Origin of the sequence: Bacillus crepusculi, assembly GCF_014764715.1 — a bacterium.
In the GTDB taxonomy this organism is placed as follows: Bacteria; Bacillota; Bacilli; order Bacillales; family Bacillaceae; genus Bacillus.
Genome location: NZ_JACXXE010000004.1, coordinates 1 through 230,686 on the forward strand (window position 1 = coordinate 1; position 230,686 = coordinate 230,686).

Annotated in this window: 181 protein-coding genes, 7 tRNA genes, 3 pseudogenes and 3 riboswitches (1 of these 194 cut by a window edge); of the genes and pseudogenes, 50 read left to right on the forward strand and 141 right to left on the reverse strand. The window is 43.3% G+C overall.

Going from position 1 to position 230,686, the window contains the following annotated elements; all coding sequences use genetic code 11:
* Nucleotides 1–46 precede the first annotated feature (46 nt).
* The 3 genes from IEE86_RS09085 to IEE86_RS09095 all read right to left on the reverse strand — a co-directional run bounded on the left by IEE86_RS09085 (nt 47) and on the right by IEE86_RS09095 (nt 3,227).
* Nucleotides 47–940: an alpha/beta hydrolase gene (locus tag IEE86_RS09085; protein ID WP_191096933.1), complete on the reverse strand. Its 894-nt coding sequence runs from the start codon at nt 938–940 to the stop codon at nt 47–49.
* 195 nt (nt 941–1,135) lie between these two features.
* Nucleotides 1,136–2,575 (reverse strand): DHA2 family efflux MFS transporter permease subunit, encoded by a 1,440-nt coding sequence (locus IEE86_RS09090; protein ID WP_191096934.1) that lies wholly within the window; start codon nt 2,573–2,575, stop codon nt 1,136–1,138.
* A gap of 73 nt (nt 2,576–2,648) precedes the next feature.
* Nucleotides 2,649–3,227, reverse strand: a complete 579-nt coding sequence (locus IEE86_RS09095; RefSeq protein ID WP_191096935.1) for a TetR/AcrR family transcriptional regulator — start codon at nt 3,225–3,227, stop codon at nt 2,649–2,651.
* 223 nt (nt 3,228–3,450) lie between these two features.
* On the opposite strand from IEE86_RS09095, the gene IEE86_RS09100 reads away from it, so the two are divergent.
* Nucleotides 3,451–4,164 (forward strand): alpha/beta fold hydrolase, encoded by a 714-nt coding sequence (locus tag IEE86_RS09100; protein WP_191096936.1) that lies wholly within the window; start codon nt 3,451–3,453, stop codon nt 4,162–4,164.
* A gap of 238 nt (nt 4,165–4,402) precedes the next feature.
* On the forward strand, nt 4,403–5,134 hold the full coding sequence (bglS, locus tag IEE86_RS09105; RefSeq protein ID WP_191096937.1) for a beta-glucanase: 732 nt from the start codon (nt 4,403–4,405) through the stop codon (nt 5,132–5,134).
* Nucleotides 5,135–5,215: 81 nt separating this feature from the next.
* On the opposite strand, the gene IEE86_RS09110 is transcribed toward bglS, so the two are convergent.
* A complete protein-coding gene (locus IEE86_RS09110; RefSeq protein WP_191096938.1) occupies nt 5,216–5,617 on the reverse strand; it encodes a MerR family transcriptional regulator in 402 nt (133 codons plus the stop codon).
* Nucleotides 5,618–5,881: 264 nt separating this feature from the next.
* Between IEE86_RS09110 and IEE86_RS09115 the strand changes: the two genes are divergently transcribed.
* Nucleotides 5,882–6,931, forward strand: coding sequence for an NAD(P)-dependent alcohol dehydrogenase (locus IEE86_RS09115; RefSeq protein WP_191096939.1), 1,050 nt, complete (start codon nt 5,882–5,884; stop codon nt 6,929–6,931).
* Between the two features lie 392 nt (nt 6,932–7,323).
* Nucleotides 7,324–7,785 (forward strand): CarD family transcriptional regulator, encoded by a 462-nt coding sequence (locus tag IEE86_RS09120; protein ID WP_191096940.1) that lies wholly within the window; start codon nt 7,324–7,326, stop codon nt 7,783–7,785.
* 296 nt (nt 7,786–8,081) lie between these two features.
* Here the strand turns inward: IEE86_RS09120 and IEE86_RS09125 are convergent, their stop codons facing one another.
* From IEE86_RS09125 to IEE86_RS09200, 16 genes and pseudogenes are all read right to left on the reverse strand, one after another.
* Nucleotides 8,082–8,285 carry a cold-shock protein gene (locus tag IEE86_RS09125; RefSeq protein WP_003214229.1) on the reverse strand — a complete coding sequence of 68 codons (204 nt, stop codon included), beginning with the start codon at nt 8,283–8,285 and terminating at the stop codon, nt 8,082–8,084.
* A gap of 286 nt (nt 8,286–8,571) precedes the next feature.
* Nucleotides 8,572–9,078: pseudogene (locus IEE86_RS09130) on the reverse strand (GrpB family protein).
* Nucleotides 9,079–9,302: 224 nt separating this feature from the next.
* Nucleotides 9,303–10,097: an alpha/beta fold hydrolase gene (locus IEE86_RS09135; RefSeq protein WP_191096941.1), complete on the reverse strand. Its 795-nt coding sequence runs from the start codon at nt 10,095–10,097 to the stop codon at nt 9,303–9,305.
* A 184-nt stretch (nt 10,098–10,281) separates the two neighbouring features.
* Nucleotides 10,282–10,365 (reverse strand) — tRNA-Leu (locus tag IEE86_RS09140).
* A 47-nt stretch (nt 10,366–10,412) separates the two neighbouring features.
* Nucleotides 10,413–10,495 (reverse strand) — tRNA-Leu (locus IEE86_RS09145).
* A 7-nt stretch (nt 10,496–10,502) separates the two neighbouring features.
* Nucleotides 10,503–10,578: transfer RNA gene (locus tag IEE86_RS09150), tRNA-Lys, on the reverse strand.
* 31 nt (nt 10,579–10,609) lie between these two features.
* A tRNA-Gln gene (locus tag IEE86_RS09155) sits at nt 10,610–10,684 on the reverse strand.
* Nucleotides 10,685–10,700: 16 nt separating this feature from the next.
* Nucleotides 10,701–10,772 (reverse strand) — tRNA-Glu (locus IEE86_RS09160).
* A gap of 9 nt (nt 10,773–10,781) precedes the next feature.
* Nucleotides 10,782–10,872: transfer RNA gene (locus IEE86_RS09165), tRNA-Ser, on the reverse strand.
* 4 nt (nt 10,873–10,876) lie between these two features.
* Nucleotides 10,877–10,951: transfer RNA gene (locus IEE86_RS09170), tRNA-Asn, on the reverse strand.
* A gap of 221 nt (nt 10,952–11,172) precedes the next feature.
* A complete protein-coding gene (locus IEE86_RS09175; RefSeq protein ID WP_191096942.1) occupies nt 11,173–13,020 on the reverse strand; it encodes a sigma-54-dependent Fis family transcriptional regulator in 1,848 nt (615 codons plus the stop codon).
* A 117-nt stretch (nt 13,021–13,137) separates the two neighbouring features.
* Nucleotides 13,138–14,517 carry a dihydrolipoyl dehydrogenase gene (gene lpdA / locus IEE86_RS09180; RefSeq protein ID WP_191096943.1) on the reverse strand — a complete coding sequence of 460 codons (1,380 nt, stop codon included), beginning with the start codon at nt 14,515–14,517 and terminating at the stop codon, nt 13,138–13,140.
* An 18-nt stretch (nt 14,518–14,535) separates the two neighbouring features.
* Nucleotides 14,536–15,675: pseudogene (locus IEE86_RS09185) on the reverse strand (dihydrolipoamide acetyltransferase family protein).
* Between the two features lie 17 nt (nt 15,676–15,692).
* A complete protein-coding gene (locus IEE86_RS09190) occupies nt 15,693–16,730 on the reverse strand; it encodes an alpha-ketoacid dehydrogenase subunit beta (protein WP_191096944.1) in 1,038 nt (345 codons plus the stop codon).
* Nucleotides 16,731–16,750: 20 nt separating this feature from the next.
* Nucleotides 16,751–17,728 (reverse strand): thiamine pyrophosphate-dependent dehydrogenase E1 component subunit alpha, encoded by a 978-nt coding sequence (locus IEE86_RS09195; protein WP_191096945.1) that lies wholly within the window; start codon nt 17,726–17,728, stop codon nt 16,751–16,753.
* Nucleotides 17,729–17,954: 226 nt separating this feature from the next.
* Nucleotides 17,955–18,428: a SprT family protein gene (locus tag IEE86_RS09200; protein ID WP_191096946.1), complete on the reverse strand. Its 474-nt coding sequence runs from the start codon at nt 18,426–18,428 to the stop codon at nt 17,955–17,957.
* A 98-nt stretch (nt 18,429–18,526) separates the two neighbouring features.
* Between IEE86_RS09200 and cmpA the strand changes: the two genes are divergently transcribed.
* Entirely contained in the window at nt 18,527–18,661 is a 135-nt protein-coding gene (cmpA, locus tag IEE86_RS09205) for a cortex morphogenetic protein CmpA (protein ID WP_008346893.1), read from the forward strand.
* 19 nt (nt 18,662–18,680) lie between these two features.
* On the opposite strand, the gene IEE86_RS09210 is transcribed toward cmpA, so the two are convergent.
* The 14 genes from IEE86_RS09210 to acpS all read right to left on the reverse strand — a co-directional run bounded on the left by IEE86_RS09210 (nt 18,681) and on the right by acpS (nt 29,675).
* Nucleotides 18,681–20,840: a Tex family protein gene (locus tag IEE86_RS09210; RefSeq protein WP_191096947.1), complete on the reverse strand. Its 2,160-nt coding sequence runs from the start codon at nt 20,838–20,840 to the stop codon at nt 18,681–18,683.
* A gap of 76 nt (nt 20,841–20,916) precedes the next feature.
* Nucleotides 20,917–21,516: a PP2C family serine/threonine-protein phosphatase gene (locus IEE86_RS09215; RefSeq protein WP_191096948.1), complete on the reverse strand. Its 600-nt coding sequence runs from the start codon at nt 21,514–21,516 to the stop codon at nt 20,917–20,919.
* Entirely contained in the window at nt 21,516–22,304 is a 789-nt protein-coding gene (sigB, locus tag IEE86_RS09220) for an RNA polymerase sigma factor SigB (RefSeq protein ID WP_191096949.1), read from the reverse strand. The genes IEE86_RS09215 and sigB overlap by 1 nt, the downstream gene beginning before the upstream one ends.
* The gene (gene rsbW / locus IEE86_RS09225; RefSeq protein WP_191096950.1) at nt 22,270–22,758 is read right to left on the reverse strand and encodes an anti-sigma B factor RsbW; all 489 of its coding nucleotides are present in this window, start codon (nt 22,756–22,758) and stop codon (nt 22,270–22,272) included. Before rsbW ends, sigB begins: the two co-directional genes overlap by 35 nt.
* The gene (locus IEE86_RS09230) at nt 22,755–23,084 is read right to left on the reverse strand and encodes an anti-sigma factor antagonist (RefSeq protein ID WP_191096951.1); all 330 of its coding nucleotides are present in this window, start codon (nt 23,082–23,084) and stop codon (nt 22,755–22,757) included. Before IEE86_RS09230 ends, rsbW begins: the two co-directional genes overlap by 4 nt.
* A 59-nt stretch (nt 23,085–23,143) precedes the next feature.
* Nucleotides 23,144–24,151 carry a PP2C family protein-serine/threonine phosphatase gene (locus IEE86_RS09235; protein WP_191096952.1) on the reverse strand — a complete coding sequence of 336 codons (1,008 nt, stop codon included), beginning with the start codon at nt 24,149–24,151 and terminating at the stop codon, nt 23,144–23,146.
* A gap of 10 nt (nt 24,152–24,161) precedes the next feature.
* Entirely contained in the window at nt 24,162–24,563 is a 402-nt protein-coding gene (locus tag IEE86_RS09240; RefSeq protein WP_191096953.1) for an anti-sigma regulatory factor, read from the reverse strand.
* A gap of 2 nt (nt 24,564–24,565) precedes the next feature.
* Nucleotides 24,566–24,934 carry an RsbT antagonist protein RsbS gene (rsbS, locus tag IEE86_RS09245; RefSeq protein WP_003214235.1) on the reverse strand — a complete coding sequence of 123 codons (369 nt, stop codon included), beginning with the start codon at nt 24,932–24,934 and terminating at the stop codon, nt 24,566–24,568.
* Nucleotides 24,935–24,939: 5 nt separating this feature from the next.
* Entirely contained in the window at nt 24,940–25,770 is an 831-nt protein-coding gene (locus tag IEE86_RS09250) for an RsbT co-antagonist protein RsbRA (RefSeq protein ID WP_191096954.1), read from the reverse strand.
* Nucleotides 25,771–25,884: 114 nt separating this feature from the next.
* A complete protein-coding gene (ndoA, locus tag IEE86_RS09255; protein WP_003214169.1) occupies nt 25,885–26,235 on the reverse strand; it encodes a type II toxin-antitoxin system endoribonuclease NdoA in 351 nt (116 codons plus the stop codon).
* 4 nt (nt 26,236–26,239) lie between these two features.
* Nucleotides 26,240–26,521: a hypothetical protein gene (locus IEE86_RS09260; RefSeq protein ID WP_003214273.1), complete on the reverse strand. Its 282-nt coding sequence runs from the start codon at nt 26,519–26,521 to the stop codon at nt 26,240–26,242.
* A gap of 290 nt (nt 26,522–26,811) precedes the next feature.
* Nucleotides 26,812–27,993, reverse strand: coding sequence for an alanine racemase (gene alr, locus IEE86_RS09265; RefSeq protein WP_191096955.1), 1,182 nt, complete (start codon nt 27,991–27,993; stop codon nt 26,812–26,814).
* A 139-nt stretch (nt 27,994–28,132) separates the two neighbouring features.
* On the reverse strand, nt 28,133–29,149 hold the full coding sequence (locus IEE86_RS09270; RefSeq protein WP_191096956.1) for an outer membrane lipoprotein-sorting protein: 1,017 nt from the start codon (nt 29,147–29,149) through the stop codon (nt 28,133–28,135).
* A 160-nt stretch (nt 29,150–29,309) separates the two neighbouring features.
* Nucleotides 29,310–29,675: a holo-ACP synthase gene (gene acpS / locus IEE86_RS09275; protein WP_191096957.1), complete on the reverse strand. Its 366-nt coding sequence runs from the start codon at nt 29,673–29,675 to the stop codon at nt 29,310–29,312.
* Between the two features lie 94 nt (nt 29,676–29,769).
* Here acpS and IEE86_RS09280 point away from each other — a divergent pair, with 94 nt between their 5' ends.
* Nucleotides 29,770–30,375: a rhomboid family intramembrane serine protease gene (locus IEE86_RS09280; RefSeq protein WP_191096958.1), complete on the forward strand. Its 606-nt coding sequence runs from the start codon at nt 29,770–29,772 to the stop codon at nt 30,373–30,375.
* A gap of 57 nt (nt 30,376–30,432) precedes the next feature.
* On the opposite strand, the gene IEE86_RS09285 is transcribed toward IEE86_RS09280, so the two are convergent.
* From IEE86_RS09285 to IEE86_RS09315, 7 genes are all read right to left on the reverse strand, one after another.
* A complete protein-coding gene (locus tag IEE86_RS09285; protein WP_191096959.1) occupies nt 30,433–31,932 on the reverse strand; it encodes a PH domain-containing protein in 1,500 nt (499 codons plus the stop codon).
* Nucleotides 31,922–32,401: a PH domain-containing protein gene (locus tag IEE86_RS09290; RefSeq protein ID WP_191096960.1), complete on the reverse strand. Its 480-nt coding sequence runs from the start codon at nt 32,399–32,401 to the stop codon at nt 31,922–31,924. Before IEE86_RS09290 ends, IEE86_RS09285 begins: the two co-directional genes overlap by 11 nt.
* Before the next feature lie 113 nt (nt 32,402–32,514).
* Complete coding sequence (gene cshA, locus IEE86_RS09295; RefSeq protein WP_191096961.1) at nt 32,515–34,005, reverse strand: degradosome RNA helicase CshA; 1,491 nt, start codon at nt 34,003–34,005, stop codon at nt 32,515–32,517.
* Between the two features lie 165 nt (nt 34,006–34,170).
* Nucleotides 34,171–34,509, reverse strand: a complete 339-nt coding sequence (locus IEE86_RS09300; protein ID WP_191096962.1) for an avidin-fold protein — start codon at nt 34,507–34,509, stop codon at nt 34,171–34,173.
* A 127-nt stretch (nt 34,510–34,636) separates the two neighbouring features.
* Nucleotides 34,637–35,329 (reverse strand): alpha/beta hydrolase, encoded by a 693-nt coding sequence (locus IEE86_RS09305; protein ID WP_191096963.1) that lies wholly within the window; start codon nt 35,327–35,329, stop codon nt 34,637–34,639.
* 27 nt (nt 35,330–35,356) lie between these two features.
* Complete coding sequence (locus IEE86_RS09310) at nt 35,357–36,721, reverse strand: UDP-N-acetylmuramoyl-tripeptide--D-alanyl-D-alanine ligase (protein ID WP_191096964.1); 1,365 nt, start codon at nt 36,719–36,721, stop codon at nt 35,357–35,359.
* Nucleotides 36,722–36,802: 81 nt separating this feature from the next.
* Nucleotides 36,803–37,885 (reverse strand): D-alanine--D-alanine ligase, encoded by a 1,083-nt coding sequence (locus IEE86_RS09315; protein ID WP_191096965.1) that lies wholly within the window; start codon nt 37,883–37,885, stop codon nt 36,803–36,805.
* Between the two features lie 185 nt (nt 37,886–38,070).
* Between IEE86_RS09315 and IEE86_RS09320 the strand changes: the two genes are divergently transcribed.
* Together IEE86_RS09320 and fbpB are read left to right on the forward strand one after the other, a co-directional pair.
* Nucleotides 38,071–38,391 (forward strand): thioredoxin family protein, encoded by a 321-nt coding sequence (locus IEE86_RS09320; protein WP_191096966.1) that lies wholly within the window; start codon nt 38,071–38,073, stop codon nt 38,389–38,391.
* Between the two features lie 343 nt (nt 38,392–38,734).
* Nucleotides 38,735–38,884 (forward strand): Fur-regulated basic protein FbpB, encoded by a 150-nt coding sequence (gene fbpB / locus IEE86_RS09325; RefSeq protein WP_191096967.1) that lies wholly within the window; start codon nt 38,735–38,737, stop codon nt 38,882–38,884.
* A 99-nt stretch (nt 38,885–38,983) separates the two neighbouring features.
* Here fbpB and IEE86_RS09330 read toward each other — a convergent pair whose 3' ends face one another.
* The 8 genes from IEE86_RS09330 to IEE86_RS09365 form a co-directional block, all read right to left on the reverse strand.
* Nucleotides 38,984–39,319, reverse strand: a complete 336-nt coding sequence (locus IEE86_RS09330; RefSeq protein ID WP_191096968.1) for a hypothetical protein — start codon at nt 39,317–39,319, stop codon at nt 38,984–38,986.
* A 117-nt stretch (nt 39,320–39,436) separates the two neighbouring features.
* Nucleotides 39,437–40,204: an ABC transporter permease gene (locus IEE86_RS09335; protein ID WP_191096969.1), complete on the reverse strand. Its 768-nt coding sequence runs from the start codon at nt 40,202–40,204 to the stop codon at nt 39,437–39,439.
* Nucleotides 40,182–41,108, reverse strand: a complete 927-nt coding sequence (locus IEE86_RS09340; RefSeq protein WP_191096970.1) for an ABC transporter ATP-binding protein — start codon at nt 41,106–41,108, stop codon at nt 40,182–40,184. The genes IEE86_RS09335 and IEE86_RS09340 overlap by 23 nt, the downstream gene beginning before the upstream one ends.
* A gap of 127 nt (nt 41,109–41,235) precedes the next feature.
* Nucleotides 41,236–42,477, reverse strand: coding sequence for a dicarboxylate/amino acid:cation symporter (locus IEE86_RS09345; protein WP_191096971.1), 1,242 nt, complete (start codon nt 42,475–42,477; stop codon nt 41,236–41,238).
* A gap of 77 nt (nt 42,478–42,554) precedes the next feature.
* A riboswitch (cyclic di-AMP (ydaO/yuaA leader) is annotated at nt 42,555–42,687 on the reverse strand.
* A gap of 64 nt (nt 42,688–42,751) precedes the next feature.
* The gene (locus IEE86_RS09350; protein WP_191096972.1) at nt 42,752–43,774 is read right to left on the reverse strand and encodes an AI-2E family transporter; all 1,023 of its coding nucleotides are present in this window, start codon (nt 43,772–43,774) and stop codon (nt 42,752–42,754) included.
* Nucleotides 43,775–43,984: 210 nt separating this feature from the next.
* Nucleotides 43,985–45,253 (reverse strand): C4-dicarboxylate transporter DctP, encoded by a 1,269-nt coding sequence (dctP, locus tag IEE86_RS09355; protein ID WP_191096973.1) that lies wholly within the window; start codon nt 45,251–45,253, stop codon nt 43,985–43,987.
* 124 nt (nt 45,254–45,377) lie between these two features.
* Entirely contained in the window at nt 45,378–46,061 is a 684-nt protein-coding gene (locus IEE86_RS09360; protein ID WP_191096974.1) for a response regulator, read from the reverse strand.
* Nucleotides 46,058–47,677 (reverse strand): ATP-binding protein, encoded by a 1,620-nt coding sequence (locus IEE86_RS09365; RefSeq protein WP_411955690.1) that lies wholly within the window; start codon nt 47,675–47,677, stop codon nt 46,058–46,060. Before IEE86_RS09365 ends, IEE86_RS09360 begins: the two co-directional genes overlap by 4 nt.
* 68 nt (nt 47,678–47,745) lie before the next feature.
* Between IEE86_RS09365 and IEE86_RS09370 the strand changes: the two genes are divergently transcribed.
* Nucleotides 47,746–48,834: a TRAP transporter substrate-binding protein gene (locus IEE86_RS09370; RefSeq protein ID WP_191096975.1), complete on the forward strand. Its 1,089-nt coding sequence runs from the start codon at nt 47,746–47,748 to the stop codon at nt 48,832–48,834.
* A 38-nt stretch (nt 48,835–48,872) separates the two neighbouring features.
* Here the strand turns inward: IEE86_RS09370 and IEE86_RS09375 are convergent, their stop codons facing one another.
* Nucleotides 48,873–49,703, reverse strand: a complete 831-nt coding sequence (locus IEE86_RS09375) for an EcsC family protein (protein WP_191096976.1) — start codon at nt 49,701–49,703, stop codon at nt 48,873–48,875.
* A 155-nt stretch (nt 49,704–49,858) separates the two neighbouring features.
* Between IEE86_RS09375 and IEE86_RS09380 the strand changes: the two genes are divergently transcribed.
* The 4 genes from IEE86_RS09380 (at nt 49,859) to IEE86_RS09395 (ending at nt 52,623) form a co-directional block, all read left to right on the forward strand.
* Nucleotides 49,859–50,119 (forward strand): GlsB/YeaQ/YmgE family stress response membrane protein, encoded by a 261-nt coding sequence (locus tag IEE86_RS09380; protein WP_003214275.1) that lies wholly within the window; start codon nt 49,859–49,861, stop codon nt 50,117–50,119.
* 222 nt (nt 50,120–50,341) lie between these two features.
* Nucleotides 50,342–51,619, forward strand: a complete 1,278-nt coding sequence (locus IEE86_RS09385; protein WP_191096977.1) for an Nramp family divalent metal transporter — start codon at nt 50,342–50,344, stop codon at nt 51,617–51,619.
* 72 nt (nt 51,620–51,691) lie between these two features.
* Entirely contained in the window at nt 51,692–52,261 is a 570-nt protein-coding gene (locus tag IEE86_RS09390; RefSeq protein WP_191096978.1) for a GNAT family N-acetyltransferase, read from the forward strand.
* 98 nt (nt 52,262–52,359) lie between these two features.
* Nucleotides 52,360–52,623 carry a response regulator gene (locus tag IEE86_RS09395; protein WP_191096979.1) on the forward strand — a complete coding sequence of 88 codons (264 nt, stop codon included), beginning with the start codon at nt 52,360–52,362 and terminating at the stop codon, nt 52,621–52,623.
* A gap of 39 nt (nt 52,624–52,662) precedes the next feature.
* Here the strand turns inward: IEE86_RS09395 and IEE86_RS09400 are convergent, their stop codons facing one another.
* From IEE86_RS09400 to IEE86_RS09475, 15 genes and pseudogenes are all read right to left on the reverse strand, one after another.
* Nucleotides 52,663–52,884 (reverse strand): hypothetical protein, encoded by a 222-nt coding sequence (locus IEE86_RS09400; protein WP_191096980.1) that lies wholly within the window; start codon nt 52,882–52,884, stop codon nt 52,663–52,665.
* Between the two features lie 3 nt (nt 52,885–52,887).
* Entirely contained in the window at nt 52,888–53,595 is a 708-nt protein-coding gene (locus tag IEE86_RS09405) for an endonuclease V (RefSeq protein ID WP_191096981.1), read from the reverse strand.
* Between the two features lie 13 nt (nt 53,596–53,608).
* Nucleotides 53,609–54,055: a toxin-antitoxin system YwqK family antitoxin gene (locus tag IEE86_RS09410; protein WP_191096982.1), complete on the reverse strand. Its 447-nt coding sequence runs from the start codon at nt 54,053–54,055 to the stop codon at nt 53,609–53,611.
* Complete coding sequence (locus IEE86_RS09420; protein WP_411955691.1) at nt 54,045–55,751, reverse strand: T7SS effector LXG polymorphic toxin; 1,707 nt, start codon at nt 55,749–55,751, stop codon at nt 54,045–54,047. Before IEE86_RS09420 ends, IEE86_RS09410 begins: the two co-directional genes overlap by 11 nt.
* Nucleotides 55,752–55,986: 235 nt before the next feature.
* Nucleotides 55,987–57,708: a pyruvate oxidase gene (locus IEE86_RS09425; protein WP_191096983.1), complete on the reverse strand. Its 1,722-nt coding sequence runs from the start codon at nt 57,706–57,708 to the stop codon at nt 55,987–55,989.
* A gap of 67 nt (nt 57,709–57,775) precedes the next feature.
* On the reverse strand, nt 57,776–59,602 hold the full coding sequence (locus IEE86_RS09430) for an APC family permease (protein WP_191096984.1): 1,827 nt from the start codon (nt 59,600–59,602) through the stop codon (nt 57,776–57,778).
* A 112-nt stretch (nt 59,603–59,714) separates the two neighbouring features.
* Nucleotides 59,715–59,859: riboswitch (cyclic di-AMP (ydaO/yuaA leader) on the reverse strand.
* A 66-nt stretch (nt 59,860–59,925) separates the two neighbouring features.
* On the reverse strand, nt 59,926–62,016 hold the full coding sequence (locus tag IEE86_RS09435; protein ID WP_191096985.1) for a cellulose biosynthesis cyclic di-GMP-binding regulatory protein BcsB: 2,091 nt from the start codon (nt 62,014–62,016) through the stop codon (nt 59,926–59,928).
* Between the two features lie 4 nt (nt 62,017–62,020).
* Nucleotides 62,021–63,244: a glycosyltransferase family 2 protein gene (locus tag IEE86_RS09440; RefSeq protein ID WP_224740918.1), complete on the reverse strand. Its 1,224-nt coding sequence runs from the start codon at nt 63,242–63,244 to the stop codon at nt 62,021–62,023.
* A gap of 37 nt (nt 63,245–63,281) precedes the next feature.
* Nucleotides 63,282–64,997: a DUF2334 domain-containing protein gene (locus IEE86_RS09445; RefSeq protein WP_191096987.1), complete on the reverse strand. Its 1,716-nt coding sequence runs from the start codon at nt 64,995–64,997 to the stop codon at nt 63,282–63,284.
* Entirely contained in the window at nt 64,987–65,838 is an 852-nt protein-coding gene (locus tag IEE86_RS09450; protein WP_191096988.1) for a GGDEF domain-containing protein, read from the reverse strand. The genes IEE86_RS09445 and IEE86_RS09450 overlap by 11 nt, the downstream gene beginning before the upstream one ends.
* Nucleotides 65,819–66,901 (reverse strand): glycosyl hydrolase family 8, encoded by a 1,083-nt coding sequence (locus IEE86_RS09455; protein WP_191096989.1) that lies wholly within the window; start codon nt 66,899–66,901, stop codon nt 65,819–65,821. Before IEE86_RS09455 ends, IEE86_RS09450 begins: the two co-directional genes overlap by 20 nt.
* A 196-nt stretch (nt 66,902–67,097) precedes the next feature.
* Entirely contained in the window at nt 67,098–69,284 is a 2,187-nt protein-coding gene (locus IEE86_RS09460; protein WP_191096990.1) for a DNA topoisomerase III, read from the reverse strand.
* A gap of 72 nt (nt 69,285–69,356) precedes the next feature.
* Nucleotides 69,357–70,412, reverse strand: a complete 1,056-nt coding sequence (locus IEE86_RS09465) for a tartrate dehydrogenase (RefSeq protein ID WP_191096991.1) — start codon at nt 70,410–70,412, stop codon at nt 69,357–69,359.
* Nucleotides 70,413–70,511: 99 nt separating this feature from the next.
* On the reverse strand, nt 70,512–70,931 hold the full coding sequence (locus tag IEE86_RS09470) for a DMT family transporter (protein WP_224740907.1): 420 nt from the start codon (nt 70,929–70,931) through the stop codon (nt 70,512–70,514).
* A gap of 7 nt (nt 70,932–70,938) precedes the next feature.
* Nucleotides 70,939–71,250: pseudogene (locus IEE86_RS09475) on the reverse strand (AraC family ligand binding domain-containing protein); the annotation flags it as partial.
* A gap of 153 nt (nt 71,251–71,403) precedes the next feature.
* Between IEE86_RS09475 and IEE86_RS09480 the strand changes: the two are divergent.
* Both IEE86_RS09480 and IEE86_RS09485 read left to right on the forward strand, forming a co-directional pair.
* Nucleotides 71,404–72,081 (forward strand): GntR family transcriptional regulator, encoded by a 678-nt coding sequence (locus IEE86_RS09480; RefSeq protein ID WP_191096992.1) that lies wholly within the window; start codon nt 71,404–71,406, stop codon nt 72,079–72,081.
* 129 nt (nt 72,082–72,210) lie between these two features.
* On the forward strand, nt 72,211–72,507 hold the full coding sequence (locus IEE86_RS09485) for a DUF3817 domain-containing protein (RefSeq protein WP_191096993.1): 297 nt from the start codon (nt 72,211–72,213) through the stop codon (nt 72,505–72,507).
* A gap of 195 nt (nt 72,508–72,702) precedes the next feature.
* Here the strand turns inward: IEE86_RS09485 and IEE86_RS09490 are convergent, their stop codons facing one another.
* Complete coding sequence (locus IEE86_RS09490) at nt 72,703–74,952, reverse strand: hypothetical protein (RefSeq protein WP_318010276.1); 2,250 nt, start codon at nt 74,950–74,952, stop codon at nt 72,703–72,705.
* A 158-nt stretch (nt 74,953–75,110) separates the two neighbouring features.
* Between IEE86_RS09490 and IEE86_RS09495 the strand changes: the two genes are divergently transcribed.
* Both IEE86_RS09495 and IEE86_RS09500 read left to right on the forward strand, forming a co-directional pair.
* Nucleotides 75,111–75,329 carry a hypothetical protein gene (locus IEE86_RS09495; protein WP_191096995.1) on the forward strand — a complete coding sequence of 73 codons (219 nt, stop codon included), beginning with the start codon at nt 75,111–75,113 and terminating at the stop codon, nt 75,327–75,329.
* A 192-nt stretch (nt 75,330–75,521) separates the two neighbouring features.
* Nucleotides 75,522–75,701 carry a hypothetical protein gene (locus tag IEE86_RS09500; protein WP_191096996.1) on the forward strand — a complete coding sequence of 60 codons (180 nt, stop codon included), beginning with the start codon at nt 75,522–75,524 and terminating at the stop codon, nt 75,699–75,701.
* Between the two features lie 443 nt (nt 75,702–76,144).
* Here the strand turns inward: IEE86_RS09500 and IEE86_RS09505 are convergent, their stop codons facing one another.
* Together IEE86_RS09505 and IEE86_RS09510 are read right to left on the reverse strand one after the other, a co-directional pair.
* Nucleotides 76,145–76,567, reverse strand: coding sequence for a pyridoxamine 5'-phosphate oxidase family protein (locus IEE86_RS09505; protein WP_191096997.1), 423 nt, complete (start codon nt 76,565–76,567; stop codon nt 76,145–76,147).
* 294 nt (nt 76,568–76,861) lie between these two features.
* Nucleotides 76,862–77,731, reverse strand: a complete 870-nt coding sequence (locus IEE86_RS09510; RefSeq protein ID WP_191096998.1) for an SDR family oxidoreductase — start codon at nt 77,729–77,731, stop codon at nt 76,862–76,864.
* A gap of 127 nt (nt 77,732–77,858) precedes the next feature.
* Here IEE86_RS09510 and IEE86_RS09515 point away from each other — a divergent pair, with 127 nt between their 5' ends.
* Nucleotides 77,859–78,497 carry a class I SAM-dependent methyltransferase gene (locus tag IEE86_RS09515; RefSeq protein WP_224740908.1) on the forward strand — a complete coding sequence of 213 codons (639 nt, stop codon included), beginning with the start codon at nt 77,859–77,861 and terminating at the stop codon, nt 78,495–78,497.
* Between the two features lie 219 nt (nt 78,498–78,716).
* Here the strand turns inward: IEE86_RS09515 and IEE86_RS09520 are convergent, their stop codons facing one another.
* The 3 genes from IEE86_RS09520 to IEE86_RS09530 form a co-directional block, all read right to left on the reverse strand.
* Nucleotides 78,717–80,804 carry a BglG family transcription antiterminator gene (locus IEE86_RS09520; protein WP_191096999.1) on the reverse strand — a complete coding sequence of 696 codons (2,088 nt, stop codon included), beginning with the start codon at nt 80,802–80,804 and terminating at the stop codon, nt 78,717–78,719.
* Nucleotides 80,805–80,934: 130 nt separating this feature from the next.
* Nucleotides 80,935–82,017, reverse strand: coding sequence for a C45 family autoproteolytic acyltransferase/hydrolase (locus tag IEE86_RS09525; protein ID WP_191097000.1), 1,083 nt, complete (start codon nt 82,015–82,017; stop codon nt 80,935–80,937).
* An 86-nt stretch (nt 82,018–82,103) separates the two neighbouring features.
* Nucleotides 82,104–82,736 (reverse strand): GDSL-type esterase/lipase family protein, encoded by a 633-nt coding sequence (locus IEE86_RS09530; protein ID WP_191097001.1) that lies wholly within the window; start codon nt 82,734–82,736, stop codon nt 82,104–82,106.
* A gap of 414 nt (nt 82,737–83,150) precedes the next feature.
* Between IEE86_RS09530 and IEE86_RS09535 the strand changes: the two genes are divergently transcribed.
* Nucleotides 83,151–83,786, forward strand: a complete 636-nt coding sequence (locus IEE86_RS09535; protein WP_191097002.1) for an FMN-dependent NADH-azoreductase — start codon at nt 83,151–83,153, stop codon at nt 83,784–83,786.
* 32 nt (nt 83,787–83,818) lie between these two features.
* Here the strand turns inward: IEE86_RS09535 and IEE86_RS09540 are convergent, their stop codons facing one another.
* The 8 genes from IEE86_RS09540 to IEE86_RS09575 all read right to left on the reverse strand — a co-directional run bounded on the left by IEE86_RS09540 (nt 83,819) and on the right by IEE86_RS09575 (nt 90,497).
* Nucleotides 83,819–84,592, reverse strand: coding sequence for an IclR family transcriptional regulator (locus IEE86_RS09540; protein ID WP_191097003.1), 774 nt, complete (start codon nt 84,590–84,592; stop codon nt 83,819–83,821).
* 14 nt (nt 84,593–84,606) lie between these two features.
* Entirely contained in the window at nt 84,607–85,611 is a 1,005-nt protein-coding gene (locus tag IEE86_RS09545; protein WP_191097004.1) for a 5-oxoprolinase subunit C family protein, read from the reverse strand.
* Nucleotides 85,608–86,354 carry a 5-oxoprolinase subunit PxpB gene (gene pxpB / locus IEE86_RS09550; RefSeq protein ID WP_191097005.1) on the reverse strand — a complete coding sequence of 249 codons (747 nt, stop codon included), beginning with the start codon at nt 86,352–86,354 and terminating at the stop codon, nt 85,608–85,610. Before pxpB ends, IEE86_RS09545 begins: the two co-directional genes overlap by 4 nt.
* Nucleotides 86,355–86,373: 19 nt before the next feature.
* Complete coding sequence (locus IEE86_RS09555; protein ID WP_191097006.1) at nt 86,374–87,165, reverse strand: putative hydro-lyase; 792 nt, start codon at nt 87,163–87,165, stop codon at nt 86,374–86,376.
* 5 nt (nt 87,166–87,170) lie between these two features.
* Complete coding sequence (locus tag IEE86_RS09560; protein ID WP_191097007.1) at nt 87,171–88,388, reverse strand: NRAMP family divalent metal transporter; 1,218 nt, start codon at nt 88,386–88,388, stop codon at nt 87,171–87,173.
* A gap of 26 nt (nt 88,389–88,414) precedes the next feature.
* Nucleotides 88,415–89,173 (reverse strand): LamB/YcsF family protein, encoded by a 759-nt coding sequence (locus tag IEE86_RS09565; RefSeq protein WP_191097008.1) that lies wholly within the window; start codon nt 89,171–89,173, stop codon nt 88,415–88,417.
* Between the two features lie 174 nt (nt 89,174–89,347).
* A complete protein-coding gene (locus tag IEE86_RS09570; protein ID WP_411955692.1) occupies nt 89,348–90,127 on the reverse strand; it encodes a Cof-type HAD-IIB family hydrolase in 780 nt (259 codons plus the stop codon).
* A gap of 103 nt (nt 90,128–90,230) precedes the next feature.
* Nucleotides 90,231–90,497, reverse strand: coding sequence for an excalibur calcium-binding domain-containing protein (locus IEE86_RS09575; protein ID WP_099726034.1), 267 nt, complete (start codon nt 90,495–90,497; stop codon nt 90,231–90,233).
* Nucleotides 90,498–90,681: 184 nt separating this feature from the next.
* Between IEE86_RS09575 and IEE86_RS09580 the strand changes: the two genes are divergently transcribed.
* Genes IEE86_RS09580 through IEE86_RS09590 form a run of 3 tightly spaced genes read left to right on the forward strand, consistent with a single transcriptional unit; the run spans nt 90,682 to nt 91,651 of the window.
* Entirely contained in the window at nt 90,682–91,059 is a 378-nt protein-coding gene (locus IEE86_RS09580; protein WP_191097010.1) for a VOC family protein, read from the forward strand.
* A gap of 25 nt (nt 91,060–91,084) precedes the next feature.
* The gene (locus IEE86_RS09585) at nt 91,085–91,378 is read left to right on the forward strand and encodes a DUF5316 family protein (protein ID WP_191097011.1); all 294 of its coding nucleotides are present in this window, start codon (nt 91,085–91,087) and stop codon (nt 91,376–91,378) included.
* Between the two features lie 30 nt (nt 91,379–91,408).
* Entirely contained in the window at nt 91,409–91,651 is a 243-nt protein-coding gene (locus IEE86_RS09590) for a DUF2651 family protein (RefSeq protein ID WP_191097012.1), read from the forward strand.
* A 43-nt stretch (nt 91,652–91,694) separates the two neighbouring features.
* Here the strand turns inward: IEE86_RS09590 and IEE86_RS09595 are convergent, their stop codons facing one another.
* The 5 genes from IEE86_RS09595 to IEE86_RS09615 form a co-directional block, all read right to left on the reverse strand.
* Nucleotides 91,695–92,087: a RidA family protein gene (locus IEE86_RS09595; RefSeq protein ID WP_191097013.1), complete on the reverse strand. Its 393-nt coding sequence runs from the start codon at nt 92,085–92,087 to the stop codon at nt 91,695–91,697.
* Between the two features lie 225 nt (nt 92,088–92,312).
* Nucleotides 92,313–94,061 (reverse strand): methyl-accepting chemotaxis protein, encoded by a 1,749-nt coding sequence (locus tag IEE86_RS09600; RefSeq protein ID WP_191097014.1) that lies wholly within the window; start codon nt 94,059–94,061, stop codon nt 92,313–92,315.
* Between the two features lie 100 nt (nt 94,062–94,161).
* Complete coding sequence (locus IEE86_RS09605) at nt 94,162–95,283, reverse strand: mannitol-1-phosphate 5-dehydrogenase (RefSeq protein ID WP_191097015.1); 1,122 nt, start codon at nt 95,281–95,283, stop codon at nt 94,162–94,164.
* A 1-nt stretch (nt 95,284) separates the two neighbouring features.
* Nucleotides 95,285–95,719 carry a PTS mannitol transporter subunit IIA gene (locus IEE86_RS09610; RefSeq protein WP_191097016.1) on the reverse strand — a complete coding sequence of 145 codons (435 nt, stop codon included), beginning with the start codon at nt 95,717–95,719 and terminating at the stop codon, nt 95,285–95,287.
* 97 nt (nt 95,720–95,816) lie between these two features.
* The gene (locus tag IEE86_RS09615; protein ID WP_191097017.1) at nt 95,817–97,259 is read right to left on the reverse strand and encodes a PTS mannitol transporter subunit IIBC; all 1,443 of its coding nucleotides are present in this window, start codon (nt 97,257–97,259) and stop codon (nt 95,817–95,819) included.
* 501 nt (nt 97,260–97,760) lie between these two features.
* On the opposite strand from IEE86_RS09615, the gene IEE86_RS09620 reads away from it, so the two are divergent.
* The 3 genes from IEE86_RS09620 to IEE86_RS09630 all read left to right on the forward strand — a co-directional run bounded on the left by IEE86_RS09620 (nt 97,761) and on the right by IEE86_RS09630 (nt 100,756).
* Entirely contained in the window at nt 97,761–99,395 is a 1,635-nt protein-coding gene (locus IEE86_RS09620) for a copper resistance CopC/CopD family protein (protein ID WP_191097018.1), read from the forward strand.
* Nucleotides 99,396–99,412: 17 nt separating this feature from the next.
* Nucleotides 99,413–100,027 (forward strand): YcnI family copper-binding membrane protein, encoded by a 615-nt coding sequence (locus IEE86_RS09625; RefSeq protein WP_191097019.1) that lies wholly within the window; start codon nt 99,413–99,415, stop codon nt 100,025–100,027.
* 132 nt (nt 100,028–100,159) lie between these two features.
* Nucleotides 100,160–100,756 carry an NAD(P)H-dependent oxidoreductase gene (locus IEE86_RS09630; protein ID WP_191097020.1) on the forward strand — a complete coding sequence of 199 codons (597 nt, stop codon included), beginning with the start codon at nt 100,160–100,162 and terminating at the stop codon, nt 100,754–100,756.
* Between the two features lie 39 nt (nt 100,757–100,795).
* Here the strand turns inward: IEE86_RS09630 and IEE86_RS09635 are convergent, their stop codons facing one another.
* From IEE86_RS09635 to gabT, 3 genes are read right to left on the reverse strand one after another with little or no spacing between them, the layout of a single operon-like run.
* Nucleotides 100,796–102,190, reverse strand: a complete 1,395-nt coding sequence (locus IEE86_RS09635; protein ID WP_191097021.1) for an NAD-dependent succinate-semialdehyde dehydrogenase — start codon at nt 102,188–102,190, stop codon at nt 100,796–100,798.
* The gene (locus tag IEE86_RS09640) at nt 102,165–103,553 is read right to left on the reverse strand and encodes an APC family permease (RefSeq protein ID WP_191097022.1); all 1,389 of its coding nucleotides are present in this window, start codon (nt 103,551–103,553) and stop codon (nt 102,165–102,167) included. Before IEE86_RS09640 ends, IEE86_RS09635 begins: the two co-directional genes overlap by 26 nt.
* A 21-nt stretch (nt 103,554–103,574) precedes the next feature.
* A complete protein-coding gene (gene gabT / locus IEE86_RS09645; RefSeq protein WP_191097023.1) occupies nt 103,575–104,891 on the reverse strand; it encodes a 4-aminobutyrate--2-oxoglutarate transaminase in 1,317 nt (438 codons plus the stop codon).
* A gap of 108 nt (nt 104,892–104,999) precedes the next feature.
* Between gabT and gabR the strand changes: the two genes are divergently transcribed.
* Nucleotides 105,000–106,424 carry a MocR-like transcriptional regulator GabR gene (gene gabR, locus IEE86_RS09650; RefSeq protein ID WP_191097024.1) on the forward strand — a complete coding sequence of 475 codons (1,425 nt, stop codon included), beginning with the start codon at nt 105,000–105,002 and terminating at the stop codon, nt 106,422–106,424.
* Nucleotides 106,425–106,454: 30 nt separating this feature from the next.
* Here the strand turns inward: gabR and IEE86_RS09655 are convergent, their stop codons facing one another.
* Nucleotides 106,455–106,766, reverse strand: a complete 312-nt coding sequence (locus IEE86_RS09655) for an ArsR/SmtB family transcription factor (protein ID WP_191097025.1) — start codon at nt 106,764–106,766, stop codon at nt 106,455–106,457.
* 200 nt (nt 106,767–106,966) lie between these two features.
* Between IEE86_RS09655 and IEE86_RS09660 the strand changes: the two genes are divergently transcribed.
* Together IEE86_RS09660 and IEE86_RS09665 are read left to right on the forward strand one after the other, a co-directional pair.
* Nucleotides 106,967–107,833, forward strand: coding sequence for a TetR/AcrR family transcriptional regulator (locus IEE86_RS09660; protein ID WP_224740909.1), 867 nt, complete (start codon nt 106,967–106,969; stop codon nt 107,831–107,833).
* A 16-nt stretch (nt 107,834–107,849) separates the two neighbouring features.
* Complete coding sequence (locus IEE86_RS09665; RefSeq protein ID WP_191097027.1) at nt 107,850–109,280, forward strand: MDR family MFS transporter; 1,431 nt, start codon at nt 107,850–107,852, stop codon at nt 109,278–109,280.
* 52 nt (nt 109,281–109,332) lie between these two features.
* Here IEE86_RS09665 and IEE86_RS09670 read toward each other — a convergent pair.
* Nucleotides 109,333–110,684, reverse strand: a protein-coding gene (locus tag IEE86_RS09670; protein WP_191097028.1) for an IS3 family transposase whose coding sequence is annotated in 2 segments (ribosomal slippage) — nt 109,333–110,240 and nt 110,240–110,684 — 1,353 coding nt in all. Because the reading frame shifts where the segments join, the coding sequence is not laid out codon by codon here.
* Nucleotides 110,685–110,893: 209 nt separating this feature from the next.
* On the opposite strand from IEE86_RS09670, the gene IEE86_RS09675 reads away from it, so the two are divergent.
* Together IEE86_RS09675 and IEE86_RS09680 are read left to right on the forward strand one after the other, a co-directional pair.
* A complete protein-coding gene (locus IEE86_RS09675) occupies nt 110,894–112,270 on the forward strand; it encodes an aspartate kinase (RefSeq protein WP_191097029.1) in 1,377 nt (458 codons plus the stop codon).
* A 164-nt stretch (nt 112,271–112,434) separates the two neighbouring features.
* On the forward strand, nt 112,435–113,280 hold the full coding sequence (locus IEE86_RS09680; RefSeq protein ID WP_191097030.1) for a GAF domain-containing protein: 846 nt from the start codon (nt 112,435–112,437) through the stop codon (nt 113,278–113,280).
* 38 nt (nt 113,281–113,318) lie between these two features.
* On the opposite strand, the gene IEE86_RS09685 is transcribed toward IEE86_RS09680, so the two are convergent.
* The 10 genes from IEE86_RS09685 to IEE86_RS09730 form a co-directional block, all read right to left on the reverse strand.
* Nucleotides 113,319–114,746: a sensor histidine kinase gene (locus tag IEE86_RS09685; protein ID WP_191097031.1), complete on the reverse strand. Its 1,428-nt coding sequence runs from the start codon at nt 114,744–114,746 to the stop codon at nt 113,319–113,321.
* Nucleotides 114,736–115,428, reverse strand: coding sequence for a response regulator transcription factor (locus IEE86_RS09690; RefSeq protein WP_191097032.1), 693 nt, complete (start codon nt 115,426–115,428; stop codon nt 114,736–114,738). The genes IEE86_RS09685 and IEE86_RS09690 overlap by 11 nt, the downstream gene beginning before the upstream one ends.
* A gap of 209 nt (nt 115,429–115,637) precedes the next feature.
* On the reverse strand, nt 115,638–116,975 hold the full coding sequence (locus IEE86_RS09695; protein WP_191097033.1) for an MmgE/PrpD family protein: 1,338 nt from the start codon (nt 116,973–116,975) through the stop codon (nt 115,638–115,640).
* Nucleotides 116,966–118,123: an amidohydrolase gene (locus tag IEE86_RS09700; protein WP_318010277.1), complete on the reverse strand. Its 1,158-nt coding sequence runs from the start codon at nt 118,121–118,123 to the stop codon at nt 116,966–116,968. The genes IEE86_RS09695 and IEE86_RS09700 overlap by 10 nt, the downstream gene beginning before the upstream one ends.
* A 34-nt stretch (nt 118,124–118,157) precedes the next feature.
* Nucleotides 118,158–118,904: an amino acid ABC transporter ATP-binding protein gene (locus IEE86_RS09705; protein ID WP_191097034.1), complete on the reverse strand. Its 747-nt coding sequence runs from the start codon at nt 118,902–118,904 to the stop codon at nt 118,158–118,160.
* A gap of 12 nt (nt 118,905–118,916) precedes the next feature.
* Complete coding sequence (locus IEE86_RS09710; protein ID WP_191097035.1) at nt 118,917–119,591, reverse strand: amino acid ABC transporter permease; 675 nt, start codon at nt 119,589–119,591, stop codon at nt 118,917–118,919.
* A 24-nt stretch (nt 119,592–119,615) separates the two neighbouring features.
* Entirely contained in the window at nt 119,616–120,410 is a 795-nt protein-coding gene (locus tag IEE86_RS09715) for an amino acid ABC transporter substrate-binding protein (protein WP_191097036.1), read from the reverse strand.
* Between the two features lie 22 nt (nt 120,411–120,432).
* Nucleotides 120,433–120,936, reverse strand: a complete 504-nt coding sequence (locus IEE86_RS09720) for a GNAT family N-acetyltransferase (protein WP_191097037.1) — start codon at nt 120,934–120,936, stop codon at nt 120,433–120,435.
* A 17-nt stretch (nt 120,937–120,953) separates the two neighbouring features.
* Nucleotides 120,954–122,279 carry an LLM class flavin-dependent oxidoreductase gene (locus IEE86_RS09725; protein ID WP_191097038.1) on the reverse strand — a complete coding sequence of 442 codons (1,326 nt, stop codon included), beginning with the start codon at nt 122,277–122,279 and terminating at the stop codon, nt 120,954–120,956.
* A 207-nt stretch (nt 122,280–122,486) separates the two neighbouring features.
* The gene (locus IEE86_RS09730; RefSeq protein WP_191097039.1) at nt 122,487–124,271 is read right to left on the reverse strand and encodes a right-handed parallel beta-helix repeat-containing protein; all 1,785 of its coding nucleotides are present in this window, start codon (nt 124,269–124,271) and stop codon (nt 122,487–122,489) included.
* A gap of 261 nt (nt 124,272–124,532) precedes the next feature.
* On the opposite strand from IEE86_RS09730, the gene IEE86_RS09735 reads away from it, so the two are divergent.
* Nucleotides 124,533–126,026, forward strand: a complete 1,494-nt coding sequence (locus IEE86_RS09735) for a peptide MFS transporter (RefSeq protein WP_191097040.1) — start codon at nt 124,533–124,535, stop codon at nt 126,024–126,026.
* A 47-nt stretch (nt 126,027–126,073) separates the two neighbouring features.
* Here the strand turns inward: IEE86_RS09735 and IEE86_RS09740 are convergent, their stop codons facing one another.
* Nucleotides 126,074–127,507: an amino acid permease gene (locus IEE86_RS09740; RefSeq protein ID WP_191097041.1), complete on the reverse strand. Its 1,434-nt coding sequence runs from the start codon at nt 127,505–127,507 to the stop codon at nt 126,074–126,076.
* 325 nt (nt 127,508–127,832) lie between these two features.
* On the opposite strand from IEE86_RS09740, the gene tcyA reads away from it, so the two are divergent.
* The 5 genes from tcyA to IEE86_RS09765 all read left to right on the forward strand — a co-directional run bounded on the left by tcyA (nt 127,833) and on the right by IEE86_RS09765 (nt 131,783).
* Entirely contained in the window at nt 127,833–128,648 is an 816-nt protein-coding gene (gene tcyA, locus IEE86_RS09745) for a cystine ABC transporter substrate-binding lipoprotein TcyA (RefSeq protein WP_191097042.1), read from the forward strand.
* Nucleotides 128,635–129,327 (forward strand): amino acid ABC transporter permease, encoded by a 693-nt coding sequence (locus IEE86_RS09750; protein ID WP_191097153.1) that lies wholly within the window; start codon nt 128,635–128,637, stop codon nt 129,325–129,327. Before tcyA ends, IEE86_RS09750 begins: the two co-directional genes overlap by 14 nt.
* A gap of 11 nt (nt 129,328–129,338) precedes the next feature.
* Nucleotides 129,339–130,082, forward strand: coding sequence for an amino acid ABC transporter ATP-binding protein (locus tag IEE86_RS09755; protein ID WP_191097043.1), 744 nt, complete (start codon nt 129,339–129,341; stop codon nt 130,080–130,082).
* 144 nt (nt 130,083–130,226) lie between these two features.
* Nucleotides 130,227–130,871, forward strand: coding sequence for a YczE/YyaS/YitT family protein (locus IEE86_RS09760; RefSeq protein ID WP_191097044.1), 645 nt, complete (start codon nt 130,227–130,229; stop codon nt 130,869–130,871).
* 216 nt (nt 130,872–131,087) lie between these two features.
* Nucleotides 131,088–131,783, forward strand: a complete 696-nt coding sequence (locus tag IEE86_RS09765; RefSeq protein WP_191097045.1) for a 4'-phosphopantetheinyl transferase family protein — start codon at nt 131,088–131,090, stop codon at nt 131,781–131,783.
* Here IEE86_RS09765 and IEE86_RS09770 read toward each other — a convergent pair.
* Nucleotides 131,777–133,114 (reverse strand): aminotransferase-like domain-containing protein, encoded by a 1,338-nt coding sequence (locus IEE86_RS09770; RefSeq protein WP_191097046.1) that lies wholly within the window; start codon nt 133,112–133,114, stop codon nt 131,777–131,779. The two genes, IEE86_RS09765 and IEE86_RS09770, sit on opposite strands and share 7 nt — an antisense overlap.
* Before the next feature lie 130 nt (nt 133,115–133,244).
* On the opposite strand from IEE86_RS09770, the gene IEE86_RS09775 reads away from it, so the two are divergent.
* Nucleotides 133,245–134,171 carry a DMT family transporter gene (locus IEE86_RS09775; protein ID WP_191097047.1) on the forward strand — a complete coding sequence of 309 codons (927 nt, stop codon included), beginning with the start codon at nt 133,245–133,247 and terminating at the stop codon, nt 134,169–134,171.
* Nucleotides 134,172–135,703: 1,532 nt separating this feature from the next.
* Nucleotides 135,704–136,396: an ABC transporter ATP-binding protein gene (locus IEE86_RS09780; protein WP_191097048.1), complete on the forward strand. Its 693-nt coding sequence runs from the start codon at nt 135,704–135,706 to the stop codon at nt 136,394–136,396.
* Nucleotides 136,397–136,472: 76 nt separating this feature from the next.
* Here IEE86_RS09780 and IEE86_RS09785 read toward each other — a convergent pair whose 3' ends face one another.
* The 12 genes from IEE86_RS09785 to IEE86_RS09840 all read right to left on the reverse strand — a co-directional run bounded on the left by IEE86_RS09785 (nt 136,473) and on the right by IEE86_RS09840 (nt 189,423).
* On the reverse strand, nt 136,473–137,216 hold the full coding sequence (locus tag IEE86_RS09785) for a thioesterase II family protein (protein ID WP_191097049.1): 744 nt from the start codon (nt 137,214–137,216) through the stop codon (nt 136,473–136,475).
* Between the two features lie 6 nt (nt 137,217–137,222).
* A complete protein-coding gene (locus tag IEE86_RS09790; RefSeq protein ID WP_191097050.1) occupies nt 137,223–145,421 on the reverse strand; it encodes a non-ribosomal peptide synthetase in 8,199 nt (2,732 codons plus the stop codon).
* Between the two features lie 13 nt (nt 145,422–145,434).
* Complete coding sequence (locus IEE86_RS09795; RefSeq protein WP_191097051.1) at nt 145,435–155,568, reverse strand: non-ribosomal peptide synthetase; 10,134 nt, start codon at nt 155,566–155,568, stop codon at nt 145,435–145,437.
* A 63-nt stretch (nt 155,569–155,631) separates the two neighbouring features.
* On the reverse strand, nt 155,632–159,465 hold the full coding sequence (locus tag IEE86_RS09800) for a non-ribosomal peptide synthetase (protein WP_191097052.1): 3,834 nt from the start codon (nt 159,463–159,465) through the stop codon (nt 155,632–155,634).
* 45 nt (nt 159,466–159,510) lie between these two features.
* The gene (locus tag IEE86_RS09805) at nt 159,511–170,202 is read right to left on the reverse strand and encodes a non-ribosomal peptide synthetase (RefSeq protein ID WP_191097053.1); all 10,692 of its coding nucleotides are present in this window, start codon (nt 170,200–170,202) and stop codon (nt 159,511–159,513) included.
* A gap of 19 nt (nt 170,203–170,221) precedes the next feature.
* The gene (locus IEE86_RS09810; protein WP_191097054.1) at nt 170,222–180,928 is read right to left on the reverse strand and encodes a non-ribosomal peptide synthetase; all 10,707 of its coding nucleotides are present in this window, start codon (nt 180,926–180,928) and stop codon (nt 170,222–170,224) included.
* Between the two features lie 146 nt (nt 180,929–181,074).
* A riboswitch (cyclic di-GMP riboswitch) is annotated at nt 181,075–181,167 on the reverse strand.
* Nucleotides 181,168–181,534: 367 nt separating this feature from the next.
* Nucleotides 181,535–182,338 (reverse strand): ABC transporter permease, encoded by an 804-nt coding sequence (locus IEE86_RS09815; protein WP_191097055.1) that lies wholly within the window; start codon nt 182,336–182,338, stop codon nt 181,535–181,537.
* A complete protein-coding gene (locus IEE86_RS09820) occupies nt 182,331–183,200 on the reverse strand; it encodes an ABC transporter permease (RefSeq protein WP_191097056.1) in 870 nt (289 codons plus the stop codon). The genes IEE86_RS09815 and IEE86_RS09820 overlap by 8 nt, the downstream gene beginning before the upstream one ends.
* Complete coding sequence (locus IEE86_RS09825; protein WP_191097057.1) at nt 183,200–184,291, reverse strand: ABC transporter ATP-binding protein; 1,092 nt, start codon at nt 184,289–184,291, stop codon at nt 183,200–183,202. The genes IEE86_RS09820 and IEE86_RS09825 overlap by 1 nt, the downstream gene beginning before the upstream one ends.
* An 8-nt stretch (nt 184,292–184,299) precedes the next feature.
* Complete coding sequence (locus IEE86_RS09830; protein WP_191097058.1) at nt 184,300–185,385, reverse strand: ABC transporter substrate-binding protein; 1,086 nt, start codon at nt 185,383–185,385, stop codon at nt 184,300–184,302.
* Complete coding sequence (locus IEE86_RS09835; RefSeq protein ID WP_191097059.1) at nt 185,382–187,364, reverse strand: hydantoinase B/oxoprolinase family protein; 1,983 nt, start codon at nt 187,362–187,364, stop codon at nt 185,382–185,384. The genes IEE86_RS09830 and IEE86_RS09835 overlap by 4 nt, the downstream gene beginning before the upstream one ends.
* Nucleotides 187,339–189,423 (reverse strand): hydantoinase/oxoprolinase family protein, encoded by a 2,085-nt coding sequence (locus tag IEE86_RS09840; RefSeq protein ID WP_191097060.1) that lies wholly within the window; start codon nt 189,421–189,423, stop codon nt 187,339–187,341. Before IEE86_RS09840 ends, IEE86_RS09835 begins: the two co-directional genes overlap by 26 nt.
* Before the next feature lie 367 nt (nt 189,424–189,790).
* Here IEE86_RS09840 and IEE86_RS09845 point away from each other — a divergent pair, with 367 nt between their 5' ends.
* The 3 genes from IEE86_RS09845 (at nt 189,791) to IEE86_RS09855 (ending at nt 192,551) form a co-directional block, all read left to right on the forward strand.
* Nucleotides 189,791–190,219: a NucA/NucB deoxyribonuclease domain-containing protein gene (locus tag IEE86_RS09845; protein ID WP_191097061.1), complete on the forward strand. Its 429-nt coding sequence runs from the start codon at nt 189,791–189,793 to the stop codon at nt 190,217–190,219.
* A gap of 127 nt (nt 190,220–190,346) precedes the next feature.
* On the forward strand, nt 190,347–192,044 hold the full coding sequence (locus IEE86_RS09850; protein ID WP_191097062.1) for a methyl-accepting chemotaxis protein: 1,698 nt from the start codon (nt 190,347–190,349) through the stop codon (nt 192,042–192,044).
* A gap of 120 nt (nt 192,045–192,164) precedes the next feature.
* Nucleotides 192,165–192,551 (forward strand): competence protein ComJ, encoded by a 387-nt coding sequence (locus IEE86_RS09855; protein ID WP_191097063.1) that lies wholly within the window; start codon nt 192,165–192,167, stop codon nt 192,549–192,551.
* Between the two features lies 1 nt (nt 192,552).
* On the opposite strand, the gene IEE86_RS09860 is transcribed toward IEE86_RS09855, so the two are convergent.
* Both IEE86_RS09860 and IEE86_RS09865 read right to left on the reverse strand, forming a co-directional pair.
* A complete protein-coding gene (locus tag IEE86_RS09860; RefSeq protein WP_191097064.1) occupies nt 192,553–193,359 on the reverse strand; it encodes an AAC(3) family N-acetyltransferase in 807 nt (268 codons plus the stop codon).
* A 32-nt stretch (nt 193,360–193,391) separates the two neighbouring features.
* A complete protein-coding gene (locus IEE86_RS09865; protein ID WP_224740921.1) occupies nt 193,392–193,853 on the reverse strand; it encodes an Lrp/AsnC family transcriptional regulator in 462 nt (153 codons plus the stop codon).
* A gap of 67 nt (nt 193,854–193,920) precedes the next feature.
* Here IEE86_RS09865 and IEE86_RS09870 point away from each other — a divergent pair, with 67 nt between their 5' ends.
* On the forward strand, nt 193,921–194,697 hold the full coding sequence (locus IEE86_RS09870; RefSeq protein WP_191097065.1) for an MBL fold metallo-hydrolase: 777 nt from the start codon (nt 193,921–193,923) through the stop codon (nt 194,695–194,697).
* Between the two features lie 36 nt (nt 194,698–194,733).
* On the opposite strand, the gene IEE86_RS09875 is transcribed toward IEE86_RS09870, so the two are convergent.
* On the reverse strand, nt 194,734–195,063 hold the full coding sequence (locus IEE86_RS09875) for a YckD family protein (RefSeq protein ID WP_191097066.1): 330 nt from the start codon (nt 195,061–195,063) through the stop codon (nt 194,734–194,736).
* Between the two features lie 182 nt (nt 195,064–195,245).
* On the opposite strand from IEE86_RS09875, the gene IEE86_RS09880 reads away from it, so the two are divergent.
* On the forward strand, nt 195,246–196,121 hold the full coding sequence (locus IEE86_RS09880; protein WP_191097067.1) for a transporter substrate-binding domain-containing protein: 876 nt from the start codon (nt 195,246–195,248) through the stop codon (nt 196,119–196,121).
* A gap of 12 nt (nt 196,122–196,133) precedes the next feature.
* Nucleotides 196,134–196,811 carry an amino acid ABC transporter permease gene (locus tag IEE86_RS09885; RefSeq protein ID WP_191097068.1) on the forward strand — a complete coding sequence of 226 codons (678 nt, stop codon included), beginning with the start codon at nt 196,134–196,136 and terminating at the stop codon, nt 196,809–196,811.
* A 185-nt stretch (nt 196,812–196,996) separates the two neighbouring features.
* Here IEE86_RS09885 and IEE86_RS09890 read toward each other — a convergent pair whose 3' ends face one another.
* From IEE86_RS09890 to IEE86_RS09910, 5 genes are all read right to left on the reverse strand, one after another.
* On the reverse strand, nt 196,997–198,295 hold the full coding sequence (locus IEE86_RS09890; RefSeq protein ID WP_318010278.1) for an arsenic transporter: 1,299 nt from the start codon (nt 198,293–198,295) through the stop codon (nt 196,997–196,999).
* 129 nt (nt 198,296–198,424) lie between these two features.
* Complete coding sequence (locus IEE86_RS09895) at nt 198,425–199,657, reverse strand: PucR family transcriptional regulator (RefSeq protein ID WP_191097069.1); 1,233 nt, start codon at nt 199,655–199,657, stop codon at nt 198,425–198,427.
* 125 nt (nt 199,658–199,782) lie between these two features.
* Nucleotides 199,783–201,330, reverse strand: coding sequence for an L-glutamate gamma-semialdehyde dehydrogenase (pruA, locus tag IEE86_RS09900; protein WP_191097070.1), 1,548 nt, complete (start codon nt 201,328–201,330; stop codon nt 199,783–199,785).
* Nucleotides 201,331–201,353: 23 nt separating this feature from the next.
* Entirely contained in the window at nt 201,354–202,271 is a 918-nt protein-coding gene (locus IEE86_RS09905; RefSeq protein ID WP_191097071.1) for a proline dehydrogenase family protein, read from the reverse strand.
* A gap of 161 nt (nt 202,272–202,432) precedes the next feature.
* Nucleotides 202,433–203,236 (reverse strand): nucleotidyltransferase domain-containing protein, encoded by an 804-nt coding sequence (locus IEE86_RS09910; RefSeq protein WP_191097072.1) that lies wholly within the window; start codon nt 203,234–203,236, stop codon nt 202,433–202,435.
* Nucleotides 203,237–203,296: 60 nt separating this feature from the next.
* On the opposite strand from IEE86_RS09910, the gene IEE86_RS09915 reads away from it, so the two are divergent.
* Nucleotides 203,297–203,611, forward strand: a complete 315-nt coding sequence (locus tag IEE86_RS09915; RefSeq protein ID WP_003213913.1) for a hypothetical protein — start codon at nt 203,297–203,299, stop codon at nt 203,609–203,611.
* 35 nt (nt 203,612–203,646) lie between these two features.
* Here the strand turns inward: IEE86_RS09915 and IEE86_RS09920 are convergent, their stop codons facing one another.
* The gene (locus tag IEE86_RS09920) at nt 203,647–204,603 is read right to left on the reverse strand and encodes an acetylxylan esterase (protein ID WP_191097073.1); all 957 of its coding nucleotides are present in this window, start codon (nt 204,601–204,603) and stop codon (nt 203,647–203,649) included.
* 211 nt (nt 204,604–204,814) lie between these two features.
* Between IEE86_RS09920 and IEE86_RS09925 the strand changes: the two genes are divergently transcribed.
* On the forward strand, nt 204,815–205,600 hold the full coding sequence (locus IEE86_RS09925) for a carbon-nitrogen family hydrolase (protein WP_191097074.1): 786 nt from the start codon (nt 204,815–204,817) through the stop codon (nt 205,598–205,600).
* 244 nt (nt 205,601–205,844) lie between these two features.
* Here the strand turns inward: IEE86_RS09925 and IEE86_RS09930 are convergent, their stop codons facing one another.
* Nucleotides 205,845–206,762 (reverse strand): LysR family transcriptional regulator, encoded by a 918-nt coding sequence (locus IEE86_RS09930; protein ID WP_191097156.1) that lies wholly within the window; start codon nt 206,760–206,762, stop codon nt 205,845–205,847.
* A 118-nt stretch (nt 206,763–206,880) separates the two neighbouring features.
* Here IEE86_RS09930 and IEE86_RS09935 point away from each other — a divergent pair, with 118 nt between their 5' ends.
* Nucleotides 206,881–207,654: a class I SAM-dependent methyltransferase gene (locus IEE86_RS09935; RefSeq protein ID WP_191097075.1), complete on the forward strand. Its 774-nt coding sequence runs from the start codon at nt 206,881–206,883 to the stop codon at nt 207,652–207,654.
* Between the two features lie 217 nt (nt 207,655–207,871).
* Here IEE86_RS09935 and IEE86_RS09940 read toward each other — a convergent pair whose 3' ends face one another.
* Nucleotides 207,872–208,429, reverse strand: coding sequence for a shikimate kinase (locus IEE86_RS09940; RefSeq protein ID WP_191097076.1), 558 nt, complete (start codon nt 208,427–208,429; stop codon nt 207,872–207,874).
* 85 nt (nt 208,430–208,514) lie between these two features.
* The gene (locus IEE86_RS09945) at nt 208,515–209,288 is read right to left on the reverse strand and encodes an IclR family transcriptional regulator (RefSeq protein ID WP_191097077.1); all 774 of its coding nucleotides are present in this window, start codon (nt 209,286–209,288) and stop codon (nt 208,515–208,517) included.
* A gap of 147 nt (nt 209,289–209,435) precedes the next feature.
* On the opposite strand from IEE86_RS09945, the gene IEE86_RS09950 reads away from it, so the two are divergent.
* Complete coding sequence (locus tag IEE86_RS09950) at nt 209,436–210,794, forward strand: hypothetical protein (protein ID WP_224740911.1); 1,359 nt, start codon at nt 209,436–209,438, stop codon at nt 210,792–210,794.
* A gap of 238 nt (nt 210,795–211,032) precedes the next feature.
* Here IEE86_RS09950 and IEE86_RS09955 read toward each other — a convergent pair whose 3' ends face one another.
* The 9 genes from IEE86_RS09955 to IEE86_RS09995 all read right to left on the reverse strand — a co-directional run bounded on the left by IEE86_RS09955 (nt 211,033) and on the right by IEE86_RS09995 (nt 220,936).
* Nucleotides 211,033–212,346 (reverse strand): MFS transporter, encoded by a 1,314-nt coding sequence (locus IEE86_RS09955; protein ID WP_191097078.1) that lies wholly within the window; start codon nt 212,344–212,346, stop codon nt 211,033–211,035.
* Nucleotides 212,347–212,392: 46 nt separating this feature from the next.
* Nucleotides 212,393–213,595, reverse strand: coding sequence for a CaiB/BaiF CoA transferase family protein (locus IEE86_RS09960; RefSeq protein ID WP_191097079.1), 1,203 nt, complete (start codon nt 213,593–213,595; stop codon nt 212,393–212,395).
* Nucleotides 213,596–213,721: 126 nt separating this feature from the next.
* Nucleotides 213,722–214,102 carry a cupin domain-containing protein gene (locus IEE86_RS09965; RefSeq protein ID WP_191097080.1) on the reverse strand — a complete coding sequence of 127 codons (381 nt, stop codon included), beginning with the start codon at nt 214,100–214,102 and terminating at the stop codon, nt 213,722–213,724.
* A gap of 20 nt (nt 214,103–214,122) precedes the next feature.
* A complete protein-coding gene (locus IEE86_RS09970; RefSeq protein ID WP_191097081.1) occupies nt 214,123–215,883 on the reverse strand; it encodes a thiamine pyrophosphate-binding protein in 1,761 nt (586 codons plus the stop codon).
* Nucleotides 215,884–215,909: 26 nt separating this feature from the next.
* Nucleotides 215,910–216,698, reverse strand: a complete 789-nt coding sequence (aroD, locus tag IEE86_RS09975; RefSeq protein ID WP_191097082.1) for a type I 3-dehydroquinate dehydratase — start codon at nt 216,696–216,698, stop codon at nt 215,910–215,912.
* A gap of 13 nt (nt 216,699–216,711) precedes the next feature.
* The gene (locus IEE86_RS09980) at nt 216,712–218,145 is read right to left on the reverse strand and encodes an aldehyde dehydrogenase family protein (protein ID WP_191097083.1); all 1,434 of its coding nucleotides are present in this window, start codon (nt 218,143–218,145) and stop codon (nt 216,712–216,714) included.
* Entirely contained in the window at nt 218,142–218,999 is an 858-nt protein-coding gene (locus IEE86_RS09985; protein ID WP_191097084.1) for a citryl-CoA lyase, read from the reverse strand. Before IEE86_RS09985 ends, IEE86_RS09980 begins: the two co-directional genes overlap by 4 nt.
* A 319-nt stretch (nt 219,000–219,318) precedes the next feature.
* A complete protein-coding gene (gene nadE / locus IEE86_RS09990) occupies nt 219,319–220,140 on the reverse strand; it encodes an ammonia-dependent NAD(+) synthetase (protein WP_191097085.1) in 822 nt (273 codons plus the stop codon).
* 199 nt (nt 220,141–220,339) lie between these two features.
* Entirely contained in the window at nt 220,340–220,936 is a 597-nt protein-coding gene (locus IEE86_RS09995; protein WP_191097086.1) for a DUF1989 domain-containing protein, read from the reverse strand.
* Between the two features lie 79 nt (nt 220,937–221,015).
* On the opposite strand from IEE86_RS09995, the gene IEE86_RS10000 reads away from it, so the two are divergent.
* On the forward strand, nt 221,016–222,362 hold the full coding sequence (locus IEE86_RS10000; protein ID WP_191097087.1) for an amino acid permease: 1,347 nt from the start codon (nt 221,016–221,018) through the stop codon (nt 222,360–222,362).
* Here IEE86_RS10000 and IEE86_RS10005 read toward each other — a convergent pair.
* The 6 genes from IEE86_RS10005 to IEE86_RS10035 form a co-directional block, all read right to left on the reverse strand.
* A complete protein-coding gene (locus IEE86_RS10005) occupies nt 222,357–223,115 on the reverse strand; it encodes a YqcI/YcgG family protein (RefSeq protein ID WP_191097088.1) in 759 nt (252 codons plus the stop codon). The genes IEE86_RS10000 and IEE86_RS10005 overlap by 6 nt on opposite strands.
* A 414-nt stretch (nt 223,116–223,529) precedes the next feature.
* Nucleotides 223,530–224,159 (reverse strand): LysE family translocator, encoded by a 630-nt coding sequence (locus IEE86_RS10015; RefSeq protein WP_191097089.1) that lies wholly within the window; start codon nt 224,157–224,159, stop codon nt 223,530–223,532.
* A gap of 103 nt (nt 224,160–224,262) precedes the next feature.
* Entirely contained in the window at nt 224,263–225,450 is a 1,188-nt protein-coding gene (locus IEE86_RS10020) for an MFS transporter (RefSeq protein WP_191097090.1), read from the reverse strand.
* Between the two features lie 54 nt (nt 225,451–225,504).
* On the reverse strand, nt 225,505–226,551 hold the full coding sequence (locus IEE86_RS10025; protein ID WP_191097091.1) for a Gfo/Idh/MocA family protein: 1,047 nt from the start codon (nt 226,549–226,551) through the stop codon (nt 225,505–225,507).
* Nucleotides 226,548–227,414 carry an HAD-IIB family hydrolase gene (locus tag IEE86_RS10030; RefSeq protein WP_191097092.1) on the reverse strand — a complete coding sequence of 289 codons (867 nt, stop codon included), beginning with the start codon at nt 227,412–227,414 and terminating at the stop codon, nt 226,548–226,550. Before IEE86_RS10030 ends, IEE86_RS10025 begins: the two co-directional genes overlap by 4 nt.
* Complete coding sequence (locus tag IEE86_RS10035; RefSeq protein ID WP_191097093.1) at nt 227,389–228,714, reverse strand: DegT/DnrJ/EryC1/StrS family aminotransferase; 1,326 nt, start codon at nt 228,712–228,714, stop codon at nt 227,389–227,391. The genes IEE86_RS10030 and IEE86_RS10035 overlap by 26 nt, the downstream gene beginning before the upstream one ends.
* A gap of 109 nt (nt 228,715–228,823) precedes the next feature.
* Between IEE86_RS10035 and IEE86_RS10040 the strand changes: the two genes are divergently transcribed.
* On the forward strand, nt 228,824–229,813 hold the full coding sequence (locus IEE86_RS10040; RefSeq protein ID WP_191097094.1) for a LacI family DNA-binding transcriptional regulator: 990 nt from the start codon (nt 228,824–228,826) through the stop codon (nt 229,811–229,813).
* Nucleotides 229,814–229,865: 52 nt separating this feature from the next.
* On the opposite strand, the gene IEE86_RS10045 is transcribed toward IEE86_RS10040, so the two are convergent.
* Nucleotides 229,866–230,686: the 3' portion of an L-lactate permease gene (locus tag IEE86_RS10045; protein WP_191097095.1), read on the reverse strand. It continues 802 nt past the right edge of the window; the window shows 821 of its 1,623 coding nt (coding positions 803–1,623); its start codon lies off the right edge, out of view; its stop codon occupies nt 229,866–229,868.

Below are 230,686 nucleotides of genomic sequence, written 5' to 3' on the forward strand. Positions count from 1 at the left end.
AGCACAGACCCGCTGGGTTCTGTGCTTTTATCTCAATGTTTCTTTCTTATTCAAACGCCTTTTTCAATTGATCACTCATGAGATGCCAAGCTTCTTCAGCTATTTCTAAATCTCCGGCATGCGTGAAGGCGTGAGGGACTCCTTTAAACTGTCTGTACGTGACGTCTACCCCTGCTTCTTTTAACTTCTCCGCATATTGTTCGGCTTCTTGAGCTAGCGAATCTCTTTCAGCTGTGATAACGAGAGCTGGTGGCAATTGTGCCAAGGATGAACGATCGGCGAAGATTGGAGAAACGAGCGGATTGTGCGGATCTTGGCCTTGCAGATAGAAGGCATTAAAGAGTCTTGCCATTTCAACAGGGATCGCTTCTTCAAATGCTGGCTTTTGCGCTGGATCAGTGGCTAAATCAAGTGGCGGATAATCAAGCACTTGATAGACAATCGGGAGTGGATTCTCTTTTTGAATATTTAAGAGACAAGCAGCTGTTGCCAAGTTTCCTCCTGCGCTATGCCCGCCAATGGCTATTGCTTTGGGATCTATTTGAAGCTCATCAGGGTGTTCATACAGCCACTTCAGGACATCGTAGCATTCATGAAGAGCGGCTGGAAAAGGGTGCTCTGGCGCAAGTTGATACTCGACATTGACGACGATACATTGCGCTCGGTCTGCAATGACCGGACACCAGTGGTTATCCATTTCAGCACTGCCTAGGATAAATCCCCCACCATGTAAATTCACAAAAACGGGAAGCGTCTGCTTTGATGTGTTGACCGGCTTAAATACCCATACCTTTGTTTCGCCAGCACTAGTTGGAATGTCATATTCCATTTTGTTCACTTCGGGAGGATGGACTGGTTTTAGTTCCGATTGACTCGGTAATGAACCTTCAGCTGGTTGACGTAATGACGCTGCGATTTTGATTTGCTCTTGTAAGTTCATGATCTCAGTCTCCTATCTTATTCATTTCTTCTTAACTCATTCGTTACCTCTTCCTCTTTTCCTTCAACTTGATGAGAGACACATTATATTCAGTTCACTTTTTATCTATCTCCCCACTTTCATCCTCTTTGAAACAAGCATACAGCAAATAAAAAAAGCACTGCGGCGCTAAGTCCTCAGTGCTTTTCATCTATTTTATGAAACTTGCTGTTCTACCTTCACTCGTTTAATGAAGAAAGCGATAATCAAACCAATGACGGTCATGATCACAGCAAAGATAAATGCATGTTGGACGCCATTTGTAAAGGCGAGCAGCTGATTCATCGGATTTGCAGGATCAGCCACATTTTCCATAAAGCTGCGGGTTCCTGATGAAAGGATCGAAATACCGACCGCAGTACCAATGGCTCCTGACACCTGCTGCAATGTATTCATAATCGCTGTACCATGCGGATATAGCTCTGGCGGCAGCTGATTTAATCCATTTGTTTGTGCAGGCATCATGATCATCGCGATGCCGACCATTAATGTAATATGAAGGGTCACAATGTATCCAATCGATGTATTCACACTTAGATTGGTGAAACCTAACATCGTCGCTGCGACGATCGCAAGACCTGGAATCACAAGCCATTTCGGCCCAAACTTATCAAATAAACCACCCATGATTGGAGATAGCAGACCGTTGATAATTCCACCTGGCAATAGCATTAAACCTGCTGTAAAGGTCGTTAGTGCCAAGGATGTTTGCAAATACAATGGCAAGATCATCATAGCAGACAACATCACCATCATGCACACTAAGATCAGTAGTAACCCAATGACAAACATCGGATATTTAAACGGGCTTAAGTTCAGCATCGGTTCCTTCATATTCAACTGTCTGAGAGAGAATACAAGAATCCCAATGACACCTACTACAATTGCAACGATCACATGCATACTGCTCCAGCCGCCGCCTTCACCGGCACTACTAAAGCCATACACAATTCCTCCGAAACCAATGGTTGAAAGCACAATCGATAAGATGTCGATTTTCGGTCTTGTTGGTTCTGTAATATTTTGCATGAAAATAAAACCAAAGACAAGTGCAGCAATTAATAGCGGAAGTGAAATCCAGAAAATCCAATGCCAAGTCAGCGATTTCAAAATAAGACCAGAGACTGTTGGACCAACAGCTGGTGCAAACATGATCACAAGACCTATAATCCCCATAGATCTGCCTCGTTTATGAGGCGGGATGATCACCAAAATCGTATTGAACATCAATGGAAGAAGCAATGCTGTTCCGATTGCCTGTACGACACGTGCCACCATTAAAATACTAAAGACTGGTGCAACCGCGGCAATAAATGTTCCGATGATCGAAAATATCAAGGAAGTCATGAAAAGCTGTCTTGTTGTAAACCACTGAAGAATGAGTCCTGAAATTGGTACGAGAATACCAAGTGTTAATAAATATCCTGTTGTCAGCCACTGAGCGGTCGTCGCTTCAATTCCAAAGTCTAACGTTAAGCTTCTCAGTGCCATGTTTAGTGCCGTTTCACTAAAAAGACCAATAAATCCAGCTGTGATAAATGAAATAATAATGGGCAGTGTCCTAATATCAGACGCTGCTGTTTGCTGTTTGTTCATATTAAGTTGGCTCCTTTTCTTTTTTCAGTTTAGATGAACCATAGGAAGTCAGTCTGGACAGAAATGAGCCACTTCAATGTCTATTGAAAACAGATAAAATCTGTTTTTCTGCAGCGAATTGAGCGATTTTTTCGATTGAATAACCAGATTCATGAATATAAAACATGAGTTCAGGCGTCATCGGCGAGGACATACAAAGTGTGGTCAGCTCAATATCCTGTATGTTCGCTTCCCCTTTTTCATCTGCTTCTTCCAGCAAATCACGAATCATTTGCCTAAGCGATTGACTATAATGACAATCATACACTTTACTCGTCTGCTCTAAATTCCCAGAAATCGTGAGCATCCGAATCCAGTCTAAGTGATGACCGACGATGAGATGGATCTCCTCAAGAACATAACGCAAACGATCACGAACAGGTTGATCACTTATTTTGCTTAAGTAAAGATGCAAAGCAGGGATCAGTCGTTCAAACCTCTCTCCAAGTATAGAAAGACACAAATCACTTTTATTTGCATAGCGGCGGTAAAGTGTTCCTTGCCCAATACCCGCAGTTTTCGCAATTTTATGCATGCTGACATTTTCTACGCCAAACTCCTGAAACAAGGAAAAAGCGATCTCTTCAATTTCCTTCCCAATATCCCTTTCCATGATGCCTCACCTTCTTTACCTTCATCCACATTGCACTCATCTCTATGTGTTAAATCAAAACTCTTTAGGGTTTCATTAGGACAATTGTCCCGATATTATCTTACGGACAACTGTCCGCTTTGTCAATCATTCTTTTTGCGTAGATGTCTTTTATTTAGAATTGTTTGACGAACCTCCATCGTGTAACTATAATAGTTACATCAAATAAGTAGAGGTGATGGAATTGAATACATTCATATTTGTTCATGGTGCCTTCCAAGGTAGCTGGTGCTGGGATGATATAAAGGCTTCTCTCCAAGAAAAAGGTCATTCCGTGGTTGCCATTGATTTACCAGGCAGCGGTGAAGATGTCACACCCCCGCAAAACATCTCTCTGAAAAGCTATGTAGAAAAAGTCGTTTCCACGATTGAAAAAATAGACCACCCTGTCATTTTAGTTGGACACAGCATGAGCGGAATGGTCATATCACAAGTAGCAGAGGACATACCAGAGAAGATCAAAAAACTTGTATACGTCTGCGCATTTGTTCCCGAGAACGGTCAGGCCATCAGTGATATCGCATCAGGTGGTCCTAAAGCAACCTTTGATGAAAAGGATCAGACCATCACATTAATTGAAGAATTTATTGCGGAGGATATGCTCAACGAAAGTTCAGAGGAAGACCTGCAAGTGTTTAAAAAGAACATCCGGCCTCAGCCTGTTAAGCCTTTTGAAGATCAAGTCACACTGACAGATGAACGCTTTGGAAGCGTTCCTAGTGTCTATATTGAGACAACAAATGATCACTCCATTCCGGTTGACTTGCAGAGACGCATGTATGCGACTAGACCTTTTGAGCGCATCTATACCCTTGACGCTGATCATTTCCCTTTTTACTCACGAAAGAAAGAGCTTGTGGACTGTTTAGTAGATATTGCCATCACAGCCTCAAAGTAAATGCATGTTAAAGAAGAGTCAATAAAAAAGATCAAAAACTCAACCATCATGGCATGAGCTTTTGAGCTTTTGATCTTTTATCTGTTTATCCCTCTCTCTAGTAAATTTCCATAAAATAAGAGAAGAATATAGTAAAACATCCTTTTTAATATCATAAATTAGACCGATTTTCCATTATGAAAGAATCATGTATCATCAATAAAGAAAACGCTTTCAAAAAGGAGAGGAGATTGCCTTCATGTCTTACCGTGTGAAACGAATGTTGCTGCTTCTTGTCACTGGATTATTCATGAGTTTGTCCACATTTACTGCGGGTGCCTCGGCACAAACCGGTGGATCGTTTTATGACCCCTTTAACAACTATAATACCGGGCTATGGCAAAAAGCCGATGGGTACTCGAATGGAAACATGTTTAACTGTACGTGGCGTGCAAATAATGTGTCCATGACATCATTAGGTGAAATGCGTTTATCGCTTACAAGTCCCTCCTATAACAAGTTTGACTGCGGGGAAAATCGCTCCGTTCAAACATACGGCTACGGGCTTTATGAAGTCAGCATGAAACCAGCAAAAAATGTAGGGATCGTTTCTTCGTTCTTTACTTATACGGGTCCAACTGATGGAACACCTTGGGATGAGATTGACATCGAATTTCTAGGAAAAGATACCACAAAGGTACAATTCAACTACTATACCAATGGTGTAGGAAATCATGAAAAAATCGTCAACCTTGGTTTTGATGCAGCAAATTCTTATCACACATATGCGTTCGACTGGCAGCCTAACTCGATTAAATGGTATGTCGATGGACAATTAAAGCATACGGCCACCACTCAAATTCCTCAAACGCCAGGAAAAATTATGATGAACCTGTGGAATGGTGCAGGTGTCGATGAATGGCTCGGCTCCTACAATGGTGTTACACCGCTCTATGCACATTATAACTGGGTGCGTTACACAAAAAAATAACCTCATCATAAAACCTGTGACATGTCACAGGTTTTTCTTTATCTCTTTCCAGGCGTGAATGGAATAAAGATGGCTATGCATTTAAATAGAACTGGTTTTGAGCTGATGAGCCAGTTTTTTCTCATGACTGTGGATAATATCTTCATAACTTTCTATTTTGAAATCTAATCGTTTAATCGTCTCTTCAATTTCCTTTTGTTTGTCTAAAAGTCTTTCTCGTTCATTGACCAAAATACTTTTCCGTGAAGACAATGTATGATCATCGCCCTCAATAAATAAAGCTGTATATTCTCTAAGCGCATCGATTGAGAGACCTGCACTTCTCATACATTTGATAAATTCAATCCATTGAATATCATCCTCTGTATAATCACGGATACCGTTTTCGTCACGTCTGATTGGCCTAATTAAACCGATTTTTTCGTAGTATCTAAGCGTCGCAGCAGATAAATCGAGCTGCCTGGCGGCTTGTGCTATTTTCATCGTTTTCACCCTTCTCCTCTTTCCTTCACCTGACCATGTCATGTGAATATGAAGTCAATCTTTTCGAAAGCGATCCCCCTTTTCTCATCATCTTCATTTTAAGAGAGAAGACAAGATGCTTTTGGCACAATTTGATTTTTTCTTTTCCTAACTAAGGTGATACAAAAGGCTGAATTTGCTGGAGCCCACCTTGACTTAGAGTTCACTTTAAGACGTACAGTAGAGGGGAAGAAATGAATTTCACTTTTGAAAGGATGATCATGAATGTGCCAGACACACCACACTCACGTTTTAAGTGTTTCACATGCAAAAGCAAACTTTGAACGGACAACCATTAAACGAAGAGCGCTTCGTCCACATGATATTTTAATTGATATTCAATTTAGCGGGATCTGTCATTCAGATATCCACAGTGCCTTCGACGAATGGGGAGGCGGCATTTTCCCAATGGTTCCAGGTCATGAGATTACTGGGGTTGTTGAAGCTGTAGGTGATGCTGTCACGAAGTTTAAGATAGGAGATCGTGTCGGAGTCGGCTGTTTTGTGGATTCCTGCGGCACCTGTGAATATTGCCAAAATGGAGACGAGCAATATTGCGTGAAAGGAGTCGTCCAAACCTATAATAACCTCGACTATGACGGAAATCCGACATATGGCGGCTACAGTCAAAAGATTGTTGTGACAGAACGATTTGTCGTCAGCATTCCTGACCAACTTCCCCTTGATGTCGCAAGCCCTCTTCTTTGCGCCGGGATCACTACTTATTCTCCGTTAAAGCACTGGAATGTAGGGCCTGGCAAAAAGGTCGCCATTGTCGGGATGGGCGGACTAGGCCATGTGGGAATTCAATTCGCACGCGCACTTGGCGCTGAGGTCACTGTGTTAAGCCGCTCTTTGAATAAAAAAGAAGAGGCACTGTCATTTGGTGCAAAAGACTATTTTGCCACAAGTGATCCTGATACATTTAAAACACTATCCGGTCAATATGATCTCATTCTAAATACAGTCTCTGCCAATATCAACGTGGACGCTTATTTGTCCTTACTTCGCGTGGACGGAACCTTGGTGAATGTCGGTGCACCACCTAAGCCAGATCAATTCCACGTCTTTTCATTAATCACCGGCCGGCGCAGCATCGCAGGATCACTCGTTGGAGGCATTCAGGAAACACAAGAAATGCTTCATTTCGCAGCTGCTCATAGCATTGCGCCACAAATTGAAGTGATCAACGCAAATCAAGTCGATGAAGCCTACGAACGCGTACTCAAAAGTGATGTGCGCTACCGCTTTGTCATAGATATTTCAACTTTATGATTGAATTTCATTTTGAAAGGCTAGCCCCATTGGCTAGTCTTATTATATGTCGCTATTTTCACGATGTCCTATGAACTGATTCAGGGATGATATACAGTTTACGTACGAGCTGAAGTGTAGAGGTAAGATGGTGGATATCCTGTTTAAAAGTTTATTAATTTTAGTTACCCTATTTTTCTTATTGCGTTGATTCTCAAGGGGTATGTTCAAAACTTGCGCAATAAAATTAAAAAGCTGCATTTAAATTGTAAATTTTTACAAAATAATCCCCTCTCGATTTGACTAAAATTTGTTGACAAAAAATAAATAAACATGTTATTATTAAAAATTTGATTATTTCATCTATATATGTGGTATCCTTAAAGTAGATACAATATATGGAGGTGGATGATATGTTTCAAATTGGTGATAACATTGTTTATCCAATGCACGGAACAGGTATAATTGAAGCCATAGAAGAAAAAGAATTCTCTAATGAGAAACAACAGTATTATGTGATTAAAATGTCAATCAGTCATATGAAAGTAATGATTCCAACCCGGAAAATATCGGGTTCACGTATAAGACCTGTTACAGATATACTCGCATTAAAGAATGTGATGCACATCTTCCAGCATGGCGAATCAGACAAATTACTGACGTGGAAAGAGCGGCATACCATTAACACGAACAAAATAAAAACAGGTAACATCCAGGACGGTGCTGAAGTTGTACGTGACCTTATGCGTATGAAGAAAGAAAAAGCACTAAATGCAAGTGAAAAGAAAATGCTGGATCATGCCTATGAATTTTTGCTTAGTGAACTGGAAGTCATCAAAGGGATTACAGAAAAACAAATCAAAAGTTTCTGTTAAGGATCTCTACCCCTCTTTTTTCTTATGGCATTCCTCACCATCTTTGAATACATGTTTTCTAAGAACATATTTCCACTCTTCATCTAACGAAAGAAAAAGAATTTATTTAAGCAAATTCCGCATTTTGTAAACCCGATGTGCTATACTGTTGATAAACCTTTGAAGCATGAATTTTTTTACGATTACCTTGTAACATCTCCCTACTTGCACGTTGAGTAGGGTTTTTTATTGAAAAAATAAGTGAACGCATAAAAAAACAGGCCCTCTATAGAGAACCTGTTTTTAGAAAATGAAGATTAAGCAGTTTTTTGAACGTTAGCAGCTTGAGCTCCACGAGAACCTTGCTCAACGTCAAATGTTACTTTTTGACCTTCGTCTAAAGATTTGAATCCGTCACCTTGGATAGCTGAGAAATGTACGAATACATCGTCGCCTTCTTCACGTTCGATAAATCCAAAACCTTTTTCTGCGTTAAACCATTTTACTGTACCTTGTTCCATGTTTGTTGCCTCCTAGTGCGTTACCACACAATGTATTATACTATCCTTGCCCAAAGTATCCTCAAGACGAAAAGTCTTTCTTCATGCTATCCTTTACGCCGAACAAAAATAATTAATCTTATTATAGCATGATTCGGAAATAATTGCAATTTAGGATTTAAAAGAGCACCAAATGTGCTATGGTAACACTAATAAGACAGAGATTTAATGATGAAACGTTCATTTAGCTATGTTAAATCATTTGTGCATAAAAGCAGTTTTTTTCAGCATGAAAAGAAATCTTTATCTAAATTCTCTCTAAAATCGACTGAACAAAGTTAGTTTTTCCCTCGGCATATTTGTGTTTGTCATTTTTATTTAAACTAGATAGGTTCAGTTTGAGCTGCTCGTACTCATTTCTTACTAATTCGTTACTTCTTAAGTAATCCCTGAAATTTAACTGTTCAAGTAAATATCTATTGCCTGTTTGATACATATGGATTTGGTGAGTACGTGGTTCTCCTTTGTTGAAATAGTGTCTTTCAGGTAAAACATTGGTTCCTCTATATGAATAACCAAGCTCTCGCAAAGCTGTTACACCCTGTTTCCCGTAAAGAAAACAATCTATTTATACCGCAATATCAATAATGGGTTTCGCACTCAAACCATTAACTGCTGTACTTCCAATATGATACACATTCACTGTATACTGACCAATGACCTCTTCTATTCGTTTCTTTTCCCTTTCAAATTCTTTGCTCCATTCAGCAGACCAAGGAAGTAAAAAAACTTCCCCTCTTGGCAATCCAAGCATAAGCTCAATCCCACCTTATCATTTCATTGTTTAGTTGGAAATTTCATCCCAACCTAATAGTTTGAAACCTTTCGATCGATTAGAACGACATTTATTATAAGATAACTCAAACAAAAAGCCCACTCACATAAGATGAGTGGACTTTCTTGTTTAGAAACTATAAAAATCATTAATACAGCACGAACCCGAATCAAGAAAACTTCTATTTATACAAAGGTGTACAACTACATATTTTCCGACTCAAATCTGTTTAACCAGTTATGGACTAATGAGTTAAATACATCGGGTTGTTCGATTTGCAGGTTGTGGCCAGCCATATCAAGCACTGCAAAAGTTGCCCTTGGATAGTCTTCGATCAGCCGCCACGCATCTTGATATCCGACGACATTGTCCTGACGCCCTGTAATAATGAGCGTAGGATACTGAAATTCAGAAGAAATATCGAAGGTATAGCCATACCCATTTTGAAGAATGGTATTGATGAATTCATGATTTGTTTGTTTAGAAGGAAGGTAAATTTCATCGCGAAATCTTTCCCATTCCGTTTTTCCTTGCACAACTGCCATGGAGCAAAATTCATCCGTCTCCTCGGGAGAGAGCTGTGATATCAAGCTACTGTCACTTTTTAGAACGATCTTCTCTGGCACGACTCTTTTATCGAATACAGGTATAGTCATTGGGGCCACAAGCAGTAAGCCACGAACGATTTCCCGGCGTGAATGAACAATACCTCTAGCTATGTATCCTCCATATGAATAACCACAAACAATAAACTGTTCATTAGGGATTATCTCGTCCAAAAGATGCAATACCGCTTCTAACATATCATCAGAATTCTGAATGGACGGATGCGGCTTGGAACGTCCCATCCCCGGTAAGTCTATGTATATTCTTTTCAAACCGCTTTGTTTTTCAAATACCGGTTCCAATGCATGTAACATCACTTGATGGTCAAGTGTCCAACCATGCAATATCACGATCGGAAATCCCTCTCCAATGACTTTATGGTAAATTGACAAATTTATTCCCTCTTTCCCAGCAATCTCAATATTTTAGCACAATTTTAGCAAAATTCCTGTTCATCTGAGCTTGGTCAGTTAAATAAGAGTTGATTTTGACAATCGCAAACTGTCAGATATGTCCGCCATATCGCTTCGAAAGCACAAAAAAACCAAAGGTTCATAGACCTTTGGTTTCCTCAGATGCGGCCGAGAGGACTTGAACCTCCACGGGTTATTCACCCACTAGGCCCTCAACCTAGCGCGTCTGCCATTCCGCCACGACCGCGTGTATGAAGTGCTCATCATTCATAAGTGCACTGTTTGAAAAAACAATGCGGGTGAAGGGACTTGAACCCCCACGTCATAAAGACACTAGATCCTAAGTCTAGCGCGTCTGCCAATTCCGCCACACCCGCGTGACAATGGTGAGCCATGAAGGACTCGAACCTTCGACCCTCTGATTAAAAGTCAGATGCTCTACCAACTGAGCTAATGGCTCATCTGCTATGCAGAAAAACAAATATAAAAAATGGCTGGGCTAGCTGGATTCGAACCAACGCATGACGGAGTCAAAGTCCGTTGCCTTACCGCTTGGCTATAGCCCAACGAATCGAAAAAACATGACCCGTACGGGATTCGAACCCGTGTTACCGCCGTGAAAGGGCGGTGTCTTAACCGCTTGACCAACGGGCCATAAAATGATGGCGGAGAAGGAGGGATTTGAACCCTCGCGCCGCTTGCGCGACCTACACCCTTAGCAGGGGCGCCTCTTCAGCCACTTGAGTACTTCTCCATTTTGGCTCCGCAGGTAGGACTCGAACCTACGACCGATCGGTTAACAGCCGATAGCTCTACCACTGAGCTACTGCGGAATAATAAGACATGTTTCATTATATCTATGCCAGAAAAATGTGTCAAGAATTTTTAGTGTTTCATCCCTGTCTCATTTGCGACGGCTTTTACAATTTAACATATACTAATATAACAGTCAAGCCTTTTTCCCTTCCTTTTTGTTTTCTGTTGATACATGGCAGAAAGACCCCGATCTCTCGAAGGAAACCAGAGCCTTCTTGATGTTGACACCCTTATGGATTTACGATAGATTAAATTTTTGCATCCACTTATAAAAAGTGCTTCTAGGCACCCCCGCTAACCTTGCTGCTTCTGACACATGACCTTTCGTTTTTTGCAGTGCTTCTATCATCATCTGCTTTCGAATCTGTTCCCTATATGTTAGTTCTTTTGAAATCTCTTGACCCTCTGCTGGATACTGCTTCTTTTTTTTCTGGTCAAGTGCATCTAATACCTCAGCATATTGAGAGGAACCAATCCTTCCTCCTTCAGGAAACAACACCCTGATATGTTCAAAAAGATTAAAAAGCTCTCGTATGTTTCCGGGCCAATGATACTCCTGCAACTTCTGAAAAAATGATTCAGGGAACTTCGCTTTCCATTGGTGTTTCTTTTGATAATAACAGTATAAATCAGGGATGTCTTCCTTTCTCTCCCTGAGTGGCGGGATGTTGATTGGATAGACATGAAGACGGTAATATAAGTCTTCTCGTATTTTCCCTTCCTTCAGCAGTTCGTTCATATTACGGTGTGTCGCTGTAATGATTCGAATATCCAAAGGGATTTCATGCGTCCCGCCGAGCGGCACGACTTTCCTTTCTTCTATCACCCTAAGAAGCGCTACTTGCATCGTATATGGGATTTCGCCAATTTCGTCTAAAAAGAGTGTTCCTTTATGAGCTTGTTCAAATTTCCCTTTTGCCCCATGGCGTTTCGCCCCTGTAAAAGCTCCTTCAACATAGCCAAATAATTCGCTTTCTAATAGGCTCTCAGGTATGGCACCACAATTAACAGCAACAAATGGTCCTTTATGCCTTTCACTTGCTAAGTGAATCGCTCTAGCAGCCAGTTCTTTCCCTGTACCTGTTTCTCCCCAAATAGATACATTTGCATCTGTTTGTGCCGCTCGCTTCATTTCGCTGAGCGTCTGTTGAAATACCTGACTTGTTCCAGATTCCCCGGGAAATTGAGCAAAAGAAACGGTGATGTTGCTTTTTGCTGCTTCTTCAAGCGAAAAAGACATGCCCAGCATCTTTCCGTCTTGCTCCGACTGAATGATCTGCTTGTCCCTTATCGCAAATGATTCCCCCATAAGCCGCTCGACATCCATTCCGTACCAATCTGAATATCGTTCTCTAATCGGCCTGCTCGCAAAAACAATCTGCTTTTTTTCATTACAGACAACATACGGTTCATCCGCTTCCACCTGCTGGAGACTACGGCTGATCAGTTCCATCTCTTTCCGTTTTTGTTGAACTTGAATTTCTCTTTCTATAGCATAAGCAACTGTTGAAGCCATTCCAAGCATAAAAGGGTGCCTGTTATCCGCCATACAGGAGATATCAATCACCCCTATGATCGTACCGTCTGCATCACGGATAGGGGCAGCTGAACAACTCCAATGGTGGGAAGCGACAGAAAAATGCTCCGTTCCGTTTATCGTCACAGCCTCCCCGATGACCAGTGCCGTTCCAATAGCATTCGTCCCTACATCTGTTTCGGTCCAGCGTGCGCCCTCCATAAAATTAATTTTTCTTGCTTCTACCATCGTCCTTTGGCTACCTGTCAGACTGAGCACATAACCGTCTGCATCAATGAGTAAGGCCATCATGTCAGATTCTTTTAATTGCTGACTGATTTTATTTAAGTAGGGAAGAGCGGTATTTAGAAATAATGAATATTTCTTTTTTTGGGCACTGAATAATTCATTTTCTAACAACGACTGACCTTTATCTAAATACGGATTTACATTTGCCTGTTTACATCTGTGCCATGACTCCATCACTCTCTTATTCAGACGTGACCTATCTAGCAAACCTTCACGAACAAAACGTTTCCATGTATTTAAATAGCAAGGCGTCGGATTCATTCCATCCTCTCCTCTGGGGGCTTTTTATTCATTATAGTTAATTATAAAAGCGCTTTCAATTCACATTGGCTAACCCAAGAAGTCATCAGGATAGATGTTAAGATGTATGTTTCTTTTTTAGCAGTGCACCGCTCGTTCATTTATTTGCAGCAAGGCTTCGTGAATCGCCTCTGAAAGTGTCGGATGTGCTGCCATATATTGCTCTAATGTATCAACGGTCAACTCTGTATGCATCATGACTGCTGCTTGTCCAATCAATTCTGTTGCATTCGGCCCGATAATGGATACTCCTAAAATCTCTTGGTAATGCGGTTCTACAATGACTTTCACCTGACCGACCGGTTGATTTAAAATCAATGCTTTTCCATTTGCAGAAAATGAAAATTTCCCTATTTGAATATCCCCATATTGATTTCTAGCTTTCTCTTCATTTAAACCAACACTGGCGATTTCTGGGGACGTATAGATACATCTTGGAATCACTTGTTCATTCACCTTTACATCTTCGCCTGATGCATGTGATGCAGCAATTGTTCCTTCATGAAAAGCAACGTGAGCAAGCTGTACGCCTCCTGTGACATCCCCGCATGCATATATATGGGGGAGATTGGTTTGCATATGGTCATTGACCTTGATCCCGTTCCTGTCATATTCAATGCCAATCTGGTCTAGATTCAACTCTCCAAGCCGCGGCTGTCTGCCAATTGCTACTAAACAAAGATCAGACTTGATTTCACACCGCTCACCATGTTTTCTCTCAATCATCACTTTCCTTGCGTTTGAATCAAGCTGCTTGACGACAGCCGATGTCAAAATGTCCACACCTGCTTCTTCAAGTTGATCGTGAAGACATTGTGCAATATCGTCATCTTCTTCAGGTAAAATGTGTACTGACTGTTCAATCATGACAACCTTTGTCCCCATTCTGCTAAAGATGCTTGCGAACTCGCAACCGATCACCCCTCCCCCAATGATACAAAGCGAATCTGGTATCGAAGACAGCGACATGGCATCCTTGCTGTGAATCATCCATTCCCCGTCAAAAGGTGCAAAAGGTAAAGCAGCAGGTGCTGCCCCTGATGCAATGATGATTTGTTTTGCTTGAATGATTTCAGATCTCCCTTCACGTTCTATCAATAGCTCATGCGCCGATAGAAATGATGCCTTCCCATTCAACACGCTGATTTTGTTTTTATTCATCAAGTAACGAACGCCATCTGTCAGCTGCTTGACGACTGACTGCTTCCGTTTTTGAACGCTATCCCATTGGATAAAGGGCTTCTTCCCTGGAAGTTCAATTCCAAAATGTGCAGCTGACTTCACATGCTCGTACATATCGGCGCTTTGCAAAAGCGATTTGGTTGGGATACAGCCTTCATTGAGGCAGGTACCCCCTAGCTGACCTTGATCAATTAACACAACCTCCCTGCCTAAACGGGCGGCTGTTATTGCCGCCACATATCCTGCAGGCCCGCCTCCTATAATGACCAGTGACATGGTACTTTCACCTTCTTTCTATAAAAGAATGGATATTGGTTCTTCTAAATATGCTTTTACAGTTGATAAAAATGCGGATGCTGGTGCGCCGTCCAGCGCGCGGTGATCAAACGTCAAACTAAGCGGAAGGATACTACCTTTGCACAATTCATCATCTCGATAAACAGGGGTTTCATCCATTTTTCCGACGCCTAGGATACCGGCTTCCGGAGGGTTCAAAATCGGAGTGAAATGCTCTACACCATAGGCACCAAGGTTAGTGATCGTAAAGGTAGAGCCTTCGATTTCATCGTGAAGCAGTTTGCCTTCACGTGCTTTTTTGCCATACAATTTGATGGTTTTCGCTAGCTCAATGAACGATAGGCGCTCCGCATGCCGAATAACTGGAACAGCCAAACCGTTTTCTAAAGCAGCTGCTATCCCAAGATGAACATACTCAAAGGTTTCCAATCTTTCATTTTGATATTGACTGTTCATCACAGGATGGTCTAGTAATGAAAGGATCGCAGCTTTGGCTACAAAATCGGTCATGGTCAATTTTGTATCATGACGTGCTATGGCTGTTTCGTTCAACTGAGGTTGTAATTTTGTCAGTTTTGTCACGTCCGCTTTCATTGTAATTGTTAGTTGGGCACTTGTTTGCAGGCTTTCCATCATCCTTGAGGCAATTGTTTTTCGCATCATATTGACCGGTTGATGGTCTGGCTTATTGTTTTGTGTTTGTTTTTCTTTCTGCTCAGGAAGTGCCTGAAGCACATCCGCTTTTGTAATTCTACCGCCTGGTCCGGTTCCCACCAACGTGTCAATGTCCAGGTTTGCATTGTTAGCTATTTTACGAGCAACAGGGGAGATTTTCTTTCTCTCTTTCTTTGGTTTTGCCGGCAGGCCTCTTTCTTCTTTCTATTCATCCACCTGTTCATTCCCTTCACCGATATAGCAAATGACCGTGCCAGGAGGGACACCTTCTCCCTCAGACACTTTGATTTCCAATATGGTGCCTTCAGCAGGTGATTCGATTTCCATCTCAATTTTTTCAGAATTGATGCTTGCAATGCTTTCCCCTTTGTTTACGCTCTCTCCGACCTCTTTATTCCAGACAGATACTATCCCTTCTTTCATCGACATGCCCAGCTTCGGCATCACAACCTCGACAGCCATTTTTCTCTCTCCTTTCTTTAGTTCAATATCTTGGCTTGATTCTCACCAATCATTTCTAATACGGTGCTCACAACCTTATCAGGTGTTGGCAGATAGATATCTTCAAGAGGTGGTGAAAACGGAACGGGTGTATGAGGAGCCGTCACTTTTTTGATTGGAGCATCGAGTAAATCAAATCCTTTATCAGCAACCAAAGAAGCGATATCTGCCGCAATTCCGCATCTTGGATTTGCTTCATCCACAATGACAAGGCGGTTTGTTTTTTCTACCGAAGTCAGAATAGCCTCTTCATCAAGCGGCGACAGACTTCTTGGATCAATGACCTCTGCCTCAATTCCGCGTGCAGCTAACTGCTCTGCCGCTTCAAGTGCTGTATGAACTTGTTTACCTACTGCGAAGATGGTCACATCTGAGCCTTCTCTCTTCACATCTGCTTTGCCAATTGGCAGTGTGTAATATCTCTCTGGAACGTCTCCTGTGAGATTGTATAGCGTCTTATCTTCAAAAAAGATGACAGGATCCTGGTCCTCGATTGAGGCAAGCAGTAAACCTTTGGCGTCATATGGCGAGGACGGCACAACCACTTTCAATCCAGGAATGCTCGTAAATAGCGCATATAAACTTTGAGAATGCTGAGCGGCTGCTCTAAAACCTGCACCGTGTGTTGTTCTAATTGTGACGGGCACCTCTGCCTTTCCACCAAACATGTATCGAAATTTTGCCCCTTGATTCAGCACTTGGTCCAGACAGGTGCCTATAAAATCATTAAACATGAGTTCCGCAATTGGTCTTAGCCCTGTTGAAGCAGCTGCCATCGCAGCACCGACATAGCCAGCTTCACTAATTGGCGTGTCAAGGACTCGCTCACGTCCAAACTCCTGAACGATTCCTTTTGTGACACCGAGAACACCACCCCATGCTTCATCATCCTGCAAGTGATCCACCTGAGCGCCTCCTGCTACATCTTCCCCCATTAAAATGACATCCTCGTCTCTTCTCATCGCAAGTTTAATCGCTTCGTTCAATGCACTAGAAATGCTGATTTCTCTTGTCATTTTCCTTTCCCCTTTCTGATTTATTGATACGAAACATACACATCGGTCAATAATTCAGTATGATCTGGATATTTACTTTCTTCACTGAATCTAACGGCTTCATCTATCGCTTCCGCTACAGCCGCTTCAACACTTGAAATCTCCGCATTCGTAAGCAGCTGCTTATTTAATAATTCATTTTTAAAAAGATTGATGGCATCTTTCTCTTCTTGGTGTTCTGTTCTTTCCTGATCTATTTTGTAGCGCTGAGCATCTCCTTCAAAATGACCATAATTTCGATATGTCATGCATTCAATCAATGTCGGACCTTCTCCATTTTTTGCTCGTTCAATTGCCTGTTCTGCGGCTTGATAAACAGCCATCACATCTTTTCCGTCTACTTGAATCCCAGGAATGTTATAACACGCGGCTCGATCCACGATTGATTTACAGCTAGAAGCATAGGAAAACGGTGTCGCTTCCCCGTAGCCATTGTTTTCTGCGATGAAAATGACAGGCAATTTCCAAATGGCTGCAAGATTAATTCCTTCGTGAAATGTTCCTTGATTGTTTGCACCATCCCCAAAAAAGCAAACGCTTACATTTTTTGTCTTCTTATATTTGGCTGTTAGGGCTGCCCCGCACGCCAGCGGAAATCCGCCTCCAACAATTCCGTTGGCACCAAGCATTCCTTTATCAAAATCTGCGATGTGCATTGACCCTCCCTTTCCTTTACACAGACCTGTGGCTTTTCCGTAAATTTCTGCCATCATTCCTTTTAAATCACAGCCTTTAGCTATACAATGCCCGTGGCCACGATGTGTACTTGTAATGGTATCTTTTTCATTCAGGTGGGCACAGACTCCTACAGCGACAGCTTCTTCGCCAGCATAAAGGTGGACAAAGCCTGGCAAAATCCCTTTTGTAAAAAGCGTGTGTACTTGATCTTCAAATTGGCGGATTTCCTGCATTTTTTGATACATCCATACCGCTTTTTCTTTTGTGAGTGCCATTTCCATATGGTAAAACCCCCTATCTTTTTTGCTTGCACTTATATACAAGCAAAAAACGTGCCAACATCATGGCGCTTGAAAACTTAGGTTCTTGAGCAATTCACACTGATCAAAAAAGAGACAAAATGAGACTTGCGTCTCTATTTGTCTCAAAGTGTCTACTTCACCTCCTACTTATCCCGATGATCAGTTCCATTGGACACAAAAAAAGCATCCCATAAAGGAATGCTTATCACTCTGAACCAATTGTACGCTGCCATTTTAATTTCCCTTTGCAGACGCCGCACACATAACGAGAGGTATCAAATCGCCTTTTCCTGATAAAAAATTGACCGCATCCTGTGCAGACATATTCTTGCCGTTTCTGTACACGTCGTTTATTTTGTACGGTTTTTAGCGGTGTACAAAAGCGCGGAGCTCCTACCTGGTTCAATAACTCCTTAAACTCACGGTCACGATGCTGATACCCTTTCCCCTCAAGATGCAGGTGATAATGACACAGCTCATGCTTGATGATTCCGATCAGTTCATCTCTTCCATGCTCCTCTAAATATCGGCGGTTCAATTCAATATTATGTGTGCCAAGTAAATATCTCCCGCCAGTTGTTTTTAAGCGGTCATTAAAAACAGCCTTGTGGCGGAATGCCTTCCCAAAGAACTGCTCGGAAATGTGCTCAGTTAACTGCTGCAACTCTCTCTCGTTCAATCAAAATCGTTCCTTTCTATAAAAACCTTGAACGGGACAATTTCCCCTTTGCATACATTGAAGGTACATCCACTGTTTCGATCAAAGGAGGAAGGGCGATGCCCAACTGGCTGAAAAATCAGATGCAGAAGGCATTTTATGAAAAAAATCATTACCAAATCAAATTGCTGAATCAATGCTGGTACTTCTATAGAAAAAAACATTCAGTCACATCAAGGCACACCCCATCCTAAGGTGCGCCTCGTTTTTTGTTTACTCTGGTTTCAGCATGGAGAGGGCAACGCGGCCTTTTGCCTGATCAACAGAGTCTACCCACACGGTTACAATGTCACCGACTGACACAACGTCAAGCGGATGCTTGACAAAGCGGTTGCTTAGCTTTGAAATATGGACAAGTCCATCCTGCTTCACACCAATATCGACGAATGCGCCGAAGTCCACGACATTTCTCACCGTTCCTTGAAGCTCCATTCCTTGCTTCAAGTCCTCCAATTTCAATACATCTGTTTTTAGTAGCGGGGTTGGTACTTCATCCCGCGGATCACGCTCAGGTCTTGTCAGCTGATCGATGATATCCTGAAGTGTAATTGGACCAATTTCAAGCTGCTCCGCTGCTTCTTCCAGCTTCACTTCAGCGATTTTCTCTTTTAATTGCTCTGTTCCAAGGTCTTCTGGCGTCATCTTGATCATACGTAAGAATTGTTTTGTTTCTTTATAGCTTTCAGGGTGAATACCTGTACGGTCAAGCGGATCTTGTCCGTCTGCGATGCGCAGGAAACCGATACACTGCTCATAAGTCTTTGCCCCAAGTCTTGGAATATCCTTTAGCTCTTTTCTGCTTGTAAATCTCCCAATCTCTTCGCGTCGCTTGACGATATTTCCTGCGACGGCTTTTGAAAGGCCTGATACATATTGCAGAAGTGCCTGTGAGGCTGTATTGACGTTCACACCGACTTGGTTGACGACCGTCTCCACCACGAAGGTTAACGAGCTGTTTAATTGCTTTTGACTCACATCGTGCTGATATTGGCCCACACCGACAGATTTCGGATCAATTTTGACGAGTTCTGCTAAAGGGTCCTGTAATCTTCTTGCGATTGAAATGGCGCTTCTTTCTTCCACTTGCAGGTCTGGAAACTCTTCTCTCGCTAAAGCAGACGCAGAGTAAACACTTGCCCCTGCTTCATTCACGATTAAATAGGAAACCGGCTGATCCAGCTCTTGAATCAGGTCTGCGATAAATTGCTCTGTCTCCCTTGAGGCTGTTCCGTTTCCAATCGCAATGACTTCAATGTTTGATGATTGAATGATCTCTTTTACTTTTTGTTTGGCTTCCGCTTTTTTCTGTACGGGTGGATGCGGGTAAATAACGCCAATATGATGGACTTTGCCCGTATCATCAACGACTGCTAGTTTACAGCCTGTACGAAATGCGGGGTCCACTCCAAGTACACGCTTCCCTTTCATCGGCGGCTGAAGCAGTAGTTTTCTTAAGTTTTCAGCAAAAATGTGAATCGCTTGTTCCTCTGCTTTTTCTGTCAGCTCTTTTCGTATTTCACGTTCAATCGAAGGCTGAATGAGGCGTTTGTAAGCATCGTCAATTGCCGCTTCAATATACGGTCTCGCCGTCGTTTGCTTGCCCTTTATGACTTGTTTGTCGAGATAGAAACGGATATTTTCAGCAGGTGGTTCGATCGCTGCTTTCAAGATGCCTTCTTTCTCTCCTCTGTTGACCGCAAGTACACGGTGGGGCACAATCTTTTTGATCGGCTCTTGATAATCGTAATACATTTCATAAACGTTTTTCTCATCGCTTTCGGTGTCTTTTCCTGATGTGACAAGACTGCCCTTTTGGTACGTTTCACTACGAATCCATTTCCGCATATCAGGATCATCTGCCACCTGTTCAGCAATAATATGCTGAGCACCCTCAAGTGCTTCTTCTACACTGGTCACTTCTTTTTCTTCGTTAATAAAAGCAGAAGCCTTCTTTTCGATCTCATCGCTTGGTAGCGTGAGTAAATATTCCGCCAGCGGCTCCAGCCCTTTTGCTTTGGCTACATTCGCCTTTGTTTTTCGTTTTTGTTTGAATGGCCGGTATAAATCTTCGACCTCTTGCAGTTTATGCGCTTGTTCAATTTTCTGTTTTAATTCATCCGTCAGTTTGTCTTGTTCAGCAATTAAGCGAATGACTTCTTCTTTTCGATGCATGACATTTTGAATATATGTATAGCGCTCTGATATGGTTTGAATTTGCACCTCGTCCAGTGAGCCAGTCTGCTCTTTCCGGTAACGAGCAATAAACGGGACGGTGTTGCCATCCTCTAATAGCTGGATCACACTTTCAATTTGTTTCGTTGAAAGCTTTAATTCTGTTGCAATTTGTTTCAATAAAACGTCAGATGTCTTCATACTTTGCATCCTCTCACTGTGTCTTCTCTTTTAGTGTATCAAAAAAACCGGCAAAACAGAAAAAAGGTCAGCTATTTCACGTAAGCTGACCAAGTACATAGGTGAGATCGTCCTTCTTGTCTTGTGTGTATGTTTCAAGTTGTTTTGCGATATCTGCAACTGAATGGCTATGCTTTAAACACATTCGCATGTTTGGCACATTCAGTCCGTCTGAATACATAATGAATGTCGATCCTTTTTCGTAGGAATAGGTGTATGTTTTATATTTTCTAGGTTTCCCTGATAAGTATCCTGATATCGGAAGTGGATAAATATAGTCGCCAGAAGGTGCATTCAAGATAAATCGGATATTGCCAACCGAACAATAGGTAAATTGCTGCTGGGAAAAATTCACCTTTAATAGGCCAACCGTGGCCCCACGTTTATTTTTCATGGCCTGATTGCATCTGTCTATGAGGGTCGTCACATCCTCATGTCCATATTCTTCGACAATTTCACTAACTAAAGAAGATGATTCATTGGCGAACTGGCCGCTGCCTAATCCGTCTGCTACAGCACAAATTAGTTCTTCATCATCTGCTTTAATAAAAAAACTGTCCCCGCAGCATGATTTCCCTTCTTTATTCGATTGATAGATAATGGCGTTCACATGTTCGTGCTGTTCGATCTGCTTCATTACCCTAGCTCCATAGACGCATCTTCTGATAATGCATCTCGCAACTTTTTCACTGCCTTCCGCTGCAGTCTCGATACATGCATTTGGGATATGCCGAGTAAATCGCCTGTTTCTTTCTGACTCTTATTTTGCAAATAAGTAAGATTGATAATCTCTTTTTCTCTATCCGTCAGAACATGAAGCACACTCTCAAGCATCATTTTTTGGTTCACTCGTTCGTAGCCTTCTTCTTGTGAGCCGACGACGTCTAAAATGGTGACGGTGCTTCCTTCAGAATCAGCCTCTACACCTTGGTCGACAGACAACGCTTGATAGCTTTTGCCCATCTCCATTGTTTCAAGTACTTCTTCTTCTGTCACATCTAGATATTCTGCAATCTCTTGGACTTTAGGTGACTTTTGCGTCTCCGTTGTCAGATGATCAACTGCCATCTTGATTCTTGGACCAAGCTCCTTAATCCGCCTTGGTACATGGACACTCCATGTTTTATCACGTAAAAAGCGTTTGATTTCCCCGATAATCGTTGGAATTGCAAAGGCTTCAAATGATTTACCGACAAGCGGGTCATAACGCTTTATTGCACCGAGTAAACCAATCATTCCAACTTGTCTTAAATCCTCATGAAAGCTTTTCCCTTTGGAATATTTTTTCGCCAGCATATCGACCAGGTTTGTATAGCATTCAACAAGTGTGAGCTGCGCCTGCTCGTCTTGATTGGTTTGATAGCTTTGGATGAGGCGATCCACTTCATCTTTAGTTAGTTTCATAGTTTTGGATGGTCGTGTCATGGTCAACTCGCTCCCTGTTTAAAAACTTTGTCATCGCCACGGTAACTCCGGAGTTTGCTTGCACCTCGACTTCATCCATCAATGTTTGCATCAAATATAAACCAAGACCTCCTTCTGCCAATTGATCCACCGTATGAGCAGATGTATAAGGCCCTAGTCCTTCCTGCTTTTGCTTAAAGTCAAAGCTACCGCCTTTGTCAGCGACAATGATTTCTAGGCGATCCTCATAGACAAGAAAGCGAACAGCTACCTCTCCATCTCCACCATCTTCACCTTTGTAGGCATGCTGAACTGCATTTGTACAGGCCTCACTGACCGCAATTTTCAAGTCCTCAATCTCTTCGTAAACATAGCCCATTCTGCTTGCAACGCCTGAAAGCGTCAGACGAATGATGCCTACGTATTCTGGTTTCGCCGGTATTTTCATCTCGATTTGATCTACTGATTCGTTCATTGTACCCCACCCTCTGACTTTGCAGAAATGTCAATGATGTCCTTTAATCCAGTGATTTCAAACAACCTTACAAGCCGATCTGACAAGTTCTCAAGTTTTAATGTTCCACCTGCTTTTTGAGCCGCTTTAAACAGCCCAACAAATACACCTAAACCTGTGCTATCCATATAAGAAACATCCTTTAGACAGATTTCTAGATGCTCTCCTTGCTCTGCTTTAGGCATGAGCTTTTCTCTTAGCTGAGGAGCGGAGTACACATCGATTTCTCCGCTGACACTCACTTTCGTTTTTTGATCTATTTGATGCTCTTTTACAGACATATTCATTATGCATTCACCTCGAAATTCTTATTTCCTTGAATTTTATATACCCGCGTATTCACTTTCTAAACCTTTCTCTTAAGCACAAGTAGTGTAAAGTCATCGTGCAGCTGAAAATCTTGCAGCTTGAGTAAGCTGGCATAGATGGCATCGACCATGTCCTGAGCTGAGTAAGATAGGTGCTCTCTTATAAGTGCTTTGATATCCTCACGCTCTAAGAAACCGTCCTCTGATTTGGATTCTGTTACGCCATCAGAGAATAAGATCACCATATCTCCTACGTCCAAGTACTTCTCGTACTGCCTGTAGTCAAAGTCTGGTGCGATTCCAAGGACAAGTCCTTTGGCGTCTAAATCGTAAAATTGATTGTCTTTTTTGCAATAGAAAAAGCCCGGCTCATGACCAGCCGATGCATATTTAAATTCATGCGTTTCTGTATTATAGCTGCCATAGAACATGGTGATAAACATACTTGGGTCTACGTTTTGCTCGACAACACGATTAAGGGTTTTCAGCACCTTTGTGGGGCCGCTTCCTGACTCCGGTAAGGAATCCATCGCATACTTAATCATTGACATACAGAGCGCAGCTGGGATGCCTTTCCCAATGACATCTGCGATCGCGATATTGATTGTATCGTGATCGGTGACAAAGTGATAATAATCTCCACTCATCTGTTTTGCCGGCACACTAATGGCACCAATATCAAAGGTATCACCCTCTGGAATCTTCGTTTCCAGAAGGGTTTGCTGAACATTTGCAGCAATTTCAATCTCTGATTTAATTTCTTGCTGGATGCCTCTAAGTGTTAAATGTTCCTGGTAGGCAAGTCCGTACCCAATCATGACTTCAATTAAGAAGTCTAGTGAATGAAAGACATCTTCCGGCAAATCAGGGTAAAGCTCCTGAATCACTTTTCGGTGAACACTCACTATTTCTTCAGGAGGTATTTGATGCTCAATGGTTTTTCGGCTAAACTTTTGAGCTTGATAAAGCGATGTTTCAGTTAAATCACTGATATAACGGCTGAGCAGCTGATGATACCGCTGCTCCATTACCTCCTTAAAATCCATGGTTTACCTCCTAGCGAAGCCACTTGACAGCTTGTATCTCCGTTCCTTCTTCTGGTGTAGAATCTAATTCAAAATCATCCATCAGTCTTCTCACTCCCGGAAGACCTGCTCCGAGTCCGCCTGATGTAGAAAATCCGTCTTCCATCACTTTACGTATATCCATGATGCCAGGCCCTTCATCGGCTGCGATGACTTTGAGCCCACGCTTTCCGCGCTCTATCACTTCTTCTATACAAATCTGACCTTTACCAGCGTATAAATAGATGTTTCGAGCTAATTCTGAAATGGCCGTCGTAATTCTTGCTTGGTCAACAGTTCCAAAGCCTAATTCTTTAGCAACATTTCGTCCAAGTTGTCTTGCCGCGACTATGTCCCATTCCGTCAATATTTTCACACAGGATTGGTCTTTCATATCTATTCCCCCAATTCCCGCTTCAGTGTCTCAAGCCCTTGTTCAAGATCTAGTGCTGTCTGAATTTCTTCAAGCGATATTCCAAGTTCAATGAGCGTCACAGCGACTGCCGGTTGGATTCCTGTTAATACAACCTTTGCTCCCATGAGCTTGGACATGGTGATAACATCACCTAATACCTTTGCGATAAATGAATCAATCATATCGACGGATGTGAGGTCAATGACAACACCGTTTGCTCCTGTCTCATGAATTTTATTCAGCAAGTCTTCTTGAAAGTGTAGAGCTGTTTGGTCATCAAGCTCCCACTGGATCGAAATGAGAAGACAATTATATAGCTTTAAGATTGGAATCTTCGGGTGATTTCTCACTGGGTTTATCCCTCCAATGAAACAATTTTTCGATTTGTCATTTCCAAAGCAGTTTGAATTCCTTTTTGAAGGGTATTCTTTGTTGTAACCTGAGATAAATCAATGCCAAGGTTCACAATGGTTTGGGCAATTTCTGGGCGAATACCGACAAGCAAGCACTTCGCGCCTACTAATCTCACAGCCTCTGACGCTTGAATAATATGGTGCGCAACCATTGTATCAACGACAGGTACACCCGTGATGTCAATCAAGACCACCTGTGAACGATGCTTCACGACACCATTGAGCAGATTCTCCATAATTTTTTTCGCACGATCTGTATCAATTGTTCCGACAAGCGGCATGACGGTGATTTGCTCAAATACTGGAATCAGCGGGGCAGAAAGCTCCTGCAGCGCAATTTTTTGAAGGCTGACGGTTTTTTCCCATGAGATCGAATACTGATTTAATATTTCGTTATGAATCGGTGTGATGAATCGATCGATTTGCCAGATGAGGTCATGGCTTTCCTCTGTTGTATCTTTGTCATCATTCATTTTTTCATATAAATGTGTACGGATTTCCGTTAGGCCGTTTGCCAGTAACTTAAGTGATATACCCATTTGAACAATTTTTAAAGCAAAATTTTGCACTTGTTCTTCAAAATCCTCATGATCTCCCTCTGAAAGAGATGTAATGATTAGTTGAACATATTCTGAACAGATGGTTTCATACATTTTGTCGTTCAGCATCATGTCCGTTTCTTTTTCTCCGAGTCGTTTTAAAATGTCCGTCCACTCTTTTTCTAATTCCTTTTGATGCTTTCTTGCGAATGCTAACACGATATGATTCGACATGTTTTACCCCCTAGTACATAAACAGCACTTCTTTAGTCTTTCTTCATTATAACGTTAATAAAAATTGAACACAAAAAAAAGTTGCTCACAAGAGAGCAACCAAATCTCACCATATTAAAAATCAATAAGAGCCAAACTAACTTGTAAGGCTTCGTCAACCTTCTCCATCATCTCATCATCAAGATGTGTGATTTTATCTGTCAATCTTTGTTTATCGATTGTACGAATCTGTTCCAAGAGAATGACAGAATCTCGTTCAAAGCCGTAGCGCTTTGCATTAATTTCGACGTGAGTCGGTAATTTCGCTTTTTGTATTTGGGCTGTTATGGCTGCAACGATAGCAGTCGGGCTGAAGCGATTTCCAATGTCATTTTGAATCACCAATACCGGGCGAACTCCGCCCTGCTCGGAGCCAACAACAGGAGATAAATCAGCAAAGTAAACATCACCGCGTTTAACAATCAAATGTTTAACCCCCGCTGACTAATCGCTCAACTGTATTCTCAGCCTCAAATTCTGCGTATTGTGCCTCTGAAGAGATATTCAGATTAATTTTCGCCATCTCCATGTAGCCGCGTCTCATCGATTCACGATTTTGTCGAATATTACGTTCACGAATATACGTTTTTGTCGCTCGGTAGATCAATTCATTTCTTGTTACCTTATCCTGCTCTGCTACTCGTTCGATCTCAGACATTAAAGCCTCCGGCAGTCGAATCTTCATTTCGTTTGTTGCGCTGGATTCAGACAAAAAACATACACCTCCACAAAACTTACGGATACCGTATCGATCCATTCCAAGACTAATCATACCATTATTCAATGCACAAGCAAAGCTGTTTCATGATTTATTTTTAGATCATGATGCGTTCGGCTACCCGTAAATCAAGATGATAATGGAGTTCCTCTTTCCCATTATACGCTTTTTTCCGAAAATCATACGGTATTTCCAAAATCTCTAAAAAAGGGAGAATGTTTATTCCTTCATTGTAGAATAAAAGAGAACGATGTCGGTTTGTACATCGTTCCCGTAAAATGTGCTTATAAAAAGCTTGGCCCACCTTGAAGCAGCGGATTACGCACATGAACCCTTTTGCCGTCCTCTTTATATACTCTTGGGACCCGGTGGCCAATCGAGCAAGTGACTTCATAGTTAATGGTTTCAAGCCTTTTAGCGATTTCATCAACTGATACCTTTTCTTCACCTTGTGAACCAATCAAAACGACTGGTTCGCCTGCTGAAATATGCTCTTTCAATTCGACCATAAATTGATCCATACATACCCTTCCAGCAATCTTGCGGCGCTTTCCGCCAACGAGCACTTCCGTTCCCGCCAGCTTCCTGATCCACCCGTCTGCATAGCCGACTGGAACCGTGCCGATCCATGTATCTTGATTGGCTGTATAGGTCGCTCCGTAGCTGACACTCTCACCCTTTTGTATGAGCTTTACATGTGCAAGCTTTGTATGAAGAGACATGGCTTCTTCCAGCTTGAAAGGCAATTCATCTTTGATTTCCTCTGACGGTGACAGCCCGTACATACTGATACCGAAACGAACCATATTAAACAAAACGTCTTTAAACCTTAGACCTGCTGCACTGTTGGCGCAATGAACGAGCAGTTTGTCCGCACGGAGTGGCTGAAGCAGTGTTTGAAAGGTGCTGACCTGCATATCAAAGTAGTCCTCATCCTTTTCATCAGCTGTCGCAAAGTGAGTAAATACCCCTTCCAGCTGTAAATAAGAATGATCGCGGGCAAGCTCTTTCACTTCGCTTACTTGCTCTAATGTTTTCACACCTAAACGATTCATTCCGCTGTCAATTTTCAAATGAAAACGAATGGGTTGTCCCGTCAATCCTTTCACTGCTTTGACTACATCTTTCAGCCACTCGATGGAGTACGCGGTCATGATGACGTTGTATCTAACGGCGACTTTGACATACTCTGGCGGTACTGCGCCGAGTACAAGAATCGGTGCTTTGATGCCTTGATTTCTTAAAGAAATAGCCTCATCTAAAAAGGCTACAGCTAACAAGTCTGCTCCAGCTTTGAGGGCTGCCCTTGCCACTTCAATATCTCCATGTCCATATGCATTGGCTTTCACAACAGCCATTAATTGAACGTTTTGACCAATATGATCTTTCATATGTGAAACATTATGCTTGATTGCTGTTAAATCAATTTCTGCCCATGTGTCTCTATAAAAGGCATTTGTGTCCATCAGTCACACTTCCCTATTGAATGATTCAATACCTTCATTATGATACTAAAGATCAAGAATAATGTGAAACAAATCAAAAAAATCAGCCCTTACGCAGGGCTGATGTATCATTTTCAAGGCTCTCGCCTGAGATATTCATTTATTTGGCTGATTGGCCTTCTACGCTTTTTGCAACCATTAAGAGCTCTTCCTTCGATAAATCACTTGAAGAAATTAAGTAGTCGACTCCGTCAGATGTCCACGAGAGAGATTGATCCGTTAAGACACCGACAGTCATGCCAAGGTCAACCGGCTCACCGTTCATTGTCACAGGTGTCGATGCTTCTGCCACTCTCGCTTTTTCCTGAATGAGTGTGAAAGATTTCTTCCCGCCATACGTGATCACATAACGTTTCCCCGCATCTGTTGTCATTTCTTTCTCTTCCATCTTCTTCACACCCTCTGGCATATCAACTGGCGTTTTCACTGCGAAGCTGTCAGATGGGTCTGCACTTGTGGTGACATCCATTTGGGAGAGTGTCATGTTTTTCTTCTCATCAAATGCATCTTTGTCAAAGGTTTTATTGAATTCAAAGTGAGAGAATTCTACTTTCACCATTGGCTTTTTGTCGCTATCCAGCACTTTCACACTGGCAGGTGCCATTGTTTTTTTATGAAAGGTAATCTCTTGGGTAGGCAGCATTTGGTTGTGCTGATAATTGGTTTTGGTTTCGAACACATACTTTGAATCCTTCGCTTTGAACTGAGCTGCACTGTCATTTTTAATGTCTTTCACAAGTGACTCAAATAAATAGACCTGACTGCTATTATTCGGCCAATCACTGTGAAAACGGAAGCTCTTGTTCAATGAAGGCGTCAGCACAAACACACCATTGCCATTTCTTAAAATGACTTGACTCTGATCCTTTTTCGGATTTTCTAAATAAACACGGTAAAGCTCCGGCTTCTTGTACCAAATTTCTACTTGATACTCCTGCGGATCATTTCCTGTCTCAATGGTCATTTTTGCTTTGGCTTTGTATGATGTCATTTCCTCTGCCTTTTTGTTTAAATCCCCAACGATATCCTGCTGAGATTTTTGACCGCATGCGGAGAGAATCAGTACAAAAAGGATCCCCGTTACAAGCAAAACAAAGCTTTTTCTCACCCTTTTCAACCCCTTCGTTAATTGTGTTAAAAGGAAGAAACCGCTTGTTTGACTTTAACAGTACGCCTCAAGAGTTAACTGCGTACCGCGAACCATCAAAGCCTGTTAGCAACTCGCCCTTCCTTATCGCACTACCCAATATATGAAGGGGGGACAAACAATATGCAGACTAGCTTGACAACCTTTCGATTAAAACTTGTGCAGCAGCATATTCTTTCGTGTGGGTAATGGACACATGCACCTGGTCTCCCTTCGCTTTGTTGCTTTTGATGAAAGGTTTTCCATTATCATCTTTTTGTATCTCGATGTCCTGAAAGCTTAAATGCTGACCGATTCCCGTGCCATATGCTTTAGCAAAAGCTTCCTTTGCCGCGAAGCGCCCTGCCAAAAATTCCAGCTGCCTATTTTCACTTAGTGCGTAAAAGACGGTCTGTTCACTTAAAGTCAACATTCGTTCTGGTAAACGGGGCTGTCTACTGAGCACCTTTGACAGCCGGTCGATTTCTACAATATCAATACCAATTCCTTTGATCATGAGGTACCTCCTATGATACTCGTACTAATTTGGATGTTCGCTTCATAAACGTGTTACTATAAACTTACCATTATCTAGTTAAAAGGGGTTTGTTATGTTTATTCGAACGGAGAGCTTTCAACAATTTATTAGATCGTATCCTATCGTAACAGCGATCCTTGCATTACAAATAGGTCTGTGGCTTATATTTGCAATTCCTATCCCTATTATACAGCTTGGACAGGACCATCTCGTCGGTTTCAATTATGGTGTAGCAGCAGGGGAATGGTGGCGGCTCGTCACACCTATTTTTCTTCACGGGAGTCTGACGCACATTTTATTTAATTCTATGTCACTCTTTTTATTTGCTCCAGCGCTTGAGTTTATGCTTGGGAAGATACGGTTTCTCATCATTTATCTTGGTGCAGGGTTCATTGGCAATCTCGGAACCTATTGGGTAGAGCCTTTAGAGTATGTACATGTCGGCGCTTCTGGAGCCCTCTTTGGTTTGTTTGGTGTTTATCTATATCTTGTCCTGTTTAAACCGCACATGATGGACCGCGGCAATTCTCAGGTGATCTTAACGATTCTTGCAGTCTCTGTGATCATGACGTTCGTCAACTCAAACATCAATATCATGGCTCACTTATTTGGATTGATAGGCGGTATGCTCCTAGCACCGATCACCCTCATCTTCCATTCCAAAAAAAGACGCTATTAATCTCATAAAAAATGTCGATCCTTCCTTTTGACAAGGAGGTGATCGACATTTTTTCGTTTAAGACGATTTGTTTTTTTCATAGGAATACCAATCAAATACACGTGCAGCCTCTTCCTCTTCTAGATGATGCACACCAAAGGAATCAAGGAGGGCAGAGGATTTCACAAAGGTGTGGATACTCGCCACGCGGCCTTTCTTTTGGAAATAAGATTGGGTCATCGTATAGTTTTGCATTCGTTTTCTCAAGACAATTCCAGTGGTTTTGCTGATGCCTCTTGTCGTCAGCTGAATCAAAGGATCTTTGATCGTATAACCTGATTGTTTATAGGCTAAGTACCCAAATAGCAAAGCAATCGGCAACGGAATGAGTGCCAAATAACCCCATGGCGGAAAACGGACAGATAGGATCACCCCTACGAGTAATGGAACAAATCCGTAAGAGATCAGGTATCGTTTGAGTGAACGCTTTGGCACCTTTTTCAGTTCAGCTTCCGGTGTCAAATGATAATGATCTGTAAATTGTGACAGCAATTCATTGATTTTTTTCTTTCGAATCAGTGGAAATAAGACGGAAGAGGTTTCTTTGTCTGTAATAGAACCTCCTGCACTAACGAGCATCACCGTCGCAAATCCAAAAGGCTCACGGAGAATGTTTTCTTTGATTTTCACTGCTTGAATTCTCGCAAGCGGAATGGTCATTTGATGTCTCTCAATGAGTCCTCTTGTGATGATGATGTCATTCCCTCTTCGTTTTGCAGCAAAATTCGCATATTGGAGCGCTGTCACTCCAACACTAAGCATCCAAGCAATCAATACAGCAATAAAAATGAGGATCGCATAGATTTCAACACTCGCATGACTTAAGAAGGAAAACTGCTTGACGAACCCATCTAAAGGAAGTATTTCATCTATTTGTGTGTAAATGGCTAGACAACCCGATATAATCACACCAATGCCGCTTGAAGTCGTCGCCGTTAAAAGCAGCTCTGGTACCCCCATACGATAGGAGACACTGATTTCTTCCTTTACAGGCTTTTGTGCAGGGAGATGATCATGCGTCGCATCACCGGTTTCATCCGCCATTTCTTCTTGCTGCAAGCTTTCCTTCCGGTTGAAAATCGACTGTTTCAATTGTTCTGCTTCTGCTTTTGTAATCGCCGTCAGGCTCACCTCTGGACCATCCGTCCCGCCTGCCGTTTCAATTTGAACTCGCACCAAACCGAAAATCCGCTGGAAGATGCCTTCACTTGTATTGACTGTTTGAATTCGTTCTAACGAGATATATTTTTTCTTTTTCGTGATGACACCCGATTCCACACGAAATTCATCGTCTTCCATCCGGTAGGTGAATCGTCTCCATGCTAATATGGTTAAAACAGCATTCCATAAAAGAAGCACACCGAGAATGATGAACGCATAAAAGCGAATACTTGAATTCGAGTTCACAAAAATAAGCACAAAAAAAGGGATAATGAAGTTTTTGATCATGGATACGGCATCTGATATAAAATCAATGAACATCGAGATTGGATGTACACGTTTTGGTTCAGACATCATCTTCTGTCACCCTTGCTAAACGAGATATGTAATCACGAAGCTCATCTGCCTCTTCTAATTCTAACGCTGGAATATCATGAACCGTAGCAGCAGTCGAAATTTGAACAGATGCCAAGCGGTAGCGCCTTAAAAGTGGTCCTTGGGATGTATCGACATGCTGGACACGCACCATCGGCACAATCACGCGTGTAACGCGAATCAGCCCATGCTGTATTTCAATTTCATTTTCGAATACTTCGTAGCGCCAGATGTGATGTCGAATTTTTGGTATGAGCCAAATGCCAAAAATGACCTGTAAGATCCATAAACCGGCGAGGATGGCTCCAATCCAATATGGCCATTTAAAATAATAGCTAGCAATCACTACACCCATGATGATGAGTAAGAAAATCAATGAGATAATTCCATTTTGAAGACGCCATACTTTTAATCCATTTAAACTAATTTGACGTTGCGGCTGTTTTCTCACATTCTTCCCCCATTCTCTTACTTTTCTATCAATATATTACGAAACAGGGCCTAAAAAGTTTCAATAAGCCTGTTAAAAAAAAGCGAACCCTGCAAAGGATTCGCTCTTGTATGTTAGTTGTTATAAGATTTCTTTTGACGACGATCGCTAGAAGAACGATTGCGGTCATTTGATGAACGCTTTTTATCACCGTAAGATGAACGGCTTTTCCCGCGATAGCCGCCTCCGCCCGCGCCTTCTCTACGTTTAGAAGAGCTGCGGTTGTTACGATTGCGTTTTGAAATCATTGGTGCTTCATCTGTCAAACGAACAGGCGTTGCATCTGGCTCTTTTGTCATCATTTTGATGGCAGCCGCAACCACTGTGACAGAATCATGATCTTCTAGCAATTCAGCAGCAGCTGTCATGTAGAAGTTTAAGTTGTTTTCACTGATGATCGTGCGTAGACGGTCAACTGTTACTTGCTGTTGTCCTTCAATAGCCTCATCTAGAGTTGGCTCTTTCATACGATCCATTTTACGTTTTGTCGTTTGCTCAATCGCACGAAGCATATCTTTTTCACGTGGTGTGATAAATGTAATCGCCATACCTGTACGCCCAGCACGGCCAGTACGTCCAATACGGTGAACATAGCTTTCTGGATCTTGCGGCACGTCGAAGTTATACACGTGTGTCACGCCAGAGATATCAAGTCCACGTGCTGCAACGTCTGTTGCCACAAGCACATCGATTGAACCTTCTTTGAATTTGCGAAGCGCAACCATACGTTTCGCTTGAGTGAGGTCACCATGAATTCCTTCAGCTGTATAACCTCTAAGGTTAAGCGCTTCTGTCAATTCGTCAACACGGCGTTTCGTACGACCGAAGACAATTGAAAGCTCAGGTGATTGAATGTCAAGAAGACGTGTCAAAGTATCAAACTTCTTACGTTCGTGAATATCCAAATAGAACTGTTGAATATTAGATACTGTCATTTCTTTTGCTTTTACTTTTACATGCTCTGGGTTTGTCATGAAACGTTCTGCAATACGCTTAATTGGTGCAGGCATTGTCGCAGAGAATAAAAGTGTTTGGTGTTCACTTGGTACATTTGAAAGGATCGATTCAATGTCTTCAATGAAACCCATGTTTAGCATTTCGTCTGCTTCATCAAGCACAACTGTTTCAACATTTTGAAGACGCATTGTACGACGGTTAATGTGATCGAGTAAACGTCCTGGAGTCCCTACGATGATATGAGGATTCTTTTTGAGCGAACGGATTTGGCGGCCGATATCTTGTCCACCGTAAATCGGAAGAACGCGCGCACGCTTGTCTTGGCCAATTTTGTATAGCTCTTCAGATACTTGAATGGCTAATTCTCTTGTTGGCGCAATAATAATCGCTTGGATATTAGGAGACGCTGGGTCGATTTTTTCAACCAGAGGAATACCAAATGCTGCTGTTTTTCCTGTTCCTGTTTGTGCTTGTCCGATGACATCTTTATTCTGAAGACCGAGAGGAATCGTTTCTGCTTGAATCGGTGTTGCTTCTTCAAATCCCATGCGGTTAATAGCTTTCATGAGACTTTCGCTTAATTGAAAATCTTGAAACGTTATAGTCAAATTATTCAAACTCCTTCTAATTGCTGTTTCAGTAATCTCGTGAATGATCATTAAAAACTGCCCTTTCCTGAAAGGACAGGTCCATTATATACAAAGCCCGAATTACCCTACATTATATCTTACCATTACACTATTTGTTTTTCAACAAGACAGAAATGGATATATCTACTGCTCCACAATGACAGATTCACCTTCACTTTGATCTCCGTCCATCCATTTCCACTTTTCAAACAGTTGAATTTTTCCGTTATCCAGCTGCTTCGGTGTGGAATCACAGGACCCGCTTCTCATGCTACCGTCCTTGCTCACATGGTGGTATCTAAAATGAAGTGTTCCATCCTCTTTCACTGTTCCTACAAGTACGCCAGATACAATACTGCCGCCTTGATATGTGCCCGTTAAAATATTCCCGTCCTGACGATATTGAAATATGGTTCCTGCCGATACTTCCCCATTACTCGAATTAGACTGCGGGATAAAGGTTTTTCCGTCATATTGAAACAAACGAATCAACCACCTTTTCTTTCCTATTATAACATAGGCTTGTCACTGATTCGACAAAAATGTTGTAGATTTTAACAAGTGGGATTCATTTTATATTAGTTTAGCCACATTTTCGCTTTTCTATATATTAAATTGTTTTTTTTAGAAATTGTTCGACTTTCTCAAACAATTGCTGTGCACATGGCTCATGACAAACATGATGTTTACAGTCGGGTAAATAAAACATTTCTTTCTGGCGAGACGGAATTTTATGATAAATAAATTCTGCGCTAGAAGCGGGAACAATCCCATCACTTTCCCCTTGAACAATTAAGACGGGCAGATGAAGCTTCTCAAGGGAGCTCTTCGTTTGCTTTACCAGCTTCATAAATTCTAAAGCAGCTGATAGCGGCGTGCTCGTTAGCTTATGACGATACCGATCATATAAAGGATTGGAATCAATCAATCCAGACAAAGATTCCTTCACCATCTGCCTTGTGTCTTGAATCATCTGTTTTGGGTTCACATATTTTGCTGCAGCACTTAAAAGAACAAGGCGAGCAACCGGATACTTCGCAGCTAAGTATGAGGCAATCATGCCGCCCATTGAAAAGCCGACCAAATAAATGGTGTCACATGTTCGGTAGAGGGATAGGAGTTCTAGTTCAGCTGTCGCGATCCATTCTTGATAAAGAATGCCTTTTAACTGAAGCTCTTCCCCATGCCCTGGAAGCGTGATAGACTGCACATTCCAATCTGTCGTCTGCTTTAAGTGCTGCGCCAGCGGTTCTACCTCATAAGGGGCCCCAGTAAAACCGTGTATACATAGACAGCCAATCATTCTGTCACCTTCTTTGCCGCTCACTTTTTATAGTGCAGTAATGACCTCTTCTAATCTCATGCCGCGTGAGGCTTTGACAAGAACAACATCGTCAGGCCCTGCCACTTCAGCTAATTTTTTCTTCAGTTCCTCTTTGTCCATATATGAGAATACGCGCGCGTCTCCAAATGCTTTCTTCGCTCCTTCAGCAATGAATGCACCTAGACGTCCATACGTCATGACATGGTCGATAAACTCAGGCTTAATGTATTCGCCTAGTTCATAATGATACGTTTCTTCTTCGCTGCCCATCTCAAGCATATCACCAAGCACTAGAATGCGATTAGCGAAGCCGTCCATATCTCCCACAAGATCGATCGCTGCTTTCATTGAAGTAGGACTTGCATTATACGCATCGTTTATGACCGTAATTCCTTTATCTGTTGTAAACAGCTCAAGACGCATCCCCGTCAATTTCGTTTGCATCAATCCTTGGGCGATTTGTCTTTCATTCAGCCCAAAATGCTGACCAATAGCAATAGCAGCAAGCGCATTCTTCACATTATGTTTCCCTAATACAGGAATAAGAAACGCCTGAGCGTATCCTTCGACTTGAAATTCAGTTCCTTCTGCAAGCTGATTGATGTGATTCACTCTGATATCACAGTCCTCTGCTTCTCCAAAGGTTTTCATGTTGTGAGTCAGTGCATTCGCTCTTTCACGAAGTAAGGGCTCATCTCCTAAATAAAAAAAGACACCATCCTCTTTTAACCCTTTTGTAATCTCACATTTTGCATCGGCAATGGCTTCTCTTGAGCCTAAATCTTGCATATGAGATTCTCCGACATTGGTAATAACTGCTGCATCAGGCTCAGCGAGATTTGATAAAAACTCGATCTCTCCTTTTGCACTCATGCCCATCTCCAAAACAGCGATCTCCGTTCCTTCTGGCATCGCAAGAATGGTAAGCGGAAGACCGATATGATTATTAAAATTGCCATTTGTTTTATGGACTTGATACGCCGTTTGTAAGACAGAATGAATCATGTCTTTCGTTGTTGTTTTCCCATTACTTCCTGTAATACCGACAACACGAGGATTTTCTTCTTTCAAGTATGCTTTCGCCAGCTGTTGGAGTGCACCCAGTGTATCCTCTACGAAAATGACTGGAACGTCTTCTGGTGGATTGCCTTCTTTTTGATTCCAAAGAACAGCCGCAGCTCCAAGCTCCACGGCTTTTGAAGCAAATGTGTGACCATTAAAATGTTCTCCAATAAGCGGGATAAACAATGCGCCTTTTGATACGTTTCGTGTATCTGTTGTCACTCCGTGAATTTGCTCTTCGCCAAAAGCTTGATTAGATAGTGTTCCACCAGCCATTTGGGCGATTTGTTTCACTGTACGTTTGATCATGATTTTTCGCCTCTCTTTCTCATTTCACGTTTGAAGGAAAAGAGACACTACCTGTAGGATAGTGTCTACTTGTTGCTCACATTAAAAAGTTGTTTTAATGGTTTGTTTTTCTTGATGACGTTCTATTGCAAGTGACACTAGCTTTTCAATCAACTCAGGATACTCTACACCAGTATGTTTCCAAAGCAGCGGGAACATACTGAATGGTGTGAATCCAGGCATTGTATTCACTTCATTGATCAGCACTTTGCCATCCTCGGTTAGGAAGAAGTCTGCACGTACGAGACCAGATCCATCAATGGCTTTAAATGCTTTAATCGCCATATCGTGAATCGTCTTGTATTCATCCTCTGAAACACTCGCAGGAATGATCAAGTCTGTATCGCCATCTTCATATTTTGCTTTGTAGTCATAAAAATCTGTTTTAGGTGCAATTTCACCAACGACAGAGCATTTTGGCTCGTCATTTCCCAATACACCAATTTCGATTTCTCTTCCAATGACCCCTTCTTCGACGACAACACGACGATCATATTGGAAAGCCAAATCAAATGCTGCTTGAAGCTCTTCTTTGCTACGGCATTTACTAATTCCAACACTTGACCCCATGTTGGCAGGTTTCACAAAGCAAGGATATCCTAGTACTTGCTCCACCTGTTCTAAGCTTCCTGATGTGGTTTTCTCATAGTCTTTTTTATTGAAGGAAAGGTGTTTTGCTTGTGCAAGTCCTGCTTGAGCAAAAACATCTTTCATCATGACTTTATCCATACCCGCAGCAGAAGCGAGAACGCCGTTACCGACATACGGGATATTTAACAGTTCAAGTAAACCTTGCATCGTTCCATCTTCACCATTTGGTCCGTGCAACAATGGAAAGACGACATCAATCTTTTCATCAGCTGATGCAGGTTGCGGAAACATGCTCTCATTTAAAGAAGTTGGTAAAAACGTCTTTGCATTTTGTTCAAATTGAAGCATTTTGACGTTTGACACTGGTTCAGTGAGTTTTTCTCCTCTTAGCCATTCGCCCTCTTCTGTAATATAAATTGGATGTATATCGAACTTCTCAGTGTTAAGTGCCTTTGTAACTGCAAGGGCTGTTTGCAGTGATACATTATGTTCGGCTGACTTTCCGCCGTAAACCAATCCTAAACTTATTTTCAATGGATACTCCCCCCACTAAAATTCATCTTTACTATCTTATCACTTTCAAGCGAAAATGCTCTAATTTATTTTTCTTGTTACGGAAATGAAATGATTTGTAAAAGGTTGTAAGCGCCCCCCGAGCATTTGTATGTCATTCGCCTTAATTTTATATTAAAATGACATTGAAAAGGAGTTGTGACAAATTGAAGAAAATCACAAGTACTGAACAATTCAATGAAATCATTCAATCAGACAAAGAAGTCATCGTTAAATTCTTTGCGACATGGTGTCCTGATTGCACTAGAATGGACATGTTCATTCCAGACATTTTAGAGGCTTATGCTCACATTGAATGGTTTGAAATAAACAAGGATGACTTCCCTGAATTAGCGGAAACGTATCAGGTCATGGGTATTCCAAGCCTGTTAATTTTCAAAAATGGCGAAAAAACAGGTCATTTACACAGTGCAAATGCAAAATCACCTGAAGAAGTGACAGAGTTTCTTCAAGAACACGTTTCATAATTGATGATCATGAAGGACATCAGCAAACTCTTGCTGGTGTCTTTTTCATTTCTTCCATATTAAATCTCTACATAAGACGAGAGGTAGAGCCAAAACGTTTCAACGAAGAAAAGAATGTAGTGAATGGTGTCACGACAAGAATTGACAGCGAATTATTTCCTGGGAAAGAATTCTGCGTCGATATGGATGGGAATATGTCGGTTACGTGAATTTTCTGAATTGAATCTTTACTTCTGCTATTTGAGTTTGTATAATGAAGTTGCTAGCTAATTGAAAATGATTATCAATTTCATCTTTGTGAAATCTTATAAACGTCCATTCTTATAAAGGAGCGATGAGTCACATGTCTAAGAAGAAGATCAAAACGTACCAGCAATTGATTGAAGAAAACAAGGAAGCGATCATGCGCGATCCTAAGATGATGGAAAGTATATACGAAACAATCGACAAAAAGCATCAGAAACAGCTGGCAGTTGCTGGACGTGAATCATAAATACAAGATGAGCAGTCAATTGCTGGCCGCTCTTTTATTTGCCTCAACCGAAAGGAAAAAGCCGATAAAATCGTCTAACAGATTTTATCGGCTTTTGTTTTAATGTGATTTCGCTACATGGTCCTGCTTCATGCCTAAGTAAATGAGCATATATGTGAGATAACCCATTGTCATTGTTAAACCGCCGAAAAAGAATTGAGAAAATACAGGTTCTTCAAATGTCGTGACGGCAGCTAAAATGATCCAGCTCGCATATAAATAAACCATGAACCATTTCATGTTTCTTTTAAGTGTATACAGAAAGAAAAGACCCGCTAACGAAAAGATCCCCAGCGCTAGTCTGAAATAAACAAGGTGATCAAACTGGAAGGCAAAAGACACAAACGAAAACGACAGCAACAACAAAATTGGTAAAGCCGTAATGAAATTTTTCACGATAGTGCCACCTCCATGACTCCCTCTTATTATAAGACAAAATCAACCGGATATCGTGAAATACAGACTCGTTTTCACAAAGATGTCACGAATTTTTCTTGTTATTTGACACAATTTTTACACATTTACATCACGTTTCCAAAACAGGAACCAAGCCGTTCCAACAAAGAAAACAAAATGCGCCCCTACAATGAATAATGAAAACAAAGGACTCATTCCATCAAAGGGCGGCGGTCCTTGAAAGCTGTACTGAGTAAAATCCGTATTGGCGAAAAGCAGAATTTTCCCCCACTGATTTTCTAAGAGAGACATGATGGGCACAAGTGATTTGGCCGCATATAAAACAAAAAACGAGGTCACAAGCGCGATCAAGCTATTCCTAAATAAACTGGAACACATAAAAGCGAAGCTTGCCATCATGACCACTTCCACCCACTGTGATCCAATGACAGCAAACGTATGCTGAAATAATCGCCTTGTACTTTCATCAAATTCAGTACCGAAGAAAATAAGACCAAATAGAAAAGCTAGCACGTAATAAAAAACAAACAGGTAGATGACCGCGAGCACAAGTGTCATATATTTTGACAGAAAAATATGCAGTCTTGTCTTTGGCCGGATGAATAAGAACTTGATCGTCTTTTTTTGAAACTCTGTTGAGATCAGTGTCGCACCAATGACGACAGCGAGCACCTGTAAAATAAACACGACGTTTGTGGAATAGGCAAAATAGTTCGCGACCGTATCTTGCCCGCCAAAACTTGATATGACACGTTTCATCGCTAAAGCCATCGTCATTTGAAAGACGACGATCAATCCAAGTGCAATGAAGGTGATCTTTTGCCGCATGATTTTTTTATGCTCATTCTTGATGAGTTGAAGCATCTGCTGTCCCGCCTTCCGTCCATTTCATAAAGGCCTCTTCAATGGATTGTTTTTGAGGTGTCATTTCTAACACATCAAATCCTGCCAACACGAGCTGTTTGTTAAGCTCTGGCACACGATCGTTGTTCAGTTGGAGCAGCACTCTCTCTCCATTTCGCTCATATGTATACCCATTTTTGCCAAGCCATAAAGCTGCCTTTTCTGCTGGCTGAATATTCATCAGCACCTGCTCTTTGCCCTCCATGTTCCGAAGATTCGCACTCGCTTTGATCCGTCCTTTTTGAATAATGATCATGCGGTCACACAGCTCTTCTACCTCATGCAATAAATGCGTGGCAAATAACACAGAGGTCCCCTCTTCTTGTACGAGCGTTTGCAAATGCTCACGGAATTCCTTCATTCCCGCAGGATCAAGCCCATTTGTCGGTTCGTCTAAAATGAGCAGGGTGGGCTGATGCAAAATGGCTTGTGCAATCCCAAGTCTTTGCTTCATTCCCAATGAATACGTCTTGACCTTCTGATGAATGGCATGCTCCAGACGAACTCTTTTCACCACTTCATGAATGCGGTCCTCGGAAACGCCATCGTGCATTGCCGCAAATAGTTCTAGGTTTTCAAAGCCTGTTAAATACGAATAAAACTCAGGATTTTCTATGATGGCACCAACAGATGCCATCGCCTTTATCAAGTCATGATCCTGAGAATATCCATTGATCATGATTCGGCCACTGTTTTTTCTCATCAAGCCAACGATCAGCCGAATCAAGGTCGTTTTGCCAGACCCGTTTGGACCAAGTAATCCGACAATTTCTCCTTGCCCAATTTCTAAAGAAATATCTTGCAAGATCATTTGCCGGCCAATTTGTTTATTGACTTTCTCTACTTTTAAAACAGCAGACTGCAAAGTGGTTCCTCCTTCTGATGTAAAGCCTATAGCGGCTGATAAGGCCGCTCATTCTGCTAAAAGTATATCACGCCAGACAAGAGGCTCCATGAAAAAAAGGGCTGATCCAGTCAGCCCTTCATGCATATTACATCGATACATTAGGTGATGATGTGCCTTGCTCATGTTTTTTCTCAGTTTCTGTCACAATCACCGCACATGCGGCGTCACCTGTAATATTGACCACGGTTCTTGCCATATCTAATAAGCGGTCTATGCCAAGGATGAGCGCAATGCCTTCAACAGGGAGATTCACAGAGTTCAATACCATAGCGAGCATGATCAGGCCTACTCCTGGAACCCCCGCTGTACCGATACTTGCCAAAACGGCTGTTAACACAACGGTAATCATTTGTACAAGTGTCAGCTCGATCCCATATACTTGTGCGATAAAAATGGTCGCAACCCCTTGCATAATCGCTGTACCATCCATATTAATGGTTGCACCCAGCGGCTGTACAAAGCTTGAAATCGGCTCTGGCACCTTCAAACGTTTCTGCGCTGTTTCCATTGACACCGGAAGAACTGCGTTACTGCTTGAGGTACTAAATGCCACAACCATCGCTGGAGAAAATCCTTTGAAAAACGCCATTGGATTTCGTTTCGCCAAAATGGCGACAGTTGATCCATAGGTTAGGAAGAAATGTAGCACGAGCGCAATAAAGACAACTGAGAAATAGAGTCCCATCGCTTTCATGGCATCTAGCCCCTGACTGCCAATGGCCGTTGCAATCAAACCAAATGTCCCGTATGGTGCGAACTTCATCACTACGCCGACAAGATACATCATTAATTCATTTCCTTGTTCAAACAGGTTCAATAGGCCTTCCGTTTTCTTACCGAGCAGGGCAATTCCAAGGCCTAAAAATACACAAAAGACGATGATTTGCAGCATGTTTCCTTCAACTAAAGATTGGACTGGATTGGTTGGAATAATGTTGAGTAGTGTTTCTGCCATTGATGGGGCTTCCTCTGCGGAATAATCGGCCGATTTCGTATCAAAATCACCGAATGCTCCCGGCTTAATGAGTAAGGCCAGTGAAATACCAATAATGATGGCAAAGGTAGTAGTGAGTAGAAAATAAGTAATGGTTTTTACGCCGATTCGGCCAAGCTTTTTCGGATCACCAAGGCCTGCTACCCCTAGTGTGATAGAGAAGAATACGATCGGTACAACTAACATTTTAATCAGGTTTAAGAAGATTTGTCCTAGAGGCGTGAATAGATAAGGATCTAACACTTTGAATACATTTGGAGCAAAAATGTTAAGCAAAAGTCCCGTGATTGCACCTACAATAAGGGCAATGATAATTTTCGTCGCTAGCTTCAATAAAATCTCCCCTTCCTCGTCAAAAAGACCCACGAGAGAGTTTTCTCGTGGGTCTACGTGTCCTTAAAGATACCACTGTTTACTCTCTTCACGCCGATGAGGTTAGCTGACGGGTTAGGACGAAGAGATGTCCTTTTTCTCATTTAAGAAAAATTCACCCCAAAAACATGGGTCCCCCATTCCTTTAGAAGGATTAAGCGTGTGGTTATTATGATATTTTCATACCATTTATACCTTATTTTTAGAAAATTGTAAACAGGTTCATATGAACTTTTTAATTACTTTTTTCCTTATTCGTGACCTCCAAAATGTCTAAAATAAACACAAAGATTGGAATACCGATAATAAGCCCCCAAATGCCAATATAGTGTTCAGAGAAAATCAGCACAATAAAAGTGAAGAAAATAGGGAGTTCTGTTTTTGCTGACATGAGCTTTGGATTTAAGAAATAGGCTTCAATGGCATGGATGATGACGATGACCAGCACAATATAAAGGACATACATTCCGCCTCCAAGTGTATACGCAATGATGCTCAGTGGAATGAGAGAGATAACCACACCCGCTACAGGAATTAAGCCTAGCAAAAAGACCATGACCGCTAATCCAAATAACTGCGGAAAGCCCATAATGCCAAGCGCAATTGTCGTTAAAACACAGTTAACGGTAGCAATAATGAACTGTGCTTCAAGTACCTTTCCAAACGTTCTGGAGAATTTACGTCCAAAGAAGGCAATTTCATGATAGAACACGGAGATTTTACTCGTTTTGAACTTGTTCATGAATTGAATGAGGCGTTCCTTTTCGAACAGGAAGAACATGCTTAATATTAAGGACATAATGACCTGGATACTGAACGTGCTGAAATCTGTTAAGTATGTATAGAGGAAATTAAAGCCTTTCTCAAAGTAAGCTGATATTTTGAAATCTCCGAATACGTTGGTGATGACGTCAAAGAAGGGTAAATCTTGCGGATGATCTGCAATTTTCTTTCCTAAATGAAATAACTGCTCCACCTGTTTGGCGATGATTGGCACAAAAACAAATCCGCCAAACGTCAATCCACCAGCCAGGAGAATATATAAAAGGGTAATGACCGATTTCTGTCCTATTTTTAGGAAGCGATTTAAAAAACCTCTAATGACCTCTTCTAACCGATTCATCAAAAAGGTGAATATGAAGGTCAGGAGAATTAAATTCATCATTCCTCTTAATAGATATAATGCTGTGGCTAATACTACGAATACTGAAAACCGCTTCACACCGGGTTTTTCGAATAATTTTAAAAATGCTGCCATTACGTTCCACACCTGCCAGGACTAAAGTCTATTTTTCATCGTATCTGATATACATTATATCGGATCTTTCTGTAAATTATATAACAAAAGGTCAATGAGGTCTTACGATTCGCACTAAATTTATCAAGCTTTCATGTTTTTTCTTTTTCACACAAGAAAAAACCGAACCCCATGTAGAACATAAGGTTTCGGTTTTTGGTTGTTTTTATACTAAACGGCTTGCTTTATATTCCGCATTTCCTGAAGCGCTGTTTTGCTCTTCGCTTCGTCAAATTCACCTTCACTTTTTGCTACAACAATTGTGGCAATGCCATTTCCAATCAGGTTTGTAATGGCTCTTCCTTCACTCATGAACCGGTCGACTCCAAGCAGAAGTGCAAGCCCCTCAAGCGGAATGACCTGAAGTGCAGCAAGTGTAGATGCCAGCACGATAAATCCACTTCCTGTAACCCCAGCCGCTCCCTTTGATGTGAGCATTAGGACAAGGATAATGGTGATCTGCTGACCGATTGACAGATCCACCCCAAAAACTTGTGCGAGGAAGACCACGGCCATTGATAAGTATATTGAAGTTCCGTCTAAGTTAAAGGAGTAACCTGTTGGAATAACAAGCCCAACCACCGACTTAGAACAGCCGTAGCGTTCCATTTTATCCATCATTCTTGGCAGCACAGATTCTGATGAACTTGTGCCAAGAACAATTAAAATTTCATCCTTGATAAATCGCAAATAACCGAACAAACTGAAGCCATACATTTTACAAATGGTGTTCAGCACAACGAAGATGAACAGGAACATCGTCATATAAACGGAGAGCATCAGACTCGCCAGCGGTTTAATTGAAGCCAAACCAAAGTGTCCGATCGTATAGGCCATTGCTCCAAAAGCACCGAGCGGCGCTGCACGCATGATATATCCAATGATTTTGAAAAAGACTAATGACAGCTTATCAAGCCACTCGATGATGCCTTTTCCCTTCTCGCCAAGTGCAGCGAGCGCAACACCGAATAAAATAGAGAAGAATAGGACCTGTAGAATATCTCCCTTTGCAAAGGCATCTACCATGTTGGACGGCACAATATGTGTCACAAATTCCATCCAGTCGATACCCTGTCCCCCGTTTTGGGTATACTGCGAAACATCCCCTTTTTCAAGCTTACTATAGTCAAGACCTGCTCCCGGCTTCATAATATTCACAACAAAAAGTCCAATGACAAGCGCAAGCGTCGTGACCACTTCAAAATAGATAAATGCCTTTCCCCCAACTTTTCCAACCTTTTTCATATCCCCCATCTTGGCAATACCAAGAACGATGGTTAAGAAAATAATTGGTGCAATGACCATTTTGACTGCATTAATAAATGTGTCACCAAGCGGTTTCATTTCTTTCCCGACGTTTGGCCAAACCATTCCAACAATGATCCCGATAATGACAGCTGCAATGACCTGAAATGTCAGGTTCTTCAATAGCCTCTTCATAAAAAATCAACTCCCTCACCCTTTGATGTAAACGCTTAACTGTTATCTGTAGATAAATGATAACGATTTCATCAAAAACTGTGAAGCTTATGGACATATCGTACATTTTGGTCTTTTTGGTCTCTTAGTCAGAATGTACGATATATTTATTCACAGGTCGCCCTACCCCGCCATATTGCATATCTAATTTCAGCTCGCCTTCTTTCACAAGGAAGTCTAAATAACGGCGTGCCGTGACACGGGCAATCCCGAGTGCATTGGCAACTTCCTCTGCGGACTGCGGGCCTTTCTGTATGCTCATATAGGCCTTAATTTCGTTCATCGTGTGCACATTCAGCCCTTTAGGAAGCCACGTCTCTTCCTGCTTAATGGCAGGCTTTCGTATGATATCATCCAGCATTTCCTGAGAAAATTCTGCTGCGGTGCGAATTTTCGATTTATACGCTTTATAGCTTTCTAGTGATTCTTTCATTCGTTCAAATTTGAACGGTTTGATGATATAATCCCGCGCACCATTTTGGAGCATGATACCAATTGTTTCTTTGTCCTTCGCTGCAGAAATCACAATCACATCCACTTGTATCTTTTGCTTTCTGATATCCTGCAGCGTTTTGATGCCATCCTTCTTTGGCATATACACATCAAGTACTACAAGGTCTGGACGTATCTCTTTGATCAGCTGGATGCCCTGTTCGCCATTTCCTGCTATAGCCGCTACTTGAAAGCCAGGCACACTCATAATGAACTCTTTATTCACTTCTTGCACCATCGGGTCATCTTCAATTAATAGCACCTTAATCTGAGTCATCTGTCTCTCTCCTCTATTGTCATTGGGAATTCGATTGAGAAGGTGGTACCAATGCCGATGCTTGATGTGACTTCTACGTTCCCCATCCCTTTGTCGATAATCGTTTTTACAATATACAGGCCATAGCCTGTTCCGCCCTCTTTGCCGTGTGTGAAGCCTTTATCAAAAATATAAGGAATCATCTCCTCTTCGATCCCTGAGCCGTTGTCTTCAATCAAAATCGCGAGGACATCCTCCGTTTGATCAATACTAATTGAAATGACTTTCGTTTCTCTTTCTACAGTATCATACGAGGCAAAGGCGTTTTCGATGAGATTGCCAAGCAGCTTCGTCATATCATGCTGATCTAGCCGCTCCGGGAAATCACGCAGACAGCTATGTTCATCCACTTCGACTTTGATGCCAAGCTCCTTGCCCCTTCTGATTTTGCTCATTAATAAACCTGCGACGGCATCATGCTGAATCACGCGATGAAGAAAGTCCATCACATGTTCCTGTTCTTCTGTCGTTTGAAACGCAAGGTCGAGCGCCTGATCGGCTTTGCCAAGCTGAATCAATCCCGCAATCGTATGAAGCTTATTCATATGCTCATGGTTTTGCACCCGCAAACCGTCAACGAAGTTCTTGACCCCAGTTAGCTCCTCTGCCAATTTTGCCGCCTCCGTCCGGTCCTGAAAAATGGCGACTGCTCCGATGATCTTCTTTTTCATCACAATCGGAATTCGGCTGCTCATAATCCGCTTTCCGCTCATATGAATTTCTTCATTGTAAACAGGCTCTGCACGATCAATGATTTCAGGAAGCCTTGTGTCAGGTAGCACATCCCAAATATTTTGGCCCACGACATCCCCTGTTACGCCAAAAATTTGCTTCGCCTTCTCATTAAAAATGGTGATCATATGCTGATTATCGATGGCGATGACCCCTTCATTAATAGAGTGAAAGGTTGCGGTACGTTCCTCTAGCATTCTGACAATCTCATGCGGCTCCAGCTTAAACATTTGCTGTTTAATATGACGGGCGAGCAAAAAGGAACCTACAAGTCCAAAGCTGAGCGTCAACAGCAGGATCATAAGGATATCACGCTTCATTTCTCCTAATATATCTGCCATACTTGGCAGCGTTCTTCCTACAAGGACAACCCCTGTTTGGTTAAACTTTTCATCCTTCACTGGATAAAAAGCCCGAATGGCTGTCCCTAGCTCTCCCTCTGCTTCTGAGAAATAAATATGCTCTGCAAAAGCCGGCTCTTCATCTGTTCCCTCTGAGCGCTGGCCAATTCTTGTTTTCACGGGATGCGTTAATCTCACATGATCCATATCCATGACAACAATGTAGTCAGCGTCTTGAATAATTCGAATCTCTTCGATGGCATGCTGTAAACGGTCACGTTCCTTTGTTTGATCAGCTAACGCCTGCTTCACCTCATTCATTTCAGCCACAGTTCTCGCTGTGTTCATGAGCCTTTTTCGAAGCTCTCTTTCCTCCGTTTGCTGGATTCCCCCGACAAGGACAATTCCTCCGATTAAAAGGGCGAAAATAACAACGAAATATGTGAGGATAGTGAGCTTCCATCTAATAGATAATTGTTGTAATTTCAATTGATTTCTCATCATTTTTTTCACCTGTATCTTTACGAATTCTTCCTCGGTCAAGTATGCTTGACGTAAGGGGGATCGGACGTATGAAGAATTTATTTGCCTATACGCTATTGCTTATTATCGGTTTTGTAACCGCTTTATACTTTGGTTTTTATCATATGATGCCAAAATCAGCGACGATATTCGATGACGAACAGACAGGACTGAAGGATCAGCTTGTGTTCAAATTTAGTCATGTCGTGGCAGAGAATACACCAAAAGGACTTGCCGCAAAGAAATTTGCTGAGCTCGTGCATGAAAAATCTGATGGAAAGATCAGCATTCAAATTTTCTCAAACGGGAGCCTTTATTCTGATATTGAAGAAATTAATGCACTCAAAGAGAATCAAGTACAATTTATTGCTCCGTCTACGTCAAAGCTCGGTATGCTGTCACCTGAATGGCTGGCGCTCGATCTTCCCTTTGCCTTTTCTAATTATGATGCGGTTCAAGAAGGCTTACACGGTGCAATTGGACAAAGATTGTTCGGCACACTTCAAAAAGACGGACTAAAAGGAATGGCCTACTGGACAAATGGCTTTAAGCAAATCACCTCTAATAAAGGACCCATCAAGCAGCCTAGTGATTTAAAAAATCAATCTCTCCGCATTATGCAAAGCGACATGATTGAAAAGCAATTCAAACTTCTTGGTGCAAAGCCGTATCAGGAATCGTTTAATTCGACCTTTCAGCTGTTAGAAACAAAAAAAGTAGACGGTGAGGAAAATACAATTTCAAATATTTATTCAAAAAAATTCTATCATATACAAGACTATATGACGATCAGTAATCACGGGTATTTAGGCTATGTGGTCTTAACAGATCAAGCCTTCTTTGATCGCCAGACACCTGAGACGAAGCGAATTTTACTTGAAGCAATGGAAGAAACGACGGCTTGGAATGAAAAACATGCAGAGCAGATGAACAAGGATCAGCTGGAGAACATTAAACGAGAATCCCCGATTGCCATTCATGAATTGACGCCAGCAGAAAGGCAAAAATGGGTGAAGGCCCTTGATCCTTTGTACGATGAAGCCGAGAAAACCATCGGTTCCTCCCTAATCAAACAAATCCGCGAGCTGCGTGCACGCTATGAGTATTCTCCTATTCAAGCTTTTCAAGAAGATAAATAAATCGAACAAAAAAATCCCTTTCAGAAAGGGATTTTCTTTTATGCTCCGGACTCACCCTGTTCTTGCTGCGTGAGCTCTTCTAATCTTGTTAAAATTCTACGCTTTCGGTATTGCATCATGCCTGTTTCGGCAATTCCCTTTAACTGCGAGCGATTGGAGACTGCGCCAAACAGAATCCCTGCTATAGGAACAAGCTGAAACAGCTTCTTCCAGCCAAACGAATCCCGATAATGATATACCACTTCACGCCAGCCTTGGATTTGAGAGATCATGTTTTCATGCTTTCCTTCGGATGCATGGTAGCTCTTCAGCTCTTTTAGAATCGACTTTTTCCCAACAACATCAGCAGAGTTCAGCTGCAAGCATTTCATAATAAATACCCGCTCTTCCTTATTTTTAGGATCATATCCATAAGTAACGGCGATATCCTGTAATGTTTTTAAGGAAAGGCCCAGTACCGCAGGAATATCTGCCGCTAGTGTAAACATACCGCCGACACCTGTTGTCGCACCTTGCACCGTGGCGAGATTCGTTCTGTTTTTCCCCATGTCTTCACTAATGGCATCCATCACTTCAATAGGGGCTTGTTCAATATCTTCTATACGCTGAATGGATTCGTCGGCACATTTCTTTTGAAATTGATGGATAATGCCTTTTTCTGATGTCAAATAGGCGCCGCCTGATTGAATGTAATGCCCCATTTCATCTAACAGCACACCGATTTTTTTCTGAATAAAGGCTGGCGTCAGCTTGTCCAGCATTTGAAATGGAAGCCGGCTGAATTTCTCCCAAAACCATACCTTCTGCTGCTCCTTCTCCCACTTTTCAATCTCCTTTAATTGGGCATTTAGCCATTCTCTTTCCTCCATGCCATTTCCTCCTTAGATGCCGTTCAAGTATTTGTCTGTTATTATACACAATCCTTGTCGATCATACGTATCAAACATCGAAGCGGTTCCGAGAGGTTTTAAACTCTTTCAAAACGGTTATTGTTTAATACAAACAAAAAAGAGGAGTGATCAACATGTTAGGATTTCTGATTTCATTAGTTGTTGCGATTGTCATTGGCCTTATCGGCAGTGCACTTGCTGGAGGTAGTGTACCAGGAGGATGGATCGGTTCAATGATTGCCGGACTTGCAGGCGCTTGGATTGGTCATGGATTACTTGGAACGTGGGGTCCTAGTCTTGCAGGCTTTGCGATCATTCCAGCGATCTTAGGAGCAGCGATCTTTGTCATTATCTTAAGCCTGATTTTCCGTAGTGTGGGATCAAGGGTATCTTAAATAAACGAATAACAGAGGAAGCAGTAGGAACACCGTCTAAGAGGCGGTGTTTTTTATGTTGCTCGTTGACAAGGTATCTATTTTTTTCACTTACATATGATAAACAAACCTATTAGTTCAGATAGTTGACTTTTCATGAAGATGGGCATATGATGATTAAAAATTGCACCAAGGAAACATTTTGTGCCCAAGCAAAACTTTGTAGAATCTAGGTGATGACATATGACAAACAAATACATCGAGGCACAGGCACACATGTCAGAGGCTGCTGAGCGTGCACTTGAAGGAAAGGTCAAAGGGTTTAGAAGGCTTCTTCCTTTTCTCGGCCCTGCTTTTATCGCAGCCATTGCTTATATTGATCCAGGGAATTTTGCCACCAACATTGCCGCTGGCTCTAAATATGGATATCTTCTCTTATGGGTCATTCTCATATCGAATCTCATGGCTTTGCTTATCCAGTCCTTGTCCGCAAAGCTTGGAATCGCGACGGGGAAAAATTTACCCGAGATCGCACGTGAAGAGTTCCCAAAGCCTGTCTCCATCGCTTTATGGATTCAGGGCGAGCTCGTAATTATTGCCACAGATTTGGCCGAGTTTATCGGGGCGGCACTTGGTTTATACTTGCTCTTTCGGATTCCGCTGCTTGAAGCATCCATTATTGCAGCCATCGGATCCTTTGCGATATTAGAGCTACAAAGACGGGGATATCGAGCTTTAGAAGCCGGTATCACGGGGATGCTGTTCGTTGTTGTGATCGCTTTTGCTGTGCAAACCTTTGTCGCGAAGCCAGATATCGCAAGTGTCGCAGGCGGACTTTTCATTCCGAGGTTTGATGGAACAGATAGTGTGCTGCTTGCAGCTGGAATTTTAGGTGCCACTGTGATGCCGCACGCCATTTATTTACATTCAGCTTTAACCCAAAGACGAGTCGTCGGCAGAACGGAAAAAGAGAAAAAACAAATTTTCCGCTTTGAATTTTTAGACATCCTTATTGCGATGCTAGTCGCTGGTGCCATCAATGCCAGCATGTTGATTGTAGCAGCCGCTTTATTTTATAAAAATGGTCTCTTTGTTGAGGATCTGGATGTTGCGTTTCAGCATTTTGGTACACTCGCAGGTCCTGTGTCAGCCATCTTATTTGGTGTAGGCCTGCTTGTTGCCGGGCTTTCCAGCTCTTCTGTCGGTACACTGTCAGGCGATATCATTATGCAGGGCTTTATTCAATACAGAATTCCGCTGTATGTACGCCGGTTGATTACCATTATTCCCCCTATTGTGATCATTGCATCTGGGGTGAATCCAACATCCGCGCTTGTGATGAGTCAGGTGGTCTTATCCTTTGGGATTGCCTTTGCTTTAATTCCGCTCATTTTATTTACAAGTAAAAAACGAATTATGGGCGAATTGACGAATGCCCGCTGGGTGACAGGAATATCTTGGGTGATAGCAGCTCTTGTTGTAGCACTCAATCTCTTTTTAATTGTAAATACGTTTATGTAAAAGACAGTGACGATGCTGTCTTTTTCTTTCCAATTGGTTATGGTAGAATTCCCCTTGAGAGGATGTGGGCACATGTTTTTTTATCAGGACCAAGAGATATCCATGCGACTACTTGAGCCAAGAGACGCAAGAAGTTTGTATTTGCTCATCCAGCGGTCAAGAAAGCATTTACGTGAATGGATGCTTTGGGTGGATTCAACGAAAACAGAGGAAGACAGCATGGCGTTCATTCAAGGCGCCATGCAGCAAGCCTTGCAGAACAACGGTTTTCAAGCGGGCATCTGGTCACATGGAGAGCTTGTCGGTATCATCGGCACCCACCAAATTCATTGGATCGACAGGACTGTTTCAATTGGCTATTGGCTCGGTGAAGGCTATCAAGGAAAAGGTATCATGACAAGAGCGTGCAAAGCAGTCATTCGTTATTTATTTGAAGAATGTGGACTGCACCGCATTGAAATCAGGGCTGCTGTCGATAACCAGAAGAGCAGACGCATCGCAGAGCGATTATCCTTTTCTCTTGAGGGCATTTTGAGGCAATGTGAATGGCTGGGAGACCGCTTTACGGATCATTGTGTATACGCCCTTTTGCAGCCTGAATATATGAAACAAAAAACACATTCCATGAATCAGTCCACTTAATTGTGTCGATTGCATGACTTATTTTACAAAGTGAAGCTTTGTAGTATCCGTTGCAACCAGCATCTGATAAAATAAAAGGAAAAATCGAGGTATGATGTATGTCTCTTATTATTTTATTTTACTTATGGATTGTCCCTTTATTATTTGGCATTTTCTTCTCATTTTTAACAAAGAAGGCCACATACAAACGCCGCTTTGTCCCATCCTATAGCATGGCAGGACTCAGCATCGTTTTTCTGATACTGGCACTTGTCTTTTCAGCCAGTCATTTTCTATTCATTTGCGGCATGTTCCTATTTGCCACAACCCTTGTCGGCACAGGCATTCCTTTATTCTTAGCCTTTACAAAACCACAAGCATAAACAAAAACCACCTTTTCCCGATGAAAAGGTGGTGTCTTTTTATTGATTTGGCATTCGGTATGTAATAGATGCACCTTGATTTTCTTCAACTGTCTTCACAATGTCTTGAAGGACCTCTGCTGCTCGATCACTTGAGTCATACTTGCCAAGAGTTTTTGTCCAAGAATCATTTCCCATGATCCCTTCAATTTTTTTACCCTGTACAGTGACTTCATTGACGTAGACCAGGCTTTGCTGGTTTTGTGTGAAAATCCATAGCATGGTTTATTCTCCTTTTTTTGATAATAATTTTTTTCGAATAGCATGCGTCTCGATATCTGCAAATCTTACCGGGATTGGCAATCGACTATTTTTATCAATAAGTTTTATAACAATTTCTGTAGTTGTATCTAAATCAATCCAGTTACCACATGAAATAAAAATAGGCTTAACATTCACTCTGGTTCTAAGGACTCGACCATATATTTCGTTATTTATAATAATATCTGTATATGCATTTTCTTTATTTTGAGGCATGGTAAAATCTATACCATTGATTTTCAAATAACTTTTCGCAACTCCAATGGTAGGTTTCCCTAAAAAGAAAGATGCCTGTGTAGCAATTCCCATGTGTCTACCATGTAAGTAGCCATTTCCATCAAACATATATATATCGACTTGTTTCGTCAGCTTTTTTACTGCCTCTTTAATTAATGGCATTTCACGAAAAGCAAGAAAACCTGCTATATACGGAACCCTTATTTCTCCATGGCTATGCACTTTTTCTATAACTTGTTTTTCTATCAAATCAAAGACGATGATACAACAAACACCCTTCGTTTTTCCTTCCATATCAAAATAAGCTAAATCTACACCTGCGATAAACCGTATGTTCTCTTTTTGAAAATTATTTTTCAATTGGACTTTAGGCAAGAGAGCTTTTTGTTCACTTTTAAATTCTTCTAATAAATCATTCATTCTATCATTATTCATACAAACCACATTATTAGCTGTTAAATTTTTCGGCATATTTTAAATCGGATTCATTAGGTTCTGCTTTTTTCTCTACAACATTTCCATGTTCATCGTACTTTATATAAGTCATCTCTCGACCAGCAACACATTCAGATTCATACTTTTTATTTCCATTCTCAAAAAACTCAACTTGATATCCGTCTACAGCATTTTTACTCATATGACCTATTTTCTTAACATTGCCGTTTGAGTAGAATTCAACACACTTTCCTTGTTTGACTCCTTGTTCTACATAGAAGTAACTCTCGATATTACCGTTTTCATATTTATCATAAGCTAATCCCGTAAAGAGTTCTTCTTTACCATCCTCAGTATATTCCACTATTGCTAGTTCGTAAGGGCCTCCGTATTCTAAGCATTCTTCAAACTCAGTACCGTTCTCTAAAATAAAATCTTTTTGCAATATATCATTTAACATTTTTGGGTACCTCCGTGATAATTTTAGATCCATCTGTCAGATAAGCACAATGAGGGCACCTTGGAAACATCATTCCAGCCGGTTTCACTCTACTTTGACCTGTCCTAACTACATTCAAAATAAAATTATCCAAACTAGCACCTGGGTTAGCCTTTAAGGCGTTATTCAAGGCGATCACTTCTGCATGTGACCCCGCACCTTTTGTAAATGTATATGAATCTATAACCTCTTTTGGCATTTTATCATATTTGGCATTTATTAAGGGGTGGAAATCTGGTAACTTTCCTTCATAATCATTTATTGCATAAGAATATTTCCCAGTCTGTTTATCGTAAACTCCAGCAAACGCAGGTCCCATTTTCTTCTTACTGATACCAGTATGTTTTAATTCATTTAGTTCTTTCATCGTTTCACCGCGTAAATTAATTCTTTCATTTAATTCTTTCGAACCGATCTTTCCATATTTATTTCTCAAATAATCAATGCGACTGTTTCCAGCCTCTTTAATCCCCATCTTCCCATGAAACCCTTTCGCCCCAAACGGTAATAGCATCCCTAGCGCCGCATTTAGACTCGCTTCCTGCTGTTCTTTCGAGACTTTATTTCCAAACATGTCTCGACCCGTAATCGCTTCGCTGAAGCCGTTTGTTGCGGTGAGACCATATAAGCCTTTTTGTGATGTTTTTAGGGCGTCAAAGGACTTTTGCGATGTCTTGTAAATGTCGACTGCCCTGACTGCGGCTGACGTGGCTTGGGTGGTTTTATAGACCGCTTTGCCGCCTTTAAAAATGCGCCCTGCCCAGCCAACGATTGGGATGTAGCCTGCTGCTGCCATCCCGCCTGCGGCGACTCGCTGTCCTGCGGTGAGCTCTTCGCCTGTAATTGGATCGACGCCTGTAGCGGCACGTTTTGCATCGTTCACGCCAGTTAGTTCATTCACGATATTTCCGCCATAATCGAGTGCTTTTTCATACCAAGGACGATTAGCGAGGGCTTCTTGTTCCTTTGCGATCTTGCGGGCTTCTTCTTGATCTTTTTTGATTTTCAAATATTCAGAAGTTTGCTTCTCAATATCGCTTTTTGCCTTGTAGATATCACTATTTTGATACGCTTTCTTATCAAAATTCATTGGAGAAATTGCTTTTCCGTCATTTGTCGCATTCATCATTTCATCGTACAATGCCATTGTAGCCTGCCGTTCCGTCTCTGACAAAGCATATTCATCTTTTAGGTTTTGATCAAGCTCTCTTAAATCTTTAATAGTCTTTTTTCGTTCATCTTCTGCATCTTCTATTTTTTCATCAAAGGTTTGGCTATCAAATACCTCTAGTGAAATGAGGTCATCTATGTCTTGAAAAATGGTTCTCAGTGTCTTTTTTTGATCCTTTACAATGCTTTTGGCGTTTTTGATGCCCATATGAACTGCGTTATCTAAAAAGTGTTCTTCTACAAAGGTATCGCCGCCAAAATTGACGTCATCAAGTGTACCAGAAACACCTTCATGAAAGGCTTTTTGCTTATCAATGAAGCTAATAAACATGTCCACATTTCCAGCCAGCTCTTTGTAGAAGCTTTTAATGTTATCGGCACCTTTCCCAGTGAAGTCATCACCGAGGTTGGCAACACCTTGTAATGCCTTTTTTAAATCTACCATTTGTTCGCGGAGTTCCTGATAGTGTTTTGCCCTTGTGTCCATGGCACTTGTTAGTGCTTTTGCATCAAGTATCTTGCCCAGAAAAAGCCACTCCCTCCATTATTGATCATAAAGTCTATTTTACCTTTCTCAATGAATTGGAAAAATAGGCTTTAAGTTACAAAAATAATTTCTAAATATTTTCAGAGAGAATAAAACAAGTGACAATTGAAATGATTTTACCTTTTCATCACAAAAAAAAGTCAGCCCCCTTTTCAGAGGACCGACTACATTTTGTTTAGAAAAAGCGTTTTAGACTTTTTTTGAGTGGCGGGATATCCAGCTCACCTTTTTCAAAGAATTTTTTCAATAAGTACTTACTAAAGCCTGCGGCTTGTGTGTACGTAATTTTCCCAGGTAATGGCGGTTCATTGGTCACAGCGACATCAATAATGACTGGTTTATCTGATTGAAGTGCCGCACCGAAGGCAGGTGCTAGTTCTTCATGAGTCGATACTGAGATTCCTTTACCGCCGCATGCTTCTGCAAATTTTGCAAAGTCAATATCTTCTAGCTCTATACCGTAATTGATGTTTCCCTTTACCTGCTGTTCATATTCAATCATCCCAAGGTTGTTGTTGTTTAAGATCACGACAACGATCGGTAGCTTATATTTTACAGCTGTCACGAAGTCTTGCATGACCATTGTGAAGCCACCGTCACCACAGACAGCAATGGCTTGGCGGTTCGGTTCGTTTAATTTAGCCGATATCGCCCCAGGTAAGCCACAGCCCATTGTTGCAAGCCAGCTGGAAATAATGAAATCCTGCTGTTTCATTTCGAAATGACGTGCCATCCATACTGTCACATTGCCGACATCAACTGAAAGAATGGCATCGTCTTCAACTGCTTCTTCTAATCTAGCGATGACTTGCTGTGGTTTAAGAGGTGATGTAGCAACGGATTTTTCCTTATCCATTTCTTCTCGCCATTTCATCATATGCTCTGTACAAGCTTCAAGAAAACCACGCTGTTCTTTATATTCAATATAGGAGGTCAGTTCATGCAAACCACTTTTGCTGTCACTTACTATGCCTACTTCTACCGGATACCTTTTGCCGATTTGATCTGGCTTTATGTCTAATTGAATAGCAGGTGTATCCTCCGGTAAGTAGTCCCTATACGGGAAGGAGGTTCCAAGCATGATTAAGAGATCACATTCTTCCATCGCTTCATATGCCGGCTTCGTTCCAATTTGACCTAGGTTCCCTAAGAAGTACGGATGCCTGTCTGGAACAACTCCTTTTGCAGGAAGTGTGATGACGATAGGTGCAGCAGCCTTTTCTGCAAATGAAAGAAGCTCTTCTTTCGCATTTCTTAATCCTTTACCTGCTAAGATGACTGGCTTCTTCGCATTGTTAATAAGCTGAGCTGCCTTTAGCAGTTGATCTTTCTTCGGCCGTACTTCTCCCTCAACATAAAGAGGAGATGTATAAACGGGTTTACGCTTAATTTTTTGAGCAAATAAGTCATCTGATACGGTGAGAACTGCCACGCCTTTATGAGTATAAGCTGCTTTGATGGCTTGATTTAATAAGTCTGGCAGAGCCTCGGCTGATTGTACCTGCTGATTGAAGACAGCTACGTCGTCAAACATCCGCTCTAATTTGATTTCTTGAAATGCGTCTCTGCCTACTTCGGTCGAAGCAACCTGCCCTGCAATCGCTAAAACGGGTGCACCATCTGCTTTTGCATCGTATAGTCCATTTAATAAGTGGACAGCACCTGGTCCAGCAATTGATAAACAAACACCGAGTTTACCTGTTAATTTGGCATCAGCTGCTGCTGACAGTGCTGCCACTTCTTCATGTCTCGTTTGTATGAATTGTATTTGGCTTGATTCATGCCTTAGTTCCTCAATCAATTCGTTTATACTGTCGCCGGGCATTCCATAAATATGCTTCACGCCCCACTCTTCCAGTAGCGCTGTGACTTCTTTTCCTGCGGTTCTTTGCGGCATGTGAGAAAACTCCTTTTTTCTTACTCCATACCACCGCACCCTTTTGATCAAACGTTTCAACTTGCTGTTACTTTTTAAAATGATATGGAAGGGTGGCGACCACAATATCCCGCTTCCATAATAGACGGAATCTCAATAAAAAAGCAGATTGATTATGCAAAATGGTGTGCCATCTTTTTTTCGGTATAAATTGAGGCACAAGCACCATCACTTTGTATTGGTGTGCATTTGCCTTCGCCTCAATCGTTTCAAGAAATTTATCAAGAGGGTGAATGAGACTTCGATAAGATGAATGTAAAATCACAAGACGCACATCACTATTCAGCTTTTCCCAATCGGCTTCAATCCGCTTGTCTTTCTCTTTATCAAAGGAGACGTGAACCGCTATAACTTGATCTGATAAGGATTTTGCATATTGAACAGATTGTTCGACGACACGTGTTACACCTGCTATAGGCACGATGATCACATTTCCTTTGATCTCAACTGGCTCCGTTTCATTCAATAAACGCAGTTGCTCTCCAACAGATAGATAATGCTTTTTGATCGAATAAAAAATAAATAGAACGATTGGCATGAAAACAAATAATGGCCACACAAGATGGAACTTGGTCAAAATGAGAATCATAAGAACCGTGAAAGAAATCAGTGCTCCGACTATATTGATTGGCATTTTCGTTTTCCAGCCCTGCGGTTTTTCACGAATCCACTTCACACACATGCCGGTCTGAGACAAGGTAAATGGAATAAATACACCGACAGCATATAGCGGAATCAGATGTTCCGTTTTTCCATCAAAAAGCCAAATGAGGAGCATGGAGGCTACGCCTAAAAAGATAATACCATTGGAGTAACCAAGTCGATCTCCTCGTACAGTAAACATGCGCGGCATATATTTATCCTTTGCTAAGTTGACAGCCAATAACGGAAAGGCTGAAAAACCGGTATTTGCCGCTAAAATCAAAATTAAAGCCGTAACAGCCTGAATGACATAATAGAAAAATGTACGTCCAAAGGTGTCTGATGCAATTTGTGATACAACCGTTTCTTCTGGCTTTGGTGAGATGCCAAACCCAAACGCCAGCAATGTCACACCTACAAAGAGAACGGCCAGTAATCCACCCATCATTAGTAATGTTCTTGCTGCATTTTGCGCCGCTGGTTTTTTAAAGGATGGAATCGTATTTGAAATGGCTTCTACTCCAGTCAGAGCAGAACAGCCAGACGAAAATGCTTTTAATAAAAGAAATAATGTAATACCAGGTACATGTGTGCCTATTGCCGTGTGCTCAGGTGCTGGCGGCACTTGCCCTGTTAATAGTTTAAATCCGCCGACTCCAATTAAAATGAGAAGCGAAAATACAAACAAGTATACAGGATAAGCCAGGATAGATGCTGATTCTGTCAACCCACGAAGGTTGAGCACCATGATCACGATGACCAATACAATTGAAATGAAAACGTGATACGGATATAGTGCTGGAAATGCTGATGTGATGGCATCGGTACCCGCTGAAATGCTCACTGCTACAGTCAAAATATAATCTACGAGCAATGATCCTCCAGCGATTAGCCCTGGTTTTTCACCTAAGTTCCTGCTAGAGACGACATATGCCCCGCCGCCTTCTGGATAAGCATAAATAATCTGGCGGTAAGATAGAATTAGCGCCATTAAAAGAATTAATACACAACCTGCAATCGGGAGTGAGTACCAAAATGCTGCTGCACTGACGACTGATAGAACAATCAAGATTTGTTCTGTACCGTACGCAACTGATGATAATGCGTCTGATGACAATAATGCCAAAGCTTTAATTTTTGATAGTTTTTGTTCTCCTGCTGCTTGTGATTTTAATGGTTTACCAATTAAAATACGCTTCATCAAACTGTACATGTGATGCCCGCTCCTTTAGTGTCAAACGATTTAAGTTACAAAAGATGGATCGCCAAAAAGACACAGAGGCAATAGAATGCCCCTGTGCCTATTGTTTAGATCACAGGTTGGTCTTTGCTCTCTTTAACGCTTACGAGGTTAGCTGACGGATTCGGGCGCATGAGAATTTGCCCTACCTAAAAAGGATTCACCCCACGTGGTGTTTTATACCACAATTGGTTCCCCCGCTCATCGAAATGATTCAGCGATTGGTCTTTTATAAAAGAGATCATACTCCCGTTTGACACCAAAGTAAAGAGATTTTTTCAAGGTCTTTTGATCGTTTAAGAATCAGTCTTTTTGCGGTTTTTTCGTACGAAATAGATAATCATCACGAGCACAAAAATGATGAGCGCAGCCATACATGCAAAGTAGATCCAAGACTCGTTGCCACCTTGCTTTTCACCTTTTTTGACATCGCTTGATGTGCTGCTGATCGTTTGATGATTAGTGAACATGTCATTGTTTTTGCTCTCTATTGCAACGGTCGCGATCTCCGTATTTGTTTGGAGGAAATGAATCACTTCATTTGAAACATCAGCTTCAGCAGCATTCATTCCTGAAAAGACGGTCATTGTTTGTGCTTTATTCCACACAGATGGCTGCGTCCATACAATACGAGCAGTTGTTTCATTGATCATGCCAAAAGAGGATACATCATATTGACCCTTTTTCGTCGGAACAATGAGATCATTTGCTTTTTCCTTTAAAAGAGAAAACGTTTGAATGCCCCCGATGAAAATGAGAGAGTGATTTTCCAATTGTTCATCTGCCACATTTGATGATTTGATCAAATGATATTGAGCAGCTTCCGGCTGACTAAATGACTCTGTTAGCATTGCCAATTGATTGATCGTTTCTTGATTGATTTGATCTGGTATGATGATCAATGTTTTTCCTTGCTGCCCTTTTGAAGTGAAAGGAAGCGGCCATGAGGCTAAATCCGGCGTATCACTTGTTGTTCCTTCTGGAATTTGAAGGGAGCTGTTCTTATCAATGAAAATCCAGCCTTCTTCATCCGTATGCCGGCAGGCTTCCATGTTTTTAAAACCAGTTGTAACAAATTGCAAATCAATATATTCGTTCTTTTGGAGTACCTGTGAATCTACTGGAATAGACACATGATAGAATCCATTCTCATCTTTGTTTCCTAGTTTTGTTAATGGTACGTCGTGTGGTTCATGATTGATCATGACACTTAATCGTTCTGCTTTGTTCGCTGCATCAGATTTTTTAAATGACAGATTTAGCTTCGCACCTGATTTTTGATTAGCGATCAGCGCTTTCGGATAATAGTAGTGATCGGATGTCGTCTTTTTGGTCCCAACTGTGATATCATCTCCTCCAAAATCTTTTAGACGAATATGATGAGATGGTTTAGAGGTTTTAGCTGCGACCTTTTGAAGCATTAAGTCCGTGCCGGTGAGTTGTCCTGTCAGATCAGGTTGAGTGAGGACATTGATTTTTTCAGCAATTGTGCTTGGCTTTTCAGCAGTGACAAATAAGACAGGCTGTTCCTTTTTCTTTGCTGTCAGGGTTCTAACCGCTAACGTAAGATGATTGCTTTCTGTTTGAATCCCGGCAGCTTGCTCAATCGATTTCATTCGTCCATTCCAGCTTGTTTTAGCTCCTACAGCAATGGTTGGATGCGCAATTTGCTTGATATCCTTTTCTTGAATGAGTTTGAGGTCAGCTAGGCGGTCTTTGTTTTTCAGCGTACGGTATACTTTAATTGCCGCTTCTAATTCAGCTGCATCCGGTGTATTTGGAAGCACAATATCTGTTTGTCCTCTCTCATCACCTGATTGAACGAAAGGCGATGGAAAGCTATCTAATGTAAGGTCTTTCGTTTGAATTCCTTTGAATGCCAGCTCACTGTCAGGATATACCTTCAGCCAATTGGCAGGTGTCTCTTGGTTGATGCACAAACCTTCTTTTAAGACACCGTAAAATGCGAGCTGAATTTGATGAGATCCTTTTTTTAATTGTGCTTTGTTCAATTTGATTTGAATTGATTTCTTTTGGTTTTTCCCGGATACGGGGATGCTCTTTTCAATCTCCCCATCGATCATGACAGTGAATGAGGATGGCGAAATGAGTAATGGTGAAGCCTCTATATTTAATGTAAGAGTACTAGACTCTATCTTTCCTTCTTCTATTTGATAGGAAAATTCAGTGCGGTCTTCTTGTCCATACAAGGTCACCACATCTTCTGATAGATGCTGTGTTTCTGCTTGACTTCCTTTAGAAGAGCGAATCCAATCATCTTTTACCTGTACTTGATTTGATTGCGCCATTGCTTGACCTGCCATGAAAAAAGGTTGAATGGCAAGGGATATCGCTAATATAAAAAACATCCATTTGACCGATTTCAATTTGTCACCCGCTTTTCTTTTGTTGTTGATCATAACGCTCGGTTTTGTACCACTTTACTTCTTCTTTCAATAACCGGCTCTTTGCCTCTACACATAAGGAGTACACGACAAGCGCAATCCATATTTGAGAATAGGTAAAGTACATGAGGGCCACAATGAGAATGTTTTGTTTGGTGAGCTCTGTTTTCTCAATGCTTAATGTAATCATCACTTCTGTTAGGAACAGGAAGAAGGCTAATCCCCATAGGATCAGTGCAACAGCCCCTACAGATAGGTGAAGATCAACAAATAGGTTCACGATAAAGATGCCATTTGAGAGCAGGACACCGAAGAAAAATAAGAAATACGTAAAGAAGAAATAAAATAAATCGAATATCATTCGTTTTCGTTTCAGCTTCATAAACTGCCTTAAAAATTTGAGCACAACATATTGATTGCCTCTAGCCCAGCGTGTTCTTTGCCGCCACCAGACCTTCCACGTCTCAGGCTCTTGTTCCCATGTGATCGCAGCCGGGAAAAATCGAATCACATACCCAAGGTTATAGACACGGATCGTTAATTCGGTGTCCTCAGCCAATGCGTGGACATCCCAGCCGCCAAGCTCTTCTAAAATATGCCGGCGGATCGCGAAGTTGGTGCCTGGTATTGTCGCAATGCCAAACCATTTCCATCTTCCGCCCTGCGCCATCCACTGGAAGCAGATGGTCTCGATATTGATAAATTTGGTGAGCAGATTTTTAGCTGCATTGATCACCCTGAATTTCCCAACAACAGCGCCTGCTTTGGGGTCATTCAATAATCCAAGGACCAAATGATAGACAGCCTTTTGTTCAGGCATGTTATCTGCATCGTATACGCAAATCACTTCTCCTGTTGAAGCCTTCAAGCCTTCATTCAGTGCAGTGGATTTCCCCTTTCCTGCAAATGGCGGCTTCGTTTCAATCATATGGACATGGTCATATTGTTCACTGAATGATTGCACAATGTCTCCTGTGCGATCAGAGGAATTGTCATTCATCACAATGATTTCAAGGAGATGTTTTGGATAGGATAGCTGAACCATGGCTTTTAACGTTTGCCGAATCACCACTTCTTCATTATGAGCAGGAATCAGAATACTAACGGTCGGTAGCTCTTTCCCTTGTTTTGTCCATTTAGGCAGCACTTTTTCATAGGTCAGGTAATGCTGAAAGCCGCCCTGCATGAGAAACATGTGGTATAGGAGCATGATCCAAATCAGTATTAATGAAAGATAAAATAAGACATCAGCCACCTGGTTTTCTCTCCTTAAAAATTCGTTTTTTCATTGTCAGTCTTAAATACAATGTATAAAAGGCAAATGCCACAATAAATAGCAGCACCACCACTGTGAGAATTCGCAGCATGTTTTCCATGCCGCTTCGTTTGATTGTTTTTGTTTCTGCTATGCTGGATTGCGCTACTTGAATATGTCCATTCCCTGATGTTTTGATTCGTACATGTGCGGTTTGGACCGTCTGTTTTGTTTTCTTTACATCCAGCCATTCACTAGAAGGGATTGCCTCCAGCTGTGTCATCAAATTTTGTAAACCGTCTATCCCTGCTTCTACGTCATAAGACAGCCCGATTGTAGCTGATGGAAGATGCTGAATGGATTGAATCGTCTGTTCCGTTAGTACATTTGAACTCTCTTGGTCAGATGCTGTATCTACTGATTGCTGAGGATATAAGGTCATACCATGTAGCATAGCGGGTGTCGTCACGAGTGGCGGTGCACCGACTGTTTTCCAAGTGCTGTCAGACAGCTGCACTTGCCCAAACAGACTGGACACATGTCTGGAGATCACTTGATAGCCTTGTTGAGATATGGCATCATGCGGCACCTCGAATGCAAGTGGATATAGACCTTGCTGCACTAGAAGCTCAATGCCTTTTATCAGTTTTTCTTCTATATAGTTGACTTCTTGTTGTTGAGTAAATTTGGTATAAGCATTAAAGTCTTTTTCATTCGAAAAATGGCTTTTACTCAGCTTTTTTTCGGCTTCCTTTGGTTCATGTGACGTAATGGGCTGATCATACTTTGCATCCCAAAACTCAAAGCCTTGTCCAGATTCCTTCGCTCGATACGTGCGGCTAAACCCATGAAGAATGACGCTTGCTCCATTGCTTTGCAATTGTTTCAACACTTTCACGAGCTGCGGGCGGTCATTCAGTGTCACTTCATCACCTGTTGCTCGATCAATCCATACAGGGGTCACTGCTATCAGAAAAGGAATGTGCCGTACGGAGACGTATTGTCCAAGTTCTAGCAGCTTCTTTTCGTCTGTGGCTGGACTGATGTCCCCCAGCCGTAAGTATTTTGTCGTCACTTGATCAGAAGACACAAGGAGTTTCTCTAGTACTTCTGCAAGAAGTTTGCTGTGCTGCACTACATCTAAAATCCCGATATAGGCCGCACCTTCTTTTGTTTGAACCACAAATGGCAGAGCAGCTTGATGTTTTTTCAATAGAAAGACACTTTGCAGATCTGTCCCTTGAACCGTTCGTGCTGTGATACCTCTCTCTAGCTGACGGTAGGTCTGATCATGTGTAAATTTGATTTCACTGGTGTGATCTTGCTTTTGAAAAGTGAGTCTGGAGAACGGGCGAAGCTGTTCGGCATTGTACCCTATGGCCATTAGACGTTTTGATTCGTTGATCGCACGAATGGTTTGTTTTGGTAGGCTTTTCTTTGCTTCACCGATATAGATGACTTGCTGAAATTCATCGACCTTCTTTTCAGTCATTTGTTCATCGGATACAATCGTCGTTTGATTGGAAAAATGGCCGACAAGTAGATCAAGCATATGAACAGCCGGGGTCGCTTCCCCTGATTCTGTCGAATAAATGATGAGGGTATTCGGCTGCGTGACAAGAGCATCGACTGAAGCTATGTGTTTAAACGAGAGCATCGAAAAAAGAGCGATTAACAAACAGCATTTCATCAAAGGATTAAAGTTCATTCATCATCATCTCGTTTTCTAGTTCTTCTAAAAATTGCTCTGGTGTACGATACGCCGAGCTGCTTGTTAAATGACAAACCCGAAATGTCAGGGTGACTTCACGACCGTTAAGCAGGACATGCGTTTGCAGTTTATCCTTTAGCTTATCCAGGACGACGGAGACGTTTTCTTCCGGTGTGTGCGTAAGCAGCAATCCCATTCGTTCTTCGGATAACCGAAATTTCTTATCGGTTTCTCTCACACTTTTGCGGATCTTGTTACTCAATTGCTGAAAAAGATGCTGCATTTCTTTTTCGCCATATAACGATTTAAATTCCGCTGCGTAGTGCATATGAAGAAGGATAAAGACAAAGGGCTGTTTGTATCGTTCTGCCCGTTTCATTTCCTCGGACAATTCCAGTTTCATCCGCTCGGCATTGTCAAATCCTGTTGTCGAGTCAATCGCCACAAATTGTTTGATGGCCTGCTTTTGTTCGTCAATGGTAAGTTGCATCGTCTTGATCCGGTCATGCAAGCTTCCAGCTGAAACGGCGAAAAAGAGAAGTGCCACACCCCAGATCAGCACACCTTGTAATGTTTGATTGGAAAAGAGCGGGTTCGTGTGACCAAGCTCTGTAAAGAACATGGCGCTCCCTATAAAGAACAAAATAATCAAGGTGAAAATTAATGCTGGTAAAAGACCAAATAAAATACCGCATCCTAGCACGACGAATGTCAGTGCAATGATCATAAAGCTCTCCGCACCATGTACGTTTAAGTAGCCCATAAACAAAATAAGACCTGCGAGCGTGAGGAGCAGAGAATAATACAAGCGATACGTGTTACTGAATAACCGATTCATTTAGAAGCTCCCTTTCTGCAATCAGAGGCAATAAGTTATCAAATGAGTGTGTGTGTGTTTCGTTCATGTATCCCCCGTAATAAGGCTTGAGAGGATCTTGGATTTGTAATTCTTTCATGCGGTGATAGACATCTTTTGCAAAATCCAGCTCGTTTTGATTGAGAGCATATAAGATCACCAGTGCATATACGGAGGGCGATTCATACGTCACAGCTGGCTTCAAAGTGCTTAGTTCATATCGTCCGTACAATTTTCCTTCTTCTTGAAAATTCGTTTTCAGCCATTTCATGATCGCAGATGTATCAACCTGTGCATGTTCGGCATGGAGGGCCGTATAAAGTTGGTCGATCAAGTTGATGTCTTGATCAAATGAGTAGTCTTTTTTTGCTATGTCATAGGATTTAGGAAAGAATCCTTTTTGTCTCGGTGCATGTTTTAGAATAGCTAATTGGCTGCTCGCCATTTGTTTCGTGAACATTTGGAGGGATACCAATTCTTTGATTGCTTTTGGGTCCATATATGAGAGTGTGATTGTGTGCGAGGTTTGCTTTGTCGATGCATCATAATAATCGGTCAAAATGCCCTTGAACATGTTTTTGTCTTTTAACGCTTTTGCGATTTCTTTTGCTGTGGTTTGATATGCTGACTTCTGCCACAATTGATCTGCTTTTTGAAGTGCTGTCACTACACGTAAATCATCAACTAAGGCGTTGACCTTACTTTTTTGATGAGATTCAATTTCCCAGCTGAGGAGATGATGGTCTAGTAAAAATTGATCGTGCAGGACGTCAAACTGTTGGTCGAAAGAGTTTTGATCTTTTTTTCGAACAAGATAATCCATCCAAAGTCCAAGCGATTCAGATAAGTAGAGGTGCTTCTCTGTAAAAGAGGTGCGAATCATGCCTTGATCTGTCATTAAGTGGTGGGTGATAAAGTATTCTCCTGGCAATACAGGCTGTACTGATGCTGGTTGAGCTGACTCTTTCTGCTGTTTCCAGGTACATCCGCCTAGTAAAATAACAATCAGTATAACAATAACCCTGCGATGTATGGGTGTATCCATTCGTGTCCCCTTTCAACTCTCGTTCTCTTAGCATCCAACGATTTATTATAGAGCGTTTCTTCTTAAATTTAAATAAATATTTTATACCAAATTACGAGTCTTTTCGCATATGTATTCCCATTTTCAGAAAAACGATATGCTGATATGCTTGATTTTACTGAAAAACCCATGCAGCTCCGCATGGGTTTTTACACAACTATTGATCTAATTTTAGTTTCTTTAATTGTTCAGCTAGTGCATTATTGATTGGTTCTTCCACTTTCTTTTGTTTCTTCATATATTTAGACACATCGTGCTTACTGGCTCGTTTTTGATTGGATTGTGATTTGCGTTTTTCGAAAACAGACAGCTTTTCTCTATGACCGCACACACAAGCAAAGATTTTGCCATCGCCTTCTCCGCGCAGCTCGAGCTTTTTATGACAGTTCGGGCAGCGTGCGTTTGTTTTCTTCGCCACATTTTTGCGATGGCCGCATTCCCGGTCCTGACAAACAAGCATTGTGCCATTTTTTCCATTCACTTTCAGCATGAGTTTGCCGCAATCCGGACAATGGGTGCCAGTGACGTTGTCATGCTTAAAGGTTTGGTTCGTCTGTTTGATTTCAGATACGGCTTGTTTTGCATATGACTTCATTTCACTCATGAATTGAGAGGCTTTCAATTGGCCTTTGGCGATTTTAGAAAGCTTTTGTTCCCATTCTGCTGTTAACGCAGGAGACTTCAAGTCTTCAGGCACTAAAGAGAGCAGCTGTTTCCCTTTCGATGTGATGAAGATGTCTTTGCCTTTTTTCTCAATTAAAAAGCTATTAAACAGCTTTTCAATGATATCGGCTCTTGTTGCTACCGTCCCTAGACCACCGGTTTCACCAAGGGTTTTCACTAAGTCCTTCTCCTGGTTCTGCATAAATGCCGCTGGGTTCTCCATAGCAGATAAAAGGGTTGCTTCATTAAAACGTGCAGGAGGCTTTGTTTCTCCTTTTGTTTCTTTCAGCTGTCGTACTTCAAGGGACTGGCCTTCTGAAAGTAGCGGCAGATGCTGATCTGCCTCGGCTGATTCCTCGTCTTCATAGGAATCATCGTACACCGCTTTCCAGCCGGGTGATTGAACGATTTTCCCTTTTGCTGTGAACGTTTCACTGCCTATCTTGGCGATAACCGTTGTTTCCTCGTACTCAAAAGGATTCATGAGCACAGCCAGGAATCGTTTGGCAATGAGGTCATATAATTTACGCTCTTTATCACTTAGCGCACCAGGATACAGCTCTTCCTCGGTTGGAATGATGGCATGGTGATCCGACACTTTGGCATCGTTGACGAAGCCTTTGTGCGCTTTCACACCTGATTGCAAAATACGGTTCACATGCTGCGCGTACGGTCTAACGTTCATTCCTTTTAATCGATCCTTTAATGTAGGAACGATATCCGCTGAAATAAAACGTGAATCTGTACGCGGATATGTCACGAGCTTATGCTGCTCATACAATCGCTGAAGTGTAGCTAGTGTTTCTTTTGCTGAAAAACCGTAGCGTTTATGGGCATCACGCTGCAATTCTGTCAGGTCATACAATCCTGGAGCAAAGGATTTTTTCGCTGTTTTTTTCAGTGCATCAATCACTGCAGGTTTTCCTTTACAGGCTGCCAAACGCTCCTTCACTACATCCTCTTGGAATGTACGGCTTTGTTTTGTCTTTGCATCCTGCCAAGTCAGCGTCAGTCCGTCTACTTGTGCAGTCAGCCCAAAGAACGGCTTCGGCTGGAATTGCTGAATGTCTTCCTCTCGCTTGGCGATCATAGCAATCGTTGGCGTTTGCACACGTCCACAGGATAACTGCGCATTGAACTTCGTTGTCAGCGCTCTTGTTGCGTTGATCCCTACAATCCAGTCTGCCTCTGCACGCGCCACCGCAGAGCGGTACAAGTTGTCATACTCTCTGCCGTCTTTTAATCGTTTGAACCCTTCTTGAATGGCTTTGTCTGTAACAGACGAAATCCATAAACGTTTTAGAGGCTTTTTCACATGTGCTTTTTCAAGAATCCACCTTGCCACAAGCTCCCCTTCACGTCCAGCATCTGTTGCGATGACAATGTCTTTTACATCTTTTCTCGCCAACTGCGCTTTGACCGCTTGGAACTGCTTCCCTGTCTTTTTCATCACGACAAGCTTGAGTGGTTCTGGAATAATGGGTAAATCCTCTAGGCGCCAGGATTGAAATTCTTTCCCGTAGCCTTCTGGATCAGCCAGTGTCACCAAGTGGCCAAGCGCCCACGTGACAATGTATTGATCTCCTTCTAAGAAACCATTTCCTTTTTTATGACACTTCAGCACACGTGCAAGGTCACGTCCTACCGAAGGTTTCTCTGCTAATACAACTGTTTTTGACACGAAATTTCACATCTCTTTCTTCTATCCATCCTTTTATTATAGCAGACGTGGAGATGTGGTTCTAATGACGGATTATTTCTTCAAGCGCTTGATGATTTCGTTTGTGATTTCTTGTGTTTGATAGGTTCCGCCGATGTCTTCAGTTAAAAAGCCGTCTGCTGTGACTGATTCGATGGTGTCAAGAAGGTGTGTGCCCAGCTCTTCCTCTCCGACATGATCAAGCATGAGTTTAGCGGTCCACATTTGACCAATCGGGTTGGCGATCCCTTTTCCTGCAATGTCTGGGGCTGATCCGTGTACAGGCTCAAACATGGATGGATATTTGCCATTCACATTGATGTTGGCGGCAGGCGCCACGCCAATACTCCCCATAATCGCAGCTCCAAGATCAGTCAAAATATCGCCAAATAAATTACTGGCCACAATGACATCGAATTTCTCAGGTCTTGTCACAAAAAAGGCTGAGAGCGCATCAATATGCTGTGAATCTGCTGTTACTTCTGGGTAGTCCTTTGATACGTCTTGAAACACTTCATCCCAAAATGGCATTGTATGAACGATGCCATTTGATTTTGTTGCACTTGTCACATGCTTTCGTCTCTTTTCTGCTAATTGAAAAGCAAAGCGCATGGCACGCTCTGTCCCTTTTCTTGAGAAAACAGCATTTTGAATGGCAAGCTGATCTTCTCCTTGATAAATTCGGCCCCCAATTTCACTATATTCACCCTCACCATTTTCTCTCACAACAAGAAGATCGAAATCCTTTGGCTGAGCAAGCGGTGAGCGTATCCCGCTCAGCTGTTTTGCAGGTCTGACGTTAATCACCTGTTCAAACTCTCGTCTAATTTTAATGAGCAATCCCCAGAGTGATACATGGTCAGGCACTAAATTGGCATCTCCGACAGCCCCTAAGAAAATGCTATCAAAGGCTTTCAGTTGATCCAATCCATCCTTTGGCATCATCTCTCCATGCTCTAAATAATATTCACAGCTCCATGGAAAATCCTGAAAGATAAAAGACAGACCGCCATGCACCTCTGATATCGCTTTCAATACTCGTATGGCTTCAGGCACAACCTCTTTCCCAACCCCGTCACCTGGTATCGCCGCAATTGAAACATATTTCATTGATTTTTCCCCCTTTGTCATCGGTCGACCGTCGACCAATTAATCTGAGTTTACTAAAGAGTACCTGTTCTTACAATGGACAAAAAGACGCTTTTTTGATCAAAGCGCCTTTTTATCCTGCAAAAGCATCGGGGGTTTCAGATTCTTTCTCCACGCCTCTTTTTTATTTGAAAGCAGCAAACCTCCCAATGTCAGTGTCGTTCCGAGTACTGACATCAGAGTCAATCGCTCGTGAAGAACGATCATTGAAATGACCATCGTGATAATGGGAACTCCATAAATATATATACTTGATTTCACCACACCGAGCGTTTTCACCGAAAAGCTCCATGTCAGAAAACAAATCGCAGATGCGAACAGGCCTAAAAATAGCAAGTGAAAGGCCAACGACGGATTCGTCAATCGCTCCCAATCTAACCGAACCTTAAAATGCCAAATCAGTGGAAGCATCCAAAGCAACCCGTAGAAAAAGACACGCCTCGTCACCTGAATGATGTGGTATCCATATTGGTTAATCATCTTCGATAAAATGCGGCTTATGCTGAAACATCTTCTCTATCACATCTGCTTCTATATTTAAACAACGATAATCTAGTGTCCTGTGATCAATCTGCTCGCATGCGTGATTATCATATGGATTGAAAAGAAGAATATCTCCCTTTTCAATGATGTATTCTTGATTTTGGCAGATCAACCGTCTTTGACCATCCTCAATAAACCCAATCACATAGTATGTATGAAAATGATTCGGGAACTTTTGCATGATGCCATGAAAGCGGTACGCCTCTATTTGCAAGTCTTGATCAAAATGTACAGTTCGTTCCTCTTGTGTTTTCATGTCAATCCCCTCTTTTCACTGAACTGATCATTAGTGTAGCACACCCTTTTTCTCTTGGATTGTACGATATTGACTTTTTAATGCAGGCTTGCCTAGAGGGAAAAACTTGGATAACATGAGACAAAAGATCATGTGTAAAGAGGGAATGATGGGATGAATTCATTCGAGATGGAAAGACCAGCACCATATTATATGCAATTTTATGAACAGCTAAAGCAAATGATATTTGATGGGCAGTTTCAGCCAGGTGAACGCATCAATGAAACACAGCTTGCCAAGCAATTTGGGGTGAGCCGATCGCCGGTTAGAGAGGCGATGAGGCTTTTAGAAAAGGATGAACTATTAATCGCTGATCATAAATCAGGCTACTCCGTCTATACGTTAACGGAAAGAGATGTCGAGGAGCTTTATCAAATTCGGGTCTCCTTAGAAACGCTTGCTGTTGAGCTTGCCTGCAAGGAAGCCGCGCAAAGAGAGATAGATGAAATCGAACAAGTCCTCACGCAGGCAGACGAAGCGATTAAGCAGCAGCTTCCATCTAAAGACATCGTCCAGTTACACGAGGCCTTTCACCAAAACATCATGCTGGCCAGTCATAATCATCGCTTATGTAAACAATTGAATCATGTGAATGCACTCATTCACTTTTGCCGTATCTTCCATTTTAGCGGCGGAACGCGCGCTGAGACAATTCAAAGGGAGCATGCAGCCATTTTCGCTAAATTGAAAGAACGGCGCTCCACGGAAGCCGTTCAAGCGATGACAGATCATTTATTACATGATGCGTCGCACTTAAAGCAAGTACTCTCTGAAACGACCAAAGATGAGTAACTCTTCCTTTTCCCATTTTTTAAGCATTACATGAACATATTTTGAATTTTTCGTAGATTTTAGCATGTTCAGACATCTTTCGTTTATATTAGAAGATGAGAAACTAGCTTTTATACAGGAGGATTGTATATGCATACAAGTGTTAGCCGTCTGAGACAGGCGGGTTTTATTGAGGGTATGTCTCTTTTAACCCTTCTTTTAATTGCCATGCCTCTAAAATATTTTGCGGATATTCCGATGGCAGTCACCATTGTAGGCTCTCTTCACGGCGCATTGTTTGTCATTTATATGCTCGTTTTGGCATATGTGACATTTAAAGTTCGCTGGCATTTAAAATGGTCCATCGCCGGTTTTTTTGCGGCCTTCATTCCTTTCGGCAACTTCGCCTATGATAAGGTGCTCCGCCAATTTGATACAAAGTCTTAATCAAAAAGGGCTAAAACGAATAATCGTTTTAGCCCTTTTTCTTCTTTTCAGCGTGAATGAAATCTTTTGTAGCCCTAGGAAGGGCGCATGCCGGAGCGGAGCGAATTTGACATTCGTGAGCACCGGCATGCAGGTCGAGCGCAGCATGCAAGGGTTTGTCTACACGCTGAAGCGTTCGGGTAAGGAACGCTTTTTTTAAATCGATGCATACTTCACAATGGCTGCTTGACGCGTCATGTCGTGATACGCTACCCATAATTCATCCCCAGGCAATACGCTAGTAATTGGATCGATTGGCTGTTTCACTTCATATAGCATGCCGTCTCTCTCGACCTGAATGAGCGCTAACGGCAGGTTGCCGATGACCCCAGCAAATTCGATATTGGTCACTTTTGCGCTTCCTTGTTTCTCTTGCATAAGACCCATTTCTCTATCCAGCTCTTCTTTCTTTGTCTGGATCATGATTTGAGTTCCTGATGTGACCTGCATATGATCAGGGATGAATTGGCTGACCGTTTTTGTGACGGACTGCTCTCCGCTTGAAACCGCCACTTCCAGCAGGACAGGTTTTTGTTCATGAATGGCAATTGGGTATTGCTTCACACGCTGGATAGTACCTGTCACTGTCACATCTTCCCCCGAGCGATTCCGCACTTCATGACCATAGGCAGCCATTTTCACCTGACCGTTGATGTCGACCAGATCGGCTTTTTCTCCAGTTTTAAATTGAAAACCAGCGGCTTGAATCATGGGAATGATGTAACTTTTCTGATCTGACTCAAAAGTAAGTGATAAGACGGTGCCTCGTCCTACAGTTCCATATGATTCTATTTTTCTTAAAATAGCGCCTTTGATGAATTTTGGCTCGCTTGGCTTGGAGGAGTCACCCTCTTTTAAAAGCATCGCCTTTTTCTTCTTCGGATGATAGAGAATGACGATACGCTGACCCGGCTGCGGTATCTGGGTGTAGGATACAACCGTTTTAACCGCCTGTTCAATGTTTTCTCCATCATATTGAAATTGAAGCTGTATTTTGACAACTGGCTGTTCGTTGATATAAGTGCCCGTTTCTTTCACAGACACAACATAGGCTTCTAATGTGACACTGTCCTTCATCTTGTTCTTTCTCACCAGTCTCAAAATCGGCGACAGGAAAATCGCTAGCACAAATAACAGCAGTGGAATAAAGAGCCATATCGCCCAGTTGAGAATGAGCGGTCCGCCTTTCATCACATATTGTGTAAAGGTCTCGAAAGACGTTTGATGAGCTGGACTGGCGTTTTCGATTGAGATGATTTTTTGCAAAGGAAATTCCTTTAGCTGGCTGCTCGACGTATCATAAGCACCCGTTAATTGATTGTCGAATGAATAATAAAGCCAATTGCTCTTCACATTTTTATTGAAAGAGAGCCCTTCTCTTTGTAAAGTTTCATATGACAACGACTGAAAAAGCTTGCTGACAGACGTCGCTTTATTCGTGCGATGATTATAAATATACCCCGTCAGCTTGCCTCTTGCTTCGTCCTTTGCTGTAGACCCTGCAATCAGAACTTCTTCTTCATTAAGCTGGTACACGTACGTTTGATAAATCGGTTTTGGCGTTGGGACGACTTCCCCAAGCCTTCCATCTGCATTCACTTTCCTTGCCCTTTTTGGATATTCCGATTCGGCGGCGATAGCAAAGTCCTGTGATGATCCGATTGTTTTTTTCAGCCGCTTCTCCACTGTATCTTCAATGAGGCTAAACGGTTCAGCGCCTTTGGATACATAGACGCCAAGCTGATGCTTGTGGTTTGAAATGCCGCTAACATGCGCCTTCTGATCATTTTTCAAGGTGACTTCAAATATCGGAATAGGAGTCTGCCCTCTAAAGGAATTCATGACTGCATCCATGGAGACTGGCCTTGCTGGCAGCTTTAGCTGGTTGAGGTTGTGCATATAAAACTGACCATTCTTTAGCTCACCGATGACCGCAGCGGCGCCTTCCATTTCTCCTGTAAACACGAGCCGTCCATTCCATCGATATGTATTCGTTTTTAAAAACGAGGGTATCTGTAGTTTTTGCTTAACGAGCTCTTCTTTTTCTCCGCTTGGAGTTAGCTTCTCAATCAACAGCTGCCCGTCTTTATTTTTTAAAGCAAGTAAGAGATTGTTTCCTTGAATGGATGGTAGCATTTCATTAAACGAATCGCTTGCTGTGATCCATTCACTGATTCTTTTTCCTGATTGAGGATCATACATGACAAAATGGAGCTGCTGGTCTTTTGAAACAGCGCTCACCACTCGTTTTCCTTCATCAAATGTGAAAATTCGTTTGACCTCATATTCTGTTACTTTCCCTGCCGTTAAGTCATCTTGGTAATGATTCCACACCATGATACTAATAATGATCGCTGGAATAAAGAAGACAATATATCTGAAGAAAATCACTGGTATTCTTTTCACTTGATCGCTTCCTTTCATGAGGTTCCTTTATCTTATACGTCAGTGCAGCGAGAATGTTTCATGCTCGAAGAATACCATTCCAACCTCTGAAATCCATATTTTACAAACTTGGTTGTTTGCGATAAAATCCAATCAGATTCAAAAAAGGAGTTATCTCATTGGATAAGCTATTATCTATCATTCTAGCGGCTTGGCTGCGTGTTCCCCGTTGGTTCAAGCAATGGCTGCTCGTATCCATTTCCATTTTCTTTTTTTATATGTGTTTTATAAAGGGGCTGACTCGCTGGCACACCTTACCGCCCATCACTTTACTATCATGTGTCATCGGTTCCTTCTTCATTTGGATGATGTGGCTACAAGGTCAAAAAAATAAGTGAAATGGGGAAAATTATGAAAGAATCCATCAGTTATTTTGCTATCTCTTTTGCTTTGCAATGGGTTTGGTTTGGCATTGTACACCCAAATAAAGGGGTGACACTTTTGGACATGCTCATCTTTTCTATCTTGTTTGCCGTGATGTTCTTTTTTATTGGGCGGATTTGGCGGTATCAGAAGAAAGGAGGAAGTAAGTGATCATGAAGTTTGCCTTATTCACTGCTGTCACATGTGTGTTCATCGCTCTATTTTTGATGGCGAATCCTTTTGGAGGGGACGCTATGCGTATGGTTTCTGCCTTTATTTTCCCTTTCCTCGGATTGGCCGGTTTCGGGATTCTCTTGTTTGACCCACTTAAAAAGGCTGCCAAATAGATGGCAGCCTTTTTCTAACTCTTTTCATGCAAATAAATAATCAATGTGTGATCTCCGTTACGGAGTGTATGAATTAAGATTCGTTCATATCAGTGTGTCATATGTGTTCCGAGTGAACCTACGTTTGAAAGTAAACGCCATGGAAGTTCTGGATAACAAGACAACGAAAGCCCTACCTCTCATTCGTCCTTACGGCTCCGAAGCCGCGCCAGTGTGAATTGTAAATCAAAACGTCTTTTTTCCATTCTTCCGCTTTTTTAGGGGGGCGGTGCAGAAGGAAAAGACTAAGTTTGTTCGCTTTGACAGCGTCTCGTCCTTATCAAGTAGAAGCTCTATTGCTTCTCATTATGTCATAGAAAAAAGAAAGTTTACTTTCTTTATTTATTTGCTTATTTCAACACTTAATATAAAACTATAACACGTTCCCCCAACTTACGCAAGTGTTAAAGTGATAATTCTGCTGGTGTACGGCTTCCTTCATTCATAAAACGAATAGAGGTTGGTTCAATCTTCAAAATGACTAGGTTCGGATCATCTTTTCCTTTAAACCATTTCTCCATCTCCTCAGACCACAGGCGGTCAATGAGTTCCGGATCGCCAGTTAATGTAGCGGTGCCTGCAATTTCTGCATAGGTATCACCGAATCCTTCACCTGTATATCCGATGAGAATATGAACATTCGGGTTTTTTTCAATTTCGTCTGCTTTATGTGTTTCTTTGCTCGTTGGTGTATATAATGTCAGCCCTTCATGGAAAAAAGTCATGTAGCGTGTATGCGGCTGATTTTGTTCAACGGTCGCCAGTGTTCCGACCTTTTGTTCATCTAATAAGTTTAGTACCTTTTGTTTTAATTCTTCTTGTGACAATTCGCTTCACTCCTTCTACATTTCATCCGTACTCATAGGTTTCCACGACAATCCATTCATTAAACAAAGAAATGTGTTTTTCATAAAAAGAGATCTTCTGGCTGATGCTATAGAAAACAGGTTCAATGAAGGGAGAAGTTGAACATGCCTCATGAAACGATGTTCCATTTGGGTTCACTTGTCATTGCGGCAGTTGTTGTGGGCATTATCGTATGGTCTGTTACATCTGTGCAGAAGAATCGAAAGAAATACTAAAAACACCGCCCAATTAAAGCTGGGCGGTGGTACTATTGATCATGTATTCATAAAGGAACCGCCATTAACGTGAAGCGTTTGGCCCGTCATATAAGACGATTCGTCAGAAGCAAGCAGTACATAGCACCCGGCATGCTCTACAGGCTGTCCCGGTCTTCCCATTGGGGTTTCTGCCCCGAAGCTTTCCACACTGTCTTCATCAAATGTAGATGGAATGAGCGGCGTCCAAATTGGACCTGGCGCTACACCGTTCACGCGAATCCCATCTTTCACAAGCGACTGCGCCATAGAACGAGTAAAGCCGTTGATGGCCCCTTTTGTCGCCGTATAATCAATCAGCACTTTGTTGCCTCGATACGGGTTAATAGATGTTGTATTAATAATGGAACTTCCTGGTTTCAAGTAATCAAGTGCCTTTTTCGTAAAATAAAAATAAGAATAAAAGTTGGTTCTAAAGGTTTGGTGAAGCTGTTCGCTAGAGATATCCTGAATACGTTCTTTCGGATGCTGTTCAGCCGCATTATTCACTAAAATATCTAATTGACCAAAGGCTTCAATCGTTTTTTCTACCGCTTCCTCACAAAAGGCTTCGTCACCGACATCCCCTGCAATCGTTAAGCATTTGACACCTTCCTGCTCCACACGCTTTTTCGTATCCTCTGCATCCTCATGTTCATTTAAGTACACAATGGCGACATGTGCTCCTTCTTTTGCATACGCAACAGAAACGGCACGTCCAATTCCACTATCTCCGCCTGTAATCAGTGCCACTTTTCCTTTGAGCTTACCAGACCCTTGATACGATTCATCCTCAAAGATCGGCGCAGGATTCATTTCTCTTTCACTACCTGGCTGCTGATCCTGTGTTTGCGGCGGAATGCCATTTGTTAAGTATTCACGTAAATTCATGTGTAAGCTCCTCCTTGATTTGTTGATGTATCCTTTCATTACCACTTCATTTTTTTACTCAAACATCCCTATGCTAAACAGATGTGTTTTGAAAATGGCATGTTTCAACATGGGGAAAATCGGTTACATGAACATCAAAAAGGAGCGTTCTCATATGCTGTCAACCATTTCAAAAACCTTTAGCAGACCAAAAGGCTGGCTTGGAAGCATCGCAGGCTTCATTATGGCAAATGAAAATAAAGCATTAAATCAGTGGGCGATCCGCCACTTAGCGCTTGATGATGGTGAAAATATTTTAGAGATAGGCTATGGCCCCGGCTATAGCATGAAACATATGCTTAAACATTACGAAGACCTTCACATTGATGGACTGGATGCTTCTTCAACCATGCAGGAGCAAGCGCAGTCCCGTGTCAGCAAACGATCAAAAGACGAACAGGTCCGGCTATATGTCGGAAAAATTGAGAAAACACGTCTGCCGGGAGAGCAATATGACAAAGTACTTTCCGTTAACAATTACACGATTTGGGATGACCCAAGGACCGGCTTACTCAATCTTTATCACACCTTGAAGCCGGGCGGGAAAATCGTCATTGTGATGCAGCCAAGAGAAAAAGGGGCTGACGCCAATCGGACAAAAGAGATGGGTGAAAACATACGGAAAGACTTACAGTTTGTAGGATTTGACCATGTTTCTGTTGAGTATGAGGACATTCGTCCCACCCTTGCTGTCTGTGTCACAGCAAAAAAGCCGAGAAGCGAATAAGCTCTCGGCCTCAGATTGTTGACAAAGGGCTAAAATGACCTTTATTTTAGCCCTTTGTCTTCTTTTCAGCGTGATAGAAAGCCCTTGAAGTCTAGGAAAGGCGAGTACCGGAGCGGAGCGAATTGGACATTCGTGAGCACCGGAACGCAGGACTGACACCGAATGCGAGGGTTTGTCTACATGCTGAGCCGAGAAGCGAATAAGCTCTCGGCCTTTTCCTTACCACTTTGCCTCTTTTACAAATTGATAGAAAAGCTGATGTAATTTTTGTTCAATCTCTTCCTTTGATCCATGTCCATACAGCGCCATGCTTTCTTCACTTTCAATGATGGATGAACTGATCAGACTAAACATTTCAGAGCCTTCCTTGCCAAGCTCTAGCGGCGCCAGCATCATGAGCATGCGTGACATCATCTGCTGACCGCCATCCATGCCTTTGACCTCGTAGGCCTGATCAAGATCATAGATATGAAAGATTGGCTCTTTGATGAATTCATGCTTTAAGTGAAAAAGAGCAAACTCCGTACCTGGAATGCCTAAACCGCCTTGCTGTTCACGTTCAAGTAAGCCGGCCGCCACATGATCCGCATGTTTGATAAATCCTTCACTTTCAATCTGACGAAGCAGCTGCCTGATGGTTGCTTCATGATGCGTCATTGTGTTCTTTTTTTCGATTGTGAAATGGGACAAAATGCCGCGAATCACAGACATATAATTGGTCACCTGCTCTGCAACCGCCATCATATCTACCGATTCTTGCACCGATTCTTTGACAGCTTCTTTTGTTCTTTTTTTCTCAATCATATAAGGAATTTTTCGTTTAATATGAGCCTTTACACGCATGGCATCATCCTCGTTTAAAAGCGGACTGACCATGATGTAATCGATATGCTCATAGGGAATCGGAACGGTCGAGACAATCATGTCATAGCTCGATGCATCGATTTCTTTTAGCTCCATCAAAGAAGATAGATCGAATTCGTATATCTCCGGCAATTCCATTTTCAACCGAGATGCAAGCATTTTGGAGGAACCGATTCCGCTTGAGCAAACGACTAGTGCATGAATCTTTGTTTCTTCTTTTTTGATTTCAAGCACTGAGCCAAAGTGCAGCACAATAAAGGCAATTTCATCCTCCGGAAATTCAATCTCTGGAAAGAAACGCTCGACTCCTTCTTCAATCGCCATAAACAGCAAAAAGTAGTCTTTTTTAATTTGTTGCGTGAGTGGATTATAAATTCTCATCTTTTCCTTTAAACGGTTCATGGCAGGTTCGAGATGAGACACGAGCCCCTCATATAATGAATCATTTTCATTTAAATGATAGCCTGTTTTATTTGAAATAAAATCAATGAGCTTTTTCGTTCTCAGCGCTATATCCAGTTCAATCTCCTCAATGCGATATTCTGATTGAAAGCTGCGATTTGCACTGCGCAGGTGGATGGTCATATAACCGACCTCTGCTTCAGGAATCTCCACATTAAACATGCGTTCAAGCGCTCTTGCGATTCGCTGCGATGCTTGAAATTCTTTCGTCCGCTTTAGTTCAAGCAGCTCTTTTTCTTCCATGCGAATGGTTTCGCCAATCTGAATGCGTTCGATGGCATACGTTAAGTGAACAACAAGTGCAATATATGCACTATCAGACAACGAGAGCGACAGTCGATTTTTCAAATGAAAGAGCAGTCTTTCTACCTTGAGTAGCTGCCCTCTGCTGACAACGCCAAACACCTTTTCCGTCGCTTTCGTCCGATGCTTGATATTCATTTCAATTGTTTCTAAAAATAATTGAATATCAAGCCGGTCAACAATAAGATTGCCGACAATTTTTCGTTTTGCTTCCTCCGGCCCTTTTAATTCAATGCCGTACCCGCGCTTTCGAATAAGCTGCAAGCCGTAAGGAGCGATCCAGTCTGTCAGCTCATCTAAATCGTAGCTGATGGTCGCATTTGTTACCTGCAAATCGGCTGCGAGTGTGTATAATTTCACCGGTTCCTTTGCTTCAAGCAGCGCACATAGGATTAAGAGCTTCCGTTCATCAGAGCTATATTCGATTTGATCCTCATTTGACATATGAGCCAGAAGCCGCTGTTTATCCTTTTGGTCGCCGACCGCCTTCAAGCCCTTCCCCGGCTGTTTATCTAGCGAAAGATGATAATTGTTTAAAATAGGTTTAATGGATTTGAGTTCTCTATGGATGGTTCTTGTACTCACCTGAACAGATTCGGCTATCTCACGAATGGTGACATAACGATTTTGCTGAATCATATATTTGATGACTTTCTGTTCTCGTGCCGTTATGTACATGAAATGCCTCCTTCCGTTCGTATAGGTCTATTGTCACATTTTAATATAAAACGCTTTCAACAAGTGATGCAATCTTAAGTTGATCTGACTTTGGCACACTCGCTGTGACAAAATTAAATACCACGTCCGATCATACGTTTCTCCAAAATGACGGTCCATACTCCTTTTGATGAAATTGAACCCTTTGTTCATGAAAAGGCAGTGAACCCCCAGCTTTTAAAGAATAAGTCGGATTGTATATTGGAGATCCAAAGCAATAATCCATCATTCCTTCCTCCGGGCGAAACATGACGGTTCGCATCGTCCCAAACAGCTCCTCATAATTGTGCACAGTCAGACCATCTGGGTATTCTGTCTGGAACAGATGAACAAGAGAATCATTTGATCGCTGTTCTTCTAGAGCCTCCATTAACATGTCGTATCTGACAACAGAATGATGTTTGGTCATCCCTTTTGCCGTTTGATCAGCAAGCGGATGATTCGTTGCTGCAATGTAACCATTCTCTGGTCTTCTCACGGCTTTTTGTCCATCCAACATTTCAATCGCTGCCGCCTCTCCTTTTCGGTCGGCAAGCATGATATGCACATTTGAGGCAACAGGCATTTCCTGTATAGAACAAATGGCCTCTTCCACCGTTTCACAGTATTCTAGAATAGATCGAATCACATGATATACTTGCAAACCAGCAACGGCTGGAGGCTTTAAGCCGGGTTCATTGCCAATTGGCGGTCCGCATGCAGAGAATGTCACAGAAAGACCGTGCTCATTCATGCCATCAGACCTGCCAAACAAGAGCAGAGATGAGCCTGTATGACATGCTAAGCCTTTTACATGTGTCGTCACAAGGCGCATATCATCAAATATCGGGGAAAAGTCATAGTTTCGCAGCATGACCGTTTGTTGACTGGCCGCCTCATTCCCCTGCCTCACGCAATGAGAGCAACCTGGCTGAAGATGAGATGAATAGTAAAAGTTCAAATAAGCTTCATCTAATTGCAGTTCATCACAAAACCCAGCAATCTCTTCATCTAACTGAGGAAGATAGGGGCGTATCAGCTGCTTCGTTTCCTTCACAGCCTCTATGGTTACCGGTTCTGATCGAATATATTGAGTCCTTAGCAAAGGGTGCTCCTTCAGCCAGACAGCCTGCTGCTTTCCTACCTCATAAGCCGTTCCTTTCATTTCATGAAAATACGCGCTCATCTTCTGCATGCATACACCTCTTTTGTCTTTGTTTCTTTTATCATATCGAAACAGCCCTTCATTTAAAAGGATGAAAAAAACTGCAATCCCTCGGATTACAGCTGTTTAGAGGATTGTTGAAACAACGCTTTTGCCATTGCTTCATATCCTTTATGGTTCGGATGAAATTGATCAATCGATAAGTACTCATTTTCGTGTCCTTCAAACACGCGATACACATCCACAACCTCTACATGCGGGCTCGCAGCAAGCTGGCGAAGATGCTGATTGTATTGCTGAAGCCACCGCCCGGCTATTGGTATTTGCGGAAAAGGATTATATAAATTCATAAGATACACGCAATATGACTGATGCTGCCCTCTTTTGATCTGAGCAATTTCTTGAATCATCTTGCTGAAATTCGCCTGGCAATGCATGGACGCTTGTAGCAGTTTCTTTTCATCTCCACCTTCTTCATACTGCTGAACAGCTTGAACAAGATCATTCCCGCAGCCTGTGATGGTGATGATGTCAGCATGAGCAATGGCCCGTCTCACATCAGACCGCTTAAAAAGCTGCAAGATCTCTTCCGTTGTTAACCCTGATTTCGCAAATACGGACAGTTTCACCGGTATATGAAGCTTCTTTTCAAGCTTCGCCGCATATCGCTCCGTAAAACCGCCGCCAAATAAACGTGCCCCCACCCCAACCGTTAAGGAATCTCCAATCGCAACATAGGATCGTCCCACTCTTATCCCTCACTCTCTCCTGCCTTCTCTTATATATACGAAAAATAAGAACAGATGCTTGTAGCAGATGGCTTAGGGGCATTCATCTTTTTTCAAATTCATAGGATGAGGCGCCTTTACAAACTCTTTACTTGCGATATCGTTCGTTTTTTTGTTCAATGGAAGTAGGCTTTTTACGCTGAAATCTGCGTGTTTATGCATTCCAGAAAAATTGACAAACTTTTTATCTTGATTTCGAGACTTTATACCTTGACTTCAAACTACATTGTGATTACAATAAAAATATCAGTTTTTATGTAACTGTGCTTGTTACATCTTTTTCATAGCATTCCAATATGAATAAAGATGCCACATATTCAGTGTATCTTTGGGATACGCTAAAAAAATCACCGAAACAGAAAGGATTGAATGAACATGGCAAAAGTTTTATACATCACTGCACATCCGCATGATGAAACAGTTTCTTACAGTATGGCTACTGCTAAAGCATTTATCGAATCTTATAAGGAAGCAAACCCAAGTGACGAGGTTGTACATATTGATTTGTACAAAGAACACATTCCTCACATTGATGCCGATGTATTCGCTGGCTGGGGCAAGCTACAATCTGGCGCTGGCTTCGATACACTTTCAGCTGAAGAGCAAGCGAAAGTTGCTCGCCTAAACGAATTAAGCGATCAATTCGTTTCTGCTGACAAATATGTATTTGTTTCACCACTTTGGAACTTCTCATTCCCACCAGTTCTTAAAGCATACATCGACTCTGTTGCTGTAGCTGGTAAAACATTCAAATACACAGAGCAAGGTCCTGTTGGATTATTAACAGACAAAAAAGCACTACACATCCAAGCACGTGGCGGATACTACTCTGAAGGTCCTGCTGCTGAACTTGAAGCAGGTCACCGTTACCTTGGAACAATTGCAAGCTTCTTCGGAATTCCTTCTTTCGAAGGTCTTATTGTTGAAGGTCACAATGCTGAGCCTGAGAAAGCAGAGCAAATTAAAGCAGATGCAATTGAACGTGCAAAAGCTTTAGGAAAAACGTTCTAATCAATCATACAGAAAAGCCAATGATCATGAGGTCATTGGCTTTTTATTTGTTCAGATGGGAACCCTAATTCTCTCGAAATATCGCTGGCAGCTTTTTTCACCTGTTTAATTAAGTATGGCAGGCGTTCCTTTTGATATGCTGCTTCAAACCCTGCAATGCTAATACCCGCAGCTACTTCCCCGAGATGATTAAAAATAGGTGCTCCAATCGCAGCTGTATAGTTTTCAAGCTCTGAATAGCTTAACGTATAGCCCCGCTTATTTGATTCTTCGAGGATGTTTCGCAGGACTTCTTTATCTGTGATGGTTCCAATTCCGATTTTCCCAAGTTCGATTGAGTCAATATAGGCCAGTCTCTCTTTCTCTGGCAAAAAGGAGAGAATACTCCTTGCACAGGCGCCCGCATATAGTGGAGACCGCCTGCCGACTGCGGTGTAGAGCCTAACAGGCTGCGTACCCTCAATTTTTTCCACGTAAATGGCTTCGTCTCCTTCACGAACGATGAGCTGTACAGCTTCTCCCACTTCATCTCGCAAGCTTTCCATAAATGGTCTGGCAATCCTCCGAATATCAAGGCGGTCGGCTACAAGCTGACCATATTCAAGGAACATCAATCCTAATCGGTAAACACCTGAATCATGCTTTTCTAACAGCCCCATATCCGCTAATGAGCTCGCCATGCGGTGGACAGATGTCTTGGGCATGCCGGAGAGCTCGATCATCTCATTTAACGTTAATTGTTCGTGCGTGATAAACAGCCGCAAAATCTCCATGGATTTCACAACGGTTTTATTTGTGTTTTGCATGTTCCTCACCTTTTCTAAAACGAAAATGCTTCCAGCTTTACTCTTGTGGTCAGTTCCCTCATTTCTGCTTCTTGCTTGAATAGTGCCTGCTCTGCTTCCTGATGGCCGATTTGTTCAAAATACAGATTCGCCCCAGGCATCGCCTGTGCAATGAGCGGTAGATCTACGGTTGCTACTTCCCCAATACGCGGGTATCCGCCTGTCGTTTGGCGATCTGCCAGCAGAATAATCGGCTGGCCGTCAGGAGGAATTTGAATAGAACCAAAGGCAACCGCTTCTGAAATCAATTCAAGCTTTTGTTTTAAGCGAACCGGTTCCCCTTTCAATCTACATCCCATACGATCTGATTGGGGAGTGACCTGATAAGACCGTTCGAAAAAGGCTTGCTGCGATTCTTTCCGAAAATGAGACAGATGTCTGCCTGCTAGCACCCGAATGACTGGTGATTTTCCAAGCGGCAAAAAATGAGCATGATTGACTGTCCAGTCTGGCGAACGTTTTCCTTTGCTTTTTAACATGTGAACCAAACTCACCGCCAGTGGTGACAGTTCTCCAATCGGCAGGACGTCTCCTTTTTCTAGCGGACGCCCTTCTAGCCCGCCTATCTTCGCTCTGACGTACGTACTTTTACTTTTCATAACCGGCTCAACGTCAAATCCACCGGCTACAGCGAGGTAGGAGCGGCATCCCCTCTTACAAGGACCAAAGGCGATCGTGCTTCCTGCCCTAATGAAGAGCGGTTTCCATAGAGGCGCTTGTTCCCCGTCAATCTCAATCTCCACGTCAGCACCAGTCACGGCTATCAGCTGATCCTTTTGACACGTCAACACAGGGCCGGGTCCCATTAACGTGATTTCCAGCACAGCTTCATTTTCCTGGTTTCCGGTGAGGATATTGGCGATTCGGAGCGAAAGCGGGTCCATGCCGCCGCTCGTTAAGACACCGTACTTCTGATAGCCTATTCTCCCTTTATCTTGAATGGTGGTGAACATCCCTGGCTTGATGACATGAATACTCAACGTTCTGCCTCCTTCATGCTGAAAAATTCCCTTTCAGACATTTGGACAAATCTGACCTCATCCCCTGCTTTTAATAGACTTGGCCTTTCATCATCTGGCCGGAACAATGACAGCGGAGTTTGTCCAATGAGCTGCCAGCCGCCGGGTGTAGAAATAGGGTAAACGCCTGTCTGCTTCCCGGCAATACCCACAGATCCTTTCGGAATAGACATTCTCGGTGTTTCCCTGCGCGGAGCCGCGATTTTTTCAGAAAGCCCGCCTAAAAACGGAAACCCCGGGGCAAATCCAATCATATAGACAAGATACGATCCTTCTGTGTGAATACGTACGACCTCCTCAGGGGTCAAGCCATTGATGCGGGCGACTTCTTCTAAATCAGGGCCCAGCGCTCCTCCGTAACAGACTGGAATGTCGATGGTGCGGCGCTTTACCTGAACCCCCTCCTGCCATTTGTCTTCAAGACGTTTTTCGATATAAGCTTTGACCCATTCATACGGAGACATGCCGTGTTGATCAAGCTGAGCAGATTGATGGACGGTATACGGCTCGTAAAAAACCGTCACGTTTGTAAAGGCCTGAACGGCTTCCACATATCCGTCAAATGGATGCTGTTCAATACATGCAAACAGCTGCTCAACACGCGTATGAACCTCTTCACTGATATCGTCTCCAGCTTGAATGACGATCGCTGCATCTCCTAGCGGGTGGAAGGTGATACAATCTTTTATCGTTGAAAATGCCACTCTAAGGACACCTCTCTTTCTAAAGCACACCTAGCTGTTGATCTCTTCGGTCTGTGATGAACATATGACCGGGTGCATGGGTGATCGCAATGTCTGGTTTTGTATGCATCACAATGGCTTGCGGCGTCACACCACATGCCCAAAACACTGGCACTTCCCCTTCTTTGATGACAGATGGTTCTCCAAAGTCCGGCTGATCCACATCGGTAATTCCAATCACAGCAGGGTCCCCTATATGGATGGGGCCGCCATGTACGGAAGGGAATCTAGACGTCACTTGAACACTTCTTGTGACTTGATGCACCGGAATAGGTCTCATGCTGACAACCATCGGGCCATGGAACACGCCTGCCTGTTCACAGGAAAGATTCGTTTGATACATCGGTACGTTATGACCGTCTTCGATATGGCGAACAGGGATGCCATTCAGCATGAGCGCATGTTCAAACGTAAAACTGCATCCGATGAGAAAGGCAACCATATCATCCTCCCAATAAGTGGATATATCTGTCACCTCTTCTTGAAGAATCCCTTTTCGGTAAATACGGTACTTAGGAAAGTCCGTTCGAATATCCGCTTGAGGCGCTGATCGTCTTGGCACTGGATCACCCGGATCCAGTACATCGAGCAAGGGGCATGCAGCCGGATTTCGCTGACAAAATAAAAGAAAATCAAAGGCTAGTTCCTTTTTGACAATCATTAAATTGGCTTGAGCAAATCCTTCTGCAAAGCCAGCCGTTGGTCCTGTAATCTCTTTTTTGCGAATCAACTCTCTAATCTGTGAAGGCACATATGTTTGATAAGCATTCATCCGAATCAGCTCCATAGTTTTGGAATTTCATTTATGATGGTATATCCGCCCATCATGGCCATGATGACAACAACAAACGCACCTGTTGCTGTCAAAAAGAATGGATGGCGATAATCACCGACGATTTCTTTTTTATAGGCGGCTATCAGCAATGTTCCTAGTGCAAGCGGCAGGATCAATGCATTGATGGCCCCAACCAAAACCAATATGTTCACAGGTCTTCCAATCGTTATAAAACAAATGGTCGAGAGAGCAATGAACCCAACGATAATGCCTCGTTGATTTTTCTCGATTTTTGGTGAGAAGGTTTTAAAGAAGGAAACGGAGGTGTATGCCGCTCCAATGACCGACGTAATCGCCGCAGCCCACATAATAATCCCGAACATTTTATACCCAATATTTCCAGATGCTAATTGAAAGACCGAGGCAGGCGGGTTTGATGGATCAATCTGCAAGCCTTTTGAGACAACTCCTAGAACGGCTAAAAATAAAGCCACACGCATCACGGAGGTGATTAAAATACCGAAAATGGAACTTTTCGTCACTTGCGGCAGTGCTTCCTTCCCCTTAATACCAGCATCCAGCAGACGATGGCCACCAGCAAAAACGATATAGCCGCCAACCGTTCCGCCGACAAGTGTCACAATTGATAACATGTCAATTTCCTCTGGCACGAATGTTCTCATGACCGCTTCTCCAACTGGCGGTGCTGTCGAAATGGCCACATACAGCATAAGACCAATCATGACAAAACCGGCGATTTGTGTGAATCGGTCCATCGCTTTTCCTGCCTCTTTGATGACAAAAATGAGAATGGCAATGACTGCACTGACCCCAGCCCCTATGCGGGGATCGACGCCGAATATGACTTGAAAACCGAGACCCGCACCGGCGATATTTCCAATATTAAAGGCAAGACCCCCAATGACAATCAAACAAGCTAACACATAACCGAGACCCGGCAGAACCATATTGGCAATGTCCTGTCCTCTTTTTTCCGAGACGGCAATGATACGCCATACATTTGTTTGCGCAAAAATGTCTAGCAAAATGGAAATCAAAATGACAAACCCAAAACTAGCTGCTAGCTGCTGTGTGAACACCGTTGTTTGTGTTAAAAATCCCGGTCCAATGGCGGACGTTGCCATTAAAAAGGCTGCGCCCATCAGCATAGAACGGTTCCCTTTTGGAGCTTTCATCTGTTTGACTTTCTCTCTTTTCATGCTGTTTCCCCCTTAGATGTCAGTTTTTATCGAAAGGCCCCAATGTGAATATTGGCTTCTTTTAGCTTCGCTGTAATGGTTTTTGCAAATTGAAGCGCATGGCTGCCGTCTCCGTGAATGCATACCGTATCTGCTTTGAGCGGAATCTCTTCCCCTTGAACTGTACGAACCTTCCCTTCTCGTACCATACGAACGACCTGCTGAACGGCCACTTCATCCTCTTCAATGAGTGCATGTGGTTCGCGGCGGGAAGTCAGTGTACCATCTGTTTGATACGTCCGATCAGAAAAGACTTCATGTGCCACTTGAAGACCAATCCTTTCACCTGCTAAAGCGAGCTCACTCCCTGACAGCCCAAATAATACAAGGCTTGGATCGACATCATACACAGCCTTCGCAATTGATTCAGATAATTCAGTATTTTTAGTTGCCATGTTGTAGAGAGCACCGTGTGGTTTGACATGCTGCATCGTGCCGCCTTCTGCTTTTAGAAAGGCTGATAGAGCGCCAATTTGATAGATGATGAGATCATAGGCTTCCTCTGCCGAGATGGCCATTGGACGTCTGCCAAAGCCCACTAAATCTTGCAGACCTGGATGCGCACCGATTTGAACCCCTTTATCCAGCGCCATCCTCACCGTCTTTCTCATCACCGTTGGATCTCCTGCATGAAAACCACAAGCAATGTTGGCTGAGGTGACATATTCAAGAATCTGTTCATCTGAACCGATGGTGTACTGACCAAAACTTTCTCCCAAATCACAATTAATATCCACTTGATACATAGGACCCCTCCTTGTCGTTCCGAATTACGGAATAGAAAGTCCGAATATTCGAATTTATATTGATTATACCAACTTTGGATAGACTGCACATGAAATTGTCAGAAAATATAACAATAGAACTAGTAGAAAACAAAAAAAAGCGAGAGGTGATGTCCTCTCGCTTTTTCTACTCGTTTATTTAGACAGCACCCAATGCTGTATGGCTTTTGCTACCCCGTGCTCTGTATTAGGAGCCGTAATCCAATCAGCGGCTTCCTTCACCACTTCTTGCGCATTTCCCATCGCAATGCCCAGTCCAGCTTCTTGAATCATGGCCATATCATTCAGGCTGTCGCCAAGTGACATGACGTTATCCATCGTACATCCAATTCGTTCTGCGACCTTTGCAAGTGCCGCAGCTTTGTTAATGCCTGCCGCATTGACTTCGATATTGGTTGGACTTGAATTTGTGATCTCTAGATGCTCATTTGTTTTCAATGTATTGAGCACCTCCTCACGAACGTCATCATCATGAATATCAAAGCCAAATTTTAACCATTCGTGGTCATGAATGCGTTCTGGGAATTCTCCTCTCCATACCTTATCCACAGTGGAAGCCCAGTAATCGGTTTCGTACCTATTTTTTAGATCCCACATCATTTGGACATGATCAGGATGCAGCAGATCTCGTTCGATCAACTGAAAGTTCGAATCCCATATTTCACTTCCGTTTGCTGTCACAAGATAGGAAGAGAGTTTCAGCGGCTCGACCAGCTCTCGGCATGTCATCAGCGTACGTCCTGTGCTAATGACGACATGGACCCCTTTCGCTTCAGCTTCTTTAATGGCTTGTTTATTTTCTTCTGGAATGACGTGCTCACTGTTTAACAGTGTGCCATCCATATCGATGGCAATCAATCGGATGTCTTTCTTATCAGCTTGTGTTGACAAATTGAGTACCCCACTTTGTATCATTTTTTGAGTCTATCTTTATTTTAATATAAAGACGAAGCTGGCACAAAGGGACGAGTTTGATCCCATAGAAAAAAGACCTTGTTACAGGTCTTTTTACATGTGCTTAGCGTTCACACGCAATGCCGTCTTTATCGCGGTCAAGGTGCTTATTTTTGAGGTAAAGCGCTTTTGATGCATAAGGCTTGTACTTTGTTTTTCCGCCTTTGTTTTTCGTATTTTTGCTTATCGCCACGCCGCCCTTATATACTTTATTAAGCGCTTTGCAGTTTTTGTACTTGACTGTCTTCGCATCTGCTGTGTGGGTGTCAACTTGTGTAAAGCTTAGTAAAAGACCTAAAGATAAGACAGCCACCATGATTTTTTTCAACATGTGTAATCCCCCTATTTTTTGTAATTTTACATTTTTATCATAAGTCACCACTTTTTGTTTTTCAAGACTATTCAGCTAAAAATATTGTTTTTTTTGGAATCAGATGAACCTTATATCCTATATGGTAAAATGAATGGGAAACCTTTCCGGTTTTGACACGTATATGAAGAGAGGAGTTTTTCACATGAAAATGAAATATACCATTCTATATGTAAACGATGTTGAGGCGAGCATTCAGTTCTATCAGCATGTACTTGGTTTCCCTGTGAAACTCAGAGTAGAATCCTATGTTGAGTTTGATACTGGAGAAGTGACCTTATCCATTAATTCACGCCAGGATGTAAAAGATGCACTGGGGTTACCTGTCCCCGAAGCAAATCAATCATCTCAAACGTTTGAAATTGGCTTTGTTGTCGATGACGTGGATCAAACGATTGCGTCAATGAAGGATAAAGGGGTACCTATCATCAAAGAACCTGCAAAAAAACCATGGGGTCAAACCGTCGCTTATGTGTCTGATCCTGATGGACATTTCATTGAAATATGTGATGCGGTCTCCTAATAGCTGTTCGAAGGAGTGAAGCGTAATGAGAAAGAAACATGCTTTTTTTGCTGGTGTTTGCTCAATGGCTGTGATTTGCAGTGCCGCGATCTTTTTGCAGCACCTTGAATGGATTGGGTATGTCAGTGGTGGAATCTCTATTATTGGGTTCGTCGTGTCTGGATTTCTTATGGGTGCATGGACAAGCGGGGAAGAAACGCGGGCAGCCTATCATTCTGAAACGAAAGAACACCGGATGTGGCGTCTTGATACAGCTTTTCTTTTGATCATCTTTGCCCTTCCACATATGAGTGCTGCACTATTATATGTTTTTATGTAAATAGTTGATTTGTTCATAGGAGTGATCAACATGGCTGTTTTTGTCTTATTCGTTGTATTTGGTTTACCTATTCTCTCTGTGCTGATTGGCATTTTCGGCACATTGTTTTTAAAGAACATTTGGTTTCCTACCTTGATTGTGCTGGTAGCGAGTGTGATTCTGATGTTCACCTCTATTGGCGGAAATGAATCCTTTCTCATTTGGGTCATCATCTACACAGTCTGTGCATTTCTCGGTGCATTCATTACAAAGCGATTCCAAGCTGTTTCATAAATACTCATCAAAAAAAGAACAGTTTGCACTGTTCTTTTTTTAATTAAATATCGGCACACCATAGCTCTATTTCGATTTTCAGCTCTGGCCACCCTAATGCAGATACATAGGCAACGGTCATTGATGGATATGCCGTTTTGAAGATTGCATCCCACTGTGGATATAGATGATCCCAATCAATTTCTTCTGTTGCCCAAATATTGACTTTGATCACGTGTTCTTCATTCAATCCTTCTGATGCAAGGATTCTTTTTATATTTTCAAACGTATTGGTTACTTGGTCGTTTAAGCTTGATGGGATCTGTCCATCCGCTCCTGTCCCTACTTGACCTGATGTCACAAATAACCCCGCACCCTTTGGCACCCTTGTGATATGACTGTAGTTGCCAACGGGTTTCGGCATACTTTCTGGGTTTTTTCTCGTGATTTTTTCCATGTAAATCCCTCACTCACTATGATTTTTCTGCGTGTTTTCCTTCCTGCAGACAGACTTCACCAATTTTTGTCTATCCTAAAAGAAAACAGCAGTGGAGTATCCGTAACCACAAGGTAAGAACATCAATATTTTCTTTTTCATGGACGAAACACTCCTTTTTATTGCGTGAGCAAGGTTTAGATTCATTTCACCCTACCTGATGAATGAACCACAGTCAAAAATAAATTATAAACGATAACGCGCAATATCCTGATTCAAGCGCATGCTCAGCTCATTAAGTCTTTCTGCTGCTTTGGCCACATTGGAGATGGCTGTCACTTGTTCGTCTGTTGAAGCTGTGATTTCTTCAATACCAGCAGCATTTTCTTGAGAAATATGTGCTGCACCTTGCATCGCTTTTGTGATTTGTTCGTTTTGCTCTAGTAGTGCATTCAGCTCTTTTGCCATCGCATTCGTTTCAACGATGGTTTGTGAAATGGATGTTGAGATGGTATTGAATTCATGTTCTGTTGCGTGTACTGCATCATCTAGCTCGGCGAAACGATCCATTGTATTGGACATCATGCCGGCTGTTGCCGTCGTTTCTTCTTTAATGCCTTGAATCATTTGCTGGATTTGAACGGCTGATTGCTTTGTCTGTTCAGCTAAATTCCGCACTTCACTCGCCACAACTGAGAAGCCTTTGCCGTGCTCTCCTGCGCGTGCTGCCTCAATGCTCGCATTCAGCGCAAGTAAGTTCGTTTCATTTGAAATGCTTTCAATCGTATCTGTGATTTGCGAGATATCCTGTACTTTTATACTTAACTGCTCGATTCCTGTTCTAATGCCTTGAGATGCCTGAATGGATTGTTCATTTGATTGTTTTAATTGCTGAACAATTTGCTGACCCTGCTCGGAAGATTGATTCGACTGGTCTGAAATTCGTTTGATTTGGTCGCTTTGTTCTTTGACGTTTTCAATGGATTGATTGAACTGGGTCATTTGTTGATTGGCTACCTCAAGGTCAGATGCCTGATGAAGCGTACCGGTCGATATGTCTCCAATCGCTCGCCCAATTTCTTCACTGCTGGCTGATGTTTCCTCAGATATAGCGGATAAATCTGTCGCTGATTCGACGAGTTGACTGCTCGTCTCCTGTAAACCGCTCACAAGTGATCTGAGCTGTCCAGACATATGGTTAAAGCCTTTTGCCAGCTGTCCAATTTCATCTGTTGTTTCCTTTAAGTTCGTGCGTTCTATATTCCCCGCCGCAATTTCTTTTGAAGCAGCGGTGACTTGCTTGAGCAGTCTGACTTTTCCTCGTGCTGCCAAATAAAAGACACCCATACTTAAAAGAGCAACACCTGCTGTAATCAGAATAATATAGAGCTTCATCTGCTCTAGTTCTTTATAAAATTCATCCTGAAATACGGCAATTCCTACACTCCAATTCCACGGTGTAAACTGATTCATATAAACGAGCTTTTGCTTTTCTTCCCCCGTGGCATCGTCTTTATCCATATAGGTGATATAGTGTGCATCCTCGCCTTTTGCTGTGGCGCCAGCGACCATTTTTTGACGGTTTGTCGTGTTATCAGGGATGACACCGATGTCATTGACCGGATGAACCTGTGATGAATAATCCGCTCCATATGCGACGAGATAACCTTTATTTTTATAGACAAAATCTGATTTTTGAAATTGGTATCCTTTCCCGTTGTCGTTTTTGGGCCCGCTCAAGTATATACGCGCTTGTTCCTGCGCCTGTTCAAGCGTCAGTTCTTTTTTCTCCACACGGTCGTTCAATTGTTCAAGAGTGGCCATCGCTCCGCTGACGATGTGCTTTAAATCTGCTTTCCCTGCATCAATTAATACATGTTTCGCTAACAAATATCCCGTGGTTCCAACAAGTCCACCTGTTAAAATCGTGATCACGATAATGGCAGACATTAATTGAAAAAAGACACTTCTTGACGCAAACGCTTTCTTTTTCATGTTCAAATTCCCCCTTACTTCATATATCGTCCAGTAGAGAAAAGTATTAAAAAAGTCATAGAAAAAATCCCTTTCACATGTTGGAAAGGGATTTTCTCAATTATAGAGCGGCTTCTTTGAGAATGGCTTGATAGAGCTCGTCTGTCGGCGTGAGTCCACATACCTCTTCTAGCACACCTTCAATGCCTGTTTCTTTTCTTAATGCCTGCAAGCGAACCGCTTCTTCATCTTCTGCAAAGTCGTAAGCCAAGGCAGCAGCGATGCCTTTTATTAAATACACCGGTTGTTTGATCTTCTTCGCTGGACCGATTAAACGGTCATTTGCCCCAAGCTTTCTAAGCGGGGAACGTGCAACACGAGTGACCTCGTCGGAGATAAAAGCATTTTCAAAGCGCTTGATGATTTTTTGTATATACGCATCATGCTCTTCTTGCTGAAAGCCATATGTGTCGATTAAATAACTGCCCGTTTCGTGAAGGGCACCTTCGATCACTTGACGAATCTCTGGTGTATCGACAGCTTCTTTAATGGTTTTTACGCCTTGCTGATACCCGACATAAGCAGCTAGTGCATGTCCAGTGTTGACAGTGAAGAGCTTTCGTTCAATATACGGCGTCAAATCTTGGACAAAGGTCGCTCCGTCAATTTGAGGGACGTCTCCAACAAAGCCCGTTTCATCAATGACCCATTCGAAAAATGGCTCGACTGATACTTTGAGAAGGTCTTCATGGTGCTGAATCGGAACAATGCGGTCAACGGCAGCGTTCGGAAAACCGACTGTTTGTGACAACGCTTCTTGTTCATCCTCTGTTAAATGAGAGAAAACGGCTTCCTTTAAATGTGAGCTGCCTCCAATCATATTTTCACACGCCACGATATTGATAATATGGTCAGGCTTTTTTTGTTTTAATCCTTCAGCAATTGATGAAGCAATCATCTTCAAAACGGCTGGTCCAACAGCTGTTGTAATCAAATCGGCTGATGCAACGGCCTCTGTCAATGCCGCTGGGTTTTGCACGGAATTGATCGCTGACACAGGACCTACAACTTCTTGCTTTTGCCCTGGCGCTGCGAGTTCAACCGTGTATTCTCCTCTTTCATTCAGCTCATGAATGACCGCTTCATTTACATCGGTAAACACAAGCTCAAAGCCTGATGCTTTTAACAAAGATCCGATAAACCCTCTGCCAATATTCCCTGCTCCAAAATGAAGTGCCTTCATGTTAGTTCACCTCGTTAAAGATGGCGATCAGTTCATCCTGATCCTTTGCATGAATAATGCGTTCTACATTTTCTTCTTCTGAACAGACAATCGCAATTTGAGAAAGAATATCAAGATGTTCGTTGTTTTTACCAGCGATGCCAAAGACGACTTTGGCGATATTTCCTTCTCCGTATTCAACGCCCTCTGGAATTTGAATGATAGAAATCCCCGAATGAAGGACAGCCGCTTTCGCATCCTCTGTTCCATGAGGAATCGCAATCCCGTTGCCCATAAAAGTAGAAGAAATCTTTTCTCTTTCAAACATTTTGTCGACATAATCACTTGTGACATAGCCGTTTGCTACGAGGACTTCGCCTGCTTTTTTAATAGCTTCTTCCTTAGAGCCTGCTTGTTCGTTTAGAAAAATATTGTCTTTTGAAAGTACTTGTTTCATGAATGCTCACACACCTTTTTTTAGAATAGAAAATCAAGAAAACAACCAAAACGGGGAGTTCAATGAGAAAAAATTGAACTCAACCCGTTTCGTCATGTTATTTTTTCAATTTCTCAATCAGCTCATCATATGTCGGGCTGTTTAAGAAATTATCCACTGAGATATGCACAGCTCCTGGCAGCTTTGCCTTGGCTCTGTCTGTTAAATCTTTATGAGTAAAGACCACATCCGCATCATCTGGGATGTTGCTGATGGATGTGTTTGTCACATCAATATCAAGCTCTGCCTTTTTGACTTTATTCTTTAAGATGGATGCGCCCATCGCACTTGAACCCATTCCTGCGTCGCAGGCAAAGATGATTTTGTTCACGTCATCTGGATTGACATCACTTGGAGATGCTGATTGCTCGCTTCCTTGAGCTTCTTCCTTTTGTGCAGTTAGAGCGGCAGCTGCTGCACTTTTCTTCCCTTTCATGTCTTGCATTTTTTCGGTTGCCGCCGTTAGGTCCTCATCTGTTTCCTTGGACGCTTTTAAAATCACAGAAGCGACAAGGAACGATACGATCGCTGCCACGACAACACCTGCTAGAACGGCAAGGTGACCGCCTTTTGGTGACATGAGCATGAGGGCAATAATACTTCCTGGTGATGGCACAGCCTTTAAGCCTGCATTTAAAAGGGTAAAGGTCAAAACGCCGCTTGCTCCCCCTGCAATGACCGCCAAAATGAGCTTTGGCTTCATTAAGATGTACGGGAAGTAAATTTCATGAATTCCCCCTAAGAATTGAATCACAATCGCACCAGGTGCAGACTGCTTTGCATTCCCTCTTCCAAAGAACATATAGGCTAAAAGAACACCTAGACCTGGTCCTGGGTTTGTTTCAAGCAAGAACAGAATGGACTGCCCTGTCTTCGCCGCTTGCTCCACCCCTAAAGGACCTAAAATTCCTTGGTTAATCGCATTGTTTAAGAACAATACTTTTGCTGGTTCAATAAAGATACTTGCGAGCGGAAGTAAATGTGCATTAACAATGATATCTACACCTGCCGCAAGGGCTTTATTCAGACCTAGTACCACTGGGCCGATGGCGTAGAAGGCAATGACGACAAGAATGGCACCTAGAATCCCTGCCGTAAAGTTATTCACAAGCATCTCAAAGCCCGATTTGATTCGATCTTTGAACAGCTGATCAATTTTCTTAATCAGGTAACCGCCAAGTGGTCCCATAATCATTGCGCCTAAAAACATTGGGATGTCCGAACCGACAATGACCCCAATCGTAGCGGTTGCACCGAGTACCCCGCCTCGGTGGTCATATACGAGCTTACCGCCTGTGTAACCGATTAATAGCGGCAGTAAGTAGTTGATCATTGGTCCAACAAGTGTATTTAATTGTTCATTTGGAAAATAACCACTTGGAATGAACAAGGCCGTGATGAGTCCCCAAGCGATAAACGCTCCAATATTCGGCATAATCATACCGCTTAAATAGCTTCCAAAGCGCTGTACTTTCACGCGGAATCCGCTTTTTTCCTGCATCTGTGAAAACTCCTTTCTTCTCTCCCTTTATTCAGGGCTTTATAGGTCAAAAGATATAAGAACAAGTGTCAGTGAAGCCCTTATCCCTATCGTAAAACGCTTTCACTTTCCCTTCAATCGAAACTAAATGTCACTTTGTCACATAGTGTGTGACAAAATTGAAAAATAATGTGACACCTCTCGGCATACCATAGATGATAGCGGGGTAAAAACTGAATCTACTGTTGTTTTGGCGCAAAATTCATTGGAATTTCACAACTTTCAAATGGTCACTTCTTGTTTCCTCTACTTAAATCGAATAGGCTTATATTGATCAAACATTCAAGAAACGTCTGCGCAGACATGACACAGAAAAAGTGAACCATCTGGCTATTTGTTTCGTTTACCTTTTAAAGTGGGCGGTACAATAGAAAGAGCGGTTTTTTCTGTGACTCACAGTTTACTGCCGCTTTCTTTCTGATACATGAGACATTTTCATACGTAGAAAGGCGGTTATTCACCTTGTTGAAAAATAGTAAGTGGCTCCTGCTTCTTATCATCATGCTCGCTTTTTTCATGCCAAAGGAAGCATTTGCTCATGCATATGTGGTGAGCTCAAATCCAGCAGCAAATGAAGAGCTGGATCAGCAGCCTCCTTCAGTCTCTATCACATTTAGTGAAGGAATTGAAAGCGGGTTTCATGCCATTAAGGTGCTAAATGCAAAAGGTGATCGTGTGGATAAGGGAGATACGGTCATTAAAGATCAAAAGATGATGGAAGCTGCTTTAAAAAAGGATTTACCAAAAGGGATTTACACCATTCAGTGGAATGCGGTATCAGCGGATGGACACTCTGTCTCTGGCATGATTCCATTTAGTATTGGAAAAGCAGATGGGGGTTTTGACCAACTAGATCAAGGTCAAACGAATGAATCTATCGACATGGCTTCGACCATTGACAAAGCCTTTCTTTATACGTCGTTTAGCTTATTCCTTGGGACCATTTTGTTTGGACTGTTTTGGTTTCAAGCTGCCATTTCACACACATTAGCTAAACGAATGAAGTGGCTTTTGACATTGTCACTCATCATGATGGGCGGAGCACTCTTGTTCCAGCTGCCGATTCAAACAAAATCAGCGGCAGAGGTGTCCTTTTGGGGTGCGTTTCAGCCATCGCTTTTACAAGAAACCATTGCGTCGACTTCTGGCGGGGGTCTGTGGATGATGCTCATGGTGTCGTTTGTTCTTCTTGCCATTTGGACCATTGTGGCGATGAAAAAAGGGAACTTCACTTCTTTTCGGGTATGGCTGTTTCCGCTACTCATTTTCGCGGTGCTTCTTTGGCTGAAAGCACAAATCGGTCATCCAGCAGCAACAGATAATAAAATACTGACAACGTCACTTGATTTTATCCATCTCGTCTCTGCATCGATTTGGGTCGGTGGTTTAACAGCCATTGTTCTCCTGTTGATGAAGAAGCTGCCAGATGAAGATCAGCCGCTCATGCGCCGTACACTGACAGCCTTTCATCCGTGGGCACTGCTTTCGGTTGGACTCATTGTGTTTTCAGGATTTGTGAATGCCATCTTTATTTTGCAATCGTTTGATGCCCTTTTCCAATCAGCGTACGGACGCACCTTTTTGATCAAGCTTGGTTTATTTATCATCATGGGCCTTCTTGGTCTTTTCCACTACTTGATGCTGAGATGGGAAAAGAAGCAGAAACGTCACATTTCCTTACGAGCTGAATGGATCATCGGAATCGCTATTTTGTTATTAACGGCTGTGTTTACCAATATTCCAAGCCCTCCGCCGCCTGCACCTGAGCCATTCTTTGGTGCCAATCAGGTCGAGCATCGTGACATTGTGTCCTTGAGCATTACCCCGAATGCTCCTGGGAAAAATACGTTTGAGGTGGCATTTACGAAGAAGGATGGACAAACGATCACTGACATCCAATCTGTGACAGCCAAGATCCATAAGGTCGCCTTATTGGGTGATGAGACACCTAGTGAATTTCAGCTAGAACGATTAAAAAATGGACATTTCTCTGCTGAAAATCTCTTATTAAACGAAAAAGGCACATGGAAGATTGAAATCCATGCGTTGACTGGTTCTTTTGAAAATATCGATACCACATTTATTAGAAGAAACTAAAAAGGAGTTCATATCACATGAAAAAATATGTTAAAGCTTTATTACCAATGCTTCTCGTTTCATTTTTACTGGCGATCCCTGTGAGTGCGCACATGACAGTCAAACCTGATACGTCTGCGACAAACGCTTGGGAAACGTATACGTTAAAGGTACCTTCTGAAAGTGACAGCCCGACAACAAAGGTTGTCATCACAATGCCTAAAGGCGTCGAGTTCCAGCAATACGAGCCAATACCTGGCTGGAAAACAACAACGGAAGAAAAGGATGGCAAGGTAACAAGAGTCACTTGGGAAGCAACGGGTAAAGGCGTGCTTGCCGGACAGTTCCAGCAATTTGTTTTTGTGGCAAAGAATCCTGAAAAAGCAGGTGAAGCTGCATGGGATGCGTATCAATATTATAAGGATGGAACAGTCGTTGAATGGACTGGCGATCAAGACGCGGATAAACCTCACTCCATCACAAATATTGTGGCATCTAATACGGCAACTGATTCACACGGTCAAGAAAAACCAAAAGAAGAAAAGGCATCTGAAACAGCCTCCACTTCTTCCTCACCACTTGTCCTTGGTCTGTCCATTGCCGCACTAGTCGTAGCCCTTATTGCACTCGGACTTGCTTTCAGAAAAAAATAAACCTTATAAGAGCGGTCGTTTTCTTGGAAACGATCGCTTTTTATTTTCCCAACCTATGATTTCCAATACAGGATTGAATAGGATACTGGTGCATGCCATAATGAGACACATGACCACGTAGGAGGCTATAAGATGAACCATCTAATCATTTTTGCTCATCCCCAGCAAAGCTTAAACCAAACCTTATTAGATCTTGTTGTGAGCACTCTTTTGAACAATGGTCATGATGTGACTGTTCGTGATGTCTATGCCCTCGGCTTTTCGCCAGAGCTCACCCTAGCGGAAAAGGCTGCGATCAAACGCGGTCATGTGCCGGTCGCCATTCAGACAGAACAGATGCTTATTCAGCAAGCGGATGTCTTGACGTTTATTTTCCCGATATGGTGGACAGGTCTGCCAGCTATGCTAAAGGGCTATGTGGAGCGCGTCTTTTCGCAGGGATTTGCTTATCAGATGAATGAGCACGGGGCGATTGAAAATCTGCTTCGGGACAAAAAAGGTGTCATTATCAACACACACGATTCCCCGAGGACCTTTCTTGATTCCAATAGGATCGTTCCCCCTTCTCATCACATGACAACGGATACAGAAGTCTTTAATTTTATTGGTGTTGAGCCTGTTGAACGGCTTTTATTTAGCAGTATGGATCAAGCATCTGCTGATTATATCCATGAAATCCTACAGGAAACGAAAGAAACAGTGGATCAGCTCTTCCCACCAGCTGTTTAATATAAAAAAAGACTGCCGAGGTTCCTCGGACAGTCTCTATTATCCATCTAAACCAATGGATACATATTTTGTTTCTAAATATGGCTCGATTCCTTCAATACCGCCTTCACGGCCAATTCCGCTCTCTTTCATACCGCCAAACGGTGCTTGAACAGCGGATGGGCCGCCATCATTCCAGCCAATAATACCGTAATCAAGATTCTCTGAAATGTAGAGTCCGTTTCGGTAATTCTCTGTAAAGAAATAAGCTGCAAGTCCAAAAGGTGTATCGTTGGCTAATTCAATCGCCTCATCTAATGTTTGGAATGTCGTTATTGGTGCCACAGGACCAAAGGTTTCTTCATGCATGATATTCATCGTAGGATCGACATGTGTAAGCACCGTTGGCTGAACAAAGTAATAGGACTTCTCATCGTCAAAATCCGTCTTGCCGCCGACAAGCACTTTCGCCCCTTTATCCACTGCATCTTGAATTTGGTCGACAATTTTATCAAAGCCGCGTTTATTGATAATTGGACCGATCGATGTGCCTTCTTCAAACCCATTTCCCACTTTCAGCTTTTCTACTTCTTTGCTGAAGCTTTGAGCAAATGCTTCATGAATCTCTTCATGCACAATTAAGCGGTTGGCACACACACAGGTTTGTCCTGCATTACGAAACTTAGATGCGACTGCTTGTTTCACAGCCAGTTCAAGATTGGCATCCTTGTCTACGATGAGCGGGGCATGCCCTCCAAGCTCCATCGATACGTGTTTCACTGTGCTGGCACTGTTTTTGATCAGATGCTTGCCGACTGGTGTCGAGCCTGTAAATGTGATCTTGCGAATCAATGGGCTGTCTGTGAAGATTTCCCCCACTTCTTTCCCATCTCCAACAACCCATTGCAGCGCATCCTCCGGAATCCCGGCTTCATGTCCTAATTTCACAAGCTCAATAGCTGTTAGCGGCGTGTCTTCAGCAGGCTTCACAATAAACGTACAGCCCGCCGCAAGTGCTGGTGCTGCCTTTCTCGTAATCATCGCCGCAGGAAAGTTCCACGGTGTAATGGCTGCAACAGGGCCAACTGGCTGCTTTGTGACGAAAAGGCGCTTATTCGTCGTATGGGACGGGATGGTTCTGCCATAGATCCGTTTGGCTTCCTCTGCGTACCATTCAATATATCCAGCCGCATAGACGATTTCTCCTAATGCTTCTTGATACGGCTTCCCATTTTCTTCTGTGATGATTTTGGCAAGCCTTTCTTTATGTTCGATTATCAGATCAAACCACTTGCGAATGATATTGGCACGCTCATGCGCTGACGTTTTTGCCCATGCTTTGAATGCTTTGTGTGAGCGGGAAATCGCGTCTTCGATCTGTTCTTTTGTATGCTGAGCAACTGAAGCAATTTCTTCCCCTGTTGCAGGATTATACACTTTGAGTTCGTTTGTCATGCTCTATCTTCTCCTTCGTTCTTGGATTCATTACATATAGTATATACCCAATGAGTACCCAACCTAAAAGCAAGATCCATTCAGCTGGCCATGATAAGGAGGCCGGCATGCCTGGAAAATAAAATGAAAGAAAAAGGAGACTTAGTCCAATGGCACATACCCCTGTTGTCCGCCAATACTTAATGCGATATGGACGCTCAAGATTAGGTTCTGTTTTGCGAAGCTTCATAAAAGCGATGGATACAATTAAATACCCGACGATGATTCCCACGCCTCCTGCATTGACAATCCATACGAGGGCAGGGCGCCCTAATAATGGAGCAAAAAAGGCCAGTGCCCCAAGAAATAAAATGGCATTTGTCGGTGTTTTATACTTTGGATGAATATACGCAAACCATTTGGAAATCATGCCTCTTTCCGCCATAGCATATAGGATACGGCTTGCACCGATGATAAAAGCGTTCCAGCTCGTCACAATCCCAGCTACACCGCCAATGACAAGCACTGTCCCAAATGCCTGATGACCGAGAAGCTGCACCATGGCATCTGCTGTCGCCAATGAAGAGGCTTCAAGCTGGCCTTTTGACAGCCCTGCCGCGACCCCAAAGACAATGAGCAGATAAAATACAACGGCACTCACGATTGATATAATCAAGATTCTCCCGATGATTTTCTTCGGTGCATTGATTTCTGCCGCCACCTGCGGGATGACATCAAATCCAACGAATAAAAAGGGAATCATGACTAAAACGGCCATGAGACCGCCAACCCCGCCTTGAAACATCGGCTCAAGATTTGCAAAATCTCCATTAAATGTCGCGCCGCCTAAAAGGAGAAAACCTGTAAGGATAATCGCCACTGTGAAAACTGACTGAAAAATGGCGGCAGGCTTTGCCCCTATGTAATTCAGAGCTGTTAAAAATAGCGCCCCGCCAGATCCAATCAACACCCACGTGAAATAAACATCCCATCCCCCTATATTCCATAGGAAACCAACATGCTGTGTTGGAATCACATAGTCAATCACTGTTGGCAAAGCGACCGCTTCAAACGTAATCACGGACACATAACCGAACAATACGCCCCATGCTGAAACGAACGCTGATTTCATCCCAAATGCCCGCTGGACAAAGACGAGCCCTCCGCCTGTCTCTGGAATTGCAGACGATAGCTCGGCATATGTGAGTCCAATAAAGATGACGAGAATGCCCCCTATGACAAAAGCAATCACACTGCCTAAAAATCCAGCTGTTAAAATCCAATCTCCCGAAAGTACAACCCAACCCCAGCCAAGCATTGCACCAATGGATAAGAACAGTACATCTGACTGTGACATGGTTTTTGCCATTTGTTGTTTTTGCATACAACCATCCCCCTTTGTTGTTTAGCGTGCTTTGAAGGCGTCCTCGATGATCCCTAGTCCTTCGTGAAGCAGCTCATCTGTGATGACAAGTGGTGTTAAAAAGCGAATGATATTCCCATTAATTCCTGCCGTTAATAGGAGCAGCCCGTGCTCATTTGCATATGATGCAATCGCTGCGGCTGTTTTTTTATCAGGTGTACGCGTTGTTTGATCTTCCACAATTTCAATGGCTGCCATTGCCCCTAATCTTCGGACTTCTCCAATGAATGGGTACTTTGTTCTCCAATCATTCGCTTTGTCCTCAATGACTTGTCCAATATGTTCAGATCGTTGATTCAATTGTTCGGTTTCAATGATATCAAGAACGGCTAGTGCTGCTACGCAGCCTAACGGACTTCCTGCATACGTTCCCCCAAGCTCCCCTGGATCAGCTGCATCAAGCAGTTCTTTTCTGCCAACGACGCCACTTAGCGGCAGGCCAGCTGCAAGAGATTTTGACACAGTGATTAAGTCTGGCACCACATCAAAGTGCTCAATGGCAAAGTATTTTCCCGTTCTCGCAAAGCCTGTTTGGATCTCATCTGCGACAAAGACAATCCCGTGCTGCTGACAAAATGAAGCGACGTGCTGAACGAAACGCTTCGATGGTACAATGAATCCGCCCTCCCCTTGGACTGGCTCCATCACCACACAAGCGACTGTTTCTGGTGCAACGGCAGCGACGAAGAATTGATTGAATTGATCAATGATGTACTCGTCGTAGGCCGCATCACTTAATCCATCAGGCTTTTGATAGTAATAAGGATACGGCGCTTGATACACCTCTGAGGCGAATGGTCCGAACCCAAATTTATAAGGCTTGACCTTGCTCGTCATGCTCATCGTCATATTCGTTCTACCGTGAAAGCCTCTTGTAAACGATACAACAGCCTGTCGTTTCGTATATTTACGGGCAATTTTCACCGCATTTTCAACAGCCTCTGCACCTGAATTGAGGAAAATGGCTTTCTTGTCATGGCCCCCTGGTGTGAGGTGACATAGCTTTTCTGCCAATTCGATATACGATTCGTACATCATGACGTTGAAGCCTGGGTGAATCAGACTGTCTGCCTGTGCTTTGACCGCTTCCACAACTTTTGGATGTGAATGTCCTACATTTAATGTGCCGATGGCGCCTGCAAAATCAATAAAACGATTCCCATCAATATCGAACAGCTCGGCTCCCTTTCCTTTCGCTGCAAGATGACGATTGCCATTACTGACGCCTCTTGCGACGTATTGATCTCTTTTCCCCTGCCATTCTTCTGTTGAAAAACGGTTTGTTGTCGTTTGACTCATTGTCATCCATCCCCTTTATGTCTTTTTTATTATTCTGAATATTTTTTGGTATGATAGAAAGTACCAATATCATTTTTTTCATGGTATCAGAGAGGGTGGAATGGTGAAATGCTGACAATTCAACTAGATCAAACAGGGGCAAAGGGGTTTATTTATCATCAAATTTATACGAAAATCAAAGACGAAATTTTAAATAGGAATCTTCAGCCGCACGATCAATTACCTTCGAAACGAGAGTTAGCAGGTACATTAAAAGTCAGCGTGAATTCAGTGAACGGTGCCTATCAGCAGCTACTTGCCGAGGGATATTTATATTCGGTTGAGCGCAAAGGATTTTTTGTGGAAGCGCTCGAAACGTTTCATGAGCCGGGTCAGCTGAAGCCATCGTCTCTTCCAGCGGATTTAAAGGAAGAGCCCATTGCAAGAGACGACTGGTACTCTTTTTCACACATCTCCGTTGATACGGCAAACTTTCCTTTTAAAAGCTGGCTGAAAAGTGAACAAAAGGCAATCAGCCTCCACCAAGAAGCCTTTAGTGAGCTTCCGCACCCGCAGGGGGTTTATGCGCTGCGAGAAACGATTGCCCGGCTGATCGGACTTGCCCGAGGTGTCAAATGCTACCCTGAACAGCTCATTTTAAGTGCAGGCACTCAATCACTCATTCATTCGTTATCGAGCATTCTTCCGGCTGATCAAGTATACGGGTTAGAAAACCCTGGCTACCGCCGGCTCTATCAAATGCTGAAAAATAATCATCATCGAATTGAAACGATTGGGATAGACCAAAAAGGTGTGCGGATGAGCGACATTCACAGGAAACAGCCGAATGTCTTGATCATTACCCCTTCACATCAGTTCCCAACAGGGGTAATCATGCCGATTTCCCGGCGAATTCAGCTGTTAAATTGGGCAGCTGATCAGCCAGACCGCTATATCATTGAGGATGATTATGACAGTGAATTTAAGTATGGCACAGACAGCATCCCGGCGCTGCAAAGTCTTGATCGATATGACAAAGTCATCTATATGGGGACCTTTTCAAAATCATTGCTGCCAGGCCTTCGGCTTAGCTACATGGTGTTGCCTCAGCATTTATTAAGACGATATAAGAAAGAACAGCATTTCTTCATTCAAACGGCCAACCTTTTTACCCAATATACCCTTCTTCACTTTATTCAAGATGGCGCGTATCAGCGGCATATTAAGAGAATGAATGGATTATATGAGGAAAAGCGGAAGCAGCTTATTGGAGAACTTGAAACCGTCTTTGCTGACAACGTACGGATTATCGGGGAAAATGCAGGGCTTCATTTTATCGCAGAGTTCCGCTCGGATCGAACGCAGCACGAGATTTTACAGCGAGCCAAAGAAAGAAAGCTGAAAATGTATGGGATGGATCGCTTCACCCTTGATGAGCATTTGCCGGGGCATCAAGAAGGCTTCGTCCCGCTCGTCCTCGGCTTCTCTCATATGCAGCCAGAGGATATTCAACCGGCAGTGAAACGACTGCACGAGTCAATTTATGGGAAATAAAACAGCCAGCTGCTTTACTAGACAGCTGGCTTACCACCGCTCTTTATCTACGGCTAAAATGGATGACACGAGTCCAGGAAAAGCGGTCTCGATATCTTCTTTTCTTAAAGAATAGTAGCGATGCTTTCCGTCAATTCTCACTTTCACGACGCCTGCCTCCCTCAGCACTTTGAAGTGATGGGAGAGCGTGGATTTGGCAATATTCATCTCATACGTGCCGCATGTCCTCTCCCCCGCTTCTGCTAAGCAGCGGACAATTTCTAACCGGACAGGATCAGCCAATGCTTGCAGCACAGAAATCAGTGTCATGTCTTCTTGAGTTGGATGGTTTGGATTATTCATACGATAAATGTACCGTATTTTGTTCTAACATACAATCTCATGAGCTGCCTAAAAAGGATAAAATACCTGTCATACACACAGGTATTTTTTTAAGTTCGTTTTCTTGAAATAAGCGTTTCGTTTTGTTATTATGTCAAAAGTGACCACTCGGTTTCCATTGTGACCATATGGTTTTGCCGATTCGGAAAGGACTTATGAAGATGAAAGAAAAGCAAGAAGAGATTTTGCGGGTTTCGAAGAAATTATTTTCACAAAAAGGCTATATGAGTGTGTCCATGCAGTCGATTGCGGATGCCTGTAAAATATCAAAAGCGTCTATTTATAAACTGTTTGATTCAAAGGAAGAGCTTCTATTAGAACTGATTAAATATAATCAGCGCAAGATGAGGGAGATTTCCCACCTCATTCATTCAGAAACGACGCTGTCCAAAAAGGAAAAATTCACTAAGAAGATCAAGCTTGAGCTTGAAGAATTCAAAGAGAATCATAAATTTTTGAACATGCTGTCCTTCGAAGCATTTTCTCAGCATTCACCTATTGTCAAAAAGCATTTGCGTGAGACACGCTCCATCATCATGCAGCGGCACAGAGACATTATTTTAAGCACATACGGTGAATCTGTTGCGCCTTATGTTTGGGATCTTGTGATTGTCCTCAATGGTTTAATGAGAGAAGTCATCTTAATGCTGGCAATTGAGCATAAGAACATTCAATTAGAAAATGCTGCCGAAATGATCATTGGTGTGATGGACCGTGTATCAAAAAAGCCTTGCTCCATTGAGCCTGTGTTAACAGATGAGCTAATGGACTCTTATCTGCTTTCCTCACAAGAAGAATATGATGAAGAAAAACATGTCATCACGTACTTAACGAAGATCAAACAAGCACTTCATGCACTGTCAAACGGAGAAGAAAAGGACGATCTCCTCTCTGCGTTTGAGCTACTGAGTCAAGAATTATCAAAGGACCAACCGAGAACCTTTTTAATCAGCTCATTACTTGATTATTTAGGCAAAAACAGCGTTTTATCACAAAGCGTGTCACAGCTGAAAAGCATCATTTTATAGATAAAGAAGGGATAACATGAACCAATCAACAACATCGTATAATCGCCCTGTGATTGTTGGGATTTTTCTCGTTGGGGCATTCGTCGCGATTTTAAACCAAACGCTGCTCATTCCAGCGATCCCACATATCATGGAGGAATTCAATATTGATGTCAGCAAAGGGCAATGGCTGACAACAGCCTTTATGCTGACAAACGGGATTCTCATCCCGATTACTGCCTTTTTAATAGAGAAATTTTCGAGTCGCGCTTTAGTTTTAACGGCGCTTAGCATTTTTACAGCAGGTACAGTTCTTGCTGCGTTTGCAACGAATTTCCCAGTGTTACTTGCAGCGCGAATTGTGCAGGCAGCCGGCGCAGGGATTTTAATGCCGCTCATGCAAACCATCTTTTTGACCATTTTCCCGAAAGAAAAACGGGGGCAGGCCATGGGTATGGTTGGTCTTGTCATTTCTTTCGCACCAGCGCTTGGACCAACACTTGGCGGCTGGATTGTCGATTCCTTTAGTTGGAAATTCCTGTTCTATATTGTTCTGCCAATCGGTATCATTGATCTCATTCTTGCTTATTTCTTAATGAAAAATGTCACGCAGCAAAGAGAAACACGTATCGATGTTTTATCCGTTATCCTGTCGTCCTTCGGTTTCGGCGGTTTACTGTACGGGTTTTCTAGTGTCGGATCATATGGATGGACGAGTGCGCCTGTCCTTATTTCGCTGATTGTCGGCGCCGTGAGCTTGTTCCTCTTTATTCTGCGTCAGTCGAATTTGGACAGACCGATGCTTGAGTTTGGTGTATTTAAGTTTGCTGTCTTTAGCTTAACAACCTTCCTCGGCATGCTCGTCTTTGCTTTACTGATTGGAACGGAGACCATTCTGCCGCTTTATACGCAGAATGTCAGAGGATTGTCTGCACTTGATACAGGGCTCATCTTGTTGCCAGGTGCGCTCTTTATGGGATTGCTATCACCGATTATCGGAAGGATTTTTGATAAAGTCGGCGGAAGAGGACTGGCAATAGGCGGGTTTACGATATTAACGGTTACCTCCCTGCCATTTATGCTTCTAAGCCTTGATTCATCAATTGCTCTGATTACAATCGCCTACACGCTTCGCCTGATCGGAGTTGGGATGATCATGATGCCGCTGACAACAGCAGGTATTAACTCTTTACCACAGCATCTGATCCCGCATGGAACAGCGATGAATAACACGATGAGACAAATGGGCGGCTCGATTGGAACGGCTGTGCTTGTCTCTATTATGAGCAGCTCTGCCGCAAATGCAGAAATAGCTAATCCATTGAAATCAGCCGTTCATGGCATGAATACGTCATTTATCGTCTCTGGACTAATTGCGGTCATTGGACTCGTTCTCACCTTTTTCTTAAAGGAAAAACGTGAGAATAAAGTGATGAAACAGGAGCTATCTTCCTCCTCTTCTTCATAAGAAAAAAAGAGCTCTGCATTGAAGTGACCCCCTAAATTTAGACGCGGGTTTTTTATGAGACAGCTTTCGAGGCATGAGTTCGATATTGTATCGGACTCATGCCTTTTAGTTTTGTCTTTATACGTGTGTGATTGTAGTAATCAATATATTGTTCAAGTTCTTGCTTGAAGTGTTCGATGTTCTCAAATTTTTTTAGGTATAGAAATTCAGACTTTAAGATACCAAAAAAGTTCTCGATAACTGCGTTATCGTAACAGTTACCTTTTCGGGACATACTCTGTGTAATCCCACGCTTTTTTAAGGCGTGTCTATATTGCTTCATTTGGTAATGCCATCCTTGATCAGAATGTATCATTGGTTTCTCATCTTCATCTAAACGGTTGAACGCCTGATGAAGCATCGTTGAGACGAGTGAATAAACAGGTCTTGAACCGACTGTATAGGTAATGATTTCACCATTAAATAGATCTAATATGGGCGAAAGATAGAGCTTCTGACCAAATAACTTAAACTCCGTTATATCTGTGACCCATTTCTCATTTGGCCTATCAGCTTGAAAATGACGAGCCAATATATTAGGCGCTATTTTGTTCACTGTGCCTCTGTATGAACGATATTTCTTCACTCGGACCATGCATTTTAGCCCTAGAACTTTCATGATGCGCTGGACTTTTTTGTGATTTACCTTTTGTCCTCGGTTGATTAGTTCATCACGAATCCGGCGATATCCATAACGTCCTTGATGTTCCTGATAAATGGTTTGAATCATCTTTTTCAGTTCGACATCCTGATCAGGACGATCTAAATGCTTGATCAAGTAATAGTAGGTACTGCGTGGAATACATGCGAGCTTAAGAAGTGATTTCACCGGATATTGATGCCTTAAATCATAGACTACTTGCGCTTTGTCTTGTTTGGTGATTGTTCCTTGTTTTGAACTAAGGCATTCAACTTTTTTAAATACTCATTTTCCATGCGCAAATGTTCTACTTCTGCCTGTAACGCTTCCATTGATCCTTTCGTTATTTCTTGTTTTCCAGTTTTCTTTTTCATAGACGGACGCCCCTTTTTCTTAGATTGAAGGGCGTCTACTCCTTGTGTTTCCAAGATGCGCTTCCAGTTCCAAAGCGTGGTATCAGAAGGCAGGTTAAAGAGTGCAGCTGTTTCCAAGATAGACGTCCCATGTTCATTCATATAATCAAGTAAGTCTAGTTTATATTGGACTGGATAATTTGTATATGACTTTGAAAAAGCTTTTTCGCCATGATATTGATACTTTCTGACCCAATATTGAAGTATGCTTTTGTGCACGCCAATCTGTTTTGCAATTCCAAGCAGGGGTTCGCGGTCAATGAGGTATCGTTTTACCGCTTTGATTTTATCTTCAATTGTAAATTTAGCCAAAAGAAAAGCACCTCCAAATGTTAGACTGTGTCTAATATTTGGGGTGCACTTCATCGCCGGCTCTTTTTTCATATCATCCACCTATATCGTCCTCTCTGAAAATACATTTGTACTTCCAGTAAAGAAAATCCTTGATAATTTGAAGAAAAGAGTTGATAATAGAAACTATTCAATTTGTGAGAAAATTTTTACTATAGGAGATGTATGCATTGAAGGTCGTTAAATTTGGTGGCAGTTCTCTTGCATCTGGCAAGCAGCTGCAAAAGGTATTTGACATTGTAACAGCAGATCCAGCTCGAAAAGCAGTCGTTGTTTCCGCACCAGGAAAACGGCATTCAACGGATACGAAGGTCACTGATCTGTTAATTAGCTGCGGTGAACAATATTTACGTTTAGGTGAAGCACAAGATTTACAGGAAGCCGTCATCAAGCGGTATGCCTCCATTGCTGATGAACTAGGCTTAGGCCATGACATTATTGACACCATCCGGCACGACCTAGACGCATTGCTCCAGGCTGATTCGTCTCATCCTGAGCGTTATCTTGATGCCATCAAAGCAAGTGGTGAAGATAATAACGCAAAGCTCATTGCCGCCTATTTCCGCCATCAAGGTGTCGAAGCCCACTATGTGAACCCTAAGGAAGCTGGTTTATTTGTGAGCGATGAGCCTGGCCAAGCGCAAGTCCTCCCAGAATCATATGATCATTTGTATAAATTAAGAGAACGCTCTGGCATCATGATATTCCCTGGTTTTTTTGGCTTTAGTCTAGCGGGTGATATCGTCACCTTTTCCCGGAGTGGATCTGATATTACCGGCTCCATTTTGGCAAACGGGCTGAAGGCAGATGTTTATGAAAATTTTACAGATGTGGATGCTGTCTATGCCGTCAATCCAACAATTGTTCACGAGCCAAAGGAGATCACTGAGCTGACATACCGGGAAATGCGCGAGCTGTCCTATGCTGGTTTTTCTGTGTTCCATGATGAAGCACTCATTCCAGCTTTCCGGGCAGGCATTCCTGTTCAGATTAAAAACACCAATAACCCAGCGGCCAAAGGTACAAAAATCGTGAATCAACGGGATCATACGAATGGACCTGTTGTTGGGATCGCCTCAGATCATAGATTTTGCAGCATTTATATCAGTAAATATTTGATGAACCGAGAAGTCGGCTTTGGACGTAAAGTGCTGCAAACGTTAGAGGAATATGGGCTTACGTATGAGCATGTCCCTTCTGGCATTGATGATATGAATATTATTTTAAGACAGGATCAGCTGGAGGAGCAGCATATTGAACAAGAGCTTTTAGATCGCTTAAAGCTCGTGCTGGATGCAGATGAAGTCATTTTAGAGCGGAATCTCTCCCTTATTATGGTCGTAGGAGAAGCGATGCGGCACAATGTTGGCACAACAGCGAGAGCGGCAAAGGCGTTGTCAAAAGCAAAGGTCAATATTGAGATGATCAATCAAGGCTCTTCAGAGGTCAGCATGATGTTTGGCGTCAAAGCAGCTCAAGAAAAAGAAGCCGTTCAGGCATTGTATGAGGAATTTTTCTCCATGTCTTCAGTACCTGTTTCTCTTTAACAAGCAGACTGCCCGATCTCAGGATCGGCAGTCTTTTTAGTTCTCGCGCGATTCAAATGGTTTTGCGCATTAAAGTATATCTATTTCTCGTTTGATTTTGTATGATAGAGACAAATCAATTATCGTTCCGGCCTATGATCGGAGCTACAAGGAGTCCTAAAACAATGCCTCGTCAACAACTATTAAAACAGTTTCGCAATTTTCATGATGCTTCTACAAGTATTTTAAACATGATGAGTCAATTCATTGATGTGAATACACTGTTTATTGCTAAAAACGATCAAAACACCAATCAGATTGTAAAGGTGCTAAATCATGACGAGCAGCTTCTTGAAGAAGGAGAAGAACTTCCTTACGAAAAGACATTCTGCAAACTGGCAATCGATCATCAGGATACACTTGTCATCCCTGATATTTCATTAGATGACCGCTCTAAATACTTAGAGGTCACAAAGCGGCTTCAAGGCGGCTCGTTCATTGGGGTTCCCATTGATTTTACAGATGGTACGAACTACGGAACGATTTGTGGACTTGATCTAAGACCACAGCACTTTACAGAAGAGCACGTGTATATGTTTGAAACGATGGCTTCTTTATTAAGCTACGTCCTCGAACTCGACCGTGCCAACCGTCAGATTCAGCAATTATCTGTACCAATCGTACCTGTTGTTGACGGTGTCGCCGTGCTTCCTCTTCTTGGTGATATCGAAGAGACACGTGCTCAGCATATTTTAGAAACCATTTTACAGGAAAGCTACAGGCTGTCGCTCTCTCATTTGGTCATTGATGTATCGGGAACAAAAAGCCTGAATGAACAAAGCATTCAATATTTGGTCAGCTACGCACAAACGCTGAGACTTTTAGGGATTTCGGCTGTCTTAACAGGCATTAAGCAAGACCTTGCGCTGAGTGCGATCCAATCGAATATTTCCTTTAAAGATATCACGATTCGTAAAGATTTACCGCAAGCACTTGCTCATATCGGCTTAACGTTTACGAAAAATGAATAAGCGATAATTCACCAAAAAGGGCTAAAATGATGTTCATTTTAGCCCTTTTCTTCTGGAAACGGCAGTCGAATGGTAAATGTCGTTCCTTTGTTTTTTTCACTTTTCATATCAATATGCCCTTCATGCAGGTCCACAAGCTGCTTCACAATGGACAAGCCCAGTCCGTATTCTCCATACGGTGTATTCGTTCTTGAGATATCCGCTTTATAAAAACGTTCCCATATGTGTTTGACTTCGTCTGGTGCGATGCCAATGCCTGTGTCTTCCACTTCAATGATCGTCTCTTGATTTTCTTGTTTTCCTCTTAAGGAAATACGGCCGCCTTCTGTGAATTGAATCGCGTTCTTTGTGATATTGACAAGGATTTGAATGAGCCTGTCATAATCTGCATAGACCTTTTGTTCAGGATCAACGTCCACGATCAACTGATTGTTTTTCTCTTCAGCGATTCGGCTCAATTGCTCTTTAATCACTTCAAATGTGTCAATGAGTGGATAGTGAAATTTCTGAAGGGTAATTTGATTCGATCTGATTTTCTCATAATCCATATTTTCATTGACGAGGCGCAGCATACGTTTTGTCTCATCAGTGATTAAGGCATAGCATTTCTCTTTCTCTTCTGCGGACACATCTGCTGTGTTCAGCCATTCCACCAGTCCTCGAATCGTGGTCAGCGGTGTTTTCAATTCGTGAGACACATCCGCAATGAATTGGCGTCTGCGCTTTTCGAGCCGGTCAATTTCCTCTCTTGATCGCTGGAGGCGTTTCGCCATCATATTAAAATCCTCACCAAGTGTACCGATTTCATCAAGGTGTTTGTTTTCAAGATTGATGTTGTAATCACCTTGTGCAATCTTTTCAGTCGCCTCTCTCAACTTTTTGATGCGGTTCACATGAAATTTAGACAGGAACAGGCTGAGAATAAAGGTGATCGTCAGCGCCACAAATACGATGATATACAGATAACGATTCATCTGGGCGATGAGCTGTTCAGCGCCTTGAATCGGGGCAATAAGGACGACTCCGCCCTTTAGCTTCCCACCCTCCATGACAGGGAGCGCCACAAGTGATGCCTCTTGATCAAGGCGACGTGAATCACTTCGCTTGACAATGATTTGCTCTCCTTTTGAGAGCTTGGTCCATAAATCCTTTGTGAGTAAAGCTTCATGCGGTAGCATCTCTTGCTGCTGAGACAGAACATCTCCTTTTTCATCAAACACGAAAAAACGAATTTGTCTTGTCGAGAGAATATCTTCAAATGGACGCAGACGGAAGGTCATCTCATTTTTAGGCAGTTGTTTAAAATTCTGCAAAATTTCATTCCCATAGGAGCTCATTTCATCCACTCTGTTTTGATAGGCAATATCTTTCACAAAATGAGATAGAAGGGTGCTGATAATCATAATGGCGATGAGCAATAATCCGAGGTGGCTGATCAGCAGCTGATAAAAATATTTAATCTTCATCGAACTTATACCCTACGCCCCACACTGTATACAAAAAGGGCTTTGACCCGTCCCCAATTTTTTGGCGCAGCCGTTTAATATGAACATCTACCGTTCGTTCATCTCCATAAAATTGATATCCCCAAATTTGTTCAAGCAATTGCTCGCGCGAAAATACTTGCCGAGGATGCTGAATAAAAAAGCACAGCAGATCGTATTCCTTTGGCGTGAGGTTCTCAATCCGCTCTCCATCCAGAAAAACTTCCCTCGTTTTCTTATCCAACTGAAAATGTGCTGTCTCCAGTCGTTCGCCCTCTCTCGCCTTTTCTTGAGTAGTTGTATGAGCAAAGCGTCGTTTCACCGCTTTAATTCTTGCCATCAAGGTCAGCGGACTAAAGGGCTTTGTGACATAATCATCTGCCCCAAGATCAAAACCAAGCACCTGATCAGATTCGGTTTCCTTTGCTGTCAGCATGATAATTGGAACATCACTGATCTGGCGTACCTTTTGACAAATGGTCAGACCATCCATCGAAGGAAGCATGACATCTAAGATGAGAAGATCCCAATCCTCCTCTTGCTTGAATCGATTCAGTCCTTCTAGTCCATCCTGGACGAATTCCGCTTGAAATCCCTCTCGTTGAAAAAACATATCTGTCATTGTACAAACGCTCTGATTGTCTTCAATCATTAATATTTTCATCATCAGCCTCCGCTGTTGCCATTGTTTTTCTTTATGTAGCTTTATTTTACATGTTCTTTCTCAAATCTCAATTGGATTCATACGATTTCATGAACTTATCATGCTTTGGTCATCTTTTATTCATACTTTTTGATGGGGTTGGACGCTGAAGTGAACCACATTGATTTTTGTGATGCAAAAAAGCTCATCTTGATGGATGAGCCTTATCCTTATGATACCAGCAGCTTCAAATAAGCAGCGTCGTTCCCCTCTTCAACCGCCTGTAAAATCTGCTGTGCCTGTGAGGCGTCTGTGACACTGCTTAACTTTTGCATGATCTCTTCTTTCGATAACGCATAGCCTGGTGCTCCCCGAGGGATATCGACCCGCTTGCAGGTGGTGGTGCCATCTGATAAGGTGAGCTTTACAATCGTAAAACGCCCTTTTGGTACCGCGTCTGGATGGGGTTCTGTCGTTTGATCATATCCTCTATTCACCCGCTTCATCCATGTCCGCAGCTCTTTTGAAATGGCTTTTTTTGTAAAGGCATCCAGTGATAATGGATGTCCGAACACTGCAAGCGCGATGACGTACTCGACGCTGAATCGTCCCTCTTCTCCAGTCAAAGGCGTCCGCTCCGTGAGTGCTGCATCTCCGCCTGGCGGAAAAATGACGTCGACCTGCTCAATCTGCCCCTGTAAGGAAGGGTGTTCTTTCACTAATGACTCAATCGCATCGGCTGCATGATGCGCAGCTGAACAAAACGGATAGACTTTGAACCATAGACCTGGCGACACGATCCGCCACGCAGTGCCATAGCCCTCTAGCAAACATCTTTCCGCTAGCTTCTGATCTCCATAGAGAGAAAAGAAGCCAAGCTCTCCATCTAAAACCGATTCACTTCCGCCAAAACCTGAACAAGCTAAATCCATGGACCACACGGCTGTTTTAGCGGCTAAGCCGGCTTGTAATGGTTTCATATCAGTCCCAAACTGCTTTCGCATTCCAGCTGATTGCGCACCAGCAAAGCCGATCGCTTTCGCCAGCTCTTCCGGCGAAACTTGTTTCAAATAGCCAATGGCACATACTGCTGCAATAGCTCCGAGTGTTCCGGTATTGTGCCAGCCCCGTTCATAATGCGCCTTGCCAATGGATTCTCCAAGCCTTGCCATCACTTCAACACCTGTGATGTAAGCACTGAAAAACCGATCACCGTATGCCTCCCCATCAGTCATCTGGGAAAGCAAGGCCGGAATGATCACCGCACTTGGATGTCCTCTCACGTCTGAATGCACATCATCATAATCAAGGGCGTGTATCAGGTAGCCGTTAAGCATCGCTGCGGATTGGCGGCTAACGTTCTTCCCTTGTCCAATGACGGGAATTTGAGCCGCTCCGCCTTCTTGATCCACAAGCACCATGAGCTTCTGAATCCCTTCATCCTCTTTCGCGGCAAGCGCTGCTGCCGCAGCGTCTAACAGACCGTTTCTAGCCATTTGAACGGCCTGTTGATCTTGAAGCGGATCAGCAGACAGCACTACCTCTGCGAGCTGTTTCGTTAGTTCCATGATCGTGACTCCAACGTTCGAACGGCAAGCTCGGCAAAGAAGGCAGCGGCAACTGGCAGTGCGTCTTCATTTAACGTAAAGGCAGGATGATGCCATTCCTTTGTACCGCTAGTCCCCATCCAAACAAAAAAGCCTGGAATGCGCTCTTGATAAAGGGCAAAGTCTTCTCCGCCTGGTGATTGCTCTGCCTCCACTACTGTGAGATCAAGCGCACCCGCTGTTTCTTCTACCATCTTTGTCAGGCGCTCGTCATTCATCACAGAAGGCAAATATGGATGCCATCTCACTTCTGCCTTTGCACCAAAACCTTCTGCAATTCCGCTCACGATTTGTTTCATGAGATTTGGAATCATTGCTCTCACTTCAGGCTCAAACGTCCGAACGGTTCCTTCCATCTCAACACGATCAGGTATCACATTCCATGATGTGCCCCCTTGAATACGTGTGATGCTGACAACCGCATGATGCAAGGAGCTGATGCGGCGGCTGACGATTTGTTGAAGAGCGCTTGTGATTTGCCCGCTAATGGCAATTGGGTCCACCGTATGATTCGGAATTCCGGCATGACCGCCTGTTCCTTTAATATCGATTTCAAATCGATCAACACTTGCCATCAATGCTTTTTCTCTGATGCCAATGGTGCCAACTGGCAGGTCAGGTTTGTTATGCATACCGAAAATTGCATCAACCCCATCTAAAACGCCTGCCTCTATGACGTGTTTCGCCCCTTGAGCGACTTCCTCAGCTGGCTGGAACAAAATGCGGACGGTTCCCTTGATCTCGTGTTTACGTTCGTTTAATAGGGCGGCCGCACCAAAGATCGACGCTGTATGGAAATCATGACCGCATGCATGCATTTTGCCCGGTTCCTTTGAAGTAAATGGTTCGCCAGATGCCTCTTCAATCGGAAGTGCATCAATATCGGCTCTCAGGGCAATCGTTGGTCCCTCTTGTTCTCCTTTGATTTCACAGACAACCCCTGTTTGAAGATCCGGCACATCGAGAATCGTGATTCCTTCCTCTTCTAACCAGCGGCGCAGTTTCTTGGTCGTTTCATATTCCTCAAACGACAGCTCTGGATGCTCATGAAGCGCTCGGCGTATGTTAATTAAACGTTTGTTTAAAGCTTCATTTCCTATTGATTTCACTTGACACTCACCCCTCTAAAGAGTAAAAAGCAGCTTATGCTTCTTCAGCCGCTGCTTCTTTTTGGATAAATCGTTTCGTCCGTTCGTTCTTCGTTTCATCAAATAGCTCTTTTGGCGTCCCCTGCTCGATGATATGACCATCTGCCATAAAAATCACATGGTCTGCCACTTCTCTTGCAAATGCCATTTCATGTGTGACGATGATCATGGTTGTTTCTTGTATCGCAATGGATTTAATGACTTGAAGCACGCCTGAGACGAGCTCTGGATCTAATGCTGACGTCGGTTCATCCAGCAGAATCGCATGTGGATCAACAGCTAATGCACGGGCAATCCCAATTCGCTGCTGCTGTCCACCAGATAATGTGACCGGGTAGCTGTCAGCCTTTTGTTCTAATCCTACCTGCTTCAGCAGCTTCATTCCGATCTCATTTGCCTGCTGTTTGGTCATTTTTTTCGTTACAAGCAGTGATTCTGTAATATTTTGTAGTGCTGTCTTGTTTTTAAAAAGATTATAGTTTTGAAACACCATAGCGGTTTGCTGACGAAGGTGATGGGCTTCTTTACGTGTATATTTGGACGCATCGAGCTTCGCATCGCCAATTTCAATCGTGCCTTCATCTGGCGTTTCTAATAAATTTAAGCAGCGTAGCAAGGTTGATTTACCGGAGCCAGAAGGTCCGATAATGGCCACAACCTGCCCTTTTTGTACGTCGAGATTGATTCCGTCTAAGACGACAAGGTCGCCGAATGATTTTTTCAAATTGGTGAGCTTGATCATGTCCACACCTCCTTAATTCCGGTAAGGTTTGCTGAGTTTTCGTTCAAATAGGTCTTGCAGGAAGCTATAAATGATGGTCAGCACCCAGTATACAATCCCTACAGCTAAATAGGTTTCAAAGTATTTATAATTTGCCGATGCAATCATCTTCCCTTGTGCAAACATTTCTGCCACCCCGATGGTAAAGGCAAGAGATGTTTCTTTTAAAAGACCGATAAAGGTATTTCCCGTCGCTGGAATCGCATTTCTGACGGCCTGCGGGAAAATAATTCTGACGTAAGACTGCCATCTTGTCATGCCGACAGATAAGCAGGCCTCAAGCTGTCCTTCATCTACAGAGTTGAGGGCCGCTCTGAAAATTTCTGCTAAGTATGCTGAGTTTTTAATACTTAATCCGATAATGACCGCTGTTAAGGCATCCATTGAGGTCATCGCAGGGAATAGCTGCGGAAGACCAAAATAAATGAGAAAGAGCTGAACCAGGGTTGGAACCGCTCTGAAGAAAGAAATATACAGCTTGGCAAATTGGTATAGGACAGGTATCCGGTTTTTCGTAATAAGAGCGAATACCACACCAATGATAATGGCAAATACCATGGAGACAATCGCCATGAAGATCGTTATCGGCAAGTATTGAATCAAGGTCGGAAAAACCGTCACCATATACTGCCAATCAATTTTATTCATGTCTGCTCTTCACCGCCGCTGTCGTTATTTTTTAATTGGCACTGTGACATCGTCTTTGAAATATTTCTCAGACAATTTCTTAAGTGTCCCGTCTTCTCTTAATTCTTTGATCGCTTTGTTAAATTCTTCTCTTATCTTGTCGTGCTTTTCATCTTTGGCAAATGGGTAGCCTACTTCTTCATATACAATGGGATTGCCGACGATTTTCAAAGGAAGTCCTGTTTTTTCAATTTGAGCTAACAATACACTGCGTCCGTTGACATAAGCATCCACGCGGCCATTTGCCACTTCATTTAATACACCGTCTTGCGTTTCATATGTTTTGATATTGATTTTCTTATCTGGGTCTTTGCTCTCTAGGTTTTTGGCATGGTTTGAACCAAGAACCGCCGCCACTGTTTTTCCTTTTAAATCATCAAGACCTTTGATGTCGTTGTTGTCCTTTTTCACAATGATTTGTGTTCCTGCGTAAGCGTACGTATCTGTAAAGTTAAACGTTTGTTTACGCTCGTCTGTGATCGCAACTTGGTTTGATACGGTATCCAGCTTACCAGATGTCAGCTGCCCCATGAGTCCGCTGAATTCACTCAGCTGCCAGTCTAGTTTGTAGCCCAGTTTTTTCGCAATCGCTTCTGTTACTTCGACATCGAATCCAACAAGCTTGCCGTTTTCTTTATAAGCAAATGGATAGCTTTGACCTGTGGCGCCTACCTTTAATACCTTTTCGTCTTTGCCTTCACTTTGATTGTTGCCGCCGCAAGCTGCTAAAACTGCCAGCATTGCTGCAAATAGAACGACTAGCCATTTTTTGTTTTTCATGTTCGTAAACCCTTCTTTCCTCTTATGGTTGTATAATATCTGTTCTTAATTGTTTTTTAAAATAAACCGTCATGTGACCTTTGCCTAAATCCTTTTCTCCTGCTCTCACATAGCCTTTGCGCTCATACATGTCCATGAGCCACGGATGCTTATCAGCTGTACCGAGTGACACATACGGTACCTTCAGTGTATCCCTTAGCACCTCAGCTTCCACCCATTCTAGCAAGGTAGAGCCTGTCCCTTTTTTGGCGGATGGTTCTGAGGCAAACCACCAGATGTGCGGGACGCCAAACGGTCCTGGCTGCTCTCCCCAAGGCATACGGAGTGATAAGGTTGATAGAAGCTCTCCGTTTTCTTCCATCACATAGCAAAGATTCTTTTGTACATTTTTCTGAACGAGAGCAAAATCGGCATGTGCTGCTTGGAACTGGATACCGAGCTCACGAATTGGCTCATAGGCTCTTGTTGTCAGTTCAAGAAGTGCCTCTATATCCGCCTCTGTTGCCAGACGAAACGTGTATCCCAACGTTAGTCACCTCACCCTTATGTCGTGTAGCGATTTTTTGGCTGTTTTAATCCGAGATTTTCTCGTAAGGTTTGTCCTGTGTAATCGGTTTTGAATAAGCCTCGTTCCTGAAGGATCGGGACGACGCGTTCTACAAATACATCTAGTCCTTCTGGCAAGAGCGGCGGCATCACATTAAAGCCATCTGCTGCTTCTTCATGAAGCCATGTTTCCATCACATCTGCTAGCTGCTGCGGCGTTCCAATGAAAATATTGTGACCGCGAGAGCCGGCAACAGATTGATAGAGCTGGCGAATGGTCAGGTTATCCTTTCTCGCCATATTCATCACTAGATCAAAACGGCTTTTCACCGCATTTGACGTGCTTGGATCAATTTCTGGAAGTGGTCCGTCTAAAGGATACTGAGACAGATCAATACCACCTAAGTAGTTTTGCAGAATGCTTAGACCAATTTCAGGAACAATTAGCTCCTGTAATTCTTCATACTTCGCTTTTGCTTCTTCTTCTGTATCGGCAATGATTGGGAAGATGCCTGGCATGATGCTGACGTCCTCTCTTGCACGACCAGCAGCCTCTACTTTCTCCTTCAAGCTTTGATAAAATTCCTTCGCTTTATCGAGATCGTTTTGGGCAGTGAAAATAAGCTCAGCCGTTTTCGCTGCAAGCTTTTGACCATCTTCGGAAGATCCTGCTTGAATGATCACTGGTTGCCCTTGCGGCGTGCGTGATACGTTGAGCGGGCCCCGTACAGAGAAGAATTCACCCTTGTGCTGGAGTTCATGAAGCTTACTAGACTCGAAGAATTCGCCCGTTTCCTTGTTTCTCACAAGCGCGTCCTCTTCCCAAGAATCCCAAAGACCTTTCACAACCTCTACGAATTCCTCTGCTCGCTCATATCGTTTGTGGTGTGCTAAATGCTCTTGTCGGCTAAAATTTTTCGCTGTTTCTTCAATAGAAGATGTGACCACATTCCATGCTGCTCTTCCGCCTGATAAATGATCAAGAGAGGCAAACTGTCTTGCAATATGGAATGGCTCACTGTATGTAGTGGATGCTGTAGCTGCTAAACCAATTGTTGACGTAGACTCAGCAATGGAAGAAAGCAGGGTGAGCGGTTCAAATCTCGTTAATACGTTCGGATGAGAGGTTTGATTAATCGATAAGCTGTCGGCTAAAAAGAGCAAATCCAGCTTTCCTTCCTCTGCCTTTTTCGCTAATTGTTTAAAATAATCAAGATTCATAGCTGCATCTGGTACGGCATTCGGATGTCTCCAAGAGGCGACATGATGTCCAGTTCCTGCGATGAATACGCCTAGCTTGAGCTTCCGTTTCGGCTGTGACACTTGTTCTTCATCCTTTCTATATCTCCCTGTATCAAGCTGTTTTTCTCACAAGATACATTTTTCTGATTGAATTAATCGGTTTTATCCATAAAAAAAGGGCAAATGTTACGAAAAATGAAAAATGAAAAATAATTATTACTATATGCCCTTTTTACAGGATTGTCAACCGCCTTCTGAACCTCCAAAATAAGGGATTTCACAAGCTCATCACGGTGTATCGATTTCAATATTTCCGATGAGCCGGTCCGTCGTATGTGTCATTAATTGACTGCGCTCCAGCATGTTATGGGCGATCACAGAATGAGTGGAAGACATCGTGCGGACGGCAATGGCTTTTTGAGGAGATACATTGATGATATTATTTCGCAGCACACGGGCTGAGGCGGCTTGGTCAATAAAGATCGCCGTCGGCTGTCCGATCGAACGATTTAAATAGAAGCGGTTATCTCCTATTTGTGGGGAGCCATTTTTAATATACATCACCACATATAAGGATGTTTCTTCAAAGGAATTGTCTTTAATCTCCAACTGACCCGTCGTGCTGCTGTATACAGCGTAGTTTTGATAGTTCTTAAAGCGATTCTGCCATATGAAAGCCTTCGCATTTCCGGTGACACTGATAGTATACGAAGACGCAATCCCTGATCGTCCTTCTTGAATAAAGTGATTGCCGTTGATTCCAGCTTCTCCGTCCTGCACCCAGATCCCTCTGCTGAATTCTTTGAATTGATTGTGCTGGATCAGGATATTCGTTCCTCTCACCATCGCCGCATCAATCACAGAGTAGATCGTATTGTTTGAAAAGACGACGCTATCGGATTGATAGATACGTAGCGATGTGCTTCTTAATTGTGTATTTGTCCCTGATTCAATATGGTTTCCTTCTATTAGAATGCGATTTGCCATATAAACGGACACAGCCGCATCTTCAAAAAGACTAATCTTATTGCCTGTAATATGAACGCTGTCTCCCCTCACATCAATGCCTTTTTCAAACCCCTCAATCATATTGCCAATAATGATCACATTGTTCTCCGTTTGATCAAGCGGCACGCCTAAGCTCGTAATCCCTGCTTTTGTTACGCCCCCTCCCACTGCACGGATTAAATTGTTGGCAATGATCGTTTCGGTGGCAAAGCCATAGGAGATACTGCTATCTGTATGATTGCCTTCAATGATCACACCATAGCCGTTGAAGTTATAAATGGAGCTTGCGGCACCTCCTCTTACGATGTTGTTTCTAATCTGGATATTCAGCGGTTCCTCCATATTCACCGCATTTTCTCCGTAGCCTTCAATATCAATGCCCATTCTCGGTTCGACCCCGTTGACTCCTGCTCTTTCCAGCAAACAGTCCTCCACAATGACCCCATTACAGCCAGTAATCGATAGATTGTTTCGTCTTGAATCTGTGATGGTGCAGCCAGAAATGTGAATAGATGAAGCAGGCGAGTACGATTCAATCTGTGTCAATAAACCATGGGGACTGACAATGATGCCGTCTCCCGTACAATTCTTTATTTGCACATGATTCACATTCACGTGGGAGGCACCTTCAATACATATTCCAAAGCCCCACTCATGGGTTTTTCGTTCAGGGGGGAGCGACTTGTACACATGCTCCTGACGGTCCCCTTCAATTCGTCCGCCCTGGATGGTGACATGCTGAACCTTTCCTATATAAAAGGCCGCATACCCCCACGAATCATTTGGTTTTACCTTTATCACAGCATCCGGCGCCATCTCAATACATATATGACTTGGCACCCTTATACATGCACCTCGAAAAGGAAAAAATGGATCCCCTCTGTACACCGCATCAATTAAATACGTGCCACTCGGCAGCCAGACGTGTGAATACCCTTGTGCTTTCGTCCATTCTAAGCATTCATTCAGCTTGACTGTACAGTCCGTTTTCCCGTCAGCAATCACACCAAAATCTAGTACATTGACAACGGGTTTTTTCAGATCAGATTCATTTAATTCCCCCAACCAAAACCCCTCCTTTTCATACATGTCCTCTCATCATCCTATGCATGTAGGAAGGGTTTGCCTGTACAGCACTTCAAATTTTATATAAATTCTTTTAGAATAACTTTCCGAACATTTTTACTTAAATGAATTTTTATTTTTTGAGTCTTTACGCCTATTGATCTAACATTTTCCTGTTTTAGAATAGTTTTATATTGACACAAGTACTATACAAGAATATCATTTTTCTCATATCTCTTTTTTTAAGAAAGGACCTATGCCATGTCTACAATTGACCACGATAAAATTGTTAAAAGTGTGCCTCAAAAAGGGTTTTTTGGACATCCTAAAGGACTTTATACACTGTTTTTCACTGAATTTTGGGAGCGTTTTTCTTATTATGGCATGCGTGCACTACTTATTTATTATATGTATACAGAGGTGACAAAAGGCGGTCTAGGCTTTGACCAGACGACAGCCAATTCGATCATGTCTGTCTACGGTGCCCTTGTCTATATGTCAGGAGTAATTGGCGGGTGGCTCGCCGACCGGGTATTCGGTTCGTCCAGTACGGTCTTTTATGGCGGAGTTTTCATCATGCTTGGGCATGTCATTTTGGCTCTGCCAAGCGGCGCAACAGCGCTCTTTATTAGTATGGGACTGATTATTATTGGGACAGGTCTTCTAAAGCCGAACGTTTCAAACATTGTTGGCGACCTGTATTCAAAAACGGACCCTCGCAGGGATTCCGGCTTTAGTATTTTCTACATGGGGATCAACATGGGTGGGTTTATTGCCCCATTAATTGTCGGAACACTCGGTCAAAAAGTGAATTTCCATCTTGGTTTCTCAATCGCTGCCGTTGGGATGCTTGTTGGACTTATTACATTTGTGATTACAAAAAAGCCGAATCTTGGCCTTGCCGGCACCTATGTTACAAATCCACTATCAGCTGCTGAACGCAAGAACATCAGCATTTTTGGAACATTGATCGTGATTGTGCTCGTTGTTTTCGCTGTCATTGGCATCCAAACAGGCGCGCTTACCATTAATTTATTCACTTGGTTTGTCAGTGTCCTTGGTGTGCTCATTCCGATTGTTTATTTTATTATGATGTATTTCAGTAAAAAGACGAGCACAGTGGAGCAATCCAGGGTACTCGCTTATATTCCATTGTTCCTAGCTGCGGTGATGTTCTGGGCGATTCAAGAACAAGGCTCAAACATTTTAGCCACATATGCGGATCAACGAACAAACTTGAATTTCTTTGGGATGACACTCGCCTCTTCGTGGTTCCAATCATTGAATCCAATCTTTATTGTGCTGCTGTCTCCTGTATTTGCTTGGTTATGGGTCAGACTCGGAAAGAGACAGCCGTCTACCCCGATTAAATTCTCACTTGGTCTTCTGTTTGCAGGATTATCCTTTATTATCATGATCATTCCTGCTTACATGGCTGGTCCAAACACACTTGTGAGCCCATTATGGCTCGTGCTTAGCTTCTTCCTCGTCGTGATCGGAGAGCTCTGCTTATCACCGGTTGGTTTATCAGCGACAACAAAGCTTGCACCTGCTGCCTTCTCAGCGCAAACGATGAGCCTTTGGTTCCTTTCAAATGCCATGGCACAGGCGATCAATGCGCAAGTCGTCAAACTGTTTGATAAAGTGCCAGAAACCGTCTATTTCGGTATCATCGGCCTGCTTGCCATTGTTTTATGTGGTGTCATGCTTCTGCTTACACCAGTGATTAAGAAAGCGATGAAAGGCGTTCATTAAACCAAAAAAGAAGCCTCCCGATTGGGCTGGCTTCTTTTTTTGATGGTTTAAAACCGAATCTCATCATCTCCGCGGATTTGCAGCTTGAGCGGTTCACTTTTCACCTGATGTTTTTTCACATAGCGATGATAGACGACATACCCAATGATCATGAGCGGTACGCCGACATATAGCCCAATTCGCTGCTCCGCATCAAAGGCAAGGCTGATCAAAACGATCGAGTTCAGCGTGATTGCAATGATCGGCAGTACCGGATAAAGAGGGGTTTTAAATTTTAGGTTTTCTAGCTTTCCGCCTGCTTTTACATATCTTCTACGGAAAAGCAGCTGCGATAATGTAATGGTGATCCAGCCAGTCTGAGCACTCATGCCGGCAATGGACACGATCCAGGCAAAAACCGTTTTCTCTGCAAAGAACCCGGATAATAGCGAAATACCTGTAAACAGGAAGGTGAGCAGTAAGGCATTCATCGGAATACCGCGCTGATTCACACGTCTAAAAGCTTTTCCTGCCATTCCCTCCTTCGATAAGGAGTACAGCATTCTTGTCGATGCATACAAGCCAGAGTTGGCAACAGATAATAAAGCAATGATAATGACAAAGTTCATCATATCTGCCGCAAAAGGAATTCCCGTTCTCTCAAACACAGTGACAAATGGACTTTGCAGCACACTTGCTTCCTTCCAAGGCACCATACCCGCTAATACGAAAATAGATAAGACGAAAAAGACGAGTGTACGCCATACGGTCTGATGGATCGAACGGGGAACGGTTTTCTCAGGGTTTTCACTTTCTCCTGCCGCAATCCCGATTAGCTCTGTTCCTTGGAAAGAAAAATTCACCGTGATCATCGTGACCACAACGGCGAGCAATCCATTTGGAAACAGCCCATCACTTACAAAATGGCTGAAGTAAGGAGCGGGTTCACCGCTCGTTGTTTGAATAAAACCAAACATCGCCGCTCCGCCTACACCAATGAAGAGTAAAATCGCAATAATCTTAATGGTTGAAAAGAAAAACTCCGACTCCCCGAACGCTTTCGCCGACCGGGCATTTAATAAGAAAAGACAGAGTCCGAATATGAGACACCAAATCCACACATCCACTTGCGGGAGCCAGCGCCTCATCAGCTGCCCTGCTGATAAGAATTCAAGGGCGACCGTTGCCGCCCAGCCGAGCCAATAAATCCAGCCAACAGAAAAACCAGCGGCAGGGCTGACAAATTTGGTCGCATACGTATGAAACGACCCCGACACAGGCAGTGCGACAGACAGCTCCCCAAGACACAGCATGGTTAAATACATAATCAATCCGCCCACAATATAAGAAAGAACGGCTCCGACTGGCCCAGCTTGTCCAATCGTATAGCCCGTTCCAAGGAAAAAGCCTGTCCCAATGACACCGCCAAGTGAAATCATAAATAAATGGCGGGAGGTCATCGCCCTTTTCAATTGTTCGGGCTGATTTTGTCCAACATCCACAATGATGCCCTCCTTCTTCTAAGATGCTCTGTTATCAAAACATGTCTCCATGTGATTCATTCCATTTTCAAAACAACCTACTAATTATACATCTTTTATAATAAATATGCTTCCTTCTATGGTCACTGTTACAAAGTCTTTATTTTAGTAATGTTCGCACAAATAAGAGATGAAAGACTTTTAAGATGATTGAGGTTTGAAAGAAATGGGTTGCGGGCATAAAGTTGGGGAGATTCGCTCAAGCTAGTTTCAAATGCTTTACTTTTAGGTTGCTTCTCTGTAAGATCATATGTTGTAAATACCAACAAGAAAAGTGGGGAATAAAATGAAAAAAATGTTCTTTGCCATTATGTTAGGCGTTTGTGTTGCATTGATCACTGCATGTGGATCTGGTGCAAATGACAACGCGAATAAACAATCTGGGTCTAAGGAATCAGGCGACCTTTGGAAATCCATTCAGGATAAAGGTGTATTAACCATCGGAACTGAGGGTACTTATGCTCCTTTCACATTCCATGACAAAAAGACAGATAAATTAACTGGCTATGATGTAGAGGTCATCACAGAAGTAGCCAAACGTCTTGACTTAAAACCTGAATTCAAAGAAACACAATGGGACAGCATGTTTGCTGGATTGAATTCAAAACGTTTTGACGTGGTAGCGAACCAAGTTGGTAAAACTGGACGTGAAAATCAATACGATTTCTCTGATAAATACACAACGTCTCAAGCCGTTGTTGTGACAAAATCAGATAACAACGACATCAAAAAGCTTTCTGATGTCAAAGGTAAAAAAGCAGCACAATCGTTAACAAGTAACTACAATAAACTAGCAACAGATGCTGGTGCTAAAATTGAAGGCGTTGAAGGTCTTGCACAATCGATTCAATTGATTCAGCAAGGACGTGCTGATCTGACGTTCAATGACAAATTGGCTGTATTGAATTACTTGAAAACAAGCGGTAACAAAAACCTAAAAGTTGCATTTGAAACAGGAGATCCTCAAGAAACATATTTTGCCTTCAGAAAAGGCAGCGGCGAAGTCGTTGACAAAGTGAATGGCGCACTAAAAGAAATGAAGAAAGACGGTACACTCGCGAAGATTTCTAAGAAATGGTTTGGTGAAGATGTTACAAAGTAATATCCTAGGAGTCGTCATTCCTTGGGATCTTCTTCAGCAATCTTTCTGGCCAATGGTGATGCAGGGGATTTATTATACAATTCCCCTCGCCATCATTGCCTTTATCATTGGTCTTTTTATCGCACTTGTGACAGCTCTTGCAAGAATGTCTAAAATCAAAGCGCTCAGATGGATTTTTTCCATTTATGTGTCGGCTGTTCGCGGAACGCCGCTTTTTGTGCAATTGTTTATTATTTTCTATTTCTTTCCGACATTTAATATTACACTTGATCCATATCCAAGTGCTATCATCGCTTTTTCTTTAAACGTAGGTGCGTATGCTTCGGAAATTATCCGTGCATCCGTCCTATCTGTTCCAAAAGGACAATGGGAAGCGGGGTATTCAATTGGGATGACCCATCGCAAAACGCTCGTCCGCGTGATTTTACCGCAGGCAGTGCGTGTATCGATTCCGCCGCTATCTAATTCTTTCATTAGTTTGGTGAAGGATACATCGCTTGCCTCCCAAATCCTCGTGGCAGAGATGTTCCGTAAATCACAGGAAATTGCTGCGGCGAACTTGGATCAAATATTATTTATTTATATGGAAGCAGCCCTGATCTATTGGGTATTCTGCTTCATTCTATCGCTCGTTCAGCACCAAATTGAAAAACGACTTGATCGATATGTCGCAAGGTAGGAGGGAACGACATGCTAACAGTCAAAGGCTTAAACAAATCCTTTGGTGAAAATGAGATTTTAAAGTCGATTGATTTTACGATCAACAAAGGGCAGGTTGTGGCGATTCTTGGTCCATCAGGTTCAGGAAAAACAACGATGCTTCGCTGTTTAAATGCACTTGAAATACCAAATGGCGGCTCCTTTACCTTCGATGATTTCTCGATTGATTTTTCGAAAAAAAATAAATCAGCTGATCTGCTGAAGCTTCGCCGGAAATCAGGAATGGTGTTTCAAGATTATCACCTGTTTCCTCACCGTACAGTGCTTGAAAATGTGATGGAAGGTCCTGTTCAGGTGCAGCGCCGACCAAAGGAAACGGTACGAAAAGAAGCCATTCAGCTCCTGCAAAAGGTAGGTCTTGAGGATAAAAAAGATTTGTATCCCTTCCAGCTGTCAGGCGGTCAAAAGCAGCGAGTCGGCATTGCCCGTGCACTTGCCATTCAGCCAGAGCTCATGCTTTTTGATGAACCAACCTCTGCGCTTGATCCTGAGCTTGTCGGGGAAGTCTTAAAGGTCATGAAGGATCTGGCGAAGGAAGGCTGGACCATGGCGGTTGTCACACATGAAATCAAGTTTGCTCAAGAAGTGGCAGACGAAGTGATTTTTATTGATGGCGGCGTCATTGTCGAGCAAGGTCCTCCGGAAGAAATCTTCAAACGACCGAAGGAAGAGCGAACAAAACAATTCTTAAACCGGATTTTGAATCCAGTATGATGAAAAAAGGCTGTTCTCACTTGATGAGAACAGCCTTTTTTTATCTTTTTAAAAGTAAGCGATTACAATTGAGCAAAGCCATTTAAAGGGGCGTGTGAGTATGTTACGATGGAATTCGAGTGTTTAAGAAAGAAGGGAATGCTTTTGAAGCGGGAACATCTTTTACGTTGGTTTTTTTATTTTGTTGGATTGATCGTACTTGCTTTTGGACTATCGCTGACAGTGAAAGGAAAGATCCTTGGCATTGGTCCTTGGGACGCTTTTCATTACGGACTGTTTCAGCACTTTGGACTCACAATTGGTCAGTGGTCCATCATTATTGGTGCACTAATTGTCACATTGACATCTGTTTTTACGAAATCATTTCCAAAGATCGGCGCTTTACTGAATATGGTGCTGATTGGCGTGTTTATTGATTTCTTTAATGCGGTATTACCTGCACCACATGGGTATTTACCTGCTTTATATGTGTTTATTACGGGTGTTGTTGTGTCTGGTTATGGCGTTGGCATTTATGTCTCAGCCAATCTTGGCGCTGGGCCAAGAGATTCATTAATGCTACTCATCTCAGCGAAAACAGGGCTGAACGTACAATGGGTCCGAAATGGCATTGAGTTAACGGTGCTTTTATTTGCATGGATGCTCGGCGGACCGATTGGAATTGGTACGATTTTGACCGCCATTTTTACAGGACTTGTACTCCGTTTCTCCTTGCCGCAATCGACACGGCTTTTGCAGCTTCTCATTACAAAAACGGCAGAGAAACCCGTTCAACCCCTTATCCGATAAGAACAAGCCATTCTACGAAAAGAATGGCTTTTCTTGTGTTAATGCAAATAAACAGAATATTCACTCATAAAAGATAAAACCTTATTCAGATGCCCTTCTAACAGAAAAGGCTGATCAAGCTTCTTTATTTTATTGATCCAAAAGGAGGCCTGCCTGTATCCCTTTTGCATAGCGCGCTCCAATGGTACAATAAATGTAAAAAACCTGAGGTTCGTTATGAAGATTTTCGCTATCCAATTACAACATTTAGATGAAATCAATGCACAGAAACAAATAGATCAGCTCAAGCCCTTTGTGTCACCTGAAAAACGTGGTGCGGCTGAACGCTTTCGTTTTCTAATTGATGCTAGAAGAACCCTGTTAGGTGAGGTGCTGGTTCGTCAATTGATCCATGATATGTACAATCTGCCTATTGATCAGATTGTCTTTGAAACGGAGGGAAATGGTAAGCCTGTCGTCCGGCACATTCCTTCTTTTCACTTTAATCTTTCTCACTCTGGTGATTGGGTCGTTTGCGCAGTAGATGATGCACCCGTTGGCATCGATATAGAGGAGATCAAACCCATTGATCTTGCGATTGCCAAGCGATTTTTTTCGGCTGATGAATATCAGGATTTACTCTCACAGCCGCCAGAACGACAGGAAGCCTATTTCTTTCATCTATGGTCAATGAAGGAGGCCTTTATCAAGCTGACTGGAAAGGGAATATCCTATGGTCTTTCGTCCTTTACAGCCCGTCTGTCAGAGGATGGACAGGCTACTTTGACATTACCTGATCACGAAGCGCCTTGCTTTGTGCAAACATACTCACTTGATCCTGCCTACCAAATGGCGGTATGCACACGAAAGCCCATTGCGGCTGAGAGTGTTGAGACACTGTCTTGCAGCGAGGTGCTGTCCCGCCTTCAATAACGAGTGATTTGCTGAAGTGCCGTTTTTAGCAAATCGACTCCGCGTGTGATTTGCTCTTCTTTCACATGCCAGATGTTGAGCTGAAGAACGGGGTCCTTCTGATAGGTCGAGATGTAATGGCGGTCGATTGGCTGAACGGAAACAGATGCCTTTTTCAGCTTGTGAATAAGCTGATTCAGTGGAATAGAACGATCGATACGAAGATGTGTATGGGTAGCTGGCTCTCCTTCCCCCAGTTGATAGGCGCCTTGGTCGTTTGTTAAACATGTCACCAGCTTTTTGGAGCGGTTTCGATACGTTGCCTGCATCCTTTGCCGATGCCGCTCAAACATCCCGCTTTTTAAATATATTTCTAAGGCTGCCTGGGACAGCATGGAGCTGTCAATATCAATAAGGCGTTTGTGTTCGCTAAAAGGCCCAATCAGTTCTTCTGGTAAAACGACAGCCCCTGTTCGAAGCCCTGGAAAGATGATTTTGGAGAAGCTTTTTAAATAAATGACCTTTCCCGCCTGATCGTATGAATAGATCGGGTCTCTTTTCGTGTCGAATTCTAAATCAGCCAAGTAATCATCTTCAACGATGAAGACATCGTATTTCTTGGCGAGAGCTGCAATGGCGATTTTCTCTTGTTTTGACAAACTGGTTCCAAGTGGGTTTTGGAACCTTGGCATCGTATAGAAAAAACGAATCTCCCCTTCTTGAAAGATGCGCTCCAGCTCCTGAAGATCGAGGCCTTTTTCCGTCCGCTGAATGCCGCGTACGGGCAATTGATTTTTCTCTAAATATTGGAGATACAGGTGGTAGCCCGGCTGTTCGACTAGGATGGTGTGTTTTCCATTCGGAAATGGAATGGTACTTAAAATGGCTAACGCCAGCTGAATACCAGAGGTCATAACGATCTGCTGCGGATGCGCAAATACTTGATAATCCATAAATCGCTTTGAAATGATTGGCAGCAGCGACGGTAATCCGTTGGCTGTGCCGTAGATAAATAGATCATTTTGATACAAATCAATTGCTTGATTGATGCAATGCTGAAAATCGACATATGGAAACACAACGGGATCAGGTGCAGATGAAGCAAAGTCAATCCATGTACCGTTCTGCTTGCCTGCCGGTTGCTTCGTTTTCACGACAAAATAGCCGCTTCTTTCCACAGAATAAAGCAGATGTTCACGCTCCAATGTGTCCAGCGCTTTGATCACCGTGCTTTTACTCACTGCATATTGAGCTGCTAAGTGGCGAATGGAAGGAATCTTCATACCCGCACTATACTCACCGCACTCGATTTTCCCCTTTAAGCTCAGGACGAGTCGATCATATTTCCTCATACCACTTCCTCCTTGTACCGGTACAGATATCATGTTTTCTTATTGTACACCTTAGATCATCCGATTACGATAGAAGGACAGAACCGGTCAATTCAACTGAAGCATGCATGCTCGTGTAAGGAGTCACGTTGTGGACATTTCAAAACAAAAAGCGTATTTTGCCGCGATGGCATACGCCTCTATCATTGGTTTTTCATTCTTATTTGTCAAAATAGCATTAGAATCAGCACATCCGATTGATTTATTGGCACATCGCTTTACGGTTTCTTTTGCAGCCGCACTTTTGCTATATCCATTTTTACGAAAGAAGAATCGTTTATCCTTTCAGTGGCGCGATCTCATGTACCTTGTACCGTTTTCTTTGCTTTATCCCGTCTTGTTTTTTGCTTTCCAAGTATGGGGCCTGATGTATACCTCTTCGTCAGAGGCTGGCATCATTCAAGCGACGATTCCTATTTTGACAATGGTGCTGGCGGCGTGGTTTTTAAAGGAACGTGCGACATGGATTCAAGTGCTGTTTACCATTCTTTCTGCGTGTGGGGTGATGCTTCTCTTTGTGATGAAGGGCATTGATGTAAAGCATTCACATCTCATCGGCTATGTGCTGATTTTACTTTCAGCCTTATCATCCAGTGCATACAGTGTGTTTGCCCGGGTCATTACACAGCGGTTCCATGTGATCGGACTCACCTTCGTGATGACATTCTTTGGATTTGTCTTTTTCAACGCCGCCGCACTTATTCGGCATTCGGTATACGATACATTGCCGGCGTTTTTCAGTCCATTTACACAAGCATCCTTTGTAGGATCGATGCTCTTTTTAGGCATTCTTTCATCGCTTCTAACGGCGTATTTATCAAACTATGCTCTCTTTCAGCTTCAAGCGGCAAAGGTCAGCATCTTCAACAATTTATCTGCGTTTATTACAGTCGCTACCGGAGTTCTCATTTTACACGAAACAATTGATTGGTATCATCTCCTCGGGGGTGTGCTGGTCATTGGCGGAGTGATTGGCGGGAATGTGGTGAAGAAGCAGAATTCATCATTAAAAGGTTGAAACAAACAATAACACCATTTATTTCATTGTATTTTTTTGTATAATAAGGAGAGTGAACCTTTCCTTATTATACAAACTAAAATGGGCGTGTTATGGGTGCATATATTTTCAGTATATACAAAGATATTGATCCTCAATGAGTTGAGAGGCTATCAACGAAATAGACCTTATTTATATATATTATTTACTATAAACTACATACTAGCGCCATTATTCATAGGTGGACTGCTGGCGTTTTTTATCAAAAACGTATCAATCATCTACATCTCATTTGTCATTTTCTTAACAACTATTCATCTTGATAAAAGTCTTATGCGCATCTTATTTTCTTCTGATAAAAAACAGATGGCCCTCCTAAAGATGTATATAGATCAATATATCTTAGGAAAAGATATAAGCAAGTTTTTCGGTGTCATGATTGGTTTTATATGCTTTTTTTTAGGTTCTTTGTTCATGATCTTAAGCACACATGATTTGTATCATTCTTTTATTCTTGGGACATTAGGCATTAGCTCTCTATTTTTTGGATATTTACTCAGGTTGAACTTATTATTTCTTCTTACTAGACCTAGCATTTTTTCACTCATACCCATCATTCACTACATTACAACTGGGGTCATTGCTTGTTGGATGTTTGTTGTTTTTAAATTTCATTTATTTGCTAATTCTTTTTCTGATCCATTCGCACTCACTTTTGTTGCTTTTTTCTTGTGTAGTAGCCTTATTTTATTATTCAATTGGAAAAAGAAGATTAAACTTACCCCTATCTTCAACTCAGAGAAAAAGAATAGAAATAATCAAAACATAACATCAAGAACCTTCAATCATATTTTGTTTTTTGAAATCATTCTTCTTTTGAGAAGCCCTCCTATACAATGGTCGGTTTTATTATTTATATTTTCAATATCTGGTGGTTTGTTTAGTCTCATTCTTTATGGTGCTCATACAAACCAAATTAAAACAATGAATATAGAAAATGATTTTTTGTTTATTTTTAGTGTTATATTCCCTATGATTTTTATTTCTAACGCCATTCAATCTTATGTGTCTTTTGATGTTGACGGCTCCATTCTCCATTTAAAACATAGGTTACCCCACTTTATAAAGAACAAAATAAAATCTAAGTTGATATTATCCGTTTTATTACATATGTTTTTTTGTATTGTATATACCACCTTTTCTACTTTCACAATAAATGTAGATCACCTCTTTTATGTGACATTCACTTTGTTAGTTAGTAGCATTTTAATAGGTGTATGCACAGTTGGCTCTACTGTTCTATTTCCTTATTTTAAATGGGAGTATGTGTATCAAGTTCCTAGCACTCTTAGCAAATTAACATTAAACCTTTGCTACAGTTTCATTTTAGGATTATCAGTTATGTCCTCATATAACCTAGCCTATTTTATTGTGGTAAATATGATCATGATTGTCTGTACAGTGATCATCATAGTCATCATGTTTTTATTTTGGAATAAAACGATTCACAAAAACTATCAATCGTTTAAAACATTATTCGAGTGAGGGATTGTATGCTTTCAATTCATAATCTAATCAAGGAATATCCAGAGTCCAACTTCAAAATATCCATCCCTGAATTACATTTTCAAAAAGGCACAATTATTGGATTATTAGGAAAGAATGGCGCTGGAAAAACAACAATTCTAGAAATGATAGCAGGGTTAATCACACCAGATGAGGGTGACTTGATCATACAAAAAGAGACATCACATGATTTTTCAACTGTCGGTTACATGGAAGATGATCCAACACTTTTTGAAAACTTAACTTGTTTTGAATTGATTAAATATCAATCCATGCTAGTTGAACAGCCTTTAAATACAAAACAAATTCAACATTTATTAGAGGAATATGGGCTTGAAAAACAAGCTCATATTCGCTCTTGTTCTCTATCACGCGGGATGAGACAACGGATTTCTTTTATACTAACCACCCTACACAATCCAGCCATTATCTTATTAGATGAACCATTTACTGGTCTAGACCCAACAAATATGGCACAAATGAAAAGACACCTAAGAGAATTTAAAGCTCAAAATAAAACCATCATTCTTTCTACGCACATCCTTCAATTTGCAGCTAATTTATGTGATGAGATTCTTTTTATTGATGGAGGGCATATCGTTCATTCAGAAAAAAAACCTTCCGAAGAAATATTTGATGAGAATCAGCTTGAAAAAAGATTTTTTGAAAGGTTATCTTAAATAACAGCTTTTCTGCATGTAAAATGATAAGCGATTGCCACAAAAAACGGCCCCGTTTAACGAGGGCCGCTTTCTTTTATTGTCTGATTAATCGATGCTTTGTTGTTGTATGCTCAATGACATGTCTCATGTGCTGAGCGAAGTGCTCGAGATGTGTGTTGATGTACATGTGTCCTCCTTCGAAATTGGTGCGTTCGATGGTTTTTGCCCATTTTAGCCAGCCGCTTGCATCTTGCATGCATTTCTCATCTTGCATTCCATTCAATAAATAAACGGGTGATTCGATGATGGTTTTGTCTGTGTGCTGGAAGGTTTCGAGCGCCCGGTAGTCTGCACGCAAGGATGGTGTAAAGTAATCCATCATTGGTTTGTTCTCTAATAATTCTTTTGGAATTCCGCCCATTTCGGCAATATGCTGAACAAATGCTTCATTGGATAAATGGGTCAACATCTGCCGTTTTGTTTGCGGTGGCTGAATGGCAGAGATCACCACTGCTGCAGGGTTGATCCCTTCCTTTTCTAACAGCTGGGTCAGTCTGTACACCACAAGTCCTCCCATTGAATGTCCAAATAAGATAAATGGACGGTTCAATTTGCCCGTGAGTCCTTCTTTGTACAGCTCAGCCAATCGGTCAATGCTTGATTCAAGCGGCATGAGATTGGTTCCATGGCCTGGGGGCTCTGCTGCTGTCACTTCGGCAATGCCTTTTAGCTGTTCAAAGAGTGGACGATAAGAGGCGGAATATCCGCCTGCAAAAGGAAAACAAATAAGCTGAATGAGATCTGAGTTTTTTTCAAAGGTTTTAAATAACTGATTCATACGTCCTTACCCCTTTATAATCGTTTGAAGAATCTGTGCAAGTTCATCAGCCTGCGGTCTTTTCATCATGGTGACATGGTCGCCTTTGATGTGATAATACGTGCATGTCTCTTTTGTATAAGCTTCCCAGTCCGCAAACTTCTTCTGGAAATCTGTGGCGTGGTCACTGCTTTGTACAATATAAAATGGCACAGGGAATGGTTCTTTTTCTAATTCAATGGCTTGTGACATGATCGTATTATGTGTTTGCATTTGCAAGTATTTATCTAAATAGTGATCATTCATAAATTGATGAACCACTTCATCCTTTTCTGCTTCTTTGAGTATTTTTTGCTTCACTTCTTGGAAGCTTAGCCCTTGTAAAGCTTCTGGCTTTATTCCGACAAGATTCCCCATTCCAAGGACGAGCGCAAGCATTTTTACTTCTTCTTCGTTCATATCGGCATGGAGGGCTTGATCTGCCTCATCTCTAAGCACTGGAACCGTATCTAAAATGATCAGTCCTTTCGGCGCTTTTCCTGCATGACAGAGCCGCTGATTCATTCCGTAGGCAAGATGCCCGCCCATTGAATGCCCTGCTAGATAGTCAATGCCTGGACGATAGAAGGTCTCAATGGCTTCGTTGAAGATGGTGACAAGCTCTGTGTAATGAAGGAATTGCGGCTCTTCATCCTCATATAAACCAGGAGACTGCAAGGCGTAAACAGCGCCTTGATGTGTCATGAGCTTGGCAACATCAATATAGCCCATCACTGTTCCACCGGCAGGCGGTGCAAAGAAAATACTCGGTTCAGCTGGATCACCTTTTTTCAGCTCGATCACATAGTCCTTCGGTTCTCTTTCTACGTGCTCGTCAGCTTCCGGCAATGTGTCCAAGTGAGCGGCTAGCTGCGCTGGCGCTGGATGCATGAAAATCCATTTCGGATCAACACGTATGCCTTTTTCCTTTAATTTAGCAACAGCCTGGATGCTTATAATGGAATCTCCACCTAAATCAAAGAAGGAGTCATGCACGCCTACTTGTTTTACACCAAGCACTTCCGTGAAAGCTGAGACAATAAGCTGCTGTGTTTCAGTTGCCGGTTTGTTGTCTTCTTGAGAGGAAGAGACCATTTCCGTCGGTTCTGGTAGTGCTTTTTGATCGACTTTCCCGTTCGTTGTGACTGGAATCGCATCCAGTACGATAAAGTAACTTGGAATCATATAGCCTGGCAGGCTTTCCTGTAAAAATGCTTTCCATCCGGGAACAGGCTCCCCCCCATCTGTGACAAGGTAGGCTGCCAGCCGTTTTGAGCTGCCATACGTTTTGGCGATGACTGTACACTCTTTTACTTGCGGGTGCTTGAGCAGGGCTGTCTCTATTTCTCCACATTCAATTCGGTAGCCTCTAATCTTCACCAGGTTGTCTTTTCGGCCGAGATATTCAATGGTGCCATCTGATCGCCATGTTCCTAGATCACCTGATCGATACAGCTTGTCTCCTTTTAAAGCCGGGAATGGATTGTCAATAAATCGTTCCTGCGTCCGCTCTGGATCATGGAGATATCCCTTAGCCAGTCCTGTTCCGCCGATATAGATTTCTCCTTTGACGCCTGTAGGTACTGGATTGAGATAATCATCTAGTATGACAACCGTTGAGTTGGCGACTGGCACACCGATTGGCACTGATCTTGCATCCTCCGGTACGTGTGTGACTTGGTAAGTGGTCGCTAACGTTGTGTTTTCTGTTGGACCGTAAGCATTGATCAGTACACCCTTCATATGCGGCAATGCCTTTCGTGCATGCTCACTAGACATGGCTTCTCCGCCAACTAGTAATGTACGGTATCCAGCTACACTTTTTGGATCATGCTCAATCAACCGGTTGAATAATGCAGTTGGCAGACAGTTAGCTGTGACTTGATGCGTTTTGATTAACCGAGTTAATTCGTCCATATTTAGAGCAGCATATTTTGGGATCAAAATCAGCTGACCGCCATTTAGCAGCATTCCCCATAGTTCAAATGTAAAGGCATCAAATGCATAGTTAGACAGCTGAAGCATCTTATCATCTGGACCTAGTTCAATATAGTTTGTTTCTCTCACTAAGCGGACAACTCCTGCATGGGGGAGCATCACGCCTTTAGGTGTGCCAGTTGAGCCTGATGTGTAGTTGACATAGGCTAGCTGGTCTTCTCCTATAATGGATTTCTCTCTTTGATACACTGCATGTATCTCTGGTAATGGCTTGTCCATTTCAATCTTTATACCTGTAAAGTCTACTAGGCGCTCTGCAAAATGAGACTGGGTCAAGATCACATCACTTTGTGTATCACGGACAATCAGACGAATTCGTGCATCAGGATATTCAGGTGACATCGGAACATACGCAGCACCCGATTTGACAATACCTAGTACCGAGACAATCATGTCAAAGGAACGGTCAAAGAGCATCGGTACAAGGGAACCTGGTCCAATTCCTTTTGACTGTAAGTAGGCAGCAAGCTGCGTTGCCTTCTCATCCAAGGTTTGATACGTCATGTGCTCTTCCATATAGGACAAGGCAATGCGATGCGGATCACGCTGCACCTGCTCTTCAAACAGCTCTTGAAGGGTTCGTTTTGGATAAGGTGTACCGGTTTGGTTGTTCCCTATAATCATGGCATCCTGTTCCGCTTTGTCCATTAAACAATAATCAGAAAATGTGCGTTCAGGCTGTGCCGTCATACCATCTAACAGATGAAGATAATAATTCATATAACGATGGATTGTCTGTTGATCAAATAAATCCGTATTGTATTCTGCATGAATCGACAGCTGCTCCTCCTGTTCAAATACATGCAGGGTAAGATCAAATTTAGACACTGTATGATGAACCATCACCTGTTCAGAAGTCAGCCCTTTGAGGTTGACATCGAGCGAATCTGTTACATATCCCATAGCGACTTGGAAAATCGGTGATCGACTTAAATCTCTATCAATCGAAAGGTCATCGACAAGCTTATCAAATGGATAATGCTGATGCTCAAAGGCTTTTAACGTCATCTCTTTCACATTTTCCAATAAATCAGCAAACGTATCTGCTTTTGACATGTCCTGTCTGAGCGCAAGTGTATTCACAAACATCCCAACAAGCTTCTCTGATTGCTTGGCATCGCGCCCTGCAATAGGCGAACCAATGATCACATCTGTTTGCCCTGACAGCTTGTGAAGAAGGACGTAATACGCTGACAGCATCGTCATGAAGAGCGTTGTGCCCTGCTGCTTGGACAAAACCTGCAAACGGCGAATCAGCGGTTCATCCAGCACAATTTGCTCTGTAGCGCCGTTAAATGTTTGAACCGGCGGACGAGGGCGGTCAAACGGCAGCTCTAATACTGGAAGCTCTCCTTGTAAGGTATCGAGCCAATAGGCTTGATCTGCTTGATGGTGCTTTAATTGTTCATTTTCCCAGTGAACATAATCTGTCCATTCAATCTCAAGCGCTGGGAGCTGAGGTGTTTTCTCTGCAAGCAAGGCGTCATATACCACTTCTAACTCCTGAATGAGCAGGCTGAGCGACCATGCATCTGAAATGATGTGGTGCTGCGCGCACAGGAGATAATATTCCTCTTTACCCATATCGACAATTGTCCACTGCGCAAGCGGGCCTCTTTCTAAATCGTAGATGCGGTTCGCTTCTTGCTGAATTAGCTGCTCCAACCTTCTCGCTCTTGTTTTTTCATTAAATAATGAGAAATTCGCAACTGTCACAGATGGCGGGAGGTCCTCACGAATGAGTTGAACCGGCTTGCCGCCAAGTGATTTGAACGTAGCGCGCAGGGCCTCATGGCGTTTCGTTAAGTGACCAATCGCTTTCGTTAAGCCTTGAATGTGCAGTTGTCCTGTCAGCTTCCAAGCACCTAATATATTGTAATGATGGCTCTTTTCTAATGTGGATAAGAACCAAATACGCTGCTGGGCATGTGACAGCTCATAGCTTGTTTGCTTTCCTAGCTTTGGAATCTTGGCTTCCTGAACGGCTGGAGCTCCTTTGATGTCATCGACCATTTGCGCCAAATGTGCCAGATGTTTGCTTTCAAATAATATTTTTAAAGGCGCCTTGATGGAAAACTCATGATTGATGCGGGAAATCGTTTGAGTCGCCTTTAATGAATGCCCGCCAAGGTCAAAGAACTGGTCCTCTTTGTACACACGATCTACTTCTAAAATGTCCTCCCATATCGCCGCAAGTACCTGCTCTGTCTTCGTTTCTGGCCATTGCTTTTCGAGGCTTTGCCCGTTTTTGTGATGATTCAGCCTGAGGGCTTCATGATCAATAGAGCCATCTTGTTTTTTCGGTATTTCAATTACTTGTCTAATATCCCAGTCACCTTTTGTTACGCCTGCGATATCTTCAATATGCACTTCTTTGCCCGGCTGAACCGAATAATAAAGCTTTTTCTCAAAACGCGGCATTGGAGCTGGCTGAAGATGACGAGCGATCTCTTGATTCGACCCGTCTAGACCGATAAATAGGTGCGCTTCATTCAGCCGAACACCTAGACATAATGAATGGAGGCCTTGTTTCTTTCCAATCAACTGAAACCCCTTACGTACGGTGAGCGCTGCCCCAGTATGTCCCTTAGACAAACCAAGATTATCCCACATGCTGAAGTTCAAAGAGATCGCTCTTCTTCCTTCTTGAAAGGTGAGGGCGTGCGCGAGTCCATCTAAAAAGCTGTTCGCCGCAGAGTATGCCCCGAATGTTGTGCCGCCAAAAAAGCCATTTACAGATCCAAAAAAGACGAGTGGGACTGCCGGGTCATGCTTGAAGGCTTCCTGTAGCACCCAGGCACCGTCTGCTTTTCCTGAAAGTTCTTTTATGAAATCTTCTTCTGATGTATGAGCCAGTGTATACTTGTCTACATGCTGAAAATGCTCAGACACGTTACCGGCTCCGGCTAAATGCAGCGCACCCCGGATCGATTGTCCAAAATGCTTTTCCGCTTCATAAATCGCCTGCCTGACATCGGATAAACAGGTCACATCAGCTTGTACATACATGACGTCTCCAAGAGCTTTCAGCTGTAAGAACACCTCTGCCTTTTCCCCGTCTTCTTCAAGGGATGTCCGCCCAATGAACACGAGCTTTAAGCCAAATTGGAGCATCTGCTTAGACAGCTCGAAGCCAATACCTCCAAGTCCTCCAGTCAGCAAATAAAGACCTTCATATTCTAAAAATCCTTCTGTTTGAGGCGCTGCCATCATATTGACTTTTTCCAGCTTTGGTACGAGGCGCTGCCCGTTTCGGTAAGCCACCTCTGCTTTTATATGAATCGCAGACAGTTCCTCAGCAATACGTTTGGCATCCTGATCGATATTCTCCGCTTCAATATCAAGATGAGACACCTCTGCTCCTTCCCATTCTTGCGGGATGGTTTTTAACAGACCGACCAGCGCCGTTTTCTCCACATGAAGATTGTCTTCAGGCTTCACAAACTGACCACCTTTTGTCACAACAACGAGACGGATCGGCTCTTTGTTTTCCTGTCTCAATGCTTGATACAAGTGCAAAATGGATTGACTGGTGCTCGCATTCAGTTCTTTGAACTGCTCAGGGCTGGAAATCATCCCCTTGTCTGACACATTCCATAAGTGGAGCATATGGTCAATTTTTAATTCATCGGCTTCAAGCGCCGCCACAAGCCTGACGTAATCCCCCTTGATTCTCGGGTTCATCTGATACATCCCTTTTGACAGGCGTAAAAATTCATGACCCTTTTTCACAGAAACATAAGGCAGGTTCATTTGTTCAAATTGTGCATAAAGCGATTGATAAAGCCCTTTTTCATCCTCAAATACGAGTACATGATCAGTGGAAACCGGCTGAGATGGACCGATATTCTCTTTTACCCAAATACGTTTAAAGAACCAATCTGGGAGGGTTTGATTATTTTCTGAAGCAAGATCAAGTGCCCGTTCAATGTCGCGGAATGCTCCATCTTTAAGCGCTGCGCCTAACTGGGCACGTTGGATTTTTCCGCTTTCTGTTTTCGGAAATTGGTCTTTTTTCACCGGAATGATGTGATCTGGCTCGATTCCCATTTTGCGAATGATGCTCTCTCTAATCTGCTGAATCATCGTGATTTGGTCCTCTATCGAATCCTTTTGCGTGACAAAAAAGACGGCGAGTGTGTCATTACTTGATTCGGGATTGTAAATGCCGTATGCAGCAGCAAAGGTAACTTCAACCCCCTCCACCTCTTCCACAACGGCTTCAATTTCGTAATTCAAATAGTTCGCTCCGTTGATGACGATGATGTCCTTTTCCCTGCCTGTGAGGACAAGACGCCCTTCGTGAATAAACCCTAAATCCCCTGTGTGAAACCAGCCGTTTTCCGCAAATACTTCTTGATTGGCTTCCTCATTTTGATAGTAGCCCATCATGATCGTTGGGCTCTTCACCTGCAAGCGTCCCACCTGATCTTCTGGCAGCACCTGGTGATGCTCGTCGACAATCCGAATCCATACAGAAGGAATCGGTACACCTACTTCTGTGAATGTCATCTTGTTCGGATGATCATGTGTGACATATTGAATCTCACTCGTTAACGAGGTCTGGTCGATTGTTAGCTGTCCATCCTGGTCACTGCGCCTCATAAATTCCTTTGACTGAACAATGGCTGAGGATGTCTCTGACATGCCATATGCCGGCACCATCGCATGACGGCTTAACCCGTGCTGACCCATCATGTGCATGAAGCGCTGCGTTACTTTTGGAACAACCGCTTCGGCTGCATTCATGATATAGGTCAAGGTCGAGAGATCCCAGCTTCCCTTTAGAATGTCGTCCTCATATTCATTCATCATGGCAAAAGCAAAGTTTGGTGCCCACGTCCTTGTGACGCCATATGTTTCTACCCAGTCAAGCCACACCATCGGCCGTTCGATAAATTGATCGATGGATGGACTAATTTGCTGGCAGCCGAGATAGACGTCATGTACATGAAACATGACAATGCCCCCTACGTGATCAAGCGGCATCCAGTTCAGTGATACATCCTCGTGCGTGAAGCCGTTTGCCTGCTCAAAGGAGATGATTCTAGATAAGATGCTTTGATGGTTGTGACGGATACATTTTGGTACACCCGTACTTCCAGAAGACAGAAGCTGAAGCACAGGCTCATCCGGCTCTGGCTCATAATGCTGTTCATCGGGTTCACAGGAAAGTAATGTTTCGATTGTTAAAATAGGCATTGATTTTGCTTCAAACGTCTCGCGCAGCCCGGCAATGTCCTCCGCACTCGCTTCATTTGTAATAATGAAAGGTTCATTTTGCAGCTGAAACACGCCCTTCAGCTTGTTTACACCTTGATTCATTTCATCATACACAGGCGGCACAGAGACTGGCGTTGGAATGATTCCACCAAGAATACAGCCCCAGAACACCGTGATAAAATCGTGGTGATCTTTCAATTGAAGTAACACTTGATCGCCGTTTGTCAGTCCTGCTGCTCTTAATCCAGACAGGACCCGTTCAGCGCCTGTTAGAAGTTCAGGATAGGTTTGGGTCACCGCGTGACCGCCTTCTTTGATATAAGTCACTCCCCGTTCAGGTGACATAAAGGCTGCTCGAATGAGCACCTCTGTCAGTGTGACAGGTGTCCCTTGTTTTTCGATCACATCACCGCCGTAAACAAGTGCTGGCGGTTTTTCATGGGCGGATGACTGGTTTGTTTGGCTGGCTTCATCCTTTGAAATCGATTCGTTTCCTTGAGTACGCTGCCGGTCAGGGAATAAGTCATCTAAATGATAGGGCGTCTGTCTTTCTGTCTGACTCTCAATGATAGCAGCCGCATCCTCTATTCCATCTATGTCTTTGATGCGTTCTTCTATCTTTCTTAATTCCTCTTGATCTAGTACATCCATTGAAAGCAGTGCCTCTGTATCGACGGCTCCACTTTCTGCCTTTGGCAAGGAAGGTAATAAAACGAGAGCGGCTGGCACTTCATCAGGATGAAGCGGGCCGTTCATCAAATCCTCTCTTGTCAGTGAAGGGTCCTTCGCCTGTGCAAATAGCACAAGCGAGAGGCCTCCCTTTTGATTTTTCTTCGGGATCAAAACACATTCCTCTAGTGGAAAGTGAAGCATTATAGCGCGTTCTACTGCTTTGAGATCGATTCGTTTTCCGTTGATTCTGACGATATGATTTGCTGCATTTCCTTTTCGTTTACTGACTAACATGGTTCTTCTCCTCCTACATCCAATCCAAAATCTGAATCTTGCTTTTTTCAGTCCAAACGCCGACATCTCCTGTCGGATAGAGGTATTCGCCTGTTTGATGTTTGAATGGGTGCGGAATTTTATGCGCCTCCATCCAATCGGCAAGCTCCCCGCAAAGTGCTTTGATATCCTTTGCACCGATAAAGATATCTCCTGGAAACCCTACTGGCATAAGCTGATGCTCATCATTCAGGATATAAATTTCTGTTTCACAGGAAGGATCATGCACACCTGAGTAAACCTCTTCTTGGTCTGGGTACAGCACGCTGACTTGTGCATTTTTCGCCCAATCGGTGATCATCCGTTCTTTTTCTTCATTCGTCACGATTGTGAACGAGGAGAGCGGCGTCTCCGCCTGTTCTGTCATGGCTTCAAGCGTGTGAATCAGCTGCTGCATCAGTGAGTGTATTTGCTTTTCTGTATATTGATTGAACCGATATGTGACCCGAAGCTCAAGTGTATCTCCCGGAACAGCCACAAGGGTTAAGTCATAATTCGTTTCTTCATGACTTGCGATATCTAAGATACGTACACCATGCGGCTCAATGGATTCAATCGGATAGTTTTCAAACACGACAATGCTGTCAAACAATGATTCTCCACTCGGAATTTCGGTCATCTGCTGAATATCTGGCAGCACAGTATATTCGAATTCTCGCATGTGAAAAACGGTTTCCTGCGTATGTGCCAGCAGGCGGGCGATGGTCCAGTCTGGCGCGATTGGCAAACGGAGCGGCAAGGTGTTAATAAAAAGCCCTGTCATGCTTTCAACCTCTGGTAAGTCCGCTGGTCGCCCAGACACTGTCACACCAAATATGACATCCTCTGAGCCTGAATGCAGATGCAGGAGCAGCCCCCATGCCGCCTGAATCAGTGTGCTCATCGTGACCTTCTGCGTGCCTGCCATCTCTTCTAGCTTCTGCTGCATGCGCGGCGTCAGTTTTATACTAAGCTGATCAATACCTGCTCCTTCATCCGAAGCTTGCTCGCCGTCTCCAGGAAGCGGTGTGGCTTCCTCTACTCCTGACATATAACGTTTCCAGAACTCTTGCGCCTTCTCTTGATCCTGCTTTTGTAGCCACTCGATGAAATCCTTGTATGGACGTACAGCCGGAAGATTGATCTCCCGTTCATCTACAAGGGAACGATACAGCGCAAAGGATTCTTCAATAAAGCTGAACAAGCTCCAGCCATCGATTAAAATATGATGAAAGCTAAAGACAAACGTGCATGTTCTCTCATCACAATGGAATAATGCAATACGGATCAGTGGTTCATCCGCATTTTCTAAATTGAAATCCTTTGAACGATCGGATTGTAAATAGTGTTCAATGGTTTCCTTCTGATCCGTTTCACTCAGGTGGCGCACATCGTGCTGAGTGAGGTGAATGCTTCCTTCTGATTGAATCAACTGGACAGGCTCTTTTAAGCCTTCCCATACGAATGTTGTCCGCAAAATTGAATGACGTTCTACAAGGAGATTCCACGCTTGTTCGTAGGCGTTGCCGTCTGTTAAGCCTTCGAGCGTCATATGCACCTGGCCAAAATAAGCTTGTGACGCTTGATCCAGCAGTGCATGAAACAGCATCCCTTGCTGCATTGGAGATAGCGGATACACATCCACCACATTGTCTGGAAGCTCATCTATTTGCTTTTGCGTGAGCTGAACCAGAGGGAAATCAGAAGGTGTAAAACCACCTTTTGTCTCTACACAATGCGTCAAAATGTCCTCCATTTTTTCTTTGAACCGTTCAGGTAACAGGCGCACCTCTTCATGCTGGAGCAGCTCACGATTGATCATAAAGTTCATTTGAAGCTGACCATTCACGACGTATCCGTACACATCGATCAAATGCTGCCTTTCTGCTTTTGGATCGTGTACATGCCCATTTCGTTCATCTGCTAAATAAAGCTTTGCCTCACCATCTATTTGATCTAACTGTCCAAGATAATTAAAGCTCATCTGCGGCGCTGCCGTTTTGAGTACACGAGGTTCTGTCATGTATTGAAGCAAGCCATAGCCGATTCCTTTTTGCGGCACAGCCCTTAAGGTTTCTTTGACATCTTTGATTTGTCTCTCAACATCGGTTTTGATAAAAGGAATAAAAATAGGATAAGAGCTTGTAAACCAGCCGACTGTCCGTGACAAATCCATCTGTTCAAATAAATCCTCGCGTCCGTGCCCTTCTAAGGTGATGAGTATTGGCTTTCCAGCAGCTTGCGCAAGACCTGATAAGAGTAAATCGTTTACCTCTGTTCGGTACGCTTGTGATGCCTGCCTTAATAAAATATCTGTTTGATCCTTCGTCAATTGAATAGACAGGATCTCTGCATGTTCTTCTATATTAGAAAGCGCAGGTGTTTGAAAAGGGGAACCCTCTTCCTCATGATTGATGACCTTTTGCCAAAAAGGAACCTGCTCTTGTAATTGATCTGTTTGTGCATATTCATATAGTGCATCTGCCCATTGCTTGTAGGAGGCCGTTTTCCTTGCAAATACTACTTCCTGCCCCGCAGCAAGCTGCTTCAGTCCATTTAATAGATCTTCCTGTATGATGCGCCATGATATTCCATCCATGATGAGATGGTGGGCAGCGATGAAAAGCTCTGATGTGTCATGACTTGTGTGAAAAAGAATCGCCTTGATCACTTCTCCTCGCTCTAATGACAATGTTCCTTGACAAGCGCCTGTCTCCAATTGGATTTGTTCCAGCGCTTCCTCCTGAGAAACGTTCGTCAAATCAAAGGATGTGACACAAGGGGTGATGCCAGGCTCACGAATCGTTTGCACCCATGTGCCATCTGCCTCTTTTGTATACACCGCTCTTAGCATATCGTGATGATCGGCAAGCTTTGAAAGAATCTCCGTCAACTGCTTTAGCTGTACGGATTGCTTGAATTCAATATGCGCTGATAGATTCCAATAATCTTGATTTGTCATCGATTGCTCAAAGAACCAGGATTGAATTGGAAGGAGACGAACGTCCCCTGTAACAGGTGATTGGTCATAGGACACAGAAACATCTGCCCTTTTCATAGCGAGTGCCAGCTGTGAAATGGTTTGTTTTTCAAATACATCTCTCGGCTGGATGATGTAGCCTTCCTGCGCTAAACGTGCCACCATTTGTATAACAATGATGGAATCTCCGCCAAGCTCAAAGTAGTTATCATGTACACCGATAGAAGGGGCACCAAGCAGCTGAGACCATACTTTTTCTAGCACTCGTTCTTCCTCACTGACTGCTCTGTCAACTGGTCTACCCGCTTCCTCCTGTTTCCACTCTGGCGATGGGAGACGCTTTTGGTCTACCTTGCCATTTGGTGTGAGCGGCAGTTCATCCAGCTCCATCAATAGGCTTGGCACCATATAATCTGGCAGCATGTCTTTCAAGGCTTGGCGAATGGCTTGCTGGGTCCATGCTCCTTTTTGAACAAAATAACCGATGAGCCGCTTATGACCACTCTCGTGCTGATGCGGAATGACTGCACATTCTATGATGTCTTCAAAGCTCAGCATAGCGGCTTCAATTTCTCCGCATTCGACGCGGTGTCCGCGAATTTTCACTTGATGATCGATTCTTCCAAGGCAGTCGATGATGCCATTTGACAGCCAGCGGCCCATATCACCTGTTTTATATAAACGCGCTCCTTCTTGGAAAGGATGCGGGATAAATGATTGCGTTGTTTTTTCTTCATCTCCAAGGTAACCAAGTGCAAGCCCTGTTCCGCCAACGTAGATCTCACCGATCACGCCTTGCGGGACTGGCTGCAGCTGGTCGTCTAATATATAGGCTTGTGAATAAGCGATTGGCCGGCCGATTGGAACCGTAGCCTGACCTTCGTCCAATGCCCGAATGTGATGCACACAGGAGAATGTTGTGTTTTCAGTTGGTCCATAGCCGTTTAAAAGCCCTTCAGGCAAATACGGCAGTGCTTTACGGATATGAGCGGCTGAGAGCGCATCTCCGCCGACCAATAATGCATCGAATCCAGATAAGGCTTCAGGATGTTCCTCTGTTAACCGGTTGAACAGCGGCACCGTCAGAAATCCTGTTGTGATTTTATAAGATTTCAGCGTATCAGCCAGCGTATCCATTGATAAGATCGTATTTCGTTCGGTGAGTATCAGCCTTCCCCCGTTCAGAAGGGCTCCCCATATCTCATACGTAAAGGCATCAAAGGAGAAGCTCGCGATTTGTAGAATGCGCGTATGTTCATCAAGGGTGACATAATCCGTTTCACATACAAGCCGGATGACCGCTTGATGCGGGATCAGAACTCCTTTTGGCTGTCCAGTTGATCCTGATGTGTAATTGATATAAGCGAGCCCATCAGGTTTTAAGGCAGCGGGTATGAGTTCAGCTTCTGATAAAAACTCTTCATATCCCTCGTCAAGACAAATGAGCTCGGTTTGACTGATCGACACCTTTTTCAGCCATTCGTTTTTTGTCAACAAAAGCTTAATGCCTGTATCCTTCAGCATATAGTCAATGCGCGATTCTGGATATTCAGGATCAATTGGCACGTAAGCGCCCCCTGCTTTCACAATTGCCAGCACCCCAAGAATCATTTCAGGCGACCTGTCGATCAAAAGCCCGATTGGTTCATGCGGGGTGACGCCACGCTGCTGCAAATAGGCGGCAAGCCGATCGACTTTCTCTCGTAACTCGCCATACGTCCACTGCTCTCCCCCAGATTCGAGGGCAATGGCATGAGGTGTCTTTTTCACCTGCGCTTCAAATCGTTCCGTGATCAGAAGTGAGCCTGCTGGTTGATCCGTTTTTCCGCTCCATTCATAGAGCAATTGATGCTTCTCTTCCTCTGGCAGGTAATCCATTTGTCTGATCGGCTGCGCCGGATTTTCACAAATACTTTCGAGCAGATGCTCGTAGTAACGAAGGAATCGCTCCATCGTATCATCAGAAAATAAATCTGCATGATACTCAAGCTTTAATTGAAGACCATCTGTCCCTTCAAAAACAAATAGGGATAGATCGAATTTGGCTGTATCGTTATCTTCAATGGCTAAAACCGATGTCGCCTCCCCCATTGGAGAAGCTTCAAGCGGTAGGTTTTGCAGAACGAACATGACCTGAAATAGTGGCTGCTTACTAGCATCACGTACAATGTTCAGTTCATCTACCACCATCTCAAACGGCACATCCTGATGCGCATAAGCACCGACGGTTGTCTCCTTCACTCGCTCTAATAGCTCTGTAAAGGCCGGATTCCCGCCATGATCGATCCGAAGTGCCAATGTATTCACGAAGAATCCGATCAGATGCTCCATCTCCGTCCGATTTCTCCCAGCAATGACCGAGCCAATCACAAACTCATCCTGTGAGGACAATCGATGCAGCAGCGTAGAGAAAGCAGAAAGTAAGGTCATATAAAGTGTGCTGTCTGTTTTTTTGGAAAGTGCAGCGAGCTGATCAGACAATGCCTTCGACAAGCGATATGTTTTCGTTTTTCCTCTGTAGGATTGAACGGCCGGCCGCGGATGGTCATACGGCAATACCAAGTCTTCCACAGGTGCCGCGAATTGCTCCTTCCAATAGGAAAGCTGCTTATGCAGCGTCTCGCCTGCCAAATACTCCTTCTGCCATAGCGCATAATCCGCATATTGAATTGGCAGCGGTGGAAGGTCAGGCTCCCGCCCTTCGATCATCGCTGTATACCACTCGGATAGCTCTCTCGCAGCAATGCCGATCGACCATCCATCTGACACGATATGGTGAATGGACATCAGCAGCAAATGATCTGTAGAGGAAAGCCGAATCAGTTTCACACGAAAGAGCGCATCATGTTCTAGTTGAAACGGTGTGCTCGCCTCTTTTTTCGCCCATTCAGCCGCTTTTTGTTCTTTTTCTTCCTGTGATGTTAGATCTGATATATCCGCCACCTCAAGCTCTGGAAGGGTCATATGCTCATGAATGATCTGTACCGGTTCATCTCCGCTCATTGTAAAGGATGTTCTGAGCGATTCATGTCTTTGCACCATGTGCTGCAAACTGCGCTGAAGCACATTCACATCTAAAGGTCCATTCATTCGAAAAGAAATCGTATTATTGTAAAACGGCAGATCTGGCTCTAATTGATAGAGAAACCACTGTCTTTGCTGGGCGTAGGACATCGGTATCTCCTGACCCTTTTCCATTTTCCTCATCGGAATCGCTTTATCCGCCTCGGCATGTGAATCAATCCAGTCCGCTAATTCTCCAAGTCTCGTCTGTTCAAAAAGAACAGCGAGCGGCACATCAAATCCCGTTCTTTGTCTAACGGCAGACAGCATTTGCGTTGCCTTCAGTGAATGACCTCCTAGTAGGAAGAAATGATCGCCACAGCTGACATTTGAGACATCGAGCAGCTCTGACCAAATGTGTGCCAAGAGTTTCTCAGTCTCTGTTTGTGGTGCCCTGTCCTCTGAATCATGTCCACTTTCTTCTATTAATTCATTGAAATACGCTTCGTCTGGTATCCCATCTTCTGTTTCTTTCCAGCATTCCTCAGGATAAAGGTGCACGGCGTATTCGCCAGATAGACGAGACTGTAAGCACGTATGAATGGACTGATACAGCCGTTCTTCAATGGCCTTTGTTTGATCGGTTTTGAAAAAGACATAAATGGCTTGCTCTCTTTGCATCTCCGCATGGACCATCTCTTCAATCTCTTGCTTCGACCGATCTAACCCCATATAAATGAGAGGAGCGTCTGTCATCAAACATGCCAGCATCGTCTGGATGCCCGTCCGCTTAGGAATCGGGAGATAGCCTCTTTCTTTTAATATGCCTTTGATCATAGAGCCTTCGCTCATTCCGATCTCATCCCACATGCTGAAGCTAAAGCAATACGGCTTCACTGTAGATGTCAGCCTCTGATATTGAGCAAACTGTTCAACGAACTCATTGGCAGCGCAATAGGCACCAACGGTCATCCCGCCCTTTAACGTACGTGCTGACGAGCTAGAAAGAAATAAGACGTTCTGCCGTTTAGACGCCGCTTCATGAAGCGCAACCGTGCCATATACCTTAGCTTCGTACATGGCCTGTAAAGACACGGACGTCATGTCAGCAAGCAGCTCTTCTTGAATGATGCCAGCGAAATGAATGATGCCATGCAGCCTTTTATCTCGAGCTACCTCTTGTCTTGAGATGAAGGCTTCAACCTCTTTCGCGTCAGTCATGTCCACTTTTTCATAAAGAACGGTGCCGCCATGGTCTTTCGCTTGCTTCTCAAGTGAAGTCAATAGGTCTTGCTGCTCCGCACATAAAGCCTCTCGCTCCTTTCTACCAAGCAACACGAGGTGTGCTTGATAGGATTTCAGTAGGTGTTCACTCAGCATGCTTCCAATTCCGCCAAGTCCACCTGTCATCACGTAAAGCCCGGATGATTCAAATGGCGGTTTCTTTCTCTTTTGTTCCTTTTCCAGCTGAAGCGGTGACAAAAGAGGAATATAACGAACACCTTCGCGATAAGCGGCGATATGATGGTTTGTGTCATGTGTGAGTTCTGTCATGATGGATAATGCATGAGAATGACCAGCTGCCGATTCTGCCAGAGAAAAATCAAGACATTTCACCTTGATAAACGGCCATTCATGCTGAACAGCTGTCATCAGTCCCGCAGTTGTTGCTTTTTCCACATGATGCGTTTGATCTTCTGGCAAATTCATCGCATGAGCTGAGACATAGGCGATCTCTATAGGCTCCTCATAGGCGGCAATCGCTTTTGTTACATATAATGCACTCAGGCTGCCAGTTTTCTGCGCTTCTTTCGCCATGCCCGTATGAAGGGTGTCTTCGTTGTTTGTATAGTTCCAAAGGTGAATGATTTGTTTCACCGAAACGCCATACGAACGGAGCGTCTCAAAGAGTTGTTCGTAGTCAGACGGTCGATTCGGGTGGATGATGAAGTGTGTGTGTGTGAGTTGTGTGAATGCTTGACCCGGTTCAACCGTAATGCATGTGTGTTCACTGCTTGAAAGAGAGCGTAATTGATCTGCCAGCCCTAATGCGTCTGCAAAGATCACCATGTCCCCTGCTATTTGCTTTTCAGCTACATGAAGCGGAGCAGGTATCCATTCCTTTTGATAGCTCCAATCAGGCAAGGTATGTTCATTTTCTAGTCTGATGTCCATTTCCTTGATGATTTCATCGAATTCACCTTCCTGCCATCTTGTCTTGAGCTGCGCCCTTTCTATTTTTCCAGAGCTTGTTTTCGGAAAGGCATGCTTCTGGACAGGGATCACGCGCGATACAGACAGACCCATTTTTGTCGCAATATGGGATTTGAGGTGCTGACTTGCCCTCATGATATAAGATGGCTCATACAGCTTCGGTGTAAAAAAGAGCATCAGTTCATCGGATGCAGAAGCCTCCATCCGAACGGAGCAAGCAGCCACAAAGCTCGTTTCTACGCCTGGTACTTCCTCTGCAATGGCTTCAATTTCATAGTTGTGATAATTTTTCCCGTTGATGATGATCATGTCTTTTTCTCTGCCGGTTAACGTCAGCCTTCCTTCGTGCAAGAAGCCTAAATCTCCCGTGTGAAACCAGCCATCCGTTTGAAAGACTTCTTGATTCGCTTCATCATTCTTGTAATAGCCCTTCATGGTGGTTGGACCTTTTATTTGCACCCGACCAATATGATCTTCTGGAAGAAGCTCATGCTGATGATTGACGATGCGTATCGTGATACCTGGAATCGGTTTGCCCAGCTCTGTAAAGCTGACGGTTCCTGTCTCACGTGCCTCCGCTGGTCTTAGCTGCTCTGTCAGCGACGTTTCCTCGAAGGTCAGAACCCCGCTGTTTTCATCTCCCCGTTCAATCGCAAAGGAGAAGACAACAGCTGATGAGATTTCAGACATGCCGAAAGCCGGCCTGATCACATTTCCCTTTAAGCCATGCGGAGCCAGCAGATGTAAAAACCGGTGAATCGTCTTCGGTACGACCGCTTCTGCTCCATTGATCATACAGGTCATGGCAGAAAGATCCCAAGACCCTGAAGAGATTTCTTTCTCATAATCATTGATCATCGCAAACGCAAAGTTCGGCGCCCATGTCTTCGTTGCACGATAACGATCCATCCAATCAAGCCAGCGCAGCGGCTGGGCGATGAAATCATCTGTTCTTGCCCGAATTTGCTCACAGCCCGTGTACACATTGACAAGGTGGAACATCACAATGCCGCCAATATGATCTAATGGCATCCAGTCTAATGAAACATCTTCTTGTGTAAACCCATTGGCTGCCACTGTTCCTTTGACATTTGCCAGCACACTTCTATGCGAATGCTCTACGCATTTGGGCATCCCTGTACTTCCAGACGTTAAGATAAAAAAGACGGAATCATCGGGCGTGACTGGATGCGCTTCTATATCTCTTTCTAAAGAAAGCATCGGCTCTACGGCTGCGACACGTAATTGATTTGTGTGCCACAGTAAAGCTAAGCCTTGCACCTCCTCGATGAGCGAGTCATCCGTTAGAATAAGTGGATGCTCTAGCAGCTTCCATGCGTGATGAAGCTTCTTCACTGCGGCATTCATCTCCCGGTAGGTTGGAGCAGCCGATACAAGTGTCGGAACAAAGCCGCCTAGCACACATGCCCAAAAGGCTGTAACCATCGCATGATTCGATGAAAATTGAAAGAATACAGGATCGCCTGGCTCAAGTCCTAGTGCCCTTAAACCCGTCAGAACCCGCTGGGCGTCCTCCTTTAACTGCGCGTAAGATTGCGTGAGTTCGTTTTCGCTATTGACGATATAAGTCAGCCCGTTTGTCGTTTTTGCCGCCTCTGTTAGGGCGTCCTGCAAGGTTTGAGCTCCTGCCCTCACATCTAGATCTCCGCCGAATGAAAGGGCGGGCGGCATGTCTGTTAAAGCAGGCGCTGCCATTTGCGTCTGTATCGATTCAGCTACGGCCTCCTGCTCAATGTGGTTGTCGAGAAATAAATGAGAGAGGTGATATGGCCGCGGTCGAATGGTTTTTTCACGAGAAAAAACAGCGAAGCGTTCAATTTCGTTGGTTTGTAAAATAGTTGTCTTGACATCTTGTAAAATCGCATCCATTGATTCATGTACATTCGATTGGTTAATGGTTGATGGTTTCATATAAGTTCCTTTCCTTTTTTGTCAGGCAGGGATACAAGACTGCACACCTGCCTAACCTACAGTTTACAAGGCTGGTTCTCTATTTTTTTGATTGAATATCCTTTTGATCAGCTGTGCATTTTGAGCTGCATATTCTTTGTGCTTGAACATGTCAGCGTGCTCACCGTAGCCTTGATATTGGCTATAGTTACCGGTCGTCGCACCTTCCCAATTTTCCATCCAATCTGGAATCGCCAATTGTTCTTCAGATTGGATAAAATAAATATCTGCTTGTATCTCTCCTTGATTCACCCCCTTAACAAAGGTTTCATAGTAAGCCCGCGTTTTTTGAGCAAGCGCTTCTTGGATGAGCTCTGCATGAGCCCATTCATGTTGCTTCGACTGATGGACAATCGCTTCTATATCGTCATCAATGGATCGTCCTTCTAAATGACTTTCTCCAATTTTCTTATAGGAGTCGATCATGATGACCTTTTCGACTGTCCGCCCTGCTCGTTCAAGCGCTTGAACGAGTTCAAAGGCTAGGTAGCACCCGCCAGAGTACCCCATCAAAGTCAGCGGCCCTTCAGGCTGAAGGTGCTGAATATGCTGAACGTATTGCGTAATTCGGTGATCAGCTTCTATAAAATCAAAGGCGATCAAACGAACACCATCGAGCGTTTTTGCTGCTTCCTGATAGATAAAGCCGTAGCCCGGTAATGGCGGGAGAGCAAAGACGGTTGACGATTGAGATTCATTGAATACAAGATAGCCAGCGGCTTCCTGGTCCTGCTTTTGAATATAACGACTGATTGCTTCAATCGTTGGCGTCTCAAACAGCAAATGAATCGGCACCTGGACCTCGAATTCCTTCGACACCTTGGACAAAAGAGACATCGCTTTTAAGGAATGCCCGCCAAGCTCAAAGAAATGGTCATCCGTGCTAATATCATCTCGTTCAAGCACTTCCCGCCACATCACGAGCAGCTTTTGTTCTACTTCATTTACTGGCAGCTTCACATGGCGCTTTCCTTGCGGCGCCTCTGGCTTTGGTAGCTGGCGTTTATCAATCTTGCCATTTGTCGTGAGCGGCAGGTTCTCGAGTCTGATTAGCTCATGAGGCAGCATATACGCCGGCAGACGCTCCTTCAGCCAAGACTTGATCCCATCGAGCTGATCCATCCATTCATCCTCACATGTGATATAGGCGAGCAGTCTTGTATGATTTGTATCATCATGATCAGCTATGAGTGCAGCTTGTTTTACACCTGAATGCATGAGAAGATGCGCTTCAATTTCTGTCAGTTCAATGCGGTGTCCGCGAATTTTCACCTGATCATCTACTCTTCCTGCATACTCAATCAGGCCGTCCTCTCGAAAATAAGCTAAGTCTCCCGTGCGATACAGCCGCTCACCCGCAGCGAATGGATGCGCAATAAAGGCCTCTTTTGTCAGGTCTGGACGATTCAAATACCCCTTCGCCAGTCCTTTGCCGCTTAGACAAAGCTCTCCGACCATTTCAATCGGCTGAAGCTGCCTGTGCTCACTCAATATATAAGCACCTGTCTGATTAAGCGGCTTCCCGATAGGAATAGAACGTGCCTCTATCGGTATGGCTTCATCCACAGGATAATAGGTCGCAAAAACGGTTGATTCGGTTGGACCGTATACATTCATCAGTCTGCCCTTTCCCATCACATCAAAGGCTTTCCTCACATGCTGAACCGATGCCCGCTCTCCTCCGAACAGCACCTTGCGCACACCACGCATCCAGTCTGTTTCTTCATCAACGAGAAGATGGAATAACGCAGTTGGAACAAACATGACAGAAATGCCCTCTCTTTTAATCAGCCCGGTCAGCTCACGCATGTCTAAAATGGTCTCTTTTTTCGGCAGTACAAGCTTCGCCCCGTTTAAAAGCGCCCCATATACATCAAAGGTAAAGCCATCAAATACACTATTGGATAACGACAGCAGTGTATCGGTTTCTGAAATGGTTAAGTAGTTCGTATTTTTGACTACCCGGGCAATATTGGAATGGGTCGTCATAATGCCCTTTGGTTGTCCCGTTGTGCCAGATGTGTACATGATGTATGCCGTATCATGTAAGCCTGCTTCAAGCGTCAGATTCTCTGAGCTCATCAGTGAAATCTCCTGATCATCTGCAAAAAGATACGTGCCGGTAAAGGCAAGTGACTTCGCCTGACTAATGAAGGATGAGTGAGTCAGAAGGTGCGTTGCCCCGCTGTCTTTGAGCATATATTGAATGCGGCTTTCCGGATAATCGGGATCAATTGGCACATAGACTGCACCTGCTTTTAAGACAGCAAGCATGCAGACAATCAGTTCAGGCCTCCGATCCGCTAAAATGGCGATAACCGTTTGATGCGCGACCCCATTTTTTTGTAAATGTCTTGCCAATCGATTGGCCTGTTCATTCAGCTCTGCATATGTCATCGTATGCTCACCCGCTGATAAAGCCACCGCATTCGGCTGTTTGCGGACATTATGCTCAAACCATTTAGACAAATAAAGCTGATCATGCTCAAGCTCAGGGGCATTCCATTTCTCAAGAATCAACTGCTTTTCCTGTTTCGTCACGAGAGTAAGTGTGTGAACCGATTGATTTGGGTGCTTGACCGCCTCTTTCATCAAAAGAATCAGCTGCTCCTTTAACCGGTGGACAAATGCAGGGTCAAACGCTTTTTGGTTAAAGGCTAGCTTCAATTGTAATTGTTCTCCGGGCGATGCCAGCAAATTGAGATCATAGTTCGATTTTTCATAGACATTCATGTCTTCCACAGTAAATCCTAGCAGTGCCTCTTGCTTGTCCTTCTTTGCAACTGGGACATTTTCAAATACCACAATGTGATCAATGAGCTTCTGCTGACCTGTCTGTGCCTGAATATCATAAATCGGGATATATTGATGCGGTTCTGCCGCAAGAGACTGCTGCTGTGTTTCTGATAATAGAGAACGAAAGGTCATGTGATCAGTCAGCTGAATTCTTCTTGGAATGACATTGATGAACAATCCAACCATCCTATCAACGCCAGCCAAATCCGCTGGACGCCCTGACACAACCGTTCCAAACAGCACATCATTTGACCGCTGGTACCTGCTTAGCAAAATTGACCACACCGATTGAAGTGCACTGCTTAATGTGGCGTTCTGCTGCAATGCCAGCTCTGATAAAGCAGCCGTTTCTTCTTTGCTCATCGACCATTTGATTTCGCCTAATTCATGCTCATTTGTTTGTTTTCGCTGTTCTTTAAAGGTCGCTTGTCCGTCAAATCCTGCTAATGATTGCTGCCAATATTGAAGAGATGCTTGTTTATCTTGTTTTTCCAGCCATTGAATATATGCTTTATATGGTTTGACCGGCTCTAGCTTGTAAGGGACGTCATGCAAAAGCGCATGATAAATCGCAAATAATTCCTGCACGACAAGTCCAAAGCACCAGCCATCTAGAAGGATATGGTGATAGCTCCATATCCAGCGATAGCTAGCAGGGCCCGTTTGGAAAACGGATGCCCGCATGAGAGAATCCTTCGAGAGATCAAAGCCTCTCAGCTGATCCTTTTGTTTAAATTCCTCAATACGCACAAGCTGTTCATCTTCAGAAAGATCCTGCATGTCCACAACATCAAGTGTAAAAGGACGTTTCTTCAGCACAACTTGGACAGGACGCTTCACCTTTTCGTGGAGGAACACAGTTCGAAAAATATCGTACCGCTCCACGATGATATTCATGCTTTTTTCAAGCAAATCATATCGAAGTGTGCCCTTCACGCTCATGTCCATCTGCTCTACATAAAAGCCCTTTTCTTGATGATGAAGGGTATGAAACAGCATGCCTTCTTGCATCGGCGACAGATAATACATGTCTTGAACTTGATCCCTTTTAAATTGACTCATCTATTTCATTCCTCCCTTCCCGTTTTTATGACTGATCTCGTCGTGTTAGGTCAATTTTTCCTCAAGCATGTCAAAAATGTCGTCCATTTCCTCCATTTCAAGGTCAGCCGCAGAGAAGTCACTTGGCGTAAATTCCCGCTCGTGCTGCGCTAAGCAATGAGTGATGATGGCTTGGATTTTCCCCTTCACCATTGCCATGAACTGCTGTATCGTCTGTTCTTCATATTCACTTGCACAGTAGGAGCAAGATAGAATGAATCGATTGCGCTGAACAAGACCACTGAGGTTCAGCTTGTACACAGCCTCCGAATCTGGGCTTGCTTGGCGGCCCATATCATAGGCTGACGGCCCAAAGAGTTCTGTCGTCACTTCCTGATCAATCTGCCCAAGATAGTTCAAGCTGATTTCGGGTTGTACGTGTGCTGACCGCTCTGCTGCTGTTAGGTATTTTAAAATGCCATAGCCAATCCCTTTATTCGGCACCCGCCTTAGCATCTCTTTTGTTCCTTTAATAGCATCTGCTATTGTCTGATCTGACTTTGCCTCAAGAACGACTGGATACATACTCGTAAACCAACCAACCGTACGGGATACATCTAACCCTGATAAAATATCCTCTCTTCCATGACCTTCAAGCTGCACATGTACATGAGATTGACCTGTCCATTCCTGAATGGCAAGACCGAGAGCACACAAGAGAATATCGTTTATTTCTGTGGTGTATGGAAGGTGAATATCTGTCAAAAGATGCTCAGTTTCTGTTTCTGTCAGCTGCATTTGAACCGCTTTGGTTTGAGCGACTTTTCTTACTGTCACTTCATGATCAACAGGTAAAACGCTAAACGGCATGCTGTCAATCTCTGTCCAGTACTCCTGTTGGCTTTTTAATGGCTGTGACTGCGCGTAGCGCTCAATCGCCTCTGCCCATTCTTTGAAGGAGTGGGTTTTTGGCGGCAGAACCAGCGTTTGTCCTTGCTCTGCCTGCTGATAAAGAGACATAAAGTCTTCTAATAAAATTCGGCATGAGATACCATCAATGACAAGATGGTGGGTCACTATGAGTAAGTGATCTCCATCTTTTGCGCGGAAACAAATCACTTTCATCAACGGGCCTGTTTCAAGATTCAGCTGACGCTGATATTCATTGGCATATGTGGAAATGGCCTTTTTGACGTCCTGCTCTTTTGAAACATCACAAGAAATAATCGACATCGGTTCTGTAAGCTCCCGTTGATTGTATTGCAGAATGTCACCATGCTCCTGTTTGTAGACCATACGCAGTGCATCATGATGTGAAAGTAGTTTATGCATGACTTGTTCTGTAATCGAAAGGTCAAATCCATTTGCCGCATGAAGCATCATCGAGAGATTCCAATGGTGCTGGTGGCTGAAATTCCGTTCAAAGAACCAGCGCTGAATGGGGGTCAATATCACTTCCCCTTCGACAGGTGATTGGTCCGCCGTCATTTGATCGGCTTCTTCAATATATGGGCGGAGCTCCGCAATCGTTGGATACTGAAATAAGAGTTTCATATCGAGCTTCCAGCCCTCTTGCGTTAACCTGCTCGCCATTTGGATACCTTTAATTGAATCTCCGCCTAGGAAAAAGAAGTGATCGTGAATCCCGACCTGGCTTACGCCAAGCACGTCTGCCCATATGTCGCAAAGAAGGGCTTCGACTTCATCTCTAGGTGCTTCGTAAGTCGTTTGATTCGCCTCTACATCAGGCGCTGGTAATGCTTTCAGATCGACTTTTCCATTTGCCGTCATTGGAAATTGGTCGAGATGGATGATCCATGATGGCACCATATAGTCTGGCAATGTACGTTTTAAGCTTTCTTTTAAATCCGTTGTTTCTTCATCCGTGATGACGTAAGCGACAAGCGCATCTTGTTCGCTCGCATCTTTTACAGTCGTCACGACTGCCTCTTTGACTGCATCTAGTTCAAGAAGCTGGGCTTCAATTTCTGACAGTTCTATACGGAAGCCGCGGATATTGACCTGATGGTCTTTTCTGCCGAGATAGATTAGCTCGCCATCCGCTGTCCATTTCACTAAATCGCCTGTGCGGTACATGCGCTCCCCTGGATAAAATGGATCTGGGACAAATCGTTTGTCCGTCTCCTCCGGAAGATTCCAGTACCCTCTTGCCAGACCTTTCCCCGCAATCACCAGCTCACCCGGTACGCCTGGCGGCGAGAGATCATATAACGAACCAAAAATGTAAAAACGGGTATTGGCAATCGCTGTTCCAATCGGAAGCGTGCCATGATCTGGGTTGATGATTCCGCTTGTCGCCACGACTGTATGCTCAGTCGGACCGTAGTTATTGACGAGTTTGTACGGAACTGGCTTCACCTGTTTCAGCTTGTCTCCGCCTGTCAGTAAATAGCGCAAGGAATGATTGTCCATCGCTAGGAACTGCTCACAAAGCTGGGTCGGCAGGAACGCTATAGTGATGCCTTGTTCATTGAAATACGCATTGAGCTTGATCATATCGAGACGAATCGCTTCGTCGATGATGTGCAGCTCTGCGCCGGCCATCCACGTCGGGAACATCTCCCAAATGGAGGCGTCAAAGCCAAAGCCGGCATATTTTGCGGTTCGATCCGCGTTTGTCACCTGGAAGGCATCATTGTGCCAGAAAGCAAGATTCACAAGGGAATGATGCTCGACCATGACACCCTTCGGCTGTCCAGTCGTTCCCGATGTGTAAATCATATAGGCGAGATCCGTTGGTTTCACATGAACCTGAACCTCTTGCGCTTCGCCTTCTACGGCATCTTCTATCAATAGGACATGACCTGTGAAAGAAGAAGGTGCAGTGAGCCCTTTTTGAATCAGAAGCACCTCTGCCTCGCAGTCCTCCAGCATGTACGCAATGCGCTGAGCTGGATAATCCGCATCAATTGGGACAAATGCCGCTCCTGCCTTCAGGACGCCAAGGACAGCCGCCGTCATGTCAAGCGATGGGCGGGTGAGAATGCCAACACGGTCTCCCGTTTTTGTGCCAAGAGAGAGCAGTTTCTGAGCAACTCCATTCGCTCGATTGTTCATCTCTTCATACGTCCAGCTTGTTCCGCAGAAGGTCGCCGCTTTTTGATGAGGAGCTTTGTCCGCCTTAGCTTCAATCAGTGCATGAACTGTTTGGTCTGATGGGACGTCTAGGACAGGTCCTGACCATTCATTGATGAGTTCTCGTTTTTCCTCTTCAGTTAACATAGATATCGCTGAAATTGGCTCATTCAGCTTAGCCAGCATCTCGTCTATGATTTGTTCAAAGTAACGACTCCAGCGCTGAATAGTCCTCTTTTTAAACAGTGCCGTTGCATACTCAAAGCGTAAGCCCACTTGGTCCTTTTCTTCAAATACACCGAGTGTTACATCAAATTTTGCATGAGCTGTACCTTGCTGCTTCTGCGAAAGCTTTAGTCCATTCAAATTCGGTAACGTCAGGTCACGTTCATCCGTTGTCAGCATGACACTAAACAATGGATTACGGCTCGTATCTTTTGGAAGATCTAACTGTGCCACCAATTCCTCAAACGGGAATTCTTGATGTTCATAGGCTGATAGGCTGCGACCTTTCATTTTTTCAAGCAATTGCGCTGTGGTGTCTTCCAGCTGCAATTCATTTCGAAGAGCCAGTGTATTTACAAACATGCCTGGTACCCGTTCGATTGAAGCATGCGTACGTCCAGCTGTCACAGCACCTATGACGATATCGGTCTGCCCAGTCAGTTTATGAAGGAAAATGGCAAATGCGGTTTGCATCACCATGTTCAGGCTCACACCTTTTTTACCCATAAGCGTTTTGATGGACTGCGCTTTTTCAGCAGACAACCATCTATCGACTCGATCTCCTTCAAATGACTGAACATGAGGGCGCGGAAAATCAAGTGGAAGCGCCAAATCTTCTGGCGGCTGTGCATATTGCTTTAGCCAATACTGCCGCTGTTTCTCAAGCAATGCTTGCTGCTTTTCTTCCTGCTGCCATACCGCATAATCCTTGTAGTGTAGCTGAACTGGCGGTAACGGCTTTTTCTCATACAGCTCTGCGAGTTCTTGAATGAGCAGACTGCGGGTGACACCATCTGCAATGATATGGTGCATATCCATCATGAACACATATTTCTCATCAGAAAGCTTCGCCACTTTTGCCCTCATTAATGGTGCCTGATGTAAAGAGAATGGTGTGATGAATCCTTCTACGACAGATTGCGCCTGATCGTCCTCTACTTCAACAACCTCTAATGTAAAAGGCACTCGTCGATAGACTTTTTGAACGGGTACGCCGTCAATTTCCACAAACGCCGTCCGCAATGATTCATGTCTTTCAATCAAGGCTTGAAGCGCTTCTTCTAACTGCTTCACATCAAGACTGCCTTCCATTATTAAAACAGCCGGCATATGGTAGGTGACCGCTTCTGGATGCAGCTGCTGTAACACATACATCCGCTTTTGTGCGGAAGAGACGGGATAGAAGTCTTTCTTTTCCGCTGGCTGAATGGATGTGACGACCGAGGAATCCGCTTCTTCTAAATAGGCGGCCATCGCCCGTATGGTTGGCTTTTCAAAAAGGACTTTAAGCGGCACATGCTTGTTCAGCTCGGCTTGCACCTTCGAGATGAGTACCATGCCTTTGAGGGAGTGACCACCTAATTCAAAGAAATGGTCATGAACACCTATTTGTTCAACCCCAAGAACATCTGACCAAATGGTACAAAGTGTCTGCTCGAGTGCCGTTTCTGGTGCTACGTGCTTCGCGCGGTTCATATGCACCTCATGTGGAAGCGGCAAAGACTTTGCATCTACCTTTCCGTTTTGTGTGAGCGGAATGTGATCCACTTTGACAAAATACGTTGGAATCATATAATCCGGCAGTGTCTCCGCAAGCTTTTCTCTAAACACCAGCGTTCCAATGTGTTCAGGTGCTGTGTAATAGAGCGCAAGCTCCGGCAAACGGGATAGATGAAGCACTTTGACATACACGTCTTGAATGGTTGAAAGTGCACGTGCGGCGTGCTCAATTTCCTGTTTCTCGATGCGATAGCCGCGGATTTTCACTTGATCATCGACTCTTCCAAGAAACTCAATGTCTCCATTGGCATGCTGTCTGACCAAATCTCCTGTCCGATACATTCGCTCTCGAGGGAAGAATGGATGTTCAAGAAAGCGTTCTGCTGTTAATTCAGGCTGATTCAAATACCCTTTTGACACACCATCTCCTGATATATAAAGCTCTCCCGGCGCGCCATAAGGGACTAGCCGCAGCTCTCGATTGCATACGAGCGCTCTTGTGTGAGCAATTGGCTGTCCGATGATAGAGTGCTCCTTCAAAGCGTCCAGCTCATGCGGTGTGATCAGCTTTGTCACTGTTCCGATGGTTGTCTCTGTCGGGCCGTAATGGTTCATCACTGCCACACATGGATGCTGCTTCATAAATGTCTCAACATCCTCAGGGACAATCGGTTCTCCTCCAAGGACAACAAGGCGTAAAGCGTTAAATGCATGATCCTTTGAATCTGCCATCATATGAAATAAGGATGGTGTCATTTTGATATAAGTCAGCTCTTGTTCATCAATGAAACGCATGAGACGCACAGGGTCTGTATACACATCTTCACGAGGAACATAGAGTGTCCCCCCTGCTTTTAAGACAGGGAAAATGCTTGTGTAACCGAGATCGTATGCATAAGAAGAAAAGAGTGCCGTTCGATCACATTCTTGAAGTGTCACCTCATTCGTCAGCCAGTTGACGTAGTGTGATAGATTACGATGCGTGAGCTGTACACCCTTTGGCTTTCCAGTTGTCCCAGATGTGTAAATCACATAGGACAGCTGATCGACCGATACGTCCGGCACATCTAGCGAATGACTTTGGTGCACTGCTTTTTCAACTTGTACCACCTGAATCGATTTGTGATTCTGATAGGAATCTATAAGAGACTCATTCGTCACGATGACTTGTGCACCTGAATCTTCTAATGTATAGCGGATACGTTCAGCAGGAAAAGCCGGATCAATTGGGACAAATACACCTCCTGCTTTCATCACACCGAGCATTGAGACGATGACATAAACAGAGCGATCAAGGATCAGTGCCACAGTCCTTTCTTTCTCTATACCTCGAATCTTCAATTCACTGCCAAGTGCATTTGACATGTCTTCCAGCTCGCGGTAGGTGAGCTTCCTTTGATCATCCATGACCGCAATGGCATCTGGTGTTTCCTTTGCCTGACGTGACAATTGGACATGGAATGGCTCATGGTGAATCGTGTGTCCTTCGCCTTTTTTCTCCAAGCGTTCCATTTGCTCATGCTGATCCAGTATATTGAGCAAGCCGAGCTGTTCATCTGGATGTTCAATTGCCTCACGAATAATCGCCAGAAGATGTGTCCCTAGCCGGCGGATGGTCTCCTCTTTAAATAACGCCGCTGCATAGTCAAAGCTCAGCTTTAATTCTCCCTCACGTTCAAATGCCTCTAGAGACAGATCAAATTTAACCGAGCGATGCTGAATAGCATAAGGCGAAATGTGCAGATCGCCGAGCTTTAGCGCTGGAACCTCCATGTTCTGCATGTTAAATGACACGTTAAAGAGCGGGCTCCGAGTGGTATCACGTTCTAGCGGAAGACGTGCAATTAACTCTTCGAGCGGATAGCTTTGATGCGCAAAAGCATCGACACTCGTTTCTTTTATTTCTTCAAGCAGCTGTAAAAATGTTTTCGTTTGTTTTGGCTTCCCTCGCATCGCAATGGTGTTGATAAACATCCCCGGCATATCCTGTATATCAGGATGCGTTCGTCCGGCAACCGGAGAACCAACGATGATATCTTCCTGCCCACTATAGGAGGCAAGCAGTACTTGAAAGGCAGATAACAAGAACATATACATGGTCGTATCTGTTTTCTGAAGCAATTCTTGAATCCGCCGAGTCGTTGCTTCATCACAGCCAAACATGACGCGCTCTCCAGAAAAATCACGTTGCGCTGGACGCGGATAATCTGTAGGCAACTCTAAAACTGGTATATCCCCTTCAAATTGCTTCAGCCAATACGCTTCATGCTCCCGCTGTTTCTCCGTTACCTCTTTACTTAACTGCCAGACAGCATAATCTTTATAATGAATGGCTCTTTCTTCAAGAGTTTCTCCATCGTAAGCCTTCGCCAAATCTTGAATGAACGTCTTCATGGAACTGCCATCTGTAATGAGATGGTGTGCTTCCAAGACGAGAAGGTGACGATTCTCACTGAGTTTGAGCAGCTGCGCTCGCAGGAGGGGTGCGGCTGTTAAATCAAATGGTGTTTGACGTTCAGAAAGAAATGCCTCAGCCTCTTCTTCCTTGATCTCATGAACAGGAAGATCAAAGGCAGTCCATTCATTCACCCTTTGTACAATGTCTTCCCCTTTCAAATGAAAACTCGTTCTTAAGATTTCATGCGTTTGGATCAACTGATCAAACGCTGATCTGAGCTGCTGATATTCGAGTGTCCCTTCAAGCGTTAAGACGATCGGAATATGATAATTCGTGCTGTCAGGTTCGAGTGTTTGCAGCATGTATAAACGGCGCTGAGCTGGTGATACCGGATATTCGTCCGCCTGCTCTGCTGGCAAAATAGGATGTCCCTTTTCCTCTTGACCGTCCTGATCAATATACGCCGCTAACGAGCGAATCGTCGGCTTTTCAAAAATCACTTGAATCGGGACTTCCTTTTGAAGCACCTCTTGAATCTTCGCTGTCATCATCATCGCTTTGAGAGAATGCCCACCAGCCATGAAGAAATGCTCGTCTATTCCCACCGTTTTCCCAAGGAGCTCCTCCCACATTTGAGCGAGTGCCTTTTCCGTCTCGCTTTCAGGTGGAATGATCTTGATCTCTTCACGATGCACTTCCTCTGGCTTTGGTAAACCTTTCCGGTCGACCTTTCCGTTTGCTGTAAGCGCAAAGGCATCCAGCTTCATCACATGGTGCGGCACCATATAAGCTGGCAGCTCTTGATTGAATAAAGCCCGCACCTCTTCTTCTGTCCTCGTCCCTGTGAAGTAAGCGATGATTTCCTTTTCATCTGAGGAAAACGGATGAACAAGAACAACCGCATCATCTATGCCAGCTTCTTGCTGTAAAACCGTTTCAATTTCACCAAGCTCAATACGGAAGCCGCGAATTTTCACCTGATCATCTTTCCGACCGAGGAATTCGATCTGGCCATCCGCTCCATACCTAGCCACATCCCCCGTTCGATACAAGCGTCCTTTCGGCTTAAAGGGATCTGCTATGAATACTTGGTTGGTTAAATCCAGGCGATGGAGATATCCTCTTGAGACACCGCCACCGCCAACATACAGCTCCCCTGGCGCTCCAATCGGCTGAAGCCTTTGATGGTCATCTAAAATGTAGGCTGATGAATGATTGATCGGCTGACCAATTGGGATCGTGCCCGCTTCATCTCCTCTTACTTCGTAAATGGTCGAGATGGTTGTATTTTCTGTTGGACCATATGCATTCAGTAAGACAAGTGCCGGATGATGCTTTTTCACAAGCTCCGCACTCTTCACATTGATGACATCACCGCCTGTGATTAATGTGGTTAATCCTTTGAACATTTGCGGGCGCTGCTGAGCGAGCTGATTAAATAATCCAGTCGTTAAAAAGAGTGCCGAGATCTGTTGCACGTTAATAAATTGCTCAAATCGATGGATATTCAATAAAGTATCACGGTCAACAGGATAAAGCGTCGCCCCATTCAGCAGTGTAGAAAAGATTTCAAAGGTAATGGCATCAAAGCTGATAGCCCCTGTATGCGCCATACGATCCGACTTGTTCAAACCCAATTTCTCCTGTGAACATGCTAATCTCACAATATGCTGATGCTCAATTTGAACACCCTTTGGTCGTCCAGTTGAGCCTGATGTATACATGATATACGCCAATTGAGAAGGAGACGTCCTGACTGATACGTCCATGTGTGACCGATTAGACATTTCTGTTACATGAACAGCCTTGATGCGTTCATCAACTGGCGGCTTACTGTCAGCATAGAGCAAAATCGATACACCGCTGTCCTCAAGCATAAAACGGATTCTCTCTTCAGGCTGGGAGGGATCTACCGGGACATAAGTAGCCCCTGCATAAAGAACCGCTAAAATGGCGATCACCGCATCTGCTGATCGGTTCATATATACAGCGACAGCATCCCCGGGCTGTACACCATTTTCAACCAAACTGCCAGCTAATCGTTGAATTTCTTGCCCAAGCTCCTCGTATGTGATTGCTCGATCTCCTTCGACTAATGCCAGATGGTCAGGCTGCGCCTTGATGCGTTCATTGAGCAGCTCAGGAATAGACAGGTGCTTCGGATAATCTCGCTCTGTCTTGTTCCACGCTTCAATCTGCTGCTTTTCTTCTTCTGTGATACATGTCACTTCATAAAGGCGTGCGTCAGGATTTTGAATGACTTGCTTCATGAGATTGGTCAGATGTTTCGATATGTTTTCAATGACCTTTTCTTCAAAAGCCATGGCATTGTATTTGATTTTCAATGTCCACGTTTCACCAGGATAGACAAGGACATTCAGATCGAAATTCGTTTGTTCAAATCCGTCCTTTACATCAATAGAAAAACCTAGACGTGCAGACATGGTGTCACCAGACAGTTCCTGATCTAAAGGATAATTCTCAAACCCGACCAAGTGATCGAAGAGCCGGCCTCCAGCAGCTGTCTTTTGCTGAATGTCATAAAGCGGCATAAAATCATAGCTTTCCGCTTCCAGCGCATGCTGCTGAACCTGTTGAATCAGCTGTTTGAAGGTGTGCTCCTGATCCAATGTTACCCTGACTGGTATCGTATTGATAAACAGCCCTGCCATGCGCTCAATACCCGTTACACTTGGAGGCCTTCCCGATACGACTGTTCCGAATGTGACATCATTTGCTGCATGGTATGTGCCTAAAAGAACAGACCAAGCAGCTTGAAACAAGTTCGGTGCTGTCACTTGGCATTGTCTAGCGACATCTTGAATGGCTTGTACCATGTCAGCATCCCATGTGAATGTCCATTCCTGATGGTCGTATTGTCCGTTCGTCTCTTTCTGATGCAACAGCCCTTGATGCTGTAAAGCACCGTCTAGACGCTGCTTCCAATAGCCTTCCGCTTCTTGTTTGTTTTGCTTTCCAAGCCACTGGATATAGTCTGCATACGGCTTACCTTGTGAGCGGTCAGGCGTACTGCCGTTTCGGTAAGACTCATAATAATGAAACAGTTTTTTCATCAAAACACCCATGGACCAACCATCCATGATGATGTGATGGTTGCTCCAAATGAGATGCCAATTCGTTTCATTTAGTTGAAAAACAGCGACTTTTAACAACAGATCTTTCGTTAAGTTGAACCCTTGCTTTCTCACTTGCTTTTTATATTGATCGAATACCTTTTGCTGCTCCTGATGATTCAGATGAGATAAATCCTCTCTATACACATCTAGATGACGTTCAGCTAGTACAACCTGACGAGGCTTTTGTAATTGCTGATATACAAAGGCTGTACGGAGAATGTCATATGTTCGTATGAGCTCATTGAGACTCTGTTCAAAAAGATCGAGATCAAACTCTCCGCTTATTCCAAGCTCAAGCTGTGTGAAATAAGAGGAGGAATTAGGGTCTAGCATGGCATGATACAGCATGCCTTCTTGCATTGGTGTTAAAGGGTATACCTTTTGAATTTTCTGCTTGCTCATAGTCCACCTCTTCGTTTGCTTAAAATATATCCATTAGCTTTTCAAGTTCATCCATGGTGAGATCATCATCCCCTACATCACTTGGTGTCATCTCGGTCTCATCCCGTGATAGACAATGTGAGATCAGGGCCTTCACATTCTTTTCTAAGAGATTCTTGAACTGTTCCATCGTGCGTTCTTCAAATTCAAGGAGATGATAAGAAATCGTCACATGGAGCACACTTTGCTCAACAAAACCAACAATATCTAACGCATGAGGTTTCTCTGATTCAGGGCTCAGCGATTGACCTGCATGCCACGTGGAACGGCTTAACTCACCGCCGCCGATCTGTTCATCAAACTGACCAAGATAGTTAAAGCTGATCTCTGGTGTGACATCAAACGCCATATCGTTTTTCATCTTGTCAGGGGTTAAGTATTTTAAAATGCCATAGCCGATCCCCTTGTTCGGAATGTGCCTGAGTTCCTCTTTTAAATACTTGATTTGATAAGAAAGATCGTCTGCATGCGACATATCCAATAACACAGGGTACATACTTGTAAACCAGCCAATGGTTCGCGACACATTGACTGCCGGAAGGATGTCCTCTCTTCCATGTCCTTCAAGATGAATAAAGTGTCTGTCTTCACCTGTCCACTCCTTCATGGACAATCCTAATGCTGTCAGCAAAATATCATTGATGTCTGTTTGATATGCCTCGTGTACATCCGTCAAAAGGCTCTGCGTGTCCTCCTCAGACAATGTAAAGCGAATGGTCTGCACATGAAGCATTCGTTGATCATCCGTGACATGATCCTTTTGAAACGGTGTAACGGAATGCGCAAGCACCTTTTTCCAATAGGCTCTTTCTGCTAGCAGGTCATCTGACATAGCGTATTCTGTCAGCCTCTGCGCATATTCTTGGAAGGAATGTGTTTTTTCAGGAAGCGTAAGGACTTTTCCGCGCTTCGATTGTTCATAAAGAGCCATGAAGTCTTCAAGGAAAATTCGCCATGATACACCATCGATGACAAGATGGTGGACAGCGAGTAATAAGTGATCCCCCTGATCCGTTCGGAAAATAGCAGGTTTCACTAATGGTCCCTCTGTTAAAGACATACTCGCCTGCACTTCATTTGCCAGCTTTTCTACCTGCTGCATTTGCTGCGTGAGCTCTCCTTGTACTTCCATCACATCAATGGTCACAACGGTTTCTTCGACTCCACGATGACGCTGGATGATCCGTCCCTCTTCCAATGGATACACCATGCGCAAGGCATCATGATGGATCATCAGTTGCTCCAATACTTGCTTGACGATTGCTTCATTTAAACCATTTGGCGCATGGAGCATAACGGATTGATTCCAATGGTGCTGGTCGCTGAAATTTCGTTCAAAGAACCAGCGCTGAATGGGGGTCAATATCACTTCCCCTTCGACAGGTGATTGGTCCGCCGTCATTTGATCGGCTTCTTCAATATATGGGCGGAGCCCCGCAATCGTTGGATACTGGAATAAGAGCTTCATATCGAGCTTCCAGCCCTCTTGCGTTAACCTGCTCGCCATTTGGATACCTTTAATTGAATCTCCGCCTAGGAAAAAGAAGTGATCGTGAATCCCGACCTGGCTTACGCCAAGCACGTCTGCCCATATGTCGCAAAGAAGGGCTTCGACTTCATCTCTAGGTGCTTCGTATGTCGTTTGATTCGCCTCTAGATCAGGCGCTGGTAATGCTTTCAGATCGACTTTTCCATTTGCCGTCATTGGAAATTGGTCGAGATGGATGATCCATGATGGCACCATATAGTCTGGCAATGTACGTTTTAAGCTTTCTTTTAAATCCGTTGTTTCTTCATCCGTGATGACGTAAGCGACAAGCGCATCTTGTTCGCTCGCATCTTTTACAGTCGTCACGACTGCCTCTTTGACTGCATCTAGTTCAAGAAGCTGGGCTTCAATTTCTGACAGTTCTATACGGAAGCCGCGGATATTGACCTGATGGTCTTTTCTGCCGAGATAGATTAGCTCGCCATCCGCTGTCCATTTCACTAAATCGCCTGTGCGGTACATGCGCTCCCCTGGATAAAATGGATCTGGGACAAATCGTTTGTCCGTCTCCTCCGGAAGATTCCAGTACCCTCTTGCCAGACCTTTCCCCGCAATCACCAGCTCACCCGGTACGCCTGGCGGCGAGAGATCATATAACGAACCAAAAATGTAAAAACGGGTATTGGCAATCGCTGTTCCAATCGGAAGCGTGCCATGATCTGGGTTGATGATTCCGCTTGTCGCCACGACTGTATGCTCAGTCGGACCGTAGTTATTGACGAGTTTGTACGGAACTGGCTTCACCTGTTTCAGCTTGTCTCCGCCTGTCAGTAAATAGCGCAAGGAATGATTGTCCATCGCTAGGAACTGCTCACAAAGCTGGGTCGGCAGGAACGCTATAGTGATGCCTTGTTCATTGAAATACGCATTGAGCTTGATCATATCGAGACGAATCGCTTCGTCGATGATGTGCAGCTCTGCGCCGGCCATCCACGTCGGGAACATCTCCCAAATGGAGGCGTCAAAGCCAAAGCCGGCATATTTTGCGGTTCGATCCGCGTTTGTCACCTGGAAGGCATCATTGTGCCAGAAAGCAAGATTCACAAGGGAATGATGCTCGACCATGACACCCTTCGGCTGTCCAGTCGTTCCCGATGTGTAAATCATATAGGCGAGATCCGTTGGTTTCACATGAACCTGAACCTCTTGCGCTTCGCCTTCTACGGCATCTTCTATCAATAGGACATGACCTGTGAAAGAAGATGATGCAGTCAATCCTTTTTGAATCAGAAGCACCTCTGCCTCGCAGTCCTCCAGCATGTACGCAATACGCTGAGCTGGGTAATCCGCATCAATTGGGACAAATGCCGCTCCTGCCTTCAGGACGCCAAGGACAGCCGCCGTCATGTCAAGCGATGGGCGGGTGAGAATGCCGACGCGGTCTCCTGTTTTTGTGCCAAGAGAGAGCAGTTTCTGAGCAACTCCATTCGCTCGATTGTTCATCTCTTCATACGTCCAGCTTGTTCCGCAGAAGGTCGCCGCTTTTTGATGAGGAGCTTTGTCCGCCTTAGCTTCAATCAGTGCATGAACTGTTTGGTCTGACGGGACGTCTAGGACAGGTCCTGACCATTCATTGATGAGTTCTTGCTGCTGCTTCGGTGATAATAATTGCATTTGATCAAGCGATTGATCTGGTGCTGATACCATTTGTTCCAATAAATGAAGGAAAAACTCCTTCCACTTTTCAATCGACGACTGTTGAAAGATAGAAGAATTAAAATCGAACACAAGCTCAATGTGATCAGCCTTTTCGTTTCCAGTTAAGGTCAAATCAAATTTAGCGATATTCTCTTCGAATGGCTGTGGCACAATGTGAAGTCCATCCATCGACAAATCACGAATGTCCGCATTTTCCATTGAGAACACCACATCAAAGATTGGATGACGGCTTGTGTCTCGAACCGTTTGCACTTGGTCTACCAATTCTTCAAACGGATACAGCTGATGCTCGTTTGCCTCTAATACAAGCTGATGAACATTTGACGCAAATTCAGCAACTGTCTGATGTCCTGCTGGCTTTGTTCTAAGTGCCAGCGTGTTCACAAACATGCCAATCACAGATTGAATATCAGGATGGGTTCTGCCCACAACCGGAGAACCGATGATGATATCTTCTTGTCTTGAAAGCTTGCTTAAAAGGGTACTGTAGCAAGCAAGAAGAACTGTATACGTCGTACTGTTGAGTGCTCTGACCAGCTCATCCAATTTCGCTTTAAGCGACCCATCGATCGTAAATGAGACGCGATCTCCTGCGAATGTTTGCACTTTTGGTCTTGGCAGGTCTTCCGGCAGTGCCAGTACAGGAAGTTCTCCTTGTAATTGCTCCAGCCAAAATGCCTTTTCGGTACCTTTTTGTGCAGCAGATTCCTCACTTTTTAACCAAACAGCATAATCCTTATATTGAACTGGTAAGTTCTCGAGTTTGTCTCCTCGATACAGGGCTGAAAGCTCCTCGATTAAAATGCCAACAGATGCACCATCTGATATGATGTGATGCATATCAATCAGTAAATAATGAACATTTACAGAGACAGAAACAAGACCTACTCTGAGTAAAGGTGCTCTTCCTAAATCAAACGGACGTATAAAGTCATTCATCAATTCCTGAATGCCTTGGCCGTTCCCTTCGATTCTTTCAATGTCTACAGAGACATTTTCTTCAATCCGCTGAACAGGTTCATCCTGAACGAAATCAAAGCTCGTTCGGAAAGCTTCATGACGATGGATAAGCTGCTTAATCGCCTTTTCAAAACGTTTTTCATCAAAGACACCTTTAAGCTTTAAGACAGCTGGCATATGATAGCTTTGCGCAGCATCGGTCATTTTCTCCAGAACGAACAGTCTTTTCTGAGCAGATGTCACTGGATAAAAGGCCGCCTCTTCCGCTTTCTCCACCCGCTTGATCTCCGTTTCATCCATTTGATCAACCGCAAGGGCAAACGCCTCTAATGTGGGAGATTCAAATAAAGACTTCAAGGTAAGCTCCACTTGCATCTCTTCATACAGTCTGTTTAGCATTTTCATGCCGCGCAGCGAATGGCCCCCGCATTCAAAGAAATGATCGTGCCTGCCAATGCGCGGCACTTCAAGTACTTCCTCCCAAATGTGTGCCAACGTACGCTCCGTATCCGATTGAGGAGGGACATACTCATTTACCGCCTGCTCACTTAGATCAGGCGCCGGTAAAGCTCGTCTATCTACCTTGCCATTACCTGTCAATGGAAGCTCGTCTAATTGCATGAAGAATGCCGGCATCATATAAACAGGTAATTCACGTCCTACTTGCTCACGTAAATCAGCCAATGAGACAGATCCTTCTGCTGTGAAATACGCACATAATGTATCATTTGAAGCGGCAATCACAACGGCCTCCTTCAATTGCGGATGTCGCAGCAGCTGGTGTTCAATTTCTCCAAGTTCAATTCGCTGCCCTCGAATCTTGACTTGATGATCGATCCGTCCGATGAATTCAATATCACCATTTGACAGCCAGCGTGCAAGATCGCCCGTTTTATACATGATCTCACCAGGACGGAACGGATTTTCGACAAACTTTCCGCTTGTTAATGCTGGCTGCTGATAATATCCTTTCACCAGTCCATCGCCAGCGACACAAAGCTCTCCTGCAACACCTGGCGGCTGCACATGACCAAATTCATCTACAATATAAACAGCCGTTTGACTCACTGGCTTTCCAATTGGAATGGATAATGCCTGCTTCTCAATGTGATTTACAGGATAATAGGTGGTGAAAATCGTGCTTTCAGACGGTCCATACATATGAACAAGCTTGCCCTTTCCAACCGTTTCAAGCGCAGATGCGACATGAGGCACAGAAGCACGCTCTCCGCCAAACAACACTTTTCTTACATTCTTCAGGCTGTCCTTTTTCAGATCAACAAGTAAGTGAAAAAGAGCTGTTGTGATCATTAAAATACTGGTTTTTTCCTTCTCAATCGCTCCTGAAAGCTCATTTATGTTTAAGATGCTGGCTTTTGGCAGAACAATGAGTTTCGCTCCGTTTAATAGAGCTCCAAACACATCAAACATAAAGGCATCAAATACATAGTTTGAGAGGCTCATCACCGTATCTTCATGAAGAATGGTAAGATAGTTTGATTGCTTCACCGTTCTCAAAATGTTCCGGTGTGTCACCATATTTCCTTTAGGTTTGCCAGTTGTACCAGATGTATAGGTCAAATTCGCCAAGTCTTCCGGCAAGACACATACAGCTGTATTTCTTGTTGATTGCTGATCAATAGCCTGATCCTCTGTTTCAATGATTACTCCCTCAAAAGCAGCGAGCACCGAACGATGGCGTAGCACCTGATGTGTCAGTACAAATTGTGCATCGCTATCTGTCAAAAAGTGCTTCACTCGCTCATCAGGGAAATCGGGATCAATTGGTACATAGACACCGCCCGCCTTTAGCACAGCCAGAACAGACAACACCATCTCGTTGGATCGTTCAAAGAATAAGGCCGCCTTCATCCCTTTCTCAAAACCATTTTCACGCAAATAATGAGCTAGCTGGTTCACTCGGTCATTCAGTTCTTGATAAGAAAGAACCACACCTTCACATTGCAGTGCAGACTTTTGACCGTATTGCTTCACCTGTGCTTCAAACTGCGTCACAATCGTTTCATCCGCAGGATAAGGCGTAGGTAACGGGTTCCACATATTCAGTTGAGCTTCCGCCTCTTGTTCAGACAGTAAACGATAAGAACGAATCGCTTCCTCCGGTGTTTTGACCATTTGCTCCAGAAGATACACATAATGCTTGAGCATCTGCTCTGCTGTACTTCGTTTAAATAATGCCGTACTGTAATCGAGAACGAAGGATACCCCATGACCTGACTCCATCGCTTGCAGAGTTAAATCAAATTTCGCAATATGGAAATTGGTTTCTTCAACTTCGACTTTCATCTCTCCAATATGCTGGGCTGTTGAATGATCCGGCGTCAGCGTAAAGACGGTATCGAACAACGGATGGCGGCTAAAATCTCTTGGCACATTCAGCTTTTCAAGCAACCGCTCAAATGGATATTGCTGATGCTCAAACACCCGCATCGTCTTTTCCTTTACTCGCTCGATCAACTGCGACATGGTTCCATTCGGATCTACCTCTGACCGCAATGCAAGTGTCTGGACAAACATGCCAATCATGTCATTTAGGTCTGCATGCACACGCCCTGCCGCCGGTGTCCCGACCACAAATTCCCTTTGGCCCGTGTATTTCGCAAGCAACGTATAGTAAGCAGAGAGCAGAACCGTATACAGTGTCGTGTGGTGCTTCACTGCAAGCTCCTGTAATTGATCTTTTAGCGTTTCATCTATGTCTTTAATCACGCGATCCCCTGCGAAGGATTGAACAGGTGGGCGCTGATAATCGGTTAACAGCTGTAAAGCAGGAATATCTCCAGAAAATTCTTGCAGCCAGAATGCCTCTTCTTTTTGAAAGCCTTGATGTTCTTGCCAAACAGCATAATCTTGATATTGCAGCTTCAATGGTGCTTTAACCGATCCCTCATAAGCATCTGACAACTCACGCAGCATCAAATCAATCGAAAGACCATCGGAAATGAGGTGATGCATATCGAAAAAGAGCAGGTGCTCCTGATCATGTAATGACTGCAAGCCAATACGAAGAAGTGGCGCACACTCAAGATCAAAAGGTCTGACAAATTGCTGCATGTTCTCTTCCATCGTGCCGCCTGTCAGCTGCTCTATTTGAAAGGACACTGATGGAGCTATCCGCTGCCGAGGGACACCCTTGATTGTATGAAAAGAAGTGCGCAGTATATCATGACGCGTAATCAGTCTTTCAAAGGCTTCAGTCAGCTTTTCTAACTGCAGTGTTCCTTTTAGCCTCACAACTGCCGGCATATGGTATGCGATGCTCTGCTCCATTTGACTCACCATATAGACGCGCTGCTGTGGAGGTGACAATGGATAATCGGCTGCTATCGGTGCTTTCGGTATGACCGTTTGAGCGGATTTTCCCGCTTGCTCAATATAGACAGCCAATGCGGCAATCGTCTGTTGCTCAAATAAAACAGACAATGGCACCTCTACTTGAAAAGCTCGCTGAATATGTGTGAGTACTGTCATTGCTTTGAGTGAATGCCCGCCTCGATCGAAGAAGGAGTCATATACACCGATCTTCTCTTGATCCAGAGCTTCTTCCCACAAGCAAACGAGCTTCGTTTCTACATCGTTTCTAGGCGCTACATACACAGCACTGACAGCCTTCTCCACTTTGAATAAGGCGAGGGCACGCCGGTCGACTTTTCCGCTTACTGTGAGTGGAAATACATCGAGTTCTTTAAAATAAAGAGGCATCATGTATGCCGGAAGCTGGTGTTTGATAGCGGCTTGTAGCGCATCAACTGACACACCTTCTTGGCTGACCTGGTAAAAAGCACTTAACGCCTTCTCACCATCTGCTTCTTCAACCACAAGTACAACAGCCTGATCAACTCCATCTACCTGCTCCATCACGGCTTCAATTTCGCCTGTTTCTATGCGGTACCCCCTTATTTTCACTTGATCATCCATTCTGCCTAGATAATCAATCGTGCCATCCGGAAGCCACCTGACTAGATCCCCTGTCCGATACATCCGTTCATGTGGAGAAAACGGATCCTTCGTAAATACCTGCTCCGTCAACTCAGGCTGATTCACATAGCCTCGTCCAACACCTATCCCCGCAATGCATAGCTCTCCAGCAGCACCCCGCACCTGTAATTGATCATGTTCATTTAAAATATAAATACGATGATGACCAAGAGGCTTTCCAATCGAGACATAACGCTGTTCAGATGATGTCCGCAGTTCATTGAGGTCTAGACGATGAACCGCCGCATCCACACATGTCTCTGTTGGACCATACACATTCCATAGATGAAAATCGGGCTGACTCATACGAACCGCTTCGATCAAAGACTGCGCCGCTTTCGCAGGCAATGCTTCTCCTCCAATCAACATATGAAGCAATGACAAACCGCTCAAATCCGCTGCAAGTAAAAGCTGCACATGCGCCGGTGTTCCATCCGCTGCTTCAATTTGATGCTTTCGATAATAATCCGCTAGCTGTACACCATTTCTCGTCGTTTCTCGCGGGACGATATGAAGCGTATGCCCAAATAAAAGGGCAGCAAAGATTTGTTTCACCGATGCATCAAAATGGAATGGTGCAAGAAGCGCCATTTGAAGCGCTCTTGCTCCTTGATAAACCTCATGATGCAAAGCATGGACCAAATGATGAAGCTGAAGATGCTCAATCATGACGCCCTTCGGCTTTCCGGTCGTGCCCGATGTATAAATCATATAAGCCAAATCCTCAGGTGCCGTCTGATTTTCGAGCTCAGGCAGCAAGGCATCATTTAATAAAATATGCTGCTGCACGATCATTTTCTCCGAGAGGACTGGGTCATTTTGAACGAACGATTCCTCTGTTAACACAATGGAAGCACCTGAATCCTTCACAATAAATTGAATACGCTCCTCAGGTAATGCCGGATCAATCGGTACATACGCTCCGCCAGCCTTTAATATGCCGAAGATCGCCACCATAGCATCTATCTTTCGGTCCATTAAAACAGCAACAGGCACATCACGCGAAATTCCTTTCATTTGTAAAAATCGTGCCAGCTTTTCTGCCTTTTGATACAGCTCACCATAAGTGAATGTTCCATTTTCTGCTACAACGGCTGTCCGCTCTGCATACTTGTTTGCTGCCTCATCAAATAACTGATGAACCGATTTTGCTGCTGGTCTTTCAAACCCTTCTCCCTCAGATAATTGCAGTAGCTCTTTTTGCTCACTGGCTGGAAGTAAAGGCAATGTCCCAATCAGCTGATCAGGCTGAGTAACCGCCGCTTCTAGTAATACCGTGAACCGATCAAACATCTTGCTCATATCATCTTCACTAAATAAATCGGTACGGTAATCCAAATCAATGGTCAATGTATCTGTATCCCAGCGGTCTTTCACATGAATCGAAATATCATTCATTCCGCTCCCGCTAAAAATCGGTTCAGTAATGAAAGACAGATTCTCTTTTTTCTGCCACTGCATGACCTGATATTCTAAAGAAATATCAAAAAGACGCCCTGTAAACCCTTCTCTTTCTCGCAGATCATTCATGAGCAGATTGTAAGGGTATTTTTGGTGACGCAAGATCTTCATCTGATCCGCCATAACCTGCTTCACAAAATCAAGAAATGACTGTGACCCATGAACAGATGCGCGCATTGGGATCGTGGAAACAAACATACCAATCATCTTTTTTTCTTTGGCATTTGTCCGGTTGCCCATAAAGGTTCCGAGGACCACATCTTCCACGCCGCTAAATCGATGTAAATAAATATAAACAGTGGACATAAACATAGAGAGCATACTGACTTTCTGTTCCTCACAAAAAACACGAAGCTTTTCCTTCAAAGAATCTGGAATATCTCCCGAAAATCGCTCCGCATGTAAACTCGTATCGTAACCTTTATGCGGTTTTAAAGAAGCGAATTCTGGCATATGGGCAAATTGCTCATTCCAAAAAGCTTGGTCTTTTTGAAAACGTTTAGAAGATTCATAGGCTTGCTCACTCTTAATGTGATCAACGAAGGAAATCTCTTCCACCGGCGAGATGTCTACCCCTTGCAGCATGTCATGATATAAATCGATAATGCGATTTCCCATCAAGATAATGGAAATGCCGTCTGCCACAATATGATGTGCTTTACAGAACAGCCAGCATTCTTGGTCACTGATTTGAAAGACCGTAAATTCAATCAAGGGACTGTCAATCAACGGCATCGGCTCACGTATTTGCTCGTTCGCCCAAGCCCTCACATCCTCTTCACTCCAGCCTTCCACCATGCGAATCGGCTGCTTCTCATATGGTTTGATATATTGAACAGGCTCCCCCTGCTCATGCCGGTACACAAGCCTCAAACGAAGAGTGTCAGTTTGGCGAATGTACGCTTGAAGCACGTCAACGACCAAAGAGGGATCCAGACCTGATACCGATCTCAACCTGGCGAATCCACCCAAATTTGAAATACTTGTACCTGGATAAAATTTTTCCGTATAGAATACTCTCTTTTGCGCATGTGTTAAGGGGTAATAAACTGTATTCATTCTTATCCTCCGCCTCTTCTATGTTTTCTCCACCAACATGAACCCTGCACCCTCTATATCAAAAGAACCAAGTCTATTTCATTAAAATAGACGGAATAACGGAAAAGGAGCCCACCCCGAATAAAACGGAGGAACTCCCATTTTGATTCGGTAGCCTGCCGACCATAGCAAAAAAGCAACATTTACCTTAGGACATGGCTTTGCGTCTCTATGTTTCCATAGATTTGCCTTTTTCTTCTTTTCTTTTAGATATTTTCTATTTACGTACACTTTATATGAAATTATTGTTTTTTTCACCGAAAAATGGGTGTAAAGATTCATGCGTTATACCGAAGGGATCACATCGCAATTTACGATATTTACCGAAAATAACTAATAATAGTTGCGATCTACCGAAAATAATCAACTAAATACCGCAAAAATTTCATGTTTCTCCTTAAATTTTGCAAATATGACCGAAAATGTAGGTGATAGGTCTCCTTTCGTTCCTCGCGATTTCTTAAATCTTAAGAACTATATTCCCTAAAACTTTGAAAATTTTTACCATAAAAACAACACAAAAAGAGCTGCCATTCCAAATGACAGCTCCTTGTTTCTTCATTATATTTACATCACCTTAGACAGGCCGATCGTTTTCTCAATAATGAGCAACGCAATGATAGAAATGATAATAAATATGACGGATATCGCATTGACACTCGGATCAAAGGTTTGCTCAATGTAATTAAACGTCCTCACTGGAATCGTAATGGTTTGGGGAGAGGAGACAAACAAACTGATCGATATTTCCCCAAATGACGTCACAGCTGAAAACACTCCGCCTGCAATGATTCCTGGCTTGATCAAGGGTAGTGTGACTCGAAAGAATGTGCGCACGGGTCCTGCACCAAGGTTCATTGAAGCTAGCTCAAGCCGCGGATCAAGATTTGAGACGCTGACACCTACCGTTCGAACCACATACGGAAAACCAATGATGACATGACCAATAACTAGCGCCCACAAAGAACCTGTAAAGCCCATCGCTGTAAACAAATAAAGCATCGCAATCCCTAACACCACCTGAGGAATCATGAGAGGTGACAGAATAAACGCTTGAATGGCCTCCTTTCCCTTAAAGGAAAGTCTCGCCAAAGCATACGAAGCCATTGTTCCTAAAAGAACAGTAAGAGGCGTCACGATGAATAGCAGAATGACACTGATACGCAGCGATTCCATCCATTCTGGGTTTGACACGACCTCATGAAACCAACGAACAGAGAACGAAGTCGGCGGGAATTCGGGAAAAGCATTCGGACTAAAAGCAGAAAGGACAATGACAAGAACGGGTATGGTTAAAAAGAGATAAACCAATGAGCCAGCAGTCCAAATCAGGATTGAAAGCAAGCGGTCACCCATTGACTTTTTACGCATGCATCCTCGCCTCCCAACGCTTCAATAAATAGCTTAATAGACTGACCACCACAAGCACACACACCAACAAAGTAAATGACATGGCAGCAGCAAGAGGCAGGTTATATACCTGCATGACCTGCTGATAAATAGACAGCGGCAAGAGCGGCTGCATCCGTCCGCCAACTAATAGCGGGGTGATATAACTCCCTGCTGCTAGTGAGAAAACAATAATCGCTCCAGTGATCATGCCTGGAATGGTAAGCGGCAAGGTCACATGAAAAAAGGTTCGAATACGGCCAGCGCCAAGGCTCATAGAAGCCGGTCTTAAATGACGGTCCATATCGGTTAAGCTTGTTGCGATAGGAAGTACCGCAAAAGGCAGCATGACTTGAACATAAGCAATAATGACCGCATTCATATTCCAGAGCATAGAGAGCGGCTGCTTAATCACATGTAAATCTAATAACATGCCATTAATCAGACCATTCTGCGAGAGAAGAACGATCCATGCAAACGTCCGAATCACAACACTTGTCAAAAGCGGCGATACAAGTAAGATATAGAAAAATGCCCGTAGTCGCCGGTTAGGTGCCTTGACGAGTACGTACGCTGCGGGATATGCCATCAATAAACAAATCACCGTTGTCTGCAAAGCCACCCACACTGTACTTCCAATCGCCTTCACATATGCATCTGTCGTGAACACATGAATATATTGAGAAAAGCTATACGTTTGTAATGTATTCATCATCGAATCAACATCACGAAAACTGAGGACAAACATCATCACAAGCGGAGCCAGAAGAAATACAACAAGAAACAAACAGGCTGGCAGCAGCATCAACCAATGAAATCGTTGATTCTTTTTTTTCATTCGCATCACGTATGCACCTTCGAATCTAAGAAAACAACATCTTCAGGCTGCCAATGAATATGGACGGTTTCTCCAACCTCCGGCAGCTGAGGAAATGCGGCATCTGATGCATGTACAATGAGTTCACCTTTATCAAGACCCACGACCAAACGTAATGAGTGCCCGATATAACTGACGTCTGCTAAAACACCCGTAACATGGTTTGGCTGAGCTTCCTCTTTGACAGAAGATATGTTGATTCTTTCAGGACGCAGCATGAATAAATACTTCTCTCTCTTTTCTTTATGTGCCGCAGGTTTCAACTGAACATGCTGTCCGTTTGTTTGAGTTAAATGCGGGACAGTGAACGTGAAATTAGCTTCATCATACACTGCCTCAAATATATTGACCTGTCCGATAAATTCAGCGACGAACCGATTGTTTGGCTGACGATATACCTCTAAAGGCGTCCCAATCTGCTGGATTCTCCCCTCTCCTAAAATCCCAATTCGGTCAGATAGGCTTAAGGCTTCTTCCTGATCATGTGTCACGAGAATGGTCGTAATCCCGACATTCCTTTGAATATTTCGAAGCTCAGTCTGCATATTCTTTCTTAGTTTTGCATCTAGGTTACTCAGAGGTTCATCAAGTAGGAGAACAGACGGCTGAATCGCAAGTGCCCTTGCAATGGCTACCCGCTGCTGCTGACCACCACTCAATTGGTGCGGCATACGTTTCGCATATTCCTCCAATTGAACAAGAGATAAGCTCTCCATGACCTTTTGCTTGATTTCTTCCTTCTTTTTCTTTTGAACCTTCAGTCCATACGCCACATTATCAAATACGGTGAGATGAGGGAAAAGTGCATAGCTTTGAAAGACCATACCCGTTTTTCTTTGATAAGGCGGTAAAGCTGTCACATCCTGCTCGCCAATATAGACGGCTCCTTTTGTCGGTTCTAAAAAACCGCCAATAATGTTTAATAACGTTGATTTTCCGCAGCCACTAGGACCAAGAAGGGAGAAAAACTCTCCCTCATCCACCGTAAGACTGACATCGTCAAGAGCAATTTGCTCACCGAAATGCTGGCTGATGTGTTCTAAATGAATTCCACTCATGTGATCACCTATTTTCCTCCGCCTAATACTTCGTTCCATCGATTTGTCCAATTGCCAAGCTCCGAAGTCGCTGTTTCATAATCTACCCAAGTCAGCTTGCTATAATAGTTCTCTCCAACCTTCACTTTCCCCTTAATCTTGTCACTGTATTTCACATCAGAATTCGACATGCCATAATAAGATTTTTCTGAGAAAGCCTCCTGTGCTTCTTTTCCGCTTAAATAGTTTAATAGTTTATAAGCAGCTTCCTCATGCTGACTTCCTTTTGTTAAAGCCCAGCTCGCGACAGCTGCAACAGCGCCTTCCTTCGGATATGAGAAACCAATATCCATTCCTTCTTCTTCAAGGGCAAATGCTCGGCCATCCCAATATGGAACTGCCGTAACATCCCCACGTTCTAACAAGGTTTGAATAGACCCTGGGTTATCTGGAAAAGCAGCTACATGCCCTTTTAATTGCGCTAGGCTTTTAAACGCTTTATCGATATCCTGTGGATTCGATTCTGTTCCCCCTTGAGCGTGGACAAGTGCAGAGAAAAATTGCAAGCCGGCTGAATAGGTCGGAGAAGAAATAGCCACCTTCCCTTTAAGCTGACTGCTCCATAGGTCTGTCCAGCTATTTGGCTCCTGCTTCACAAGGTCTTTTCTATAAGCAATCCCTAGCTGTCCCATACTAAAGCCTGCTGCATATTGTTTTCCATCAACAGTGAGCTTCTTTTGTACAGAACGGTAAAGTTTTTTCACATTCGGTGCTTGATCTTCATCAATAGGCTCAAGAACGTTTGCTGCAATCCCTCTTTGAATCGTATCAGGCTGTAAAATCAACAAATCATACGGTGGATTTTTGCCATTGGATGCTTTTAATTTCGTAAACCATTCAGAATCTGCCCCAGAGACAGTTTGAACTTTAATTCCAGTATCTTTTTCAAATTTTTCAAGGATTGGTTTGATATTCTTTTCCCAATCGCCGCCGTATACGCCAACGATGACAGTCTGCTGCTGTTTGCTTTGATCCTGTCCATTTCCACCGCAAGCAGTCAGCAATAGAACCATTGATAGGATGCCTGCAAAAATAGTGATGAATCTTCTTTTCATGATTCATTTCCCCCTTTTTGTTCTTTCATTTGACGAAGTGCTTGAATAACATCCGTCTTTGTTAACGGTTCATTTCTATGACTGAAATGAGTATGAACTGCATGTTTATAGTGCGTACGTTCATTGGCTGGGTATGAACGTAGCTGAATAGCAAGTTCACTACTTGCTTCGTCCGTCCATACTTTCTCATAAGCTGTTCTTTGTTCGCCAAAATCCCATACGACGTCATGATCATCAACCTTCTTGCGAAGCCAACTCGTCTGCTCTTCGTCGATTTTCCATTCATTTTGGTCTAGATAGACTTTGACACCATATTGCTGAAGTGCTCTTTCTTCACTTAATAGACCTGATTCCACTTCCTGAAGGACTTTCTCCTTCTTTCTAGCAAATGGGTTCCCCCAGCCTCCTCCACTTGGTGAAACCAATTGAACAGTATCGCCTTTTTCAAGACGCAGAACATCTATTTTTGGCTCGTCTTGTTTTGCTCCATTTGCTGTAATCAGCTTTACCTTACCAACTTCACCTGCTCGGCCTCCCATTAATCCCCAAGGCTGAAACTTCATCCGTTCCATTCCTCGTGCTGTCACCATGGATTCTGGCTTGATCATTTCAAATTCCAAACCGATCGCATGTCCGCCTCTATATTCTCCCGCTCCACCTGTATTCGGCAGAAGCTCATATCGGTGAACATGAATATCAATATGCTGCTCCAAGCTCTCAATCGGTGTATTCTTTAAAAAGCCTGATGAATGATCAATTCCATCCACTCCATCAGCACCTTTTTGAGCACCACCGCCCCCGCCTAGTGGTTCGACAACAGACATTTTCCTGCCGCCTGTTTGATCGTCAGGAACAGAGAGAACAACAATGGCAGATTGACCAGCACCTGCCGCCGGCACTGCTTCAGGTAACAGCTTACCAATGGCGCCCAGCACGACATTGTACAGTCTCATCGTAATCGAATGCCGAATACCGACAGAAGCCGGATATTCTGGATGTACGAGTGATCCTTTAGGAGAAATGACATCGATTGGATACGTAATTCCGCCATTAATCGGTATAAATGGATCTTTACTAATGATGTAATTAATCAACCCTTGATAAAGGAAGGAATGCTTCTGACCATTGGTGACAAGGTTAAAGGCTGTTTTTACTTGCGGGTCACATTCAGAAAAATCAAGCGTCAGCTGTTTACCTTTGACCGTTAACTTGATTTTCAATCGGATCGGTACGTCCGAGATCATATCATCATCCAAATAATCAGCGAATTCACTTGTTCCATCAGGAATGGCTTCAATGACCTTTCCTGCACGATCCTCGGCTTGCTTCAGGAGGTCCATCATTCCTTGTTTCACTTCGTTTTTTCCAAATTTCTCGATCATTTCTTTTAACCGAATATCTGCTGTATTGACTGCAGCAATCATTGCATTGATATCCCCATCATTTAAATGACTGGACCGGCTGTTAGCTCTTAGAAAGGTCCGGACGACTTGATTCTCTTTTCCACCTTCATAAATTTTCACAGGGGGGATTCTTAATCCCTCTTGATGAACATCCGTCGCAGTTGGTGAAATACTCGAAGGCACAAGTCCGCCCACATCACTTACATGAACAAAAGACCAGGCATAGCTTACAATTTCATCATCTACAAAAATGGGCTTTATGATATGGACATCTGGCAGATGAGTCGCTAAACCATCTGTCGTATAAGGGTCATTTGTGATGATAATATCTCCTGGCTGCATCGGTCCGCTTTCTTCAATCGCTTTTTTTAGACTCAGCCCTAAAAAGATCGTCACACCGACAGTCTTTGGATAAACAAAGAAATCTCCAGAAGGCGTGGCTAATGCTGTCGCAAAATCAGCCGATTCTTTTACGAAGGTCGTAAATGACGTTCGCTCAATGACATGCCCCATGCCTGATGCAATCGCATTAAAATAACTGCGCATCATCTCAAGTTTTGCTGGATCTGTTCTCATGTAACGCCGCCTCCCTTGAAATCACTAAGTTTCCTGATGAATCAATGCTGCCTAACCAGTTTGGCAGGATCAATGTTGTCGTATCATCCTGCTCAATAATGGCAGGACCCTTTACGGCAGAACCTACTGACAAAGTATCTCGGTTATAAACAGATGCTTCGTACTCTTTTTCTTCTATAAAGATACGTCTACAATGATATGGCTTCAATGACTGGCTACTGCTTTCATGAACAGGTGTGAAAGGCAGCGGCGGCGTCTCGCCTATGACTCGAACTCGTAAATGAGTAAACTCGATTTTCGCCCGATCATCTCTATGTCCATACTGACGCTTATGCAGCTTGTGAAATGCTTCAGAGAGTTGATGCAAGTCTTGTTCTTGCCTTAGCCAGTCAGCCGATATTGGCAATTCAATCTCAAATGCCTGCCCTTGATAGCGTGCGTCCGCCAATAATAGAATAGACGTCTGCTTGATATGCTGAATGTTTTGCTGACTGAACCAATCAGTCGCTTTACGCGAAAGCATCTCGTAATCTTGTTTTAATTGATCTATCGTATAGTCTTGTAAGCATATTTTCTTAGACAGCACCGCATCATGAATAAAATCAGCTGTGAGAGCGCCTAGCGCACATAATGTGCCAGGACTTGGAGGGACAACCACATTTTTTGCATGAATTTCTCTTGCGAGGAAATTTGCTACAACAGGTCCTGCGCCGCCAAACGCTAGCAAACTAAAATCTCTCGGGTCAAACCCTTGCTGCTCCATGACATTGCTTAATTCCGTATACATATTGGCTACAGCTACTTGAATCAGCTGATCCGCCGCCTGCTCAACCGTTTTATGAAGCTGATCTGCAATTGGCTGAAAGGCCATTTTCGCAGCAGACAGCTGTAATTGTAAATGTCCGCCGGCAAAGCGTTCTTGATTGAGATAACCGCATATGAGAAACGCATCGGTTAAAGCTGCTTTCTCTCCCTTTCCATACGAAGCTGGACCCGGCTGAGAGCCTACGGACTCCGGTCCTGCCTTTAACAGTCCGCCCTGATCAATCCACGCTACAGAACCTCCACCTGCTCCTATCGAATACATCGCAACAGATGGGAGAATGATAGGAAAACCTGATAGCTGATTTGATTGGGCCATTGTAGGCTGTCCATTTTGAATGATAGAGATATCCGCACTTGTCCCCCCAACATCAAAAGTGATCAAATTGGATTCGTTCGCAGACGCTGCGATTCTTGCCGCACCAATGACACCAGCTGCCGGACCAGAAAAGAGAGTTTTAACAGGTGAGGTGGCTGCACTTTCTGCATCCATTAAACCACCATTTGATTGCGTAATGTATGGAGAAATTGGTACACCTTTCTCTTTCAAGCGGCTTTTCAATGTTTGTAAATACTGCTTCACCTTTGGTTGAATGTACAAATTGACAACAGACATCACTGTACGCTCATACTCCCTCATTTGAGGCCATAATTCAGATGAAGTAAGGACTTCTAGCTGCGGATAATGGTGGTTAATATAAGCTTTTGCCTGTAATTCATGAACTGGATTTTGATAACTATGTAAAAATGAAATGACAATACCTGCTAGCTTTTTAGATATGACCTGCTGGACAGCATCATCTAATTGCTGCAGATGGAGAGGTTTTTTGATCATACCATCATGTAACAACCTTTCAGAGATTGGATATACATGCTTTCGTGGTATCAATGGTTCTGGCAAACGAGAATTGAAGTCATAAGGAATGGGTAGTCGTAAACGTTGTAGTGACAAAATATCTTGAAAACCTTCCGTCACAAAAAGGGCTAAATCTGCTCCTTTTCGTTGCAATAATGTATTAAGACCGATTGTCATTCCGTGAACGAGATATTGGATTTTGGATAAATCGACACCTCTTTCTTTTAGAAGGTTTAGCCCATTGATAATTCCCTGGGCTGGGTCATCAGTCACTGTGGGTGTTTTGAGTTCAGTCAGCTCCCCTGTAGCTTCATTCATCAGCGATAAATCAGTAAATGTTCCGCCTATGTCTATTCCGAGCCGATAAGAGACATCCGCCATTTGTACTTCCCTCCTACAATGTAAATGGAATCATATTTTGATAAATTACGACATTTTTTGATATTTGACTCCATATTATTAAAGCATATCGGTCTAGTCAATTTTATTTTTTTGAAATTTCTGTGTGTTAAATTCTTGAAATTAGCCCAAAAAGCAATGATAAAGCCGTTTTGCATCAGCATAATCAATTTATGAGCAGTGAAATTAAAATTTTTATGGATTTCTACAAGTATGAAAAGAGAGAAAACGAATAAAAAATGTTTTTCGAACTTTAAAAGACGTTTTTTCAAAACCAGGAGAAATTGGTAAGTAATTCTGCTATACTTCTGTTTACAAAATACGCAAAAAAGAAAGAGAGCTAGCATCTATGAAACTTCTTAAAACCATTCTCTTGCTTTTATTGATTATCATTGGTGTAGCAACAGGCTATATCCAGCTGGAGCAAGGCAAACAAGAGACGACGAATTCAGCTTACGACAAAACCATTCACTTTCCATCAGATCGTTATCCAGAAACAGCCAAGCACATAGAAGAGGCAATTGATGAAGGCCAATCCTCCATTTGTACGATTGATCGTAAAAATAGCGATGAGCAGAGAGAGCGATCACTTCGTGGGGTTCCAACAAAGCGTGGATATGATCGGGACGAATGGCCGATGGCGATGTGTAAAGAAGGAGGCACAGGAGCTTCTGTGAAATATGTAAGACCTTCAGATAACAGAGGGGCAGGCTCATGGGTAAGTCATCAATTATCAGATAATCCTGATGGCACAAGAATCCAATTTATCATTGATTAGTCCCATTCATCTTTTCTACATTAAAAAAAATTCCGCGTAACGGCTTGCAGGTATTTCAAACATTTTTTTCATGCCGATAAACCTTAAGGAGGGATACCCTACCTTATACCTAAAGGAGTCAAAAAGCATGAAGAAAAAGGGAAAACTGAGGCTTGGTGCCAAAATAATGCTGATCTTTTTAAGTGTCCTCATCGTCTTTTCAGCTGTTGTTGGTTATGTAGTGAATCGCGAAATGACAGAGAACATTAAACAGATGGCCACTGAAAAAGCAAAAGGTGATTTAAAACTAGGATACGCCTACCTAAATGAAAAGGTGGCTGGCTCATGGCAGATTAAAGAAGACAAGCTATACAAAGGAGAGACCCAAATCAATGATCATGATACATTGGTTGATCAATTAGCCGATTACACCGGAGACACAATTACGATTTTTCAAGGAAATACCCGTGTCGCCACGAATGTCATGTTAAACGGGAAACGAGCTGTGGGTACAGAGGTCTCACCTGAAGTAAAGGCTACTGTTTTAGATAAAGGAGAAAATTATTACGGAACGGCAAATGTTGCCGGGAAAGACTATCAAACGGCGTATATGCCGATCAAAAATGCTGCAGGCGAAACGATTGGTATTTTTTATACCGGTGCCAATCAGAGCATGATTTCACAAATGCTTCAGTCATTCTATATTCAATTTGTGATTGTCCTGCTGTTAAGTCTTATCCTTTCTGTCGTCATCATTTCTATTTTTACAAAACGGATTCAGACACGCCTCAAGCACATGGCTTCTGCGATTAAAAGTGCAGGCGAAGGAGATTTGACAATCAATGTGACAGATCACGCTGGCGATGAACTTTCTGACCTGGCAGGCCACTTTAATAAGATGCGGGAAAAATTAAATCAAACCATTTTAAATGTCATGAATACATCTGATTTAGTGGCCACCTCCTCTGAGCAGCTATCAGCTAGCGCAGAAGAAACGAGTGCAGCATCAGAAAAAATCACCCACACTATCCAAGAAATTGCACAATCATCAGAAGAACAGTCAGCTCAAATGACAGCAAGTGAACACAAGATGATTCAAATATCCAATGAGCTGACAAACATCACTGAAAATGCGGGACAAATGGCTTCAAGAAGTCAATTTGCACAAGAAATGTCCCAAAAAGGTGTACAGAATATTGGGGAAGTTCATTCACAAATGACGTCTATTGCAAAATCAATTGAAGAGAATGGTACGGCGATTCAAGCATTGGAAACACGTTCAGTCGAAATTGATCATATTTCCAAAGTCATTACAGACATCGCCAATCAAACGAATCTTCTTGCTCTTAATGCAGCAATTGAGGCTGCACGAGCAGGTGAACACGGTAAAGGCTTTGCCGTTGTTGCTGACGAAGTGAGGAAGCTAGCTGAAGAATCTCAAGCATCATCAAACATGATTTCCCATCTCATTTCTGAAATACAAAAAGAGATGACACATTCTACGAGTGCAATCAAACGAGTAAGAGAGGAAGCGGCTCAAGGGACTGTCCTTATCTCTCATACAGAGGAATCCTTTATTGATATTCAGCAGTCAATGAGAGATATGGCAGATGGCATTAAACATTTATCGAGTGCATCACAAAAAATCGCAGCTTATACAAACGATGCGAAACAGTCCTTTGCCTCCATCACAGAAGGCGTTAAACTGACGAGTGAACATTCACAGCAAGTAGCCGGTTTAACAGAGGAACAATTTGCCGCAATGGAAGAAGTAACAGCTTCATCAGAAGCACTTGCCCATTTAGCAGGAGACTTAAAAGAAATGGTTTCACAATTTCACATCTAGACCCCTCAAACAATAGCGCAAGACGGCGACAATCGTCTTGCTGCCTAACATTCTCTTCAAAGTTCATTCTTTCAAGCATTCACATTTCAACGAAAACCTAATAATTAAGGAGCTGTTTATATGAATGACTTAAATCAAACCTATTCCTTATCGATTTCCTATCATCAAATCACCGTATACGCTGGAAGCGATGCACCACCTGTAATTGATTGGACAGATGATGACATTCTTCAGGGATTCGCAACTGGCGATCAGGGTGTTTCTTTTGAAGGGGTCAATAACGGAAAGGCATCTATTATCGTGACATTAAATGAAAATAAGCCGCCAGCATCTGTTGATAGAGTCATAACAGTGCCATTTACACATTCAAGCGATCAAGTTCAAATCACAAGCGTCATGGCACAGGTTCTGTCTTTCCCCATTCCAAGAGGAGACTATCAGCTCACCTGCTATACCTCACAGCAGCCAGATCAAGACGTTTATTATGTAAATTTCCAATCTGTGTAGATCACGACTGATCGTATAGTTCAAGCCACTTTTCCGCATAGTCTACCGATTCTCTTACCGGTAATAAATACGAATTGGCAAGCCCAATTTGACCGCGGTGATGAGTGCCTCCTGATTGCACAAAATCACGACCAATCTGTTCAAATAGCTCTTCTCTCGTGATGATATCTTGGTACTCTTTCCATACCCTCCATCCATTTTCTAAAATAGGAGCTCCTCGTGTCATAAGGTCTTGCTGAGGGATTCTATATTCAGCTAAGTGGAAGGCTGTATGACTCTCGAATGATGTACCAATCAGCAGCACTTGAGCATCAAGATCGTACATTCGCCCAAGTGGCGAATGTTCACCTAAACCATAAGATAACGCATGGTGTTGCAGAATTTCATATTTTCTTTTCCCCCAAGCGGTAAATGAAAAATGAGGATGATTGCTTCTCGTCACGCCTGGGTACTTCCAGAACGTTTCCGCTACCTTTCCCATTGCTGTTGGCGTCGTGTAAGCCGGATCAAATGCAGGCATCGTCTCTTTAATCGATTTCCACCATGAATAAGGGACAGGCGGATCGATCCAATCAGCGGGATCAGAAAGCTCTAATGTTTGCGCCGGCATAACCAGTGTTCCCTCTTCTGTTACGGTTTCCATTAATGCTTGTATGACGGCTACAGCACCTCCATTCACCCAACCGATAGATGATAAAGACGAGTGAACACATAAAATCATGCCTTTTTTCACACCAAGTTGAACCAAGTCTGCTTTGATTCTTTCCTTTGTCATCGGTTCAGCTTGATTTTCGATTAATTTTTGCATCGCTACATTTCCTCCTGAGTCTCTTTCTTCTATTACTGATGAATGAGACGTTTAACCGCAATAGATAATTTATCATTCGCGTAATTTGTCAGCTCCGTTAAAAACTGATCAAGTTCATCATGACTAGCGAAATGTCCTTCAGCCATATAACAGCCCTCTCCACTTATTTTAAATAAATTCTTGATTTCTTCCTTTTGATCAAGAAACGACAGGAGTGGTTCGTGATGACTACGGGTATAGAGCTGCATAAATGTTTGGATGGTCTTCTGTGTCCGCCAGTCAATCGAAATGGTGTATGCTTCAATTACACCCTCTTCTTCTAGCTTTAACACACGATTTGCAACAGCTTGCCCGGTTAAATGAACTTTTTTGCCTAATGCTTTCATGGTTAACCGACTATTCTTTGAGAGTTCTTTTAAAATGTCCATATCTGTTTGGTCTAGCATTGGCTCATCTCTTTCAAAAATCAAGTCCTTTCGCCGAAAGACTTTCATCATCCTCTGTCACTTGGAGCTCTTTTAATATACTGTAAACTTAATCAGAAAAAAAGGAGGCCTTTTTATGAAAATCACACTCATTCGCAATGCTACTTTATACCTTCACTATGGTCCGTCCACTTTCTTAATCGATCCCTTTTTAGCACCCAAAGGAACATATCCACCGTTCCCTCATACAGCCAATCAACATCTGAACAACCCCATTGTGGATCTGCCTGTAAACATTGATTTAGACAAGATGTTACAGCCGAATGCTGTCTTACTCACTCATTTACACGTGGATCACTTTGACGATGAGGCGAAAAGAACATTAGCTCAAGATCAACCCATTTATACTCAATCGGAGAAGGACCAAAAAGAAGTCAAAGACGCCGGCTTCCAGTATGTCACATGTCTTGAAGATGAAATGGATATTGGCGGTGTTCATATAAAACGTACAGGTGGACAGCATGGGACAGGAGAAACTGCAAAACGGATGGGACAGGTCAGCGGTTTTGTTTTCTCTCATCCTAATGAACCCACCCTTTATATTGCGGGCGATACCATTTGGTGTGATGAGCCCAAAGAGGTTGTCAATACATGTCAGCCAGATGTCATTGTGGTTAATAGTGGGGCTGCGCAATTTTTAGAGGGCGATCCGATTACAATGACCAAGGAAGAGGTGTTAGACATTTATCGTTCTCATCCAAATGCTCAAATTGTCGCTTGTCATCTTGAAGCTGTGAATCATTGCTTGTTAACACGAGCAGCTTTAGAGGCTTACATTCAAGAGCAACATGCAGATCAAGCCATTTTTGTCCCTCAAGATGGTGAAAGTCTAACCTTCTCAAAAGCGCAATAAGCAAGAAAAACCGGCACCTCTCTGCCGGTTTCATCATTATGGTCGATGGTGCTGTGGCTTTTTCAGTAATGGAACAAATCCATTATTTTTTAAGTGTTCGTAATGCTCATCCATTCGTTTCGTGATGTGTGTGCCTTGTTCCTTTGTTAACACACCATACTGTACATATTTTTTAATGACTTCTTTTCGTTTAGAAAGAATTTGTTGCTCAAGCACTTCGATTTGTTTTTGTTGTTCTGTCGATAATTTTACTTGATGCGTCACTGGACGCTTTTCCATTTGTGGTGTTTCTCCATGAGCCGTTTCCATATAGAAACCAAATAACAGCATCATCGTTAATATGATCACGCCACTTAATTTTTTCATCAATAATGCTCCCTCCTTTATTCGCATTTATTTTGCACACGCTTTCCTTTTTTATACATTCTTTCACAGCACCAAATTGCACATAATATTCTTACTTTTTCGCTTTTCGTCTGAAAACGTTGTCCTAACTGAAAAAGCATGCTATGTTTTGTTTTGTATAAAAAATAGAGGAGGATTCTTAAATGAGTCATTTTTATCATAGAAAATCTATATGGGTGATGCTTGTTGTGTCTGCTTTTATGCTTGTCCTGTCTGCTTGCAGTCAATCAGGCTCATCTCAGTCTGGAAAAGAATCAAAGTGGGATCAGATTCAAAAGAAAGGAAAAATCGTGGTTGCAACTTCAGGCACCCTTTATCCAACGTCTTATCATGATACCTCTAACGGTAAAGATCAATTGACTGGCTATGAAGTGGAAGTTGTGAAAGAAGCATTTAAACGCCTTGACGTGAAAGTAGAATTTAAAGAAATGGGCTATGATGGGATGCTGAGTGCCATTAATTCTGGTCAAGTGGATGCCGCTGCAAACGATATTGACATCACAGATGACCGAAAGGATAAGTTCGCCTTTTCAACTCCTTATAAATATTCCTATGGAACGGCTATCGTACGGAAAGATGATTTGTCTGGTATTAAAACCTTAAAGGATTTAAAAGGCAAAAAAGCAGCAGGTGCTGCAACGACGATTTACATGGATGTCGCCCGTAAGTACGGTGCAAAGGAAGTCATTTACGATAATGCGACAAATGAGCAATACTTAAAGGATGTCGCAAACGGTCGTACAGATGTCATTCTAAATGATTATTACTTACAGACACTCGCTCTTGCTGCATTCCCTAAGTTAAATATTACGATTCACCCTGACCTGAAATACATGCCGAATGAACAGGGCTTTGTGATGAAGAAAGACAACACAGAGCTTCAAAAAGAATTAAATCGTGTATTAAAAGACATGAAAAAAGACGGAACCATGAAAAAGATTTCCGAGAAGTTCTTTAATCATGCAGACGTCTCAAAGAAAATTGATGCTGATGTCGAAGATGTCGACATTTCCAAATAAGGAGCCGCAATCGTGGGAGATATTCATTTAGAATATATATTTAATCCTGCACTGGCAAAGGCGTCGTTTCCGTTTGTCATGAAAGGCATTTGGCTGACGCTGCTCATATCCTTTGTGAGCATGTTTTTTGGCACGATTCTTGGCTTTTTTATTGCCCTTGCCAGAATGGCGAATACGTGGTTGCTTTGGCTACCTGCACGGCTATATATTTCATTCATGCGAGGCGTTCCCATTCTGGTGATTTTGTTTATCCTTTATTTTGGATTTCCTTATATCGGCATTGAGTTTACAGCTGTCACTGCTGCCATAATTGGGTTCACCTTCAATAGTGCTGCCTATATTGCAGAAATCAACCGGGCTGCTCTCTCTTCTGTTCCCGGTGGTCAGGTGGAAGCCGCTAAATCGCTAGGTCTCAGCTATTGGCAAACGATGCGTGGCGTGATTTTGCCTCAATCCGTTCGCATTGCACTGCCGCCATTGACCAATGTCATGCTCGACTTGATCAAAGCCTCCTCACTGGCAGCGATGATTACAGTGCCAGAGCTCTTCCAGCAAGCAAAAATTGTGGGGGGACGAGAATTCGATTACATGACGATGTATATTTTGGTCGCACTCATTTACTGGGGCATTTGCAGTGTGGTCTCATTGCTGCAAGACTTTTTAGAAAAACGTTATGCGAAATATCTGTAACAAAAAAGAGCAGACCGAATGGATCTGCTCTCAGATTGTTGACAAAGGGCTAAAATGATTTTGATTTTAGCCCTTTGTCATCTTTTCAGCGTGATAGAAAACCTTTGAAGTCTAGAAGGGCAAGCACCGGAGCGCCCGTGACAAAGAATGCAAGGGTTTACTTACACACTGACAGCACCCTCTCTTTAATGTATCAGCCATAACCACACATATAACCCCAATAAAGTGAGGATCAATGTTGGAATGGTCAGAATGATGCCCGCCTTCATATAGGCGCCCCAAGAGATATGAACGCCTTTTTTCTTCAAGACATGAAGCCAGAGCAATGTCGCCAATGAGCCGATTGGGGTCATTTTTGGACCAAGGTTGGAGCCGATGACATTGGCATAAATCAGCCCGTCTCTCATCACCCCTATAGTATCTGTATGACCAATGGCAATCGCATCAATTAAAACGGTGGGCAGATTGTTCATGACAGAGGACAGCACTGCGGCAAGCACGCCCATAAACATCGTTCCCGCAAGCAAGCCATGCGATGCCCCTTTTTCAATCCATGCCGCCAATATTTCTGTGAGACCGACATTCTTCAGTCCATATACGACGACATACATGCCGATCGAGAAAAACACAATGGACCACGGTGCTTCTTTGATCACTCGCTTTGTCGCCACTTGCGGACTTCTTCTCGCTAGCCACAAGAAGGCAAGGGCAATGCCGCCTACAATAATGGACACCGGGACCCCAATGAGTTCCCCCGCAAAATAACCAACAAGCAGACAGCCGAGCACATACCAAGACATGCGGAACATGCGGATATCTCGAATGGCTGTCGCAGGTTCCTTCGCCTGTGACAGATCGTACGTTTTGGGGATAAGCTTTCGGTAAAACACATAAAGAACTAGCATGCTTGCTCCAAGCGACACAAGGTTCGGCACAAACATGTTCGCTGTATATTCTAGAAAACCTATATGAAAATAGTCAGCTGATACGATATTGACCAGGTTACTAATGACAAATGGCAAAGAGGTTGTATCTGCAATAAAGCCGCTTGCCATCACAAAAGGCAGCACCATGCGCTCATCCATCTTTAACGCTCTTACCACAGATAAGACGATCGGCGTTAAAATGAGGGCCGCTCCATCGTTAGCAAAAAAAGCTGCCACCACAGCGCCGAGCAATGTTAAATAAATAAACATGCGGACGCCATTTCCTCTTGCGGCTTTTGCCATGTGCAGTGCAGCCCATTCAAAAAACCCGATCTCATCTAAAATTAACGAAATGATGATAATGCCAATAAAGGCAAAGGTGGCGTTCCAGACAATTTGTGTGACCTCCCACACATCGCCTAAATGAACAACACCAGAGGCAAGAGCTAGAATGGCTCCCCCGCATGCTGACCATCCAATGGTTAAACGTCCTGGCTGCCAAATGACAAGGACGAGGGTCATGATGAAAATCAAAATGGCCAAGGTGACTGATCCCAAAGGTGGCCCCCCTTTCACTTTTCTCATAAAATCTTTATCTATCATACAACGAAACGCAGCAGTTGTATGCCACTTTCGCATCTCACATGAAAACCCGCAGGTGATCCCTTGCACCTGCGGATTCTATGACTATTGATCTTTTTTCATCAGCATCAATTCAATAAATAACTCACATCTTTGGCTAAAATGACTCAAATCAATTGAGGTCATATCAAGAATTTGTTTCATTCGATAGTTTAATGTATTTTGATGAATAAACAACTGCTCCGCAGCTGGCTTGAGCTTGCAATTATTTAATAAGTATACCTCAAGGGTTTTTAAAAAAGAGGTTTGGCTGTCTCGGTCTTTTTCCTTCAAACGTAACAAATCTGGATTGAAGTCATTTTTCTTTTTTTGATGGCTGTAAATTGAATCTAAGAAACGGAAGACCCCCAGATTCTCGTAGTCATATGGAATTAATTCTTGTCCCCCGACAATTTTTACTGCCTTCACGACCTCTATCGCTTCAAATCGACTGGTACTCATTTTCATGACATCCCGATACTCTCTTCCCATCCCAATATACAAAGGGGATGGGTGTGAATGCGTTTTCGATTGCAGATGTGCAATGACATCAGCGGCAGTCGCTTTCGGTGAATGCCGGTCTGACAAACTGCCTAGTATGACAACAATGTCTGCTTGAACCGAATAGACGTGATTCACCTTATCTTCTAGCTGCAAATACGTTCTAATGACATCCTTCACATCTTCTGCCGTCTCGCTTTTGTTATCGGCAGCGTGTACGACCATGACGGTAAATACGGCTGGCAGTGGAATGCTTAAGTTCTCGGCCTCCCATTTCAGCTCTTCTTCTGTATAAAAATGATCATCCATGACCTTTTTGAAAAATTCTTCAATCTTGCCTTCCTTTTTCTCCAGCTGTTTCTTATTTTTATAAATGACTTTTCCAACCTGAAAGGAAGCCTCGTGCAAAAATTGCAGCTCCTTCTGAGAGAGGGAGTCCTCAATGTCCTGCACCCAAATAAAGCCCACAACCTCTTGTTTATGCTTTGCACTCACAGCTACCCGCCGATTAAAACCGAGCTCATCGTGACCGCTCACATAAAAAGGCTTTGATTCCGCAAGAAGCCTTTCGATGACCCCTGTTTTCTTTAACCAATCGACCACAGACCCCGGACATTCCTTTGAGAAAATCGTTTGCTGATTAACTGGATCGAACTGCTGAATGCTGTAAGAATTATAAGCAAGGAGCTGACACTCTGTGCTTTCTAAAATGACTGGTTTTTTTAAATACCCACTAATAAATGCAATTAATTTATCGACATCAAAAAATGTATGAAGCTTTTCTAATATCTCTTCCATCCCGATTGCTCCCTGATTAAGTGATACATTTATCATACTTCTTTCCAGTCAGATTTGTATAGAAACAAGTCGCAGACAAGCAAAAAAAGCATGAACCCGCCCAAACAGGTTCATGCTTTTCCATATTAAAACATTTCACTAATTGTTTTGGCCTGCATGTGTAGAGCTAGGTAATCTGGACCGCCTGCTTTTGAATCGGTTCCTGACATTTTGAACCCGCCAAATGGATGATATCCCACGATGGCTCCTGTGCAGTTACGGTTAAAGTAGAGGTTCCCTACATGGAACTCCTGCTTCGCACGGTTGATGTGATCACGATTATTTGTAATAACCGCACCGGTTAAACCGTATTCCGTATTGTTGGCTACTTCAAGTGCCTCATCAAAGCTAGAGACTTTTGAGAAGGCCAAGACCGGTCCGAAAATTTCTTCTTGCATCAAGCGAGATGTTGGCTCAAGATCTGCGAAAATGGTTGGATGGATGAAGTATCCTTCCGAATCATCACTCGTTCCGCCAGTGACTAAGCGACCTTCCTGTTTTCCAACCTCGATATAATCCGTGATCTTGTCAAAGGACGCTTGATCAATGACAGGTCCCATGTAGACATCCGCAGAAAGAGGGTTCGCTGTTGTTTTCGTTTCTGTGATTTCCTTCACTCGCTCGATCACTTGATCATACAGCTTCTCGTGAACGACAGCGCGAGATCCAGCCGAGCATTTCTGACCTGAAAAACCGAAGGCTGATGTAAAAATGGCGTTAGCCGCTAATTCAACATCTGCATCCTCATCTACAACCACTGTATCCTTACCGCCCATTTCAGCAATGACACGCTTTAAATGCTGCTGACCTGGCTGTACTTTTGCCGCGCGTTCAAAGATACGTGTCCCTACCTCTCTTGAGCCAGTGAATGTAATCAGGCTTGTTTTCGGGTGATCTACTAAGTAATCTCCGACCTCTGCTCCGCTTCCTGGTACAAAGTTGACCACACCCTTTGGAAGACCTGCTTGCTCAAGCTCTTCCACAAAACGTGCCGCAATCACAGGCGTTGCGCTTGCTGGTTTTAAGACAACCGTATTCCCTGTGACGATTGGCGCTACTGTTGTTCCTGCCATGATCGCAAACAAGAAGTTCCACGGCGGAATGACGAGCGTCACGCCAGTTGGTGTATACACGTATTGATTGCGTTCCCCCTCGCGGCTGTTCACTGGTTTGCCTTTCGAAAGCTCCAGCATTTGACGAGCATAATATTCAAGGAAATCGATTGCTTCAGCTGTATCTGCATCCGCTTCATTCCAAGGCTTACCTGCTTCTTTGACAAGAAGGGCTGAATACTCATGCTTTTTACGGCGAATGCTTGCCGCAGCGCGGAATAATACGCTGGCTCTTTCTTCTGGAGACGTGTAGCGCCATGTTTCAAACGCTTTTGCCGCAGCTTGAACCGCTTGTTCTGCCTCTTCTTTCCCAGCCTTTGATACGGTTCCAACGACTTCATCCTTTTTCGCCGGGTTGATCGAGACAATCTGGTCTGTTGTTTCGATTCTTTCTCCATTAATCACGAGCGGATAGGTTTGACCAAGTGATTCTGTTACCTTTGCTAATGCTTGTTCAAACGCTTTGCGGTTTTCTTCCTGGCTAAAATCCGTGAATGGTTCATGCTTGTAAGGTGTTGTCATCTTTGTCACGCTCCCGTTTCAAATTATTTTCTCGTCATTCCTTTTAAAGCAAAGGCAATGTTTGCTGGCCGTTCGGCAAGGCGTCTCATGTAATAGCCATACCACTCTCGTCCATACGGCGTATAGACCCTCATTTGATAGCCTTCTTTCACAAGTGCCTGCTGCGTTTCTGATCTCATGCCATACAGCATTTGAAATTCAAACTGACTTGTCTGTATATTGTGTTTTTTCACAATATTTTTTGTAAACTCGATCATTCGATCGTCATGTGTCGCAATGGCTGTATAGTTCCCTGTGAGTAATTGCTTTTCGATCAGCTTCTGATAATTCTGATCGACGTCTTTTTTGTTTGGATACGCCACTTCAGCGGATTCCTTATAAGCACCCTTTACAAGTCTTAAAAATGGCTGAAGCTCATTTAGGTCATCAAGATCCTTTTCTGTTCTGTACAAATACGCCTGCAAGACCGTACTGACATACTCATATTGAGATTTCATCTCTTTAAAAATGTCCAGCGTTTTTTGACAGCGCTGTTCATCCTCCATATCAATTGTCACCATGATACGGTGTTTCTCTGCCGTATCTAAAATCCTTTTCATATTGCGATACACAAGGTCATCGTCAATATCAAGGCCAAGTGATGTCATTTTGAGTGACACGTGGGAATTGAGTCCCGCCTCAGCAATCCGCTGAATGGTTTGAACACACTCTTTCGTCCGCTCATTTGCAATCTCTGCCTTTGTGACAAACTCACCAAGGTGATCGACTGTCACGGCCATTCCTTGATCATTTAATCGTTTAATGACAGGGATAGCGCTCTCAAAATCCTTCCCTCCGATGATTTTCTTAGATGCAACAGCACTTCCCCAATTACGAGCAATATGGTTCAAGAGACTGCTCTTTGACAAAAACAAGAAGAAATTTCTTGTGACCGACTCCATAAAGGGCACCTCCCACTCTTTGTAAGCTATGTCTTTATTGTAAGGCTCATGAGCTGTCCGCTACAATATTTGAAGATGACAAAAATTCTGACTTTTTTTGTGGTTTTATCACAATAAGAGCTAAAAAAGAGCCTGCCTCTATCCGGCTGGCTCTTCCCTGCTTACGCCCACACCTCATCAAGGGTAGACTGTAGTAACTTATTTAATTCTTCAGTGAGATTATCTTTCGGCTGATTGTAGCTTTTCACCAATTCATGAAAACGCGTGAGCTCTTTATCGATAAATGGATGGACGAAGGCAAGACGATTCTCTACATCCATTTCTTCACCGTCCATTTTGCGTTTGAGCAGCTCATGAATTTCAGCTAAAAGTGGTCCATCCTCCACAAGCTCCTTCACCAGTTCATGGAAGTCCATAGGCGGAACCGTCCGGTAGCGTTCAATCCACTGACAGGCAAGTAGCGGACGAAGCACATAGAAGTACTTCTTGATTCGTACCTGCTCTCCTCGTAAATACCCGCTTTCATTCCGCTTCGCCATATTGAGGTAATGATACATTAAGGCTGCTGGATAAAATGCCCGGTCCTTTAATTCTCTCAGCTGCTTGGCTAAAGAGAAGGACTCGGCATAGATGATGTCAGAAGACAGCCATTCCATAATGGACGGATTCGATTTATTGAATAAACGCAGCGCCTTTCTAAGCTCCCAGCCGCTCATATCAAGCTCGTCATCAATTGGCCGTTCAATCACATCCCGATGCTCTTCCATTGCCCAATACCATTCCTTCCGAGGAACGTATATAAAACGAACATCATAATCACTGTCAGTTGAAGGAAATCCCCACGCCCTACTGCCCGATTCAACGGCGAGGCAAACCTTGACGTCATATGTTTCTTCGATGATTTTCAGCTCTTTCTTGATTCTCTCTCTCAAGCGTCCATCAACTCTTTCTATAGAATTCTGCATGACTTCTTCACGTTTTGGGAAAATACGAATAAGACATATATGAAAAAGGAGTTGGATCTGATGTCTATATCTCGCATCATGAAATGGATCACCGGAATTTTTGAAGCCTGCCTGGCCATCCCTGTGATTGGAGGACTATTTGTTATCAGCAATGGCTATACGCCTCTCATGGTCATGCTTATTCTGCATATTATCACACTCGTCTTATCGAAGCGAGACCAAGGACCAATGATTGGAAGTATCATCGGAATTGTCACATCCTGCCTCGCCTGGATTCCGATTCTTGGATTCATCCTTCATATCATCACAGCCCTTGCCCTTATTATCACAGCGTTAGTGCCTGATGAAAAAACGAGACAGAATACGAGTTATTAACAAAGAGGCCCTCCTAGAGCGGCCTCTTTGTTCTTTTATTTGAGCAAATGCTTTTGTAGGAAGGATAACTTCTCTGTTTGAAAAGCCGGGATAAACTCGTGTCCAAAATAGCGATATACCTTAAGGTCTTTATCTGCTTCTAAATGGTTGTAAGCTGCAAACACAGTAGATGGCGGGGTTATTTTGTCAATCAGACCGATTGCCATCAATGTTGGCTGTTTCACCCATCCAGCTAAATTGATTAAATCAAAATAGCTTAATGTCTCAAATGCCTTTTTCTCCACTTCCGGATCACTGTTTCTTCGGAAGTATGAATTGATTTCTAAATAAGGCTGCTCCAATGCAACGTCCACTGCACGCTCGAAGTTTGATAAATAAGGGTAATCTGCCACGACGACCTTCGGAATGTCTGAAAGGGCTGCAGCTGCAACCGCTAATGCGCCTCCCTGGCTCCCACCAATCACGCCGATTCGGTGTTCATCCACTTCTGGGAAGGACTGAATGACTTCGAGTGCACGAACCGCATCTAAATAAACACCACGATAATAGTAGGTCTCCTTTGATAAAATACCTTTTGTCATCCACCCTAAAGCGTGACCGCCTGGTGTCACTGCCTGATCTTCACTGCCGCCTTGACCGCGGACAAGCATACCAAATGTCGCATAGCCGTGCAGCGCCCAGTTGACGATATCATGAATGCCGCCGTCATAGCTGGCATTATAGCCATGAAAACGAACGAGCGCTGGATGCGGACTTGATTGATCTGGTACCGCGTACCAGCCTTCAATACGAGAATGATCAAAGCTTTGATACGTCAGGCGGTACACCTTGACGCCTTTCACTGGATAGTCATACGGTTCAAGTGTTGGCTTCGCCTCCACTTGGCGCAGTTCTTCGAGCGATTTCTTCCAAAAGTCTGAGAAATCAGGACGTGCAGTTTTCTTTGGTTTATATTTTTTTAGCTCTTCTAGTGATAAATCGAACAATTGCATATCATACTATTCCCCTTTGCTTTATTAGTTATAGGTATCATACCACTCATTTCTTGATTGAGAAAGTCATTTAACAAAACCTTCTGACATTTCTATTGGCAAAGGTGATGGAAACCTTTATGATAAAGAAACTGGCCTTGAAGACTAGAATAAACCATTACATACATTCATGATTTTCACATGACATATAGCCAATAAAGGAGGAACCCATATGAAAATCGCCCTCGTCCAAATGGACGTACAAATTGGAGAACCTGAAGTGAATTTTAAAAAAGCAGAAGTGTTTTTAGAAGAAGCGGTTCGCGAGCAGCCTGATCTGATCATTTTACCCGAAATGTGGAATACCGGCTACGCCCTTGAACAAGCCGATCAGCTTGCGGATATAAACGGTGAACGCACAAAACAGCTCTTCTCCTCCTTTGCCCGCAAGCACCAAGTGTATCTCATTGCAGGCAGTGTGTTAAATAAGCGGACAGAAGATGAAAACATCACCAACACAATGTATGCTTTTAACCGCCAAGGTAAGCTTCTGTTAGATTATGATAAAATTCATTTATTCCGATTAATGGATGAGCACAACTATTTAACCGCTGGTGATCAGCTTGGTTTATTTGACTATAGTGAAGATGTAACGATTGGTGCGATGATCTGCTATGACCTCCGCTTCCCGCAGCTTTCCAGAACACTTGTGAACAAAGGAGCGAAGGTGCTCGTCAATACGGCACAATGGCCGTCAGCAAGAGTGGACCATTGGCGTAGCCTGCTCATCGCAAGAGCGATTGAGAACCAGTCATTTATGATTGCTGTCAACCGGACGGGCACAAGTCGTGACACTGAATTCCCCGGACACTCCATGGTAATTGACCCACTCGGCCGTATCCTGCTTGAAGCAGGCCATGAAGAAAACATTTATTATACAGAAATTGATCTTCAGCTAGTGGATGAAGTGAGACAGCAGATTCCTGTGATGACGGATCAGCGTCTGGACATCTATTAAGAAAGCAGGATACTCCCCTGCTTTCAGCGTGTAGACAAACCCTCGCATTCTTTGTCAGTCCTGCGTTCCGGTGCTCACGAATGTCCAATTCGCTCCGCTTCGGTACTCGTCCTTCCTAGACTTCAAGGGCTTTCTATCACGCTGAAAAGAAGACAAAGGGCTAAAATAAAGGTCATTTTAGCCCTTTGTCAACAATCTGAAAGCAGGGTACCCCCCTGCTTTTTGCATTTAAATAAACGTTTGTTTAAGCTTTCCCTTGATTCTGGTAAAGGTCCATTAGCGCTTGAGCGGCTTTCGTTAAATACCTTTCTTCCACATAGGCAAACACAAGTGTGCGGGTTGAGCGGGAATCAATTCGTAAGTAAGTCACTTGGTTCCTTTCTTCTTTCGCCACCATTTTCGGCACAACCGTCACACCTAATTCGTTTTTGACCAATGCTTGAGCGGTTTGAATATGACTTGTTTGAAATAGAACCCTTGGCTGGAATCCATGACGATGGCATAGCTCCATGACCACTTGGCGAAAGCCGTACCCCTCTTTTAACATAATGAATGGAACGCCTTCAAGAAGCTGAAATGGAATGGTTTCACTGCCGATTCCCTTCTGATTAGCTTGATTGATGATTTCATTCAATTCCTTCGGTAACCAAGGTTGCGCGGTTTGCGGGACGGCGAGAAGAAGCGGTTCTGTCAGCATTTGTTTCGTTTTCAATTGTTCATGCTCAACAGGTAAAGATAGGATCGCTATATCCAGTTCCCCAGCCAATAAAAGTCTTTCTAGCTCACGAGGTGATTCCTCTATCAGATGAACGTGGACATGGGGGTACGTTTTACAGAAGGTTTTTAATAAAGCCGGCAGGACATATCCCCCTGTGACTGCTGGCGCCCCGACCTTCAGTTCTTTTCCTACCTCATGCGCAGCTTCATCCATCTCACGCAGTAAATCATCATGTTCCTTCAAAATGTTCTCTGCTCTTTTGATCAATCGACTTCCTTGAGGTGTAGGGCTCACTTGTCCATATGCCCGAATAAACAAGGGCGTGTCTAATTCCTCTTCCAGTTTTTTAATTTGTTGACTTAAAGAAGGCTGGGCAATATGAAGTTTCTCCGCCGCTTTCGTGAAACTTTGCTGCCGATACACTTCAATGACATATTGCATCATTCGTATATCCACTTTTATCACCTCATAGGTTTTAACTATTCATATCATATCTTTTATGTCTTAGACAAATAACGGGAAGAACTCTACGATCAAGAGACAACAAAAAGGGGGAAAAGGAATGAATCCATATTCTAAAGCGGAAAAACAATTCTCACAAAATGCAGAGAACTATCGAGATTCACCCATATTTGCAGCAGGAGACGATTTAGAATTAATGAAAGTGACAGCAAATGCGAAGGGGCATGAGCATTTACTTGATATCGGCTGCGGAGCAGGACATACTATTTTTTCCTTTTCAGACGTGATCTCAAAAGGGATTGGCATTGATGTTACGTACAAAATGATCGAGGTTGCAACAGCACTTGCGAAAGAACGCCATATGGACCACATAACGTTTCAGCAAGCAGGCGCAGAAGCATTACCTTTCTCTGATGAATCTTTTGAGTTGGTCACATGCCGATTTGCTGCTCACCACTTCCCGGATCTCCCAGCAGCGATGGCTGAAATCAGCCGTGTTTTAAAAAAGGGCGGCAAATTCCTGCTCGTCGATCATTATGCACCTGAAAATCGTGCACAGGATGCATTTATCAACCACTTAAATAGACTGAGAGATCCTTCTCATATTCGTGAAAGTTCATTATCAGAATGGAAAGAGCTGTTCGCTGTCAATCATCTCACTAAAGAAGATATTCACTACTGGGACCTACAGATTGATTATCAGGACTGGATCATGCGTGGACGCACACCAGAGGATGTTCAAAAAGACATCATTGCCCATCTTCAAGCAGCTGACCCTGAAACGAAACAGTTGTTTCAGCTTCAATTTGATGCAAATAAACAGCCAGCATCCTTCTGTTTAAAAGCCGCACTGATTCAGGGAATCAAACATTGATGCTATAGAAAAAGTCCAGCGTGTAGACAAACCCTCGCATTCTTTGTCAGTCCTGCGTTCCGGTGCTCACGAATGTCCAATTCGCTCCGCTCCGGTACTCGTCCTTCCTAGACTTCAAGGGCTTTCTATCACGCTGAAAAGAAGACAAAGGGCTAAAATCAAGATCATTTTAGCCCTTTGTCAACAATCTGAAAGTCTACCCTAAACGGTAGACTTTTTATTTCGAGTATAAATCCCAGCCAAGCTTAAGTGTGTCCACAATATAATTAGCGACTTCTTCAGCCTCTAAATGATCTGTTTCCACTCTTGAGTTATGAAGGGCATAAATTTCTCTTCGCTCATCAAACAGCTCTTTCATCTCTTCGATCGTCCGGTTGTGAAGAACAGGGCGGTTTTCAATTAAAATATCAAGCCGCTGTTTCCAATTCTCCCAAGATAAATCGAGGAAAAGAACCGTACAATGCTTCAAGCAGGCGCGTTTGATTTCTTCCTGTTTGAATGCACCGCCTCCAAGAGACACGATCTTGAGCTGTGTATGTTCACATAAATGGACGATATAATCCTTTTCAGCCTGCCTGAAGAATGCTTCTCCTTTTTGCTGAAAGATGTCTGGAATCGTCATGTTGTACTTTTTCTCAATCTCCTGATCCACATCAATAAAATCTCTATATAGCTTTTTGGCAACGAGCTGCCCAATGGTTGTTTTCCCAACACCCATAAAGCCAATGAGGACAATATTCCGCTGTCTCACAGGGATTTCTCTATTGATTTTCATGGTCGTGACACGTCCTCCTTACGACAAGGAATGCTACATAATGTTTCTATTATATGATAAATGGATGGCGAAAAGATAGGCATTCTTAAAAATTGTGCTTGCCGGCGTAACCGAGCTGTTCCGAGAGCTGCTTGGCATGCTCTTTTACCTTTTGCTGCAATTGAGGAATAACCTCATCTGTAAACCTGTGAGTAGGACCCGATATAGATAAGCAGGCACGCACTTCGCCATGAATGTTAAAAATCGGTGCTGCTACTGCAGCTGATCCAACCTCCCGTTCATCAATACTACAGGCTGTATGTGTCTCAAGAATATGTGCACATTCCTTTTGCCAGTCCTCTCTCGTCATATGTTCAGCCTCAGACGTGAATACTTTCTGTTGAAACTCTTTGCTTTGGAAGGCAAGCAGGACCTTCCCACCAGCCCCTGCGTATAACGGGAGCTTCTCACCGACCTTCACCAGATGCCTAATGGATTGCAGCCCTTCGGCTTGTTCAATACAAACCCGATTTGTATGATCTAGCACATACAAATTGACGGTTTCCCTTGTTTCATCACGAAGGCTGTACATGAGCGGCTTTGCCAGCTCCCGCAATTTAATAGACTTTCCTGCAATGTAGCCGAGCAGGTAAAGCCTTTGACCGAGTCGGTATTTGAGTGTATCTTGATTTTTCTCCACAAAATGATTCATTTCAAGCGCCTTGAGCAATCTCGTTGTAGTGGACATTGCTAAATTCATTTCCTTTGAAATATCAGTTAACGTTAACTCTTGGCGTTCTTCACTAAAGCAATAAAGAATGTCTAAAGCGCGTTGAACAGTGCGCAGTCCTGATTCTTCTTTTGACTTTTTATCAGCCATGTTCATATTCTCCTTTTCCCTCTGATTTCTTATCGACATGAACAGTCAACTTTGCTATAATCCATTTTAAATGTTCCGTTAGAAGAAAACAAATTCCATTAGACGGAATCAAAACAATCAATGTTGTTTGTCGGAGGAGATGTTCTGATGTACGTGATGATTTATACGCTTCTGATTAGTTTTTACATCGTCAATCAACTATTTCCTGCTCCCATTCTCTCCTATTTTGTTGGTTTACTGGCTATCGCTTCGCTCACCATCTCTCTCAAGAAGGCGGCTGGGCTTTATTTGAAAACAGGCGCTGTTTTTCTCTCAGTTGGTTTGATATTATTCTTTTTGTCTGGTCAGCCTTTGCACACTTTTTTTCTCCATTTTCATTCCATGCTGGGCTTACTTTCTCTGTTTTTTATGCTGCCTTTTATTCATTCTCTCATACATGTTGGACACTTTGATACACAATTAAATAAACTGCTCACCTTACATACAACCAGTACAAAACAGCTCTATCGAAAGAGCTCATTTGTGACGCATATCCTTGGAATGTTTTTAAATATCGCCACCATTCCCTTACTCTATACATCTTTAAAGCCTTCACTGGCTTCTCTTAAAGAACATGTCAGGCAGCAGCTCTATACACGCAATCTCTTAAGGTCCTATGCGCTTTGCCTAAGCTGGAGCCCTGTTGAAGTGCTAGTGAGTGTGACCATTGATGCAACCAAACTGAAATATTATCAAATTGCTCCTGTTTCCTTTTGTTTAATGCTGATTGTATTGATGACCGATTGGATCCTGTTTTCTCGTCAGAGCAAGCGATTACCAGGTATCATTGAGCTCGAGAATACACATACCAATCCAAAGAGAATTAGACGAAAAACCCTTCAGCTCGCTTTTATGCTGCTGAGTTTTATCTCAGTCGTCTCGCTAGTTGATGTATGGGTTGGGAAAGGTTATTTATTCGCCGTTGTGTTAGCGATTATTCCATTTTCCCTCCTATTCTCGTCTATCATTAAAAAACGAAAACAATATGTCGCTGTGTCGGTTCCTCATTGGAAGGAACGCACGAGCCAGCTCTCCAATTATATGTGTCTCTTTTTAAGTGCCGGTTTCTTTGTCGATATGCTGCTCGTTACTGACAGTTTAAAGCCTGTCCAAGCATTTATTGTGAGTATATCAAGCCATGCGATCCTGGTTTATTGTGTCATTGGTTTATATTTTCTCATCACTGCCCTTTGCGGCTTCCATCCACTTGTGTCGCTTGCTCTATTAGTAAGCATGTTAGTACCTGTCATCCAAGAACTGCCCGCACTTCCTTTAGCGATTATGCTCATTACAGCTGGAACGTCGACTGTCATGTTTAGTCCATTTAATGTTTCCGTATCACTATTAGCAGATTTGATGAAGGTCAATCCTTACCGTATCACCCGATGGAATATCTGGTTTGCCAGCTTTTATATCAGCATAGGTATCATCTCCGCAACAGTCATCACCGTCATCTTTTATTCATAACAAAAGAGCTCATCACCAGGATGAGCTCTCAGCGTGTAGACAAACCCTCGCATTCTTTGTCAGCTCTGCGTTCCGGTGCTCACGAATGTCAAATTCGCTCCGCTCCGGTACTCTACCTTCCTAGACTTCAAAGGTTTTCATGTCACACTGAAAAGAAGACAAAGGGCTAAAATCAAGATCATTTTAGCCCTTTGTCAACAATCTAAGAGCTCATCACCAGGATGAGCTCTCTTTCATTCTATGATTTTAATTCGATCCGTTCAATTTTACCTACGATAAATATGTAGGATAACGCCCCGCCTAATGCCACAAGGCTGACAAATAAAATGCCTCCGTTATACGAGCCTGTCACAGATACGATCAAACCGATGATCAGCGGTGTAATGATCCCCGATAAATTAGCGAAAAAGTTAAAGACGCCGCCAGCAAGGCCTACCATCTCTCTCGGTGCTACCTCAGACAGCATGGTCCATGAGATATTTGACAGCCCTTGCGCGAAGGAAGCAATGGATAAAATGGTCAGTACAAGCGGTATACTTGTCGTGAAATTCGCCAACACGATGGTACTTGTCAGAAGCAAACCAACAACGACAGGCAGCTTCCTTGCCACATTGACAGATACACCCTTTTTGAGCAGCCAATCGGACACATAACCACCAAACAGCACCCCAAAGAATGCCGCAATATACGGAAGAGAAGCGGCAAAGCCTACCTTTAGAAACGCCATATTTTTCGCCTCAGCTAAATAAGTAGGAAACCACGTTAAAAAGAAAAAGAGTGTGGACGCCACAGAAAATTGACCAATATAGAGCCCAATCAATTTACGATATTTTAAAAGGGCGGCAAAGTCTGCCCATTTCAGTTTCTCCTGCGAGGCTACTGTCAGCCCTTCCCCTTGGCGAATTAACTCTAGCTCATCTTCGTTGATTTTCGGATGTTCTTTCGGTTCGTGATAATACTTATACCAAAAAAAAGCAAATATAATACCGAGCGCACCTGCAGTGATAAATACCGTTCTCCAATCGAAAGTGGTCATGATCCAAAAAAGAAGAGGAGTTGCAAAAGCTAGTCCAACATATTCTCCAGCGGTGTAAACGCCTGTAGCAAAAGCCCGCTCCCTTCTAGGAAACCACGTTGTCACAATGCGGTTATTGGCAGGGAATGCTGGAGATTCTGTAATGCCAATAAACAAACGGCAGCCAAATAAAAAAGCAAAGCTGTTTGCAAACGCCTGTAAACCAGTGAAAATAGACCAAGTAATGAGTGAAATACCATACGTAACCTTTGAGCCAAATTTATCAAGAATAAAGCCGCCTGGTATTTGCATGGCTGTATACGTCCAGCTAAACGCAGAAAAGATCAAGCCCAATAATGCAGGATTTAATTGCAGGGAAGATTGAATAGCTGGAGCAACAATTGACACGCTGGCTCTATCAATATAATTAATGGCCGTAATAAAAAACAACAGAATCAATATACCAAAACGGGCTTTCGTCGGTTTAATATAAGCGGGCTGCAGTTCGTTCCCCTTCAGTTCTGAATGCACTTTCATAACCATCCTCCTTTGTTTCCGCACTGTGCGGATCGGTTGAGCGTCCTTAAATAACCCCTTTGTCCTCTAATTGCTTACACTCTTCTTCTGTCATTCCGAGCATGCTCGTTAAAATCTCATAATTATGTTCGCCTAAATCAGGCGCAATATGGCGGATACTGCCGGGTGTTTTTTCAAACTTCGGAATAATGCCTGGCACTTTCACTTTTCCAAGCCTAGGATGATGAACTTCGACGATATTTTCTCGTTCTTTGAATTGTGGATGTTCAAAGATATCCCGAATGCTAAGAATTGGACTCACAGGTACACCATGCTTATCTAAAATATCCAATACCTCATCCCTTGATTTGGATGCAATCCACTTCGAGACAATGGCATCCATTTCATCGTTATGCTTCAGCCTCGCTGCATTCACGGAGAATTTTTCGTTTTCTAATAAATCTAATCGATTCATCGCCTCTGCCAGTCGATTAAAGGTTGAATCTGTACTAGTTACCAGGACAAGATAATGTCCATCCTTTGTTTCGTAAGTTCCAGCTGGACTTGAATGACCGCTTAGACCTGGTGAACGTTCGCGTACCTTGCCAAGCTTGTCATATTCTGCAACCAAAAACTCCAGCATACGGAACACAGACTCATAGAGGGCTAGATCGACCATTTGCCCGGTACCTTCTGGGTGTGTATCCCGATAATACATAGCTGTCACAGCGGCAAATGCCACATAGATACCTGCAATGTAATCTGTTAGTGAAAAGGACGGACTGACTGGATGGCGATCTGGAAACCCTTGAAGATACGTAAAGCCGCTAAACGCTGTCGCAGGTGTCCCAAACCCCGCCTTGTTTTTAAATGGGCCTGTCTGTCCATAGCCCGATACACGAATCATAATTAAACGGGGATTGATTTCCTTTAATACATCGTATCCAACGCCCCATTTTTCAAGTGTTCCTGGACGGAAATTTTCGATAATCAAGTCAACCTGCGCTGCAAGCTTTTTAAAAATATCCTTCGCTTCTTCTTTGTGAAGATCGAGTGTAAGAGATTTTTTGTTTCTTGAAAGTCCTGACCACCTTAGCGGTTCACCCTCCGCAAAAGGACCAACATGCCGGAGTGTATCCCCTTTTCCAGGGATTTCAACCTTGATGACCTCTGCTCCAAAATCCCCCAGAAGGACCGCGCCATAGGGTGCAGCAATCATGGTCGAAACATCTAATATTTTGATTCCTTCAAGCGGTGTATTCTTATTCATGCGAGACTTCCTTTCCTACATGTGATAAAGGGCTAAAAGATGCTCATTTTAGCCCTTTGCCTTCATTACCTAGCGCCAAAAACGCCATAAATTGAGCTTTTGGCACAGGATATACAAGGGTTCATTTTAATCCTTTGGTAGCTGTCCTTGTGGTGTATACAGCCAAATGAGCCATAAAGGTTCATCCCCCGTATTTACATGCTGATGCGAGACACCATCTGGAATAAACATAAAGTCATTTTCTTTAAAGGACTGTCTTTCTCCATCACAAATGACTTCGCCAGACCCCTTAATCACATAATCAAATTCCTCTGAACCTGGATGGTTATGAACAGAGCTTGCTTCCCCCGGCTCAAAAATAGTGAGACCTGCCATCATATGCTCTGATCCGACCGTATCTGGTGTAATGGTCTGAAACACTTTCCGAACCATTTGCTCTTCAGGATGATCTAAACCTAGCCATAATGGATGCCCATCTTTAAACGGATTCAATACTTTAATTTTCATTGATAATTCCTCCCTATTCTTTAATTCACACTGACATGTGAGCGTTTTGTATTTGGTGAATAAATATCATTGATATTCCAATGCCCATCAGTAGGCACAGGATCATTTTTCATTGCCACATCAATCACACACGGCTCTTGGGATGAAATGGCCTCAGCTAATGCCTCTTTGAATTCAGCAGCACAGGTAATTTTTATTCCTTTCATTCCATAACCTCTAGCAATGGCGGCGAAGTCCGGCGAGTAGCTTTCACCATCTTTTCTAAAGACAGTGCCGTAAGTCGTTTCATAATGCGCCATTTGTAAGCCGGCAATCGTTCCAAACGCACTGTTGTTCATCACAATCCACACAACTGGAATGTTTTCTTCCACAGCTGTTGCCAGAACCGACGGATTTTGACCAAAACCGCCATCTCCAACAAGTGACACAACGACACGATCCGGCTGCGCTACTTTGGCTCCAAGTGCTGCGGGCGCTCCGAATCCCATCGTCGCAAACCCACCTGGTGTTAAAATTGTACCTGGCGTCAATACGGGGAATTGCTGTCCTACCCCGTTTTTATTCCAGCCAACATCCGTTGTAATAAAAGCATCATCAGGCAATACTTCTCGTACTTCCTGCAAAATGCGCTGCGGCTTCATCGGGAAAGATTCATCGTGAATATTCGTCAAATTGCTTTCGCGAAATTCCTCACGATAAACTGCAATTTCTTTTTTCAATTCAGGGCGATCCAAACCTTCAGGCAGCCTCTCTCTCGCTACACGGTTCAGCACAGTTAATGCCTGCTTTAGATCAGCTACAGCTCCAATTTCTACTGGATAATTCCGTCCAATTTCATTCGGGTCAATGTCAATATGGATCAGCTTGGTGGCAGAGAAGTTGAACGTATAATCCGATTCCCACGAACTTGCATCTGCTTCAGCAAAACGAGTTCCCAGTGCGAGAATGTAGTCCGCCGCTTTACACTGATCGTTGATGAACTTTGTGCCCCAAAACCCAGTCATTCCAAGAGTCATTGAGTGGTCATCAGGCATCGCTCCTTTCCCCATTAAGGAATGGGCAACAGGAATACTGAGATGTTCAGAGAATGCCTTTAATTCCTCTGCAGCATCGGCTAGTAAAATGCCTCCTCCTACATATAAAAGTGGTTTTTCGGCCTGCAATAATCGATCCATGATACGATTTGCCGTATGATCATCAATGGATGGTTTTTCTATTTTTTGTGTATGTTGTTCCATCTGTTTAAATAGGGCTACATCTAAATCTTTTGAAAATACATCCATTGGAACTGAAATGAGCACTGGTCCAGGACGTCCACTTTCGGCTAACTGAAACGCTTTTGACAAAATCTCTGGGAATAATTCTGGGATGTCGACTCGCCATGCTCTTTTTACAAACGGTCGATAAATTTCATATTGAGAAGCATCGGAATGAAGATTAATCTCTTGATGTGGGTGCTTTCCGTAGTAATGACTTGGGACATCGCCTGCAATAACAACCATCGGAATGGAATCGAGGGCAGCATTCGCTACGCCTGTTGCCGCATTTGTAAGCCCCGGACCTAAATGGCTAAGAACGACAGCTGTCTGTTTCTTCGCTCTTGCATATCCATCTGCCGCATGTGCAGCAATCTGTTCATGTCTCACATTCACAAATTTGATGCTGCTTTTTTCAAGTGCTGAAAGAAAAGCAATATTCGTATGACCACAGAGACCGAAAATATGCTCGACTCCCCGGTTTTCTAAATACTGAATGACCTGTGTTGATATATTCTTTTTCATATTTCTCTCCTCTCATGGTGCAGCAGCTACGACTCTACTACACAATCATTCTTTGAAAACAAGACAGACAAAACGGTATTCAAATCCTGTATTGCAACTTGACCTGGTGCTGAGCTTTCCTTCCCAACAGCAAAGGTCATCACTGATCCAAAAAGTCCGCCAACCATTCTTGTAAAGGCTCCATACTCTCCCATTGCCATTGATATCATGGGTACCGTCAATTGCTTTTGAGCCTCATTGGTCGCTACGAGCAGCTTTAATGCATCCTCATATGAATGCGGCATCACAGCGATCTTTGCGATGTCTGCGCCAACTGATTCTGCATTGACGAAAATTTGCACGAGACGATCCACCTCAGGTGTACGGTGAAAATCATGATAGGACACAATCAAATTCACACCACTATTCTTAGCCGCCTGACTGACTTGCCGCATATGTTTGACATCATGCATCAATTCATAATCAATCGCTTCCACACTTTGGGATTCACAAAGTGTGACGAGCAGCGACACTTTGTCTTCCTCTGAGAGCGATATATGTTCACCACCTTCTTTTTCAGAACGAATGGTGAATAAGAATGGAATTCCATGAGCCTTGTCTTTCATACACTTAAGGGTTTCTATTACACGTTCTGTGTCATTTAGATGTGTAAAAAAATCAGCTCGCCATTCAATCACATCAGGCTTTTTTTCAGCTAATACCTCTACCTCACGAAGTAGTTCTTCCTTTGTTTGACCAATCAATGGGGTGCAAATCATTGGCTGACCGCCCGCCTGCACTGTTTTCAGCTTGTGCTGAAATACATTTCCATCCATACCTGCTTCCCCCTTATATACCTTCTGGAAGAACGATCATTTTGGTTTCTGTCATCTCTTCAATAGCGAAACGTGGACCTTCTCTTCCAATACCACTTCGCTTAATACCGCCATATGGCCAATGATCCAATCTGAAATTCGATGTCCCGTTAATGATCACGCCTCCGGTTTCAAGCTCTTTCGCTGCGTGTAATGCCACATCCAACTGGTTCGTAAAGATCCCGGCTTGCAATCCGTAGCGACTATCATTTGCTTCTTGGATTGCTTCATTCAGATCCTCATAAGGGAGGATGCAGACAACCGGACCAAATACTTCCTCACAGACAACTTTTGCCTGTTTCGGCGGGTTTAGCAAAATGGTTGGTTTCACGCTTGCTCCATTTCTTTGTCCCCCAGAAATGATGCTAGCGCCCATGTTCTCTGCTTCCTCTATCCAAACTTCTACACGTTTTGCTGCCTGTTCATCGACCATACAGCCGATATCGCTTTCACTTGACAGCGGATCTCCCACGATGAGCTGATCTACTTTTGCTTTTAGTGTCTCAGTAAAAGTTGTCAGGATTTCCTTGTGGACATAAATTCGTTGAACGGAAATACAACTTTGACCAGAATTACTGAAGCCCGTTTTCGCGCAAAGGGATGCAGCTTTTTCAATATCCGCATCATGATGGACAATCGTGGCCCCATTTCCACCAAGCTCTAGTAGTACCTTTTTCAATCCAGCGGAGTTAGAAATATGCTCCCCGCCGGCTGCGCCTCCGGTAAAAGAAACAAGGTTTGTTCTTTCATCCGTTACCAATTGTTTTCCTGCATCAACTCCGCCGATAATGAGCTGTACACTTTTTTCAGGGAATCCTGCTTCAAGCAACAGTTTGACAAACGCTGTGGCAACCGCTGATGTTTGCGGGGCCGGTTTTAATATAATGGCATTCCCTGCTGCAAAAGCAGGACCGACTTTATGACAAATTAAATTAAGAGGTGCATTAAAAGGGGTAATCGCTAATACGACACCGACTGGCACTTTAAATGTCATCGCCATTGCTCCTTGGCCACGTGATGATACATGTCCAGGAATAGTCTCACCTATTAATCGATTGGCCTCTTCGGCTGATTGCACTAACGTTTCAATAGATCGTGAGACTTCATCTCTTGTGTTTTTGAGCGGCTTTCCTAATTCTAAGGAAATCAGTTTAGCGAAAGATTCCTTTTGTTTTTCTAGTAATGTGGCTGCATTCTTTAATAGAGTCGAGCGCTCTAACGCTGATATCTCTGCGATTTGTTTTTTGTATTTCTGGGCATGAGAAAGTGCTTGTTCTATATCTTCTTCTGACGCTAAAATGGATGTGCCGATTGTCTCTCCAGAGTATGGATTGACAATGTCCTCTTTTTCACGGTTTGCCTCCAGCCAATCTCCGCCTATATATGACAACGCTTTCAATTCACTCAAATTGTCTCACCCTCCTTCAAATGCCGTGTACCATGTCCCGCATAACGAACCAGTCTTTCTTCATTTGGACAAGGCCCCTTTACGAGGGCTCCCCTTGTTAGCTCCTCATACGCGTGCGCCACAATGCCCATCCCTCTTGATAAAGAAAAGATGCCTTTGGCTGCTTCAGCCGGGATGTTTAATTCACATTGAATTGCAGCTGATACGCCATCTATGTTCATCGTTATTTTTTTCCCTTTTCGGTTTTCAAGCTCGTGCCTAATTGCCTCTGCTAACCGCAAGTAAATGCCGCTAATATGACCTTGCTCGACATATGTCTGACTCAATTCATATAAACGGCTCACCCGAGGATCATCATCATGTAGCTGATGACCGATACCTGGTATCTTGACTTTACGGGCTAACCAAGCCTGACACACTTGCTTTGCCGCACTTTTCACATCTTTGTTTTCATCGTAGAGTGATTTTGCCTCGTACAGCATACACATCGCCTTTTCGCCGGCACCGCCGTGAATATCACCTAATAGATTCATCCCTGTCGCTACCGAGGAATTAAATGAAATGCCACAAGTTACGGCCATTCTTGCTGCTGCAATAGACGGTGCTCTTGGTCCATGGTCTGCACCTGCGACAAGAACACTCTCAAAAAGGGCAGCTTTGGCATCGTCCAGCAATTCTCCGACAAGCAATAAATAAAGCATCTGTGGATATGACAATTCGCCAATGAGCTCTTCAATTGGATACCCTCGTAGCTCAATTGAGTTTTTCTGAATATCACTAATCTCAGTCTCCCACCAAGCGCCCCCTTCTTTGTATATTTCCAGTGCACTGCGATTTTTCATTGTGTGACTCATCCCTTTAGCTTATTTTTGGAGATAGAACGCTCTTTATTCCGTCTAGTGGAATTTGATTTCACTTTTCGGAATGTGCTTTTATTGTAAGCGCATTCGTTTTTGCCGTCAATCTTTTTTCTGAAAATACAGTCATTTGGTGATAAATTAAGTGAATCGAACTAATGATTTCACTATCTTATCCAAAAATTCTCCTTCTTTTTAGTAAAACAGACGTAAGTATATCGTTCTACTAATTTAATGAAACATGTTCTATTCATTCTGTCAAATTCACCTGAAATAAAAAAACCTCTCCATTAATGGAGAGGTTTCCGTCATTTACTTATTTCCACCAGTCATCAAACATAGAAGCTGGTACTTGGCGTTTATGCTCTGATTGAACATAGCGTTTTTCAATCGCTTCAGCCGCTTGATCAGAAACTGATTTCCCTTCTAAATAATCATCAATTTCATCGTACGTAATACCGAGTTCTGTTTCATCTGTTTGCTGAGGTTTTTCATCCAGTAGATCGGCTGTCGGTTTCTTTAAGTACAGGCGTTCAGGTGCTTGCAACGCTTCTAGCAGCATCCGGCCTTGGCGTTTTGTCAGACCTGTGAGCGGCAGAACATCCGCACCACCATCACCATACTTCGTGAAGAAGCCAGTTACTGCTTCTGCTGCATGATCTGTACCGATAACAAGCAATCCTTCCTCACCGCCGACAGCATATTGCGCGATCATTCTCATGCGTGCTTTGACATTCCCTTTATTAAAGTCAGACAATGGGCTGCCTGTTTCCTTTTGATATTGATCACTGAATGCCTTCACCGCAGGCGCAATATCGTATTTCCATGACTTGTCCGGCTGTATAAATGACAGAGCGAGCTGAGCATCGTCTTCATCCTGCTGCACGCCGTGCGGGAGGCGCACCGCAATAAAGACCGCATCTTCTTTTCCTTCTTGACGCAGCTCACTTGCAGCAAGCTGTGCAAGACGGCCAGCAAGCGTTGAATCCTGTCCGCCGCTAATGCCGAGAACGAAGCCTTTTGCTCCGGTTTTTTTCAAATATTCCTTTAGAAATCCAACCCGTTTTTCGATCTCCTGCTTTGGGTCAATTGAGGGCTGCACATGCAACTCTTGGCTGATCTTTTTCTGCAAACTCATACACTTTTCCTCCTAAGCATCCTCTACATGAAGAGAACAGGTTTTACTCTCTCAATGAATTGATTTGACAACGTTTTTTGAATCTTCATTATAGCATGTTTTCATGAAGGATATTTTGTTAGACGTTCCCCTTTTTCTTAAATGATCAAACATTCACAAGTGAAAGAGACCATGTCTTTTTTGACTGGTCTTTCCTTTTTCAATCAATTTCTACCCGTATGGGTGTACAGCTTGCGCCATTGCACTTTCCAATATCTGCAGGGCATGCAGACACCGCTACAATAAGGTCCATTTCGGCACGCAGACGAATATAATCACCGGGGAGCGATTTTGGCAGTTCCACAGACAGCTTTCCTTTTTCATCAATGACCGTATTCATAAAGGCATTAAAAGGATAGTACATATCCTCCTTTGGGATACCAAATGGCTCAAAGGCAGTCCGCAGATTATCGTAGCATGTATGCATTACCTCTAAATGCGTCCGGCCATATAAAAGCTGATACATTTCTTGCCGGCAGGCAGGCATGTATAAATCATGGCATTCCACTGTATCTTCAATGACTGTAAACATCGGTTTATATAAATTAGAATAGAGCTTATCACCTTTTTTCACTTTAGACGAGAACAGGCTGTCCATTGTCGCGCCTTGATCAAATTTTTCATAGAAATCCTTTTCATGATAAGCCATTACATCTGCTACTTGCTGTCCTTCGACATCGACTACTCGCATACATTGGCCTTTTCCTAAGCGAAAGCCGTGTCCATCCTTTGGTAAAATCACGTATTCGCCGTTCATCACATGCACTCCTTTCCATGACAGTATGCCCAAAACGTCCCCTTGATCATGTATAAAAAAAGGGCGCGGTTACAAGCTAATGTCATTGAATTGGAAAGGTGTTGCACGTACATTGAAAGAACAATCTTTATCTTGGTGGCAGCTTTCTCTCATCGGAGTCGGCTGTACAATCGGCACTGGTTTTTTCCTTGGTTCCAGCATCGCCATTACAAAGTCCGGTTATTCCGTCTGTATTTCATTTTTGCTTGCGGCGGTTGGAACCTATCTCGTCTTTAAACATTTGGCGGCGATGACAGCTGAAAACCCTGATAAAGGGTCATTTTGCTCCTATGCTCGGAAAGCATATGGGCGCTGGGCAGGCTTTAGCAACGGCTGGGTGTATTGGTTTGCAGAAATGCTCATTACAGGAAGTCAGCTAACAGCGATTTCTCTTTTTACCCGACACTGGTTTCCATCCGTTCCACTGTGGGTGTTTTCGGCGATATATTCCGCTCTTGCCCTGCTTGTGATTATCATTGGGCTGTCTTCTTTTCAAAAGACTGAAAATGTCCTTGCGGTGCTGAAAACTGGAGCAATCCTGCTATTTATGATCCTAGCCGTTCTTGTTTTATGCGGCATTCTTACAGATCATAAACCGGACCTTCATCTACCAAACAAAGATCACGAATGGATGCCCCTTGGCCCGCTTGGTCTTTGGAATGGCTTGATTTACGCATTTTATGCATTTGGGGGAATTGAAGTCATGGGACTGATGGCCGTTCATTTAAAGAAACCGAAGGACGCCGCAAAATCTGGACGTGTGATGCTATTGATTCTTGCTGTCATTTATATCGTCTCCATCGGACTTGCGCTTTTGCTTGTTCCAGTGACAGCCTTTAACGAAAACAGCAGTCCATTTATTACATCATTAGAGCCCTTTCATTTGTCGATCTTTCTTCATATCTTTAATGGCATTTTCATTATTGCCGGTTTTTCTACATTGGTTGCTTCTCTATATGCAGTCACCACACTGCTTGGCACGATGTCGGAGCATCAAGATGCGCCTGCTTGTTTTAAACAAAAAGACCCCTTTCATGTCAGATGGTCTTCGATTATCTTAACTGCTGCTGGATTAATTGTCTCGATTTTACTTGCACTGTTTTTGTCCAAACACATCTATGAGCATCTCACAACAGCAGCCGGCCTTACCCTTCTGTACACATGGGTATTCATCCTGTTTTCAAGTAAAAAGCTATCAAAGCCATCTACTCGCCAAACGTGCGAAATGATTCTTGCGCTGCTCTTAATTGGAGCCGCCGTTTCAGGCACATTGACAGAGGAAAGCGGGCGACCAGGCTTTTTTATCAGCATTGGGATCATTGCAGTGATTGCCCTCATGGTGCTATTTATGAAGAAAAAGTGGAAACAGGATCAGACCGCATCATAATTTCATCATGTTTTTTAATGCAGTAAATGGACATTTGGCGGAGGCTGGTTTCTCCGCCTCATCATCTGAGAGAAAATATTGTTTCCATTCATGATTTGTTGGATCACCATACCATTTTAATGATGAATGAATGCTGACCTCATCATACGCTTTGAGCCGCTTGCGAACGAGCTGGCTCATTTTTTGTCCAAACTTGGTCGAACCATTCAATTTCTCAAATACCCATCTAGGCTGAAATGCCATCATGACATAAGGGAAATGGCGGCTTTTTCTAAGTTTATGAGCTGGTGTGGAACACAAAATAAAATACGCTTCCCCATGAAAGCAATATTCCCACTCATGATGATGAGGGTCTGGTGATATCTCCTCAGGCCATGGCATTTTATCCTTTTGGTGCAGTCGTTGAAGCAATGACCAAAACTGCTGCTCAAACTCTTCAAGCGGGCTTTCCTTTAAGTCCTGCGGCGTTTCAAAAAAACAGATAAGTGAAGCATATTGACCGGTTTGTTTCGCACAGCTTTGATATTCTCTAAGCAGCTGCGCTAATTCTTCAACAGCTTCTTCCTTTCTCGGATCACCAACAAATCCATAACGCAAATGATCGAGAAAAAATCCCTGTCTTCCGGGTACACAAGGGAATGTATCTGCCTCATCTCCTACCATCTCTCCAAATTGTGTGAAAGCATCCTGCTTCCATTCTTCTAATGATCGTAGATTTTGATCAAGGCAACTTTTTGCATACAGCTGGACCATTTCCTTCCACCTCGTTTTAGCGTCTTCTCCATAGCCTATGAGGAAAAAAGGCTGTGGTGACTGTCCCTAAGCGACTTTCCTTGCGCATTCACAAGATGGATTTTCTGGTTCCATTGAGTTAATGATGTATGTTCAGACGAATGTATATAACCGGCATACTGCTTCTTTTAATAGAGCGCTTTTGTATCACTCCTATGAGCGTTTTTTCATCAATAAGACGGAATCCAACCCCCAATAAATAAGGGCTGCGAAAAAGCTGAACAAATAGACTTTGTAGCTAATAAACACAACAAGTCCATAATCAATCCATAACGCCAAAGCCATTTTATATCCTACCATTATTCAAGAATGTTCCATCTCCATCAATCCTTACAAAAAAACAGACTGATACATTCAGTCTGTTTTATAGCCCTTCTATCCAATGAGCGCCATGATGCCTTGATATCCAAAATAAGCACCGAAACCGAGTAAAGATAGACCTGCAAGAACCGATAAACCATGAAGGACCCGTTCACTTAAATAACGCCTAAACGTACTAGCGAGCAGCGCCATACAAAAATCCCATATCAGCATGCCGATAAAAATAGCCAAGCTGTACATCAGCATTTGGGAAGCTCCATACTTTTCGATCGTATTGGCCAAAATACTGCCATAGATCCCGAGCCAAAATAAAATACTGAGCGGATTGGAAAGAGAAATGACAAACCCTGTCATGAACGAATGACTGAACGACGTATTTCCTCCGTCCTTCTTCAGGCTCTCCTGCAAATTGATTTTACGCAGACTCTCAATGCCGGTATAGGTCAGAACGAAAAAGCCGAACAGCCACAAAAAGGTTTTCACAAGAGGTGCGGTCAAAAGCTGGGCGACACCAAAATAAATGAGGAGCATATAGACAATATCCGCAGCCATCGCTCCCAAACCAAAAATCCACGCGTGCCAAAATCCACTTTTGATCCCTCTGTCAATTTGGGCTGCATTGACTGGCCCAACAGGCGCTGAAAGTGCCACCCCTAAAAAGATATAACCAAAAAACACCGCCACATAGACGTCCTCCTTTTGATGCTGACTTGTACATATTATTCAAATACTCGGTGTTTTAGTACAAGTCCTTTGGGAAGTAGCGTCACACATGGCTGAAAACCAGTTACCGATCCGCTTTCATCACCGACTGCTGCGGGCGCACCCTTTCTTTTTTCTTAGAACGATTCATTTGAAGGGCAGCCCCAAACAAAAGAACAGCTAAGAAGGCGAAAACAAAGACAGCACTTGCCGCTCCTGCCCATTCAAGACTAAATCCAATGAAAAAGGACAAGCAGGCGCCGCCCAAGCTCGCGGCTGCAATAAAGTAACTCGTTGCCTCGTCGATGGCATTTTCAATCATTAATGCAGATGCCGTCAGTGCGATTGGAAACATGCCAGCTGCGCACAGGCCGATGAAAAAGATGAGAATCAGTTGCGCGGCTATGTGGGTTGTCAGCGCAAATACAACGAGCAGCAGAATCATAAGAGCCGCACTTAGCTTTAAAAAACGCAGCGGATGCAGCTGATCCGCCTTTCTCGCAATCACGGTTCTGCCGATGACAATGGCCGTCCAAAAAGTAGAGACTGCAAAAAGGCCCCAATTTTCTCCCCCTTTTTCCAGCATGATCGACGGCAAAAAGTTCGCAAAGTTCGTTTCAATCCCTGCGTAAAAAAAGGCAAAGCAGATCATGAGCACAACAATCATTCGACTATTTCGATCAACAAGTAAGGACGGCTTCCTCATCTCTTTAGAAGGAGCATCCATCTGCCCATGAGGCAATTTGTTCATAAAGATCAGCCAGAGTATCAGAAAAAATGTCAGCGCACCAACCTGAAATAAAAACACATATTGCCACGTCTGTTCTGTGACGGTCAGTAGGATCACAAGTGGAAATAACAGCGCACCTAATCCAAAAAAGACCTCCATGATGCTGATTCGCTTGGCACTGTTTGCCATCGAAATCACATACGCCCCGGCCGTTGTCTCAAGACTACCAGCACCGCTCCCAAGAAAAAAACCTGCCAGCACAAGTGTTGTCCAGCCCGGTACCAAAAGTCCAAGGAGAAGCGAACCGATCATCAACAAAAGACCCATGGTCAAAACAGCGCCATAGCCTTTTTTTCTCACAAGAATGGGGGATAACAAAACACCTGTTAAAAAACCAATAAACTGAAAAAAGATTAAAGAAGATAATTCCCCAGGACCCTTATCATAACTAGATAGCAAATAAGGAGTTAGGCTGCCAAAAAACACATGAATGGTCCCAATAAAAAAATAAAAAACACAGCCAAAATAAAACACTTTTTTCATCTTTTCACTTCCTCTAAAAAGGAGCGGAGTCATGAAATCCTCCGCTCCACCTCTTTAATATGCCTGTGCAGACACGACAGCTTCTTCCCTCTCAAAGCACGTATTGAGCGCAGCCTGCGCGCGATATCCATCTTCAAAATCAGCCACCTTCATATGAGATGGGTATGGATCTGTATTCACCCAATGCATCAGCTGATCACGGAATATATCAGACCACCCGTAAAATTCATTTGGCGGGTCAGTCAGCAAGGTTTGCGGCATTTGATGACGCTCCACACACAAGCCATCGCTGATCTCATATTCGTTTTTCATGTTCGTATGGTATTTGAATACCTTGTCATGTCCAACGACTTCTACACTAAATCCGCATTCCTCAGGCTGCGTGCTTTTGGATGTCACCAAATGAAAGAACACTTGATTCTCCATTTGACCGAAAATTTCGGTATGATCATCCACCTGTACCTTTTTCTCTTCTTTTTCCTTTACATGTGTCAGCATCTTCGTGTTAAGTGATTCTTTTTTCATTTCACTGCCAAATAAGTACCACAGCATATCGATCAAATGAATGCCAAGATCCCCTAGTGCACCACTCGTGCGCAGACTCTCGCCGCTGTCTCTCCATGAAAATGTCTTTCTTCTTAGGGCACTGTTTTTCTTAAAATGAGTTCTGACTGTCAAAATGCGGCCTAATTCACCGTTGGCAATCAAGTTCTTCAAAATATTCACAAAGGATAAGTAACGATAGTTGAAGCCTATACTGGCTTGAACCTGGAACTGTTTGGCTGTCTCCACCATTTCCTTCGCTTCCTTCAGCGACACAGCCATCGGTTTTTCACATAAAATCGGCTGTCCTGCTCTTAGCGCCTGAAGGGCATGGTCCTTGTGACAAAAATTAGGGGAGGCAATGATCAACCCGTCAGATGCATCCGCTAGCGCATCGATACTTGAATACACCCGTCCGCCGTACTGTTTAATGAATCCCTGTGCAACCGACTCGTGCAAATCATAGACACCAGATAATTCTGCACCTTTGATCGTTGATAATGCTCTTGCATGTGCTTTTGCAATATTCCCTGCTCCAACAATTCCAATTTTCTTCATGAATGTGCCTCCTCATGTTTATACATCACTGTTTTCAGTGTTTCATAGATTCCTTTTGCATACCCATGATGACAAATTTGGTGATGGTGCCGTTTGGCTTCGGCCGTTGCATTTTGGACGAGGAACCCGTGTGTGACGGATTGAAGCATCCGCAAATCGTTCCCACTATCACCAAAGGCAAAGCCTTGATCTTTTGATAGATCATATTGGTTCAGCATAAAGCGGACAATTTCATCCTTACCTGTCCCGACAGGTAAAAAATCGACATCATAGCAGTCCGCAGGATCTCCTGCGAGCGGATTGCATTTGTTGATGTTGACCGCCACCCCCCGCTCTTTGGCAAGTGTTTGGATGAACGATAGATGATGAAGGTCTGTCCGTTCATCCTGCTCCTGATAATAGAAATTTTTCTTATACCCTGAGCTACCTAGCTGCGTTTGCGGCCTGAGGGTAATCCCCTTTTCACGTACGGTTTGCAGGATGGATTCAATTTTCTCATCTGAAAAGCCCTGCGCATCCAGCCGTTTCATCCATTCCGCATCTGGCTCTCCAAAGCAAGCATCTGATGTATACACAATTTCAGTCCCTAGGTTCGACGCGATGAAATGTGGGAACTGATGAAAACCGCCTTTTTCCATTTTACTCGTGACAGAATCGAGGCTGCTTCCCGTCACCCAGCCCAGCATAAGCTGTCCTGCTTCGCTCTTTTCTGCCACAAAGGCTTCCAGCCGCTTGACATCCTCTCTCTGCTCCTCTGTCATCCCGTGAGAATAATAGGTTTCATCAAAGTCACAGAAGACGATCCACTGCGGATTCTGCGGCTGATGCAGAAGCTGTTTATTGAATGGAAGATTTGATAACATGATGAACCCCCTCGATGACCTTTTCCTGATCCTGTAGCGGCATGCCTGGATACAGCGGCAAGTGAAGTAATTGCTGTGCTGCTTTTTCTGTATGCGGAAGCGATGTTTGTTTATACTTTTTAGAAACAAGATTTGTTTGATGCTGATGCGATAGAATAGGGTAATAGACATCTGTCTCTATGCCCATCTCCAGCAATTGCGCTGCCAGCTCATCTCTGTCTCCTTTCAGCACCCTGATCGGGAATAGATGCCATACATGATCGTCCGTCAGCTTCGGAAGCTTCAAGTATCCTTCATCCTCAAGCGTTTGCAGCTGATCCATGTATCGCTTTGCTAAGTAAAAACGTTTAAAGTTTTGCAGACCTAAATACTTCATCCTTTCTAGTCCGATCGCTGCCTGCAAGTTATCGATCTTGGAATTAAAGCCGTAGTCACTGCGTTTAACATTTTTCTTTCCAGGCTCAAAGCCGTGATAGCTGATCTCGATGCATTTTTCGGCTAAGGCTTCATCATTTGTGGCAATAGCCCCTGCCTTTCCGCAGACTCCGAGATTTTTGTATGGATTAAAGCTGAGAACAAGTCCATCTCCATAAGCCCCAAGACCACTGCTGCCAATCGCCTGACAGCCATCCTCAATGATTTTCAGACCATGTTGTTTCGCAATTGCCGAAATGGCCTTCATATCCGCTTGCTTTCCATATAAATGAACTGGAAGAATGCATACTGTTTTATCTGTGATATGCTTCTCAATTTCACTCGGTGCCAGGCAGTAGGTATCTGGGTCAATATCGGCATAGACTGGAACAGCTCCAATGGCAAGCACTGCATTTTCTGTTGCAGCAAAGCTATTCGCTGGCAGAATGACCTCGTCTCCTGGATGGACACCTGCTGATATGAGGCTGATCATGAGGGCATCTGTTCCACTTGACGTGGCAATGACATATTTTTTCCCTAAGTACTCTGCGAGCGTTTTTTCAAACCTTGGAATATATGGACCTGAAGTAAAACGACCTGAACTTAATACTTCCTTCAGCACCTGCATAATATCATCGATCTCATCCTCTGAAATAAGTTTATCAACCGGCAGGAACGGTATCTTTTTTTCCTTATTTTGTTTATAATGGAAGAGAATTTTTTCCAAACCTATGCGCTCAATATCTTGCTCAAGGAACGTCACCAGCTTTTCATTCGCTAGATGCTTTTCAACTGAATCAGACTTTACTTGAACACCTTGATTCATCATATCCAGCAACGGTAGATAATCCTTGCTTTTACCTGATATCTTCGTCAATATTTGCATGCTATTCCCTCCAATTAATCAATTCCATTTGTTAATATTTAACTTGTTTCACATTGTAAATGATGTTATCGGTTTCAGAACAATAACTTTGTGTAAAGGATTTGTTAATATGTGTACAATTTATGAAATTGCCAAGCGTTGCGGGGTTTCGACCACCACTGTTTCTAGGGTGCTGAATCATCATCCATATGTGTCAGAGGAAAAGCGGCAGCACATTTTACAGGTGATGAAGGAAATGGAGTATACACCGAGTTCAGCCGCTCGCACCCTTCGTTCACATCAGACAAAAACCATTGCTGTGTCTGTCCCGGCGGTGGACCATCCTTTTTTTGCACAATTGATTAAAGGCATTTCAAAGGAAGCTCTAGATCAAGGATATAAAGCCATCGTGCTTCAGACGTTTTACCAGGAATCACTAGAGCTTGAAGGGCTTCAATTATTAAAAAGAAAAGAAGTAGATGGTGTCATCTTAGGAGCATTAGAAAATCAGTGGGAAAAGATCGAGCCATTTTTAACAAACGGCCCCATTGTGATGGCGAATGAATATCATCAAACAGCAGACATCCCGATTATTGGATACGATGAGCGTGAAGCTGCCTATAAAGCGGTTGACTACTTGATTCGGTCGGGGCGTAAATCGATTGGGTTTTGCTTTGATACAGAAAGCAGTGAAGCGCAGAAACAGAGGAGGCAGGGCTACCTTGATGCGCTTTCTGCTCACGGTTTGCCGTTAAATGAAGCTTGGCTGTTCGGGCAGGCCTTTACCATTGAAGACGGCTTTCGTTTAATGAACTTGATCCATGACATGCCGGATACACCTGATGCCATTTTCACCGGCAATGACCAAGTCGCAGCAGGGCTCATTAAACAGGCCATTTCATACGGTTATCAAATCCCTAAGGATCTAGCAGTGATCGGCTATGACAACCAAGACATTTGTGAGGTGACAGCTCCAACGATCACCACAATCGACATCCCGATCGTAGAGCTTGGCCAGCGGTCTGTGCAGCAAATGATCGAGCTCCTACAAGACCAAAAACCATTACAGCGTGACCATATCCAGCTACCTACACGGCTCGTGACAAGAGAATCTACATAAACAAAAAAAAGACTGAGAAAGCTCTCAGTCTTTTTTAAATCAATCTATGAACCTATACAAATTGAGCAAGAATGAATGTCCATACACACACAATGCCGAGCAGGATGAAGCTGTACTTCACGGTCTTTTGAAAGAGCTCAGATTCTTTACCTGTTTCTCCAACAGCTGCTGTAGCGATGGCGATTGATTGTGGAGAAATTAACTTCGCCATCACACCACCGGTCGTATTCGCCCCGATTAACAAACCTGCCTGTGAACCAATTTGAGAAGCAGTGACCGCTTGAAGGTTACCGAATAAGGCATTGTTACTCACGACAGACCCCGTAATAAACACGCCGATCCACCCAAGCACTGGGCTGACAAGCGGGAACAAATCACCTGTTTTGGCAAGTGCAAGCCCAATAGCTGAACTTAGTCCAGCGAAGTTCGCCAAGTTAGCAAAGCCCATCACAAAACAAATGGTAAGAACAGGCACCCAAAGCTCCTTCACCGCTGCTTTTAAGCAGGCAGCGCCTTCTGTTAATGTAATATGTCTGCTAAACAACCCTGTCAGCATCACTGCAATCAAAATGGCGGTACCTGTTGCACTGATGACATCTATTTTAAAGATGGCATCTATAGGTGTTTCTGTTTGTGCAATGGGTGGTAATTTCACAATTTGCTGATGCAGAAACGGCATTTTCACTAAAATCGTCGTCCAGTTGAGCGGGCCGCCTACAGCAAACAATGCTTTAAATGCTGGCAGACTCCAAACCGTAATAACGGCGGTTAAAATATAGAACGGAGACCATGCTTTCAGCACTTCAACGCCACGATACGTTTGCTTTTGTTCAATCGCTGGCGCTCCTTCTTCTCGATAAATGTGTTTTGGCT

Bases quoted from the DNA above. Each gene is read 5' to 3' on its own strand.
- IEE86_RS09085 (WP_191096933.1), bottom strand. From the start codon at position 940: ATGAACTTACAAGAGCAAATCAAAATCGCAGCGTCATTACGTCAACCA.
- IEE86_RS09090 (WP_191096934.1), bottom strand. From the start codon at position 2,575: ATGAACAAACAGCAAACAGCAGCGTCTGATATTAGGACACTGCCCATT.
- IEE86_RS09095 (WP_191096935.1), bottom strand. From the start codon at position 3,227: ATGGAAAGGGATATTGGGAAGGAAATTGAAGAGATCGCTTTTTCCTTG.
- bglS (WP_191096937.1), top strand. From the start codon at position 4,403: ATGTCTTACCGTGTGAAACGAATGTTGCTGCTTCTTGTCACTGGATTA.
- IEE86_RS09110 (WP_191096938.1), bottom strand. From the start codon at position 5,617: ATGAAAATAGCACAAGCCGCCAGGCAGCTCGATTTATCTGCTGCGACG.
- IEE86_RS09115 (WP_191096939.1), top strand. From the start codon at position 5,882: ATGTGCCAGACACACCACACTCACGTTTTAAGTGTTTCACATGCAAAA.
- IEE86_RS09120 (WP_191096940.1), top strand. From the start codon at position 7,324: ATGTTTCAAATTGGTGATAACATTGTTTATCCAATGCACGGAACAGGT.
- IEE86_RS09125 (WP_003214229.1), bottom strand. From the start codon at position 8,285: ATGGAACAAGGTACAGTAAAATGGTTTAACGCAGAAAAAGGTTTTGGA.
- IEE86_RS09175 (WP_191096942.1), bottom strand. From the start codon at position 13,020: ATGAATCCGACGCCTTGCTATTTAAATACATGGAAACGTTTTGTTCGT.
- lpdA (WP_191096943.1), bottom strand. From the start codon at position 14,517: ATGTCACTGGTCATTATAGGAGGCGGGCCTGCAGGATATGTGGCGGCA.
- IEE86_RS09190 (WP_191096944.1), bottom strand. From the start codon at position 16,730: ATGACAAGAGAAATCAGCATTTCTAGTGCATTGAACGAAGCGATTAAA.
- IEE86_RS09195 (WP_191096945.1), bottom strand. From the start codon at position 17,728: ATGGAAATGGCACTCACAAAAGAAAAAGCGGTATGGATGTATCAAAAA.
- cmpA (WP_008346893.1), top strand. From the start codon at position 18,527: ATGCCCAACTGGCTGAAAAATCAGATGCAGAAGGCATTTTATGAAAAA.
- IEE86_RS09210 (WP_191096947.1), bottom strand. From the start codon at position 20,840: ATGAAGACATCTGACGTTTTATTGAAACAAATTGCAACAGAATTAAAG.
- IEE86_RS09215 (WP_191096948.1), bottom strand. From the start codon at position 21,516: ATGAAGCAGATCGAACAGCACGAACATGTGAACGCCATTATCTATCAA.
- sigB (WP_191096949.1), bottom strand. From the start codon at position 22,304: ATGACACGACCATCCAAAACTATGAAACTAACTAAAGATGAAGTGGAT.
- rsbW (WP_191096950.1), bottom strand. From the start codon at position 22,758: ATGAACGAATCAGTAGATCAAATCGAGATGAAAATACCGGCGAAACCA.
- IEE86_RS09230 (WP_191096951.1), bottom strand. From the start codon at position 23,084: ATGAATATGTCTGTAAAAGAGCATCAAATAGATCAAAAAACGAAAGTG.
- IEE86_RS09235 (WP_191096952.1), bottom strand. From the start codon at position 24,151: ATGGATTTTAAGGAGGTAATGGAGCAGCGGTATCATCAGCTGCTCAGC.
- IEE86_RS09240 (WP_191096953.1), bottom strand. From the start codon at position 24,563: ATGAAAGACCAATCCTGTGTGAAAATATTGACGGAATGGGACATAGTC.
- IEE86_RS09250 (WP_191096954.1), bottom strand. From the start codon at position 25,770: ATGTCGAATCATATCGTGTTAGCATTCGCAAGAAAGCATCAAAAGGAA.
- alr (WP_191096955.1), bottom strand. From the start codon at position 27,993: ATGGACACAAATGCCTTTTATAGAGACACATGGGCAGAAATTGATTTA.
- acpS (WP_191096957.1), bottom strand. From the start codon at position 29,675: ATGATCAAAGGAATTGGTATTGATATTGTAGAAATCGACCGGCTGTCA.
- IEE86_RS09280 (WP_191096958.1), top strand. From the start codon at position 29,770: ATGTTTATTCGAACGGAGAGCTTTCAACAATTTATTAGATCGTATCCT.
- IEE86_RS09285 (WP_191096959.1), bottom strand. From the start codon at position 31,932: ATGATGTCTGAACCAAAACGTGTACATCCAATCTCGATGTTCATTGAT.
- IEE86_RS09305 (WP_191096963.1), bottom strand. From the start codon at position 35,329: ATGATTGGCTGTCTATGTATACACGGTTTTACTGGGGCCCCTTATGAG.
- IEE86_RS09310 (WP_191096964.1), bottom strand. From the start codon at position 36,721: ATGATCAAACGTACAGTGAAACAAATCGCCCAAATGGCTGGTGGAACA.
- fbpB (WP_191096967.1), top strand. From the start codon at position 38,735: ATGTCTAAGAAGAAGATCAAAACGTACCAGCAATTGATTGAAGAAAAC.
- IEE86_RS09335 (WP_191096969.1), bottom strand. From the start codon at position 40,204: ATGCTTCAACTCATCAAGAATGAGCATAAAAAAATCATGCGGCAAAAG.
- IEE86_RS09350 (WP_191096972.1), bottom strand. From the start codon at position 43,774: ATGGCAGCATTTTTAAAATTATTCGAAAAACCCGGTGTGAAGCGGTTT.
- dctP (WP_191096973.1), bottom strand. From the start codon at position 45,253: ATGAAGAGGCTATTGAAGAACCTGACATTTCAGGTCATTGCAGCTGTC.
- IEE86_RS09360 (WP_191096974.1), bottom strand. From the start codon at position 46,061: ATGACTCAGATTAAGGTGCTATTAATTGAAGATGACCCGATGGTGCAA.
- IEE86_RS09365 (WP_411955690.1), bottom strand. From the start codon at position 47,677: ATGATGAGAAATCAATTGAAATTACAACAATTATCTATTAGATGGAAG.
- IEE86_RS09370 (WP_191096975.1), top strand. From the start codon at position 47,746: ATGAAGAATTTATTTGCCTATACGCTATTGCTTATTATCGGTTTTGTA.
- IEE86_RS09375 (WP_191096976.1), bottom strand. From the start codon at position 49,703: ATGGAGGAAAGAGAATGGCTAAATGCCCAATTAAAGGAGATTGAAAAG.
- IEE86_RS09380 (WP_003214275.1), top strand. From the start codon at position 49,859: ATGTTAGGATTTCTGATTTCATTAGTTGTTGCGATTGTCATTGGCCTT.
- IEE86_RS09385 (WP_191096977.1), top strand. From the start codon at position 50,342: ATGACAAACAAATACATCGAGGCACAGGCACACATGTCAGAGGCTGCT.
- IEE86_RS09390 (WP_191096978.1), top strand. From the start codon at position 51,692: ATGTTTTTTTATCAGGACCAAGAGATATCCATGCGACTACTTGAGCCA.
- IEE86_RS09395 (WP_191096979.1), top strand. From the start codon at position 52,360: ATGTCTCTTATTATTTTATTTTACTTATGGATTGTCCCTTTATTATTT.
- IEE86_RS09400 (WP_191096980.1), bottom strand. From the start codon at position 52,884: ATGCTATGGATTTTCACACAAAACCAGCAAAGCCTGGTCTACGTCAAT.
- IEE86_RS09405 (WP_191096981.1), bottom strand. From the start codon at position 53,595: ATGAATAATGATAGAATGAATGATTTATTAGAAGAATTTAAAAGTGAA.
- IEE86_RS09410 (WP_191096982.1), bottom strand. From the start codon at position 54,055: ATGTTAAATGATATATTGCAAAAAGATTTTATTTTAGAGAACGGTACT.
- IEE86_RS09420 (WP_411955691.1), bottom strand. From the start codon at position 55,751: ATGGACACAAGGGCAAAACACTATCAGGAACTCCGCGAACAAATGGTA.
- IEE86_RS09425 (WP_191096983.1), bottom strand. From the start codon at position 57,708: ATGCCGCAAAGAACCGCAGGAAAAGAAGTCACAGCGCTACTGGAAGAG.
- IEE86_RS09430 (WP_191096984.1), bottom strand. From the start codon at position 59,602: ATGTACAGTTTGATGAAGCGTATTTTAATTGGTAAACCATTAAAATCA.
- IEE86_RS09440 (WP_224740918.1), bottom strand. From the start codon at position 63,244: ATGCTCCTATACCACATGTTTCTCATGCAGGGCGGCTTTCAGCATTAC.
- IEE86_RS09445 (WP_191096987.1), bottom strand. From the start codon at position 64,997: ATGAACTTTAATCCTTTGATGAAATGCTGTTTGTTAATCGCTCTTTTT.
- IEE86_RS09450 (WP_191096988.1), bottom strand. From the start codon at position 65,838: ATGAATCGGTTATTCAGTAACACGTATCGCTTGTATTATTCTCTGCTC.
- IEE86_RS09455 (WP_191096989.1), bottom strand. From the start codon at position 66,901: ATGGATACACCCATACATCGCAGGGTTATTGTTATACTGATTGTTATT.
- IEE86_RS09465 (WP_191096991.1), bottom strand. From the start codon at position 70,412: ATGAAATATGTTTCAATTGCGGCGATACCAGGTGACGGGGTTGGGAAA.
- IEE86_RS09470 (WP_224740907.1), bottom strand. From the start codon at position 70,931: ATGATTAACCAATATGGATACCACATCATTCAGGTGACGAGGCGTGTC.
- IEE86_RS09480 (WP_191096992.1), top strand. From the start codon at position 71,404: ATGAATTCATTCGAGATGGAAAGACCAGCACCATATTATATGCAATTT.
- IEE86_RS09485 (WP_191096993.1), top strand. From the start codon at position 72,211: ATGCATACAAGTGTTAGCCGTCTGAGACAGGCGGGTTTTATTGAGGGT.
- IEE86_RS09510 (WP_191096998.1), bottom strand. From the start codon at position 77,731: ATGAATTTACGTGAATACTTAACAAATGGCATTCCGCCGCAAACACAG.
- IEE86_RS09515 (WP_224740908.1), top strand. From the start codon at position 77,859: ATGAACATCAAAAAGGAGCGTTCTCATATGCTGTCAACCATTTCAAAA.
- IEE86_RS09520 (WP_191096999.1), bottom strand. From the start codon at position 80,804: ATGTACATAACGGCACGAGAACAGAAAGTCATCAAATATATGATTCAG.
- IEE86_RS09525 (WP_191097000.1), bottom strand. From the start codon at position 82,017: ATGCAGAAGATGAGCGCGTATTTTCATGAAATGAAAGGAACGGCTTAT.
- IEE86_RS09535 (WP_191097002.1), top strand. From the start codon at position 83,151: ATGGCAAAAGTTTTATACATCACTGCACATCCGCATGATGAAACAGTT.
- IEE86_RS09540 (WP_191097003.1), bottom strand. From the start codon at position 84,592: ATGCAAAACACAAATAAAACCGTTGTGAAATCCATGGAGATTTTGCGG.
- IEE86_RS09555 (WP_191097006.1), bottom strand. From the start codon at position 87,165: ATGAATGCTTATCAAACATATGTGCCTTCACAGATTAGAGAGTTGATT.
- IEE86_RS09560 (WP_191097007.1), bottom strand. From the start codon at position 88,388: ATGAAAAGAGAGAAAGTCAAACAGATGAAAGCTCCAAAAGGGAACCGT.
- IEE86_RS09565 (WP_191097008.1), bottom strand. From the start codon at position 89,173: ATGTATCAAGTGGATATTAATTGTGATTTGGGAGAAAGTTTTGGTCAG.
- IEE86_RS09570 (WP_411955692.1), bottom strand. From the start codon at position 90,127: ATGATACAAAGTGGGGTACTCAATTTGTCAACACAAGCTGATAAGAAA.
- IEE86_RS09575 (WP_099726034.1), bottom strand. From the start codon at position 90,497: ATGTTGAAAAAAATCATGGTGGCTGTCTTATCTTTAGGTCTTTTACTA.
- IEE86_RS09580 (WP_191097010.1), top strand. From the start codon at position 90,682: ATGAAAATGAAATATACCATTCTATATGTAAACGATGTTGAGGCGAGC.
- IEE86_RS09585 (WP_191097011.1), top strand. From the start codon at position 91,085: ATGAGAAAGAAACATGCTTTTTTTGCTGGTGTTTGCTCAATGGCTGTG.
- IEE86_RS09590 (WP_191097012.1), top strand. From the start codon at position 91,409: ATGGCTGTTTTTGTCTTATTCGTTGTATTTGGTTTACCTATTCTCTCT.
- IEE86_RS09595 (WP_191097013.1), bottom strand. From the start codon at position 92,087: ATGGAAAAAATCACGAGAAAAAACCCAGAAAGTATGCCGAAACCCGTT.
- IEE86_RS09600 (WP_191097014.1), bottom strand. From the start codon at position 94,061: ATGAAAAAGAAAGCGTTTGCGTCAAGAAGTGTCTTTTTTCAATTAATG.
- IEE86_RS09605 (WP_191097015.1), bottom strand. From the start codon at position 95,283: ATGAAGGCACTTCATTTTGGAGCAGGGAATATTGGCAGAGGGTTTATC.
- IEE86_RS09610 (WP_191097016.1), bottom strand. From the start codon at position 95,719: ATGAAACAAGTACTTTCAAAAGACAATATTTTTCTAAACGAACAAGCA.
- IEE86_RS09615 (WP_191097017.1), bottom strand. From the start codon at position 97,259: ATGCAGGAAAAAAGCGGATTCCGCGTGAAAGTACAGCGCTTTGGAAGC.
- IEE86_RS09625 (WP_191097019.1), top strand. From the start codon at position 99,413: ATGAAAAAATATGTTAAAGCTTTATTACCAATGCTTCTCGTTTCATTT.
- IEE86_RS09630 (WP_191097020.1), top strand. From the start codon at position 100,160: ATGAACCATCTAATCATTTTTGCTCATCCCCAGCAAAGCTTAAACCAA.
- IEE86_RS09635 (WP_191097021.1), bottom strand. From the start codon at position 102,190: ATGACAAACGAACTCAAAGTGTATAATCCTGCAACAGGGGAAGAAATT.
- IEE86_RS09640 (WP_191097022.1), bottom strand. From the start codon at position 103,553: ATGCAAAAACAACAAATGGCAAAAACCATGTCACAGTCAGATGTACTG.
- gabT (WP_191097023.1), bottom strand. From the start codon at position 104,891: ATGAGTCAAACGACAACAAACCGTTTTTCAACAGAAGAATGGCAGGGG.
- gabR (WP_191097024.1), top strand. From the start codon at position 105,000: ATGCTGACAATTCAACTAGATCAAACAGGGGCAAAGGGGTTTATTTAT.
- IEE86_RS09655 (WP_191097025.1), bottom strand. From the start codon at position 106,766: ATGAATAATCCAAACCATCCAACTCAAGAAGACATGACACTGATTTCT.
- IEE86_RS09660 (WP_224740909.1), top strand. From the start codon at position 106,967: ATGAAAGAAAAGCAAGAAGAGATTTTGCGGGTTTCGAAGAAATTATTT.
- IEE86_RS09665 (WP_191097027.1), top strand. From the start codon at position 107,850: ATGAACCAATCAACAACATCGTATAATCGCCCTGTGATTGTTGGGATT.
- IEE86_RS09680 (WP_191097030.1), top strand. From the start codon at position 112,435: ATGCCTCGTCAACAACTATTAAAACAGTTTCGCAATTTTCATGATGCT.
- IEE86_RS09685 (WP_191097031.1), bottom strand. From the start codon at position 114,746: ATGAAGATTAAATATTTTTATCAGCTGCTGATCAGCCACCTCGGATTA.
- IEE86_RS09690 (WP_191097032.1), bottom strand. From the start codon at position 115,428: ATGAAAATATTAATGATTGAAGACAATCAGAGCGTTTGTACAATGACA.
- IEE86_RS09695 (WP_191097033.1), bottom strand. From the start codon at position 116,975: ATGGAACTAACGAAACAGCTCGCAGAGGTAGTGCTGTCTGCTGATCCG.
- IEE86_RS09705 (WP_191097034.1), bottom strand. From the start codon at position 118,904: ATGATCAAGCTCACCAATTTGAAAAAATCATTCGGCGACCTTGTCGTC.
- IEE86_RS09710 (WP_191097035.1), bottom strand. From the start codon at position 119,591: ATGAATAAAATTGATTGGCAGTATATGGTGACGGTTTTTCCGACCTTG.
- IEE86_RS09715 (WP_191097036.1), bottom strand. From the start codon at position 120,410: ATGAAAAACAAAAAATGGCTAGTCGTTCTATTTGCAGCAATGCTGGCA.
- IEE86_RS09735 (WP_191097040.1), top strand. From the start codon at position 124,533: ATGTCTACAATTGACCACGATAAAATTGTTAAAAGTGTGCCTCAAAAA.
- tcyA (WP_191097042.1), top strand. From the start codon at position 127,833: ATGAAAAAAATGTTCTTTGCCATTATGTTAGGCGTTTGTGTTGCATTG.
- IEE86_RS09750 (WP_191097153.1), top strand. From the start codon at position 128,635: ATGTTACAAAGTAATATCCTAGGAGTCGTCATTCCTTGGGATCTTCTT.
- IEE86_RS09755 (WP_191097043.1), top strand. From the start codon at position 129,339: ATGCTAACAGTCAAAGGCTTAAACAAATCCTTTGGTGAAAATGAGATT.
- IEE86_RS09765 (WP_191097045.1), top strand. From the start codon at position 131,088: ATGAAGATTTTCGCTATCCAATTACAACATTTAGATGAAATCAATGCA.
- IEE86_RS09770 (WP_191097046.1), bottom strand. From the start codon at position 133,114: ATGAGGAAATATGATCGACTCGTCCTGAGCTTAAAGGGGAAAATCGAG.
- IEE86_RS09780 (WP_191097048.1), top strand. From the start codon at position 135,704: ATGCTTTCAATTCATAATCTAATCAAGGAATATCCAGAGTCCAACTTC.
- IEE86_RS09785 (WP_191097049.1), bottom strand. From the start codon at position 137,216: ATGAATCAGTTATTTAAAACCTTTGAAAAAAACTCAGATCTCATTCAG.
- IEE86_RS09790 (WP_191097050.1), bottom strand. From the start codon at position 145,421: ATGTTAGTCAGTAAACGAAAAGGAAATGCAGCAAATCATATCGTCAGA.
- IEE86_RS09795 (WP_191097051.1), bottom strand. From the start codon at position 155,568: ATGAAACCATCAACCATTAACCAATCGAATGTACATGAATCAATGGAT.
- IEE86_RS09800 (WP_191097052.1), bottom strand. From the start codon at position 159,465: ATGAGTCAATTTAAAAGGGATCAAGTTCAAGACATGTATTATCTGTCG.
- IEE86_RS09805 (WP_191097053.1), bottom strand. From the start codon at position 170,202: ATGAGCAAGCAGAAAATTCAAAAGGTATACCCTTTAACACCAATGCAA.
- IEE86_RS09810 (WP_191097054.1), bottom strand. From the start codon at position 180,928: ATGAATACAGTTTATTACCCCTTAACACATGCGCAAAAGAGAGTATTC.
- IEE86_RS09815 (WP_191097055.1), bottom strand. From the start codon at position 182,338: ATGCGTAAAAAGTCAATGGGTGACCGCTTGCTTTCAATCCTGATTTGG.
- IEE86_RS09820 (WP_191097056.1), bottom strand. From the start codon at position 183,200: ATGCGAATGAAAAAAAAGAATCAACGATTTCATTGGTTGATGCTGCTG.
- IEE86_RS09825 (WP_191097057.1), bottom strand. From the start codon at position 184,291: ATGAGTGGAATTCATTTAGAACACATCAGCCAGCATTTCGGTGAGCAA.
- IEE86_RS09830 (WP_191097058.1), bottom strand. From the start codon at position 185,385: ATGAAAAGAAGATTCATCACTATTTTTGCAGGCATCCTATCAATGGTT.
- IEE86_RS09835 (WP_191097059.1), bottom strand. From the start codon at position 187,364: ATGAGAACAGATCCAGCAAAACTTGAGATGATGCGCAGTTATTTTAAT.
- IEE86_RS09840 (WP_191097060.1), bottom strand. From the start codon at position 189,423: ATGGCGGATGTCTCTTATCGGCTCGGAATAGACATAGGCGGAACATTT.
- IEE86_RS09845 (WP_191097061.1), top strand. From the start codon at position 189,791: ATGAAACTTCTTAAAACCATTCTCTTGCTTTTATTGATTATCATTGGT.
- IEE86_RS09850 (WP_191097062.1), top strand. From the start codon at position 190,347: ATGAAGAAAAAGGGAAAACTGAGGCTTGGTGCCAAAATAATGCTGATC.
- IEE86_RS09855 (WP_191097063.1), top strand. From the start codon at position 192,165: ATGAATGACTTAAATCAAACCTATTCCTTATCGATTTCCTATCATCAA.
- IEE86_RS09860 (WP_191097064.1), bottom strand. From the start codon at position 193,359: ATGCAAAAATTAATCGAAAATCAAGCTGAACCGATGACAAAGGAAAGA.
- IEE86_RS09865 (WP_224740921.1), bottom strand. From the start codon at position 193,853: ATGAAAGTCTTTCGGCGAAAGGACTTGATTTTTGAAAGAGATGAGCCA.
- IEE86_RS09870 (WP_191097065.1), top strand. From the start codon at position 193,921: ATGAAAATCACACTCATTCGCAATGCTACTTTATACCTTCACTATGGT.
- IEE86_RS09875 (WP_191097066.1), bottom strand. From the start codon at position 195,063: ATGAAAAAATTAAGTGGCGTGATCATATTAACGATGATGCTGTTATTT.
- IEE86_RS09880 (WP_191097067.1), top strand. From the start codon at position 195,246: ATGAGTCATTTTTATCATAGAAAATCTATATGGGTGATGCTTGTTGTG.
- IEE86_RS09895 (WP_191097069.1), bottom strand. From the start codon at position 199,657: ATGGAAGAGATATTAGAAAAGCTTCATACATTTTTTGATGTCGATAAA.
- pruA (WP_191097070.1), bottom strand. From the start codon at position 201,330: ATGACAACACCTTACAAGCATGAACCATTCACGGATTTTAGCCAGGAA.
- IEE86_RS09905 (WP_191097071.1), bottom strand. From the start codon at position 202,271: ATGGAGTCGGTCACAAGAAATTTCTTCTTGTTTTTGTCAAAGAGCAGT.
- IEE86_RS09910 (WP_191097072.1), bottom strand. From the start codon at position 203,236: ATGCAGAATTCTATAGAAAGAGTTGATGGACGCTTGAGAGAGAGAATC.
- IEE86_RS09915 (WP_003213913.1), top strand. From the start codon at position 203,297: ATGTCTATATCTCGCATCATGAAATGGATCACCGGAATTTTTGAAGCC.
- IEE86_RS09920 (WP_191097073.1), bottom strand. From the start codon at position 204,603: ATGCAATTGTTCGATTTATCACTAGAAGAGCTAAAAAAATATAAACCA.
- IEE86_RS09925 (WP_191097074.1), top strand. From the start codon at position 204,815: ATGAAAATCGCCCTCGTCCAAATGGACGTACAAATTGGAGAACCTGAA.
- IEE86_RS09930 (WP_191097156.1), bottom strand. From the start codon at position 206,762: ATGATGCAATATGTCATTGAAGTGTATCGGCAGCAAAGTTTCACGAAA.
- IEE86_RS09935 (WP_191097075.1), top strand. From the start codon at position 206,881: ATGAATCCATATTCTAAAGCGGAAAAACAATTCTCACAAAATGCAGAG.
- IEE86_RS09940 (WP_191097076.1), bottom strand. From the start codon at position 208,429: ATGAAAATCAATAGAGAAATCCCTGTGAGACAGCGGAATATTGTCCTC.
- IEE86_RS09945 (WP_191097077.1), bottom strand. From the start codon at position 209,288: ATGGCTGATAAAAAGTCAAAAGAAGAATCAGGACTGCGCACTGTTCAA.
- IEE86_RS09950 (WP_224740911.1), top strand. From the start codon at position 209,436: ATGTACGTGATGATTTATACGCTTCTGATTAGTTTTTACATCGTCAAT.
- IEE86_RS09955 (WP_191097078.1), bottom strand. From the start codon at position 212,346: ATGAAAGTGCATTCAGAACTGAAGGGGAACGAACTGCAGCCCGCTTAT.
- IEE86_RS09960 (WP_191097079.1), bottom strand. From the start codon at position 213,595: ATGAATAAGAATACACCGCTTGAAGGAATCAAAATATTAGATGTTTCG.
- IEE86_RS09965 (WP_191097080.1), bottom strand. From the start codon at position 214,102: ATGAAAATTAAAGTATTGAATCCGTTTAAAGATGGGCATCCATTATGG.
- IEE86_RS09970 (WP_191097081.1), bottom strand. From the start codon at position 215,883: ATGAAAAAGAATATATCAACACAGGTCATTCAGTATTTAGAAAACCGG.
- aroD (WP_191097082.1), bottom strand. From the start codon at position 216,698: ATGGATGGAAATGTATTTCAGCACAAGCTGAAAACAGTGCAGGCGGGC.
- IEE86_RS09985 (WP_191097084.1), bottom strand. From the start codon at position 218,999: ATGAGTCACACAATGAAAAATCGCAGTGCACTGGAAATATACAAAGAA.
- nadE (WP_191097085.1), bottom strand. From the start codon at position 220,140: ATGAGTTTGCAGAAAAAGATCAGCCAAGAGTTGCATGTGCAGCCCTCA.
- IEE86_RS09995 (WP_191097086.1), bottom strand. From the start codon at position 220,936: ATGAACGGCGAATACGTGATTTTACCAAAGGATGGACACGGCTTTCGC.
- IEE86_RS10000 (WP_191097087.1), top strand. From the start codon at position 221,016: ATGTCATTGAATTGGAAAGGTGTTGCACGTACATTGAAAGAACAATCT.
- IEE86_RS10005 (WP_191097088.1), bottom strand. From the start codon at position 223,115: ATGGTCCAGCTGTATGCAAAAAGTTGCCTTGATCAAAATCTACGATCA.
- IEE86_RS10020 (WP_191097090.1), bottom strand. From the start codon at position 225,450: ATGAAAAAAGTGTTTTATTTTGGCTGTGTTTTTTATTTTTTTATTGGG.
- IEE86_RS10025 (WP_191097091.1), bottom strand. From the start codon at position 226,551: ATGAAGAAAATTGGAATTGTTGGAGCAGGGAATATTGCAAAAGCACAT.
- IEE86_RS10030 (WP_191097092.1), bottom strand. From the start codon at position 227,414: ATGTTATCAAATCTTCCATTCAATAAACAGCTTCTGCATCAGCCGCAG.
- IEE86_RS10035 (WP_191097093.1), bottom strand. From the start codon at position 228,714: ATGCAAATATTGACGAAGATATCAGGTAAAAGCAAGGATTATCTACCG.
- IEE86_RS10040 (WP_191097094.1), top strand. From the start codon at position 228,824: ATGTGTACAATTTATGAAATTGCCAAGCGTTGCGGGGTTTCGACCACC.